The sequence below is a fragment of the Winogradskyella sp. genome, from assembly GCF_028282165.1.
In the GTDB taxonomy this organism is placed as follows: domain Bacteria; phylum Bacteroidota; class Bacteroidia; order Flavobacteriales; family Flavobacteriaceae; genus Winogradskyella.
In genome coordinates, this window is the sequence record NZ_JANQIM010000005.1 from 1 (window position 1) to 230,686 (window position 230,686).

Genomic DNA, 230,686 nt, shown 5'->3' on the forward strand with positions numbered 1-230,686 from the left:
TCTGTACACTCTATGGTGATATCGGCAGGTACGCTAATCGTTGGGTCTGTTGTATCTACTACAGTGATCGTTTGATCGGCAGAAACAGAATTACCGCACTCGTCGGTCACGGTCCAAGTTCTTACAATAGTCTTTGTATTGCCACATGCCGTGGTCTCCACATCGGATTCTGTCACGGTCACGGTACCACAGGTATCTGCACCGGTGGCCACGCCCGTATTAGCAGAGGATTCATCCTCGGTACACTCGATGGTAATATCGGCAGGTACGCTAATCGTTGGGTCTGTTGTATCCGCAACTGTTATAGTTTGTGTTGCCGTCGCCACATTTCCACAATTATCAGTTACTGTAAAAGTTCTTAATACAGTGATTGGACAATTGTTAACCGAAGTCACAGAATCAATATAATTGATGCTTTGAATATTAAAGTCATCAGATGCGTTATAATTTGGATTAGAAGCAAATACTGATTGAATATCGCTAGAACCAGAATCATTAAAATCGAACACAGAATTTGCACTTGTAATATCAGTAGTAGAACACCCTTCCAAATCTATAATATTTGGAATGGATATTTGTGGTCCTTCTGTATCATTAATTCCTATAGTTGCAGCAGTTGTAGTTGTACAATTATTAGCATCAGTAACTAAAATAGTGTAAGTTCCGTTTGTAAGGTTTTCAAATAAACCAGAAGCCTGATTGGTTGAACCATTATCAATAGAGAACTGATAAGGAGAAGTACCATTTGTAGCATTCACAGTAAAACTTCCAGTCGTATCTCCAGAACAAACAACATTAACGATATTGCTTACTGAAGCTGTTAATGCATCACTTGGTTCATTGATAGTTGCTTGATTTGTAGTACTACATCCATTTGCATCGGTTATCGTAACGGAATAAGTACCAGCAGTTAAATTTGAAATATCTTGGGTAGTTTCACTATTATCCCATGCATATGAATAAGGGGCCGTCCCACCACTAACCGAAAGGTCAATCTCACCAGTATTATCACCATTACATAAGACATCTGTAGTAGATACTATTGTTGATGATAAGATTTCTGTTGGTTCATTAATAGTAAAATCATCTGAAATTGTACAACCGTTAGCATCAGTTACAGTAACAGTATATGTGCCAGCGGGAACATTTGACAAATCTTCAGAAGTTGCTGAATTACTCCACAAGAACGTATATGGAGTTGCTCCACCTGATACTGTGATATCTATAGCACCAGTGCTTTCAGAATTACATAATACATCTGTAGTTCCGCCAGATAGTTCTAAATTGCTAAGGATAAAAGGTGTTGAATTTTCCGTTAGACATCTCGTAAATCTGTTTCTTACGGTTAACATATATGAACCTTCGGTTAATCCAGAAAAATCGACTGAAGTTTGATAAGGACCATTGTTTAAGGAATACTCAAACTCACTACCTAGGGGACTTGTCACAGTTAAAGTGAAATCATCATTTACAGATCCGCAGCTTATCGTTGCCTCAGGATTTGGTGGTAAATCCACAAAATTTAGTGTTACCGTTGCTCGATCACAAACGGAAGTATTGGGCGCAGGGAGACATACTTCATACTCAAAAACAACATTGCCTGTAAAATCATTATTTGGAACATAGTCATATGATCCATCTGAATTCAAAATAAACGATAAACCGGCAGGAGTTGGACCAGAAACTAAAGTATAGGTTGATCCGTCAGGAACATTATTAGTTAAGTCAAGATCACCATTAAACTTTTCATTTATACAGCTGGTTTCAAACTTGTCTATTGCATATTTTTGAAGTAAAAAGAACTTTCCATCACCATGGTCACGCGTAGAAGCATTAAACTCAATTCTAGATATTCGAGATCCAGTAGGTACTATATCACTCAGGTAAAATAATGCGATACCTATAGTACCGTTGTTTTCTACAACTCTATTTGTACGCCAATAATCCGTGCCAGGATTAGGGGGACCAAATTGCGGACCACTCAAAGCACCAGCGTTTGGTCTTACAAAAGTTTGTCCAAGAAGTTGTTCTGGACCACCTCCAGCAGGTGAGCCATACATTGCAATGTGGTAACAGTTATTCACATTACGCTCGGTCACAGCAAGTACACCACCTTCATTAGATGGGATCGATGGTGAATAAAATATACTTTGTTTTTGTGCATCTGTAGTTTCAACAGCATTAAAGTCTAAACAGATATTTCGACCGTTGCGGTTTGAGGTAAAATAATGGTTTAGGTTTTTCGACTGAAAAGCAGCTAAAGCTGAAGTATTCCAACTTGGATTTGCACTGCTATTTTCAACTGTTGCCCCATTTTGCAAAATTCTATTGACACCATTTCCATCAGGTCCTAGCCTTGTCATTTCATAGCTTGTAGGTACCACGAAAGTATTATAGACTGTTCCATCGATTGTAACTGATCGAATTGTGGCTGGGTCATTATTACTTGCTTGGGTATCTTCCCATTGAAAAGTGACACCTGTCTGTATAGATGGTGACTGCTGTGCCAATATTATACTAGGTAATGCGACCAACAGTACTACTAATATAGTTTTGGCCATGCTTACATCTGAAATACAATGGTATTTGTTTCTCATACTGTACATAATAACTTATAATGTCCATGATGCACTAAATCTCGTATGAGGCAATACACTTAATAGATGGTACTACCGATCATTTAAAATTCAAGCAACATTTTTGTTTCGTTAATTGCAAAAAAATAGAGGGAAGTATTACTAACGTAAATGAAATCTTGAATGGATTAATATATTTTTGATTTGGGGTCATTTACATTAATTTTACGAAACAAAAAAAGTTATAACCAAAGTTTTAAACAAACATTAGAGTTAAAGCGGCAAAATAATCGTTAAAACGGAGATATGCAACATTTTATCGAAAAAAAATGCATTTAATCGAATTAAAATGAAATCAATCGTACTTGTAAGACATGGAAAATCCTCTTGGGAATTTGATGTTTCAGATGTCCAAAGGCCTTTAAAACAAAGAGGGATAAAAGATGCCCAATTAGTTGCAAATAAGTTTATTAAGTCTAATAAAATACCAGAAAAGATTTTTTCTAGTCCTGCTAATAGAGCATTGTCAACATGTAAAATTTTTGTCAGTATCTTCAATTTGTCAGAGAATTCTATTTCAATTGAAGATGATTTATATGATTTTGGCGGTGAAAATGTACTGCGTTTTGTTAAAAAATTACCAAACGAATATACCAGTATAATGATTTTTGGACACAACCATGCCTTTACATCTATTGCTAATATTTTTGGTGATAAGTTTATTGAAAATCTTCCAACCAGCGGGTTAATTAAGCTTAAATTTGACATCGATAATTGGCAAGATTTAAAACAAGGAACTACGGAACTAATAATTATTCCTAAGGAATTAAAGCAATGACCAAAGATAAAAATAGTTACATCAATCGTGAGTTGAGTTGGTTGCAATTTAATGCTCGCGTACTTCAAGAAGCTGAAGATCATAGTGTCCCTTTAATAGAGCGGCTAAGGTTTTTAGGTATTTTTTCTAATAATTTGGATGAATTCTTTAAAGTAAGATATGCTACAATTAAAAGAATTGATGAGGCAGGTAAAGGTGGAAAAAGTGAGTTAGGAGGTATAAAAGCGAGTGACCTTTTAGCAGATATTACAAAAATTGTCATAGAACAGCAAAGTGAGAGCCTTGAGATTCTAGATTCTATAAATAAAGAATTAGAACGGGAAAAGATTCATATTATTAATGAAACCAACATTGACCCTGACCAACACGATTTTATAAAGAACTATTTCTATCAGGAGATTAGTCCAGCTTTGGTTGTTATTGTTTTAAATGAGGATGTTGACATTCCTGAGCTAAAGGATAGTGCAGCTTATCTTAGTGTAAAGATGTCTAGTGAAACTGGTCCAACCCAATATGCGCTAATAGAAATATCAAAGGCAATGGATCGTTTCATTGTTTTGCCGAGTAAGGGCGATTCTAATTACATAATTATGGTCGATGATTTAATTAGGCATTGTTTAGATGATATTTTTAACATCTTTAGTTATGATGAAATCACGGCGCATATGATTAAGATTACCAGAGATGGTGAGCTTGATTTTGATAGTGATTTGAGCAAGAGTTTTGTAGATAAGCTATCACGAAGTGTTAAAGGGCGAAAAAGTGGTGATCCAGTACGTTTTGTTTATGATAAAAGTATAGACCAAGAAACCTTGAGTTTTCTTCTTCAACGTATGGCTATTGACTCTAAGGATAGTATTATACCTGGAGGTCGTTATCATAATCGAAGGGACTATATGGACTTTCCGAGCTTAGGAAGAACTGATTTATTGTACAAAAAGATTAAACCATTACCGGTAAAGGGATTAAGTTTCAAGGAAAGTATATTTAAGACCATAGCTAAGAAAGATTATTTAGTCTATACTCCATATCATAGGTTTTCATACATCGTTGAGTTTTTGCGCGAGGCGGCATTAGATCCTGATGTAAAAACTATTAAGATTACCATATACAGGCTTGCTAAAATTTCTCACGTTGCCAGTTCACTAATTAATGCGGCCAAAAATGGTAAAGAAGTAACCGTTTCTATTGAGCTCAGAGCTCGTTTTGACGAAGAGGCAAATATCAATTATGCTGAACAGATGCAAGATGCAGGTGTAAACATGCTTTTTGGCGTTACTGGCTTAAAGGTACACTGTAAAATGTGCGTTATTGAACGGGAAGAAGGACATAAGCTTGTAAGATATGGTTTTATTAGTACAGGTAACTTTAATGAATCTACCGCCAAAATTTATACCGATTTCACATTATTAACTTCAAACTCAAAAATACTTAAGGATGTAAACAAAGTTTTCAATTTTTTTGAAGTCAATTATGTTGTTCATAGATATAAGCATATTATTACATCTCCTCATTATACCCAAACAAAGTTGTTTGCACTCATAGATAATGAAATCGAAAATGTAAAAAGAGGTAAACCAGCTTATATTAAATTGAAAATGAATAGTATAAGCAGCTATAAAATGGTCGACAAACTATACGAAGCTAGTAGAGCAGGTGTAAAAATACAGATGATTGTTAGAGGTTTATGTTGTTTGGTGCCAGGTGTTGAGGGAATGAGCGAGAATATTGAGGTGATTAGTATTATTGATAAATTCTTAGAGCATACGCGATTATATATTTTTGCTAATGATGATAAGCCTAAAATATTTATATCTTCTGCAGACTGGATGACTAGGAATATAGATAATAGGGTAGAAGTGAGCTGTCCAATTTATGATGAAGATATTAAAAAGGAATTGCTAGACCTTTATGATATCTGTTGGAGTGATAATGTAAAAGCACGTTATATTAATGAAAAACAAGACAATACCTATCGCAGAAATGATCAACCTAAAGTTAGGGCACAATTCGAAACATATAATTACTATTTAAATAAGTTAAAAGGATAAAATGCTGAAGATACAGAAATACGCAGCTATAGATATTGGATCTAACGCTGTAAGATTGCTAATATCAAATATCATTGAAGAGGACGATAAACCCGCAGTTTTTAAGAAGAATTCATTAGTGCGCGTACCAATTAGGTTAGGTGCAGATGTTTTTATTAATGGTGAAATATCAGAATACAACCAACAGCGTATGGTAGATACTATGATGGCATTTAGTTTGTTAATGAAATCCCATGGGGTTGTGCGCTATAAAGCTTGTGCCACATCTGCAATGCGAGAAGCCAATAACAGTATTCCGCTCACAAAGACAATTGTTGATACGAGCGGTATCAATATAGACATTATTGACGGCGAGGAAGAGGCAGCTATTATTGCAGAAACAGATTTGAACACATTTATTGATCCTAATAGAACATATCTCTATGTTGATGTTGGAGGTGGAAGTACAGAGTTTTCAATAATCCATAATGGCAATAAAGTAAATTCTAAATCCTTTAGGATAGGTACAGTAAGGTTGTTGAATGATATAGTTAAAAACGAAACCTGGAAAGAGTTAGAAACTTGGATAAAGAAAAACACAAAAGACTACTATAAGATTGAACTCATAGGGTCTGGAGGTAACATTAATAAGATTTTTAAAATATCCGGAAAGGATTTAGGAAAGCCACTAACTTACTTTTATTTAAGTAACTATTACAAAACACTTCAAAGTTATACTTACGAGGAACGAATTACTCAATTAGATCTTAATCAGGATAGGGCAGATGTTATCATTCCTGCAACACGTATATATTTATCTGCTATGAAATGGAGTGGAGCCAAAGATATTTATGTCCCCAAGATTGGTCTGTCGGATGGTATTATTAAAAGCATTTATTACGAAACCGTATCTAGTGTAACCGTATGATTATGACATAGAATATTACAGTTGAACTAATTTATTGTTACAAAAATCTATACATTTACCCTGAAATTAGATTTTAAACTATATTCACTGTCTCAAATTGATGATTATGAAAAAACTTTTACTTACTGCTCTATTTGCATGTTTTGCAACAATAGGTATCTCTCAGGAGATAAGATATGGTGTTAGAGGTGCACTCAATATCTCTAACTTGGATTTTGACCCTGATGCTAATTTTGAGAATAAGCATCGCAATGGTTTCGCTTTTGCTGGGTTTGTCGATTTTGGATTTACCGAAGAATTGTCCCTACACACTGAATTACAATGGTCTGCTGAGGGAGGAAAAGACGAAGATATTAGGGCAGATTACATACAAATGCCAATTATGCTCAAGTTATCGGTGTCTGATCGATTGTCCTTTGGAGCTGGGCCACAAATCTCGTTAAAGACTTGGCAGAACAATGACGGCTTCTCAACCTTTGCCTTTTCTGGTGTTCTTGGAGCAGAATACATGATAACAGACGAATTGTTTATCGATGCACGATATTCAATTGGCTTAACGAACATTCTCGATGAGGATTTAACAGATTCTGAAGCTAGAAACCATGTCATACAATTTGGATTTGGTATAAAGATTTAGCTCGATAAAGCTATATAATTTAGTAAAAAGGCTTCAAAATATTGAAGCCTTTTTTTATCCGTGAATAGTTTCCTTTTTTCCTAAATTTTTCATGATGTTTGCTTCATAATCGAGGAGTTGTTGCCATTTTTCATCTACTTCATTACGGTCTCCATATTTTCTGGCAAAATTTAAAAACATGGTATAATGGCTCGCTTCGCTAATCATGAGTTTTCTATAGAATTTCGCTAGTTTTTTATCTTCGAGTTCTTCAGACAATAATCTAAAGCGTTCACAACTACGAGCCTCTATCAATGCTGCATACAAAAGCCGATGTACAAGTTGCGTAGTTCTACTTCCTCCTTTTGGGAAAAACTTTAAAAGCGCTATCACATAATCATCTTTGCGGTCTCTGCCGAGTATCCAACCGCGTTCTAAAATGAGATCGTGAACCATTTTAAAATGGCTCATCTCTTCATTTACCAAATCGATCATTTCTTCAACGAGTTCGGTATATTCAGGGAAACTAACGATTAGTGAAATGGCTGTACTCGCTGCCTTTTGTTCGCAGTAGGCATGATCGGTTAAGATATCCTCAATATTTTTCTCTACGATATTTACCCATCTTGGGTCGGTAGGTAGTTTAAGCCCTAGCATTTTAATTAATATATTTTCGTTCTATATTCATTATTCCTTTTTCGTTAATGGACATTATATGAAAAGAAATCCTATCAGTATTGGGAATGGCATAGATAATGTCTATTTCGATATTTTCAGAATTTGGTAGATTCTTATTCAACTCAATGGATTTAAGAACACTAAGTTGATCAAAACCCCTTAACTCAGATAGCGTAGTGGTATTATACTCCAAAAGCTTGTTCATACGTTTTTTATTAAATTGTTCATCGAAAATACGATTGCCATTTTTTTCGATGATGATGTTGAATTTAAAATTTCGGTAATAAGTGTGATAGTTAATCGTATCCTTGATTTTAGTAAAAAGAACACTCTCTTCCATATCAGAATATGTCTTTATACTTACTCTATAACCGTTATGGAGCAAGGTGTCGACTTCTCGCTCTACGTAGGATTCTGGTTGGTAAACTGGAATTTCAGCAGTCACCTCTTTTTTGAATTCCTCGATGTCTTCTAAAAGTGCCTGACTTTTAGTTTTTCGACCATCGCAACTTGTTATAGCAACAACCAACAGAAGTAAGATGAAAAAAATATTTCTCATATGCATTTAATACCTATTCAAAGATATTCTTTAAATGCAAAATATAGGAGTATTTAATTTATTTTAACTTTAAAATGAAGAGTTAAAAGCTTCTTTTGTTTATGGTTTCATTTTCGAAATCTCTTGGTAACTCTTCTGGCTGTTGAAATTTTTTGGTGTCCGTAAGGGCTTTCATAAAGGCAATGATGTCTTCAATTTCCTTATCAGTAAGGTTAAGCGGATCGCTAGCTAGTGTTTGATGCTCTAAATCCATACCACCACCGGCACCACCACCTTTGTTGTAAAAGTCCATAACCTCCTCTAATGTATCAAAAACACCATTATGCATGTAAGGGCCTGTTAGCTCTATATTTCTAATTGTAGGAGTTTTAAAGGCCGCTTCATAGAATGTTGCTTTATCTTGTGTAACTCCATTACCAACTCTTCCAAGGTCATCATCTAAGACCCAAGGCTCTTCTTTGTTTTCGGGTACACCTAAGACTTCGGCCTCGCTGTCCATAAACAAGGGAGGTAAATTTCCTGAAAACAATGGTACAAAATGGCAAGTTGCACAAGCAGCCTTGCCAGCAAATAAATTAAAGCCTCTTTCTATAGATTCAGGTAATTCCGTTATTTCATTTTGGAAAAATTTGTCAATAGGACTGTCAAACATGTTTAGCTTCATCACATAGGCAGCTAATGCATAATCTATGTCGTTAGACCTTATTTCTCGTGTTTTAATTTCTGGAAAGGCTTTTGTGAATAATGCTTTATAGGTGCTACTATAATTTATTTTTTTGATGATTTCTTTGTAAGAGGTATTAAACTCATCATCACTAACAACAACGTGCTCAAATTGATTTTCGAGATTTTTTGCTCTTAAATCATGGAAGAAGCTCATGGCGTATACAGAATAGTTTAATGTCATGGCATTTCGCTTTAAAGGATTGCCCGTATTTGAAATGCTCAGCGTTTTACCATCAGTAAATCCTTTGTTTGGGTCATGGCATGTAGCACATGACATCTCGTTGTTTTGAGATAGCATTGGGTCGTAAAACAGAAGTTTTCCCAATTCGGCCTTAGCATTGTAGGTACTATCATTTTGTAGACTTACATAAAAAAATGAATTAAGAAAATCAGAATCGAATAAGTTCTCAGCCTTGTAGTTTACAGCTTGTATAAAGCGTGATACCTCATCAATGGTTTCATAACCTAGAGCCAAATGAATATCTTTTATGGTTTTATAGGCTGGATTAATAAACTCCTTTATGAAGATTAGTCTATTGAAACTATCGAAGTCTTCATTTTTGGTGAATTTCAAACCTTTTTTAAATAATGAATTTGATGTTTTTAACAAATCCATTCGTTTAACATTTTTCAATTCAGGCTTATATAGATTTAGATATTCATTTAAAATATCGAGGACCACAGCAGTGTCTTCTATGCCTTGTAGTGTACCAGGTGTATCAAAACCAGTTGTCCCTAAAGTCGCTAAGCGGATAATTCCCATTCGAGCTGCCTCAAAAAACTGCCGATCTGTAATTCTCCTAGCTTTTAAGAATGCATGCATTTTCTCAACATTAGATTCTAAGATTTTTACCTCCTTTAAGAGTTCTTGTTTGGTCTCAGAAGTGGATAAACTTTCACCACCTATTATTTCATCAACTACCTGAAAACCATGCGGTTGTAGTACAGTAATGTCTGCTACTTTTTTCTCTAATTTTGGCAAAGGTGCACCATTTATGATTTTATCATAAGCTTCTTTATCTATATACTCAATAAAAAATTCTACCTTTTTAAATTGGTCGCGCAATAATCGGTATTCGCTCAACAAAGTTTCGTCTGATTTTTCCTGATTTATAAAATCTTCAACAGTTGTTCTAAAATCTATTGTAGATTTTACCAAATCATTTAAGTCTTCTTTAAACTTGGTATTTATGTGACCGATAGCTTTGGGACTATAATTATTAAGGCTTTTGAAGCTTGAATTTGACCACTGAATGAATAAAAGATATATGAAGCCAAATAATAAACCTGTAGATATTATGTGGGTATTGATCTTCATGATAAATAAGATGGAATAAAAGATAAAAGCCAGACGCAATTTGCATCTGGCTTTTAAAAATTTTGAATATTATTTTATGATGACTTTTCTTGTATGGCCATCTTTTGTTTTCAATAGATAAGTACCAGTCTGTAATCCAGTAATATCAATTGAACTTACATTACGATATACACCGATACGCTTACCAGTAATGTCATACAATGCTAAATCGGTTGTTTCACTTAAGTAAATGATACGCTCAGTTGGATTTGGATAAACACTAAATCTATCTCCTGTGTTATCAAAGTCTCTATTTGATAAAGTTGCAAGTGCACTTGGGTCATCGAACCCTGTAATTGCAAACGTTAAAGAATTATTGTAAGGGAATGGATTTGTATCCGCAGGATGTTGAGAATTTACCAATACAGACTTTCCATCTATCGTAGCACATGCACCAGTAATTTCTGCACCTCTAGGCGTTTGCGTTAAACGAACTAAGTCATCGATTGTTGGAGAAGCAACTTCCATATCTAATAGGTACATTTCGCACATACGATCTGAAATTCCATCTGGAGTTCTACCGTAAGATGTACCATTTAAATCCTCATTAATAAGCATGTAAGTCTTATCTACTCCGCCTACGTTTACATATAACATATTTAAACCATCAGGATTTGAAAGGTGCTTGGTTGGGTAACTAGCTAAATCTGGACTATTAGCAAAGTAAGGTCCACCTTCAACAAAAATAGTAACGTCACCAGTTGCAGGATCATATTCTAGGATACGTCCATAGTAATCCCAATAGTTATCATCATCTGGGCCAGTAGCTCCTTGATCCGTTGCACGTTGAATATGGTGTGGTGCGTAAACACCACCAGCCATAGCATCATCTGACCAACGGGATGCAGGATTGTCTCTACCGGTTTCTGTCATATAAATTTTACCAGTATTTTTATCGATAGTTACCCACTCTAAACGGTTGAACATAGTTGCTCCGGCAGCTATTGCCGTACCAGTATAGTTTAACATTGTAGAAAAGTCGGTATTATCAATTTCTACCCATGGGTCACCACCTGCATTGTCGTGCTTGTAGACATAGGTAGTTCCGATTGTAAAATCACCTGGTGTATCAGCAACGAACTTAGTAAAAAGACCTGGTGTAGAATCTGCACCCATGTATACGGTTTGGTTGTCGTTAGCGATAGTACCACCCTCAAAAGGCTGACGTCCCCAATTGTACTGCTTACGGATAGCTTTAGCACCTCTTGGGTCGATTTCTACCATCCAGTTAAAGTTTTGATACTTAGGGATCGTTTGGAAATTTGCCATTTCAAATTCTGTATATTTAATGGTATAATCACTAAGATCTCTTACACCATTTCCACCTTGGAAAATAGCATCGTTATCAGCTCTGAACCATTCTTCGGCTGTCCAGATACGACCATCAACGTTAGAGTTGATTCCACCACAGTTCATACCAGTTTCCCCAACGTTAGCGAAATCTACGTTAAAGAAATCTCCTTGACGACCATCAGTCAAAGTTTGAGGGATAACATAAAGAGAATCATCGCCTGGATCTCTACCTAATAAAAAGACAGTCATTCCACCACCATCACCGATTTTATCATCGGCCAAGATCATTTCATGGTTCACAGACACCCAACCAATGGCATTGGCATCATCAACACAATCTTCTGCTGTTAATGGTGTAAATCCAATAAAATCGTGCCATTGTTTAGCAGGCACTTCTTCATTGATACCAGTTTGAACCATATCGGCAGCTCCTACAAAAAGAACTTGGTACTGGAATGGTGATGGAGGTACTACTACAGAAGTAGCAGTCCAGTCAGTGTCGACTGACATTGGGAATTCGCTCTGTGCAACAGATACCAATCCAATTGCACACGCTAGAAAAGCAAGTAATCTACGTTTCATTGTTAATTTTTTTAAAGATTAAAGGTTTTTTGGTTAAATAATTTGAGATAAAATTACTTGTGCATTGTAAAGGCAGATTAAATGCTATTTAAAATAATTGCTAACTAAACATTAAGTATGTTTTTTAATCATTACCAAATAAGGGAGGAATTGCATTGTTAATTTACATTTTGATAATGTATGCTTTGTAGGATAATTTTTAGCTCTATTTAGAAAGTAGTGATTTTATAAGGGAGTTTCTGAAGCGAAGTTGTGATGCCAAAAAAAAATCGTGCTAAAGTTGTTGATTGAAAAATAATTATTTAGAAGTATTATAAACAGCATATTAATACTTTTTGTTGTTTAAAATGATAAAAGGAATACCGTCTTTTATCCATTGTTCAACATAGCCAAGTTTTGGCACTACTTCAAATGCCAATGAGCCAAGAATTAAATCTTTATCACCATCTTTATCATAATCAGAGGAGTGCATTACTACCCAACGGCCTTTATTAACTTCAGGAAAGGTAAAGTTCTCAAAGGTAGAATTGCCATTGTTTTGATAGTATACAAAACTTTCTTCAGGCGTATTTACCCAATCAGGAAAAAAAGAAATGGCAGCAATATCTTTGTCACCATCTCCATCAAAGTCTTCTACAATAGCATTATAGGCGCCATTGTGGTGAATAAAGAGTTCTTGCTTAAAATTATTTTTTCCATCGTTTACAAATATGTATACACCATGCCATGGTTTCATTACGGGTTTATAATCTGCATTGTCACCCGCGGTATAAAGGATATCTAAATGCCCATCATCATTAAAGTCAATTAAATTCATAAAACTTCCTCCCATTGATGGGGAAAATTTTAGAACACGTTTGCGTTCAAAGTTAGCCTTACCATCATTATAATAGATGTCAATGCCTTCAGCACCTTGCGCAAAAAGAGCAACGATATCTAAATGACCATCATTGTTCATGTCTTTCATATACGATTTAATAGCACCAGGTGTTGCAAGTAAAACTTTCTTTGTGTAATTACCTTGGTTATTTATAAAAACAGAAAGTGCTCCAGTCCATTTCCCAAACTCAGAAACAACAATATCCATAGTGCCATCTCCATTTAAGTCGCCATAATCACTATGTACGGGACGCTGTAATCTTTTTATTGGAACAGATGATTTAACACCAGGCGATTTTGACAGTGTGGCTATAAGGCCTCGAGGTTCATCGGTAGGCGAGAAGCTGCCCATAACAGTAAGCCAAAAGGCATCCTTACCATCATATATACTTACTGCTCCTTCTTGTACATTTCCTGTTGTGAGTAATTTGAGTTGACTAGAAAAAATTGAGAAACTTCTTGTTGCAGCATCTCCTAAATAGATTTGCCCCGACCCAGAGAATTGCGCCATTGTAGAACTTGGCATTTGTACTTTTTGATCGGGAATAATCGTAGTGAATTGTGATAGCTGTTTGGTAATCTCTTTTTTAGGCGGTAATTCGAGTTTTTTAGGTGCATTATTGAGATAGTATTGTTGAATCTTATCCCACGATAAACTGTCGAGCGTTCTTGTACTTGGAAATAAACCACTTGCCTTTACAATTTCTCCACCTTCATTTTTTTCAAAAAGTGCGTCGTACTCTTCATTTGTTTTATAGATACCAAACATATGGCCCATTCTTGGTAACATATAGTTTTTCCATGTGTCTACATCTAATAACTCAGGTTCTGGATACTCATGGCAAACTCCACAATATATCTTAGATAATTTCTTACCTTCTGACATATTGATGTCATTTGTTACAATCTCAGATTCATTATTGGGATCTTGATTTGAATAGTTAGAATCATTTTTACAAGAAATAATGGTGCAACATATAATTGCTAATAGAAAGGAGTAGTTTTTTTTCATATGTTAATATCAAAAAAACAGATAATGTTAACAATTTATGATTGTTATGATTTTGTTACGGTAATGAAAAAAAACTATTATAATATCTAGAGGTCTAAGCCAAATGTTTTTTTGAGTAATTCAATGTTTGGGTTTTTCTCCTTCAGTTTTTCGTATTTCTCTTGAGGTGTGAATGCGTATTTTTTTGCGATTTCTTCATTAACAGTAATTTCAAGATGCAAGTCGAAATTTTTTAAAGTTTTACGCAAATACGATAGAAGCGGGTATTGGGCACGTTCTAGCTCTATTTTATTTGTATTGTTAGAGTAACTGAGGTGAATGGTAGTATCTCTTAATTTTGGTTCGGCCATATGAAGAATTGAAGCTAGGATTTTCTCACCTTTTTTATCCATTGTCGCTGCATAGGCATTCCATGCATCGGTTAATGCTTCTTGAGTAACTGGCTCTTTTGGCAGATTCTCTTCATCAATGACTACGTCTAACTGGCGTATCTGATGTTCTTTCTTTTCTTTAATGCTTTTTAATGACAGTCCCGAAGTAGATTTTTTTGCTTTATCAATGGAAATCTTAGGAATCACTACAGGTTCAGCTACTACTGTGACTGACTCTTTTTTGGAAATTTTTTCATTAACTATGGCTTGGGCAGAGGTATTATCATATGTCGTTTCCTTTATTTTTTTAACAGGAACAGGTGTGATGCCTTTCTCCTTAAAATAAGATGGTGGAATTATGAAATGCTTACTGTTTTTTTTTTCTCCATCATAAGTGATAGAGGCCAATTGCATAAGTGTTAGCTCAACTAATAAGCGTTGATTTTTACTTGTTTTATATTTTAAGTCGCAATCGTTAGCAAGTTGGATGCCTTTCATCAGAAAAGTATTGGATGTCTTTAGACATTGCTCTACGTATTTTTGTTTGGTTTCTTCACCAACTTCGAGTAAGTCGATCGTAGCTTGATTTTTGCAAACCATGAGATCCCTAAAATGCGATGCCAAACCTGCTATATAGTGATGGCCGTCAAAACCTTTTGACAAAATTGAATTGAATTGTACCAATAAATCAGGGATGTTGTTCTCGAGTATTAAATCTGTACTTTCAAAATAAGTTTCATAATCCAATACATTCAAATTCTCTGTTACGGCCTGTCTGGTAAGATTTTTGCCCGAAAAACTGACCACTCTATCAAAAATAGACAATGCATCACGCATGGCACCATCGGCTTTTTGGGCAATGATATGCAAGGCATCGTCTTCTGCGGTAATACCTTGTTCTTTAGCAATGTATTTTAGATACTCCTTGGCATCCTTAACTGTTATACGTTTAAAATCAAAAATCTGACAGCGCGATAAGATGGTTGGAATAATCTTATGTTTCTCAGTAGTAGCTAATATAAAGATGCAATGCTTTGGTGGTTCTTCTAAAGTTTTTAAGAAAGCATTAAAAGCTGCCTGGGATAACATATGCACTTCATCGATAATATACACTTTATATTTGCCGACTTGTGGCGGAATTCTAACCTGATCGGTTAAGTTCCTAATGTCATCAACTGAGTTATTAGAAGCGGCATCTAACTCAAAAATATTAAAGGCAAAATCTTCATCTTCACTGGTGTTACCATCGCTATTGATCATTTTTGCAAGAATACGTGCACAGGTTGTTTTACCGACACCTCTTGGTCCTGTAAATAGTAAAGCTTGTGCCAAATGATTGTTTTCAATGGCATTCAACAAAGTATTAGTAATGGCTTTCTGCCCTACAACATCCTTAAAGGTTTGTGGTCTGTATTTGCGTGCTGATACTACGAAGTGCTCCATCTAAATTTGCTGAATTACAAATTTAAGAATAACCTTAAAATAGCCATTTAACAAGCTTAAAACTTAATAGGAGTTATTAACAATTTGTGTACTTTTGCCATTAGTAGATCGCCTTATCGCGATGACGATAAATGTCATCGAGGAAAGTCCGAACACCATAGTGCAATATAGTGGCTAACGGCCACCAGTCGAGAGGCTAGGAAAAGTGCAACAGAAAGTATGTACAGGTAATGCTGTAGTGAAATCGGGTAAACTCTATGTGGTGCAATGTCATGTAAACCAACGTTGAGGGCTGCACGTCCGATTGTTGGAGGGTAGGCAGCTAAAGTTTGCTGGTAACAGTAAACGCAGATAAATGATAAGGTAGTTTTGAACTTGTTATACAAGTTCGGGATGAACAGAATTCGGCTTATAGATTTGCTTACATAAAAAAACCTTCTGACTCACAGAAGGTTTTTTGTTGTTTCAAAAACATACCAACTCTAATTTTCTGCTTCTTCAGTTTCTGAATCAGTTTCGGCTTGCATTGCATTCATAGCTGCGTACATTTCGGTACCATCAAAATAAATGTGCTCAGCTATTATTTTCCCATCAACAAACTGAACAGCTAGGTGTACCGGAATTGATAGTTCAGTTCCATTGACAAGAGTTCCATAATGTTGTCCCCAATAATAGACCCAAGTTTCGTCCATTTTATCTAGTACCATTTCTATATGGTCTTTGTCTTTATTAAAACCATAAGAGGAAAATGCTTCAGTCATTGACGATAAGTCCTTTAGCCTTGCATCTAAGGTTATAGGTTCTTTAGAATTCACATAAATTTTTGCTGTATCAGCAAAGTGATTTTTCCATTTATCCCAATCGCCACTTTCATAAGCGATAATTCCTGCTTCTAATGTTTTAGTCTCTTCAGATTCAGCAAAATAACGTTGCTTACGTTCCTCACAAGAGGTAATAAGTAATACAAGTATTATTAATGGTAATAAATTCTTCATATTGATTTTTTTGGTTGAAATTTTAGAACCTATTTACCTTCTGTAGCTGGCCAATAGCTTAGATCTGGTCTAATATTGGCTTCAACCTGGTCGTACTTGGAGGTTAGCTTAATAACTTCCCAAAATACGGCATCTTTTTCATCACCGAGTAGTTTATCATTCTCTTCTCCTTCTTGCGCAATCTCCATGTCGGACGTTCCAGCTATTGCTACCATATAATAACTTCCTTCACTGCCAAAACCGCTGTGGTACACCTCGTAACCATTTTTTATGCCTTTGGTCTTGAACATTTCTTTTACCTTAGCCATAGCTTCCTTCATGGCCTTACCGTTCTTTGGTGGGTAATATAGAAAGTGGTACTCTCTTTGGTTTTTCCCTGTTGTACTATAGCCTTCTGGCATATAAGACAATTCTGATTTAAAATGAATTATTTCACTGCTATAAGAATCATAACATTTATCAAACTCATTAAACATCTGGTCCATTTTATCTTCGCCGACCTTTTTTTCCATTTCTTCCATGTGATTTTTGTCTAATTCAGCCATGTTCTTAATGGGTATGGCATAAACATAACGTCCATCTTCAACGCTTATCGTGGTCCAGTTTAGATCCTTGATATCATTTTCTTCACATAGGGTTTTAAATTTAAGCGAAAGTTCTTCGTATTTGGGCATCATTTCAAACTTTACGTTGTCAGTATGTACTAAAAACATAGTAGGTTGTTCTTCTTGTGAGTTGGAGATGTTAATTGCAAATACGGCAATAAACAGGGCGAGTGCCCCTCTTTTGAGAATTTTCATAATTAATTGGTTTTTGTGGTTAATAGCTTAAATAACCATTTCAAAAAATAGACAAAAACATGTGTAGAAATTGTGCAGGGAATCTCTGCAAGGCTTAATAAAGGTAATGAAAATATTCTTTTGGGAATTAACCTACAGTGCTGTTAATCAATTTCTTACAAAGAAACTAAAGGCGCTTCCTCCATATTTTCTTACATATGAAAATTGCTCTAAACCACTTAAATCTGTATGTTTAGAATGTTCTATAATTAGGCATCCGTCTTCATCTAGAAGATCATTTTGAAATACTAGTTGGGGAATTTTTGCAAACAGTTCAATTCCAAAATCATAAGGCGGGTCTGCAAAGATGATAGTGTGTTTTTGTTTGGTATGTTCCAAGAATTTAAAAACATCACTCTTTATGGTTTGTATTGGCATTCCAAAGGTCTCTGCAGTTTCATTTATAAATCTGATACAACCATAATTATCATCCACGGCCATAATTTGTTCGGTACCTCTAGAAGCAAATTCATAGCTAATGTTTCCAGTTCCTGAGAATAAATCCAAAACTGCAACTTCATCAAAGTAGTACTGATTGTTTAGAATGTTAAATAAGGCTTCTTTTGCCATATCCGTCGTAGGACGAACAGGCAATTTTTTTGGCGCAATTATTTTTCTGCCTTTGAATATGCCAGAGATAATGCGCATTAAAAAGAGTTTAGAATCAAATAATGATAATGAATGTCCTCACTATTGGTTATTTCGGGGTACTTGTAGCCAAAAGTATTGTCCAAAATTTTTATATGCCTTACGTAAGTGTAAAGTTGGTGATAAAGCTCATCATTTTCTTTAATACGACCACAAAGGTTTATTAAAGTAGTTTCGACATCTAGAGACAATTGCTCAAAAACAAATAGTATGTAATAAATGAAATCCTCTTTGCTTTGGTATTCAAAAACATTAAACAATTGTAGTTGACCTCTTTCTAAAACTAAGACTTCAATCGTAGATGGATTGACATGCACAAATACTTTAGGGGCTACTTCGCTATGGTCTTTTTCTTTTTCTAGTATAGTTTGTATTAAAATTGTTGAAGAGTGTTTGTATGTAAACTCACCAAAAGTTTCGAAAATATAGTTGTTTATATTTACATAAGGAATATAGACATTAATACTATTGTTTATTTCAAGTTCGTCTTGTGTAATAAAGTCGGTTTTTAAAATTTTGGCATTAAATTTTAAATAATTCGCCTTTTGATTTTCGTCATATAAGTCTTTTGGAACCAGTGTTGATAGTTCATTTTGGTGAATTACATTAACTGCATCGAAATTATCAAAAAACCTAGAGCTGGCACTCAATTCGGTCTTTAAGCGGTTAAGGACATCAAAAGGTGTGAGTTTACTTATAAACTCAATAGTATTGAGAAATTCGACCGTGTTCGAAGTTCTATTTAAAATACAAAAAGAAAGCCCATTCAAATTAACTTGAATGGACAGTTCTTTAATATTGTTGTTGTTCAAAATTTATTCCTTAGTTGAAAGATCTTTACCCCAATTTCCGCTAGTGTTTACCTCTTCCATAGAACCGATTTTCACGGTTGCTCCTTTAACACCCGCGATAGAAATAGCTTGTTTTTCTTTATCGATAAGATACTTTTCTTCACCATCTAATACAACTGCTTTATCCACACTGGCTTCAAACACAGGAATATCATCAAGCTTACCCGCCTGCAATTGAAATAATGCACCTTCTTTACCCACACCTACTTTAGCCAAATCTCTGTAACGTTTATCACCTTTAAATATTGAGTCTCTTACAGTATAGTAGCTAAGCGTGTCAATAAGGGTTTCGGTTTTAAATGTTTCAACGCCACCAAAGGCACGCGTTCTTTCAACATCCAAAACTAAAGTATCTCGTCTCTGAGTGATCGGAATACTATCATTTTCAATAAAACTGATAAGCTTATCAAAAGTACCAGCGTACTCTCCATTTACTTCTTTATAGGCCAATTGTGAATCTCTAATATCTACTAAACGATCAATAACAACTTTGTAACGTTCTACTTTTAGTTTGTTAAATTTAATCTCATCATACACTGAATTAAAGGTTATGTATCCAAGAAAAATGATTAACGCCCAAAGCAAAATATTGATTACAGGCTTTAATTTTCTAGGAACAAACTTATCAATTAACCATACAATGACAATGGTTAATAATATAATTGCTACAACTGCTATAATTACTCTCATCTTAGTGTTTATTAATTAGGTCTCTCGCAAATCTACAATTTTTTTTTGTTCGTTAAAACTATCTAAATAAAAAATAAAGTTGCAATAAAGAATAATGCTATATTGCTTCATATTTATTTTTTATGATTACCAATGCCTCCGCATTTTACTCACTTTTAAAGTCCAAGTTTCCATTTATGCCAACATCTAAGCAGGATATGGTGTTGTTGCAACTGTCTCAATTTATTTTTGATTCCTCTTCAAATCACATTTACTTGCTTAAAGGGTATGCTGGTACAGGCAAAACAAGTATTATTGGCACTATAGTTGCCAATCTTTGGCAGGCCAAAAAAAGCGCTATTTTATTGGCACCTACTGGTAGAGCGGCTAAAGTGATTTCTAATTATTCAAAAAAGGAAGCTTTTACGATTCATAAGAAAATTTACTTTCCTAAAAAGGATAAAGGAGGAGGGGTAAAGTTTGTGATGCAACCCAACAAACACCGAAATACCATATTTATTGTTGATGAAGCTTCCATGATTCCAGATTTACCTTCAGATTCAAAATTATTCGAAAATGGTTCGCTTTTAGATGACCTTATGCAATACGTCTATTCAGGGCATCAATGTAAGCTTTTATTAATTGGAGATAAGGCACAATTGCCTCCTGTAAAGTCAGATTTGAGTCCGGCTTTAGATGATGGTAAATTAAGTTTGAACTATAATAAAGAAGTATCTGGTATAGAATTGGATGAAGTCGTAAGACAAGAACAAGATTCTGGGATTTTGGACAATGCTACAGAATTAAGGGCCGTATTGGAAACAGGTTTTTTTGACAGTTTTAAATTCAGTGTTAATTCTTATAAAGACATTGTTAGGTTAATCGATGGGCATGAAATTATGGATGCTATAAACGATAGTTACAGCACTGAAGGATATGAAGAGACTGCTATTATAGTTCGTAGTAATAAACGCGCAAACCTTTACAATAAGCAAATAAGAGAACGTATTTTATTTAATGAAAGTGAATTGTCGGCAGGTGATAATCTAATGGTAGTAAAAAACAATTACTTTTGGATTAAACCTACCTCTGAAGCAGGCTTTATAGCTAATGGCGATATTATTGAGGTTTTGGAGATATTCAGTATTAAGGAGTTGTATGGGTTTAAATTTGCAGAAGTTAAAGTAAGAATGGTCGATTATCCTCGTATGAAACCTTTTGAAACTGTATTGCTTTTAGATACCATTAATGCTGAAAGCGCATCATTAAGTTACGAGGAGTCCAATAGGCTATATCAAGAAGTTGTTAAGGATTATGCTAACGAAAAATCGAACTATAAGCGATTTCTTGGCGTTAAGAACAACAAATATTTTAATGCCTTGCAGGTAAAGTTTTCTTATGCTATAACCTGCCACAAATCGCAAGGCGGGCAATGGAATACTATCTTTGTAGAACAGCCTTATTTGCCTAACGGCTTGGACAAGGATTATATACGTTGGTTATACACAGCTGTTACTAGGGCAAAAAAAAAATTATACCTTATCGGTTTTAAGAACGATATGTTTATAGAAAACCATACAAAATAATAAAGAATACTTTATTTTTGAATACAGATAAAGCAGATACATGAAGATAATATCCATGATCCCTGCACGTTACAGTGCATCTCGTTTCCCTGGTAAATTAATGCAGAATTTAGCAGGAAAATCCGTTATTCTCAGAACTTATGAAGCAACGGTTGCAACTGGGCTTTTTAGTGAGGTTTATGTCGTAACGGATAGCGACATCATTTTTAACGAAATCGTTGATAATGGCGGAAAGGCCATTATGAGTAAAAAGGAACATCATTCTGGTAGTGATAGAATAGCTGAAGCGGTAGCCGATGTAGATTGTGATATTGTGGTAAATGTACAGGGTGACGAACCATTTACAGAGCGCGAGAGCTTGTGCAAGGTATTAGAAGTGTTTAAAGATGATGTTGATGAAAAAATAGATTTAGCGTCATTAATGGTAGAAATAACTGATTGGGACGAAATCAATAATCCAAATACGGTTAAAGTGATTGTAGATCAGGATAATTTTGCATTGTATTTTTCCAGGAGTCCAATTCCTTTTCCGAGAGATAAAAATGTAGGGGCACGTTATTTTAAGCATAAGGGCATTTATGCGTTCAGAAAGCAAGCTTTATTAGATTTTACAGTACTTCCAATGCAGTATATCGAAGCTACTGAAAAGATAGAATGTATTCGCTATTTAGAATATGGAAAGAGAATTAAAATGGTTGAAACCGAGATACAAGGTGTAGAGATAGACACACCAGAAGATTTAGAAAAAGCAAAACAATTGTGGAAATAGATTATAGTAATATAAAAGTGATAGGTTTTGATGCTGATGATACACTTTGGGTAAACGAAACCTATTTTAGGGAGGCCGAGGAAGAAGTGGGACGATTATTATCGCATTATGAAACACCGAATAAAATAGACCAAGAACTGTTTTTAATGGAGATCAAAAATCTTCCAACGTATGGTTATGGCGTAAAAGGATTTGTCTTATCTATCATTGAGTTGGCTATAGAGCTTTCTAACGGTAAGGTTTCTAACCAAATCATCGGCAAAATATTGGATATAGGAAAAGATATGATCAATAAGCCTATAGAGCTATTGGATGGCGTCGAAAAAGTGCTTAAGGTTCTGTCTAAAGAGTATCGGCTGATCGTAGCTACAAAAGGAGATCTTTTGGATCAGGAACGAAAATTAGATAAGTCGGGCTTGTTACAGTATTTTCATCATATTGAAGTGTTGAGTGAAAAACAGGAAGCCAATTACAAAAAGCTTTTAAATCATTTAGATATTGATCCATCTGAATTTTTAATGATAGGAAATTCTTTAAAGTCAGATATTTTGCCTTTGATCAATATCGGTGCAAATGCTATACACATCCCTTTTCATACCACTTGGCAACACGAAAAAGTATCTGGAAAAGAAGCCAATGGTGAAGACTACAAAACGGTTGAGCGTTTAACAGATATTTTAGAATTGCTACAATGAAGGTTATTGATATAGATTCTTGGAATAGGAAAAGACTTTATAATCATTTTAGGCAATTAAAGGATCCCTATTTTGGAGTGGTTATTCCTTTTGATGTTACAAAAGCCTACCATTTTTCAAAAGATAAAAAGGTTAGTTTTTTTGTGAAATATCTGCATGATTGTATGAAAGCTATAAATAATGTCGATAATTTCCGTTATCGAATTATTGATGAGAAAGTCGTGGATTTTGAAGCTATACATGCGTCAGCAACAATAGCCAGAGAAGATAATACTTACGGCTTTTCATTTATAAATTACAGTGAAGATTTAAATATATTTATTGAAAACTTTAATAAAGAAAAAGAACGAATCCTAAATTCCGAAGACTTATATCCTCCGGTAAATGGTCAAGATTGTATTCATTGTTCTGCAATACCTTGGTTTGAGTTTACGGGGCATAAAGAACCTTCGTCGGGCAATCTTGAATCTGTTCCAGAGATTGCCTTTTCTAGGACTAAAAGTGATAATGGTAAGTTAATTATGAATGTGTCCGTTCATGTTAATCATGCATTGGTAGATGGCTATCATGTAGGTCTTTTTGCAGAAAGGTTTCAATTTTATTTAAATACTTAGTTAATACCAAGTTTGTTTTTATTTTTGTCAAAGAATTTATAGAGTAAATGATATATAAGAATTATCCAATGGTGTCCAGAGTGGTTTTTGGGCGTGGAAGTTTTAATCAACTAGATGAAATTCTAGCACCAAATCGAAAAGGGCGTAATGCACCATTCATATTTTATGTTGATGATGTTTTTAAAGGAAATCATTGGTTAACATCTAGGATTATGTTGTCCTATAAGGATAAAATCATTTACGTACCCACAAAGGAAGAACCTAAGACTTCACAGATCGATCAATTAGTAGAAGACATCATTTTAGAGTATAGTGAATTGCCATCTGGCATTATTGGTATAGGAGGTGGAATAGTTATGGATATTGCCAAGGCTGTTTCTCTTATGCTTACCAATAAAGGCGAATCTAAGGATTACCAAGGATGGGACTTAATAAAAAACCCTGCTGTTTATCATGTTGGGATACCAACCATTTCGGGAACAGGAGCAGAAGTATCAAGAACGACGATTTTAACTGGTCCAGAGCGTAAATTAGGTATCAATAGTGATTATACACCTTTTGACCAAGTGATATTAGATCCTGAATTAACAAAGGATGTACCAAAAGACCAATGGTTTTATACCGGAATGGATTGTTTTGTACATTGTGTGGAGTCCCTTAATGGGACATACTTAAACTCGTTTAGCAAAACCTATGGAGAAAAGGCCTTTGAACTTTGCGAAGACATATTTTTATCGGATAAATTAAGTAAAAAAGAAGCGCAGGATAAATTGATGATGGCCTCTTGGCATGGCGGTATGAGCATTGCCTATTCGCAAGTTGGTGTAGCGCACGCAATGAGTTATGGGCTTAGTTATTTACTTGGCGTAAAGCATGGTATAGGCAACTGTATTGTATTTGATCATTTGGAAGAATATTATCCAGAAGGTGTCGCTATGTTCAAAAAAATGAAGGAGAAGCACAATATAAAACTTCCAAAAGGTATCTGTTCAGATTTAGACGAGCACCAACTTGATGTTATGATCGATGTAGCATTGAGCTTAGAACCACTTTGGGAAAATGCTATTGGAAAACACTGGAAATCTAAAATCACCAGAGAAATATTGCTAGAGCTCTACAAAAAAATGTGAGATGCGCTGGCTTTCTAAACTTATTTACTTTAAACTTTTGGGTTGGAAAATAGTAGGCAATACTAATTTTTCTAAGGACACTATTAAAAAAGCCGTTATTATAGCAGTACCTCATACGAGCTGGCACGATTTCTACATCGGGCTTATGCTGAGAAAAATCGTAGATATAAGGGTAAATTTTGTTGGTAAAAAGGAATTATTCAAATGGCCTTTTGGTTATTATTTTAAAGCCGTAGGCGGTAGGCCAATAGATAGAACTCCGGGACAAAATAAAGTACAAACCATTGTAAAACTATTTGAAAACGAACAAGAGTTTCGTTTGGCACTTGCGCCAGAAGGTACACGGAAAAAAGTAGAACAATGGAAAACCGGGTTTTATTATATTGCCAAAGCTGCTAAGGTTCCTATAATAATGTTTACGTTAGACTTTAAAAATAAGCAGAATAAAGTCTCAGAACCCTTTTATCCAACAGATAATAAAGACGCTGATTTTAAGTTTATGAAATCTTTTTTTGAAGGTGTTCAAGGTAAAGTTAAATCATATAGTTAACAGGTCTTAATATGTTTTTCTAATAGTTTAAAATTAAACTGTGATGCCCAGTTAAAATACATTAAATAAAATATGGCATGAGATTTGTTCTATATGTTATACAATGAAACATAAAGTAAACTAATTATAGTCCCTAAAAAGAAACATTGTTTAAAAAAAGCTATCTATACCCTAAGGTGATAGCTTTTTTTCTTTCATGTACTTTTCCAAGAGACGATTGGTTTGCGTATTTAGTTTTGATTTAAAAAAGCCCATACCACCAAACAACAGTCCCTTTATACCAAATGCTTGTCTGGCCCATAGATGAAGGCTAAAATCATCTTTGTGATTGATAATTAAACCATCTTTAAATTCAAATTTAGCATCAATCCTATTATGAACTTTCCTTTTGGTCTGGCTGAAGTTGTAGAATGCCTCCCAATGTGCTGAACCTGTATTTGAATCCGCTTTAATGTTCGATACTTCTACTTTAAAATTTTTACCTTTTTGAGATTCGCATAGCATATGCCACATGGCTTTGGCTTTATTGCCCTTTAATATGCCAAAGGCTGGATCTTCAAAAACTATATCTTCATGATAAAAAGAACACATGGTGTCTGCATCCAAATCGTTAAATGCTTTGTAAAATGTTTGAATAGTGTTTTTCATGCAAAAAAGATTTATTTCAAGATAATAAAGTTAGAATATAGCTTTTTAAATGAGCAATAAAAGTCCTGCATTTAAAGATAGTCTAATTCTTTTAGGTTTGAAAAAGTGAAGGCTTCCTATTAAGGAAGCCTTTTTATTCTATTTAAAGCTTATTCATCTTAAAACAAACTACACGCCTGTATAATACAGAGGTATAAAGGCATTCCCAAGGTTATATTGAATGGGAATGTTATTGCCAAAGCCATAGGTAGATATAAACTAGGATTAGCTTTTGGCACTGCAATCCGCATTGCTGCTGGCACCGCTATATAGGAGGCACTTGCTGCTAATATGGCAAATAAAAGCCGGTTTCCTTCATTTTCAGTAAACGTAGAGCTGACCACAGCTACAATACATCCATTTATAATGGGGATAACTATTGCAAATATAAGTGCAAACCATCCTTTTTTAATGAAAGCAGATAACTCCTTACCACTAGTAATGCCCATGTCTAATAAGAAAACCGCTAAGAAACCTTTAAAGATGTCAGTGGTAAACGGTTTAATACCTTGTGCCTGATGTTCGCTTGCTAAATACCCAATTACCAAGCTTCCTAAAATTAAAAGAACACTTCCATTGGTTAAAGCATGCCTAGCAACCTTACCCATAGATAACTTAACATTAGTTTTATCATAGATTGAAATTAACAGTAAACCAATAATAATCGATGGTGCTTCCATTAAGGCCATTACTGCTACCATGTGCCCGCCAAAAGTAATTTGTTCAATTTCTAAAAATGATATCGCTGTAACAAAGGTAACCGCACTTACAGAACCATAAGCGGCAGCGATGGCTCCTGCATTGACGACATTAAATTTTCGTCTCAGGATAAAATAGGTATAAATAGGTACAACAATCGCTAAAAAGATACCAAATAAAAGCGACCAAACTATTTCCATATTGAGGTCGCTGTGAGCTAGTTCCTGTCCGCCTTTAAAGCCTATTGAAAATAGAAGATAAAGGGAAATAAATTTTGAGGAATTGGGTGGTATTTCTAAATCGCTCTTTAATTGTACGGCTATGATACCTAAAAAAAAGAACAGGAGGGCAGGATTCGTTAAATTATCGAATAATAAATGTAAGTCCATTACAAAGAGATGATTACAACAACTAGTAGTTTGTAAATAGTGATACTATTTATTTAACAAAAGAGATATTTAATGTACCATTGATTACAACATTGTAGCCTTCTTTTCGAGCAATTGAGATGTAATCTTTGGCTGTTTGTTTATCGTTGAGTAATTCTTGAATACGGTTATTTTCGTAGGTAGTATCTGCATCCTCACAACCTTCGCATATTCTTAGCTTTTGTAGCTTGTGAAAATTTACCTTTTGCTCAATGAGTACATTAACGATATGATTAGCTTCAGAGGGCGTAAACAATCCTTCCACTAATTGTACTTCTTGAGTGGCTTTTTCTACATTATTTTGAATCTTTGTATTTGACATGATTAAATAATTAATATTTAAGGTTAGAATCTAATTGGGTTCCATTAGTTTAATTACTGCTATACAGGAGATTATGAATGCACATATAGCTAAGTACTCCATAAAAATATTACCGTTCATGTAAGACATTGTAATTAGCCCAGATAGGACTAGAAAGATCAACGCTACTCCAATTTTTGTTTTTAGGGTAGACTTTTTAACATCAGAATTCTTCAATTCTTTTAAAACTGCATTAGGTTCTAATCTCGACATTATAAATTATGCTATTAATTGTTAATTAAATTTACCGATACAAAGTTGTGATAAATATTTTATTTATTTTTATATATATTTTTTATTATACATATAAACATTATTTATGAACTATACATTGCACCAGTTACAAATCTTTTTAAAAATCACACAATTAAAGAGTATTACAAAAGCTTCCGAAGCTTTGTTTTTAAGTCAACCAGCAGTTTCAATTCAACTAAAGAAATTTCAGGATCAATTTTCCATTCCGCTTACAGAAGTAGTTGGAAGACAACTCTATATAACGGATTTTGGTTGGGAAATTGCTGAAGCTGCCGAAAAGATACTCAACCAGGTACAAGCCATTAATTATAAGACTATGTCCTTTAAAGGGCAAATAGCAGGAAGGCTAAAAATATCCGTTGTATCTACAGGTAAGTATGTGATGCCTTACTTTTTGTCGGACTTTACAAATAACAATAGAGGTGTAGATTTAATAATGGATGTTACTAATAAGACTAGTGTGATAAAAAGTCTCGAAAATAATGAAGTGGATTTTTCTCTGGTTTCTGTTATACCAGATCAGTTAAATCTAAATAGGGTTGAGCTTATGGAAAACAAATTGTATTTGGTTGGTGGAACAAAAGAAAAGTTTAATCGCAAGGTTTCTAAAAAGAAAATTTTTGAAACCTACCCCATGTTGTACAGGGAGGATGGGTCTGCTACACGTAATGCTATGGAAACATTTATTGCTAGTCATAATATATCGACATCTAAGCGAATGGAGCTCACCTCCAACGAAGCTCTAAAACAAGCCGTAATTGCCGGACTAGGTTATTCAATTATGCCACTTATTGGTATTAAAAACGAACTTAAGAATGGTGATTTACAAATCATTCCATTTAATGGTTTGCCTATAATCACCAATTGGAATTTAGTATGGCAAAAATCAAAAAATCTTTCGCCTGTTGCAATAGCTTATCTAGACTTCTTAAAAATGGAAAAAGATAGGATCATCAAAGAAAACTTTGATTGGTATGCAGCGTACTAAATACGCTTAATTCGTTCAATGATCTTTAGTATTCCGGTATATAAAAACACATTCGTCTTACCATAGTAAAACGACATAAAGCATACTGAAGCTAAAAAAAGTAAGGCGCCAATTATTGCTTGCCAAGGTGCTAAGGTTTTACCAATAAGCTGCTGTAATCCAAGACCCGTAAAGCTTCCATAAATAATAATAAAATGAATAACATAAATTGATAATGTTTTTTGCCCAATCCTCAAAATCAATGGTAGTTTAATATAAGTCTCAAAGAGATAAAAAATGGCAAATAAGACAAGGACATTGCCCAATCTGGTATATAGGTAATTAAAATTGGCGACTTCTTTAAAAAGAGTAACATCCAACCAATAATAAAGCTTCATAAATAGCCATGAAGATTTATGAATAAGCAACACACCAACAACTAAAAAACCGAATACTATTGCAGGCTTAAATCTTGGACGTTCTAAATATCTATAAAATAGGGTCGAAATAAACGCACCAAAGCAAATGTAACCAAACCAAGGGATAATCGTAAAAATTGATCCATTTGATCGGCTCAGATAGTTAGAAAAAAACAGGGGTATATTGTCCAATTCTAAAAATCTGTAAAGTGGAGCTGTTGTGAAAATAGTGATGCCAAATATTAGCATGAGCACAGAAAACAATAAGGTTTTCTTACAAGTCATCCTATATATTGCGACAATTAAGATGAGTGATAAACCAATACATTGCAGTACATCAATGACTAAGAAATAAGTTCTAAACTTGCCTAAAAACCATTCAAATATGGGTATTCGTAAAAGGTAACCAATGCCAATGAGCATAAGTCCCCTTACCATACCTTTCCGCATACGTTTTTTTGCATTACCTTTTTGTTTGGCCTTTATTAATAGATAAGAAAAAATTAAACCAGAAATTGTAAAGAATGTCGGTGCAGTTATGCCTCTAAAATACTTCCAACATTTGTAAATCATATTGGATTCATCTCTATGGGATACATCCAACAAGGTATCTATAAAATGACCTTGAAGCATCATTAAAATGGCAAATGCTCTAACAGCATCTATAAAATAAAGACGGTTTGTGCTCAAATTATTGATTGGTTGAGCAACAAATATAGGATTTAGAGAATTAACAGAATTTTGGTAATTGAGCTGTACTTCGAAGGAAAACTAAACCAATTCTCATTTTTTGGCTTTAGAGATAAAATAATGATTGCTATCTTCAGTTGGTAATGCTATTCTATTGTAAAGTTTGGCAAAGCGTATTGCAACGGCAATAAGGTCTTTGCTTTCCAACAAAATGGTAATTACCAATAAGCTGTTACGCTTGCTGGGTGAATTGTGTTTTATGTTGTTTATTTCTGTGGCTAATGTCTCTTCTAAAGATTTAAGAAGATCATTTTTTTCATCTTTTAAAACCCCTAAGTTATTAAACTCTTTTTTGGAAATAATGGAAATTAAATTCTCTAGATATCGACTAACTTTTTCGAGAATGTCTTTGATCTGTTCACCATAACTCTTTTGGATAGGATCTAAACTATTGGAAACATGTTCTAGGCAAGTCTCCGATATTAATGAAATAGATTGTACGATATCTTGCACTAAGTCATAAACTAATATATAAAGTCGACCAGAATCACTTGAGTGATCTTCAAAGCGTTTTATTAAATTATACAGTTGATATTTTAAGTCTTCTTGCTCTTTTTTTAAGCTTTCGACACCTTTTGCAGATGCTTTGAGTAATGTCAGATCTTCTTTCAAAAGCCCTTCTAAGGCATTATTGTACGACGTTTTTATGTTTTCTAGTGTATTGGCTACCTTCACTGCCGTTTCATCGATACTTTCAGAAAACGAAATGCTATTATCGGCCTGTTTTAACTGTAATCGTTTGTGTTTTTCCTTTTCTTTTCTTTTATGAAGTAAAAACGTTCTACTTATAAGAAACACCGCAGCTAAAACTAATAAGGCAATTGCTTTTATTTCAAAATAATATATTAAAATAGCGAAAGTGGCAGATGCCGTAAAAGCTAAAATGGCCGTCACAAACCAACCACCAATAACATTTATCACACCAGCAACCCTAAAAACTGCACTGTTTCTTCCCCAGGCTTTATCCGATAGGGAAGTACCCATGGCAACCATAAAGGAAACATAGGTAGTGCTCAATGGCAATTTTAGAGATGTTGCAAAAGCAATAAGTATACTGGCAACGGTTAAATTAACAGACGCCCTTACCAAATCGAAAGCAGGAGCATTTTTAGTTTCTACTTCCAAAACGTCATGAGGCTCGAAACGTTTTTCGCTTTTGTCTAACCAAGTATCTGGAATTGCATAGTTGAATTGTTTGTTAATGGCTATCGTGTAACGTACTATTTTCTTTGACAAAACATTAGGTCTAAAACGTTCGTCACCTTCACTTTGTCGGCCTAAATTAACTTCTGTTTCAGTCACAGATCTCGCTTTCTTAGAAAACCAAAGTGTTACAATCATTACAAGGCCAGCAATAACTAACATATAAGTTTTGGATTGTATGGGCTGTAGAAGAATACTCATAGAGTAGCTATCTGCGTCAACACCAGAATCGCGCCAAGCCAAAAAAGATTCAAATCCAGCAATGGGTACACCAATAAAGTTTACAAGATCATTGCCAGAAAATGCCATAGCCAGTGCAAAAGTCCCGAACAAAACCACTATTTTTAGAATATTTACCTTAAAAAAATGGTTTAAGATAAACATGGTAAATGTCCAAAAAACAGCAGAAATACACATTGTGGTTAACGTCTGTTCTTGAACAGTAGCAACAAAATCAACCGGAACAAATGAAGCACCTTTAATTCCTTTGATCAATAAAAAATAGGCTAGAGCAGTTAACGCTAAGCCACACCAAAGATAGTTTACCCAAGTAAACTTTTTATTGAGATTAAACGTAAACAGCAACCTTGAAAAATATTGAACAATGCTACCAACTGCAAAAGCTATTAGTACAGATAAGAAAATACCCGAAATAATGATCAATGCACTAGAAGAATTAATATAGTTATCTAAAGTACCCAAAGTGTCGCCTTTCTCCATAATCTTTAAGATCGAAACTGCAACAGCTGCTCCAAGAAGTTCAAAAACTATGGAGACCGTTGTAGAAGTTGGCATACCAAAGGTGTTAAAAAGGTCTAATAGGATAATATCGGTAATCATCACCGCAATGAAAATGACCATGATTTCTGAGAAATAGAAAAAATCAGGATTAAAAATACCTTTTCTGGCGACTTCCATCATCCCACTAGAGAAAGTCGCTCCGACTAAAATTCCGGCACTGGCCACAATCATTATGTTGCGCCTCGAAGTGACCTTTGAACCTATTGCGGAGTTAAGAAAATTTACGGCATCATTGCTAACACCAACAATAAGGTCGGAAATAGCTAATACAAAAAGAAGAACAAGAACAATTATATAAAAGTCGGTCATTGTAATAATCAAGGCTTTGATTACAGCCGTAAGTAACAAAATAGTAAAGGGGCAATTATTAACTCAATATAAAGTTAATGTAAAGCCACTATTAAATAATGAGGTAAATTCTTGCATGTACATCAAGATATATATTATTTCTTACAATGGAATGACAATTCATCGAAAAAAAATGTAAATAACCTATATTTTTAATACTTTTAAGATGCCAAATCTTTAAATAATCTACCATGAAAAATTCACTCCTACTTTTATTAATATTACTATGTTCTTTATTTGCCTGTGAAACAGATAGTGATTCCGAATTTGAAGTACAGCCCACATTTGCTTACAATACCAATCAACAAATTTTAACGACCGAGTCTTTTGTAATTGACTTTGAAGGCTTTAACTCTGGCGATATTGTTTCAGAAATAACTATAACAGATCCCTTTGAAAATGTTCAGGTAGAAGGTATTACCATGGCGTTTCCAAATAGTAACGCTGCAATGATTTTTGATTCTTCAAATCCTACGGGTGGTGATTTCGATATTGGTACACCAAATGAAATGTATGGTGGACCAGGCATTGGAGATGGAGGCGCAAGCAATGATACAGCTTTAGGCAACGTTCTTATTCTTTCAGAAGACTTGGATGCTGATGATCCTGACGATATTTTAGAAATTGGTGCTAGCTTTATTTTTGATTTTAGTGCAAACGACAATGTCACTTTAAACACATTTGATATTTTGGATATAGAAGAATCCTCTAATCCTACAATAGTCACCTTGTACGATATCGATAGCAATATACTATTTAGTGAAGAAGTAATGCCTGGTGGTGATAACTCAAAAACAACGGTAAATTTACAAAATACACCCAATGTTGCATTTATGGAAATCATTATGAACAGTTCTGGTGCTATTGATAATATTACGTTAGAATTGGAAACTGAACAGCCTTGTGTAGAATGTGATAGTAGTGTTGTAGAATTGACACTAAAATATATTGGTGGTTTACAGGAAGCAAACATTAGATTTGAAACTGTAAATGGGAATATTGTTTTCAATGATACTCTTCAATTGGATGAATCATTTACTATAACAGGAGATAATGTTGATGGTAGTTTTAGTAGTGAGCTTATTCTATTTGTAGACAATCAACAAGTTGATATATTGCCTACGGATTGCTCTCAAGTTATAGGTCCAGGTTATATTTTAGATAGCTTGGAAATTATTTCTGGTGTTACACAAACAGGTGGACAATTATGCCCTGTGCAGATATTCTTCTAAGCTATCTAAAATTAAACGGAACATTATGCTTTGGGTAATTATAATTCTAAATAAAGATTTAAGTTGCCACTAGCATCTTTTTCAGAATTTTTTGCTTCGATGGGAGGTTGCAACCAACTGTTCTCATTAGCCACAAATTTGAAGTAGTGTTTTTGTCCATTTTCAAAATTAGCTTTCGGAAGGCGAAGTACATACTTTCCCTTTTCTAAATGCATTTGATAATCTTTTGATTTAGGATTCCAGTTATTAAAAATGCCAGCAACGGAAAGACTTTTAACTTTAAAAGGAATGTCTTTTGATTTTATAATGAATTCAATATTATCGCGCTTAACTTTATAACCGTAAGTAATTTTCTTTATTTTTTTTCCGTTTTTAATGTCTAACGGTTTGAACTCAAAATTCTTCACGTATTTAAGATCTTTTTCTGGTACAAATCCAGATTTTAAAAGAAAGGATCTCGCATTTTCGTCCGTAAAATAAGTGGTAAGCATTTCTTTAATAGCCGCTTTTTTATTGGTAGCATTTTCATAAAAACTTTTACAAATCAAATAACCCATACCATAGCCAAGGTCATCCATGTTTATGCCATTTATGGTCTGTCCGCCATTTCCATAAAGCCAACCATGGTAATTATAATCATCATTTGCATAAATATACTTCTTAAATGATTTCCATAAATCGTCTTTATTGTTTTGAGCAAAGGCAATATGTCCATTAGGGTGCATTGCGGCTATTTCTTTATCATTGACCAATTCACTTATAAAATCTGCCATACCTTCGTATATAGTGTGTGCCAGCAAATGTCCACTTGTTGCTTCAACCTGTTGCGTATGTATAAACTCATGGAGTACAATCTGAACGGCCCAATCTGGCTGCTCATTAGCCATCACTTCACATCCAATTAAAACATGATTGCCTTTAATGGTTCCGCCAGAATTTCCAATTCCAATAGCGAAAAAAACATCTGCATCCTTAAAGTCTGGATAAAGTATCTTCAAATTTTCAAGACCTTTATCAATCATTTTTTTCTGCTCTAAAACGGTAAGTGTATATGGACGTATTTTCTCAAATCGTTCTTTATCCTCGTTAATAAACTTCTGCCAGATTTCTGGTGTGCCACCTCTCAATTCCATAAAATCCCTTAAGCCTACAGTACCTCTGCCTACATATAACCTTTGAAGAATATCAATTTGCTTGTCCTTGTTGTCAGTAGTTTGAATACTATCGTAAGCTTCCCAAAAATTGGAGATATCTTGAGTGTAAACCTTGTATTGAGCTATGGTGTTTAAATGGCAAAACAATAGACCAAATACAAAAATTGATCTTAAAACAGTATGACTTTTCATGTTCTAATAATCTTGATGGTTTTAATTTTATAGATAAGAATTCACCAAAAATGTTACAATTGTTTAACTATAAATTTAAAGACATTACTTGTAATTTAATAGCTTTTATTCGGTTGGAATAGGTAATTTATGTTGTCTTAAAAACGAAAGTTGATCCCAATAGCCTCTTTGAAATTTAATTTTTCCATTTTCAATTTGAAGAAACCCACAACCACGGAGTCCTAGTGGATCTTTCCATTCTAAAATCCCCCAATCGTTATCTTCAAAAATATTCTCAGTGATGCAAGTCATGTCCGCTTGATCAAATTCGCGCTCAAACATTTCGCGAATAGCAGCCTTTCCTACAACAGGTTCATTTGTTACTTGATGATTAATGGCATCATCGTGATAAAATTCTGAAATCTTTTCGGCATTTCCCTCGTTAAAGGCGTCTACCCATTTTTTGATTAATTCTTTTGGTCTCATTCTTTGGTTCTTTTTTTTATGAATATGCTAAACTAGCAGCAAGTAATCATGGTCACTTTTTGGAAAGAAAATTACGAAATAAAAACAATAGCGACTCAAGATTTAACTCAAATCGCTATTACTTATAGGCGTTGTTTGCCATAGCTTATTTCATGTACTTATCAAAGAATGCAAGCATTTTTTCTGGGTATAATCCAAAGTAATTGTATCCATCGAATCTGCGGTTTGTACCTTCAATCCAAAACAACTCCTTTTCTGATGCGCTTATATTATCGAATATTTCTTGGGCATCATTAGGGTTATCAGTCCAATCATCCTCTAATACTTGTGCCATAAAATAAGGGGCTTTTACGGCGTGGGCATAGTTTTGAGGGCGCATTTCTTCATTTGTGAAACCTCCTAATTTTAGTTGCTCAAAATCCATGAGTTCCATGTACTTTTCTAGACCCATTAATCCAGCAAATGATCGCATTAGTGCTGTCATGGATACGGTAAGTGGTCCGAAGAAACATTTTATATCCTCAAAAAGCTCAGGATGTCTGTACATAGCTTCGTAAGCTGCATTTCCACCAGTACATCTGTTGTACAAAGCACATGTCATTTTACTTAATCTTGGATGCTTATTAACATAGTTTTGAGCGCCTACGACATCACGCCATTCGTAACGTCCAATACCACAAATACCACCATTTGCACTACCACTATTGCCGTGATTTCTTAAATCATAAGTAAGAATGTTATATCCTGCTTCTGATAAGTGTTTCATATGTGCAACAAAATCAATTTCTAAGGTGTCAACATTTGAAAACGGTTCGCCAAAATGCCCGGTAAAACCAGAACGGCTCATAGGCATTGGATGGTTAATAATGATTAGCTTATCGGATTCACCTTTCACTGATGGTATATACCAACCTTCGAGAGGCGTACCATCACTCGATGGGAAATAAATGTCTTCCCATTGGTTCATTCCATGGTCGGCAGGCGTTTTATGGACAGGTGTTCTAAACATTGGTCGAACAGCAAACTCGGCGAGATACTTAATAGTCGCATATTGTTCTTCAGAAATGTTTTTTTGTTGTTCTAATGCTTTTTTAAAGGAGTCTTCGCCCATTCGTCCTTTGAGAGTGTCATCGATTTTGTAGTCTAATAGTTTTGCGAATGCCATTGTAACAGATTTAATAAATTAACACTGTAAAGTTCAGTCACATACGGCAATAACGATGAAAACAAATAAAGGAATCTTGGATACAAATTACTTATTTCTAAAGTTTGAAGGCGATATGCCGGTTGTTTTTCTAAATAGGCGGGAGAAGTAGTTAGGATATTCAAACCCTAAGCCATAAGCAATTTCTGAAATGGTCGAGTTATTGTCTTTTAACTGTTTTTTTGCTGTTTCGATGATTTGCAAATGAATATGTTCAAGAACAGGTTTACCTGTATGGAATTTTATGAGATCACTCAAATAATTTGGGGTTACGTTCAGCGCTTTAGCAAAATAGCTTACTGTAGGTTGCACAAGATTTTGATTATTACTGTTGTAGTACGAGCTTAACAGGTTGAAGAAGTTTTTTATTAAAACATTGTGTTTTTCTTTTTTCTCTCCAAATTGTCTTTCGTAAAACTTAGCGATATGGGCGAACAGAAGATTACAATAAGCGGTAAGTATATTTAGTGAAAACTCTTCCTTTTCGTACTCCTTTAAAGCGCCTTTAAACAATTCGGTAACAATGTTTTCTTCGTCTTTCTCTAAATAAAGTGGCTCGTGCAATCCATAAGTCAGGAAGGAATATTCTAAATGTTGATGATTGGAAATAATGTCTTCTGTAATTTGTAGATAATAACCTGTCCACGGCACTTCTGTTTCCCATGTGATGGGCTGATTTGGGCTTGAAAAGTACATAAATCCTTTGCTTTTTTCATTTTCCAAGCCATATTTAATAGAGATGCGATAAAAATTAGGGCAAACAGTAGAAGAGCTCAATAAAAAATACTCAGGGTAAAAACCAATATCGATCCAATTATGCTTTGGGGGTTGAGCGTTAACGTATTGGTTGAAGGATTTAATATTTTTTAATTTCAGCGCCATTGTTCTAGATTACTATTGATAAAAATGAACACTTAAATGTAGGGATTATTCTTTCAATTCACCAAAAGACCTTATGAATTGTACACATTGCTGAAAATTTGAAAATATTCTATTTCCATTTTCAGTTTTTAGGTATTAATCAAATCGACACGATCTCAGCCGTACCAAGGTAAGCCATTATAATTTGCTATTTCATTAACTCTTTTGCTTTTTCAATGGCTCTATCACTATTATCGAGTTCCAGACTCAAAGTTTTAAACAATGCATCTTCATCTTTAGGGTAATCAATAGGGTAGTCGGGAGGAATCCCAGACACTTCGTAAACTTTGCCATCCATAGATTCGTATACTTCGTTAGATAAAGTGTAAACCCAACCATTTGGCAATTCCTTAACCAATAAATCAGATAGGGCCCCATTGGTGTTTGAACCTACGCGTTTAAAGTTTGGGAAATTCATTGTAGCAATTATGGTGGTTTCTGCTGCACTAACCGTATAAGGACTGGTAAGCAAATAAACGGGTTTTAAATATGGATTTTTAGAAGGTTTTATATCTATGGTTTGCTCTCCGGCATAACTGTTTCCAAATCGTCTTTTCTTTTTAAATATATTATATTCCCGATTGATGAAATGGCTCATAAATGCCAAGCCAACAGAATCATATCCGCCACCATTAAATCGCAGATCGATAATACAATTTTTGGTGTTCTGGATATCTTTAACAATTTTTTCGGTGATATAATGCGTGCCTTTTATGACATCGTCAAAATAATCATCACTTTCCTCTGCTATTTCCCAATAAGAATCAGCGTTAGTAGCGTTATAGTTTGCCAAACCATCCATTCCGTTGAGTTGGATATAGGCGATATCCTCACTTATGAATCCCCACGCTAATTGGCCTCCATTATATTTCTTAACTTGTTTTACATATGAATCTAAAATTTTATTGATGGTAAGTTTTTCATAATCTGTAGTATCTTTTTTTCGATAAAGCTTGTGCCATTGTTCATCAAATTCTTCTGGGATTTCAAAATCCGAATGTTCGTCTTTGAGTTCTAAAACCATATTCTCTAAGGTTATATAAAAGTCAAAGAGCTCAGTTTTATCTGTAAACTTGGTCTTGTATGTTTCCTTTATCTGTTTCCAATCTATATTTCGTTCCTTAAAGAATGCATATTGGTCGTTGAAGGTATTCCATAGTGTTTCAAAATTGTAAGTATTGCTATTCTTCTGAATCTCCGTAAGCACTTTGCAATGCTCAGGTTTTTGATTTAGCTTTTTGTAGGTAAATGTGGTATAGCCTTCCTCACTGGTAAAGGTATTTTTGTCTATGATCTTAACATTGGGCGTTTCTGTATTAAAATAGTCTCTAGTTATTTTCCAATTTGGATAACAATTAAAACTACTGCTGTAGTAAGAAACCACGGTAGAATCGTTTATCTCTATAATTTCCCCTTCACCTTGTTGCTCAAAAAAACCACTCAGCTCCGATTTTGTGATTTCAATCTTTTCTTTTTCCGAATCTTTACAACTAAATAGTGTAACGATGAGTAGTGCAATTATGATTTGTTTTGTCATAAGGTTATTTGTAAAGGACTATGATTTATAGGAATAGTTATTTAGGTTTTACGGTTTCTACTATGATTTCAATGACAGCGAAGCTTTAGGATTTTCGGATATAGGAAATTAACCATTTAAAATTACACAAATTTTTGCTTTTGCCACAAGCACTAATCAACTATGACCATTGTATTGCGTAGTACAATTATTCAATTAAAAACTCAGATGTATAATTTATGATGTGGTCTTTTAAAAAATCTTCAATAAATGTTTTGTCACTTTCGGGGAAGTTCTTTTTAATATTCTCAAATTGGGTTTTGTATTCTTCCGTTTTTTTGAACGCGTTAAACTGCCTTTCTTTAAAATCCAAAAACTCTTTGTGAGTATAATTTTTATCTTTTTTGAAATCTCCGTTTTTTATTTCGAGTAATATGTAATTACTGTATTCAGAAGCATAACCAGAATGGACGTATTTTACCCGCTCACCATATGGTAAAATTAAGATTCCAGTGTACCATTCAATTTTTACTTTATCTCTTTCGGGAAAGATGTTCTTGTAATACGAAATTGATTTTGTTCTCGTTTTTCCTAGAGAATCGGTATAGTATCTCGGTTGTGTAATATCTATTACAAAAAGCTGTTTGTCAATGATGTCAAAATGACCAATGTATCCTCTCCAAAGTGCTGTAGAGTATGATTGAGGTCTTTTCTCCGGATTTTTTTCAAAATATGGTTCTAAAGGATTTGTATTCAATGCATATTCTGTGTCTTTAAATTTTATTCTATCGGGATATTGAGCAGTCAAAAAACACTCAATTTTGGAAAATCCAAAAGAGAAAACGACTAGTGCTATTAAAATGGTTCTTTTCAATATGGGCTACAACAGGTTAGGTTATGTTTTCTGCTGTAGCCTAAAGATAATTAATTTGAGTGATACGTGTAACACGAATTGTTGAAGTAGTTTTCGATTAGTTCAGATAGTAATCAGGATCAGCCACTTGCTGTATTAAACAAAAAATATAGTATTAAAAGTGAAGTAAGAATTACCTAGTCATTACTTTTTTAATTTTGTTGTTGTTCAACACAATTTTCATTTGGCGGATACCAAAACTAGTTTCAATAAACAAGCGCAAATTGTTCTCTGGGAGCTGGTGAATATTGATAATTTTTCCATTATGGTTTTCATTCCAGACAGTTTTATGCTTCGATAGGGTTCTTGAGACCCTATCTTGGTGATCAGACATAACATGTGTGGCTATAAAGCTTTGATATTCACTATCTGATGCTGAATTAAGGGCTTCAACTAAGGCTTTAACCAATTTACTTTCTTTGCTAGAAATGATCTTTTTTGTGGCTTTTACTTTTCCTTTTTTTGCAAAATTTAGGGCAATTTCCTTAGCCTTATTATAGTGAGCAAGGTAATCGGGAACAATACCTATAGCTTCTATATTTTGCCCATCTTTAGCATGTTTTGATTCCTCATAAGGCCAATTGAGCAAGAAAATGTCGCTCATTAAGTAAGTTGCCGTTCTATGGGCTGCTCCAGGTGTTTTTTCGCCAATTACTATAGCCCTTTGGTGACTTTGGAGCCGTTGTGTAAAGATTTCCGCTCCTGAGAATGTAGATTGACTTGTGAGAACAATTAATTTAACATCCGATAACTTCTTGGAAAGTATTTTGGGTGTTGTCCAGATATCTTTAGGAGAAGCATTCCATTGGTAGCTGGTGGCCAGTTTCTTCTTCTCTTTAAAAAAGTAGCCTAAAATATGATTTACCGTTTCATCGGAGCCACCAGAGTTATCTCTCAGGTCTATGATTACTGTACTTGCGTTTACTAATGAAGACATTACATCGTCAATCTCCTTTTCTATATCTTTAGTTAACCTCGGAAAAGAATCAAACTTTAAATAGCAAATGCTGTTATCTAGAACCTCTGTAAAAATAAATGATGTTTTTTTTGAAGGCCCTTCTTTTTTAGAGTTACCAGAATCAGGATTAGGATTGTACAAATCTACCGTTAAATGTAGATCGTTTGACAATAGGTATAAATCACGATTCAATATTTCTACAAACATTTCTGCATCGTTAATATTTGAATAATCACCATTCTTAATTTTTGAACTTAATTTTTCTGCTATTTGTTTCCCTTTTTCTTCCCATAAAAACTCGTTTTCAAAACTCGAAACCAAGTCATTTAAAAATTCATTTTTTTGTGCCTGTGGTAAACTTACTTGGGGAAACGCTGTGTTTATGGCTATGATTAATAGAATTGATGTTTTGATTAATGATTTCATGTACTAAAATTATTTTTGATGATGAACTTGTTAAAGGGTAAATGTATGCAACCCTCAATTTGGGAAATAGAATGAAATTAGCCTCAGTGCGATAAGTTATATCTTCCTTAGGTTTTTTGGATTAAATCCAATGTAATGCTTGAACAATCGTGTCATATGGCTTTGATCTGAGAAGCCGCATTGATAAGCAATTTCTGTTAGAGAGTCTGTAGAATTCAATATCATGTTTATAGCCCGTTCAACTTTGAGTTTCCGCATATAGTCTGCCAATGTACAATTGGCATGCTTGGAAAAGGTCTTGGATATTGTTACAGGATGAAGCCCTAGCTCGGAAGAAAGCTCATCTAAAGACACAAATTCTTGCCATCTATCTTGCAATACAGTATTAATCGTATTTATCCAATCTGGCTTAGTTAATAAAACGCCTTTATAAAAACAAGATTCTAATAGTTGTTGTACCGATTGACTTGAATACACATCATTTAATAGTAGCTCATGATAGACTTTTAGTAATGACAACGAACAATAATTATCCAAATACAAATTTGATAGTTTAATGTCATCATTAAAGAACTTAGGGCTTATTTCAACATTTAAATTCTTAGAAGGAAAAACAGTATTTCTATTGCGGTGAACTTCACCTTCTCTGTAGGTCATAATTTTTCCTGGCTTTACCTGTATGTCTGCTTTTTTTCGAGACTCGCGGTTTCCACCGATAAGAATAGAAGAGAGATGAAATTGTTCATGATAGTGCCAATCTTCTGAAACAAAATGACTATAATTAACAATAGATATTGAAAACAAATCATTTTCGTATCTGTATGATGTTGTTCCTAAAAAATTTGATGCTTTGTTGATTGTCATAAGCGATTCTAATACCTATTATGTTTAAGTAAAACCAAAAGTTCTTTTTTCATAATTGTTTAAAATTGTACTTAAGGATCTGTATAATCATCAGTTACAGTTTTAAAATTACAAACTTTGGATTAGAAGAGAGAGTTAGAAATTCTATACTTTTTTGTGAAGAATATCTTTTTATTCGCTTTCCTAATTACCAAAATCCAGTTATATTTAATTCCCGATTATGTGCACGACGCTTAAGTTTTTAAATTTCATTATAGAAATACCCTTTCAATAAACCAAAATAAGCCAAACAACGCAATCATTATCGATGCAGGAATCTGTATCCATTGGCGATACCAACTTTTATTTCTAACAAACCATACCAAAACCGCTGCGGTAATTAATACTAGTAGCTGACCTAGTTCTACACCTATATTAAAGGCTACTAATGAAGGCACAAAACTACCTTTAGGTAATCCATATTCCCCTAAGACTGCGGCAAAACCTAGGCCGTGTAGTAAACCAAAACCAAATACAATCAATGGTCGCCATTTGTTTGTTTTTTTAAATATACAATTTTCGACAGCTATCCAAACGATGGAAAGCGCGATAAAAGGTTCAACAATTGTACTAGGAACTTGTACAACATCCAATGCAGCCAATGCTAATGTAATGGTGTGTGCTAGCGTAAAGGCGGTGACTTGCCAAAGTAATGATCTAAAAATAAGACTGGAAAAAAATAGCCCTAGTACAAACAGAATGTGGTCTAAACCTTTGGGGATGATGTGCTGCACACCTGCCTTAATGAATAACCAAAATCTTTCCTGCCAAGGCATAGCTGCCAGTTTGCGCATACGCTGACGTTTTAAGGCTGCTTTATATTCGTCAGTCATTTGCTGATCTTGAAAGGCAAGTTGTTCCTGTTCTATTTCCAATATAATAAGTTCATCAGGATTGTGGGAGAAAACTTCAAAACTTACACATAAGAGCATGCAGAAAACAAAATGTTTAAAAAGTCTCATCAGGTAACAGGAATATTTCAAACAAAAACGGCTCGGATGTCCGGGCCGTTTTTCAAATCATTTTATTTGTGTTAGTCAGTTGAACCGTCTAGTCCTCTCACTTTTAATAGTGCATCTATTTTTGGTTCACGTCCACGGAATTGTTTATAAAGTTCCATTGCTTCTTCGGTAGAACCTTTTTCATAAACATGTGTTCTTAACTTTGCAGCAAGTTCTGGATTAAACACATCTCCCGCTTCTTTAAAAGCTTCAAAACCATCTGAATCCAATACAGCCGAGTGAACATAACTGTAGTAGCCAGCAGCATAACCACCAGCAAAGATATGCGCAAAGTAGGTACTGCGATAACGTGGTGCTATTTCGTCTATTAAGCCGATCTTAGAGAGTGACGCCTCTTCAAAAGCATCAGTATCTTTAAGCTCTTCTTCAGCCTTAATGGTGTGCCAATCCATATCCAACAAAGAAGCCGCCAGATATTCTGTATTTGCAAAACCTTGATTAAACTTGGAGGCCTTCAATAATTTGTCAATTAACGCATCCGGAATCACCTCCCCAGTTTTATAGTGAGTAGCAAATGATTTAAGAATTTCAGGTTCACTAGCCCAGTGTTCTAGAATTTGTGCTGGGAACTCGGTAAAATCGCGAGGACCAGATGTACCAGCCATACTGCTATAGGTAACGTTGGTTAAAATACCATGCATGGCATGTCCAAATTCATGAAATAGGGTAGTAACATTTTCAAAACTCAGTAATGATGGATCATCGCCAACAGGTGCTGGAAAATTACATACATTAACCACAACAGGGCGCTCTTTGCCATCGAGATTGGATTGCCCTTTAAAGCTGCTCATCCATGCACCACCACGCTTGTTTGAACGCGTAAAATAATCGCCAATGAAAATCCCAAGGTGGCTGCCATCCTTGTCTTTTACTTCCCAAACACGAGCATCAGGATGGTAGGTATTAATATCAAATAACTCAGTAAAGGTTAAGCCCCATAGTTTATTGGTAGTTTCAAACACACCGTTAAGTACATTATCTAATGATAAGTATGGCTTTAATGCGGCTTCATCTAAATCATATTTAGCCTTACGTACTTTCTCTGAGTATTGCCACCAATCCCATGCGGCTATTTCGAAATCGTGTCCTTCTGCATCTACAATGGCTTGCATATCGGTAACTTCTACCTTAGCTCTTTCTAAGGCAGGTCTCCATAATTGCATCAATAGATTATAAACCTCAGTAGGGGTTTTTAGCATACGCTCTTCTAGAACAAAGTGCGCATAGGTTTCGTAGCCCATTATTTGAGCGCGCTCTGCACGTAGTTTCGCTATTTTTGCTGCAATCTTTTTATTGTCTGTTTTGTTATCATTGTCTCCACGCTGTACGTAAGCTTTGTATAGTTTTTCGCGTAAGTCGCGTCGGTTAGATTCTGTTAGGAACGGGTACATACTGCTGCGATGTGGTGTAAACACGTATTTATCTTGATATTTTGTTTTTTCGTCTTCAGTTTCGGCCTTTTCCATTTTTTGTGCTGCTGTTTCAGCTGCCGCAGCAATAGTTCCGTCAGATAGACCGTCTAAGTCTGCTTTGTCTAAAATAATTTCAAAGCCATTGGTTTCGGCTAATAAATTTTGACCAAAGGCGGTCGTTAGCTCAGAAATCTTTGAATTGATTTCAGTGATTTGAGCTTTTTGTTCTTTATTTAACAGTGCGCCACTGCGAACAAATGATTTACGTCTATCTTCTAAAAGTTTACGTTGTTCATTGGTGAGATCGAGGTTTTCCCGAGCTTGCCAAATGGTTTCAACACGATTAAAAAGCGCTTCATTCAAAATTATTTTATCTCTGTGAGCAGATAATAGTGGACTCAACTCACGTTGTAGTTCTTGCAATTTGGGGTTGGTATTAGAACCCGCTAAGTTGTAAAAAACACCTTGTACTTTAGTAAGTAACTTTCCAGATCTTTCCATTTCTTCAATGGTATTGGCAAACGTAGGTGCTTCAGCGTTATTTGCAATGGCATCAATCTCGGCAAGGTTTTCTTCCATACCTTTTTTAAATGCGGGCATGTAATGTTCATTCTTAATTTCATTAAACGGGGGCACCTCAAAAGGTGTATCCCATTCCTCAAAAAATGGGTTGTCTGATACTGGCATTTCTGTTTTTTCTGTTTGATTTTGACAAGCACTTAAGAGTACAATGGCAGCAAAAAAAAGGAGTTTTTTCATTCTTAATTTTATTTATGGCGTTGTGAATATAATCTTTTAGGTATTAGAAACCAAGAAATATTAAATGCTGAATTGAATACATCTTTAATTAGAATATCTTATGGTTTGAAGATATCCATTAGCGTAGATTTTGTTTTCTATAATACCCATAATTTCAAATAAGATTAAAAGAAAAGGAAATCTAGGCCATTCGATTGTTCAAATATTGCTTTTAACCTTTTTCTATAAAAGCAACATTTGAAAAGTAAAATGAATGTATCTAATCTATTTTAATGACGTCACTTACAGGATACAGAAAACTTAAATGATTTTATTTATGCTGCAATGAACTTTAGTCGCTGTTCAGCGAATTTTTTAATTGTTTAGTTATTTCACTTACCCATTTTATTTGGGCTTTATGGTTATGGGGAAGGGGATGATAAAAAGCATAATTTTCATTGTTCTTTTTGATACCAATAGGATTGTTAATTCCTATTTTGCCAATGGCACTTTTAGCTAATTCAGTCAGTTCCTTAGCGACTCCCCAGGCAAATATAGTAGGTATATTAGTTACGAATAGGGTCTTGAATTCATCTTCGCGTCTACTATCAAAAATCGAATGTGGAATTTGTTTGGGTCTTATTTCACTTAGCAGCTTATAGAAAGCTTTACTTGGTGTAATTCGTAGGTCCGAAAGATTAAGAATTCTCGAATATTCAATTCTACAATTTTCCATAACGCGCATAATTTGGTCTTGGGTTGTATCTGGAATGGCAGGTACTTCTTTTTGCTGGTTATTATCGCCAACTGTTGGTTGGGACGTTCCTGGGTTCATCATTACGACCATTAATTGCGGTTGTGAAATGCGAGTCTTTTTTCTTTTGATGTTTAGGTACTTCCTGCAATTCAAATCCCCAATTTGATAGAAACATCCTGTTATTTCAAATTTTTCTCGCATAAAATATTCAGTGCATAGTAGCAAATATAATCTTACGTAATTGATTTTTCACTTTTAACCTTATTTTGAGCCAGAGCAAGATATTCTAGATCTTGTATGGTTTTATCATTATTCCAAATATGCTTTCAATGTAACCATTCTTAAATTTTGTTGTCTTCAATGAGATTATAAAGCATTTTTTCTAAATGATATTTAGCAAACTTTTTGTCCTAATGATTATACTGGGTGTTCAATTCAGTTGTACGAGTCATAAAAATAAGTCTGATGAAATAGGAGCAGAGTTTCCGGAGTTTGCTCTTAAAAATTTTGAGGGAAAAACAATTACCTCTTCTCAAATATTTAAAGCCAACAAAATTACTTTAATAGAATTTTGGGGGACTTGGTGCAATACATGTGTAAAAACCATGCCTTGGCTTCAAGATTTACATCAGCGATATAAGGGGCTCGGGTTAGAGGTGGTAGGAATTTCAGTAAAAGACGTTAATGGCAAGCCACAAGCTTATGTTAAGAATAAAAATTTTACCTACAAATTTTTGCTGAATGGGGATTCTCTATCAAAAAAAATGAAGATTTCCGAATACCCTATGGTGTATTTGGTAGACAATAATGAAAAAATTATCCTTTTTGAATCTGTAAGAAAGCATACTAGTAAGGATGAGATTAGAAAAAAAATCCAAGAATACACAAATAACTAAACAATCGTGAAAATGAAAAACAATTACATATGCTTTTTTATGCTGCTAATAGTATTTACAATTTTAGCATGCGAGAGCTCGTCTAATCCCGAAGACTTTAAGGCTAAAAATATCGACAAAGTTAGAGAGATCATTAATTCTTATGATAAAAACTTGGGGTTTAGTGGTAATATACTCATAGGGCAAGGCGATAGTATTATCTATCATAGCGAGAATGGCTTTTCAGATTATGGAGAGAAAAAAAGAAACGCATCAAAAACAAAATTTCGGTTGGCATCGTTATCAAAACAATTTACGGCAGCAGCACTACTAGTTCTTGAACAACAAAGAAAGGTAGATTTTAACGAGCCATTATCCACATATATTAAGGAATTAAAACCAGAAATCGCAGATAAAATTACCATCCATCAGATCCTTTCTCATTCTAGCGGTTTGGGAAGAGACATTGAAACACTATCAAACAAGCCATTGGGACAATCCTATATTACGTTGGATGAAATCATTAAACTCATCAATACCTCAGATTTATATTATGAGCCTGGAAAAAAATGGTCGTATTCCAATCTTGGATATGCAGTAGCGGCCAAAATAATCGAAGAAGTTTCTGGAATGGACTATGGCGATGCCATGAAAGAACTCATATTTCAGCCTTTGGGAATGTACAATACGGGACACGAAAGTAGCAAAATCAGTATAGATCATATGGCCAAAGGATATGTTGATATGCCCGAAGAGATTATTGACGCTATGTACGAAGACAAATCCTATGTCATTGGAGCAGGATCCATTTATTCTACAACTGAAGATATGTTTACATGGGCAAGAGAGTTAATGAATGGAGGTAAAGTGATTAACGAAAAAAGTAGAAAAAAGTTATTCTCAAAACAAGGAGGAAGAGGATATAGTTACGGATGGTATGTAGCTAATTATGTTTGGTCTCCTGTAAATGAAAAAACACAAGCCATAAACATACATCATGACGGTGGTTGCCCTGGCTTTTCCTCTAAACTTTCTATACTATCAAAACACAATCTTGTTATCATAGTGTTAAGTAACAAGGTTCCTGCTCACATAAGCACAATCGCAAATAAAGTGACTAATACTGTTTTAGGGTTTGAATATGAGGGCAATGCAAAAGAGAATCATAACAAAGCGTTTTTTGATATACTATTTGAACAAGGAATTGAGGCATTGGTTTCCACTGAAATCGAATGGAAGTCTTCAAAACCAGATTACTACGTTCCTAGTTCGTCCGATATCTTTTTAATAGGAAGAGGTTATCTTGAATCTAATGACTATCAAAAGGCCTACAAAGTGATGGACTATTTAATTCACACTTCTCCAGAATGGACCTATCCGTATCTTTTTAAAGGATTCGGAAAAGAAGAAGAAGGAAAACGAGAAGAGGCCGTAAGCTTGTATAAAAAAGTATTGGAAATAGACCCTAAACAATCTAATGCCTTAGGAAGATTAAAGCAATTAAAAAACTAGAATATTCAAGGATTATCTATACGTACAAATGCATTAATCAATTGCCTCAAATAATGGAATCCTATTAGACATTGACAAGAACAACGATTTGGACATACAAGATTTAAGAAATCTATGAAAACTCATTTTTATCTTTACCTGAATCTCATAGGCCTACTCACTATGTTGGAGTGTACTTCATTGTACCGACCCATGATGGAGCTTCCATTGAGAGTGCATATCATTAACTCTAATCATTCAGGGATTGATGCAAATATTTCGAATTCTGAAGTAAAAGAACTACTGGTTGGGGTTAATAAGGTATGGAAACAAGCAGGTATTACATGGAAAATTGAATCTATTGTGCCCAGCATTATTGGCAATGAGGATAAATTAGCCAATTTTTTGAGAAAACCAAAAGATTTGACATATGGCCGCAAATTGCTTGTCAATTCGATTCCACTTGAAAATAAACTAGAAACGGGTTGGAATGTTTTTTTAATCAAATCTCTTGGCCCATCTGGAGGTGTTTATCTCAGAGAGCTATGCGTTATAATGTTTCCTGTACACTCTGATATAGGAAGACACCCTCAAATTTTAGCACACGAGCTTGGGCATGCTTTAGGCTTAAACCATGTAAAGGCGGATGGCCTAAACTTAATGCAAGAAAAACCACCAAAAGGTACAGATGAATCATTAAGGGATCCCACAAAAGCTAATTATCTTTCTAAAGAACAAATTAGTAAGGCTAGAAAACAAGCATTGTTGGGAAGAGCTTTTGATATAAGAAGGGATTATTAAATAACCTATAGTGTTATCAACTTAAATGAGTTTTGTTGAACAATAAGCAATTTTATCGCTTTTTCATGTATAGTAATAATAAAAGACAGCTAACCTTTGTAAAACACTTGGATTAATATCAATAGTTATTGAGATTAGCAGCAACAGACCATGTCATCGTTAGCAACTGGCATTAATTTAGTAGTTCTTCTAACTTTTTGTCCAATTCCTTACCTCTTAAATCTCTCGCAATGATAATTCCATTGTGGTCAATTAAAAAGCTATCTGGAATGCCTTCGACACCATAAATCATTGTAGCCTTGTTCCCTTGCCCTTTTAGATCGTTAACGTGAAACCAATTAAGCTTGTCTTTTTCAATGGCGTTGAGCCACTTTTCCTTGTTTTCGTCCAACGACACTGCAAATATTTCTAACCCTTTTGGTTTAAACTTTTTGTAGGTTTTTACAAGGTTTGGATTCTCTTTTCTACATGGTGCACACCAAGAAGCCCAAAAATCTAGAAAAATGGTTTTGCCCTTTAAATCGGACAACTTTTTAGGGATGCCATTGTGGTCAATCATTTCAAAATCTGCAAACTGCTCACCAATTTTTGGCTCATAATGCATTTGAATGTAGTCTGCTATCATTTTGCCGTATTTCGATGACTTGTTTTCTTCCGATAATACATTAAAAAGTACTTTTGTTTTTTCTTTTCCATAGGTTGTTGAGTACACTGAAAGTGTTTCTACACTTACGATACTATTGGGATTCTTCTTTATGAATTCTATTTCTTTCTTTCTCTGATCTTCTTCGGATAGGGTTTCAAGTTCTTTGCGTAATGGTTGAGCTAAAAGTTCTTCTTTTGAACCTGTAACGATTGCATTTTCAAAATCATTTTGTGAAGCATCAAAAGTCATAGGGTTGTTTTCTAACCATAAAAAACGGTAGTGAGAATCATCATTTGTTCTTATTACTACATGCAATGGTGAGTTTGATAGTTTTGTATTAAAAACAAAGGAATTGTTCTCAACACTAGTTGAATCAATAAGGTCAACATTTTGACTGTCGGCGTTGTCTAAATAAATCATTGTCCCATTTTCAAAGTTATTCGTTTTTCCAGCTAAGGAAAACTCATTCTCGGTTTTGTCATTACACGATATAAAAAGTAAAATCAATAATACGCAGCTTATTTTTCTCATTGGTACTCCTTTTTGTTTGTTATATGCTAGTATTTAGTGTTTCGTTTTCCTATTGTTGTATTTTAAAATAGAATAACTCAGGATCTCCTTCGTCTAACCCAATTAGTTTGCCTGCAAAAGAAAAGCCGACTTTAGTTAATGCTTTCTGCATTTGAATATTTGAGCTATTAGTTGAAGTAAATACCTTATTCGTCTTACTTTGTTTGCATATAAGGTTAATTGCTTGTCCGCCTATTCCTTTTCCTCTATATTTTTCCTCTACAATAATGAGTTCTATCCAGCCTAGGTCAAAGAAACGATAATCAAATATAATAAAGCCAACAGCTATATCATTTACTAAGATGATAAAACATTCCTCGTCCAATATTGCTTTTGCTATCTTTTCCGCTCTCTTTAGTTCGGTATGCTCAACCTTATTAAGGTTATAATCAAAATCTACGACTAATGCTTTGTCTTTTATGGTCGCCTTTCTTAGACTAATAGTTTTCATATGCAATTGTGCCTTTTTGATTTGGTTATTTACCCACGAAAATGGTGAATTTTAGAAGCCAAACATATTGATTAAGTTTATTTTCTAAATCAAAGTTCATGGATTCGCTCAGCGCTTGCAAGTAACGGTTGGGTATATGAAAAGTAGTGGGTTTTGTAATACAAATTTTTTGTTTTGTTGCTATTGCTAAATTTACAAAACCTGGTCTTATTTAAGTACTTAAATCGTCATTACTTGTGCATCTTATTAGAAACAGTTTTAATCCAATCCTCAATTGATATTAAGTACTCTGGATGTAGTATCGACCAATAGGGAAAATCAGTACCTTCGGTTTTTGTCATTGAATGGTTTGCATTTTGAAGCGTTACAATCGCATAGTTTGTATTACCTGCTTTTATCAATGCGTTTTCTATGTTTATGTGACTGTCTTCTGGTATTACTATATCCTTTAATCCCTGTATGATAAGTATGGGGCACTTTAATTTTTCAAAATACGGTATAGGCGTGTAGCTTAACTCTTGGTATATCTCATCATTGAGTTCGGGAATCCATAAATATTGGTAAAACTGTTTACTCTTGTGCTTATTGAGTATATTTTCTAGCTGAGTTTTGGTCAATTCTCCAGATAAATATCTAAAAACAGCCCTTTGCACATTTTCAGCGATCAGAAACTCATCTTTATTGATTTCGTTCTTTAACCTGTTCATCATAAAATTTAGGTCACTTTCCAATAAACTGCAACCAGGAGTAGAGATGGAAATACCAGATTGAAGTTCGGGTAGTTCATTACAAATTAATGGTACTTTTGCGCCACCCTGACTACTGCCCATAATGGTTATCATAGATAAGGGTAACCCAGCTTTTTTTGAAAAGTAACGAATAGCGTTGATGTCATCGTCGGCTAAATCATCAATGGTTATGCCTTCTAATGAGCCTGTGGATTTCCCTGTACCTCTTTTATCAAAATGAAATACCGTAAATCCCCTCTTGGAAAAATACAAAGCTTCTGCATTTGAACTATTTCTATCATTGGTACCAGAAGAAGTTACCATAAACAAGCCTAGATTATTTGATATTGTCGATTTCCAGATGGCGCCTGCCAAGGTATTTCCATTTGATTGAAATTGTACTTCTTCTGTTGTTGGCTCGTCCTTTTTATTCACTTTTTTAAGAGTGTAAGGATACTCTTTTGATTCTATAGTAAGCATACCTTGTAATGTGCTGTAGTGCCTATCAATGCTATTTGAAAAACTATAGGTATGGAAGTCACTTTGAAGTTTGAATAGCAAAGTGTCATTACTAAAGTTTACCTGTCGGCAAGGAATTCTGAATGCATTTTGTCTTAAGCTGGTAAAGAAAACGTTATATCCCAAACTGTCTTTCATGACTTCGAAACCAAGGTCGGTTTCAAAGTTCTTGTGCTTAAAAATGCCCTCGTATCTACCTTCTAGTCCATCAGTTTTATTTTGAAAAATGCAACTCGTAATGATCAAAAAAACTATGCAAAATTTACTAATAGTCTTCATACATTGTTTATAAGGTAATAATGTATGGCCTCGTTGCGAATAGTGCTAAGATAGCGAATAGGAGAGGAGATACATATTGTTACAAACCGCTTTTATTCTTTTGCATTAGGCTTTATGTCAATTTCTCCATCCAAATTGATGTTGTACTTGGATATTTTCCAAATACCATCCAATTTTACCAACCAGACGTCGTAAACTACGGTTGTAACAGGGCTGAATTCCTTTTTATTTATGGTACTTGCAAGTAAGGCATACTGTTTAATATACGCGGTGTTACTATTTTGTTCTAAAAAATGAGTATTTGCCATTAAGTGTCTTCGCTGTAATTTATTTGATTTGAAATAATCAAGTTTTTTCTGAACTTTTTCCTTATTAATAGTCTTAAGTCTCTCTTTGGTGAATAACCCAAGAAAATTCTCTAAATCACCGCTGTCCCAATAAAATGCATATGCATTCATAACATCTTTTATGGCTAACCTGTCCGATAATGAAAAATCTGGATCTCCAGCAATTCCAGACCATGTCTTTCCTGTTTCAATTTTTGCACCTCGGCTTGTTTGACTATTAGAATTATTTAACATAAATACCGCCAATACAGCGACTATGAATTGTGGTGAAATTAGTTTCATATTCAATTGTTTAAAACGCTAGTTGGCCAAAATTAAAGTCATTATTACTCATAGTCTTTACCGTAGGTTTTATATTTCTTTTGGAGTTGTTTTACTACTTAGTATATATAAAAATAGAATTTTATAACTTATAGAAGTTCCGAAATTATAAAGTACGACATTTTTATCGTTTTAGATTCTGTATGCATTCCATTTCTACAATTCCAGAATCAAGTATGTGCTGAAAATTATTATCAATTATTTTTCAGTGCTCGTCAAAAAAAGTCAATGGTCTAGTGTATGATTAATAACGGATTTTTTTAAAATCAAAATTCAGGTATTGTCGGCTTAAACCTATTCCATTGATACATTACTAATTTAGTAAGCACACACCAAACTTACACAAGCGTGGGGAACAAGACTACAGCAAATTGTGGTTAGCCAATGTTAGACAAAGTTTCCTTATTTTATTTTTTTTATTTTTTTGTTTAACTCCTTAAAGTCTTTAGATTTAAGGTTATATGACATTAATGTGTGCTGCTGGTAAATTATATCACCAGTATTACCATTGATGACAGTAATTACTTTGTTGGAATTAATTTGATTATACATAAGGTAATAAAAATCAGTATTTTGATTGTCTAAAATCATTTTTTCTATATCCTCATATTCAACAATTTTGTAGTCAAATGAAAAATCTTTCATTAGATCTTCTATTTCTGGTGCTTCCTTCTCTTTTATTTTCCAAGCGTTATATCCATAAATAAAGGTTTTGTCTATGTAGATCTTGTTACTTTTAAGATTTTTTAGTTCTGGCTTTACATAATCTTCATAAAGGTCAATTGAGATATTATTTTTAATGGAATTATTAGTAAACTGTAAGAAATTTTTAAAATAACCTAACCGAAAGTTTAGTAAGTCACCTTTTAAATTTTCAGAATAGGCACCAGCTTGCTGTCTTAAACTGATATCTGGGGTAAAATATATAGTTCCTATTTTTGAAGAATGCCATTTTAGTTGGCCTTCTTTAGGCTTTTTCTTTATTTTATCTACAACATGAAAATCTAAAATGTGAAACCCATAGTCCACAGACATTCCACTAGATTTTGTTCTGGTAATGCCAACATTCATAAATTGAGCCAAAGCATCATCCACTTTTACTTCCGACTCGTTAAATTCATCTTCCATCATTAATTCAAAAGATGTAACATCCCAAACTTCATTTAAAATGTCTTCAAAGGTTGATTTTGAATAAAGTTTAGGCAAAACAAATTTTGTATTTTTTGCTGTAAAACGATTTAGAGTTTTTTTATTGAGCTTCTTATGCTTATACTTATCAAAATTAAAATCACCAATTCTGATTTGAGAAAAACTGTAATTTGTAAAGCTTATTATTGCTAGTGTAAAAAATACGATTTTGAATTTCATTTATTTGATTTTATACTTGTATCTAAAGCGTTTGTAAATGGTTTGGTTAAAGTTAAGATTTATATTTTTAAAATCGAGAATGAATTTTCTTGCTTGTTACCAATGGTATTGTGTATGGTTTATTGCAATAACATTACAAATAAGAACTGTTCTTTGTATTAGCCTTTGCCCACAATTGGTTATACGTTATGTTAGGTAAAGAGCTTTTAGTTATTGTCTATCTACTGTAATTAATTCGGTAATGGTATTACTTGTTCCACCAACATCGAATAATCGATATCTCCATTCTCCATCACCACAAGGGCAGACTGCTCTAACTCCAATATTTATTTGTCCTGGGTTGTAGGGTCTAACATCTTTATAGGCGGTATCTGTGTAGTTTCTCACATAACTGTTGGGAATTTGCCATTCAAAAGTCACGTTAAGAGGTCCGTTGGCTTCGTGAATTAGCGGACTGTAAACCGCCCTTAACTTGGACCATCTGCCTGCATATAAATCATAAACTCCTATTTTTTGAATTACAAGTCCATCATTGCTTGGAACACCTACCCAAACCCCTTTGTCAATTGTAAAACTACTGTTTGGTAGGTTGGCAGTAATCAAACCGGCATATTGGTCGTTGAATGGGTTGCTAGTAACTGTTATACTTGTTGCTGTGTGGGAAACAATGTTTAAATTCGGTGAAACCGTCCAATTAACAGAGGTTACACAAGAATGATTAAATCCGCTAATGCTATAAGTATAGAATTGCCCGTCACAAACAGAGGTTTCTCCTATGAGCGCGGCATTACTTATATGATGGGGCAAAATACCAACTTCAATGTCCTTTGTAACTGTAGCAAAGCCACATCGCTGATTTCCGTAAATTACGTTGATGGTAACAATACCAAAATTATCAGGATTTAACTGATTTAATATTATCTCATTACCATTTGTAGTAAACGATACTAAATTATCAGGGTCTATGACCGTCCAATTTACTGTAGTAGCTAAATCTGTAACGGAATATACACCTGTTGTACACAAAATGTCCTCGCCAATGATTTCTGTACCTACACAAAAAGGTGTACAATTAAATAGGTCAATATCTGCATCTGCATCTAGTTCCTCTGCCAACCAATCACCATTTCTTCTGTTGAACGAAATATGCTCAGCATTTAAATTGTTGTTTTGGTTAGAGGACGTGGTAAAATTAACAAAAGGAATCGCTCTATCTCCTGTTGGTGGATCAGCAGATGTATATTGTCTAAAGTAATCCGTGTCATCTAGGTTTGTATTGCCACTGCCAACATCCAAAGCACTTGTTACAGGAATAAAATCAAAGTTTAGATTAACATTAATATTGTAATCATAATTATAAAACCAATTGGTTTTAAGTTAGTTGGTGTAGTTCATATCAAAGCGACCATTGGTAATATTGATTTCGTTACCGTCGTTATCCAAAACGGTAAACTCAAAAGTGCCCGATATGATAAAATTGTCTGGGTCGAAGTTGGTTATGGTTAATGTGCCGGGGTTTTCTGTTGTAGATGTACCACTAAAAGTAATGCCACCACCAATATTGTATCTACCATAATGATTATTACTGTCTTCTTCAAATAGAGTATAGGTTATTTCTTGTAACGCAGAGACATCGATACCTCCAATTGAAATTGATTGTAATGATGGTCCACCTCCTTTACTACCACTAATATTGAAAGTATAAGCACCATCCACAAATTGATAAAATGCACTTGGTGCGTTATTACCAAAGCTTGGTGGTACAAATGGTTCGCCATTAATAAGGCAGCCAAAGGTTTGCTCTCCAGTTTGGGTGGCCGGTGGCAGTTGGTCTATGGGGTTTTGAGAATTGTTATCGTCGTCGTTGTTGCAGCTCGTGGCAGTGAACACTAAAAAGCTTAATAGTAGCAATGAGATTCCTCGACAGGCTCGGAATGACAAGTTGGGTGTTTTTTTCATGGCATAAGGATTTAGGTTTTCATTTTTGTAAAACTAGCTTTTAATTTATTGCGATTCTATAGGTAAGGTTGCATATTCTATAAAAAATGATGGATTGTGATTTCATAAATTTGTAATTGAAAAGGTTAAACTTTAATTTTTAGAGCCGTCTTGTTGCAGCAAGGCGGTTCTTGTTTTTAGACACCCTTTTTTAAGGGCATGTTATTGTGTGTATTGCATATCAAAACGCCCATCACGTATTTGTCTTAATTCTCCGTTTTGGTCTATAACATCAAAAAAGAAAGTACCAGAAACAATTTGGTTTGTTGGGTCAAGTTTAGTAATGGTCATTTGACCTGTCTGAAGTGTATTGGTAAAAAACAGGTCTCCATTATATCCATAAATCCCTGTGGCATTTCCATCTGCTTCAGCAAGCAATTGATAGGTCTCACCTTCTTCAATTTGCAATGTATTGGTTGATATAGAAATAGAAAATAATTCAAAAGACACATCTTGTTCCATTCTTCCAGTAACAAAAAAATAATACTCTCCGTTTACAAGTTGATAATTACATTGAGTGGGATTAACTACTCCACTAGGTAAAAAAGGCTTATCATCCAAGAGGCAGCCAAAGGTTTGCTCTCCAGTTTGGGTGGCCGGTGGCAGTTGGTCTATGGGGTTTTGAGAATTGTTATCGTCGTCGTTGTTGCAACAACATAGTGTTAGCCCAATACTAACAAGTAACATAAGTTTTATATAATTCATGCTTTTTTTAAAAGTATAGTTTTTTTCTTATAAAATAGCTTACGCATTGTGCTTAACGATCTCGTATTTGAGTAGTAGTGACTGTCTGCGCTAGGCAGGGATTTTTACTTATTGATTTAAACCTATGTTATATTGTTATACTTATTTAATATTTCAGAATACTTTTTTAAGGTCAAGCCTCCAATGTTTATTTCATAGGGAAGTTCCTTGTCTTCTTTACTAACGGACAGAAACAAAACCTTTTCTCTATCTTTCCAAGCTGCAAAGTTTCCTCCAAATTCGTGCATAAATGGGTTCATTTTTAGTGATTCCAAAAATATATCCATTAATTCTTCATTAGTATTTATTTTTCCATAATCTAGTTTTTCGGGTTGTAGTATGTCGTCAGGTTTTTGTTTTAATAAAGCTGAAATTTCATCTTTATAATGCTCAAATTTTTCATTTACGATTTCTTCCTGTTCTTCACAAGACAAGTTGCCTCCATCTCCATTAAAACCGTAAAAGAAGGTAGAAAAAGCTAGCGGAAATATTGGGTAAATAAAATCATCCACTTCAATTTCAGTTTCTTCTTCTATTTCTTCATAGTCAGATTCATCAATTTCTGTTTGGGTTGACCACATCATTTCAAGACCTTGAAGTATTTCAATGACCTTTTCTTTAGGGTATTCTCCATTAACTCCCTTTAGCCAAATAGATTGTCTCATTTCCTCTTTTTCACTTTCAACAATATAGGATTCGTTTAGGCTCTCTAGCTTATCTTCAAGTTTATCTATAAGGTTATCTACGGTACTTTGCTTTAGCTTCAAAGGGTAGATATTATCTAGGGCGATGCTCTTGGCAATTTTTTTGTATTGTGAATTTAGGTCTTCAGTATACTGGTCTTCTTCTGGTAATAAATACTCTTCTATTGCATCGATAAGTAATCCTATTTCTTTTTCATTAAGTTGGATATGAATAAAGTGATTTTGAATAATTTCATTGACTATTCTTTCCTGTTTTTGTAACCATTCTTCACTCAAATCTGCAAGTTCAGCTTTTGAATGCTCATAATCAGGTTCATAACTTGTAAAAATATCCCAAAAGCTAGCTTCAGAATTTTCTGTTAATATAAATTCTTCAAATACTTGTTTTGGGCTTATGTCTTCGATCCAAAAATCATTTTTCATACTTTTCTCTAATTATAGCCGTCTTTGGGATGAGTAGTAGTGTCTGAAAGCTACAGTTAAATTACTTATTTGAGTGATCTCTACTGGCTAATTATCAGTTTCCAGCCATCGTATAGAGTATTCTTGTTGATAAATTTTATGTTTAATTATTTCATCTCTATAATCAAGAAGGCCAACTTCTCCTTTGTCCACATTTAGATTTGGCTTCGTACTTTGCTTTACCAGTTCTTTCATTTTGGTAATAATTTGGGGTCTTCTCCTTTCTTCTTCACTTATACAGTTTGAATAGTCTAATGCGAGTAACTTTTCAGCATTATCCTTGTTTGTCATTATGTATGCGTAAAATTTGTAATACATAAAATCCTTAATAAATAAGACTTCATTATCAGAATTTACTAATCCAGTGCACCATTGTTTTTTTGCATCGAAGACATATGCATCTGCTAAAAGATTATATAACACGGAAACTTCAAAATCTGTTATGGTTTTAGCTTTTTGGCGAATGCAGTGTTCTATCTTATCAGTCCATTTTTTATTAAAAGCGGATTCAGCTTCTGTTACCCACGATGTATCATACTCAAAGCCATCTACTGTGGCTATTTTTTCTGAGTTCCATGTGCTATCTATTTTTCTTGTAACAGGGAGAGCGATGCTTGGAAAATGAATCTCAAAACTAAATTCTCTATTATCGGGAACAAAACTTGGTTCATAGAGCATCAAAACTGTTTTTCTTTTCTTAAGAAAATCCCATTTTTTCTGTATGTTCTGCTTAATACCATAAAGCTTTTATTTTTAACACCTATAGCATAGTTTTTTAAAGTACCTATTTCAAATATATTGAACACTCCTCCTGTTTTCTTTTTGACCAATTTATTATCCTTAAATAGCATTACTCCAAAACCTCTATCTCCTTTATAAGGCAAATAGTTTGCCCAACTTAATTTAACTTTCAATAAATGCCTATTTGCTTTTAAACCTTCTTCATTGGTTACAGCAAATTCTCCTAGTTCTTTATGTCTAACATAAATCGCGTAACTGCCATTAGAGAAGTCAATATTCCCTAAAAACAGCTCAATGTTTTGTTTTCTGAATGGTTCATGAAAATTATTAGTATCCTTGTCAACTTTCTTGGTTATAAGTTTCGCAATAAACCAAATAAGTAGAATCACAATGAAAGTTATTATTGCATATATCACTGCTTTTTTCATTTCCAATCTTTTTTAGATTTTCCATGTTCTGTCATTCTTATTTGATTGTATTCTTTAAATTACTGTCGCTTACTAACTGTTAGTAAAACTAATATTATCAAAGACGTAAACAATAGCTTGGGAAAAAATGGGAATATATAGGCATAATTAGGAATGTTTTTAGTTGAAATTAGATCTCTGTTATTAATTATAGGGTTAAAATATTCTATAATGTGTCTCAATTTTCAGATGACAAAAACTTAGTTTTCTACAAATAAAAAAGAGGGCAGAAGCCCTCTATAACTAACTGGTGATATCGTAAACCTTATTCCGTAGCTTCTTCCATAGTGTGGTAGACATTCTGTACATCATCATCTTCCTCTAACTTTTCGAGCAATTTCTCGACATCTTCCATTTGCTCTGGCGTTAATGTTTTGGTCACCTGAGGAATACGTTCAAAACCAGAAGAGATGATCTCAATAGTGTTTTCTTCTAAATAGGATTGAATGTTACCAAAACTTTCAAATGGTGCATAGATCATTACGCTGGTTTGTTCATTGCCATCTGCATCTTCGTCAGTGTCTTCAAAAATTTCTTCAACGCCATAATCAATAAGCTCTAACTCCAGTTCTTCCAAATCCAAGCCTTCACCTTTAATCTTAAAGTTACAGGTATGGTCAAACATAAAGACCACAGAGCCTTGGGTGCCTAAACTACCATCGCATTTATTAAAATAGCTACGTACATTGGCAACGGTGCGCGTATTATTGTCTGTTGCGGTTTCTATAAGTACAGCAATACCATGCTGGGCGTAACCTTCAAAAAGTACTTCCTTGTAATCGCCTTGGCTTTTATCACTGGCGCGTTTAATGGCACGTTCTATATTATCCTTGGGCATGTTAACAGACTTGGCGTTCTGTATAACGGCCCGTAAGCGCGAGTTACTATCGGGATCGGGACCACCTTCCTTTACCGCTATAACAATATCTTTACCAATGCGTGTAAAGGCCTTGCTCATAGCAGACCAACGTTTCATTTTCCTTGCTTTTCTAAATTCAAAAGCTCTTCCCATCAAAATTTATTTTTGTTCCCATAAAAATGGGATTATATTCAACTAATCATCTATAATTATACCTGATTTTCACAGAAGATTTCAAATATAATTCTTTTATAAAATTTCACAAATTGATTTAAGGCCGTTATAAACGGAATATTAGGTAATCTATTCCTCGGCTTCAACTATAGCTTCTATAGCCTCGGCCAAATCAAAGTCTTTTTGGGTAACGCCGCCGGCATCATGTGTAGAAAGTGATATTCTTAAAACATTATAAACATTGCTCCAATCTGGGTGATGGTTTTGTGCTTCGCACTCAAAAGCAATGCGGCTCATGGCACTAAAGCAATCCTTAAAATTTTCGAACTCTAATTCTACGTGAATGGCATTATCGTAATAGTCCCATTCTGGAAAGTGTAAAAGCTTCTTTTCAATGGTAGCGCTGTCTAATTTCATATTAAATTAAGTAAAGATAAGTCATTTCGAGTCTTTTTTGCCAACTACAAAACACGAAATGACGATTAATTTTGTTACTGAAAATTACAAAATATTAATGGACTGCAAAAGAAATTTTGTAAACAGAAAAATAGATATTACCAACTATTTCTGAAGTTCTTCCAAAACCTTATCGCTGGTAATTTGAAGATGCTTTGGTAGCTTATTAAATTTAGGCAAGACAGCTAAATAACGGTCTTCATTAGTTGTGTATACGTGTTTTAGTAACACTTTTTTGGTGGTAATGATATTTAGGATATGCTTTACAAATTCATCGTGGTGCACTAAATCGGTACTACCCAAATGAAAAATACCATGCTTGTTCCTGTTTATAATGTAGTGAATTTGCTGGGTTACCTTCTTGTCGAGCGTAACATTCATTATTAAATTAGGAAAGATTTCTACTGATGCATCTTCTGCTATCAATTGCTTCATTTCCTGAATCCTGGGGCAATTAGTACCAAACACCATGGGCAATCGCAATACCGCAACTTGAGTCTTTGGTAATCGCAATAGCATATTTTCGATTTTAATCTTAAAATGACCATAAATGCTATGACTTAAGGTCTTGTCTAATTCGTAACTTGGATATTTACTGTAAGCATCAAAGGCATTGGCAGAAGATAAAAAGATGATTTTACTCCCAAAATCTTGAGCATATTCTGCAATATGCTGATGTGCGATGGTCTGTGCATGGAAATCGCCACGTAGTGCCGAAATGATAATGGATGGTCTTGTCGCTTCAAGAATTTCGTAAACGTCGTCTTCCTCAACATTGTATTGAAAGAACTGTTTGTTGTTCGCAAATTCTATCTTAGGTATTCTATATGTGCCAAAGGTTTTAAAATAGGGGCCTACTTCTTTATATATGGCATTGCCAATATACCCGCTTGCGCCAAGGATAAGTATTCTGTGTTTGCTTAAATTCTTCTTCATTGATCCATCAACATTCTAAAGCAATTGCTAGCCTTTGTAAAATGGTAATTTTATAACGGTTGCAGGTATGGCCTTTTTTCTTACTTGGATATTGATTTTACTATCTACTTTAGAAAATACCTTCGGGACATAACCTAAGCCAATACCAATTCCTAAACTTGGACTCATTGTCCCAGAAGTGACATTACCTATTATTTTTCCACTATGGTCCACAATATCATAGCCATGACGTGGAATACCTCTTTCATCTAATTTGAAAGCCACTAGTTTACGTTCTGGAGTACGTTCCTTTTCAGCTTGTAGAGCTTTACTATTGGTAAAGGATTTATTAAATTTACAGATCCAACCCAATCCGGCTTCGATAGGAGAGGTGGTGTCGTCGATATCATTGCCATATAAACAATACCCCATTTCTAAACGAAGTGTATCCCTTGCAGCTAAACCAATAGGCTTAATTCCAAAATCAGCACCAGCTTCTAACACTTTATCCCAAATTTGTTTCACTTCGGAATTTTTACAGTAGATTTCAAATCCGCCACTACCAGTATAACCAGTTGCGGAAATAATAACATGTTCTATGCCTGCAAAATCTCCAACAACAAAATTGTAGAACTTAATCTCAGATAAATCATAACTAGACAGGGATTGCATAGCTTCTACAGCTTTTGGTCCTTGTATGGCTAATAACGAATAATCATCGCTTAAGTTGCGCATTTCGGCACCGACATCGTTTTTTGAAGATATCCAGTTCCAGTCTTTTTCAATATTACTGGCATTAACAACTAGTAAATAGGTTTCGTCTTTTACCTTGTAAATAATAAGATCATCAACAATGCCACCATTATCGTTTGGCAAACAACTGTACTGCGCTTTGCCTATATCTAATTTAACGGCATCATTACTCGATACCTTCTGAATTAACTCTAGGGCATGTGGACCTTCAATTAAAAATTCGCCCATATGGGACACATCAAAAACACCGACGGCTTTCCTAACCGTTTCGTGTTCTATATTTACACCTTCGTATTGTACTGGCATGTTATAACCGGCAAAAGGGACCATTTTGGCACCTAATGCAATATGTGTTTCCGTTAGGGCTGTGTTTTTCATTATGTAGTGCGTTCTAATTTTAGATGTGCAAAATTAAATAAATTTTGTGGCATAATTCAACCACTTTGCATAAGAGAATTATATTTTTAATTGTACTGTATGCCCATTATGAACTGTAATAAAAAACCACCTTAACTAAGGTGGTTGATCACTTATTATTTTTTACTTTAGAATTGGTACCTTACACCTAAGGCAATGTCAAAACCAAGGTCGTCCCTAAAATCTCCGAAGCCTAATTCTGGTCTAAAATCCAAGGACAACAAAAGTGGAATATCAAAATTATATTCTATGCCTATATCACCAGCTACAAATATGAAGGTGTCGTCATCGCCATTTTCGACATCAAATGAACCAAGACCTCCACCAGCACCAGCATACCAGTTAAAATTGCCATCGAGTGCCCAAACCCATTGGTAAAGGCCTGTTAACTTAAAACCGTCAAATCCATCACCACTTCGCCATCCTAAATTGGCTTCAAGTCGATTATTATCACCAAGTGCACGTTGATAAGAAATTTCAGTACCAAAACCGTCATCATCTCCAATACGTAAACCTATGGCATTATCCGCTATTTCTTGTGCGCTTACAAATAGTAAGCCTGTAAATATTGCAACTGTTGTTAAAATTAATTTTCTCATTGTATTACGTTTTTTTATTGATTTCGATAAACTTTACAAAAATAACGCCAAAACCAAGTTTATATTAGATTTCTTTATAGATTTATCAACATATTATCCAATATAAATGAATCTAAACAAGGCACTACAGCAACTAGAATTAGAATTAGATGGAGAGCTTTATGTTGATGACTTAATGCTAAAGCTTTATGCCACAGATGCTTCTGTCTACAGAATGATGCCTACAGCTGTTGCTATCCCAAAGCATGTCAATGATATAAAACGTTTAATTCGTTTTGCTAGTGAAAACCAAACCTCATTAATTCCTAGAACTGCCGGAACTTCTTTGGCGGGACAAGTCGTTGGCAATGGTATTGTTGTTGACGTTTCAAAATATTTGACACGAATCCTCGATATTAATGAAAGGTCCAAAACTGTCACTGTACAGCCAGGAGTAGTAAGGGATGAATTAAATAATTACCTAAAATCATTCGAGTTGTTTTTTGGGCCTAATACATCCACATCCAACCGTTGTATGATTGGTGGTATGGTAGGTAATAATTCATCTGGGACAACATCCATACAGTATGGAGTGACTAGAGATAAGGTCCTTAGTTTAAAAACACTTTTGAGCGATGGAAGCGAAGTAGAATTTACAAGTCTATCCCCTGATGCATTTAAAGAGAAGCTAGAATTAAATACGTTAGAGGGCGATTTATATAGAACGATTTATAATGAATTGAAGTCCGAATCTGTTCAAAAAGGTATTAATGATAATTTCCCTAAACCAGAAATTCACCGCAGAAATACAGGTTATGCCATTGATGAATTGATCGCTTCAGAAGTATTTTCGAGCTCAGAATCGAAATTCAACATGTGTAAGTTGCTTACAGGTAGCGAAGGTACTTTAGCATTTACAACCGAGATTACTTTGCAGTTAGATGACTTGCCGCCTCCTAAAAATGCTATGGTGGCGTTGCATTTTAAAAGTATTGCCAATTGCATGAAGGCAGTTAAGCCATTAATGAAACACAATTTGCATACCTGTGAAATGATGGATGATTCTATATTGAATCTCACTAAACATAATAAGGAACAACAAGAAAACAGGGTATTTGTTATTGGCGATCCTGTAGCTATTTTGATGTGCGAGTTAAAAGCTGAAACCGATGAAGCGCTTAAGAACAATATCAATGATTTTTTAGCTACCGTTGAGGACATCGGACTGAGTTATGCAGCTCCAGTTTTAAAAGGTAAAGATATTTCTAAAGCCTTAGAATTGCGTAAAGCAGGCTTGGGTTTGTTGGGAAATATGATTGGCGATAAGAAGGCGGTGGCTTGTATCGAAGACACAGCAGTCGCTTTACGAGATTTAGACAGTTATATTTCTGAATTTACCGAATTGATGAATTCTTACGACCAAAATGCTGTATACTATGCCCATGCTGGAGCAGGAGAATTGCACTTACGACCCATTTTGAATCTTAAAACATCTGAAGATGTTGGGCACTTTAGAGCCATAACGACTGATGTTGCAAAGCTTGTGAAGAAATATCAAGGTTCCATGTCTGGTGAACACGGTGATGGTATTGTTAGGGCAGAGTTTATACCTATGATAATCGGTGATGTTAATTATGAAATACTAAAACGCATTAAATCGGTTTTTGATCCAAGTGATATATTTAATCCTGGTAAAATTGTTGACGCTTTTCCTTTAGATAAACATCTGCGTTACGAAATAGACAGAAAAGAACCAGAGATTGAAACTATTTTTGATTTTTCTTCTTCCCAAGGCATATTAAGAGAAGCAGAAAAATGTAATGGTTCTGGTGACTGCAGAAAACTGCCAGAATTTGGTGGTACGATGTGTCCTAGTTATCGTGCGACACGCAATGAAAAGGATACAACTAGAGCACGAGCAAATGCCTTAAGGGAATATTTAACTAATTCTGAAAAAGCGAATAAGTTCAATCATGAAGAACTCAAAGACGTTTTTGACTTATGCTTAAGTTGTAAAGCTTGTGCCAGTGAATGTCCAAGCAGTGTAGATGTGGCTATGCTTAAGGCTGAATTTCAATATCAGTATCAGAAGGCGAATGGATTTAAATTTAAGGATAGATTTTTTGCCAACGCTACCAAATACAATAAAATAGGTTCTTATGCCCCAGGAATCTATAATACCTTGTTTCAAACCAAGTTTGTTTCGGGATTTTTGAGACTTGCTTTAGGGATACATCCAAAGCGAAGCTTTCCTATGTTTTCAGAATCCTTTTTTAGCATTCAGGCACATATTGAGAGTTTTGACAGGAGTTTACCACATGAAAATCCACTTAAGACCGTTTATCTTTTTGTTGATGAGTTTATAAATTACTTAGAGTCACCCATAGCTAAAGATACTAAATTGTTACTTGAATGTTTGGGGTATAATGTAATAGCAATTAGCCACTTAGAAAGTGGAAGAAGCTTTTTGTCTAAAGGCTTTCTAGACCAAGCAAAAACAATTGCTAACAAGAATGTATATTTCTTTGAAGATATTGTTGATGATGATTTTTATCTGTTAGGTATTGAACCATCAGCGATCTTAACTTTTAAGGACGAGTACCCAAAATTGGCAGATGATAAAGTATCTGCTGAACGCATCGCTGAGCGTACGTTTTTAGTAGAAGAATTTATTCAGAAAGAAATTGAGTTAGGGAACATTACTTCAGATGATTTTACTACAGAAACGAAGGCCATTAAATTCCATGGACATTGTCATCAAAAGGCATTGGCCAATCAAAAATCGAGTTTTGATATGCTCAACCTTCCTAAAAATTATAAGGTGACTATTATTCCGAGTGGCTGTTGTGGTATGGCGGGTAGTTTCGGTTACGAAAAAGAGCATTATGATATTAGCATGCAAATAGGAGAACAAACCTTGTTTCCTGCGGTAAGAAATGCATCAGAAGATACTATTATAGCAGCAAATGGTACAAGTTGCAGACATCAGATAAAGGATGGAACAGGAAGAATAGCCAAGCATCCAGTGACTATTCTGAAGGAAGCATTACTAGTTAGTTAGTCTTTAATTTTCTTTTTAGGTGGCTCAACGATTGTGATGGCAGCAATAAGATCTTTAACATCCATTTCCTTTAGCTCTTCATCCGCGAAGAATGGTGAAAGCTTATCATTGCTGTAGTTGTATATTTTCCAACGTTTAAATTGGTATTCTAATGCTGTAAAATTCTCGACCCAATCCCCAGAGTTTAGATAGGTAGTTTTTCCGTTCTTATTTTCTTTCAACAGCATTTTTGGTTGATGGATATGTCCACAAACCACATAGTCGTATTCATTTTCTATGGCCAGATCCGTAGCAACACTCTCAAAATCGTTAATGTACTTAATAGCACCTTTAACACTATTCTTTATTTTTTTGGAAAGGGAATAACGTTCTCTTCCCATCTTTTCTAGGCACCAATTCACAAAACGGTTTAGTAGTATAAGTATGTCATAACCCCAACCACCAAGTTTAGCTAACCATTTTGCGTTTTGTATCGAAATATCAAAAACATCACCGTGAAAAAACCAAGCTTTTTTTCCATCTAGATCCAAAACCAACTTATTGACTATTGAAATATTTCCGATCTCAGTATCAGTGAATTTCCTTAGCATTTCGTCATGGTTTCCTGTGATATAGATAACCTCTGTACCATTAGCAGCAAAGTCCATTATCTTTTTTATAACACTGAGATGGGATTTTGGGAAGTAACGCTTTTTAAATTGCCAAATATCAATAATATCACCGTTGAGAATAAGCTTTTTTGGTTCGATACTATTTAGATAGGTCAGCAATTGCTTTGCGTGGCATCCGAATGTGCCAAGGTGAACATCAGATATGACTGCTATTTCAACTTTTCGTTTTAGATTCAAGACAAGCTATTAATAATATGCAAATAACTCATTAATGTATTAATTGATTGTAACGCTAGAATTAATAATCCATGAGGAAAATGTTATTATAGTGTTATTAAAGGGTATTTAAGGCAAAGGCAGTTAACATTGTTATAACATACTAAAAAGAAGCAGAGTATTTTTGTTTCTGTGATATTAGATTTACATTAGCACAAAATAAGATTTAATGGCAGGAAATTCCTTCGGAAAGTTATTTAAGCTCACTACTTTTGGTGAATCACATGGTGTGGCTATTGGTGGAATTATTGATGGCTGTCCTTCAGGGTTACAATTAGATTTCGAAGCGATTCAGAATGAATTAGATCGTCGCAAGCCTGGCCAGTCTAAAATCGTAACTCAACGTAAAGAACCCGATACGGTAGAGTTTTTGTCAGGTATTTTTGAAGGTGTTACTACTGGTACTCCAATAGGGTTTGTGATTAAGAATACCAACCAGAAATCTAAAGATTATTCACATATAAAAGACGTATATAGACCTAGTCATGCCGATTACACATACGACAAAAAATATGGCGTACGGGATTATAGAGGTGGAGGAAGAAGTTCTGCTCGTGAAACAGCATGTCGCGTTGTGGCCGGTGCAATTGCCAAGCAATTATTAGATTCTGTAAAGATTAATGCTTTTACGTCTTCAGTAGGCGATATATTTATAGATAAGCCGTATCAGGAATTGGATTTTTCAAAGATTGAATCGAATGCCATACGCTGTCCAGATGCGTCTTCCGCTGAGCGTATGATTACCAAAATCAAGGAGGTTAAAAAACAAGGCGATACCATTGGTGGCACGATTACCTGTGTTATTCAGAATGTTCCTGTAGGACTTGGCGAACCTGTTTTTGATAAGCTACACGCCGAACTAGGTAAAGCTATGCTTTCTATAAATGCCGTTAAGGGTTTTGAATATGGCAGTGGATTTTGTGGTGCTAAAATGAGAGGAAGTGAGCACAATGATAAGTTTAATGAAGACGGAACCACACAAACCAATTTATCAGGTGGCGTTCAAGGTGGAATTAGTAATGGTATGGATATTTACTTTAGGGTGGCCTTTAAACCTGTGGCAACAACACTTCAGAAACAAGAAACGATTAATAGTTCTGGTGAGACTGTAGAAATGCAAGGGAAAGGTAGACACGATCCTTGCGTAGTACCAAGAGCTGTGCCTATTGTTGAAGCTATGGTAGCATTGGTATTGGCAGATTACGTTTTGTTAGACAGAATAAGCAGATTATAGATGGTGTCAATCCTATAAAAGCAGGAATCTCAAAATAGGTGAATCAAATTGTAAATAAAAAAGATTACCGCTTTCGCGGCAAATTAATATGAAAAAACTCGCATTACATTGGAAGATCATTATCGGAATGATCCTTGGGATTATTTTCGGATTCATAATGAATTCCGTTAACGGCCAACAATTTGTAACCGATTGGGTTTCGCCTTTCGGAACCATATTTATCAACCTATTGAAGTTGATAGCTGTTCCTTTAATACTGGCTTCTTTGATTAAGGGTATCTCAGATTTAAAGGATATTTCTAAAATTAGGGATATGGGTTTGCGTACTATTGCCATTTATATTAGTACAACCTTAGTAGCTATTGTTATTGGCCTATCTATTGTAAACTTCGTTAAACCAGGAACAGGTATGTCTGAAGAAACCTTAGCGAAGATAGAAATGAAGTATGAAAATGATGCTGGTGTTACCGATAAATTGGCTAAGGCTAGCGCCCAACAAGATGCTGGACCACTACAAGCTTTAGTAGATATATTTCCAAGCAACATATTTCAGGCTATGGGCGAAGCTAAAATGTTACAGGTAATTTTCTTTGCTTTGTTTGTGGGCATTTGTTTATTGCTCATTCCTGAGGAAAAAGCCAAACCCATGATCGATATTTTTGATTCCCTCAATGAAATCGTAATGAAAATGGTAGACTTAATTATGTTGTTTGCCCCTTACGCAGTTTTTGCATTGATGGCCAATGTTATTATAGCATTCGACGATACGGAAATACTTCTAAAACTACTACAATATGCGCTTTGTGTGGTTGGTGGTTTATTAATAATGATAGGATTCTACTTGATGCTTGTAAAAGTATTTACAAAGAAGTCACCAATGTGGTTTCTCAACAAGATAAGTCCTGCACAGTTATTAGCATTTTCAACAAGTAGTAGTGCAGCGACATTACCAGTAACAATGGAACGTGTCGAGGAACATATTGGTGTAGATAAGGAAGTTTCTGGATTTGTATTGCCTGTAGGAGCAACGGTAAATATGGATGGTACCAGTTTGTATCAGGGGATAGCTGCAGTATTTATTATGCAGGTAATTTGGCCAGAGGGACTAACATTTACAAATCAGTTGGTCATTATTCTTACAGCGCTTTTAGCTTCTATTGGTAGTGCTGCTGTGCCAAGTGCAGGTATGGTAATGTTGGTCATTGTTCTGGAGTCTATTGGATTTCCCGCCGAGTTATTACCCATAGGCTTGGCATTAATATTTGCCGTAGACCGTCCTTTAGATATGTGCCGAACAGTTGTTAATGTTACAGGAGATGCCACAGTATCTATGATGGTTGCAAAATCTTTGGGTAAGCTTCATGATGACCCAAAGCCCAAAGAATGGAATGATAACTATGAAGCTGTAAAATAATTTTTCATAATATTTAAATTCACTATTTTTAAACTAATCATTTAATCAACCAAAAATTATATTGAGATGAATGTTTGCTTTATAATGTACCCCTGGGAAAACATCGATCCAGAAAACGATACGAGTTTGGCCTTAATAAGGGAATGTGCTAAGCGTGGTCATGGCGTAGCAATGTGTACACCTGCTAATCTTACCATAAGGGATAGTGTTACCAATGCATTTTGTAATGTGATAGGACGATTGGATAAAGTTCCCTCTACCTTAAAATCGTTTTACAATAAAGTAAAGTTACGAGAAGAGATGTTGCCATTGGCAGGATTTGACGCTATCTTTTTTAGGGCAAATCCACCTTTAGATCCATTAATGCTCAACTTTTTGGATTCTGTAAAGGATGATGTATTTATTATCAATTCTCTACAAGGTATGCGTGAAGCTAATAACAAGCTCTATACTGCGGCTTTTGGTGATGCGCACAGCAACATTATACCAAATACGCATGTATCTAAAAATAAAAAGTACCTAATCCAGCAGATAAAGGAGTCTAAATCAGATAAAATGATTATAAAACCATTGAATGGTTTTGGGGGTTCTGGAGTAATCTTGATAGAGAAGTCAGCCATGAGCAATATCAATTCGTTATTGGATTTTTATATTACCAATTCTGACGGAACGTCCAATTATGTTATTCTTCAAGACTATATCGAAGGTGCCGATCAAGGTGATGTTAGAATATTAATGCTTAATGGCGAACCTGTAGGAGCTATGCGACGTGTACCAGGAAGTGACGACCATCGTTCTAATGTCTCTGCTGGTGGAAGTGTGCAAAAACATGCCTTAACCAAAGCAGAAAAGGCACTATGTAAGCAAATAGGACCAAAATTGGTAAAAGATGGCCTGTACTTTGTCGGTATTGATGTTATTGGTGGGAAATTAGTTGAGGTTAACGTGATGTCTCCCGGTGGAATTACCTATATCAATAAAGTCTACAAGGCAAAAACAAAGGTCGAAGAAAAAGTAATTGACTTTTTGGAAAGCAAGGTCATGGATCAATTACAAGCATTTGATCGACGTACACGTTTGCGTAAAGCAGTAGATGAAGCCTAACGTTAAATATATTCCTTCGCATAATAAATGAAAACAATTGATTGGACTAGAGATGAGCTTGTTGCCTATGTTTTGTTGTTTGCAGCCAACTCTGATTTTAAAGAAGATAATCGCGAGCGAGACGTGATTATTTCTAAAGTAGACATAGATACCTTTCAGGAAATTCACGATGAATTTGATAGGGATAATGATTATCAAAGTATTCAGAAAATCATGACCAGTTTGCGACAGCACAATTACGATAAAGACGACGTAGAGATTCTTTTAGCAGATATTAAAACCCTATTCTTTTCTGATGGTGAATTTAATATTAACGAACGTAATATGCTAAAATGCTTAGAACGTTTATTTAAATCACTTTAAATGAAACGATTCAAGGTATTTTTATTTGCCATGCTAATCTTGTTTCTGGCATGCAATCAAAAACAAAATGAATTGTGCTACGAGTATGATATGATTCAACTATTGAATACAGATTCTGAAAATCAAATAATTCAGATTAGGGATCATATTAATGACAAGCTTTACAATAAATCGGAAACTTTAGGTCAAAAATTCATTGAGTATGACAGCATAACGAACACTTATGTTAAACTCTTAGATAAAATCATAGAGGATTTAAAACCAGTAGATTCGGATTATAATTCTTCTGTCTTAAGTTCGGGAGAAAAAATTGAAGACTATTTTTTCGATAATGACCAATATTCACCTATCGCAATAAACTATATTGAAAAGACAAATGAATATAGGGACAAAATATTATCCCTGACAGGCAATTATTTTATAGAAAGTAGAATTAATTTGGCTCTAAATACATCTGATATAATTGGACCAAATAATATAAGCTTTAGTCATTTAGAGTATTATTTAAAGGATATGTCGTTAGCTTCAACAATGGCATATTTTAATAATCATAAACGCAAAGTATTAGAGCTAGAAAATTTATATTTATACCAATCATTAATAGATAATAAGAACTGAATAATGCAGCGACTTTCAATAGAATCGATTATTTCAAAAATTGAAAATGAAGACATTTTTCATGCAGTAGCAGAGGACTATTCATTCACACTTAAAATTGATGATTATGTACCTTACGCCTGTGGTGCCGTTCATGATGGGCATCAATTCAGAAAGGATTTATGGGATAATTGTATACATACAGCTTATGAACGTTGGTACGAGGAAGATCCGGAGACCAAAAATATGGTAACCTCACATCCAATCCTAATTGCTGGTTGTGATTCTCGTTTTGAGTATGATTTAAACCGCCCTCCTGAAGAAGCCGTATTCGATACCGCATGGGGAAAACAACTTTGGAGAACCCCATTATCCAATATAGAAAAGGAAAAAAGCCTCAGAAAGCATTCAAATTTTTACCAGGTTGTACAAGCTTTAATATCTAAGCTAGAAGCAAAGTTTAATATCTGTATTGTTTACGATATGCACAGTTACAATTGGCAACGTTGGGATAGGGAAGTGCCCACATGGAATTTGGGAACTTCTAATATAGACAATGATCGTTTTGGAGATGTAATTGAGTTATGGCGACAAATGCTGGCTAGTATAGAGTTGCCAAAAAATATAAAGCAGACAGCAAAAATTAACGACACTTTTTACGGTAATGGTTATTTCTTGAAATATATTACCAAGAATTTTAAAAATACATTAGTTTTGGCGACCGAGATCGCAAAGGTGTATTGTGATGAATATAAGCAAGTTATTTATCCAGAGGTCGTGGTCGCTGTAGAACGGCAATTGCAATCACTTTTGCCGAAGCATGCAAACGAATTTTACAGAAGGTTTAAAAGTTAATGGCGCAGATTAGAACAACAGAAGAGTTTCAAGATCTATTTGATATTGATGCTAATCTAAACAGATTAGTAAAAAATATTGAATTGCTCAATTATATCAATCCACTTAACATAGCTGCGGAAAAGAAAAAATTCTTTTCTGCGAAATACAATTATGAGCCAGAATTTAAGTATCCAAAGATGCGTTTTAATGCTTATAAGTTGCACCGTTTGTTTTTCTCACAGCGTTTAGAGCGTATAGAAGATGAAGATATAAGGCAATTATATGAGGATATCATTTACGAGTATTCTGGATTGATTGAATGTGTAGAGACTATAGGACATGGGCGCAAGTTCTACTTTAACAGCTTAAAGAGTTTTGGGTCTCCTACAGAGAAAGATATTGGGAATGCTATGTTCATTCTCCGTTTTGACGATTCGGAATTCGATGAGGAGATGCTCCCTATGTATAATGCAAATGAAGCAAAAGAATATTTTGCTGAGTTTTCAAAACGTTATGATTTTAAGTACAACATAAGGATATCCAATAATCTTTCGGCAGCAGCCATGGTTTTAAATAATACCCAAACCTTGGTGCTTAGAAAAGGTCATAAATACAGTTTAAATCAACTGAAGGTCTTAACCAACCATGAGATTGGCGTTCATATGGTGACTACATTTAATGGTTTGGTTCAACCGCTTAAGATATTTTCTAATGGGTTTCCTAACAATGTAGAAACTCAAGAAGGTTTAGCCGTATATTCTGAGTTTATGAGTGGTTGTCTTACCATAGAGCGTCTAAAAGAATTGGCCTTTAGGGTTATTGCGGTGAATAGTCTAAATAAGGGTTATAATTTCTCGGACACGTTTCACTTATTGCACAATCAACACAAATTGAATAGGGATAAAGCCTTTGCCATTACGCTTCGAGTACATAGAGGAGGCGGTTTTACCAAAGATCATTTATACCTCAAAGGGATAAGGAATATCTATAAATATGCCAAAGAGGGGAATGATCTGGGAATTTTATTAACAGGTAAGGTTAGCCAAGAGTATACACCAACCATGGAAAAGCTCATAGAATTTGGGTTAGCTATAAACCCTAAATTTATCACGGATTCTTACCTAGTAAATGACAATACCAATCCAAATTTAGATTTTATTTTGAGTAGTTTGAAGTAAAAAACACTATTATGGTGATCAGGTGTATTTTTTTCTTCCTATGCTTTCTCAATATAAGTTACGCACAAGATCTTTCAGGTTTGTGGGTGCATGATATTCATGGAACAGATCCAAGAGGCTTTGATCAAATCTATGCTATCTTGTATTTAAAGGTAGATGACTCAGGTAAAGCGATAGGTTATACGTACGATTATCACGCTGGCAGTACGTGCAGTTTTTATTTAGAGGGTGATTATAACTTGGAAAAAAATCTATTGAAAATAGTAAACACAAAAAAAATCAATAAGTCATTTTTACATGCACGAGGTATGTATAAATTGTCTTATGAAGCAAATGGTGATGATGAGTTCTTAGTTGGAAGATCAAGGCAAAAAGGAGTACATGGTTTTGTCTTGTCGTTTGGTGGATTATTTAACATAGCCCTTAATTACAGAAAAGTAAAACCTGAGAATTATGAAGATATTCAAGGTTATGATAAGTTAAAACCACATATCGAATCTTTAGAGATGAATACTAAGACAGATCCTAAGGAAGAAGATATATTTGAAGAAACCCCAATTGGCGAAGTACAGGAAACGGAAGAAGAAGTAACATTAGAAGAACCACAAACTGGGGAAGTAAAGAAAGCAGAAGAATTGGGGGCAGACGTTATTGAAGTCGATGATGAAAAAGAGGAAATCGAGGCTTTTACAAAAAGCAAGGAAAACAGAAAAAATGAGTTAATAACTTCTCATAACGTTGCATCCAGAAAAATCACCATAGAGATTTTTGATAATAGCAGGCAAGATGAAGACAGAATAAGTATTTATGTCAACGATAGTCTGATTGAGTACAATTTGGAAGTCACAAAAAACCCAAAAGTAATAGAGTTTATCCTTCCAGAAGACAAAAAAATACATAAGGTTTTATTTGTTGCTAATAATATGGGTAAAGTTCCACCTAATACGGCAAAAATAAAATATACTGTAGATGACGTCTCTTACGAGGAAGAATTATTCACAAATTTAAGACTAAGTAAATATCTAGAATTCGTCATCAATTAATGCTTAAAATCAAAACACCATTCCAAAGCTAGGTTTTGTTTTATAGAGTAAAAACCTCAAAGCAAAATGTTTTGGTCTATCATTGAAAATGATACTATAAAAGAGTTTGACTTGTTCCTTTACAGAATTCGACTCGTTCCTAACTAACGGAAGCTAGGGTCGAACTAACACATTTTGCCTTGAGGTTTGTTGAATTACCAAGCTTAAAAACCATTAACAAAAAATAAGCTTATACTCAAAAGTACTTTGAGGATACGGGCTACAAAACCAATACCAAGTGTATTGGTCTTTTAAGTTAGTGAACCATCCTTTTGGATGAGTTTAAAGATTAATACGTTTTCCTTTTGGAAATCTTATGGCATAGGAATGCTCAACTTTTTCCTTTTCGCCAGGCTTTAGAGTTATAGACCATTTTAATAATCCTTTGTCCTTATCATAATCAGAGGTTCCTGTATTAATATCATCTAGCTTAATCGCTCTATTTTGGGTAATTGGAATTCTATCTATAAGCGTAAGTCTAATGTTAGAAGTTTTGTTGTTTCTTACTTCAATCTCAAAAGCTTTATAGACTACTTTATTACTTCCTATAAATGTGGTCTTTTTAAAATCGTTTCGTTGGGTGCGTTTTGTAGTGATATTTGGATCAACGCCAAGAGAAATAGTTAAACTATCTGTGGTAGCTCCTGGGTTTATATTGGTCTTTCCTGAGTAGCTACCTTCAAAATACACATTTGCTTCTGCTGGTAATAAATTATATTGTTCCCAGTTGGCTATTTTTGCTGTTAAAAACACATTCTCGTTTAAAACTGGCGCGGCAAAGTATTCATATTTTGCAGGCACATTAAACTGGTCGATTTTTACGACAGTTACATCTCCATCAGAAGGAATGGAATACGATTTATCAATTTCAAAGCGTGTATTTGTGATTCCAGATTCTACAATAACACCTAATTCATTCATTCTTCGTTGCGAGCCATTTCCTGTATTGATAATAATCACACCATTTGCAGCTCTATTGCCATAGATTGCTGTAGCTTCACTATCCTTAAGAACTTCTATGGATTCTATACTATCTGGATTGATCTTTTTTGCTGCATTTTCCTTCACTGGAATGCCATCTACAATAAACAAAATATTATTCTTACTTTTAAGTGTACTTGCTCCTCTGATATTAATGCCTGCGGTGCTTCCGTAAAGTCCATCAATAATTTTCTCAGATGTAACTGACGTAGTTGTATATGGTCTCGAGCTTACTGAATTGGAATAGCCAACTACTACAACTTCATCTAAAGTGTTTCCTTCATTCAAAGCTACATTCATTACGCTAGAGTGAATGGGGAATTCTACTGTTTCCATACCAACATAAGAAAAGACTAACACATTGCCAGTAGAGGTTTTTAAAGTATAACGGCCATCAAAATCTGTTTGTGTACCATTTGTAGTACCTTTTTCTATGACTGATGCACCAGGCAATGGCAGGCCGTCCGATGATGAGGTTACAATACCCGAAACAGCTTTTACTAAAGGATTATATTTATAATTATAGCTTTTTGTAGCACGCTGCGATTGATAATTGCTATATGGACTAACAAAGTTCAAATACTTTGGGTTTACTATTGGTCTTTCATTATTAGTGTACGGATCGCTAGTTGATAAAGTTAGCTTCACATCTTTCCAATCACATCCAGAATTCTGATAGATATGCGCTTTATATTCAAGGTTTATTGGGGTATTGATTTTATCGGCTTTTAGATCGTATATAGGAAACCAACCTGCATTTTTAATATTATATGAGATGTTTAAGTTAAGCGTCTCTGGCTGATCTGTATTTAACTTTATTTTTATTTCACCAGTTTGCACTTTGTCATCGACGTTGTATTCGTTCAATTGGTTTATGATATCTGCTCTATCGGATCCATAATCTTCAATTGCAAGATTAGAACGATTAATATCTGATTGAAGTTGCGTAATACGTTCTCTATAGTAGGTAGCAAATGCTTTTAATTGTTCTAAACTAACCACCTGTGCTTCGTTTCCAAGATGTTTATTCTTCTGAATTAAGCTTATTTCTTCTTCGTAGCCTGAAATGAGATGTTTTTGATCCTGGATTTTTTTATCGATCTCCTTTACGCCTTTCTGTAATGCTGTGATTGAATCCTTCTGTTTTTGTTTGGATAAGTAATTTATACCATAATTTATCGATAAAATTGAAGCTCCCTTAAGTCCTGAAACTTGGATACTACTTTCCTCTATATATGACGAAAGGTTATTAAAAACAAGTTCAGAGGTGCCTGGCTTAAGATTTACAGTAGCTTCGCGCTTGACTTCTGCACCATCTAGATAAACAGTAACTTCTGATATTGTACTTGGTTGCTGTCCATGCAATATCGAAACAAATGATAAAATAAATAGGAATTGAGATAGCGTTTTCATAATAGGTTTGTGTTTTGTTTATCCCAAAGCTATTATTGGCTATCTAATTCTAAAAGACATATTGAGCCAGAAGATTATGGCAATTAGTAAAACTTACGTTCTAATTAGTTTGTACAAAATACAACTCACAGACAAATTTTACATTTTTAACATTTAAAACAATTATAATTGGGTTTATGTCGAGTTTTTTTATTTAAGATAAAGGCGATGCTTTATTTTTGTTTTAGTAAAACATGTGCTATTAACCAATTCGTTATTCCCTCAAAACGAATGAGCCTTTGTTTAGATTAAATTAGTTTTTAAGTAAGTTGTTAATTTAGAAAAGCCTTTTAGAGTATTTACTAAGAGGCTTTTTTTATGATACGAATTTTGCTTGTAGTTCAGGTGTTGGAATCATGCAGCTATCCTTTCTTCCAAACCACTTGTAACGGTTTCTGGCCACAAAATCATAGACCCAATTTCTTAGGGTTGTAGGTACAATAAAAAATATAGCAAGTAACTTAGTAGGAAAACTGAGCTTCTTTGCAATATGTAATGCAGCAGAAGACTTATGATATATTTTTCGTTCTTTGGGCCTATAGAGTATAATAGAATCTGTTTCTTCCGTATCGATATTAAATGTATTGATTATTTCTTCGCCAATATCACTTTGTAAGGGAGCAAATAAAAACGTGTTATTTTGGTCTCGTTTTATAACATATAACACGCTGCTATTACAAAGGTTACATACACCATCGAATAGGATGAGTTGCTTGTCTTTAGGGATACTAGATATCATTTTGCAAAGATACGTCTAATGCTTATAAAGTATTTAAAAATTGCGTTAAATCGTCTTCCTTATTAAGTGCCAGTTTTTTCTTTAATCTGTACTTAGATTTTAGAACACTATCTGGTAGTACGTTTAGCATAGAAGCTATTTCCTTAGTGGATAAGTTCATTCTTAGGAAAGACGCTAAACGTATTTCTTTTTCAGTGATATCTTTGCCAATAGCCTTAATCTTGTTATCAAAATTGTTGTGTACCTCAGAGAAATACGATTTAAATACTTCCCAATCTTTGTCTTCAGCACTTTCCTTTTTCAGTAACATCACTAAGCGCCTAAACTCAACTTTGAATAACTCAGGAGATTTTCTAATCTTTTCTAAGTTCTCCTTTAACTCTTGAATGAATGTATTTTTCTGCACAAGATGGAGCGTCTGGGATGCCAATTCTTTCTTTTTAAAGGCGATTTCCTGTTTATAGATTTCTTCTTGCTTTTCGCGTTCAATTTTAGTCTTCTTTATACGTTGTCTAAATCCAAAATAGAGTAGGCCTGTTATTGTTATGAATGAAAACATACCTATCCCGTAAAGTGTTTTGGTAAGCTTATCATTTTCTGCTTGCGCATTTAAAGTTTTTATCTCTTCTTCTTGTAGTGCAATTTCTGATTCTTTTTTCTCAGTTTCATATATCGTTTGCAGTTCCGAGAAACGATTGTTTGTTTCGGTATTGATGATGATATCTTCAAAAGATTTAAAGACCTTATAATGCTCAAGGCTTTTTAAAATGTTGCCATTTTCTTGATAGGCAATGGATAATAGTTGATGGACTCTAGGTTTTAATGCCTCTAAATTAATTTTTTCAGCATAACTTTTTGAGGTCTCTAAATAGTTTATGGCACTAGAATATTTTTTTAGCTGGATTAATGTCTAACCTAAATCCTTATTAAGATAAGCCAATGAATAGCTATCATTAATAATTAGATTATTTTTTATCAATTGACGATATATAGTCTCAGCCTCCTTGAATCTTCTTCTTTCAAATAATAAACTTGCCTCTTTTTCCTTAGCGTCATCAATTAAGCTTTGATCTTTTAGCTCATGACTTATAGTAAGCAATTCTTCTACATAAGCACTATTTTCTTTTTGTAATTCTTTATTGGGTATCTGTAGACTTAATATTAAAAAAAGGGAACTTGCATACTGTCGTTTTTGATTCTGCTCATCAAAAAACTTTAGTGTCTTTTTATAATACTTTATAGCATTAATTGTGTCTTTCATTTCACCATAAACACTTGCAATAACCAATCTGTTTTGGTTTAAATCCATCGGCAAGTTATTGTTTACATATGTTTTCTCTGCCACTAAGGCATTCTCTAAAGCTAAATTATAGTATCCTTTCATCAGATATACTATGGCTTTGGAATTGAGAATGTCTGCAATGCCTATGCTGTCTTTAATCGTTACATAATTTTTTTCTGCTGAGTCATAATAATAGTAGGCACTATCTAGTCTCCCCAACATGTTATGGTCTTGTCCTATGTTACGCTCTATTCCTGCAATATTTTTATAGTCTTTCAGTTGCGCATATATTTTTAATGCCTTTTTAAAATATACACTTGAACTATCAAACTTATTTAAATACGAATAGGTTACTGCCTTTCTTTGGGTCCCAAAACCAATTATTGTGTCTATTTTTAAAGTATTGCCCAGTGAAATCATGTCTTCTGAATACCCTAAGGCATCATCTATATTGTTATTTATGGATTCACTCCATAGATGATTAAGAATATGGAATTTATTGATGTCAATTTTGGAATTAGCCAGCTCTTTCTTTAAGCTGTCAATTTTATGCTGTCTTTGTGCAAAAGAGGAGAATGAGAGAATATAAATGATTAAAACTCCGTAACGTAAAGCCATAATTATAGTATTAAAATTGCTTGAAGCTAAGTTAACTAATTTTGATACGCTCAAAACACGTCAACGAGTGCTGCATCTAGAACAAAATACAGCTTGTCCAACTAATGTCCATGCGAAAAATAGAATTATTTTTATTTAAATATTTGAAAAACAAATACTTATAAGGTTATTCTGTTGTCTAATGTTCGCTAAAATATATACTTATTTTACACACTTGTCCATACTTTGTCCATACTAAAAATTAGATTTCATTGGTGTTGATAGATAGATTTGAACTGTCGAATATCGGCAACAACAATTTTGTGGTGTCTTATTTTGGATAAGGCTGCAGACTTACCAATTTAAGATGACTACAAAATTGAAACCACAAAATCTTTATCACAATGAGAACACAATTTATTTATCAATTATGCTTTTGTTTTGGAATTGCATTTTTATTAGCATGCAATTCTGAAGACGATGGCGATTCAAACAATGACCCAACGGACAATACTATAACGATTAATATTGCCGAATACCCTAACAGTGGCGATTTAATTACTACCATAGATTCTAACTTACAAGGGAATCTATCTTATACTATTATTTCAGAAACAGCTTCTCAAGCTGCAATTATTAGCGGTAACGAATTGCGTGTAGGAGACTGGCTAGCCTTTGATTTTGAAACTTACGAAAACTTATTTGTTACCGTAGAAGTTAGCAATGGCAATAAAGCAGAAACTTTTGAGTATAGAATAGCCATCCAAAATGTAGACGATATTTGGGCGTTTTTAAATACATCTCGATCAGATTACGAAAACGCTGATAATGGTGATTGGGTATGGATTACAGAAAGCGAATACAATGATCTAGCAAATTATCTGTCTGAGACTGCTAAGAGTGGTGCTACCGACAGTCAAATTTTTAACAATGCATCGGTTGAAAACTATTCTGGAAATCGAACCATCTCAAATGATAATAACAATGTTATCCCGTCTAATAGCTACTTGTTTGCCTTTAAATATTATTCATGGATCAACAATGTAACCACAAACAAAGTAAAATTATCTCTAGGAGATGCCGGAGGGCCATATTTTGATTTTGGAAACACTTTACCAAATCACGACGATGAGTATAATCATTTTGTCTTAAAAGGATCTAATACACCAACAACTTCCGAAGGTTACATAGGAATGTATACAGCTGGAGCAATAGGTGTAAAGGATAGTAATGGTAATAGCTATAAATGGAGAAATGGAGATGTCGAAGATCTAGATAATACCGCTTCTGGGATCGTTTTTCTTCATCAAGGATTAAGCACAACTTTAAAACAATGGGATTAACTAAAAAAAGTATTATGAAAACCAATAAATTTTATCGGGCTATTGCATTAGCTTTAATTACTGTATTTAGCTGTAGCAAAGAGGAAGTAGGTAGTGTTCCGGACACTAATCCAGATGCTCAAAGCATTATTGAATATATTAATGGCCTAAATTACAATCAGCAAGAATTATTAAACGAACAAGATACAGGTTTTGAACCAAGCCGAAGAGAGGTTATCTCGTCGCAAGAAGACCCTAATCCCCCTGTTGATGAAGGACAAGTATTAACTTGTACGACGACTAATTATGATTTGTTTTCAAATTTCGAAAACATTGCTATCCTAAGACCTAATCTATCTTCGGTGTATCCGGGAGCTTTGGTTATAGGTGATGGCCAAATGCTTTTCGGTACACCAACACCCTTAGCTGTAAATAGAGCACCAGCAACACTTAGAGTAGATTTACCAGGAATTGGTGATCAAGGTACCATAGTTGTTGAGAATCCTGCTGCAAATTCAGAATTTGGAGCAAAGTTAGATGAGGCTTTAGAATGGTGGAATACAAATAACATGGAGTACCCGGATGGGGAAGGTTATGTGAATGAGGCAGGTTCTACTTACGATTCCGCCACATTATTTTCTTCAACACAATTAGGTTTGGATGTTGGCCTTAACTTAGCTTGGGCAGATAATAGTGTGGCTTCTCAGCTACAATTTGATTCTACTTCCGAAACACGAGTGGCAACAATGGTTTTTAAACAGGTGTTTTACGATGTAGTTATGGATACGCCATCAGATGTATCTGCCGTTTTTAGAAACGATGTTACGTTAGAACAAGTTCAGAGTTTAATTGATAATCAACGCCCACCAGCTTACGTAAGCTCAGTATCTTATGGGCGTATCATTATGCTTAGACTTGAAACCACTTATGATGAAACTAACACCTCACTAGATGCTGCTCTTGAATATGCAGCCGGTGTCGACGTTAATGCGACTATCGATACCGATAAAAGTGATATTCTAAAAACATCATCTATAAAAATTTTAACTTTAGGAGGAAACGCGGAAGTGGCTGCAAGCTCTCTGAACTTGGTATACGAAGATGATGAAGATATAAGTCCGGGAGTCTTGAATGATATCATTATAGGCGAAAATGCTGTTTACAGCAGAAACAATCCTGGAGTCCCCATTTCTTACACCATAAGATATTTAAAGGATAATACCTTGGCAAAAATGGGCTATAATGAACAGTATACAGCCGTTGAATGTGCTAGAACTGATTATGAGCATAAACAAATAAAAATTTATAATGATTTTGAAGTGCGAAATATGCGATTTAGATATTATTATGACTATAACGAGGCGGATGAAGAAATACATTTCGATTCTGGATGGATAACAATAACGGACGAGAGTCAACAATTCTTTAATATACCAGATGGTGCGTGGAATGTAGAATACGATTTAGAGTACTTTGGTACACTAGGTGTTGGAGGTTGGGAACCGTTTGCAGCTGATGCTCCTGGTTATGTGAGCTCTACTATTTGCTATAGAGGCTATAATCCATCTGGATGGGGAAATGGCGATATAGCACTATGTACAAGTTGCTCAACAAATCCAGTTAATGCATGCGATAATTATCCAGATTAAGTTAGTTGAAAAAAGGGAGGTTCTGATTTTTTCAGAACCTCCCTTTTTTATTTAAGCTTTTATGTAAGGTATATACTAATATAATTAGTAGTCATCTAGACCATTACCTTTTAGCTTCAACCATTTCTAGGAGATCTAAGCTAACATTAGTGGTGAATAGTCCATAATTCACGATAGCCTTACCTTTTTCAATGGCATCTATACTGCCAACAGCTTTACCGTCGTGCATGCGTACCCGATCACCTATTTTAAGAATAGGTTTGGGTTTTTCTATAACAATTTCTTTTTGCTTTGCTGCTTTCTTCTTCTTACGAATGGCTTCAACCTTCTTTTCTGCCTCCTGTTTTATCTGATTTTCCTTAGCCTTTTCTGCACGTTTTTGTTTTGCAGATACTTTCTTTCGCTTAGCATTTTCTATTTGTACCAATCGAAATAGTTCTGCCATGAGTTCGCGCTTACGTCTATTCTCAAAATACTTTTCTGCTAAGTCATTAACTTTTTGTCCCAAGTAGATTAAGCGTTGATTACTATCATAGAGCTCTTGGAAGCTTTCCAATTTCTTTTGAATCTTTGCATTGGTTTCTTCGAGCTTTTCAGCCTCAGACAATTTTTTCTTTTCATTTGCCTTTAAAGAACGTTCTGTACGTTCTAGTTTACTTCGTTCTTTTTGAAGCTTGGCAATAGTGGCATCGAATCGTACTTTTCCGCGTTCAATTTTCTTCTTTGATTTATTGATAAGACTATAAGGGATTCCATTTTTCTGGGCAACTTCAAACGTAAATGAACTACCAGCTTGGCCAGTAACCAATTTGTACATAGGTTCTAAGCTCTTTTCGTTGAACAACATATTTGCATTTTGCATATGAGGTAATTCATTGGCAAGAAGCTTCAAGTTAGAGTAGTGGGTCGTTATAATTCCAAATGCATTTCGGTCATAGAATACTTCAAGAAATGTTTCTGCTAATGCACCACCAAGTTCTGGGTCACTACCAGTACCAAACTCGTCAATAAGAAAGAGTGTCTTGTTGTTTACTTTCTTCAAAAAGTAATTCATCTGCTTTAAACGATAGCTATAGGTGCTCAAGTGATTTTCTATAGACTGATTATCGCCAATATCACTTAATATGCGCTCAAATAGACAAACCGTACTTCGTTCGTGCACAGGAATAAGCATAGCGCTTTGTAGCATTACTTGAAGTAAACCAACCGTTTTAAGGGTAATACTTTTTCCTCCGGCATTTGGTCCAGAAATAACTATGATTCTATTATCATTACTTAATGCTATGGTTTGTGGAAAGGTTTTTTCTCCTTTCTCTTTATTGGTTAAATAGAGCAGCGGATGATAGGCATCTTTAAAATGCATATTACGATCATTAGTTAGTTCTGGTAATATAGCATTAAGAGTTCTCGCATATTTAGCTTTTGCGGAAATAACGTCTATTTTGGTTAGAAATGCCTGATAGTCATTTAAAAGCGGAAGAAAAAGCCGTATATAATTTGTTAGCTCTTTAAGTATTTTAATGACTTCTTCTTTTTCTTCGTATTCCAGATTATTGAGTTCTCTACTATATTGTAAGGTGGTTTCAGGTTCTATGTAGACAATACTCCCGGTTTTGCTACCACCCATAATAGCGCCTTTTACTTTTCTTCGATACATGGCTTTTACGGCAAGAACCCTTCTGTTTTCAACTACAGATTCTCTAATGTCGTCTAAATAATCAAGACCATGATAGCGGTTTAGCGCCGTAGAAAAACTACTGTTGATCTTGCCCTTTAGCTTGGTAATCTCTTGGCGTAATTCTGCCAATTGGGGTGAAGCACTGTCTTTTATATCTCCAAAACGATCAATGACAGCATCGACTTGTTCTATTATAGTTGATGTTACTTCTATATGCTGACTGTATTGCTGGAGTTTTGGGTAATACTCTTTAAACTTTTCCAAGAACTTTACTATACCGTTGGAAATCAATGAAATACTAACGATTTTTTGTAATCCAGAAACCTCTAAATACGTATTATCTATGCCAAGAAGCCTTAATTCTTTTGAAATAGTTTCAAAACCATGGTTGGGAATCCTATTATCGTTGTCAAATGATGAACGATACTCATTAACATAATCTAATTCACGAATAAGCTGAGCTTCGATCTCAATAGGACGTATAGCCAGTACAGCCTTCTTTCCCAAAGCTGTAATGGTATGCTCACCGATTTGTTCTAAAACCTGAAGAAACTCTAAGTCTTTTAAGGTTTTTTCATGAATTCGTATCATGTTAGGAATCAATTATAGAAATGCAAATTTAGGTTAAATGTTGTGATAAGCCTAACGCCTGTAATTACATTCCTTATTCTTATTTTTGAATAAAACTTTTTATTATGAATGTTGATATCCATCCCAGTTGGAAACCTTACTTACAACCAGAGTTTGATAAACCCTATTTTAAGAATTTGGTTGATTTTGTAAAAGCTGAATACAGAACTTATAAATGTTTTCCGAAAGGTGCTGAGATTTTCAACGCATTTAATCATTGTACATTTGATGACGTTAAGGTGGTCATCATCGGGCAAGATCCTTATCACGGTATTGGACAGGCCAATGGTCTTTGTTTCTCTGTTAGTGATGGTATTCCACACCCACCTTCTTTGATAAATATCTTCAGGGAAATTGAGCAAGATCTTGGAATTCCTTACCCCAAAAGTGGTAATCTAATGCCATGGGCTGAGCAAGGAGTACTTCTATTAAATGCAACATTGACGGTTAGGGCACATCAAGCAGGGAGTCACCAAAATAAAGGTTGGGAGCAGTTTACTAATGCTGTTATACACCTTATAAGTGAAAAGAAAGAAAATATAGTGTTTTTACTTTGGGGTGGATTTGCAAAAAAGAAAAAACAATTGATTGATACTAATTTGAACTCTGTTTTAGAATCGGGACATCCATCACCATTGAGTGCTAACAGAGGTTATTGGTTTGGAAATAAACACTTTGGCAAAACTAACTACCTGTTGCAGCAAGCTGGTTTGACGACAATTGATTGGAAACTAGAGTAGGAGTAGGCTTTTCAGTACCAATAACTCGAGGTTTTTTGTTTTCAACTTTTTTAGACGTTTTGTTACAGCTAAAAATCAATAACAAAAAGTTTATAGCAACTAAAAAAGATAGAATCAGAGTAATTGTAAGAATCATACTAATCTTTTTCTAATGTTAATAGCTTCGATTTGGTTAAGGCAAAAATAACTAAAAATTTGAAATAGCGAAAGTTATAAACAAAAAGTGTAAGATTTAACTTTATTTTCTTTAACAAAATTTAACACCTTTAGTCGGTAATTACTGATATTTGGGCGATTTAGCAGCTTAAAAACTAGTTTGATCAAAGTTGAAATATCGGCCAAAAGAGACCTCAGTCTTTAAGATTTAGCTTTAAAGCTTATGGACTAAATCTAGATAATTCACCTTTTTTGGGATAATGTCGAGTTGAAAGAGTTGCTTCTGGACATTATTGATTGTCTCCTCATCAATCAAATCTTGTGACCATTCTGTTAATGAAAGCCACTCCCGTACATCTTCCAATTCTTGTTCATAACGGTTAGCAATTGTTTTGTCTATACTCGGAATATATTTAAACTCTAACGTGGTCTGATTAATAATATCTAGAATTGTCTTTAGATCATCCATATTGTTCTCGATAAACTCATTTCTTACTGCAATAACAAAGCAAGGCCATGGCGATGGACAATTTCCAATTCTTCTAAAAATACTGTCATCAACAAAAGGTTTAGTGGTGAATTTTTCCCACATAAAATAGTCAGCATCGCCATTGGTTAGTCCCTCAATGGCGCCATTTAAGTTTCTGACAACTTCAAAATGAAGATCGGTATCTAAATTCCAATTGTTGTTTTTTGCATTTATGTAAGCCATTAAGTGCGATCCCGAACCATAACGGCTAATGGCTGCTTTTGTACCTTTTATGTCATCAATAGTTTTGAAATCGGATTTATCAGCTACATGTATTCCCCAAATTAAAGGCGTTTTAACAAAGGTCTGAACAATCCTTGATGGATTGCCATCAATGATGTCCTTTATGATGCCTTCCGTTAGAATTACTGCTATATCAATATCACCAGAACGCAAACCTTTGCACATAGCGCCTGTACCACCGAAATAGTCATGCCACCTAAGGTTAATACCTTGGGATTTGTACTCTCCATTCTTTAAGGTTAAATACCATGCCAAATTAAAATGTTCGGGAACACCGCCTATATTTACTTTCTTCATTAAATCTTAACTAATCTAGGTATCTTTTTTAAATATTTACAATGCGCTCTAGGGCATACAGTATTAGCGCTTCAACGGTCTTTTTTGGGTCTTTGCTAAAATCTCCTGTAGCTCTATTAGCAATAATAGCATTAAGCGATAAAGCTTCATGGCCTAATAATTTTGATAACCCATAAATGACCGAAGTTTCCATTTCAAAATTTGTAATGCGAAAATCTTTATAATTGAAACTGTCGAGTTTTGAATTTAAGTTAGGGTCATGCAATTGTAATCGTAATACGCGTCCCTGAGGCCCATAAAAACCACCTGCTGTTCCTGTCATACCCTTAAATATTTTGTCACTTTCAAAATATTTTTCTAAATACTTACTGTTATCTATAATAATTGGCCGCGCTTTATTTTTATCCCAATTGGTATATTTTATAAAGGCATCTTCAATGTCTGGATTACTGATACCATCAATTTGATAAAAATGAAGCATACCATTAACGTCCAGGCCATGTGTACTCATCAAAAATGCATCTACAGGAATATCGGATTGAAGCGAACCCGAAGTGCCAATTCTAATAATATTGAGGCTGGTAAGGTCTGTTTTTGGCCGGCGTGTTTTTAAATCGATGTTGACTAAAGCATCGAGTTCATTAAGTACAATATCAATATTGTCTGGTCCAATGCCTGTTGAGATTACAGTAATTCTACGGTCTTTATAGTAGCCAGTTTGGGTTTTAAATTCCCTTTTCTGGGTACTTAATTCAATACTTTCAAAATGCTTTGTAATCTTCTCTACACGGTCTTGATCACCAACAAATATGATAGTATCCGAAATATCTTCGGGTTTTAAGTTGAGATGATATACGCTACCATCTGGATTTAATATAAGCTCGGAATTTTTAATTGACATGAAGCACCGTTTTTACGAGTTTATTTTCTTCCACGCTAAACTGAAAACCTAAGCGTTCAACACCTCCATAAACCATAGCATTATTGATTTCTGACGCAAAATTATATTTCCTCAATAAAGCCTCGTGTCCTTTTCTATTGAGTTTAAGTCCTGTATCATCTTCGTCAAAAAAGATATTCAATTTCTCTATGAGCCTTCTATGTTGCGTATCACCAAAACCATAATAACCTTGGTAGTTAAGGCTATAACCCAAAAGATGATGCTTTGATTTAATTTCATTATCTCTTACGAGCCTAAGAATATTGTCTTCAAGAACACTCAAACCACTCTTTTGATGGGGAAAGCGTTTAAGATGTGCCTTTAAGCAATTGCTCATATACTTAAAGTTAGATTCTGTAACAATATAAGGCTTAAGGATATTATGGTCCTTACCACAATAGGTTCGCCATAATGTGATCGCCAATTCTTTGTCCTTATTAGTCAGTAAAATCCGCTTATTATAGTGGTTTAAAAGCTGCTCTGGTGTCAATTCTGCTAAGCCTTTAAGATTTTTTTCGCCTTCTACGCGTCCACTACAAATCAAATAAAGCGGTTTATCAATATCTTTCTGGTGTAAGAGATTAATTACACCAAGTAGGTTGATATGGCAAAACAAATCATACTCGAACCAGAGATGAATTTCTGAATACTTTTCTGATTCGTCAAGTTTGGATAACTCTTCTTTTAATTCTTGAGTATCTACTTCAATATCATAATGTTCTTTCAGGAAATGACTTCGTAATTCAAAAAATCCATCTGATGCTATTGCAGGCACCGTAGGACCTTCACAAAGCATTTCTTGCCATGTTAATATATCGTCCTTAAAATCAAGTTCCCTTAAATAATCCGTTAATGCATTACCATTGGTAATATGAAGAATTTGCTTTGCCATATATTAACCTCCAACACGTTTTACATTGAATCCCTTTTCCTTAAGAATGGTCATAATCTTATCTCGATAATCGCCCTGGATAATAATTTTATCGTCCTTAAAACTACCGCCAACACTGAGCTTGGTTTTCAATTCTTTAGCTAGTTTTTTAAAATCGTTCGTTGCACCTGTATAGCCTTCTATAATGGTGATGGGTTTGCCTTTCCGTTTTTCGTATTTGCATAATATGGGCTCGTCTTGGAGCCATATATCATTTTCTACGGTCTTAGAATCATCAGTTGAATTATCAGATACATGATCTGGAAATAGTTTTTTGAGCTGATCTTGTAAATCCATTTATTTTTTTATCAATCCTAGTTCAACAAGTCGTTCATTTAAAAATTCACCAGCAGTAATGTCTTCAAACTGCTTAGGATTATCTTCATCAACACAACTATCCAAAACATCTAGTTTCATTTCACTTATGGGATGCATAAAGAAAGGGATAGAATAGCGCGATGTCCCCCAAAGTTCACGAGGTGGATTAACAACACGATGTATTGTAGATTTTAATTTGTTGTTTGTATGTCTCGATAGCATATCACCAACATTGATCATTAGCTCATCGGGCTCGGCTATAGCGTCTAACCATTCACCATCATGGCGTTGTACTTGCAAACCTCTTCCTTGAGCACCCATTAAAAGTGTAATGAGATTAATATCGCCATGGGCAGCAGCTCTTACTGCATTTTTTGGTTCTTCGATTATTGGTGGATAATGGATAGGTCTTAAAATAGAGTTACCATTATGGATGTATTCGTCAAAATAGGTTTCTTTCAGATCCAAGTGTAAAGCTAAGGCACGCAAAACATACTTAGCTGTTTTCTCAAGCATTTGATAAGCGTCTTTACCTACCGTATTGAATTCTGGAAGTTCTTTGACTTCCACATTATCTGGATATTCTTTTTTGCGCTCATCATCGTCTTCAACATATTGGCCAAAATGCCAAAATTCTTTGAGGTCACCTTCTTTCTTGCCTTTGGCACTTTCCTTGCCAAAAGACACATAACCACGCTGACCACCAATACCTACTATTTCGTAACTTTCCTTAACTTCTAATGGCAAATTGAAAAAATTTTTCACTTCGCCATACAATTTATCTACTAAATCATCTTCTAAAAAGTGTCCTTTTAAAGCAACAAAACCAATATCTTGATAAGCTTTTCCAATTTCATCAATAAATTTTTGCTTTCGTTTTGGGTCATCAGACAGGAAATCTTTTAAATCAACACTTGGTATTCTATCCATGATATGAATGCTTTAAATTTTTGTCAATATACAAATCTAACGAAAATAGAACTAAAAAATTGAATTTTGAATTGAGACAATTTATAGGTTAATTCCTCAATATTGACGCATTTTATTTACATTTGGAGCATTACAGAAATAGAACTTATGCCTACCATTACCAAAAGCAATATTGACTACGACAAACGCAGTTTAAGTGATAAAGTATTATTAAAGCTTTATTACAATATGCTGCGACCTCGATTAATAGAGGAAAAAATGCTCATTTTATTACGTCAGGGAAAGATATCCAAGTGGTTTTCTGGTATTGGGCAAGAAGCTATTTCTGTTGGTGTAACCATGGCTCTAAAACCAAGTGAGTACATTTTACCGATGCATAGAAATCTTGGTGTTTTTACAACGCGCGAAATTCCGTTACACCGTCTCTTTTGCCAGTGGCAAGGTAAGGCCAGTGGCTTTACAAAAGGACGAGATCGCTCGTTTCATTTTGGTACTCAAGAGTATAATATTGTTGGAATGATATCACATTTAGGGCCACAGCTTGGTGTAGCCGACGGTATAGCTCTAGCCAACTTACTAAAAAAGAATGGACAAGTCACAGCTGTTTTTACTGGTGAAGGAGGGACAAGCGAGGGGGATTTTCACGAAGCTTTAAATGTAGCTTCGGTTTGGCAGTTGCCAGTTATCTTCTGCATAGAAAATAACGGTTATGGACTCTCTACACCAACAAATGAGCAGTACCGCTGCAAACATTTGGCAGATAGAGGAAAAGGCTATGGAATGGAGTCTTTTGTATTAGATGGCAATAACATTATAGAAACCTATTCTAAAGTAAAAAAACTAGCCGAGAGCATTAGAAAACGGCCAAGACCCATTTTAATTGAATTTAAGACCTTTAGACGACGTGGACACGAAGAGGCTAGTGGTACCAAATATGTGCCCAAAAAATTAATGAAAGAATGGGAAGCAAAAGATCCTATCGAAAATTTCAGAAGTTATTTGTATAGCAAAAAGATTTTAAATGCCGAAATTGATGAAAAATATATTTCAGATATTAAAGCTGAAATCGATACAAATTTAGAATCTGCATATACTGAAGATCTTATAATACCAAATGAAATTAATGAGTTAAATGATGTTTATAAAACATCTGATTATAAACATATTACACATAATGAAGAAGTAAAAGAGTTGCGTCTGGTTGATGCTATCTCTGAAGGTTTAAGGCAATCGATGGAAGTTCATAAGGACTTGGTTATTATGGGACAGGATATTGCTGAATATGGCGGCGTTTTTAAAATCACGGAAGGTTTTGTAGAACAATTTGGAAACGATAGAGTTCGCAATACACCAATTTGTGAATCTGCAATCGTTGAAGCTGGTATGGGCTTATCTATTGCTGGAATAAAAGCTATAGTAGAAATGCAATTTTCTGATTTTGTAACCTCTGGTTTTAATCCTATAGTGAATTACTTAGCAAAATCCTATTATCGATGGGCTCAAAACGCTGATGTCGTAGTAAGAATGCCTTGTGGAGCTGGTGTTGCGGCCGGTCCATTCCACTCGCAAACCAATGAAGCTTGGTTTACTAAAACACCAGGACTAAAGGTCGTTTACCCAGCATTTCCATATGATGCAAAGGGTTTGCTTGCAACAGCTATTAATGATCCTAATCCTGTTTTGTTTTTTGAACACAAGGCCCTGTATAGAAGCATCAGACAAGACGTGCCAACAGACTATTACACACTTCCATTTGGCCAAGCTTCAATAATAAGAAAGGGCGAATCCATTTCAATAATAACTTATGGTGCAAGTGTACATTGGGCTTTAGAAACTCTAGAAAAAAATCCTGAGATTTCTGCTGATTTAATAGATTTAAGAACATTACATCCTCTAGATAAAGACACGATTTTAAAATCAGTTAAAAAGACTGGCAAGGCAATTATTTTGCAAGAAGATTCACTTTTTGGTGGCATTGCTAGTGATATTTCTGCAATATTAATGGAGGAGTGCTTTGAGTTTTTGGACGCTCCTGTAAAGCGTGTTGCGAGTATGGAAACGCCCATTCCGTTTGCTCCACAGTTGGAAGAGCAATATTTGTCTAAGCAAAAGTTTGAGTTTGCTCTAAAGAAACTTCTGGAGTACTAATTACTCATATTTATTAATTGATCACAGTCTAGTTAACTGAAGAAAATGCCAAAGTTTATTAGGCTCTTTCCCTGTGATCTTTGGTTGTCATTTATTTTACAAATTATCAAAATGAGAGGGGATCAAAAAAGAGATATTTAAGACAACTTTTAAGACCTCTTAATTACTAGTTTTTTAGTTTAAGTCAGCATATATGCTATGTTTTTTGTTAATAACTATCTATAATTTAACAAAGAATTTCATATGTATAGATAATCTTTTTGTTTATCGGATAAAGTATACTTTTTGTCGATTGTTAATTATATCTTAACTGTTTTTGTTAAGACGTAATTATATAATCTTAATTTTAACAATTATAATTAAAATACGACATATGAAAATTAAACTACTTTTCTCGCTTTTAATGACTTCCATGATTTCTTTTGCGCAAGTCATACCAGAAAATATAAAACCACCAAGTTGGGGGCTTAGTGATTTGGATAACCTTAAGCCATTTAAACTTCCATCTTTTGATCTTAAAAAATTACAAGATGAAGATAAAGTAAACGATAAGAACAAATCAAAACCTTGGCGTTTTGGACACGAAATCTATGTAGATCATAATTTTAATGAAGTAGGTGAGTGGACAACATTACCAAATGGTGATCGTATTTGGAGGATGACCTACAAATCTGAAGGTGCATATACTTTAAACTTCTTATTTGATACGTTTAAAGTTCCTGAAGGTGCAAAGCTTTATGTTTATAACCATGAAAGAGATGATCTGTTAAGGCCATTTACACACCATAACAATAATCCAGAAGAAGTGTTAGGGACATGGTTGGTCAATGGAAGTCAGGCTTGGATCGAATACTATCAACCAGCAAATGTTACTGGACAGGCAAAGATTACAGTAGGCTCAGTTGTTCACGGATATCGTACTGCAGAAACTTACCAAAAGGCGTTAAATGATTCTGGAGATTGTAACCATGATGTGGACTGTGATATTACCCCTTCTTCAGACCCATTTGAATTAAACACAAGGAAAGAAGAAGTTAAAAAAGCCGCAGGTATGCTTGTTAGTGGTGGTGGATTCTGTTCAGGGACTTTAGTGAACAATACTAACAATGATGGTACACCTTATTTTTTAACAGCAAATCACTGTGGAGGTGGAGAAGCTAATTGGGCGTTTAGGTTTAATTGGAGAAGTCCAAATCCATCTTGTGGCACTACTGTAAATAGTACAAATGGTACATTTAACCAAACTGTAAGTGGTTGTGTAGTAAGAGCAACGAGTTCAGAATCTGATATGGAACTTGTAGAAATTACAGACCCAACATTCTTTAATAACAATCCAGATGTCGTATGGTCTGGTTGGAATAGATCGACCACACAAGTACCTCAGGTAAATTTTGGCATCCATCACCCAAGGGGAGATATTCAGAAAGTTTGTAGAGATGATCAAGGTGCAACGCGTTTTGTTACCAGTTTTAATGGCAATCCAACCACTGAAATGTGGAGAATTGCAGATTGGGACTTAGGGGTTACAGAACCCGCGTCATCAGGATCTGCATTGTTTAATGAAAATGGGCATTTAATTGGGATGTTATCTGGTGGGTCAGCTGCTTGTTCTGGTACAAATGATAACGGCGGATTTGATGTTTATGGGCGTTTTGGAGTCGCATGGGATTTTGGAAGTACTTCGTCATCTAGACTTAGAGATTGGTTAGATCCTGGAAATACTGGGGTTGAGACTCTAGATATATTTCCAGCAGTACAAATATTTGATAATGATGCATCTGTAAATGGCGGACCTAATCTTGAGGCTGAAATATGTAATACGGATTTTACGCCTCAGGTGACTGTTATTAATCGAGGTAGTTTAGCTTTAACTTCCGCAACGGTGACTTATAATCTTGATTCTGATGCTAATACTGTGGTTAATTGGACAGGATCATTGCTAACAGGTGAACAAGCTGTTGTGGCAACACCGATTTACAACAATTTATCAGCTGGAAGTCACACATTTAATATTTCTGTAGCAAATCCCAATGGTGTCGCTGATGAAAATACAACAAACGACAATTTTGCCTATAGTTTTACTGTTTCACCAGAATTCTCAACCAACAATATAATTTTGAATATTGTTACTGATGATTATGCCAATGAGACTAGTTGGGAATTATTAGATAGTTCGCTAAGTGTAGTGGCAGGTATTTCAGCAGGTGATTATGCTAATAATTCAACATACCAAGAAACTATACCTATCCCAGTATTAGACGAGTGCTATACATTTGTTCTTCGTGATTCTTTTGGTGATGGTATTTGCTGTGGTTATGGTAATGGCTCTTACAATGTACAAGATGATAGCGGAAACATCTTAATCTCAGGAGGTGTTTTTGGCAGTTTAGAAGCCATACAATTTAAAGCTTTAAATCCTTTGAGTATTGATGAGTATGGGCTAGAGAGTTTAATAAGTATATATCCGAACCCGGTAGCAAATGATTTAAATGTTGATTTAAGTTTAAGTGAAGATGTGACCTACAAAGTGGTCAATTTGCTCGGTCAACAAATAACTGGTGGTGTTTTGAATGCGAGTGGCAGACAAACCATAGACATGTCACAACAAGAAGGTGGTATTTACTTCATTACTTTCTCTGTTGCTGACAGAAGTCTTACTAAAAAGATTGTTAAAAATTAATTTAGATTTTTCAAAATCCTTATAAATAAAAAACCAATACATTTTGTGTATTGGTTTTTTCATTTCATTTCTATTGGGCGATTAATCCAATTCATAATTTAATAGTTTCTAGGTCATCATCTAAACTGTGCGATGTATTGACGATTTTTGATAAAGCTCTCATAGTTGTTTGATTTTTGATTGATGAATTAATAACGCCAGTAGTTACCTGTAACGTCTTTTACTATTCCAAGTATAGCTTTTAGTATCTATACTAGTACTTGTTAATTGGTTGTTGTTTAAAGTTCTCATAATTTTTAATTTTTTGATTGATGAATTAATAACGCCAGTAATTATCTGTAACGTCTTTTACTATTCCAAGTATAGATTTTAGTATCCACACTAGTACTTGTTAATTGGTTGTTGTTTAAAGTTCTCATGATGTTTTTCGTTTTTTAATTGATTACATCTTATAGACGAGCAAAAAAATAAAATGTTACAGTACTTTGCATAACATAGTAATGATTTAACACTTTTTAACTTTTTGCTCTATATTTATCCTTATGTTATGAGAACAAGAATATATACCATATGTCTCATTATCGTTTTTATTTTTTGTTGTAAGCAAAAAGTAAAAGAGAAGTGTACCGTAAAATCCTTTTTGGTTACTGCAACAGCTTATAACTCATTGGCCTACCAAACCAATTCTAATCCAAATATTACGGCTTTTGGTGATAGTCTTAAACCAGGTCTCAGATACATTGCCGTATCGAGGGATTTATTAGATTCAGGCTTGGTACATAATACTAAGGTAAAGATCGAAGGTTTTGACAGCTTATTTATAGTAAAAGATAAAATGAACAAACGTTGGAAGAAACGTATTGATATTTATATGGGAGTAGATATCAAAAAGGCGAAAGAATGGGGCAAAAAAAGTGTAACTATAGAATATTGTGTGCGTTTAAATGATTCAATAAACTAATCTCGTTTTACCATAACTTCAGATACAATAAATGGATAAGCCTTTTTTACAATTCTAAATTCCTCATCAGTTATCTGATCAGGTGTCTTATTGAATTTGTCTTTGATGTAAACTGCCCTAAGGTCATAGAAAGCTTTTGTAATTTCATCCTGCACAGAAACAAACAGATGATATTTAGTCAAGGCATCGTGACTTAAAGAAATTACGGCTTCTTTTGGGTGATCAGAGGATTCGGGTAATCTTTCACCTTTACAATAATCACATGTAGATGCCCCGTTGTTATCTACAAAAGCTTTTACTATTTGCTCAATCTCCTCGAGTTCGACAATCTTGTCTTCAATAAAAATCTCTTGTTTGCTATTTAAATTGATCCTTAGAATATTGCGTTCAACAATTTTAGAAATACAATCTTCAATTTTTGGACAATCACTAGGTAATTGTCTCAAGATACCCTTATCTGCCGAAATAGTTGTAGTCACCAAAAAGAAAATGAGCAATAAAAAGGCAATGTCTGCCATAGATCCCGCATTGACCGTTGCAGGATGTCTTCGAAATGATCTCATAATATAATTATTTTAAATGTTAATACTTTCTTAATCACAAGAACAGTACCAATCTTGTTAAAGGTTATTAACAATTCACTCAAAAAACCCTTACAATATGCTATTTTTGCAAAATTAACGTCCGTGAAAAAATTATATGTCAGCAGACACGATTAAAGAGAGAGTAACAGAAAAAAGACTTTACGATTATCAAATCAAGGATTTGCATCGCATTTTTGACGTAATGCTAGAAGAAGCTGATGATTTTAATCTTCTTTATCAATTGCCAACAGGAGGAGGAAAGACTGTTATTTTTTCTGAAATTGTGAGGCGGTATATAGAAAAGCACAATAAAAAAGTTGTTATTCTAACTCATAGAATTGAGCTATGTAAACAGACTTCAAGTGTGCTTTCTGGTTTTAAGGTAGATAATAAAGTTATTAATAGTAAGGTAAAAACCCTACCAGACCAAGATGATTACCAATGCTTTGTGGCCATGGTAGAAACCTTAAATAATCGTCTTTCCGATAAAGATTTTGAATTAAAAGATGTTGGATTGGTAATTATAGATGAGGCACATTATAATTCATTCAGGAAGCTATTTAAGTTTTTTGAGCATTGTTTTATCCTTGGAGTAACGGCAACCCCTTTAAGTAGTAATATTAAGCTACCTATGAAGGACAATTATGATAAATTAATTGTTGGTGATGACATTTCTACCTTAATTAAAAACGGCTTCTTAGCTAGTGCAGATTTATACCATTATGATGTAGGTTTAACATCGTTAAAAATTGGTATAAATGGTGATTATACGGTTAAATCTTCAGAAGCTTTATATACCAATAGCCTTATGCAAACCAAGCTGTTATCTGCTTATGAAGAACTGGCTAAGGGAAAGAAGACCTTAATTTTTAACAATGGTATTTACACGTCTAAGGAAGTTTATTATACGTTTAAGAAATCAGGCTATAATGTTCGGCATTTAGACAATACTGCTACTAAACAAGAACGAAAGGATATTTTATACTGGTTTAAGCATACTCCTGATGCCGTTTTAACGTCCGTGAGTATTTTGACTACAGGTTTCGATGAGCCTTCTGTTGAATCCATTATTCTAAATAGGGCTACGCGCTCTCTCACATTGTATTTTCAAATGATTGGCCGTGGTAGTCGTATTTTCAAAGACCGAACAACATTTCAGGTTATCGATTTAGGAAATAATGTAGCACGTTTTGGACCTTGGTCGCAACCAGTAGATTGGCAGCATATCTTTAAATATCCTGATTTATATCTAGAGAATATTATTGATGATGAAGATATAGAACGAGACTTCGTTTATGTAATGCCAGATACCCTTAAGGAGAAATTCAAGAATTCCCAATCATTGGATTTTGATGTAAAGGCAGCATATAAAGAAGCCGTGGGTTCAGGAAAAAAATCATTTACCGTTATAGAACGCTCTATTGCTCAGCACTCTAGAATTTGTATTGAGAATAGTGATGATGTATATGATGCAAGGGCTTTAGCAAAATTACTTCAAGATGATATAGCTTACCGAATTAAGCAGTATTGTTACTGCATTATGAACAGTACACAGAACTATAAAGATTGGTTGTTTGATGAATACAACCGTAAGTTACGTATTAGTTTCAATGGTAAGTTTTAACGTTTTTTTGTAAGGAATTCCATTTTTTAGCGTTTATTTTGAAGTAGGTATGGTTTTTGTGCCTTAAATTTAAAACAGCAAACACAGTCTACAATAAATTGAAATTCGTTAAGTCCATATTGCTCATTATCTTTATGTTAAGCGGTATATCTGTATTTGCACAAGTTACGGATAAAGAAAAAAAATCGATCCGAATACCTGCTGAGCCTTCAAAGACAAAAAAAGATTCCATACCAGTAAAAATTAAGGTAGCTCCAAAACTAGACAAGGAAGAAGATAAAGCTAGTGGAGGGTCTGAAGAGAACAAGAAGTTTAGCAACAAGAATTCCGAGAGGCGTCGCTTTTCCATGATAGAGGAAGATGGGTTAAAAAGCCCTTCCGAAATATACGAAAAACGTTGGAGTAAGGACTTGCAAAAGGGTGGTGTGATAAGAACAATGTCTGATCAATTTTTAGGTGAGCACCGAGTCGATACAAAATTTGTAAATATTGTATGTCGCGATCATGAATATCCCGACGGTGATCGCGTGCGAATTTATATTAATGGCATTACTGTACAACCAAATTTATTGCTAAAAAGTAGTTACAGAAGAGTAGCAGTTGATTTAGAACAGGGTAAAAATACCATTGAAATTGAAGCACTGAACCAAGGTGATTCTGGGCCTAACACGGCTGAATTTATCGTATACGACGATAAAGGTAAAGTGATTTCTTCTAAAGAGTGGAATTTGTTAACAGGTGTAAAAGCAATTATCGTCTTCCATAATGAAAAAGTAGTCATCAAGGAAAAATCTCCAGAGGAAAAGGCTGGTGAGACTGATGAAGCCTCTAATAATTAAACTCCGACACATCTCCAGGCTGCATACGCGCTAATTCATAATCACCAACTCTTACCCTTACCAAACGTAGTGTTGGAAACCCAACGCCAGCAGTCATTTTCCTGACCTGTCTAAATTTTCCTTCGGTTAATGTTATACGTAACCATGAGGTTGGCCCATGTTTATCATCTCTAACAAAGCGCTCAACGATATGTGACATGTCTCTTAATATTTCAGCTTTACATTTCTGGGTTTTATAAGGCTTACCGTCTATAGATATTATTACTCCATTACGCAATTTATCTATTGCAACCTCATTGATTATACCATCAACCATGATATGATATTCCTTTTCAATTTTAGAACTCGTTATATAATTACTGAATTTACCATTCGTTGTTAACAACAACAGGCCTTCGGATTTTTCATCTAAGCGGCCAACAGCCATAATTCCAGAGGGAAAATCATAGAAGTTATTCAATAACTTTTTATTTTTTCTTCTATTCTGATTATTGATAAACTGACTCAAATAGCCATAAGGTTTATAAAGTTTAAAATAACGATGCTTCATTACCACCAAGTTATAAAACATTTTTGTAAGTCATTCTCAGGACTCTTTATCCAGCAAAGTGGAGATTGCCGTTTGTCTATGTAATGTTTTATTGCTATCTGGGCTTCGTTAAAGTCCAACCAATCAATAGCAATATTAGGCTTTCTTAGCCAGTTTAATTTGTTGGGGATATGAAACTTATGGTATTTTAATTGTAGTAAAAAATTAAATTTTAAATACCAGCCTTGGATACATTTTTTATTTAATGGAGTTAGGTCTATGTTCGACATCGGATATGGTACATACAATTGTGCTTTAAAGTGTACATATTGTTCAAAGTCATCTGGAATTAAGTTTTTAGTTTTTAGGACTTCTATTGTTTCTTTCTTAAACAGTAGGGGCAATTGTTTTTCCCTCAGCTTATTGATTTTATAAACAAAACTGTCATTTCGATTGGGGCCAATCCAATACGCTAAGTTGTCTGAATATGCCCTAGTAGAATCGTATAAATAGAATTTATAGGCGATTTCTAGATGTATTGGTTGGTTGTTATTAAGTAATAAAATATCTAGTTCGCCTATGGTCTGTTTGCCACTCCTTATTTGTAAGTTTTCCTCAAGAATCTCGATATTTGATTGTTTTTGAAGCTGAAAACTTGTGTACGCTTCAATCCATTTGCCTAAACGCAGTTTCCTATGTTCGGTTTTGGGGAAGAAAGTTTCAGAAGTTTTATCAATAGAAAACTGTTTTAGGAACTCTACATTATTGTTTTCCCATAATAAAGGTGTATCCTGAAACCCTTCAAACGTATCCTTATGGCTTAAATTTGTTCCCAAATATTCTTACTTATAGATTAGATTTCAAAAATATTGAAAACCTAACTTATATCATGTTTTATCTTTTAAACTAAGGTTACCTTTAAGCGTATAATTTTCATTGAGTTCTAATTTCCAAAATCAAAATATTTATGAAAGTATTCGATAATAAACACATCAAAAATGTGGCTTTTGTTGGCGCACATCGCTCTGGCAAAACCACATTATCTGAAACCATGCTTTTTGAGGCAGGTTTAATAAACAGAAGAGGTACAGTAGAGCAACAAAACACAGTATCCGATTACCATGAATTTGAGCACCATAGAGGTGCTTCTGTTTTTGCTACCCCTTTGCATACCGAATGGCGTAATTATAAAATTAACATTATTGACACTCCTGGATTAGATGATTTTATAGGTGAAATTATGTCTTCTATTAGAGTTGCAGATACTATTGTTACAGTAATTAATGCAAAGCATGGTGCGGATATAGGTACCGAGATTATATGGAACTATGTAGATAAGTACCACAAGCCTACACTTTTTGTAATCAATAAAATTGATAGCGAAAAAGCAAATTTTGAGATGAGCGTTAATAGTCTTAAAGAATTGGTAGGTAAAAACGCAGTTTTAGTTCAGTATCCCATAAAATTAGATGGTGCACAATGTATCATAGATGTATTGAAAATGAAATGCTATAAGTTTGGACCCGAAGGTGGTAAACCTGAAAAATTACCAATTCCTGAAGATCAGTTAGAATATGCTAATCAACTTCATAACGAACTTGTTGAAAAAGCTGCAGAGAACGATGAAGAATTAATGGAGCTTTATTTTGATAAAGGAACATTAAATGAAGAGGAACTTCGAAAAGGCATCAAACTAGGGATGCTAAATCACGATTTCTTTCCTGTCTTTTGTGTTTCAGCATTGAAAGATATGGGAACAGGTCGTCTCATGGGATTTATTGATAATGTGGCACCTGCTGCGGCTGATTTAAAACCAGAGCAAACTTTAGAAGGAGACTTAATAAGACCTGAAGTCGACGCTGATACATCATTATTCGTCTTCAAAACCATTTATCAGCCAAGTTTAGGGCAGGTTACTTTTTTTAAAGTCAAATCTGGTGAGGTAAATGTAAATGATAAGTTGTACAATACCCGAACGGGTGAATGCGAAACTTTTAACCAATTATATATCATGGATGGCAAGGAAAAGCATTCGGTACAAAAGTTAACAACTGGTGATATAGGTGCAACCACCAAGCTAAAATATACAGAAACCAATGATACTTTAGCAACTTCAGCTGAAGGCGGGACCATTAGACCTATAAAATTTCCACAACCAAGATTGGTAAAAGCTGTTTTTGCAGAAAGTCCAAGCGAAGAAGAAAAATTAAGTGAAGCTTTAAAACGTATTCATAGTCAAGACTTAACAGTAGATTTGAGCTATAATAATGAAACCCATCAAACATTGGTAGGTACACAAGGTGAGTTACACTTATCGACATTGACTTGGCTTTTAGAGAATATCTACGAAGTAAAACCAAGATTTGAGGCGCCTAAGATTTCCTACCGCGAGACGATACAACGTAGTGCAACGGCCAATTATAGACATAAAAAGCAAAGTGGAGGTGCAGGTCAGTTTGGTCAGGTACACTTAAAAATAGAACCTTATTACGAAGGTATGCCAGAACCCGAAGGATTTTCAATTCGAGGCAAAGAAGTTGTTGATCTACCTTGGGATGGTAAATTGGTGTTTTACAATTGTATTGTTGGTGGTGTTATAGATCAACGTTATTTACCATCAATTATGAAAGGGGTTATCGAAGTTATGGAATCAGGACCATTAACAAAATCGTACATAAGAGATGTTAGGGTTATGGTTTATGACGGTAAGATGCATTCCGTAGATTCTAATGATATTTCGTTTAAGATTGCTGGTTCACACGCATTTAAAGAAGCCTTTTTAAATGCGAATCCAAAATTACTAGAACCGATCGAGCAAATGGAATTACGTGCTCCAGAGCAAATGGTAGGGAGCGTAATGACTGAATTGCAAAGTAGGAGAGCAGTGATTCAAGGCATTGAAACAGAAGCGCATTATCAGATACTAAAGTGTACAATTCCATCAGCAGAATTATCTGATTTTTCTACACAATTACGCTCACTGACCCAAGGTAGAGCCACTTATACAACAAGTTTTAAGGGCTACAATTCCGTGCCAAACCATATTCAGAAAGAATTAGTAAAGAAACAAGAATTAATAACCACATAAAACATCCGAGATATGCAAACTAAATTAATGTATTTAAGCGATTTAAGGTTCAATATAGATACTTGGAAACGTGAATTAAGGTTTCATTTTAACGAAATGGATACTTTTGAAGAAAAATTGGAAGAAATTGTTCAAAGAGAACAAGATCCTATAAATTTGATAAAACTTGAAGTTTTTCAAAATCGTATTATGATCGAAAAAGATGCGATATCTAAATTATTGCATCGCTGCAGAAATAAGATTGCCAATATTAATAATGTAGATTTTAATGAAAATATAGACGGACGGCTTCAAAATGAACAGCGTACTTTAAAAGAAGACATGCGTACCTATATAAAATTGCATTATGACCTTAAAGAAGAAATGATGGATTACTTTTTAGAAGTACTCTAGAGCTTCTGCACTAATTAACTAACTCAATCAAAAAAGCCACGGTTTTAATCGTGGCTTTTGTTTTACATGTAGGTGTTACTATTTTATGATTAGTTTTTCTATACGCTTTTGGTTGGCTGAATTATTCAGTTCTAAAATATAGACACCTGTTACAACAGAATTAACATCAATCACTTGTCTAATAGAAGTGATGTCTAGTGAATTTGATATTATAAGCTTGCCTGTAATATCATATAATTTAAAATCAGTTGCATGCGGAAGTTGTCCGTTAATAACAATCGTTTTATCACTCTGGTTAGTAAATATTTCCAATTGGTCTATTGGCGATTCAGAAATACTTAAAGAACTTCCTTCAAATCTTAAATAAAATCTACCATCACCAGAGATATCACTATCTAAGATAAATTGATGATTGTTATCGTTTAATAGTGTAAAGGTATTATTTAGTGTATCTTCTAGATAGACATTAATTGATGACGGTAAATCGGTTTCGGCGATGCTCAGAGTTATTTGTTGACCTTGACTCGCATTTATACCTAACGGAATTACCACATTACCTAAGGCAGTCTCTGCTAAGGCTTGAATAGCAAAAGGAAGACCACCAGTTATATCTTCGACTAAGAGTGAATAAAGCGCAAAATCTGGAGCGTTTCCGTTAAATATAGCAGCATCATAACCTGGGTCTAATCCGAGTGTAGCATTTTCGTTAAAGTAAACATCTGTGGCATAAAATGAGACATCGGAATTGATCACAAGCTTAATATGTCCATGGTGGGGAGACGAATTAGAAGGTCTTCCAACAATAAAATCATCGCTATTGCCCGTAACTCTCATATTAGGATTAAATGTAACCATACCGCCTCCAGACTTACTTTTTACAAAGAATCCTTGCCCTGGAGCAATCAATCGTCCAGTAGTCGCATTATTTAATACTGTCCAACCATCTGAAGCATTACCATCATATCCATAAATGGCTTGATAGGAATTTAGATCTAGCTGAGCACTATTTTGACTAAAAAATGAATCAAAATCAAGATATGCCGTGTATGGATTTCCTATCAAATTCCATCCCTCAAAAGAGCTTCCGGCGGTTGTTAAGCTTGTATTAACTATACCTGCTTCTATTTCACCAGTAAAGGTGAATGTAGTCCCATGTGTGCCATCTTCAGAACTGTCTCTCGCAGCGCGATATCCAATCCCAGATGTTAGAGGCAAAGCCCCATTTACTGATATATCATAGATTTCATAGCTACTGGTTGTTTCGTTAAATGGACCAAACAATTTTTGATTCGTATTACTTGGGTTTTCAAAAATATTTGGATTGTCAGTAGCAAAGCTTCCAAACGTTTGATTTTTTAAAGGAGATGCTATTAAATCATTACCAGTACTACCGTTAAATTCATTTACATGTCTTTTATACTTAATGGTTCCTGTGGTTGTTCCAGTAACAATTAAACTAGAATATTTACTGGAAACAGAATTTAAAGTTACTTCTCCATTAATAGTGAGATTACCATTAATTGTTAGGCTTCCGCCTTCCATAATCTCTATACTTCCAGTAGGAGAGACCGTGTGATCTCCATTTATTACCATATTTTCATCAACGCCTACTACGATATTATCACACTCACTTGGAGCTGTAAAAACACTGGCATTACTTTCGTACAATGATTTATAGCCATCCGTAAACTCAGCAGTAACCTGTACATCCATTCCATTAGATTCCAATCCTGTAAGCGTTATGGTCTGAGGACTAGTGATAATTGGAAAATTTTGACCATTAACCAATAATGAACCTGTTTCTGGTGCATTGGAGTAGGTGATGATTAATTCTTGGGTGTATGTATTATCGCTTGGGTCACAAGTTGATTGTGTGCCAGCTACAATATTATCTATTTTAGTTTCAGCATTATATGGTAAGAACTGCATTAAAGTTGCTTTTGGTTCAGCTGCAGTGTCATCTCCTCCATATCGCGAAGTTCCTCCTCGTCCTCTAATATGAATACTGACTAAATCGTTTACACCATCACTAAAAAGTTGTACTCTAACTGCTTCTGCATATTTAGGAGCTTCATTAGTACCGTCCCATTCAAAAATGCCGTTTTCAATCCAACCACCTGTACCTTCGTCTAGAACGATCCAATTCCCATCACGTAAATAACTAACTCGCCATTGCGTATTAGGTTGAGGTTGGTTAGGGAATGCGCCACCAATGGTTATATAATTAAGAAATTGAGGGTTTGGCCAATCAACACGATAATAAAAACCATTATCTGCATCAACTGTACCAAGATTTTGTTGGAAAGGAACCCCATATTCGGCGAAATTTGAACTTTCCTTGTAATCTCCTAAAGAAGGATCATAAAGTACATCCAAGAGTTCACCACGTCCAGAACCTTGAGGGACTGAACTACTCAATTGAGCAGAAGGTAAAAGGGCTAAATTGATTATTGGATTTGGACCATTTTCTTCGTTTATGCTGTTAGCATCTAATTGGTTAATCCATTGTTCAATTAAATCAACAGCCGGTTGATCTATTATTGTTTTAGAAAGTGGTGGCATCATTATAGCAGGATCTACACTATTCATCCTATGGAAAAGAATTGATTTTGATGCGTCGCCCACATAAACAATTTCTTCGTTTGGATCTATGCCCAGTGGACTTAGAATACCTGATGTTAATAACTCGGTAGCTTCTAAGTTATTGTAATATCTTAGGTCAAAATCAGCTCTATTATCCGTATCATGTCTATGGCAATAGGCGCAATTTAAATCCATGTAAGATCTGGCCTTTTCATTTAGTGTTGCGTTAGGATCATCTAAAGCTTTGTTTGTTATGATATCTGGTGTATCAGCATCTGTTATTGTCGCGTCAATCATTCCCAGATGACTCATGGTTACTAACTGATTAGCTGTTAATCCTGTTTCGGCATAGGTGTAATCTGTATTGAGATATCTTGTCTTTAGTCCTAATGCGCCTTTATTTGCAGTATTGTGACAAGCAATACACTCGGAATTTGAAGGATAATGCCAAGTTTGAGTTCTAGTACCACCACCAACAGTGGCAATATCAACAACTTCATTTACGGTTGAAATTTGTAATACGGCATCGGTTTCACTTTCGTTCCAGTTATAAGTTAGATAATACAATTCGCCATTTTCATCTACGACTGAAACTCTTGTTTCTACTTTCCTCGTAACGTTGGGGTCATTATCATCAACCCTAAGATCAAAATGCTTTACAATGACTGTACCAGAAGGAAACTCCCAATCCTCATATTCTGAATAATCAATTTGCTCGTCAACGCCAGAGTGAACACCATCATTATTGGGCACTGCAATCCAACGTTTCTTTAAAGCACCATCAGACCAAAAGGATTCATAAAGCTCGTACGGCACAAAACCATCAACAACATCTAATGTCGTCAAGTCTGAAAAAATTCCAGTTTGTGAAAGCAATTGTGGTGGATCATCATAATTAGGATCATTATCGATTAGCTTATAAATTTTAGTGCTAAATCCTAAACGCAAAAGAAATAATTCTCCCTCGTCATCTTCACCAAACGAAATTATATCTTGAGGTAAAAACGTAGCAATTTCGTGGTAATCACCCGTTGTAACATCTACTGCAAAAATCTCATCTCCACTACCATAATCAGAGCAAATATATTGGCCATAGAGTTCGGGTATGGCAGAGCCTCTGTAAACAAAACCTCCAGTAATAGAATTAGCATCTGTAGGACTAAAAGCCACCAAAGGTCCAGTATGAGGCATTTCGTTGAAAAGATCTGTGTAACAACCTGGTCCAGCAATATTGCCCTCAAATAGAGGCCAACCAAAGTTAGCACCTGCACTTACAATATTTACTTCCTCATGGGTATTAAGACCTACATCACCAATATAAAACTCACCAGTTGAGCTATCTTTAGTCATTCTAAACGGATTCCTCAGTCCTATAGCATAGTACTCTTCAAAGAAATCGCCTGACTGATAGACATCTGTTGGGTTAGGTGTTGTTAAATTAAGCTGCCCATAAAGATTAGTGGTTGAACCTGGAGTAGAATCGCAAAATGGGTTATCATTAGGAATCCAATATTCCACGCCAGTAATTTCATCAGAATGACCAGCATCTGTTGGTTTAACACGAACTGGTGGATGACTCTTGGTAGGGTCTTTATCCACATCGATTCTAAGAAGTCCTCCCGAAAGATTACCTGCAATGTCTTGTGATCGTTGCCAGGACGCTTGATCACCAGTAGTTAGATATAAGAACCCATCATCACCAAAGTCTAAACCTCCACCATAATGGGTGGTGCCATACATCCTGTTTTTCATGATTATGGTTCTAGAATTGGCTACAAAACTCATTGTAGTTGGGTCAACTTCAAATCGTTCAAGTATCAAAAAATTCCCTTCATATTCATTTTCACTAAAGTCACAACCTTGATTAGTGTATCCACCAAATGGAGGCGAATCTTGACCTAATCCATTTTTGGTGGCATAATAAACGTAGAAATAATTCTTGGGGTTTGTTGGTGCATCAAAATCCGGATGAACCGTCAATCCTAAAAAGCCACCATCAGAAACCAAACCTACTTCGCCAGAAAGGTCGAGCAATGTATTTTTCGTTGTTGTTGTTTCATCATCTTCAAACCAGAAAATAATACCGTTAAGCTGGCCAATGATCACTTTATTTCTAGACGGAATGTTTTTGTACGTAATTGGATAGAAAAATTCTAAATTGGGAAAAGCCTCCCTGTAAGTAGCATCTAGATCGAAATCGGCACCAACAGGTAACATATTGTTTACGTAAGGACCTATGGACTTAGGCGATGGTAGGCCAGAACCAGAAAAATAGGGTAAATAGCTAAACAATAAAACGGATGATATAGCAACAAGAGCAATTCTTATTCTAAACGATTTGGGTATAAAGCAACTTATTATACTTCCAATAGGTTTTTTGGAAATAATACCTTTCATTTTAAATTGATTAATAGCGAGTAAATAAATTAATAGCAATAGCTAATGTATAACAACTATGAAATATCTGTGAAATTTATCGACGATAACATATTAAATCCGTTAAAGTTATCTATCGGATTTTTAATGTTTTATGTATCTAAAAAAATGTTAGACAAAACGTTTTAATTAATCAGAAAAGAACTACTTTTTTTAATAATTGGAGTATCATCATATTAAGTATAACAATCTTCCAGGACTAAGATTTAACATAGTTTTGGTACAACTGATCTTAGTAAAATTGTATCTTTAAGTTTATGATAACTAGATTTTTAATAGGATTTTTAGCTTTAGGGCTTTTAAGTTGTGGCGGATCTAAGTCAGACAGAGTACCGGCTTCTAAAGTAGAGTCTTATGACCAATTAAGTACTTTAATAGAATCGGGTGCTTACCAGTTTAATCCAGAGATTTTATATCCACAAGAAACCCAAGATGTGGCCAATGCCGCAAATGCTCTATTAGGTTATTTTGCCAATGATGGTGCTTATGTTACTGTAAAACCTGGCTATTTTCTGAAGATTGAAAACGATTCTGCTATCGCAAAATTACCTTACATAGGTGAAATGACGAGAGGAAATTCTTATGGAAAGATTGATAATACAGGCATAGAATTTAATAGTCTAATCAAAGATTATATTGTTAGGGTTAACAAGCGCGCAGAAATAGTTATAAAATTTGAAACCAAGGGTTTATTAGAATCCTATGACGTTATCTTAAAATTGTTTCCAAATCATACCTCAGATTTAATGATTAATAGTTCAAATCGTTCAATGGTTCGCTATCAAGGGAAGATAGTGTCTGTGACCGATTAATCATTGCCAATACCGCAATGGCCTTCTACCAATTTTACTGTTTTTAATTTTTTCCAAACCGAATCTTCAAAATTAAAAGTAGATATCCTAAACAATAGCATATATTTATTTTGGTCAGTACAATAAAACGTTTCTATTGTAGCATACAAAGTGATGACTTTATTTGTAAAAAACGCATCATAGACTTGTATTCTTCCTTTGAAAGTGGGTAATGCAGAATCATTATTAACCAGTTTTACTTTTTCAAAATCAACTTTAGTAGTTGGTACATCAAAGGCCTTGTCTTTATTAACAACGTTCATTAAACCATCATAATAGAGTACCATATTACTTTCTAACATCTGAGTGGTCGGAACACTTTTTAAATTAACGTTCCACACAAATGCATAGGTAAAAAACTCTGGACTTTCAGGCTTATTCCAGTTTTTGGCAAACCGAATATCTTCATAACCTCTATAATCAATGTCTGGAGCAAAACTTAAGGGAAATCTTATCAATTCTTTAAGCCAGGTACTGTCTGCTGCTAGAATTTCTAAATCTTCGTCTTTTTGAGAGTAACAAATAACAGAATAGAGAAGTGTTAGGAATACTAATAGCTTTTTCATTTTTATAGACTTAATGTAACTTCAAAGCCAATACCATCAGCAATTGCACCATCGCGCAGTTTACTATTATAATCAACCCCCCAACGTTGTCTGTCAATTTTAAACTTTGTAATCATTTGTTGCTTTGCATAATCGACTTCGGCCTGAAAACTTATAGGCAAGGTAACTCCTTTTATGGTAAGATTTGCATCAACTTTCATATTTGTGCTATCGTGATATTCAACATTTGTAATAACTAGTTTAGCCGTTGGAAAATTTTCCACTTCAAAAAAGTCTTCATTTTTTAGATGATCCACTAAGCTTGCGTTTCCTTCTTCGTCTTCGATATCCAGACATGTTATTGAATTCATATCGATAATGAATTCACCGCCAGTAATAACATCTTCAGTCTTTATAAAGTAACCTTCTAATATACTAATAGTGCCATGGTGACCTCCAAAGTAAAATGAGTATTCACCAAACCATCTTAGTTCGCTCTTAGCGGTATTGATAACTAACTTTTCCTGAGCTTCTGTGATTGTGGATGATAAAAAGATAAGTGTAATAAATAATGTGAATTTCTTCATGATATATAGTTTTTATTAAATGATGGGATAAAACTAGATAGCGTTCTCTTGGAGAATGTCAAAAAAGTGCAAAAGAAGTGTCAAAGCCTTGCAAAATTTAATCGAAATGCCTGTTATTTGTAAGCGATATGAAGTTCAATTTTGATATACGATTTTTAATCATCGTTTTTGTGGTGTGTTTTGTATCCTGTAATTCGGTAGAAGATGATTTTTCCAGACAGGTTAAAATTGCATTACGTAATGCTGGTAATGAGTTATTGTTAAGCAAAAATGATTCAACCACGTTGATTTTACCTGTTAAAGAATTACATTCTAATAAGTATCAATTGGCATTTAATGCACCTTTGGCTTTTGAGCCTGAGGTTTTAGTTGGCCAATTAGAAGAAAGTCTAACAACATCTAAGCTTCCTGAGCATTATATCGTAGAAGTTATTCAATGTGAAGACCATGAGGTGGCGTATAGTTATCAGATGAGTGCCATTTTAGAAAGTACCATTATTCCTTGCAGTGGCCGCTATTTACCACAAGCATGTTATGTTATAGAAGTTGATTTTTTTAAAAGGGTAGAGCCAAATTCTGAACGTTCTTTTGCCATTGGTCTTATAATAGCTTTATTATTGGTATTAATAGTGTTTTTTTGGTTTAGAAAAAGCTTTTTGAAGCAATCAAAACAAGAGCCCATTAACTATGAGTCAATAGGAAGTTTTAAGTTCTATCCAGAACAGAATAAATTGATTAAGGAAGCGGAAGAAATTGCCTTATCCAAAAAGGAGTGCGAACTCTTGGCACTTTTTGTAGAACGTCCAAATGAGGTAATTAAACGCGATGAACTCACCAAAAAAGTCTGGGAAGATAATGGTGTGTTTGTGGGTAGGAGCCTAGATACTTATATCTCCAAACTCAGAAAAAAACTTAAATCCGATGCTTCAATTAAAATAACTAATGTACACGGTATTGGGTATAAGTTAGAGATTTAATAAATTCAAATTTATAACCTATAATAACTTTGACTCGTCCCTTTGGTACACGGACAATTGCTTGCACTTTGTAAAAGATTTAAACCAATAGTAACGACATGTGTACCTGTATTAAAGCCCGCTAAATCGTTAAAGGTCAATTGATACGAATAGGCAAAATAAAGCTGATTGTGCAATATACCGGCCATTGGCCCAAGGTTTAGAGGATTTAGGAATTGGTCATTAAGGAAACGATAAGATGCTCCTATCCAATAGTAGTCACCATTTCTGTTAAACTTTCTATACTTAAAATTCAAGTCTGTGGCTGAACGGTTGTCACTATCGAAGAATTGAAAGAATACAGAAGGTTCAAACTCTATGTCCTTGTTGCGTTCTGGACTAAACACATACCCAGTATACATCTGATAATTCAATAATAATCGTGGTTCTTGTACCGTTGCTGCGTCAAAATCGTCTATATCCTTAGCGACTAAATTATTGGCATTAAAACTAAAATAAAACTTGTTCCATCTGTAAAGAAAACCAGCATCAAAATTATTGTTATTGATGGCTCTGTCGCCATTCTGTATAATTGCAGGATCTTGTATTGGGACGTTATATTCAGAATTAAAGTTCTCCACTTCAATTCTGAAGTTATTAATGTTATACGAAAGTCCAAGTGAAAGGTATTGCTTAGATTTCCAGTCTAAGATTAAATGATGAGCAAAAGATAGCTTAAGTCCTTTTTGTCTAGTATTACCATTTTTATCGTTATAAGCAGAAACACCTATTCCTGAACGGTTAGAAATTCTAAAATCTGCATATATGGATTGGTTATCTGGCGCATTTTTAATACCCACCCATTGAGTTAAGCCATTAGCTCTAATTTTTAGATTATCACCAATACCAGCAAACGTTGGTGAAACCACAAAATCGTTGTCCGCTAGATATTGTGTCCAAACTGGTAAGTTTAACTCTTGACTAAAGCTTTGGGCTGTAGTTAAAAATAATATATATAGTATAATTCTCTTCATCTTAGTAGGTTTCATTCAATAGATTAGGGTTATCTGTATAGCGTAAAATGTCCAACAAACTCTCTATCCACATTTGGGTCGTTGGTCTTAACAACAAACCAATAATCACCTGTTGGTAATTCATGCCCATTATATCTACCGTCCCAGACTTCACCTACATTATAGGTCGCGACTTTTCGGCCATAGCGATCAAAAATATCGAAGGTTAAATTGGGGTAATTCTCTATACACTCTGGTGCCCAGGTATCGTTATTACCATCGCCATTGGGTGTAAACCAATTGGGGATACAGATGTCTACAAATTCTTGTTCTATTTGGGCTTCGGCAAAACAGCCATTGCTGTCAGTTACTACTACGGTGTGTATGCCCGATTCGGTTATTAAAAACGTATTCTCACTACCATAATCTTCACCATTCATAGTAAAAGTATAGTTGCCCGTTCCACCATCGGCATTGGCTATAATCTCATTAAGACCACCCGCCGTAAGAGTTAAAGTTACTGGGGCATAAGAATCCATGTCAAAGAAATCGGTATTAACCATACAGCCGTTGGTATGTCTAACAGTGATGTAGTTATCGAGCCCGACAGGTACATTCGTGAATACATTACTCAATTGATAAGGTCCACCATTTAAGGAGTAATCCAAATCGTTTAAATCTGTGATAGATTCATCTACGGTGACGGTTACTTCATTGCTTTGCAGATTATCCTCGCAGGTATATTCTATGATTACTTCTGGATTTATACTTACAGATTCTGGGAACGTGATATTCCACTCAGACTCGCAATCTTCGGCATCTCTTATGTAAACAATATGATCGCCACCTTCTAGATTGGTAAAGTCGAACACCGTTTGTGTTGGACCTCCAGTAGTGTATGGACCATCATAATTACCCAAGCTCACACTATATGGTAAATTACCACCAGAGATGTCAATACTAAACTCTCCATTGGCATCGCCTTCACAAAGTTCTGGAAAGAAAGAATCACCAATGATCGTTATAATAACAGGTTCTGGATCTAAAATTGTAAAGTCAAAGGTTAGATAGCATCCTAACTCATCTTGTACGATAAGACTGTAATCACCAGCTGCTAGGTTTTCAAACACGTTGGTTTCAAAAAATTGATTTAATTGTGGTGAAATAGCATATTGAATAGTTCCTGTTCCACCGGTAGCTGTAATTTCAACAAAACCATTGTCATTGCCCGCACAAGTTACATCGTTTACGGCTATTGTAGCCTCTAGTTGCGTGGTAGGTTCAGTAATAGTTATAGGTGCCGTAGTGGTAACACAATCACCGCTTTCTACCATAACCATATAATCTCCAGCTACTAAACCTGTAAAATTACCAGGCGTATTTTGGGTAGCATTGATTGTATTTCCTGCACCATCTTGCAGTGTATAATTATAATCTCCTAATCCACCTTGAGCTGTGGCTATGATTGATCCCGTATTATCGCCAGCACAATTGATAGATGGATTAGAAGATTCTAGATTTATAACTAACTCAGGTAGTGGATCAACCGTAATTTCGTTAGACACATTGGAGATACAGCCATTGGCATCCCTTACATAGTAGGAATAAATCCCTTCAGGAACCGAAAATGTAGTGGATGAGCTAAAGCTGCCTAATATAGTTGCAAAATTGCTTGTGTTGCTATATTCGTAAGGGCCTGTTCCGCCACTTGCACTTAATGTCAAGGTCGATTCTACTAAACAGGTTTGAGTAGATGCTCTAACCAAATCAACATCTAGTGGAGTAGGGTTGAAAATTTCAATATCTAAAGATGTCATTTCACAATTAAATCCATCTGTAATGGTGATATTGTAAGTTCCGGCACCTAAATCATTAAACACATTTGAGGTTTGTGGACCCGAAGAACTTACTGTCGGGGAAACCATATTTAAGGTATAGACGTAATTAGTGCCTTGACCGCCAGAAACCATATCTACAGTAATGCTAGCATTTTGATCTCCAAAACAATCTAAAACTGTTGTGTTTGGTATAAAGGTTGCTGTAATTGGATCTGGTAAATTAAGTATTATTGTTTCTGAAGCTAAACAACCTTCGGTATCTCTTACGTTAACTGTATAAGTGCCAGCAGATAAATCTGAAAATACATTATTGTTAGAATACGCAACAGTTGCATCTCCAGTTAATTCATATTCATAACCTCCCCAACCACCATCTGCGATTGCTGTTATGGTACCTTGACCATCATCGCAGGTTACATTAGAAGTTTCTAACAAGCTAAGTGTTAATGTTTCTTGAGGTGATGTAATAATTACATTACCAGTATTAGAACAAAATGGAAAGTCGGTTTGTGTAATAGTAACTGAGAATGTACCTGATTCCATTCCAGTAACGGTCAATGGATTTGTAGATGTGTTAGCATTGACGACACCTGTTACAGAAGCACCTAGACTATCGAAAACTTCATAAGTATAAGCACCTGCAAAATTGGTAATATCAATATCGAATGAACCTGTATTGTCACCAAAACATGTTATGCTTGAAGAAGTTACATTGAATAATGGAAGTATTGCTTCAGGTACTACAATTGTAGTTTCACTGGTACATAACAGTACTGTATCTGTAATTGTAATCGTATAAGTTCCAGAGGGAACACCAGTAAATGTATTTCCCGCTAAGCTAACTGAGGCAGGAGTTGGAGATATATTATACGCATAAGAACCAGAACCTCCTGAACCTGTTATGGTAATTTCACCATCATCATTGTTACACGAAGGTAAAGCTGTTGCTTCAGCCGTAACATCTATTGGTTCATCGATATCAATTGAAATTGAGTTACCACAACCATTGGCATCTTGTATTTCAATAGTATATGTACCAGCAAACAAGTTTGAGATGGTAAATGGCGCTGTTTGCGTTTGAAATGCTCCACCGTTTATACTATAACTGTACGGTGGTGTACCTGGAACATCCAGTACAATATCAATTTCATAATTACCATCTGTAATTTCACAAGTATTGTTGACAGTCCCTGAAATAGCAGGAGAATCGTCTGTATCAACAACAGTTACAGGACTACTTACAATACAACCAAAGGCATCCAATACATGAATATAATAACTACCAGCATCGACGTTAAATGTACTTGCTGAGTCCCATCCAGCATCCGTCACCAATGGTGCAGCGGGAGTAGTTGTAATTTGATATTCGTAAGGTGCTGTTCCGCCTTGACCAATAGCACTTATAACACCAGAATTTGGATTACAATTTGCATTTTGATCCACAGATACCGTTAAGTCCAATGGTGTAGGAGACTCTAAAATTTCAAAGATTTGAGACGCGGTTTCGCAACCATTAAAACTGCCTGTACCGTTTTCCGTGAAGACAAGGTAATATTGTCCAGGAGTTAATGTTCCAGGGTTTGGTGTTGTTACGGTCTCTGGTACTCCGAAGGTAACAGGTAGATTTGTAGGCCCATCTACTAATTGATTATCAAAAGCCGTATAAATTGAATAGTCTACGGACGTTGTTGTACTGTCAAAATTATCTATTGTGAAAGTCACACTTCCATCTGCTGCGCCTAAACACGTTACATTATTTGGCTCAACGACAGAGGTCAATGTTGAAGCAGGGTCTATGGCAAAATCAGCCGATTTTACAAAGTAACAATCCGTTACCAAATCATGTACTACAAATGTATACACTACACCAGGTATGAGATTGGTAAATGTCCTTACGTTGCCTCCAGGCGTATCAGGAGGGAAATAAGTAGAGGTATAAGGAATGGTATTAAATTCTAAAATTCCAAATTCATAGCTACCACTTCCAACCGCTGAAATTGCAGTAACTTCAGCAACGCCACCAGTAGTACAATCAGGTACAGAAATATTAACATCTATAATTAAATCCGATGGAGGGGAAGCTATAGTTATTTGTTGCGATAGACTACAACCATTAGCATCGACCACATTTATCGTGTAAACACCAAAATTGATAATATTAAACGTGTGATCTTCGTTTGAAGTAGCGACATAAGGATTCCCTACTATAACATCGCCAAAATTGTTTGAAATAAAATAAGTGAAAGAACCCGTACCACCAGTAACATTTTCTACTGTAATAGAGCCCAATGAAGAACCACCGGGATTGGTACAGGTAATATCTGTTTTACTCAAATCAAAATTAATAGGATCAGGTTCAGAAATTGTTATAGTTTCTGTTGTTGAACACGAGTTAGCATCAGTAATAGTTATGGTATAGGTGCCAGCAGGTAAACCTGATGTTTGAGTACCATAATCTGTCCCTGTGGTATCATTATTTACATTAATGGTAAATGGTGGGGTTCCAACCGTATCATCAATGGTAATATCTATTGCGCCATTAGCGTCACCATTACATAATATAGGTTGACTTTCTACTATAGCACTAAAGGCAGGAAGCGAAATAGGATTGACGATAATTATTGATGATTCGGCCGTACAGCCGTTAGCGTCTGTAATTTGGAATTGATAAGTTCCTGCTGTTGATGTAGTATAAGTAAATGTGGCGCCTGTCGATCCTAAAGATGTGTAAGTGCCGCCATCAATAGAAACCTCATAGGTATATGGGGCGGTGCCAGTAATTGTTCCAGTAAGTTCAGCATCAGGAGTTGCTGTACAATCTAATCCTTCAGTTAATACAACATTTACAGTTGGAGTAGGTATGGGGCTAATTGTATAGGATTCACTATAAATACAATCATTTTCATCCCTTACCTGGAATGTATAGGTATCCGGGGCTAATCCAGTAAACACGTTTGATGTCTGATAAGGCGTTACTGCCGTTGCTGGAGCAATGATTTGATATTCTATTGGGCCTGTTCCTCCAATCACATTTGATATGGTGATATCACTGGTTAAAGCTGGACACAAAACAGGCGTATTTGTAAATTCCAAATCTGTTGGTGGATCTAAGGCATCAATGACGATATCATTAGTCACTGCCGTACAGATGTTTGCATCTCTAATAGTAATGGTATACGAACCTTGTGTTAAGTCTGGAAATACATTACTCGTTTGAAAGTTAACACCATCGATACTGTATTCATAAGGTGGATCACCGCCTAAAACATTAGTAACTGTAATAGTACCAGTAGAATTACAAGTGAAATCTGTTGATAACTCAGCAGTTCCTGAAATGGCTATATTTTCAATTATAGTCACAGTTTGTGGCGTTGTAGTACATACAGATGTTCCTGAAGTATATTCTAATACAACGTCGTAATCACCAGCCACTAAGCCAGTAAACACATTGGAATTTGTAAATGTGGTACCACCATCAACACTATATGCAATACTATTTCCATTGGGGTTGGTCACATTTATAGTGATAGTTCCTGTATCTCCTGTGCCACCACATAAGATATCTGTAGTAGTTACATTGAATTCAGGGCTTGGAATATCATCGACAGTAATTGTAGTATTGGCTTCACAATTGTTAGCATCTAACACAAGAATATCAAAAGTACCTGGTGCAGTAACTGCAATTTGCGACACTGTTTGAAAATCTGTAGAACCATTTATAAAATAAAAATAGGGAGGTGTACCACCATCTGGATAAATGGTTATTTCACCATCTGTACAACTTAAAGGTGTTGTTAATGCTGCGGTAACCGTAAGTAAAGGTGGCTCGACTATAGTGATGTCTTCAGAATACAAACAGCCATTTTCAGTTTCAACAGTAACGGTGTACGTTCCTGTGTTTAGATTATCAAAAGAATAGGTATTCTCTAAAATAGGCCCAACGGTATTGACCAGTGTTCCGCTTTCACTTATAGTAAATGTATATTGCGGATCTACATCATTAGCAGCTAATTGAATACTGCCTCTCTCCCCAAAACATAGTGGTTGTGAAACGGTTGATGTCACCGTAAAATCTCGATCTCTTATAAGAACATCAGGAACTGAAAAAATACATGGATTTGTTGGTACACCGATCTGTCTTACAAAAACAGAATAAGTTCCTGGGACAGTAACAGTAAATACATTACTAGTTTGATAATTAACGCCATCTATACTGTATTCATATCCAGAAGGAACATCATTCACTGTAATACTTCCGTTAGTAGTACAAATAATATCAGTTGACACTACTGTTGGTACTAATAAGTTTTGATAAACATTAAAGTAGAATTGATTAAAACATCCACCAGGATAGTTGATAGTGAGACGAAATTGTCCAGCAGTATCTGCTAAAAAATCTGGTCCAGTTGCCACTTGGTTCCAAGTACAAGCAGGGTCTTCGTTGGCACAATCTGGATCGGAAACCGCAGCGCAGCTAGATTCATCTAGTCGTTCCCAAATTATAGATGTAGAATCTGAAATATTAGTTTCTATAAATCTGGAATCATCAGCACCACATAAGAATATGTTAGGTAGAAGTTTTCCATCATTAGGACAGGTTACAACTTCATCAGCATATGGAATTACAGGGTTTTCAATATCACCACCAAAAAGTTCAACCTCATATACTTGCTCAATAGATTGGCAAGGTGCTATGGCATTATTGAATGAATAATAGGTTCCCGTTGCCGTAACCGTAATCGTTTGTGTATTACCTATTACAGGTGTTCCTGATGGGTTTGTTGACCAAGTATAAGAATCATAACCATCAGCTGCCGTTAACTCAACACTATCGCCACATAAGATGACTTCCTCAATAAATTCACAATCCAAATCCGCTAAAAAATTTGTGGCTTGTGGTGTTAGCAAACAACCTGTATTACTGTTTAAACTAGGATCATCCGTAATTTGAAATGTTGGGTTGAAGAATCCATTATAAGTAGCAAAAGCTTGATTATTGATGATATTCGAGCAAGCATCAGCAAGATCGCTACACGTATCCACAACCTGTACTTCGATTCGTATTTCATAACGCGGATCACCTTCTTCCACTAGAGAATTATCAATATCAAAAATCAATTCTCGAGTCACAGGATCATAGCTTGCTACAGTTACCCCAGGAGGTAAAACCAAATCTGTAGGGTGGTTATAAATAATATTTATAGGAAGAATATCTCGTATTTGAAAGTTTGTAGCATTGTCATTACCTATATTCTGAAAACCAATAACATAATTTAATGAAGCACCTAGATCAACTAGTTGGCCGCCAATATCATTTCCTGCATCGTCTTCAACAATTTTTGTAAGTACAATGTCTGGTTCGATGATTTCAACAGCAAACGCGAAGAAATAAGGGAAATATGTATCTCCACTTGTTTCCAATCGAATTGTTCCTGAAGTAGCATCATTGGCAATAACAGAGTTGCCTGGATTAGGAATGGCGATTGTTCCGGTATCAAATCCTAGTGTATTTGTACTATTGGGAACACGATTGGTCACAGGAGTTGCGTCTAAACGTGTTACAGAACTATTGAAAAAATTAGCTACTGGACGATCGGTTGTAGATAAACTCACACCATTTAATCGTAAACGATCTCCTAAGATCGGACTATCTCCTTCTAGAGTTGCAAATGCAAAATTAGCTCTTACAGGTGCTGGCGCAGGAACTGTCCTAAAGCCATCTACGGGAATATCTAAATTTGGATTTCCACCCGGAACACTAATAGCACTAAAACCATCAAAGCTTGTAATGGATTTTCCTGGTAGAGTAGGGTCTTCATATACGATAAATAATGACCATCCTGCGGATTGCCCAGTACCATTATAAGGCGTGAAATTTGCTGTTTCTCCCAAGCCTGAGGATACGTTGGCAACAGTATAGGTCCCTAAATCTGCTCCTGAACCAAAACTAGTTACAATATCTGTAACATCTGCAAAACAAGCGTAGGAAAAACTATCGCCACCATCTATGGTTGTACCATTGGCATCAAAAATTAAAGTTCCAGTAACATCGTTATAGCCACCTGAAGGTCCTCTTAACTTTACTTCTGTTATTGGTTCGTTACCAGGATTTACGGCTCCCCAATATAAGCCTGCATAAATAATCTGATAACAATTGGGATTTGGAATTTCCAAATCTGCACTAGAGGAACTGAATGTTGTTGGGTCGCCATCGATATCAATATATTGCATATCGACATTATGGTTAAAGATACTCCCATTATTAAAAGGATCGTTATTTGGTCCAAGAATATTATTTCCAATTAAAACAATGTCACCTTTTAAATCTTCATTGAACCTTGGTGTAAATGGCACATAATTTTGTGCATAAAATGCCACGCTAAAGCATATTGCTAGTGATACTAATAATGCCTTTGAAAAAGTAGGTTTTTTCATGATACTTGGTTTTACTTCCTCACCGTTTCTTGGGGCAATGAAATTGTGAAGAACTGCTTAACTTATTAATTTTCTATTTTCACGAGGGACATTTTTATATTATACGGTCTATCTCCTTTAGCTTCCATAGCTTTATTGGCAGCTCGGATACTATCAAACTTACTGTAGTAAATGTAATATTTACTTGTATTCACATCATAGAAGAAATCTACATTAGCACGACCAGAGGCTATAACTTTGGTCAGGAATTGATTTCTTTTGTTTATATCACTATGTACAGCAATAATGAGGTAATAACCACTCTCTGTATTGCTTACATTTTTAAGAATTTTAATGTTTTCACCTTGTTCTTCGCCAAAATCAAAATCTTCTGATGCATAAGGTGTTTCTACTGGCTTTGTGGTACGTTTTATGTTTTGAAGCATAGCTCTATCTTGGGCATATCGATCTGCCTCATTGTCGTATGCTGCACGTTTAATTCGTCTTCTCTTTTCAAATTCCGTTGCTATTCTAATCGTTTCCAATCTAGCATCTAATTGATCTCTAAGCGCAATAGTTTCTTCTTGTTGGGTTTTAAGATCCTCTATTTTCTTTTTGAAATAAACTGTTACCTCATCTAGTTCTGTAGTTTTGAATCTTTCTTCATAAAGTGTGTTTAATGAATCGATTTTTTCGCTTTGGGACTTAATTACCTTATCAAGATCTGATTTGATTCCTTGTAGTTTATTGTTCTCTGCTGTAACGCTCTTAAAAGGTTTTGGTTGAACTGCAATACCTTGGTCGCTAAGATCATTTTCCTCCTTTAGATCTTTTAAATCTTCATCTTTTATATCTACAATACTCTCAAATTCCTCTAGAAGTCTTTTCTGTGTTCTAGTAGATTTTTCTGCATCTTTTGTTATACTAGCTATAGCTTTGCCTATCTCATCTTTTGGATTAGCAATTAATTCTTCCTTGGCGTTTTCTGTAGCTTCCTCTCTCTCTTGTTGTTCTGCAAGTTGCTGAGCTCTTACTTCGGCCTCTTCTTGTTCTTGAGCCTGTTGTTGCGCTAATAGCTTAGCCTCAGCCTCCGCTTGCTCGGCTGCTTTTCTTTCGGCTTCTTCCTGTGCTTGTTGCTCTGCTAATAGTCTTGCTTGTTCTGCAGCCTCTTCTCGCGCTTTCTGTTCAGCTAGTTGTCTTGCTCTTTCTTCTGCTTCAGCTTGTTCTTGGGCCTGCTGTTGTGCTAATAGCTTAGCCTCAGCCTCTGCTTGCTCGGCTGCTTTTCTTTCGGCTTCTTCCTGTGCTTGTTGCTCTGCTAATAGTCTTGCTTGTTCTGCAGCCTCTTCTCGCGCTTTCTGTTCAGCCAGTTGTCTTGCTTTTTCTTCAGCTTCAGCTTGTTCTTGGGCCTGCTGTTGTGCTAATAGCTTAGCTTTGGCTTCCGCTTCTTCTTTAGCTTTAATTGCGGCCTCTTCCTTGGCTTTTTGTTCAGCCAACTCTTTTGCTTTTAGGGCTTCTGCTTCCCTTTTTGCGCGTTCTTCTGCTAATTGTTTTGCTTCTTCCTCGGCTTCAGCTATAGCATTTGCTTCGGCTTCTTTATTCGCATTTTCCTCAGCCTCTCGATTAAGTTTTGCTTGGGCTCTTCGCTCTGCTGCACGCTCTCTTATACCCGCTAATTCTTCTTCTGTAGCTTCTACAATTGGTTTGTTTCGTTTTCTCGTAAATAAACCACTAACTTCTTCGTCACCACTATAGTCATAGCGTTTTTTAGAAATAATTCTATAAGCTAAAGTGATTTCATGTGATGGTCCAAACTCCACAAGTTCACCAATAGCCTTTTCAATATTGTATTCTAGAGCTATATTTCTTGTGATGTTTAATCCTAAGCCTCCTGATACACCAAATAGGCTGTTATAGCCTACTTGAAACCATATCCCTTTTGGAACATTGAGAGATGCTATTCCAGAAATTATCGTTTCATCTTGTCTAAACTCAGACATTAAAATTCCTGAAAACTTAGTGCCTTCAAAGAAACCGCGACCATCAAAATACCCTGTATGCATCACATGTGCTTGGATACCTTGTCTTGGATCGTCTTCAATCATGGATGATGTTTCAAGGTTATAAAGCACTAGGTTATTGATAGCGATTCCGAAATCTAAAAATTTAGTACCGTAATTGATTCCTGGGTTAACAGTAAACAAAAAGTTCTGAGGGACATTCTGTAATGATGGATCATCAAAATTGGTAACGATATTGGAAGTGTTTATACCACTGCTGTAGGCTCCAACATTAAGACCAAAAGTTAAGTTGCTATCTGTATTAAGCTTAACGTTGTAAGCAAAATTCAATAGACCCCCAAAGGTTGTTAGTACCCCATAGTTTTGTTGAAATGCCGCTATCCCGGCACCGATATTTTCTGCAAAGCGACCCGAATAACTTCCTAAGAAAGTTTCAGGGGCATTGTCAAATTGTATCCATTCGCGCTTGTTATTAAAGCTTATGTACTTGTTTTGTTCTCTGACAAAAGTAAATGTAGGATTTAAAGCATAGCGATTAAAAACCAAAGAGTTTCTTATCGGTAAATCGAAAGAAACAACGCCATCATCTTGCTGTGAGAACACGAGTAGTGAAGAACAACACAATAACAATATGATCAGGAGAGGTGCTTTCATACTACTTCACAATTGTTATTGATCCTTTTTTTACTTCTCCTTCAACTGTAGTTATTATGTAATAAAACAGTTGATTTACACTCGTTAGGTTTAAATCACCTTCTGGCCAGTTATTTTGGTAATCTATGGTCTGAAAGACTACTTTTCCTTGCTCGTTAAGAATGATTACCTCTGTATTTGTACCGCTTGTGTATTGTAATGGTAATATCCAAGTATCATTAATCATATCACCATTTGGGCTTATAACATTTGGTATGTTTGGTACATCTGGAAATGGATCAAACCCTTCTTCTATGGTAAACTGATACACTCTAGATCCGTTACAGCCCGACGTTTCTGTAATAACGACTTCATAATCGCCAAACTCAGTAGCTTCAAGTGTATTTTCGGTTTCTCCTATGATGAGTTCATCGTCTAAGTACCAATCAAATATTGGACTTATGGCATCATTTGTTATGGTAACCGTAAGGGTTTCACCTTCTATAAGGTAGTTTAATTCTTCTATATTAATTTCACTTTCAAAAAGTTCACTTTCCAATTCTATTGAACCTGAGGCTGAACATTCTCCAAGATCTACCTGAACTGAAAATGTACCTGACTCATCGGTTTGATACATTTGACCTGTAGCATCTGGGATTTCTACGCCATCTTTAAACCATTGATAGCTGTTACCACCTATAGTGCTCAATGTCGTTAGACCTTGTTCTGGACAATAGGGATTACCTAAACTCGATGCAATTGTAGCATCGGCATCACCCGAAATACTTACTTCACTTATAGTAACACGATTGGAGAACGAATTTGATGTACACGTTCCATAGTTTGTCTCTACAAAATAGGTGCCTTCTTCATTAACAGAAAGGGTAGAACCTTGAGCAACAAATACTGCTGTTGTCTCACTGGTTTCCTTATACCAATTGAATGTTAATGATGGGTAATTTAGTGGAGAATCGTTATTCCCAGTCCCAGGGTTATCTATAGTTAGGAGATAACTACCTCCTGTACAAAAAGCACCAGTTGAAACAAGATTGTTAATTGTAAATGGTGAGTCTTGTAACTTATAGTAGGCAGCAAAGGCAACCGAAGCTGAACTTGTAGCTGCTGGAGAACTGCTTTTTATACGAATTCTAAAATTTTCTCCAGTTGTAGTTTCCGGTATGGGAAAATCTACAGTAGCTGGAGATGTAGTAATCCATCCAGGTGAAGATGTGTATACTATAACTGGATCAGAAAAATCTCCATCTGCATCAGATAGTTCCACGGTAAATTGATTTGATGCATTCACCGCAGATTCAGGAGAAAACACAAACGTAGCACTAAACGAATTGAAAGAATCACTAGCGCATGCCTGACTAAACCCTAAATTAGGCTGACCTATCACCATTTGGGAATAGGCTTGTTCTTGGGAAAGAACAGCCATAACAAGGCAAAACGCAGTTAGCAGTTTATTTAGTTTAGTAGTTTGGGGCATTGCTTTTAAGCTGTAATTTTTTAATCTATAGGCTATGGTATTAGTTAGTGATGATTAGTCTTCATCATCGTCATCATCGTCAATAAAATCATTTGAGGCTATAATTCTATTTACTTGCAATCTGAAATCAGGATGCTTACTATTCTTAACATCGATAAAGGTTTCTACATCAGACCCTTTTGCATATAGGTTATCAAATGCTCTGCTACCGTACCAGCTTTCTAAATCATCATTATTAGTGTATCCCTTTTTAAAGATATTACCTTTACAATTGTTAAAATAGGTTCTTGTAAATTGTATTTTTTCTAAATTTTCGTTATTCAATTTGATTTTATTATCTAAAATAACAGCTGGGTAAAACCCAGAGACTACACTTTTATTGATAGCAAAAGAAACATCTGCACCTATATATATAGCTTCTTGAACCAAACCTATTTCCATATCTGATTTTATATCATCTGAAACATTCAATAATGTTAAGTTTTCGGCATTCACAAAGGTTTGTCTCTTGGATGTGTCTGATTCCTCTTTATTATCATAGGATTTAACAACCATGCAGCGCGATCCATTTGCACTTGATACGTATGGTGATCTTATGGCTAACGAATTAATTAACTGGCACTGAGTCCCTAAGTTAAATTCATAATCATTGCGCTTAGATCTGTAAGACACTAATTTTTCCAAAACTACAGACCCACCAAGGACATGAAACGAATTACCAGCACTATAACTGGTCATTACATTCTCTACAACGGTTTGGTTACCAATACCAGCTAAGGTCAAAGCATTTAAGTAACCATGTTTTTTGGTTCGCTTTCCTGCAAATTCAATTCTTACATATTTAAGAATTCCAGAGTTGCTTTCTGGATTTGTTCCACCAAAGGCTATATTTTCGGTCGCCGAAGGGCGTAAGCCATAATTTAAGGATTCCTGTTCGCCATAGGTATTTATAGGTGCATCACCTAAAATAAATATTCCTCCCCAATCTCCTGGTTTTTTGTTATCTCTGCTCGATGTAAAAACTATGGGATCTGTTTCGGTACCCTTAGCAATAATCTTAGCACCTTTACTAATGATAAGTGACGCTTTAGAATCGAAATCTCCGATAATCCTAGTACCAGGTTCAATCGTTAACGTTGCACTATCTGTTACAAAAACATCACCCAAAAGTAGGTAAACATCTCTTTTAAGTAGCTTAGTATCTTTTGTGATTTTTCCACTCAAAATTTGAGTAGGCTCACCATAATCGGGTTGACTAGGTTTAAACTCCGTCCATGAATTTAGCCAATTGTTATAGCCAATTATTCCTTTCTCCTGTTGTGCAAAACAATTGCTTAACACTAATAGAAAAATAAGCGCGGTTTGAATAAAATTTTTCATAGTAGTTAAATTCGTTTGTTAGATTTTGTGGGTTTTTTACTAATAGCCTCAAACATAGGAATAAATCCTATGAAATACAAGAAAATATCGATGAAATGCACTTTAATTGTGGCTGTTTGATATTTTTCTTACAAATAGTGTCGAATTTTGACAAAAAAGAGTGACCTTCTAAATTAATGTATTGCTAATCAGTAAATTGAAAAATAAAAAAACCTCGTTGTAATGCGAGGTTTAGAGACGTAATTGTTTAAGAGTTAATCTTCTTTAAAATCGTTGTAGGTATGGAGGGCTTTTAAAGTAGATTCATAAAATAGAATAGCGGCTATTAAATCGTTGGTATCGGAATACGGTAATATTTTGGTCTGAAACTCAACAGTACTTTTAAAATAATCATCTGAGGCTTCAATATTTTCTTCCAAGGCCTTTTTGTTATCCTTTGTTTCAGGAATACCTAAAGATTTCATAGTAACACCAGGCTTGGTAGCAAAGGCGATGTTTGGCAGAATGTTTACAATAACTTCTATACGTTCTATATATAAGGTCAATAAATCACCCTTAGACATTTCATCGAGTTGTTCGCGACTATGGTATTTAGAAATGTTCACTTTACCACTTATGATGCTAAGAGACTTATCGTTTTTCTTTTTAGGTGCATCATTTTGGGCATGGCCAAAACCTATGACTAGGAAAAATAGTGCACTAAATAAAGTAAGTTTTGCTTTCATATTTACAGTATTGATTTGGACTAACGGAGACAAATCTATACAAAATAATAAGAAAAACAACAAAATTTCACGTTTTTTCGTAAATAATTTTAACACTTTAAGTGCAAAAATATCGGATAAACTGCGTATTTACTGGATAAAATACGTATTTCGACGATGAAATACAATTTTATCATTTTTAACATTTTTCGGTTGTTGTTAAGCCTTAAAAATGGTAAAAATCGAATTTCATTTACACCCCATTTTTATCATTTTGTGACATTATTTTGCCATTTTGAGGTGGTAATCCTTGATTTTAGATCATGGTGTATTTCATCGTCATTTTTTGCATTTTCTAACACTTTATCGCTAAATATTGACATTGACGTGATTTTTAAGGCTTTAGGAAATTTTTGAAAGATTTTTGGTCTAACCCAAATCATTTCTACTCATGAAAAATCTTATTGTTGTATGCTGTCTCATATGTTTCTACAGTGCATTAAATCCAATATTTGCACAGTCGAGCCCTATTTACGATAGAGCAGAAGACCAATTAAGTCACACAGATACTATTCCAGACTTTAGATCAAAAACCAATAAGTTAAAATTAACGGGTATTATTTATCAAAGCGATGGTGTAACTCCTGCTAACGACGTTATTGTATATATAGAACAGCCAAACGAAGATGGTGATTTTGATTTAAGACGTTCGGGCGATCAACGTTATGTATTCCATAGAAGTTGGGTAAAAACTGATGCTGAAGGAAGATATACATTCTATACTTTCATCCCTGGTGGCGATAGACGTTATAATCAAATGCAACAGATTTTCCCTATTATAAAAGAGGCTTCTAAACCAGAAAGGCATTTAGAGTCTCTATTATTTGATGACGATCCTTTATTGACAAAGCGTTGCAGAAAACGTTTGACTAAAAAAGGAAAAACAGGAAGAATTTTAAAAACAAAAAAGGAAAATGGCATTCTTATAGCCACAAAAGATATAGTATTGTCTGAACATACTGAACCGACAAAGTAAGTCAACATGCTCAATTAGTTAACCGCAAAAGCTCTGAATTTATTTTCAGGGCTTTTTTTATAATAAGCGTTCTGCAATATCTAACCAATTATAGACCTTTGTATATTCAGTTTCGTGTTGATTGTGCGGAGAATCGAATAAAAGCGTATCTCCTACAAAATCTTTCAGGTTTAAACTACGATCGTCAATAAGTAGGTCTCCATGTAAAATGTGTTTATGCCCACACATTATGCGATGTTGCCAAGTAATATACGGGAAGTACTTGTCTAGCCATTCACTTTTTTCTTTCATTGAATTTGGAAACAACGTTGCTGCCGTAGCAATATACACATTGTATTTTTGGCAAAGGATTTCCATTACTTGTTGGCTATCTTTCTTGGGTTCTAAATCCGTAAAAAAGCCTATTTGACTTGCATGCTTTCGAATACTGTCTTGATGCGGTTCTGGTACATTTTGCCAAACTTCGCCCGACTCGATCTGCGCTAAGGATAATTGTTGTTGATATTCTTTATTGTATAATTCAATGTGCTTTTCATAAGTGCAGGCAAGCACATCGTCCATATCTACAAAAATAGTCATCATTGTTTTTTTGCAAAAAAAATAGGTTTACTCCAGCAAATCAATAGCTATTCAAAAACTTCATATAGATTTAATGTTCTAGACGTGTTTATTTAATTTAATCATAGTGCATTTTAGAGTATAGGAGTTTAGAAATTGTCAGTAACTCTATATAATTAAAATAGTGAACAAATTGGTTAAAATCCTTGTTTTCAAAGCCAGTTTAAGTACGTAAATTTAACCAAGCATTGCATGAAACATAAAGTAATTGATTGTCCATAATCGCTAAAAAGAAACATGCAATGCTTTATTTTATAAAGATATAAGGTCTTTTTGGTTCTTGTATGACGCTTATTGAACCACCATTTTACTTCATTTCTTAAATATTCCTATATTTAGCGTAAGTGAAGACTAAGTTTAAACCATATCTTTTAGTACTGATAACCCTAGCAGTAATCTCATGTCAACAGCATAATGCATCTCAATCTAAGAATATAGATTCCGATTATAACCCAATTGTGGCTAATTCTGTGGATCGAGATTTAGATGACATAAAAAAGGATGGTACTTTAAGGGCTTTAGTAGTTTACAGTAGTACCAGCTACTTCCTTTACAAAGGTCAGGCAATGGGTTTTGAATACGAACTCTTAAACAAGCTGGCCGATCATCTTAATCTTGAGCTGGAGCTTGTCATTTCTAATGATTTAGATTCAGAATTTGAGGTGCTAAATAGAGGTGATGTAGATCTTATTGCACATGGTATGACCATTACCAATCAACGCAAATGGGAAGTGGGTTTTACCGAACATTTATATCTTACCAAGCAAGTCCTTGTGCAACGCAAACCAGATAATTATCAAAATATGTCTTGGGCCACACTTCAAAAACATTTGGTACACGATGCCATAGAATTAATAGATGATACAGTTTCTATTAGAAAAAATTCGGCCTATTCTGAACGTATTTTAAGTTTATCGAATGAAATAGGGGGTGACATAGTCGTTGACACCTTAGATAGCAAATTAACAACGCCCGAAATCATAGATATGGTGGCCGAAGGAAAAATTAAATACACCATTGCTGATGAGAATCTGGCTAAAATCAATGCATCTGTTAGGCCAATCTTGAATATTGGTGTTCCAGTTTCATTATCCCAGCGTATCGCTTGGGTGACCAGAACCAAATCCGTAAAGTTTAGGGAAGTGATCAATAACTGGATTAAAAATGAAAAGAAGAAAACAGAATTTAAGGTCATTTATAATAAGTATTTCAAGAACAAACGATCATTTAACCGACGTACTAAAAGCGATTATTATAGCCTTAAAAATAATCAGATTAGCAAATACGACGAGCATATTAAAACTCATGCAGAAAAGATAGGCTTAGATTGGCGGCTTTTAGCTTCACAAGTTTATCAAGAGTCCAAGTTTGATCCGAATGCGCAATCTTGGGCAGGTGCAAAAGGATTGATGCAAGTAATGCCTACTACTGCAGAATCATTGGGAATTAAAGACATTTCAGATCCCATAGAGAGCTTGCGTGGCGGTACGGATTATTTATGGCAAATGTATCAATATTTTGACCATATTGAAGACTCTAACAATCGTATAAAATTTGCTTTGGCCTCTTATAACTGTGGTTATGGCCATGTGCTAGACGCACAAAGACTTGCCGAACATAATGGGTTGAATCCTAATATCTGGACCGGACACGTTGACCAAATGATAAAGGCACTCAGTTTACCAAAAAACTATAATAAGCCATTTATTAAACATGGTTACGTAAGAGGTTCAGAACCTGTACGGTATGTAGAACAAATCTTTGAGCGCTATAACCATTACAACCAATTTATTAGTTTGGAGTAGTTGCCATTCATTAACAACAAAACACACTATAGAAGATATCATTAACAAACGTATATAACCAATATGGGTTTAAATATTTTTTATATATTTAAGAAATCGCTTTTCTAAAAGCGAATAATTCCCCCTAATTTCAATTAGTAGCACTTTTTCGGTATAAAATATACCCACTAACAGGTATTTACTCATGCTTGTTTATGGGATAGATTAGTCATTAATTAAAATCATATAGATATGACTGGAAGTGTCGCCATTGATGTCGTCATCGGGCTAGTTTTTATTTACCTCTTATATAGCCTGTTTGCCACAGTAATCATGGAAATAGTTAATTCCTTTTTAGGGTTAAGAGCAAGGAACTTGCGATATACTTTACGGAGGATGTTGATGGATGAGAAAGAATTTAAAACCAAGAATAATTTTAAAAGAAAGATTTTTCGGCTCATTATCAACAATTTTCTGAAAATTTCTGGGAAAGCCTATAATCTCAGACGTCCTGAGCTTTTTAATGATTTTTATAACCAGCCATCTATAAAATATTTAGGAGGTGGAGGCTTATGGAATAAACCTTCATATATTGATGCTCAAACCTTCTCAAAAGCCCTTCTTGATTCTATAAAATCTCTTGGAGCTAAAGATATCGATGATCCTTTAGAAAAAATTAAGGAAGGTATCGAAAAAATAAGTCTTGATAGAGCCAAAACAACTCAAAACTCATGGGTTGAGGATGTCACTATACAAGCGAACGAATTTTTCAAGAAAAAGCTAAAAACAAACACTAAGATAGCTTCTTCAACACAAAAGCATTTAAAGTCTTTGTTAGAAGACGCTAACAATGATTTACAAAAGTTTAAGTTTTTGTTAGAACAGTGGTTCGATGACACTATGGAGCGTTCTACCGGATGGTTTAAGCGCAGAGTTCAATATTTTCTCTTTATCATCGGGTTCTTTTTGGCTGTTAGTTTTAATGCCGATACATTAGATATTATTAAGAAGCTTTCTAACGATCCCGATGCACGAGAACAAATGGTGGCTCATGCTATTAACTATACCAAAGACAATGAGGCCCTTATTAAAAAGATAAATGAGATTAAAGGTGGTAACGGTAGCGATACGCTTAAAACCACGACTGAAGAAAGCATTAAAGAAGTCATCAAAAGCAATAATGATTCACTACGTAAAATAGGTCAAACTCTCCAAAAAGACATTATTAAGGCCCAGAATATTATTTCATCAAATTGGCGCATACCAGATAGTATATTTAATGGTCAGGATAAAGACATTCCGAAAGACTTCACCAAGCATACTTATAAGCTTGTTGTCTGGGATACTATCAGGGGAAGTGACAGCAAGAAGAAAGTAAAAAAAGATACTTTTGAAGTTTCCATTTTGGTACATAAATCCATTGACCAAGCACTTTTTAAGAAAAGTATTCGCCCAACCAGTCGTGCTGATTTCGATAAGGGTATTGTTAATGTCAATAAACAAAAGTACAAGTGGAGTTATGTCTTTGCGACAAAAGGCTTTTTTAACTTCAAACATTTTTGGGGTTATTTTCTCACGGCCTTGGCTATATCTCTGGGATCACCATTTTGGTTCGATCTGCTAAATAAATTGATAAAGCTGCGAAGCTCACTTAAACCTGACGAAAAAAAGAGCGTAGCACCGAAAGACCCAGGTAACCAAGGAGCCACATTAATAAATAGAGTAGGCTAATGAAGGTTACCGTTTCAAAATACCTCAATGTCCGTGTTGGAGCACCAAGTGTTAATGCTCCTAACTACCAATACTTAGCACCAGGGAGTGTTTTGGAGGTTGACGGCAAATTATATAATGGTGATGTATATGATGGCAACGCCCTTTGGTACAAAGATCTTGCAGGTAATTATTATTGGAGTGGGGGGATTGATTATCAGGAAGATATTTTCACTGAGATACAAAATACAATTATTGATCCTTTTGCTAATTATAAGGGAAATGGCATCAACATTGGTGTAGGTATTTTTGATTCTGGAGTCAATGATAAGCATAAGTTTTTAAATAAGAGGGTCAAGTTTTATAAAAACTTTATCACTGGTACCACTTTAAGCCAAATTAGCCCGCATGGACATAATGTGGCAAGTATTATTGCTTCTGACGACTTGAAGATAAACAGAAATCTTTCAGACTTATATTGCTTTAGAGTTATCTCAAAAAATAATTTTGTTGATGAAGATGCTCTACTTGAAGGACTAGGATATTTGAATTCTAATAGCAATTTATATGATAATATAGATATCATAAATTTGAGTTTAAATATCGGAGATCCTAGTTACTATTTACCAAGGATCCAGGCATTAATTGACGAACTCTTAAACAAGGGTATAGTTTCTGTTGTTGCCGGAGGAAACGATTTTAATACTCTTGATATTTCTAAACTTAAAAATGTGATAAGAGTTGGGACATTTAGTAAAGAATATTTATCGAGTTTTATTAGTAATGGAAAACCCAAGTCCTATGACATATGTTGTTTGAATATGCCTATTTCCTGTTATTCACTCAATGGGGTTTATCTTACATCGGAGCTTCAGTATGCAAGTGCGTATACCGCTTTTATATCAGCTATTTTCTCAAGATATTTAAGCCTAAATAACTTCCCAAAAGATATCCAACGAATTAAAGAGCTAAAATCTTATTTAAGATTAATCAGCAGACCAATTAATAATAATATCCAACCATTTAAATTATATGTCTAATGAAAAAAATAATTTTACTTTTACTATTATGCTCGTTTAGTGTAATCATGTTTTCTCAAAACGCATTTTATGATGCAAAAGCTATAAGGAGTCTTCCAAATAATAACCTCCTTCCATCAGGGAAATTCGAAATTAATATTTCGCCTAATGAAATAGATTCGATGAAGGATGTTTTCGTCAAATATGGGTTAATCATAAATCCAGGTGATAATGGTACTACCGTACATGTTAAAATAAAAAATCTTTTTGCCAATAACCCCTTTATAACTATTGGTGCCATGGCTCAAGGTGGTCCAGCGCTTTTTGCAGGTCAAAAAATTACACCTGTTGAATCCTCACCAGTTTCCGGAGTCGGTGGTTTAAATGTCACTACTATTGCAGACGGTTTGGCCAAATTTCTAGTTGAACGAACTAAGCAAGAACTGAGTATTACGTTTTTTCAAAAATTTAAGAGTGTTTTAGATGATCCAAATTATGCTGATTTCAAAACGTTGTTTCCTGAGACTTATGGTACATTAGAAGTTATTGATAAGGAGGTTTACCAGTTTTCGCACTATATCAACACACTTCGGGAAACTTTTGAAAAGGATCTTCAAAATATGTTGACCCGGCTCGAACCTTTTCTGAAAACCATAAAAATGAATCGTTATGCGGCAAGTCAAACTGATGTCATTGCACAAAAAATAGAGTACTTTGAATCTGCCTTGCTTATTATCAACAATATACGACAAGGTGTTCATCCTGCCGAGGCCATTGGTAAATTGGAATATCAAAATTATCATGCAAACAATACACCTTTGATCCAAATCCAGGAAGGGGTCAAACTATTCAACATTTTTTCAAATTCATTACGGTCAACTGATCCAAATAGATATTGGATAGACTCCAGTGAATTAGAAAGCCTGTTAGATAACAATACATTTAAGGTTTATTTGGGACTTTTATATCAATTAAATGGAAATGATATGGTTAACGGACAACCTTTAAGGACCTACTTAAGTCAGGTGGCTAATGCTACTTTTAGCATTGACAGATACAAGGAGTTTGTGAAAGGACTTATTCTTGATTCTGAACAGATTGTACTCGGAGTCCAAAATATAAAGCAGAAAAAAACCAACGGTGATAGTATTGGTTCTTATAAGGAATTGTTTCAATCAACTCTAGGGTTTTTGAGAACCCTGAAACAAGGAGATGCCCTTAATTTGGGATTGAGCATTAGGAATTCCAATAAGACTTGGGAAGTTTTAGAACTATTAAATGCTATTTATTTAGATATCAATGAGCGAAAATATAATGCACTAATATTGGATGTTTCGGATCTTTTAACTGAACTTCTTGGATCCGCTAATTTCGTATGGAAAGATGATTTTATTAAATATGGAACGTTTATAGCCAACGTTGCACAAGCTGAAAATAGCGAAGAGGTAAAATCGGCTATTGAAGCTATTGCTTTGCCTGCAGGTAGTTCGAGCATTAAAAAACGATCTAAGTTTAATGTTTCTCTCAATGCATATGTTGGGCTTTCCCCAGGATGGGAATATAATGGTGATACTAAAGACTCTAAATTAAGCCTAGGTATCAACGCACCAATTGGTGTTGCCGCTAGTTGGGGAATACGCGATAAAGATAATAAGGAGCATGGTTCATTTTCATTGTTTGTCCCGTTGATTGATATCGGTGCAGTTACTAATTTTAGGTTCGATGATGATATGACCGAAGAATTACCCGAAATTAAACTCCAAAATATTTTCGCACCAGGTTTTTATGTTGTACATGGCTGGGCTAAACTTCCTATATCATGGGGATTAGGAGGACAGCTTGGACCGCAACTTCGTGAAGTCAATGCCATGACCAATACTTTCGACTCTGATCCGTCATTTTCGTTTAGAGCCTTTATCGCTGTGGATATTCCACTATTAAATTTTTATACAAAATTAAGATAAGCAATAGCTTATTAAACTCATTGACAATTTTAGCAAAATTGAATTCGACAGCAGAGATAGAGTACTTATGCCTTCTGATGTCTTGGACAATAATAAAGAACTTGAAGAAAAGCTTCAAAAGGTTAGAGACTCCTAAAATACTCTTGTTCTGAGAAGCTATTTATATGTTAACTAAGGTGATTTTTGTCATAGTTATACTTGGCAATTATAGATATATTGATGTCTTAAAATCACATCTTATGAAAACCTTACACACTCATCTAAAAGCTTCAAATATAGTAGCCTTAATCGTAGTATTTTTACTCGGTACAGTCTTTTGCCATGCACAGGAGTTGGGTATTGATAAAAACGAAAACCATAAGCCCGAAACTGAATTACCACCAGATGTCCTTTGGGATGTAAAAGCGTATATGCCTGAAGCCAAACTCATTAAAGTAAAAGCTGTTGATGAAGATGGTAAACTACACGATGTAAAGGCTTTACAAAGTTTTGGCGACATAAGTGTGCTTGATGTAAAATGCTTATACAATGATGATATCTTACCCATAAAACTAATTATAGGGAAAGATGACAGCACCTATGCACTAAAGGCCATTAAAAAGGACGGAACCTTGCTAGACGTAAAGGCCATAACTGACGAAGGTAAGCAGTTTAATATCAATGGTATTACGCGCACAGGAAATGTCGTTAGTATTAGAGTATCTGGAAAAGATGGTGATTATTACAAGGTTTTTGCCATATCGCCAGAAGGTCATGTTAATGATGTAAAAGGGATAAAAATGATGCAATCTAAAGAGGAGACAATTATTAATGAAGTCCCTGTTTATGCACATGTTAAGGCCTTAACCCAGATTTAGAGAAAGTAAATACTGCTAAAATCATATTTTAAACATAGGCAAAGTCGAAACATAGTTAGTTGTCTTGATATGTCGGGTACTTGTCCTTTTCAACAACACCCACTTTTATATTTTTGCCCTAAACAATTGACATGGCAAGAACAACTATCATAGCATTCATTTTGGTTTTATTTGTGGGTATTTTTCTAACGGTTTCATTTTCGGATCCATCTATTGCAAATAAGAACTTTCAGGATACGAATGAAATAAAACTCACAGAAGGCTCAGGAAGTTTTTTAGTTGAAGGAGGAGAAGGACGTACAGAAAAAACAATTCGAATATTTTATCACCAACCAAAGAATTTTAATAGTAATTCGAGAGTATTATTTGTGCTCCATGGTGCGGGGAGAAATGGTGATGATTATAGGGATGCTTGGGTAAAAGCTTCCGAAAAATATAATGTGCTAGTACTCGCGCCTGTATATTCTGATAACGCTTATCCTCAATTTTGGAACTATAATTTAGCGGGAATGCTTAAAGATGTTAGGATTAATGCCGAGAGAACAGCAATGACAGATTTTACAATAAGCCAAAATCCAAATGACTGGATTTTTAATGACTTTGACAGAATTTTTGAGGTAGTTGAGCATACACTACAACTAAAGCGTAAAAACTATGATATGTTCGGACATTCTGCAGGAGGGCAAGTATTGCATAGACTTGCAATTTTTAGACCCAATAGTAAAGCAGATAGAATCCTAGCTTCTAACTCGGGTTGGTACACTGTTCCTGATGATAATGAAAACTTCCCTGTAGGACTTAAAAACAGCAATAAAATATCAGAACAGGTAGATTTTAGTACAAATCTAGTACTATTCTTGGGAGAAAAAGATGATGCTAATGAAACTCGTGGAGATATACGTCATACACCCGAGCTTGATAAACAAGGCTTGCATAGATTGGCACGTGGCACATACTTTTACAATACTTCTAAACATATTGCTGAACATCTAGGGAAGGATTTTAATTGGAAAATTGAAGTAATACCTGGAATTGGACATGATTATGTTGAAATGAGTAAAGCAGCTGCTTCATACTTGTACGAATGAGTAAAAGTGATTTTTCGACAGTTTTCTTGGTCCCCGATAAATTTATCAAAGGTTTGGAAAGTAGATTTGGTAGTTAGCGTATTATTTTTCCCCATACTATCCCTTATTTTTTTATATGTGAAATTAGCTCAATTCGGACCAATCGATTTCTTTCCTTCGCTAACTTTATGGTTATGTGTGATTGGAATATTGATTCTAGGAGTGATATTATTTATGAGAATTCTTTCAATTCGGTCGATGATCCATAATTAAAATGGTTAGTGAGGTATGCCAAAGTTGAGAAAAAAGTGTGTCTATTAGATGAATTACATAAGACTACAAGATGAAGATATAGACAAACACGCTTTTCCAAAAGCATACTATTTTGATAATAAACTCGCAAGATTTTGAACGTATTAGCTTTTAAGATTAACTTTTTTTGTTTTCTTTTTGCTGCTTATCCTTATGAAGGATCAATAAATTACAAAAAGAAATGATCAAAGAAGCTGTTAGTGTATAAATCAATACGAGTAAAACAATTAATAAGTTCTTATTCGTATTAATACTTTTTTTTGTCCATATCTTATCACTTTGACCCTGTACATGTTTTAATATTTCTTCATCGTTAAGATTAAACTTATTGCTGTTTTCCAATTTTGTTAATGGGTCATTTTCAATCCTTTCATTGCCAATAATTACATCTATACCTTCATAAGGCAACGTCTTAGATTCCCTAGTGTAAGAATAACTAATAAAGCATATAGTGAGTAAAATGAAAAAGGAAATGGAGTACCTGTACCAACTTTTTATGCTTCTATTTTTATAGGTATGTAGCACTAAAAAACCGGCAATAATAGTTGCAAAAAAAATGATGAATTTTAAGTACGAGGTAGATACAACTGTACTATTGCTCCAAGAGGGTAGAGGTAAAACGAATGGGCTGGCAACCGTAGTAATCCAAGCACTTATTAGCGTTAGCTCTTTCCAAGCTTTTTGTAATTTTTCTATCATTGTTTAGATAATTTAGTTTAAGTGAAAATAAATTACTGTCTCACCTTCGTCCGTCTTAACAACTTCAATGTTTCTTTCTTCACTTTTATAATCGCCTTTTTCTATCCAGACAATGTAGTAACCAGGCGCAAGATACCTCTCGGCATCATTAGTAGGATTATTAAACGTATACCTTTTTATAGTGTTATCAAAATCGTAGGAGTATTTTATATATGCAAAATACCCACTATGATTAGGTGTTTCTACCTTCACTTTAATTTTGTCTACAACTGTCGTTTTAATACCAAATTTAAAAGAAGAGCTTTTGCTTTTGTAATCTTTTGTCACAGCTTCGAAAATTGCAATAGACTTTTCGATGTCTTTATTATCTAAGGATTGTTTTAAAATCTCGGTAGATTTTTTTAGTGTGTATAGATAGTCTTCGTCAACACTTTCTTCATTATCATAAATGTCATTTAGATTGCTGAATAGCTCTTTTTGTGACACATCGAGTGTTTTAAAGCTACTAATAAATCTTCCCTTTAATATACTGTTAGCTGTACTATCGTTATAAACTTTATCTGCTAGTTGAGATAACGTAACTTGAGCATTAAAAGCTACTTGATAATAATTATCCTGTTCACCTTCTTGGCAGATGGCAAAAACACTATAAGTTACTACCAAAAAGGTGAGGACTGTTTTACGATTTAATGTCATAAGTCTTTTTTTAATTAATATATTTCTATTTCTAAACTCCAGAGGTTATCAGAATTTCTATATAAGGCAACATCTATATTTGACTCTTTGCTTGAATAAAAAACTTCTTGCAAACTGTATGTCTCTTTGTCTTCTTCTTTAACATGGTCTTTTAAGGCCATATCAAAAGCCTTTATGATGCTGTTATATTTCTCTAGCCCTCGCTGTCGACTTTTAAATGGCTTATACTTAAAGTGCAGTTCCATATTATCAAAATCTAAGGGAAGAAATAAATCCTGATCTCTTTGTATGAGCTTTCTAACAGTGATTTTACAATCTTTATCAAATTGCAATGGAGAATTATAGTGGCATGCGCTATGATTGCTATTTGGTATTTTTATAAGATCTCCAATGCCAATAATGGTATTATTTGGTGAGTACTTTAACTCTCTTAATATTCTTAAGATATTACTGGCCAACTTGTAACTGTTCTTTTCTGGAACTGGTGCTGCTGCTAGATATTCTATAGATGCTTCAGTAGTTTCGGGATTGTAAGTTTTATCTGTATATTCACAATAAATCCAAGAATCCTGACTATAGGCACTTGGGAAAACAATGCGAGGCATTTGGTTTTCTTTCATTAGCGTAATGCCCTCAGGATCGTTTTCTGCACCGTCCCATCTCAACCTACCTTTAATTTTTTTAATTCCTTTGGGGCCTAAATTAAACTTATGTATAGAAGCATTTACCTTTTTATGAAATGGAGAATAATCGGAATCTTCTCTGTCTACATGAGCTGTATATACTTCGAGCTCTACGTAAATGGTAGCATTAGAGGTGTTCATGTAGTTGAATTCAAAATCTACAAAGGGATTGTCACTACTGGTGTGCCATTTTATGTTCTTGGTAGATGGAGAATTAATAAGAATAATGTTGCTTAATACTTCCGGATCATAATTAAGTACTCTTTTGGCCATTCTATAAGACCACATAAATATGTTTTCTTTTTGGAATTCATAATCCATTTGCTCTAAAGTCTCTTTTACGATTTGGTTATACTTCTCAATTGAACCATAATATGCTATCACAATTTCAGGGTGCTTTTTAGCCTCATCAATGGCGTAATAAGCCATACCACAGACCAATCCTTGTCTAAAAGACATTAACCTATCATTTTTAGAAGGGTGAGTTCCAAGTGCGTTTTCTTCAATACCAATATCGAGAATTACCTCAAATATTTTATAAAATTCATCCAGATCAATATCTTCTGCAGTAAGGTGACCCATAGTTATATCGTAAGTTAATAGGTATCCAAACAAATAACCAGATAAAACATCGGCTTGGCTTTCTAGTAGCATTCGTCTAATTTGTGAGTTAGACATTTCAATAGTATTATTATACCTGTTAAACTGAAACTGATGGGCGAGTTCATGGCCTAAAATAATTTGAGCAATAAACTTTTTGGATACTTGGCTTAGCTGATTAGAAAATTTATTAAGTTGTTGCCGACTTATTACTATTTTCTTTTCCTCTTTTAAAGAGGCAATTTCACCCTTCTCTACAATTTGGAGATATACATCAAAATTGTTTTTGGATATGGCTTTTAGTTTTTCAAACTCCGTTCTAATTTGGCTATCTGGGATTTGAGAATTGCTAATAGTATAATAACAGAACGCTATAAGAACTAAAACATATTTTGCTTTTAATGGCATATTTTCTGGTGGCTTAATTGAGTTTAATAGGAAAACCAATTTGCAATTTAACTACACTAAAAATTCTTAACTTATCATATTACAGTATTATATCAATAGATATTCTATAATTATTGGTACTATTAAGATTAAGGAAGGGGAGGAAATGTTATGACACATTATGTTTTAAATATAAGAAAAATATGTTTTCCACTATTCTAAAGGCACAACTTTAATATCATAAATACATTGATACAAAGGACCATACGCCTTTTGAAAAAATAAATCCGTTTCACCTTTTAAAAAAATAAGATGTCTGGATCTTAATTTTGAGGCCATTAGAGTCCTGTATTCATAGTTTGTGGTACACATTAAGCGATCAAGGTATTTGCTGGCTACATCTAAATAGTTCTCTCTAGTCATTCCTTCTTGAAGCTCCATTTTCATTGAATATTTAAAAATTACAACACTGTCTTGATAAGAAACTTCTTGTACTATTAGTTTATCTTTACCTTTAACAACTGGCAATGGGAACGAATATTTTTCGTTTACATGGTCAACATATAACTTTTCATTATCAAATTGTCCTGGGCTTTTTGTGTAGTCATAGTCATTGCATGAAACAACCCAAACCAAAATGCTTATTAAAAGAATAAGTTTTTTTAAGTCGCTAATTAATCCTTTTAGATTCAATTTCATAGATATAATCAGATAGAAAATTATTACAATCGGTAAATTCACATAAAATAATATTAGCCAGTAATATTAGTAGGGCAACTACAATTCCTAAAAAGATCTCCTCAGATGCGTATTTAACAGCCGCTACAGTGGTGATAATAAAAATAATTAGAAAAATAATTGACCAAAATACATACCCAAAAGAATGAAAATCATCTCCAAAATACTTTGGCTTGTAACCTAGGTCAAAAGTTTCTAGTATCATTGAACCAGGAACAGCAAATATCTCTAACATCAACCCCGTTTTAAAAATAAGCCCTAGTACAATCAACATGCCAATAACTCTTAAGAAGCATCCGCCTTCCATATCCTCATCCGAAAATGAACTTAATGAACCTACAAGAAAAAAGAGTAATACAAAAGCAAGAATAGGTTTAAATATTCCATAAATTGTAAACTCTTGGATGGTCATGTACCAAACTAAACCAACAACAAAAACCGCTGTGAGCGCGTATGGTATTTTAAAATCATTAGTAAGGCTTTTAATGTCAATTCCAGCAATTTTTAAAACTGGATAAATCAAATGATTTGTTACCCAAGTTCTAACACTTAAGTTAAACAGTTTAAATAGTGTTGGTACAAGTAATAGACTGAAAAAAGTGAGTATATCGAGTTGCCTACCATGGAGATCAAAAATTGACCAATCTGGCAAAATAAAGTCCCAAAAAAAACGTGTAAACCAGAGAAAATTTGCCAACAATGTTCCTAAAACTGGTACAACGGGAACTTGCGTAAGAAGAATAGATAATAAAGTTGCCACCAATAATAAGGGAATACGAAAAATTGGGGCTAGATTTTTAAATAGGTTGGTCATAAAAAAATAGTATTGCTATTCTTTTTCTAAGTTATAAAAAATCCCATTTTAAACAATGTGCATTTGTTATTGTTTTAAAATGTTCTAATTGATGAAAAAGAATAATGTGATTTCGTTCAGCACATATAAACGGAAAATATGAAAAAACAAGTGTAACAATCAGCTAATAATTATATCTTTTAAAAGTATTGGATATGGCGCAAAAGCGCTTACCGTTTTGTAACATCTTGTTAAACCTAATTCATAAAAGATGCAGTTGCACATTCAAGTCATTTTCGCGTCTTTCGTCCTGCTGCTACTTATTTTTTTGCTAAGCAGGAAGGACAAACTCTTCCATAATGAAGTGTTTGCATTATTTGTTGGTGCATTGTTACTAAATAGCTGTTTTGAAATTTTAGCAACGCTCAACATTTTAACCGACAGGGTCAATTTCAATCAATTTATAGGTTTCCTTTACGGCCCTTTGCTTCTTTGGTATATAAATTCGATTACCGCAAATTCTAGGAATAAGGTAACGCTTAGTTATTGGCATTTTGTGCCTGCCGCTATGGTTCTGGCCTTGGAACTATTGCACTATGCCACTGCGATTTTTATGCAATTCCAATTATGGAAGATTATTGGGATCCTTATAGTAATGCACAATATGGGATATCTTTTTTGGATTTTTAAAATCCTTAACAAGACCAAAACCGAAAAATCACTGCATTATTTAATGCCCTGGCTTAACTTATTGAGTAAAGGATTTGCAGTTATTCTTGGTATGTTCATCTTGGAACTTTCACTGGCCCTTATAGGTTATTTTAATTACATGTTCATTGTTCGTTCTATTAACCTAATGCTACTATTGGTCTATATCAATGGAATGGTGTATTTGGGGCTTTCAATCCCTTATATTTTCAATAAAAAAATGAAGTATGCCTATTCCAGTCTAAGAGCGGACCAAAAAGAGAGACTGGTCAAAAAACTATCGCGCTATATGAAAGTACAGGAGCCTTTTTTATTCCCTGAGTTATCCCTTGAAATCCTGGCTTCTCATTTAGAGGTGAAACCTGACCAACTTTCTCTTGTGATTAACGAGCATTATCACAAGAATGTAAAGGACTTTATAAATTCATATCGTGTGGAAAAAGCCAAACAACTGCTTATTGATAATCCGGACTTGATTATAAAAGAAGTGATGTACGATTCCGGATTTCAGTCCAAATCTACCTTCAATTTGGTTTTCAAAAACGCAACGGGTATGTCGCCCTCTAAATTTCGTCGTGCCACTACTGTCTAGAGATTAAAAAAGTCCAACAATACCTTTTTGGACTTCTGGCTAGAAACTTAATGGTATCATTGGGTTTTAAATCAAAAAACATAAGCAGAATGAAATTTTATTTTTTTTTAAGTTGTCTGGTGGTATTGTGCCCCAAGATTAATGCGAACGATAATTTAGTTGAGTTGAATAAGATCATCACAACTTTTAAATCAATGTCCTATGCAGGGTATCATATCAATTATTATGGTACGGGAGAAGTAAAAAATGCAACTAAGTTTGAAGGCGACGTAAGAATCAAATGGTCCGAGCAAGCGGATTTTGACTATGAAAATATCAGAATTCAGGGCTCATACCATGTTAAAGACATCTTGGGGAAGCGTAATGAATCAGCCAATATTTATCTAAATGGAGATGTCTTTTGGAACGTAGACCACACTTCCAAAGTGTATACTTATAGTCCGGATATTAGGTCTACTTTGCGAACCGCATTTAGAAAATCGCCCATTTTTCCTTTCACAGCGCTTACATTTATGAAAAAGAACCCATCAAGCGTAAAAATATCTACCGATGCAAATACCATACAGCTGACCTGTTCGACTAACGGGAAGTCTTTTAGGATTATTGCCAATAAAAGTGATCACAGCATTAGAAAAATTACTTGGAAAAAAGATAATTGGAAAAAAAATTCGGAAATCACAGCAGAACTCCATTTTAAACATCTGGAGGCAATCAAGGATTTTGGAAAACCTAATGTGAAAGACTACGACAAAAAAATGTTGCCGACTAAAGGATACGAAGCACCAAAATGGCAATCCGTTTATCATTCTGGAGGACCTGTAAATCTCGATCAATTTAAAGGCGAAATTGTGGTTATGGATTTTTGGGCCACTTGGTGTTCACCATGCATAAGAGCCATACCATCCCTCCAAAAATTACATGCAACATATGGAGAAAAAGGCGTGAATATCTTGGGCTTGAATTATTTTGAAAAACGGAACCCCAAAAAGATTATGAAAAAATTGAAGGCGACTTATCCTACCATTCAAGCTGAAAGTATTGGCAAGGATTATGGAATTTTAAACTGGCCCACAACATTTGTGGTCGACAAAAAAGGAGTTATAAGGGAAATCATTGTAGGATATCATGGCGAGAAAACCGATAAGCAGCTTAACGAACTCATTCAAAAGTTGATCACTGAGTAATGTATTCCTTCTTCAGTGCTATTGCGCTTAGACATAGAAATGTTCTGTAATGTACTAGTGTTATACCTGTGCCTAATCTGAAAGGGTAGAGGCTTGGCGACAAAATCGAGCTTGCGAGATTGACTTCATCGAATCTTCGATTTCACGAATACCTATTTAATGAAATAAATATTTCAGTGAGTAAATGTGTGTGGAATGACCTATGTGTCCTTACCTATATAGGAAAAGATAATGCGTTGTTGCAGTCTAATAGACCAAATCCAGATTTTTCATCACGTCCTGGCAAGTATATATCCTTACTTGAACTATGAAGTCTTTGTCTTATTTCTTGTGGTGTCCAATGCGGGAATGCTTGTTTTAGTAAAGCTATGGCTGCTGCAACATGTGGAGCCGCATAACTTGTCCCACTACCAATACCATAACCTCCACCTGGATTAGTTGATAAAACTAGATGTCCAGGAGCAACGATTTCTACACTTTGAGTTACTGGAAGGTTAATGGGACCATAAGAAGATTTTTCCCATATACTTTCATTTTCCTTAGTTGCACCAACGCTAATATAACTTGGACATCTCGAAGGGTTAGTAACCCAATGATTAGCTTGATTTCCCGAATTACCTGCAATTCCCACAACCGAACAACCTGCATCAACAAGTTTTCTGGCCATTTCTTCCCAAGAACTCCAAAATGGGGCATTTGGATCATTTTCCCCACCTGTATTCCATAAACTAAAGGAAACAACATCTATTTTTTCCTTAATTGCCTCTTCCATTGCTGCAAAAACCCATTCTTCTTTGGCTCTACCGTTATTAGATATTCTATAAGCATAGATTTCAGAATCATGAGCAATTCCAATAACCCCATTAGCATTATTTTTTGCGCCAATAATTCCCGCACAAAAAGTTCCGTGTGGATCAGTAGGGTTTTGCCAATCACTAATACCAGTTACAAAAGAAGAACCTCCAGTAATGTTTAAATCTGGGTGAGAAGTATCAACTCCTGAATCTAAAATTGCAATTTTTACACCTTTACCAGTGGCTTTATTCCAAGCCATATCAGCCTTTACTTGCTTTACATTCCATTTGATTTCACTAACAAAATCACTTTCCCGTATGGGTGAAATTTCATCTTGTGAATAAAGCATCAATTCTTCTACAGATGTAATTTCTTCTATTTCTGCATAATCTTTTAAAAGAAGGATTTCATTCTCATCTAATTTAGTATAACATGTTGAAATAGAATTATATATACGAACATCATCGTCATTCTCTTTGTCTATTTCATTTGACGATATTAATGCCTCTCTGCCATCTTTAATATTTTGAATTGGTCTTTTGAATATTTTGGAAAAATCAGGTTTATCTAATCCCTTTTTTGATAATTTTATTTTGTAATCTTTCTTCATTTTTTCTAAATTAAAAATACCTGCTCAGTTTCATTATAAAATTGAATTTTTAATGAACAAGATAAAATACCCAATAAAGGGTAATTTTAATTTGTGAATAGTAAATAGGCATTACTTGTTTAATAAGTAAAAATAAGAAAATCAACCTGTTATAACAAATCGCCGTTTTTTTGTTTAAGATTTTTTCTTTACCAGAATTACAATAGGAGAGTAGTGGAATGTGCGTGGAATGGTTTTGTACATAACTTGTTGAAAACTACGGAAAACCGTAATCATATACTTGTTAAAATTTAGTATATTTAAATTCTCCCTTAACAATTAATTGCACTCGAACAGATTTAAACTTTTCGTATTGTGATTTGATTTACTATACTTGAATCATTTTATATAGTTAAATGAAAATTAACCTAACACAGCCTCAAAGAACTCTAGCAGCAATCATTTATTTATTATTGCTAATATTATTATTCAGCTTAATTGACGGAAATTTTAATGAGTTGTTATTTAAATCTTCAGATGACAAAAGAGTTTGGTTTTTTTCTGGAGCTCTATTAATAATTTTAGGAAAATACATTGCTGAACCGTTTTTTAGTAAACCCACTGATGCAATTGCAAATTCAGCAGCAGTAATAATTACATTATTAACGTTAAATGATAAAGATAGATTTACATTATATAAAGTTATTTTAGTACTAGCAATACTAGTATTGATTTCTAGCTTAATCACAATTTTCTTAAAAAACTTTAATCAGGAAAATAAAACAATTCAAAGAATAAATGCAAGTGCTTATAAAATAGCGACAGATATTGGCAATTATAAAGTTCTATTTTCACTTGTTTACTTATCTACTGTCCATACATACTTTTTAAATATTTCTGAACCAGATATAATCTCTACAATTGTATTATTTGCATTCTGGTATATTTTAATCTCTTTTGATATAGTTGGCTGGTTTATAAAAACATTTATAAATCTAGTATTATCTACTAGTGATGATTTAGAAGAAGATTTAGGTTTAGCTATTGGTTGTGAAAATCCTTTATTATATAAAGTAGAAGTAGACTTTTTAAAAAATAAAAGTTCAAAGATTGATATAGGAGATTTGGTTACAGTAGAAAATGAGAAATTAAATAAATCTGTTGGAATCGTTATTAATAAAAAACAATTACTCAATAAATTTTGGCTAGAGGTATATCTATTAGTGGATGAAAATGAAAATGTTATTAAGATGCCACAAGTGCATAGGTTAAAATTTTTAAATGAAAAGAAAATATTACAGTTCAAGAATTCAGTAAAAAAAATTAAAACACTAGATTCTCTACCTGAATCAAATAGAAACCAAGTAGGAAATAATAAACTTTATAGAAAACGAGAAAATTTTGTTGGTTATATTGAAAAAGGCTCAAACATAAATCAAATAATATTCTTGCATTTAGGAGAAAAAGAAATCAAAGAAGGTGCGATTGTTGTTTCCGAGATTTATGGAGAAGAAGTTTTATTTCAAGTAATTGATGGTCAGACAAGAGAAGAACCTTTGGAGTTTAAAGATGGTTATGGATATGAAGTTGCTTATGCTCGAAAAATAGGTAGTTATGATAATAAAAATAAAGAACTTAAAGTTAGGAATTGGTTGCCAAGAATATATACTCCAGTCTTTGTTTTTGAAAGTGAAGATTTAAGTGAGGAAAGGTTGCTCGAAATTTCCAATAATTCGATTGGTAGACTTCCAAAAACTACCTTTGAAATACCTATTAATGACTATAATTCTTTGGTTACTCATAATACAGCAATTCTAGGTATTCTCGGAATTGGAAAATCTCGCCTTACATTCGAAATTCTTAAAAAACTAATTAATAAAACAGGCGTCAAAATAATTTGTATTGATGTTACTAAACAATATCAAACTGAATTATTAGATTATTTTGAAGAAGATAAACTTATGATTGATTTATCTGAAGAAGAACTTAAAGATTTAAAAGCTAAAAATGCTGATGGTAATTTTGATAATCCAACAAGTTGGGGAAATGAAAGTATATATAGAGAAAAATTAGATAAGTGTATTTCAGATTTTTACAATAGTGAAAGTAGAGTTTTGATATTAAATCCTGATTGGCACAATGTTTCAGTAGCCGGAAGTAAATTTAAAATAACGCATAAAGAAGATTTAACAATTGCCCAGAAAACAAGAATTATTAGCGAAAGAGCTTTTATCTACTCTTATAATCAAGGAGAAACTACTGACGCTCGATGCATGATAGTATTTGAAGAAGCTCATTCTCTAATCCCAGAATGGAATTCTGTTGCCAATGATGGAGATAAAACAGCAGTAAATGGTACTGCAAAAGTTATTCTGCAAGGAAGAAAATTTGGATTAGGTTCGCTTGTTATAACGCAACGTACAGCTAATATAAGTAAGAGTATATTGAATCAATGTAATACAATTTTTGCTCTGAGAGTATTTGATGATACAGGGAAACAATTTCTTGAAAATTACATAGGTTCAGATTATTCAAACATTTTGCCAACTCTAGAGGAGAGACATGCAATTGCAGTTGGAAAGGCATTAAAATTAAAGCAACCAGTAATCATAGAGTTAAATGATATGAAAAGAGTTACAAATTAAAACGAAGATAAATGGCGCTAAAAAAATTACCAGTAAAGAAATTAGTGGAATTTCGAAGATTATCGAAGAGAAGACAACTCACATTTACTAATAGACTCAAGTCACCTAAAGAATCAAGTTCATCAGGAGGCGATTATTGGGTAAGAAGTATTAGCGCAATTAGTAATGCTTTTAGAGAAAACGACAACTCCTATATAAATAAAAAACTTGAATAAACTAAAGAACTTTTTGATATAACTCAAAGAAGTCAAACAAAAACGATGTATAAGAGAAACATTGACATATTAGATAAGTATAAAAATTTTGACTTTGAGGTTTGGAGGCCTACATCAGAACTAAAATTCCTAAAAAAGCCTAATTCATTGTTGGAGATGAACGGATTGCCAGTTCAAATTCGTCCAAATCATGTTTTCTATTATGGAGCAAAGGATAAAAAAAGTTTAGGTGGTATTTGGTTCATTACCTGGTTAGAAGGTTTTAAAAGGAGTGATTTAGGCATTTATTCTGAAGCATTATACAGATACCTAACATCCTATTTTTCTGAAGAGTACGAAATAAACCCAGCTTCGTGTATTACTGTCGATGTTTCAAGTACTAATTCTGTAGGTTATAATGAGATAATTAATGGGGAAATTCCCTCATTATTAGATTCAACTTTATCGGAACTGAAAAAATTCATTTAGAAGTCAGTTGGCCTCATAAAATTTTGGTGAAAACAATCTACCTTCGTTGCACTTCGGCAGACAAGTAGGAGAGTGGAATGACCATACTTTGTTCTGCAAGAGAAATCCTAAGACGATTTTCCTTTTCTGTGACCAGTCGGGTAGGGCTTTATCTTCTTTTTAAAATCCTCAATCTCATTTTTTAGTTTTTTGTTGGCGTTTGCGATGAGTTCATTTTGGTGCTTCATGATGCTAATGAGATCGTGCATAGCGTTTAGGTTTTCTAATTGGGCGTATACGATTTGTTCTAATTCTGCTTTTGTGTATCTAAACATTTCTATTATGTGTAATTTTTTAATACAAAAGTTTCAATTTTCTATCCAAAAGTATACAAAATAAATCCAAATCCAAAACATTTGGTTCAAAATTTGATACAACTGTATACATAATCTATATTTATGTTTTTAAAAATAAAATACTTATGACCAGATTAGGTCTATATTTGGCTAAGAAATCCATTAACAAGGCAGAAGTCTCTCGTAAGACTGGGATTAGTAAATCAAGAATGAGCCAGTTAAGTTCTAATGAGTCAACAAAACTTCGTGCAGATGAATTGTATCTAATTGCTTTAGCCATAGATGTCGATCCATGTGAAATCTTCCAGGAAGTTTGTGGAGACCTCAAATTGCGTGAGGAAGCATAATTTCTATTTTACATAATACTAATAATGCAAATCGTCATGGCACGATTTACAAACCGATTCTAGCCACTCAACCTGTGGTGCTATTATTCTAAATATACAATTGTTCTATAATGTACTTGCGTTATGTAACTTAGCTTTGGTAAAAAGCTAAGGTTCAATGCATAGTTTCTTTATTTTTTTCTTCTCAAATGTTTCTCTACTCAGTTAATGGAACACTTTTTTTACGAAGTGAAGATAGGAGCGCAGTGGAATGTGTGTGGAATGGATTAGAAGTTAATAACTTTCAAACATTTACGGTTTTCCCTCAAATTAGCTCATAGTAATTTCATTATATTTAAACTCTGCCTTGTACTAAAAAATCAGCTATTAATCTGGTAAATAAATCAGCTTAGAATCCTTTTTAATTTAGTATGGAATTAAAAGATAAGTACAAAAATTGTTTGAAAAACATGAAAAATAAAAACAAAACTAAGGTTGAGAATTTTCAATTTATTTCTGAAAGACCTAAAGACGGTGAGTTACTATTTGGACATAAGGAAATAGTCTCTACTCTTCAAAAGATAGTTTTAAAAAGCCCTCAGTCATTTACAATAGGGTTATTTGGGAACTGGGGTTCTGGTAAAAGTTCAATTGCTGAGACCTTACAAAGTAACCTTAAAAGCAACGATATACCTTTGATAATATTTGATGTATGGAAACATGAAGGTGATGCGCTTAGGCGAACTTTTTTAAAAGATTTAGACAAAAAATTATCTAGTGAATATTTTGGTAAAAAATATTATAAAGAGAATTTTAAGTTAGAAAAAAACTTAGATAGTGATATTAATATTGAAGGCAAAAGTGGATACGAATTCAAAGGAAAAAAGTTTTTTAATCATGTACTAGTAATATTCTTATTCATTTTAATTCCTTTAATATTAGTTGCTCTTGGACTTTGGGGAATTGGAAAAACTTTATCAATAGAATCTTTTTCATTTAAAAAAATATTAGAAAAGCTTTTGTTAGTTATAGGTGGGCTAACAATACCTATTACATTTTGGTTTAAATATTTTAACTCATTTATAATTGAGAAAAAAACAACATATAGAAAGTCCAGAATTCAAGATCCAATTGAATTTGAAAACTCTTTTCATGAGATACTAAATAACTTAACAAAAAAAGTTAAAAAAATTGTAGTTGTTTTTGATAATTTAGATAGAGTAAGTGGAGAAAAAGCAGTTGAGATAATATCAACGATTAAAACATTTCTCGAACCAATTGATAGAAAGAACAAAAAGGACATTGTATTTATTATTCCTTGTGATTCTACAGCAATAAAACGACATTTAAATTATGCGTTTGATATAGATGATGAACAATATGCGGATGAATTCTTAAGGAAATTTTTTAATACAATAATTTGGATTCCAGAATTCTACAATAATGAATTACAAAAACTTGCTCATGATAAGCTTAAAGAAACACAGATTAAAGATTTCGAAAATCTAGATCTTGCTGCTCTAATTGTACTTGTGTTCGACCAAAACCCAAGGCAAATTATACAGTTTATTAATATTCTACTAGCAAATTATCTTTTGTTAAAGGAGAGAAAAATTCCTGGCTTTTCTTTGAAAGAAAATATTACTCAGTTAGCAAAATATCTGTTATTAATTCAAAGATTTCCTCTAATAATGGAATTTTATAAAAAGACTAATACGTATAGATTAAAAGACGATATCAGAAAAAGTATTAGTCAACATGATGTTGAATACATCCACGAACAGTATGAAAGTTTTATAGATTTTATTGATTCAACAAGCCCTTGGGAAATTGAGTCGTTAGATTTGTTTTTTAAGTTTCGATTAACTGAATTTGAAAGAAAATTTGAAAATAGCACAAAACTTATTAGACTATTAGAGTCAAATAGAATTTCATCAATTTTAATTGATAATTCGGATAAGAATATTGATGACAAAAAATACTTAGATAATTTAGACTTCAAATCTAAAACTGTTGATTTAAGTAATATTGCGAAACAAAAAATCAAGACTAATATTTATCCTTTAACATCAGTTAATTTTATTAACGGTTTAATGGAATTAACTAAGCACTATGAAATAAAATTAAATGATGATGCTTACAGAGAGTTTTTTAAGAAATTAAAAAAAGACCCTTTTAGTAATTATATCCATAGATTGAATATTCAAAATATATTAGTAGAATGCCTTGATAAAATTGAAAATTCAAGACTAAAAGAAAGTTTTATGAAAATTCTTTTAGATCAATGGATTATTGATTTTGTAAACTTTTCCAATACGCAACGAAATCAACAGAAAACAACTAATCAAGAGAGTTTTATTGAAAACTTTTTTGATCTAATCTTAGATGAAGAAAAAGTGTTCCTGTTCGAAGAATCAAAATTAAACTCTATCAATATTGCTATATCAAATCACCATAATAATAATCTAGAGAAAATCAAACGAATTAGTAATAGCTCAATATTAAGAAAGAAGTTGTTAACATCCGGATTATTGAATCAAATCATTAGCAATTTAACTAGGCGGATATCTAAAGATTTTAAAATAGATTATTTTAGTAATTACATTGATATCTTAAATACTTTTAATAAGAGTTTGTTTACTCAAGATATTTATACATCGAGTATTTCGTTTGTATATGCCGCAACCAATAAATTGAGAACTGACTATAATGCGTTATTAGATCAGGAGGATGATGTGGTTCTCAAACAATATCAAATTACAATCAAAAGTTTCAACAAATTCTATAACAGAGTAATTGAAAATATTGTTATAAATAAAAACAATAAAGGTCATTTTGATAACATATATAATTTGTCAAAGTCCATTTTTATTGAAGGAAATTATAAAAATGCTAGTTTATTTTTAAGCTATTATTATTTGTTTGAAAATCATTCAGAAAAATCCATTGATAAAAATGACGTAAAAAACACAATATCAAAATTTTTGAATAGCAATATTGAGGCAGTTCAGATTAAAAGAGATTTAACCTCTTCTATTGGTGTGAAAAAGCTATTTGAAAACTCTAATTATTTAAATATCGTTTTTAATAGAGCCAAAACTTCTCAAGATTTCATTGAACAATTTTATAGTTATTTTGATTCAACAAAGCAGCAGGAATTAATAGAATTTTGGATTCCATTAAATGGCAGTAAGGATATTAACGTATACGAGGAAATATTAAAAAACTTAAAGTATAACATACCAGATAGCGATAAAGCAGCCAATAAAATGTTAGCTAATGCTGGTATAACAAATTTACTACTTGAAAAGGAAAAAATTTATGATATAGTTTTTAATCTAGACCTTTCTAAAGAATTTGACTATACGATTTACTCTAATCAAATTATAAACTTATTATGTTCAACAAATTTAGAAAATCATAAACTTGGTTTTAGGCAGATAGACAAGCACGGTAAATTCGTGGTCAAATTTGATCTTAAGAAAAAATGTGAAGACACTCTTAAACGAAGATTTTTACTCAATGTGAATCAATATAGCACTCATATAAAGAACATTTTAGAATATAAATTTGGAATAAGTAAAAAAGAGATAAATGATTTTATTAAAGAAAATCAAAAAGCAAAAAACTCTATTATTGATTATCTAATCAGAAGTCAAAGCTTAGATTTTTTAATCATTCTGAAAGGGTTTTTATATAAATCAAACTATGTTGATCTATCAAAAGTATTATTAACGAGTATAGCACTAAAAATTAAATCTAATAAAAATCAATTGAACGTTTTTAGAAATATAATTGATGAATTATGCTCGGCCAATCTAAAGGGTGTTGAACGAGAATTTCTAGACTTAATGGTTAGTTATTCATCCAATCTAAGCTATAATCAATTTGACGAATTAATTATTAAAATAGAGGAGAGGCTTTATAAAAATAGAAATAAGTTGCCTGATGATAGTTTGAGAAAAGCATGGCTAAATTCGGATAGATTTGGCAAACCTTCTTAATTTTTTTGGCCAATAAAATTAATATGAATAAGCAAAACATAATAACTCCTTTTGTTAAATCACAATTAGGAAATACTGGCATGAATTTAATTCCAAAAGAGAGTGGAAGGGAAGGAGTAGATTTTTTAATTGGAACTAATGACTTCTTTTTACAATCGATAGATTTAGATACTATTGATCGTAGTGCAAAAATTGTAAAAAAGGATTTAGGTAAATTAAGAGATAACTTATTCATTATTCTCGTTTTAATTATTGAAGAAGAACCAAGAATGGTTTATATAATTCCATCAAAGGATTTATCGCAATCAGAAAGCGAAATCTTTATAAGTAACGATGTCAGTTTAATGCCAAGTTTATCTAATTGGGAGATTAGAATTTCTGTTCATACAATACCGAAATTAGTAAAGTACTCTTTAGAAAGTATGATTGATAAACTAAAAACTTAGTTTAATACTATTTGATAAAAACAATAACAATTATTTTAAATAAATTTATAAAAAATGAATTTTAATTTTGATATAACAATTGATACAATTGTATCAATAATTGGTTTTGCATTTGCAATTATTGGTATTTGGTTCACTTATAAACAAATGAAAGAAACATCTAGAGTTAACCGTGTTAAGTTTATTTATGATTTAACTAATGATTTATTTGGAGATGATAAAATACGAGAGTTTTTTTATAAAATTGACTATGAAAAATTCACATTTAATCTAGAAGAGATTGATAAATTTAAAGACAGCAGTGAAGAAAGATGGTTAGACGCAATTCTATATAGATATGATGTAATCGGTAGAATGGTTAAAACTAAAACTATACCTCTTAATGATATCGATTATATACTTTTTGAAATTATTCAAGTTTATAAAAATAAAGATGTAAAAAACTATCTTAAATGGCTAGATGGAGAGTTTGAAGACCATGGAAAACTTGGTGATAATAAAAGAAAGAGAGCTCATGATGATTTCAGGTGGCTGGCGGAGCAAATTGAAAAAAATAGGCGCTAAATTTAGTCATGAAAAATGATTCTCATTACATATATGAAATAAATTCACACTCTCAAATTTTACCCTACTTAAAACAATTTATGAATCAATTAGATTCATATTTATGTTCTCCATTTTATTTTTTGCTAACAGGGCGTAAAGGTCTTAAGGTGATTAATTGTAATGATAGTGCTATAATTTTCTCTGATCATCCAAACTTAGAAGACGAAACTATTATTTTTCCTCCTTCATCGAAAAAAGAGGTGAGAATTTTAGACTTTCTTTTTTCTTCAAAAAGATATCTTTTGAAAAAAAACTTAAGAATAATTAGATGTAACAATATGAGTTATGGACTAATTAGTCAAAGTATTATGTCGAAATTTAATTTACAAAAAAAGAATGAATATTTACTTGATTGGAAATACCCATCTGTAACTATATCTGTTAGAAGTGTATTAAAAATGTCTGGAAAAAACTATAAAGATCTTAGATATAATATAAATAAAGTCGATTCAAGCAAAGTTGTATTTGAAGAGTATAAACATCAGCTTCATTATGAAGATTCATTAAAACTTATAAATAAATGGTGTAAACGAAATACCTCTGTTTTATTTAATGAATCTAATCTATCTGCTCCATATTTATATCTTTTGAATCAAATAAAAATGGTTGAAGGTCTATTTGGATATGTAATGTATTATAAAGATAATTTTGTTGCTTTTAATATACTTGATAAACCATATAACAATATGTATGAGTTTATCTCATTAGCTTTTTTAGCAGACGTTGATTTTAAAGGAATACCCAGCTACATGAGATATAAAGTATGTGAATTTGCTAAGTCTCAATTAATAAATACTATTAATATAGGTGGGGCTGAGACTTTAGGTTTATATAGATTTAAAAAGAAGCTGGTTCCAAGTAGGGAGCTAGAGCTATTTTCTATTACTAATCAATAAAGGTGAAAAACCTATTCTTTCGAACATATGATTAGTTTTTCCCAGATGGCGCATTGGCAAAACAGCCTCATATTATTTTGGCTAAAACAATAGGCGAAGTGAGCGTCTATATTTTAGGGGTTTAGTAATACATATTCTTAAAAGTTCCAATTATACAAGGGATTTCAAACCAATCTTAACCAGTTACAATGTTTCCTAAAATATAGCGAATAAGCCGTTTATTGTTTCCAAAATTATATGCAGCCTTGATTTTTTTGTTTCTTTTTTTATCAAGAAAAAAAGATTATAATTAAAGAAATAGAAGTTCAAATCATGAAACTCTATTTTACATAATATTAGATGTTACAATTAAAAAACGTGAATAGGAGTTCTACATAGAACAAGTGCATAGAAATATCTCTTCGAGTAATTTTATGCTCTTGTGGTAAGCTCACGAGAATTGCGTAGAAAAAAATATAAAGCACAATTATTCAAATACGGCAAAATTTCAATAACATCTAAAAGCTAGCTTTTATAATGCGCTGGCAAGCGGCTGGAAATTGAGTTATAAATAAATTGCAATAAGCAATTTGCATTTATAAAAACAATATGGCGTTGGCAGCGGATATTTTACATAACGGCAAATTATAGGACAAATGAAAAAACTCTGCGAAGCAAACCGATTTTTAGTTTAATGCCCAAGTTCCAATTGTTCTTTTGAAAACGAATGTCTCTGGGATATTTTACATAATGTCATTATAGGCTACGAATGTGATACTTTGACTTAAACAACAAATATGAGTATTTGTACTATAATTTACATTATGTAAAATAATGTTTATGGAATTACAGTCACCTCTACCTTGCAAAACCACCTCCTAATTTAGTTTCTCCAATTACTTCTATTATTATTTCAGGATAATTATTAAATTGAAATCTGGCTAATCAAAACCTTATAATGTCCAAAGCATCATCAACCCTTAAAAAATTCGGCACCTTTGGTGGCGTCTTTACACCAACGCTTTTAACCATTCTTGGGGTTATTATGTACTTACGTTTGGGCTGGGTTGTTGGAAATGCCGGTTTACTCGGCGCTTGGCTTATCATCCTTATTTCATTTGTCATTACACTTTGTACGGCACTGTCCATGTCGGCCATAACCACAAATATCCGTATTGGTGCTGGTGGTGCCTATGCAATTGTGTCCCAAGCTCTGGGTCTCGAAGTTGGTGGAAGTTTAGGAATTCCGCGCTATATTTCCCAAGCTCTTGCCGTTACCATGTATATTTTTGGTTTTCGTGAAGGTTGGATGGGTATTTTCCCAGACCATAATGCCTTTATGGTCGATATGATTGTATTTGCCTCGCTCTTTACCATTGCCTATATCAGTGCCAATCTTGCTATAAAGACCCAGTATCTTATTATGGGAATTATCATCATTTCGTTTTTATCGATTGTCATTGCAGCTTACGATGGCTCCATGTACAAACCTCTAAGCAATACCCTAAGCTGGGGCTCATTCAGAGGTTCCGTCGAAAACGGGTTTAGTGGTAGTGGTTTCTGGATCGTTTTTGCTGTTTTCTTTCCCGCAGCTACAGGGATTATGGCAGGCGCTAACATGTCTGGCGAACTCAAGGATCCTAAAAGAAGTATCCCGACTGGAACGCTTTGGGCTATTGGGGTTAGCTTCTTGATATACATGCTTTTAGCCTTCTGGATTTCACGTAGTGCTTCAGAACAGGAATTACTGACCAACTACTACATCATGGTCGATAAAGCCTATTTTGGACCAGCCATTATTGCTGGCATTTTAGGAGCCACCTTCTCTTCGGCCTTGGCTTCCATAGTGGGGTCGTCTAGAATACTATATGCCATGGGAGAACATAAGGTACTGCCCTATTCTAAAATCCTATCTGGCACCAGTAATAATGGGCAACCACGAAATGCCATGATCGTGACTGGACTCCTTATCTTTTTTACCTTATTACTTAGAAACCTAAATGCTGTTGCGCCTTTGGTGACCTTATTCTTCTTAATTACCTATGCTATGATCAATATTGTGGTCATTATAGAACAACGTTTGGGTTTAATCAGTTATCGTCCGGTATTTAAGATTCATAAATGGGTACCATGGTTTGGATTGATTTCTTCGGTGTTTGCGATGTTTATTATCAATCCAACAGTAAGCTTAATATCTATTGCCATCGTCCTTATGGTGTATTGGTATTTATCCCGACAAAACCTAGAAACCCCTTTTGAAGATGTACGTTCAGGGTTGTTTGTATCCTTCGCGGAATGGGCAGCCAAACATACTTGGGGCATGAAACAAAAGCAACAACGCGCTTGGAAAGCTAATCTTATGGTGCCTGTACGCGATATCAATGGGCTTAGGGGAACCTTTGAATTTCTGCGGAATATCACTAAACCTAAAGGTTCTATCAAACTTCTTGGTATCGAACCCTTTACCGAGAATAGTACCCTAGCAACCCAACTTGAGGAGATTTCGGCATCGTTCCGGGAAAAAGGTGTGTTCTCCTCCTCTACGGTGATTCATACAGATCAATTTGCCAATGGTATTAATTATGGCAGTCAGGCGTTGAACGGTGCCTTTTTTAGACCAAATATCATGTTTTTAAATTTACAGGATCATGATGATTATGAAAATGAACTCAAACCCGTGATGAAAGAATCCATGCGTCTAGAAATTGGCATTTTATTGTTCAACATGCACACCACAACCCTTTTAGGACAGCGTAATACCATTAATGTTTGGGTTAGTGATCGTAGAGGCAATTGGGAATTTGGTGGTTTGGATATCGGGAATTTGGATTTATCCATTCTCGTGGCCTATAAACTTAAAATGAATTGGAATGCTAATATTCGCCTAATAACTGTAGTTGAAAATCCAGAGGATGAACCCCATGCTAAAGCCTTCTTAGAATCCCTTAAAGAATTGGCCCGATTACCACAAATCCTCACTGAAGTTTCCGTAGGACAGTTTAAGGATTATGTTTCTGAGGCTCCATCTGCCGATCTTAACATCTTCGGCATGCAAGACACCCTGCCTTATGATTTTATAAAGACCATGTCACAAAAAACCCACAGCAGCTGTTTGTTTGTAAGGGATTCGGGTCACGAGAGTATTTTGGCTTAAATCTAGGACTCTGGTTCGGTAGTGTCCGTAAATTGTAAGGTACCACGATAGTGAATCACGGTTTTTAATGTCGAAGTAATAAAGACGTGTACAGTTTTGTTAGGATAAACGAGAAATTGTATTTCATAAGTTTCAGTGGACACTCTTGAATCATTAACATCGTATGCTATCTCTAAGACCGATTTTTTTTTATGCTTGGATATACTGTAGTCTATAGGCGCACCATCGAACTGAATATTGTTATCATTGCCAATGTTGTAGCCACCAGATATACGTTGCTCACCAAAAAATGGTAAATCGCCTTTGGTTGCTGTTGTACTGAATTCTATAAAATGACCATCATTAGCAACATCGATCCAACTAGCACTATTACTTGTTCCTGGTATTAATATGCTATTCAAAACGTCATTTGTGGCTGCTGTATTAAAGGGATACACTGTTTTGATATCTACTCTAAAGGCATTATCATGCAATAATGTTTCCAACTCGGCTAACTGCTCAGATGCTTCCGCTTCGCTCATGGTATTGGCGGATTTACAGCTAAGGTTAAATCCAATAACACACAGTAAAACGACAGTTGATAAGGTTTGTATGGTCTGTTTAAGAATCATAACAGTTTTAAAGATAAGGATTTAAGATAAGAAATACTATTACATTAACAGTCTATTACAATTTCATACCAGCATTTTAGAAGCCTTGTGATGCTTTTACATAATATATTATGTAGCAGTTTGGGACTTGTTATTCGCTTGGCAAATGCGTTTCCCCTTTATACTCTACCCTTTCCCATAAATAATCTGACGTCAACCTAAAACTTCCTAAATAGCTAAAGTCGCAACTATCGGGATCGATAATGGATAAGAAGGGTTCTTCTTTGGCGTTGTTGTACAAGTGGTAAGTCTCACCTATCAAAGGCTCAAAGGTAAACTTGGCATTGGTCACCAATTCGTTATATTCCATAGTCTTGAGTAGTTCGTCATACTCAGCCTTAATGGCTTCGTATTTGGCCCTAAGATGTTTATTGGCTTTGTATATCTGTGAGTTTTTCCAACTCCCGTTATTGGGTAATTTTATCTGTGGTGCACCAACATTGGTAGCATAAGGTCTAAAGGCTGCATCATAGCGTTGTTGATCTTCGTCAAACACCACTAAATCAGGTCTTTTTTTGTTATTTTTTGGCTTCTTTTCCATATGAATTTGGATACAAAAATACGTATTTTTGCTACGTTTGCTATCTTAAAGAATACCTAAAATGAATGCATTAAATGTTTATGGTCAGCCATTAATAGCCTGTTGTACCAATCCAATGACAGGTTATTTTAGGGATGGATTTTGTCGCACAATGCCCGAAGATACTGGCACACATGTGGTTTGTGCTAAAGTAACGGATGATTTCTTAGCCTATACTAAATCTCGTGGCAATGATCTAACCACTGCCATTCCGCAATGGCAATTTCCTGGACTCCAACCTGGCGATAAATGGTGTTTGTGCATTTCTCGATGGCTAGAGGCAGAAAAAGCTGGTGTAGCTCCAAAAATAGATCTTAATGCTACACATATTAAAGCCTTAGAATATACAAGTTTAGAGCTATTAGAATCTTACGCACTCTAAAATTTTGTTCTCTTTACATTTTTTGTAAGGCTTCTATCCTACTTTTTGCTGTTCTGGCCAACATGCCCTTGGGCTTCAGTTCTAAAATCTTTTGAAACGAGACAATTGCTTTCTCATATTGTTTCATATCCATTTGTAGATTGCCCAAGCTAAACCAAGTACCTACAGAATTAGGGTAAAGTTCCGCAATGATTTCAAAAATAAACAGTGCACCTTGTTGGTTACCCTGACCTAAAACGCGACTAGCGGCATTACTGAATTCCTCTTTAAAATCGTAATACTTATATCTTTTATCTTTAGCTATTTTAGCTGCATCTTTTTTTAGGGTTTCAAAATCACCTGTTATAAACAATTGCGTTAAATGTCCCATAGGATCTAAAATAAAGCCATCATCCTTATAATTCACAGCAGCCTCTAAAACAGGGTCTGCATTGGTGATATAATCCTTATAACTCATGTCTACGGCAATGTGTGGAAACGTGGCATCTTTGTTTTCCCACTTTGGTTTGTCTTGCCACCACGCAAAGGATAAATAGGCCTTTATGCGACTATTGGGCAATTGTACTGGTCTGTTGTCACCATAAAAATTAAGGTTTTCAGCTGTTGGTTCACCCACAATTATTGCTTCGGTATAGGTAGTAATTTCGTTGGTTAAATTCTGGCAGGCTGAAAAGGTATCTCTCCCAATAATGAAGAAGAATTTACCTTTTGAATTAATTTGTGGTCTTGCCATAAGCCCTTTAATTAAATTCAGATTGTTGTAATTATTACCTCCTCCATTTAAACGCACATCGTAAATGAGCCTATCGACCTTATTGTTATCTATAAAATCGAATAACCGTTTGTAAAAATCCTTAAGACTTTCAGATTCGTGATCAAAAACAGAACTTTGCCTTACGTAAAGTGTCTTTTCATTATCCAGATACTCAAAATAATAATACTTGCTGTCTAGATACTTCAAATACAAAGGGGTTTGTGATAGATCTCTTGCCGTTAACCAATCTTCTGTTGGTAAGGTGAAATTAAAAGCTCTCGGCTTATCTTCTGTGGGTATGGTCGGAAAATCGTAAGTAAAGGTTCTTCCTTCTTTTTCTAAAGTCAGACTTACTGTTTTATTTAATTCAGGAATAACACCTTGGGCATGAAGCACTTCTGGTGACAATAAGAAGCGTATACCATAGGCTTTAAAATACTGATCATTTTCAACAGGAACCACAGGACGAACAAGCTCTAGGGCTTTAGTAATTGGGGTCTCTCCTACTTTTATCACTTTGGCTCCCAATACTACTTCATGCGCTTTGTGGACACCTTCAATATATAAACCATCATTAAAAAGGTAAAGATTAATTGGAAGAATACCTGCCTTAGCTACGGTGCCATAAGGAATTTGGGTGTGTCCATATTGAAATAAGGAGACCAATCGTGATAGCCCTACCCTGATTTCGTGTTCTTCTAAATTGGCCACATCATTGTGTAGTGCATCAACGGCTTTATCGAAATCCTCGGTACTTACTTTTTTGAATAAAAATGGAAATTTGCGATGTATCGTAGATTGCAAATAACGAATATCGTCTTGCCATTCTTCTGTGGTTAAATTCTCTTGGGCACTTAACGGATATAATAAAACACTTGAAGCAAGACAAATGCCGAATAGAGCAACTTTCTGGATTGATGATAGCATGGTTTTGGTTTTTTTTAATTAGCCTTATCAAAGATGCAAAATTCTCTATCCAAAAGATATAAATAAGTACCGAACTGTCAATTCTTAATACTGAACTGCTAGTTTCTATTTTCAGAATCTTTGGATGACCAATTATTCTTCTGGCGGATACCCGTGAATCTCTTCAAATTTCTCATCAAAATTGGCTCTCAGATACGAGTTTAGTTTCTTTTGGTAATCGTCCTTTAGCCATTTTAAAAAGTTGCCTGTACTTTTACTAATGCATTTCGCATAGATTTCGATACGTTGACCAATATCATCCTTAAGAAGCTTAGCTAAAGCCAAAGCATCGTATACGTCTTCACTATTTTCGATGCAAATCTTAGCATGTTGTTCTATAGAACGTTCCAATACCACTTTAGAGGATTCACCAGCATCTACAGCATCTTTATAGGTCTGTCTAATATCAAAGTAGGTGTTTTCAGACTTCGAGAATTCATCCTTAATTTCATCCGCTAGTTCGTGCTTAAAGTTGGCTTCAATAGCTTCATCACTTTTTATACGATCGGTATACCAATCTGGTGATTTAAAAATCAATTGCCAATCCAGGTCAGCTCCCCAAGGCCCAAATCGATATAGGTTATTTCCAAGGTCGATGACCGTAAACTTCGACTTATTATTCAAAATTCGAGAGCCACGTCCTATCATTTGATAGTATAAGGTTAAGGATTTGGTCGCTCTATTTAAGATAATAGTATCTATAGTAGGCTCATCAAAACCTGTGGTTAAGATACTTACTGAAGTCAATATGGCATTTGGTGTATCGCGAAACCAATCCAAAATTTGTCGACGTTGTTTTTTAGTAGCTGTATTATCTAAGTGCATAATGGGTATACCAGCTTGTCGAAATGCATAATAGATACTGATCGATGTATTGATACCGTTATTAAAAATCAAGGTCTTCTTCCCTAGCGCATGTTTTTTATAAGCATCTATGGTCTTTTGGAGCATGGCGGGACTAGTATATAAATCTTCGGATGATTTAACGGTATAGTCCCCATTAGAACCAATTTCTAGTGAAGTTAATCCCATATCATAAGCGAAGGTTTCACAACGTGCCAAAAATTCGTTTTCAATCAAATCTTCGATCGTCTCGCCAGTGATAAGTTCATTATAGTTGCCTTTCATGGGCAGTTCTTTGTTAGAACTCAATGGTGTTGCCGTAACACCAAGTATGAAGGACTTTTCAAAAAACTTGAAGAGTTTGGTAAAGGAGTTATAATGTGCCTCATCAATAATCACCAATCCCACATCCGAAATATCGAGCATATTATCATTCAAACGATTGTTAAGGGTTTCTACCATGGCTACAAAACACGAGTAGTCGGATTGGTCATCAAGATTGGCTTTGCTATCTACGACTTTATTGGTCACGCCAAAACTCGTGAGCATTTCTGAAGTCTGTCTGCAAAGCTCTATTCGGTGCGTCATTACTAAGACTTTCTTATCATGATTCTTAAGATATTGGCGTACCATCTCTGAAAAAATCACTGTTTTCCCACCACCTGTTGGTAATTGGTACAGCAAATGGTAGTCTTCTGGAGCATTATCGAATTTATCAAATATCTGACTTATAGCACCTTGCTGATATTCGTATAATTCTTTATCGGTTTTCTTTTCTTGAACGGCCTGATTATTTTGAGACATATAAATAATGTGAGAATTTAAAACTGCAAAATTAAGCTATTTAAAGCGATGTTAAAGCCATTTGTTGTTAACAATATTTATCTTAAATTCGCGTTCATTCAATCAAAAGTTAATTGAATTAATGAGAATCCTAACCCTCTGTCTCGCATTTCTGTTGCCTTGCTGTTTTGCGTTTGCACAAAATGATAGTTTATCCGAAGCTATAAAAATAAAACTCCCAAGTACTTTTAAGAAAGCCGAATTAATTAGCGAAGTAGAAATTCCAATACTCTCAAAGACTGATAGTACTGCCGAAAAAAGCATTGACATTACAAGTGCATATTGGGATACAACGGTATATAATCCCTATAAAAATACCATATCTGAATTTCCTTTGAATATTGTGTTTGAAGACAGTACTTATGCTTCACCTGTATCCCATAAAAAAGTCATTACATCACGATATGGTTGGCGAAGAGGACGACCACATAAGGGCATTGATATTGATCTAATCACTGGTGATTCTGTAGTTGCTATGCTCGATGGTATTGTACGCTTTGCCAGATATAGCCGTGGACATGGAAGAACAGTTGTGGTTAGACATTATAATGGTTTGGAAACCACATATGCCCATTTATCGCGGATTGCTGTAAAAGCCAATGATACGGTTACCAAAGGACAATATTTGGGAAAAGGCGGCAATACTGGAAATTCAAGAGGCAGTCATTTGCATTTGGTAACGAGTTATAATGGAGAATATATTCATCCAGAATACCTCTTTAACTTTGACGACACAAATACTATACGGTCCCAGGATATATGGGTTACTCGAAAGTGGACAAGGCCTAGTTATCACAATTCTAGGCGCTTATCGAAGCTAGCGCTTTACGAAACTAAAGAATCGGCCTTAGCAAGTTTAGAAAAACAACGAAAAGTCTATGTTGTACGCAAAGGCGATACCTTATCCCGAATTTCGAGACGAAATAATACGACTATCACAGCCATCTGCAGAACCAATAAGATAAAACGGAATTCTACCCTTAGAGTTGGTCAGAAATTAATTTTGGAATTATAGTTTTCTAACAGGAACATAAAAATCTTCCTCAGAGTCTGGACTCCCATTTTTATACTTCGTTCCCATTACTTGAAAATGTGGTCTGTTGTCTATAGTATAACCCGAAGTTGGTAGCCACTCTGCCATAATTTGTTGATAAGTAGCTCCTGCATTCATCCCTTTATGTAGAAAAACGGCGTACAAACCTTTTGGAATCGTATAGGAAAGCATGTCCTTTGGAGTCGTTTCAAAATCCGATACTTCCACACAAGCCCAAATATCAAAAGGTCTTTGTAAATCATTCGGATCTTCATAGTCTTGAAGGGCAATTAGATCGTTGTTAATAGAATTTGTGATTTCGTTTTTTCTAGGCATAAATTGTTTCCAAAGGGCAACAATATGGTTATACTCATGCCTAAGCATTTGACTCCTTAAGCCAATTAGCTTCTTAGTTTCTAAAGAAATAATCCTATGATGCACTAAAACTAAATTGTACTAAGCTATTATTTGGCAATAACACCTCTGTAAGTCATGCTCTGCAAATTATTAGCTTTTAATACTAAAAATGCCTTACCATTAGATTTAATATCGATCTTGATATCGTAAACATCTGTCTTTATTTTGATGATAATCTGTTGCTCATCATCATTAAATAAGGTAGAATAATCGTTTATTTTGCCATTAAGTACAATGGCTTCTTCATTATTACCAAATGAAGCGAGTAATCCTGCAAGATTAGATTGACTGATTTTGATTGTATTTCGATCTACTGGGACTTCTTTGCGTGCATCATCCCTAAAAACCCAATTTGCTACAAATTGAAAATTCTGAGTTTCTATCAAAGCTTTATGTCCTAGATAAATGGCCTGAGCTCTTTCTTTTTCTGAGGATTGCTGCTGTGAAAAACAAACTGAAGAGAAAGAGATACTCAATATCAATGTAAGTGCAATAAGATTTTTCATAGTTCCTATTTTTGCTCTAATATAGTGTTTATTCTTTCAATAAAAGAATGAATTTGAGTTTTTGGCTGTTTCTTAAAACCTGTTAAAAAGCTATGGTTATTCCTTTATTCTAGAGTATTTTTGCAAAAAATATAATATGTTAAAATTACTGTCAACTTTTAGGGTTATTGCCTTTTTAGAAGGGGTCTCTTATATTCTCCTATTGTTTATTGCTACACCAGTAAAGTACTTAGGCGATGATCCGCAATATGTAAAAATGCTTGGCATGCCTCATGGGCTTTTGTTCATAGCATATGTGGTTATAGCTGTTTTGATAAGCAAGGATATGAAATGGTCTACAAGAACCTTGTGGGTTGTACTTATTGCGGCAGTAATTCCTTTTGGAACATTTTATATAGATAAAAAATATTTAAAAAACGTACATGCATAATTTAAGACATTATATCTACGATTGGTTGGTTGATAATGGTATTGCCGAGGACACAGCCAAATATCTTAATATGCTTATTCTTCTTATAGGCCTATTAATTATTGCATTATTAGTCGATTTTATAACTAAACGCTTGCTTAGGAAGTTTTCTTCAAGTGTAGCCAAACGTACTAAAACGAATTTTGATGATATTCTTATTAGTAATAAGCTACCAAGGAATATTGCGCACATTATACCACTCATTCTTCTCATTGAGTTTGTACCAGATGTGTTTTCTGATTTTTCTTATGTGGAAAACATTATTGAGAAAACACTTAAGGTCATAGCGATCTTATTGTCACTTCGCATCGTAAAAAGTTTTCTGTATTCAGTACGCGATTATCTAAAGACACTACCACGCTACAAGGATAAACCTTTGTATAGCTATATTCAGGTCTTTATGATTTTTCTGTGGTTGTTGGCCATATTTTCAATGTTTGCCATTGTTACCAGCATTACGTTCTGGAAATTTATAACCAGTCTTGGTGCGGCTTCAGCAATAATTTTGTTGGTATTTAAGGATAGTATCCTAGGGTTTGTAGCCAGTATTCAGGTGACTGTAAATGATATGGTGCGCATCGGTGATTGGATTACTTTCGAAAAATATGGCGCTGATGGTGATGTTGTTGAAATTACACTAGCCACAGTGAAAGTTCAAAATTGGGACAAAACCATAACCACAATTCCTACTTACGCACTAATTTCGGATTCCTTTAAGAATTGGCGTGGCATGATGAATTCTGGTGGACGACGTATTAAACGATCAGTTATTATAAAAACGTCAACCATTAAGTTTCTTACGGATGACGATATAGAGCGTTTTAAGAAAATTGAATTGGTATCTAATTATATTGACCGTGCTTCTCAAGAAATAAGGAAACATAATAGTGATAAAGGTGTGGACAAGTCCGTATTGATCAATGGCCGTAACCTCACTAACTTTGGAGTATTTAGAAAGTACCTCCAAACCTATATGGATAATCACTCAGCCATTAATAAGAACATGACCTTAATGGTACGGCAGTTGGAACCTACACCTCAAGGGATTCCTATGGAAATCTATGCTTTTAGCAGTGACATACGTTGGCAAAACTACGAGTATATTATGGGTGATATCTTTGATCATGTATTGGCCTCAGTAAAGTTTTTTGATTTGGAAATCTATGAGTTAGCGGTAGCTTCACCAAAGAAATAGATCTGCCATACCTACGCAAGCATGAACCATATAAATTAGAACTAAAATTAAAATGATTCCTGTTTTCACAGGAATCATTTGGCTTTTTCTGTAATATAAATGGTGTTATCTTACGATAAACTTTAATGTTTCTGTTGCTCCAGATTGTAAGACGACCTTTGCAAGGTATATACCTGTCTTTAGATTCGACAAATCAAAACTGTCTAGGTCATCTATATTCGCATTCAAAATGCGTTTTCCGTCAATAGAATAGACATTAAGATCAGCATTTATAGCTTTACTGAATAATAAACTCTTTGTGGATGTTAAATAATGTATATCAATTGATGATGCTTTAAAATCATTGATTGATAAACTCAAATCTTCCCAACTCAATGCTACGCTTGGTAACCCTATATGACCTCCAAATCTGTCCGACGGTGTTATATTCCAAGGAAAAGCCATTCGATCTACATTTCCTGAAGCTTCAAACATTGGTAATGGTGCTGACAGTGTAGCTGTTCCAGGTTCACCGTTGCTATAATCTGGATTAACAAATAGGTCTAGCTGATCATCATTTGTACTTGGGTTCATCGTGTATTTTAAAACGACCAGATGATCTATATTGTAATCATATTCAGTGGCAGTCGTATCTCCAGCATTTGAAGGATCACCCGTTTTAATCCCAAAATTAAAACCAGTACCACCGGATTGTTCTACCCATAGTCTCAAGGTAGTACTAAAGCTCGATCCGTTCATGACACGCATAACATCCCTAACAGTGCCAGCAGATGAAGGCGCACTAGAAACATTAATTACAAAACTGACATAGAATGTTCCGGATGTTATTGTAGAATTGAATATATGTCCTACACCATCAGTTTCTTGGGTATTATCCGCGAAAAGGCTATTAGGCGAACTCCCATAATCAGTATATGACAATGCAAAATCCACAATTGGTGATAAAGGGCCTCCACCAATCGACGATCCAGTTCCTCCCATAGAGGTATCGTTAGACCAACCATTTTGCCCATTCAATGGTTGATTGATTGTTAAAGCACTAAAGTCGTCCTGAAAAACAACCTGTGCATTCGTAATGTAAGTAAACAATAAACATGTAAATAATAGCGTAATTTTTTTCATATTGATGATTTTTAGTAATTAAATGTACGAATTTATTTCTCATCTCATCTATTTCTTACAAACTCTACTTTGGTTTTTAGATTAGTAATTAGTAGCAATTTAGAGTGATCCTTTTGAAGGTGTCACTTAGGGTGAAATTTTCATTTGCTGAAAATTTTGTATTGGAGAAGTCTTTAAAAGGTTAAGTTCTCGATACGATTTTCTTGTCTTCGACTAAGCTCAGTCAACACTAAAAATCACTTGAGGTGACAAAACCTGATACTTTATAATAGTTTTGTTTGTTGGTTCTCATTAGGAATTTTTAGATCTGTTCCTAATTCGGTATTGAGTTTTTTAATTAAGTATGCTGAAAGTAAAGGCGATTCTTTTTCAATATTCTGATGCACAAAGAAATTGATGTGTTCAATACCATGAGCTTTCCAATGTTTTAAACGCGCTACCCAATCATCCAATCGTGTGTAATCACTTGGGTGGTTAGCGCCAACATAGCGCACAAAGGCTCTTGAGTTGGTGAGTCGCATATGCATAATATCACGTCTCCCGGCACTATCAACTATAATGTTTGAGGTATTATTGTCTTCCAAAAGTTGATATAAATCGTCAGCAACCGCTTTGTCGTTATACCATCCTGTATGTCTAAACTCTACGGCTAGTGGAATTTCCTTGGGCCAACCTTCTACAAAATTGATGACTCGATCAAAGTCTTTAGGTGCAAAATTATTGTGCATTTGTAAAAAGATGCAACCAAGTTTTTCCTTTAGGTTTATGGCACTATAGAGATAATTATCAACTACGGGAGCTACATCATCATTTAAACGTTTCCAGTGGCTTATCTCCTGGTTTAGTTTTGGAAAGAACTTAAAATTAGCAGGTGTTTTATCGTACCACTTTACAAATTGCTCAGGTGGAAAGATTCTGTAAAATGTCGCGTTTAGTTCTATTGAATTAAACTGACGCGAATAGTATTCTAATTCATCTTTTGTTCCTCTAGGATAAAAGCCTTTTAGATCTGCTTTGTTCCATTTGGCACAACCAACAAAAACAGTAGTTGATTCAGAAGGATGTTTTTGCAATACTTTTATTGTATCTGGATGGTCTGGAGGCAAAGTAAAATCTATATTTGATGGGTCGTCAACACTTCCAAATTTCATAAGATAAGGTTTTGTTCAAAGATAAAGTTTAATGCCAATTTATTTAATGTATTATTATGAAATGTTAATAACACCGTTAACAACATAATTTAGCCTCTTGCTTATACTTTGGGTTAATAAGTAAATTTAATTCCAAATTAATCCTAAATACTTAACCATGACAACCCGTTCTGAGCATCTACTGGCAATTAGGCCTGTTATTACTTCTGCAAAAATTTATGATTCCATGAGTTCTGACGAATTATTTCAGAACAAAACACTTCGACCTATCATAAAAATGCAGCACGACTTATTTATTGCGGTTTTTAAGAATTACATTAAAAAGAGGAAAAATGTATTCTATGAATTGAGCCTATCCAAACAATTGGCTTATATTGATAATGCGATACATAAGGATATGAAGTTTAGAAACTCGATTAAAGGAATGATTATTGGGCAATTTACGGTCGAAGAATATGCAGTCTACATCGAAAACTCATCGGCTTTAAACAAACGCATGATGAATATTGTAAAAGAGCGATTAATTGACAGCATTCAAGTGTTTTCTAACCCACAAATTTTAACGGCTATTTAATTTTTGAATTTTTTATGAAAATTTTAATATTTTAAATTAAGCGGTTTTATTAATTTTGAAACGTTCATTTCAAATAAAATGCCAAGAGTAGAAATTTTTAACCGTGATGAAGTCCTTGAAAAAGTTGTGAAGCTTTTTCATAGTAAAGGCTATAATGCTACATCTATGCAAGATTTAGTCGATGTCACAGGATTAAATAGATCTAGTATATACAATTCTTTTGGTAATAAAATGGAACTCTACCAAGAAAGCTTAAGAGTATATAAAAAACAGGCAAGCACTTACGTACAAAAGGTTTTGATCAATAATTCCGAGCCTTTAGAAACTATCCGAAAGATTTTTACAACAAACCCTGAGGATAAATTAAACGGTTGTTTTTTAGGAAATTGCACAACTGAAATGGCCAATCAGGATCGAGAGATCAAAAAATTCCTAACAAACAATTTAAATGCGATGCAAGATCTTTTTGAAGAGCTTGTTACCAAAGGGCAATCCGTAGGGTCTATTAATAGCAATAAAAGTGCAAAAGCCTATGCGGTATATTTATTTACTGCCTTACAAGGATTGCGTATTACTGGAATTTTATTGAATGAACAACACGAACTTGAAAGTATCGTTGACACTATACTTTCTGTATTAAAATAATTTTTTTAACCAATTTTGAAACGATTGTTTCAAATAAAAAACAAAACACAATGGGTAAATTAGAAAACAAAGTCGCTGTGATAACTGGTGCTAATAGTGGAATAGGTTTAGCTAGTGCAAAACTCTTTTTGCAAGAGGGTGCTAAAGTAGTCATCTCAGGACGAAGAGTTGAAGCTTTAGAAGAAGCCACAAAAGATTTGGAAGGTGATTACATAACTGTGGTAGCAGATGTATCAAAAGATGAAGACAATAAAAGATTGATTGACGAATCAGTGGCTAAGTATGGGAATATCGATATCCTTTTCTTAAATGCTGGCGTTGCACCTCCTACTCCAACAACAGATGTTACGGCCGATCATTATAATGAAGTGTTTGATATTAATGTTAAAGGTCCAATTCTAGCAACTAAAGAAGCTTTACCACATATCAATGATGGTGGTACTATACTATTCACAAATTCTATTGTGCATCAAAAAGGATTTGACGGATTGGGTGTCTACTCAGCCAGTAAAGGTGCATTAAGGGCTTATGCCAGAGTATTGACTTCTGAACTGAAATCAAGAGGCATCAGAGTCAATTCTATAGCACCTGGTCCTATTGATACACCTATTTATGGCAAAATGGGATTACCACAAGAGGTTGTAGAAGATATGGGCAAAGGCTTCGCAGAATCAGTACCTTTAGGAAGATTTGGTACATCTGAAGAAATTGCTAATACTGCCCTATTTTTAGCTTCTGATGATGCCTCCTACATCAACGGTATAGAATTAGAAGTCGATGGTGGATTAAGCCAAATTTAATGAGAATTGGAAAAGATAAGAAGACCGAACAAGATGTTCGGTTTTTTTATTTAAAGTAATGACTCACCGTTTAGGTTAGTGGTTAACACATCGCTCATATAATCAAAATAAGGGCGTATTTTCTTAAAGGCATCATTCACATTATCCAAAAAATCATCGGCTAAAACCTCTTTATCACTATATTTTTTGATAAAAATGAATTGTTTTTTACGAATTAAGTCTATAGCAGGATGCTCTTTGTCAAAACCTTTAGGTGCTGTTTTTAGTTCATCGCCTACAAAATTTCCCCAAGTGTCACTAAATGTTTTATCATTGAGTATAGCTCTCATTTCACTATCGTCCATTTCAAATTCTTTTCTTATCCTAAAGAGATCTTCTTTATTGGGTTCCCAAAAACCTGTGGCGATGAACGATTCGTCATTAGGTTGAATATGCAGATAATATCCACCTCTTAATTCTGGCTTTTTTCTTGCGAAAGATCCCCCAAAATGAATTTTGTAAGGTTGCTTATTTTTAGAAAAACGTACATCTCTGTATATTCTAAAAATCTTAACCTTTTCGATTTGGTCATGCGTATTCATAAGTTCACCAAGATGATTATACGCATTTTTAACCTTCACCTCAATAGCTTTAAACTCAGACTTATGTTCATTAAACCAATCTCTATTATTGTTCTTTGCTAGTTTTTTAAAAAAAGTAAGGGTTTCGTTTGGTATAGTGTGACTCATGAGTTGTTTATTTGATATAAAAGTATAAAAATCATCTGTTCTTTTTGCTAAAATCCATTAATCCTTTTGTTGTTAAAAACTCTGTTTAGAATAGTTACAAATAAACTTGGTTGTTGACAGAATTTTCAGTATAATGCAATACTTTTAAAAACACACACTAATTTTATGGGTAGACCAGCAACAAGACCAACTAAGCTTAAAGATGGTTTCTATATTGAAATCAGAAACAAAGGTTCAAAATCGGGTGTTAAACTGTACAGTGGCACCAAATTACAAATGCATCGCGCTATCAAAATGTATGAACGTTCAAAAGAAGTGCTCATATTAGGCGAATCTATAAACGGGAAATTTGTAGATAAAGAACCTAAGCTTCATGTTGTAGAATAACTATAATCGACATAGTATAAAAAAGGGTGAAAATTTAACTTTTCACCCTTTTTTATTTGTCCTAGTTGTACCTGTAATTAACAATCTATAATTTTTTTTATACATTGTTAAAGAAATTCATGGAGAATCTCAACTAAAAACTAACTAATTTAAATCAATTTTATTATGACTGCATCAACCAACAAACCGCCTATTTGGTTCTGGATTATTAGTGTTATAGCACTTATCTGGAATGGCTTGGGTGTACATGGCTATTTAAGTCAGGCTTACAAAACTAGTGCATATACAGATTATTATTCAACAGAGCAAATCGACGTTATGAATAGTTTGCCGACTTGGTATACAGCTTTGTTTGCCATCGCTGTTTTTTCTGGCGTATTAGGGAGCTTGCTACTGCTATTTAGAAAAAAGTTTGCGAAATTGCTTTTAATCTTATCTTTTTTGACTGCGACCATACAAATGGTCTATTTCTTATTTATTGCTGATTTAAAAGGTGTGGATTTTAGCGATCAAAAAATAACGTCTTATATCGTAATAGTATTTGCCACATTTTTGGTGTGGTTTGCAACAAAAGCAAAATCTAAAGACTGGATCAATTAAACCTAACCAACCAAGTCTAAAAAGGAATTAGTGTGTATTTAACTAGTTCCTTTTTTTTATTCAAAATCCAAAGCATGTAAAATGAGTCCTGAGGCTGGCGCTATATAATCCATTACTTCTTGAGTATGATCGTCTAAAGACTCTTGTATATAGTTGAGTGTGACTTCTCCTCTACCCAATTTAATCAGGCAGCCCATCATCAATCGTATTTGATTACGCATAAAGCCTTTGCCTTTAATTATAAAAACATATGACTCTTTAGGAAAAAAGTTAGCAGTATAAATGATATTATCGATTATCTCACTATGTGTTATGGTTCGTTGGTATTCACCCTTATCAGTAGCTTTATAACAATAAGCTTTAAAGTTGTGAGTCCCCTCGAAGAGTTTTGCGCCTTTTTTCATAAGTTCTACATCAAGTGGATCGAGAATGGTTGATAGTATAGGCGCACAAAAGGGATGGTTCTTCTGGCCTTGTGAGAATACATAATGGTACTCCTTAACTTTAGAATCTTGAATAATATTAAAGTCCTTTTCCACTTCTTTTATAGATAAAGCTCTGATATCTTGTGGCAAATTTTGATTAAACAGCTCTAAAAAAGCGTCAAAGTCAGTGATAGGTTCATCATGGAGAAATAACTCTAAAGCAGCTTCATTAGCAGAAACCATAGCATCTGTGCGACCTGCTCCTAGCGTTTTAAACTTGATATTACCCAAAATGAATTTTAAGGTCCTATCAATCATCAGGTGTATTGTTTTTACATCTGGTTGTTTTTGCCAACCATGAAAACGATAGCCCAAATATTGTATTTTAATCAGATAATAAAAACGTTTTTCAAACATTAAGGCAAGAACGCTATTTTATTTATGAAAGAAAAGCAAACCTATAATTTACCTTATAATTAACTTTTGGGTTTTGGTTCCATTATCATTAGTTATTTCTACAATATAGACACCAGAATGCATGTAACCTACATTTATTGTATTTGTAGTTACGGATTCATTCAATACACTACTTAATACAAGTCTACCTTGTACATCATATAATTTGGCTATAGTTTCACTATTTAGATGTCCTTTTATAACTAGAGTTTTAGGATTGGTTATCGCAAATACTTGCAAGTGATTTAATTTATCCTCATTTTCGGATAAGGTTTGAGATATAAACCAAAGATAAAACCGTCCTGTACCATTCAATTCAGTATTTGGTGTGAATATATAGTCACTCGTATTTAGCAATATAAATGTATTTTCCTCTGTATCTTCTAAATAGATATTAATATCTTCAGGAATAGTTGAAGTATTACTAACACCAATAGTCAATTGTGTCGTTGCTGTAGCATGGATGCCAAGAGGAATAACAACATCATTCAAATCATCAAAAGGGAGTGTTTGGATCGCCATGTCAATTCCAACATTGTCCTCAACTAAATTTGAGAAAATTGAAAATGTACCAGCATTTCCTCGAAAAGCGCCTGCATCATAACCCACATCCAAACCTCTAGTTGTTCCTTCTATAAAATAAAGCTGTGTTGTGCTAGTATCAGTGTTACTAGTCATATATAACTGACATAAAGCTACATTAGAGGGCGATGGTCTCCCCAGAATAAAATCATCGGAACTACCAGTTCTTCGCATGGCGGTTGTAAAATCTACTAAACCACCACTTGTTTTTGACTTTACAAAAAAGCCTTGCCCTGGTGCAATGAGTTCTGTAATACTTCCTTCATCAATAGTTGCCTGATTCCAAACGGTCCATCCATTTGACGCATTGCCATCATATCCGTAGATGGCTTGAAATTCAGTCTGTGTATCAAATTCTGAACTATTTGCTTGAAAGAAAGTATCAAAATCGAGATAAGACGGATAAGGATTACCCATTAGATTCCATGCATTTCCTGCGGCGGCATCAGAAATAGGTATATTAAGAATATCGGTGGAAGCTACAACCCCAGAAAACATTAAAGTACTCCCATCAATAGTTGCAGCTCTGTAACCCATACCTTGATTTAGGATTGTGGCGGCGTTGGAAGAGCTATCATAATTTTCGTAAGCACCAGTAGAAGTATTGTATGGCGCAAAAGCTCTAGTGGATCCAGATGCGGCCAGATTACTATTGGCCATATCAAAGGCTCCGAAGGTTTGTCCCGAAAAGGGTGTGGCAATTAAATCATTTGTTCCAGTTGGTCCAACTTGGGCGGTATACCTATGGTAATTTATAGTTCCAGAAATAGAGCCATTTAAAATGAGGCTAGAAAATGATAAAGATGTAGATTGTAGGTTTAAAGTATTGGTTGTTAACGTTACACCAACATCAATAGTTGTACTAGCACCTGAGTTCACTGTAACCGTATCGCATTCTAAATTACTAGACAACGTAAAATCACCGGTTTGAATCTCAATTTGATCTCTGCTATCTAACGTACCAATAGGATTTGATGGTGCCCATGTACCAGAGTTATAGGTATATACAGTTGGAATGTAACCCGTAATAGTTACTGCAACAGAATTAGAGCTTAAAGCACCACAAAAAGCAGTACTGGAAATATCGGATTGCAGGCTAGAAAATGCTCCACCAACATATCCACTGGTAGCACTACCAGCTAAGTAGGATAATCCATAAACGGTATAATCTGCTGCTGGAAATAAAGAATCGTCCGTTAAGTCAGAGTCTGAACTAAAGGCTACAATATTCCCAGAACTGTCATTAACAATAACATAGGTATATAAGTAGCCGGCAATATTTAGTGCACCAACATCGTACAATGTTGCAGGACCAAAATTGACATTGTAATTCCCAGGATTTGGAGAATTAGTACTGAAGCCCGATGCCAATAAAACGTATGTAGTACCCACGGTTAATGATTCAGAAAAACTGGTATTTAAATCTACAGAAGACCCATTAAAGTTTGCGTTGGAATTTAACCAATTATCGCAAACACTACTTGGGTTATAACTCCCCTCAAATAAGTTAATCACGCTGCCGTAACTCTCAACGGTATTAGTAAAGGTTACATTAGAATTTGTACCAGTAACGAGCTCAATCGTTTCATAAAATGGGCTATTGCCGAAAGAAATACATGTGTCACCGCCATTGTTTTCTACAGTGAGATTTGTATTAGGATCGCTTGCGTCTAATGTTCCTGAAACAGAATTTACAGCCAAACCGGCCATCAGTCCAAGATTAAGACTAGCATCACCTTCAATAGCCGTTACTGGACTACTATTCGCAATTGTTCCTCCAACGGCATCGCAGGTAGAAGTCACTAAAATATCAATGTCATTAATGTCGAAAAATATATTAGTACCGCCAGAGCATACAATTTTCACTCTGGAAGAACTACTCGATACATTCGGTACAGTAATGTTATACGAGCCATTGTTGGGCACTCCACTTGCTAAAGTCGTCGGAAATGTTGCACCGCCATCAGAAGAAAACAAAATGTCTACATTAGCACAAGTATATGTAGGACTGTCTGTATTAGCTACATCCCATGTTATGGTTTCTGTTGCACCCACAACCCATGCTGTATTTGAGTTTTGGGATGTGATCTGAAACGGACCATCCGAACCTACGATCAATGAAATTTGATCACAGGCTACACCTCCACCTCCAATTTCATTATCCCTAACAGTTAACCGCCAAGTGAGATTTCTTGCTACCGTAGGGAGAACCTCTCCAGTTCCGGTTGTCACATTACCTGCTAAAACAGATGATAATTGAGGGACCGTTCTTTCATTACTCGTTGAAGGAGGAAAACTCCTGAAAAGTGGTGCTGTTGTACTTGCAGCGGTATCATCTGGTGCGTCAGAACCCGAATAATCTGTATCATATTGTTCCCAATTATAGGTAAGGCTTCCCGTACCGTCCGCATCAGATCCTGAACCAGATAGTACAAAAGGTGTGCTGTGCGGAATCACTAAACCATCAATGCTATTAGCATTGGCATCGGAGCTTGGCATATTGTTTCCTGTTGGTGTTATTGTAGCGCAATCGGACCAACCGCCTATCGTAACAGTTCCACAACTAGTACCACTAACAAATAATCCAGAGTTTTGGTAGTCGATCATATTTTGTAGACTCGTAATACCAAAATAATCCGTACGATCAGCAAAAAAATCGCCTGCATCACAACCTGCGCCAGTACTCATAATCGTAGACCCTTCTCCTGGCTCATAACGGCTACAGGCATTATTGGTATTACATCCATAATTGGTATGTCTATTACTAAACTGATGTCCAAACTCATGAACCAAAACTGTTATAGAAGTTGGTATATCATTGGGTAAATAGGTATAACCTCTGGCCTTTGATGAGGTACAAACCACTGCTAATCCTGCTCTACCAGCAAAACTACAACTGCTACCACAAGTAATTTCGTGAAACCCATGCCCTATATCCCAAGAGCTTACACTTACATTAGAGTCGATATAAGTTTGGGTTTCACTAATCGATGTAAAAGTATTTGTGGGATCACTATATGGATCAGTAGCTGGGTTATTATTCAGTAAGTACTCAACTATGGTAAAAGTTGTGGCCACTTCAGTTTCATAGACCGTATTGACTTGTGCCACTCTGTTAAGGAGTGCAGCTTCCACTAAAGGGTCTGTCCCTCCATTTAAAGCATAAAATTCACCTGAACAGGTAACAACTAACTCATAGGTACGAAGATTATCTCCGATTTGAAAGCACGAATCAATACGATTTGCCGAAGGTAATAATGAGCCTGAGGTTAACTCGTTTTCAGATTCACAATGAAATCCATCAGAATGACCAATAATATCATGATCATAATAAGCAATATAACGATCATCATTGCTTAAAAGGTTTATTTTTTCTATGACTACTATTCCATTTGCACTTTTTACTAAACCATAAAAACCTGCTGAAGTGACATTAAATCTCGCTACAGCAGTTGGATCATTTAAACCCTTTGCCACATAACTTTTGACTTCTGGACGAGATGCTGACAGAGCCGGCGATAATATAGGGGATTCTGTAACCCTGAAGCTTTCTTTATCTCCACTAGGCATAGGTAATTCGATAACTGTTGTTGATCGTCTGTTTTGAGAAACAGTACTTTTCATTGGAGCTGTTTGCAAAGTACTTTTTAATTGATTGATGTCAATTTTTACTTCTTTATAATGAACTAAATTTTCAGAATACTTAGCAGGGACTTGTGCATTAAGGTTAGATAAACAGAAAATAACACACAATAAAATATAGAGTGTACAACGGATGTTATTCATTGGGTTGGTTTTAATTGAATAGCTAATTAAAATAAATATACAATTTAATTGCTATTTAGTGCAATCTAAACCAAGATTTTAGTTCTATCGCTGCCTTTGCATAAGTATCTCAAGAACATCTTCCAGTTTATAGTTTTTGGCCTGTAAGAGCATTAAATAGTGAAACAATAAATCTGCACTTTCATTTAAGAACAGTTCATCGTTATTATCCTTGGCTTCTATTACCAATTCAACAGCCTCTTCCCCTACTTTTTGAGCAATTTTATTAATGCCCTTTGCAAATAAGGAGGCAACATAAGATGTTTGAGTATCGGCATTTTCAATTCTTGATGCTATAATATCCTCTAATTTGGTTAAAAAACCATAGGATTGCTTGTTTTCTTCGTGCCAACAGGTATCGGTCCCTGTGTGGCATGTTGGCCCTTGGGGATTAACATGTATCAGCAGTGTGTCTTCGTCACAGTCATTTTTTATACTAACTAATTCCAAATAATTACCACTTGTTTCACCCTTGGTCCATAGGCGTTGTTTGGATCGACTAAAAAATGTAACCTTTTGGGTTTCCAAAGTTTTTTGATGAGCTTCTTCATTCATGTATCCAAGCATGAGTACATTTTTAGTTTTTGCATCCTGAATGATAGCCGGTATTAGCCCATCATTGTTTTTATTGAAGTCTATTTTCATAATCTTACTTCGATATTATTCTTCTTTAATTCTTTTTTTAAATCCAAAATGGGTATCTCACCAAAGTGAAAAACGCTTGCTGCTAAAGCTGCGTCTGCTTTCCCTGTTTTAAAAGCATCTACAAAGTGTTGTACGGTGCCAGCTCCACCTGAAGCAATGATTGGGATATTTACCAGCCCTGACAATTTTGCCAAGGCTTCATTGGCAAAACCAGATTTTGTTCCATCGTGATTCATTGAGGTAAATAATATTTCGCCAGCGCCACGCTGTTCGACTTCGACTGCCCATTCGAATAGTTTTACTTTAGTTGGAATGGTTCCTCCAGCTAAATGCACAAACCACTTGCCTTCTATTTCTTTGGCGTCAATAGCCACTACTATGCACTGATTTCCAAACTTGTCTGACAATTCATTAATTAAGTTTGGTCGTCTTACGGCTGACGAGTTAATGGACACTTTGTCTGCTCCACAATGCAATAAATCATCCACATCTTCTATTGTTGAAATACCACCACCAACTGTAAATGGGATATTCACTTGCTCAGCTACTTTTAAGACCATGTCGTGCATAGTTCTTCGTTTTTCTTGGGTAGCACTAATATCGAGAAACACCAATTCGTCAGCACCTAAGTCTGCATATTGCTTACCTAAGACCACAGGGTCGCCAGCATCGCGAAGATCCACGAAGTTGACTCCTTTTACAGTACGCCCATCTTTAATATCTAGACAAGGTATAATTCGTTTTGTTAGCATAATACGTATTTGTCATTGCGAACAACATGAAGCAATCTGTCAATTTTTAATTAGATTGCCACGCTACGCTCGCAATGACGGTTAGTTGTTCATTATAAAATGTTCTATCTGTTTTAAACTTATCTTATGTTCATAAATAGCTTTGCCTACAATAACACCTTCACATCCTAAATCCTTCAATTGTGGCAATTCATCATATTTTGAAATGCCTCCAGAGGCAATCAATTTTATTTCTTTTATAGCATGAGATTTCTCGTCGCTGCGCTCTGTCGAAATAACATTACATGCTTTTAATATCTTCTGGTATAAATTAAATGAGGGGCCTTGCAGCATTCCATCCTTAGATATATCCGTACAAATAACGTATTCCACACCTTTGTTTTGATAATTTTTTATAAATGGAATCACTTCTAATTTGCTTTCTTCTTGCCAACCTGAAATAGCTATTTTTTCGTTATTACAATCTGCACCAAGAATGATTTTGTCCGAGCCATACTTCGTCAGCCAATTCTCGAATACTTTAGGATCTTTTACCGCAATACTACCTCCTGTAATTTGCTGAGCACCAGATTCAAAAGCAATTCTTATATCTTCATTTGATTTTAATCCTCCTCCAAAATCAATCTCTAAATTGGTCTTAGTCGCTATAGCCTCTAGCACCTTGTAATTGACTATGTGGCTTGCCTTGGCACCATCTAAGTCCACTACATGTAAGTATTGAATTCCTGCATCTTGAAACGCCTTTGCTACTTCAACAGGGTTTTCGTTATAGACTTTCTTTGTGTCGTAATCGCCTTTTGTTAAACGTACACATTGCCCATTGATAATATCTATTGCTGGTATAACTCGCATTTATATCGTTTTTGGCTATTAGCTAAAGACTAAAAGCATTATTTTTTATATCTATAATTCTAAAAAATTCTGCAACAGTTTCTCTCCTACTTTGCTACTCTTTTCTGGGTGAAACTGTACGCCAAAAAAGTTATCGTTTTCTAAAGCCGAAGCATATTCAAGCTCATAATCCGTAGTAGCAATGGCTTCACTACAATTTTTGACGTAATAACTATGCACCAAATACATATGAGCACCTTCATTTATACCCTTGAATAAATCCGATTTTAAATTTCTTACCACATTCCAACCCATTTGAGGGACTTTAACTGTATTTGAAAATCGCTTCACCTCTGCATTAAAAATGCCTAAGCCTTTGGTATCCCCTTCTTCGGTATAATTGCACATCAACTGCATACCCAAACAGATGCCTAAAACAGGTTGTTGCAATTTTGGAATCACTTTATCCAGTCCGCTTTCCTTGAGTTTTTTCATCGCTGAACTTGCTTCGCCTACACCTGGAAAAATAACCTTATCTGCTTTTAGCAACTCATTTGCGTCGTTTGTTAAAACGGCATTATAGCCTAATCGTTGAAAGGCAAATTGGATACTTTTAATGTTTCCAGCTCCGTAGTTTACAATTTTTAGATTCATTCTTCAATCTATATTAACACCCCTAAAGAGCTCAATCGGTATCCTCAAAAAGCTATTGCTTTAATCTTGATAGTCCTCAAGAGGGTAATTTATTTAAATCTGAGAGTCATTTCGAACGTATGATAGAAATCTTTTATAAGATTTAGCTATGTTGGACCTAAAGGTTTCTTGTCGCTTCACTCTGTCGGAATAACACTTACAACATGCCTTTTGTTGATGGCAAAATCATTTTCTCTACATCTCGTTTTACAGCCATTTTAATTGCTTTTGCAAAGGCTTTAAAAATGGCTTCTATTTTGTGGTGTTCATTAGTCCCTTCAACTTTAATGTTAAGGTTGCACTTTGCCCCATCCGTAAAGGACTTAAAAAAGTGGTAAAACATTTCGGTTGGCATTTTGCCAATCATTTCGCGCTTAAACTCAGCCTCCCAGACTAACCAATTTCTACCTCCAAAATCTATAGCCACTTGTGCTAAGCTATCATCCATGGGCAAACAAAATCCGTAGCGTTCTATGCCTAGCTTATTCCCTAAAGTTTTAGCAAACACCTCTCCTAAAGCAATGGCTGTATCTTCAATCGTATGATGTTCGTCAACTTCCAGATCACCATCCACTTTAATGTTTAAATCCATTTGGCCATGTCGTGCTATTTGATCTAGCATATGGTCAAAAAATGCGATTCCTGTATCAATATTGCTTTGTCCTGTACCATCGAGATTAATATCTATTTTTATTTTAGTTTCGTTGGTATTGCGTTCTATAGAACCTACACGCTCGGACGCTTTTAAAAAACGATAAATGGCTTCCCAATCGTTGGTTTCTAAAGCTATGAAAGTCTGTAATACGGAATTACTAACTGTAACTTCGTCAGTACCGAGGTTAGTGTCATCATTTATAAAGATACCTTTAGCTCCTAAATTTTTAGCCAATTCAATATCTGTTAACCGATCACCAATAACATAAGAATTTCCAAGATCATAATCATCAGAGAAATATTTGGTGAGTAAGCCTGTATTGGGTTTTCGGGTTGGTGCATTATCTCTGGCAAACGTCCTGTCAATAAATTGCTCCTTAAATACAATGCCCTCATTTTCAAATGATTTAATAATGAAATTATGAACTGACCAAAAGGTATCCTCAGGATATACTGCAGTGCCAAGACCATCTTGATTGGTAATCAAAACGATTTCAAAATTTAGTTCTTTGGTTATTTTGCTTAAATATTGAAATACTTTAGGGTAGAATTCCAACTTCTCAAATGAATCTACTTGTTCATCAGCTGGCTCTTTAACTAAGGTTCCGTCCCTATCTATAAATAATACCGTTTTTTTCATGTTTTAACATTTACGTCTTTTCGAGTGATTTTCGATAGACCATCGTACCTGCCTAGTCGGCAGACAGGTCGAGAACTCACACATCTCGATACAAATTTTGCGAGTAAAATTCACTCGATGTGACAACTATAATTTACTTAATACTTTTATTAATTTTTTATTTTCATCCTCTGTTCCTACTGTAAAGCGTAAACAATTCTTGCAAAGTGGTTGCGTTGTTCTATTTCTTACCACAATACCCTTTTCAATTAATTGTTGATAGCGTTTATTGGCATCATCAACCTTGGCTAACAGAAAATTAGCGTCAGATGGATATACGTTTTTTATAAAATCAATTTTATTTAGATCGTTTTCCATTGATTTCCTGTCAGAAACAATTCGTTCAACCTCTCCTTCAACTTTATCCAAATCATTGAGTCTTTTCAATGCTTTTTCTTGTGTGAGTTGATTTACATTATATGGCGGTTTGATTTTATTCAGTATCGAAATAATAAATTCTGAAGCATAACAGATGCCCAATCTAATCCCAGCTAAACCATAAGCCTTAGATAGGGTTTGTGTTACAATTAAATTAGGAAACTCGTTAAGTCTATTCAACCAGCTTTCATGATTTGAAAAATCGATATAGGCTTCATCTATAACTACAATGCCCTTAAAGCCTTTTATGAGCTCTTCAACTTTATAAGCACTAAAACTATTAGCTGTTGGATTGTTGGGCGAACACAATAACAATAGTTTTGAATTAGCATTTTGCGTCAATAAGATATCGGAAATCTTAGGTTGAAAAGAAGCATCTAATTCTACTGTAATGATTTCAATGGCATTTAAATGTGCCAAAACCGAATACATACCATAGGTTGGTGGTAGTGTAATGACGTTATCTACTTTTGGTTCACAAAAGGCTCTGAAGATTAAATCCAAAACTTCATCACTGCCATTGCCCAACAGAATTTGGGATATTGGCACATTCTTAATTTCCGAAAGGCGCTCCTTTACCTTTGACTGTTGCGGATCAGGATAGCGATTCACATTGGTCTGAAATGGATTTTCATTAGCATCTATAAAAACCATATCTGCTGAGGTATCTTTATATTCATCCCTTGCGGACGAATAGGCTTTGATAGTTTTAATATTATCACGCAACAAATTCTCTACATTCATGATTCCAAATCTTTTAATCTTAAAGTCACTGCATTTTTGTGAGCTTGTAGTCCTTCGGCTTCGGCCATCAATTCTATAGCTGGGCCAATATTCGCAATTCCTTTTTGAGATATTTTCTGAAATGTTATGCTCTTTAGAAAACTATCTAAATTTACTCCAGAATAGGCTTTTGTGTATCCATTGGTTGGTAAGGTGTGATTGGTTCCTGAAGCATAATCACCAGCACTTTCAGGGGTGTAATTCCCTATAAAAACTGAGCCTGCATTGCCTATATGCTCTACGAAAAAATCATCGTTTGTTGTACTGACTATGAAATGCTCTGGTCCATATTCATCAATTAGGCTAAGTGCGGTTTTAAAATCTTCGACTATTATTGATTTGGAGTTTTTAATGGCATCTGTTGCTATGTCTTTTCTCGGTAGAACTTCGAGCTGTAATGTCAAGGCCTCATTGACTTTATCGGCAAAAGCCTTTGATGTTGTTACTAAAATCACTTGACTATCTGATCCATGCTCTGCCTGACTCAATAAATCTGCAGCCACGTAGTTGGGATTTGCAGATTCGTCGGCCATTACCAATAGTTCACTTGGACCTGCTGGCATATCTATGGCTACACCATATTTAGTGGCAATTTGTTTTGCCACGGTGACATACTGATTGCCTGGACCAAATATTTTGTACATCTGCGGAACGGTTTCGGTCCCAAAAGTCATTCCTGCAATAGCTTGGATACCTCCTACTTTGATCATTTTCGTTACGCCGCATAAATTTGCGGTATATAAGATTTCCTTAGCAATTTTCCCATTTTCATTAGGTGGTGAACAAAGCACAATTTCTTTGCAACCGGCTATTTTTGCCGGAATGGCCAACATTAACACCGTGGAAAATAATGGCGCTGTTCCGCCTGGTATATATAAACCTACCTTTTGGATCGGGCGTTTCTCTTGCCAGCATTTTACGCCTCGCATAGTCTCTAAAGTGACTTTATCCGTTTGCTGCGCTTCATGGAATCTTTCAATGTTTACTTTCGCTATTTGAATGGCATCTTTTAAATCTTGAGAAACCAATCTTGTAGCCTCATTTATTTCGTCTTTAGAGACCAATAATGCATCTAAATTGACTTGATCAAATTTTGAAGTGTAGGCTTTTAAAGCTTTATCACCATCGTTCTTTACATTTTCAAAAACATCTATGACTATAGATTCAATGTCATCAACAGTCTTTGTTGGTCGACGAAGAATGTTTTGCCAATCTTCTTTTTTTGGATTTATATGTGTTTTCATTTTAAAATTAACAGATCTGAGTTGAAATGCTTCGACAGGCTCGGCATAACATTTCGTTCATATTTATGTTCATAACACCATATTTTCTATTGGACAAACTAAGATTCCTTCGGCGCCATTGGACTTTAACTCATCAATGACATTCCAAAAATCATTTTTGTTGATGACTGAGTGTAAAGAGCTCCAACCTTCTTTTGCTAATGGTAAAATCGTTGGACTATTCATTCCAGGAAGAATAGTACAGATTTTATCGAGCTTATCATTTGGTGCATTTAGCAGCACATATTTATTTTCCCGACCTCTTAAAACCGACTTTAATCTGAATTGGATTTTATCTATTAGCGCTTTATTTTCTGCCGAAATCTTAGGTGATGTGGCTAAGACGGCTTCTGACTTTAAAAGGATTTCGATTTCTTTCAATCCATTTTTAAACAAGGTACTTCCGCTTGAAACAATATCGCAAATCCCATCGGCCAATCCAATATTCGGTGCAATTTCAACAGAACCATTGATAATATGAAGCTGTGCCGAAATACCTGAATTATTTAGAAATTGATTTACCGTATTTGGATAGGATGTTGCAATACGCTTACCTTCTAAGTCTTTAAGACCTTTAGCATTAGATGATTTAGGTACTGCAATAGAAACACGGCACTTAGAAAATCCCAATCTTTCTACTATATCTATATCTTGTCCCTTCTCGATTAACACATTTTCGCCTATTATTGCAGCATCTACGACGCCATCCTTTAAGTATTGCGGAATATCACCATTTCTTAGATAAAACACTTCTAAAGGGAAATTTCTGGCTGATGCCTTAAGCTGATCCTTACCATTATCAATGGAAATTCCGATTTGCTTCAAAATCTTTAGGGAGTCTTCATTTAATCGTCCTGATTTTTGAACTGCGATCTTTAGTGTACTCATTTTATGTTGACTTTACTTGTGCCGAATTAATTTCAGCATTTCAGTATTCATTTAAAATTTAGATCCCAATCTTTTTTGGGACTGTTTTCTGTCGCTCTTTAGAGCTCTAGAAAAAGAAAAACCCATTTGATATTCTCAAACGGGTTTTCATTTATATGTTGAAATTAATCAATACATTCTCACCTCGCTTGAGCGATTACCTGAAAATGATGATGTAATTGATTGTTTTTCATTTAATTTTTAATGAAACAAAGTTTTGTAAAATTATTTTACAATTCCAAGTATTCAGTAATTTTTTTATTGATTACCTAAAATTATAGGCATTCCACTTTCGCCAGAACCAATAATTACGACCTTGCTATTCGGTGATTCTGCTAATTTGTTTGTGGCTTCTATACCTTTATCTTGTAAGATCTTATCTGTTAACGAAGCGCTCAAAATTCTGTTGGCGTCTGCTTTACCTTGGGCTTCAATACGCTGACGTTCTGCTTCTTTTTGTGCAGTTACAAGCCTAAACTCATATTCTAGAGATTCTTGTTCTTGCTTTAATTTACGTTCAATCGCCCCCTTAATTGTTGGTGGCAATGTTACATCCCGAATTAAGACACTATTTAATTGAATATACTGGCTCTCAACTATTTTCTTAGTCTCTTCAAAAATTTCAGTCTGAATAGCATCACGCTTGCTAGAGTACAACTGCTCTGGTGTATAACGTCCTACTACACTACGCGCTGCTGATCTAATTGCTGGCTGTAGTACCCTGCTTAAGTAGTTTTCACCTTTTTCATTATGAAGCTTGCCTAGATTTTTCTCATCTGGCTCATAAAGTACAGAGGCATCGAGTTTTATGTCCAAACCATTAGAGGAAAGAACGGACATTTTTTCAGGAATCTCTTGTTGACGTGTCTCATAATCAATGACCCTATTCCAAGGTGCAATGATATGAAAACCAGGCCCGAGAGGTTCTTTATCTGAGTCAACACCATCCTTTAATGTTTCGTATAATACTGCAGCGTGACCAGCATCAATAGTTACTGCTGATTTAAAGAGAATTATTAAAAATATTATTATTCCTACTAATATAGGTAATCCTATTTTTGGTAATTTTTCCATGTTATTTTCTTTTAGATTAAACCGTTATATTTTCTAATAAACCATTCTGCAAATAAACTCAACGCTATAATACCAAGCAAATATTTCCAGTCTATCAAAGGTACGATATTTTTAGTGCTTTTTTGAATGGTTTGGTAGCGGGAATCTGCTAATAAATTGTTAATTAAGTCTACGGAGTTATTGAAAAAATAAGCTTTACCAGAGCTATTTTTTGCTAAGGATTGAAGCTTATCTATGTCTGCATTTAAGAATTGTTGTTCTACATTATATTCTAAAATTTCAAAACTTCCAGATGCCGCAATAGATTCGGTGTTATGCTTTACGGTAAAATCATAAGAGCCTGGCTCAATACCACTTAAATCCACACTATAATTCGCGTTGTTTAACAATAAAGGAACTTCCCTAATGCTATTATCCGATTTGTTTTTAATTGTAATTGTTAGTGCTGCAGAATCATCAAACTCAAAATTCTTATTAAAAAATTGGGCAGAAATAATCACATCGTCATTGCCGTTATAGAATGACTCATAATCGATATTTATGCGATTTCTTTTCTTGTTAGAACTCAAATACTGAACAAGCTTCCCCATAAAATTGTCAAAATCATTAAAGTTTTCAGTATCCAAATGCGATTGTGCTCGCCATCTCCAAATACCTTCACCACACATTAAAGCGTATTTTGCATTATTAGCTTCGAATGTAGACAGCATAGGCTGATCTGTAGTTATGCCGTTAACGGATTTAGTAAGAATAATATCGTTTGGCACCAAAAACTCTATGTCTCCAAATTCCGATTGCAAAGGAGGATAATCCTCAAAGTCTAGATTATCTATGATGAACGTACCATAGTTTCTATTTAAATCCGGTTGAAAGTCTTCTGTTTGATTCGTTATGGTTTGCTTAAAAAATGTTTGGGAATTATTGAGCAAACTCCAATCTGTAGTGGTACCAGAAATAATAAATGAATTTAATTTTTGCCTAAAAACTTCATTTAGCACTTGATTAAAGCTGTTGTTTGGCTGATATAATATAACTAATTGAAAATCATTTATTTTAGACAAATACTCTTTTGGTTTTAATATTGAAACACTTCGTTGTTCATTACTTTCAATCGACTTTTTCAAAGTCCCCAAGTCTGGATGCAAACGTTCAAATACTAATGCAATATTTGTTTTTTGGTCTATGACTTCTACTCCAAAATTTTTAGAGTTGTTAATCGTATTTTTTTCATTTAAGAGGGGAACCAATTCTACCCGATATGTTTTTAAACCAACATTATTGGCTACTAAGGTTGTTGAAACAATTTCTGAAGTTTTTGAAGCATTAAACTGAATAGGTTTGCTATAAACTACGGAATTCCCAGACCATATTTTGAGTTCGGTATCTACTACTTCATTGCCATTATAATTGGTTATGATCTCTATAGGAAATCTATTCTTTAGATACACATAGCGATTAACATTGAGTTGTTTTATACTTAGATCGGCATAAACAGTAGAATCACCCAGAATAATAGGATAAATGGGTTGTTTTACTGATTTTGAAATATAGCTGTAGTCCGAGCCGTAAGTCTGGTTACCATCGGTTAGCATAACTATTGGTGCTGTTGTGTTGGCGTAAACTTCACCAAACTGTTTTAAAGCTTCGGTAATATTTGATTGACGATCTTTAAAGTCTAAGTTATTTAAGCTATTAGTCGACTTTCCAAAACTATACCTTTGAATAGTAAAGCGCTCATTTAATTCAGAATTAGAAGTCATCGCCTCTAAAATAGAAATCGCTGTACTATCTTGGTTTAAGTAAGTTACAGATTCGGAATTGTCTACAGCAACGACTAAAGTAGGTTTTTCATCATAGTAGGTTTTGGATTCAAACTTTGGATTGACGAGCAATAACAATATAGCAAAAACTGCTAAGGTTCTTAAGATAAAAAGACCATATCGAAGATTCGACTTTAGTTTTGATTTATATATATACTGAAACAGCGCTAATAAAAGCGCTGCTATACCAGCAATAACAATATATAAGAGTGTTTGTGTTTGCATTAAAAATTAAGTCAACATGCCACCATCAACATTCAACGTTTGTCCAGTAATATAAGCGCTCATATCACTAGCTAGAAAAACACAGGCGTTGGCAATATCTTCTGGTGTTCCTCCTCGTTTTAAAGGGATCGCAGCTCTCCAGCCTTTAACTGTATCTTCGTCTAATTTTGCTGTCATCTCAGTTTCAATAAACCCCGGTGCTATAACGTTACTTCTAATATTTCTTGAACCCAATTCTAAAGCCACTGACTTAGAAAACCCAATTATGCCTGCTTTTGATGCTGCATAATTAGTTTGACCAGCATTTCCTTTCACTCCAACAACTGAACTCATATTAATAATAGACCCTTTACGCTGCTTAAGCATCGTCCGCTGTACGGCCTTGGTCATATTAAATACTGATTTCAGATTTACTTCAATTACTTTATCAAAATCCTCTTCACCCATACGCATCAAAAGATTGTCTTTTGTAATACCTGCATTGTTTACGAGTATATCTATAGATCCAAATTCTGCCAATACCTCTTCTGCCAGCTTCTGAGCTTCTTCAAAAATTGCGGCATTACTTTGGTAACCTATGGCTTTAATACCTTGTTCATTTAAATCTTTTTCTAAAGCTTTAGCAGCATCAACAGAAGAACTATAGGTAAATGCAACATTAGCACCATGTTGGGCAAAAACTTCAGCAATACCTTTTCCTATCCCACGGCTTGCACCGGTAACTATTGCAGTTTTTCCTTCTAATAATTTCATAATATGTATGTTGGTTTAGTTAGATTAAAAATTTTGTCTTCAACCAAATATAGCAATTACAAGTTACGGCGACATAAAAAAACCTCACAACATTTTGTAAGGTTTTTAACAGTTTATGCTGTCCCAATGATTATTGGGATGTTCCAGTATTGCTTTTTAGAAATTAGCCTAAAACTTCAGCGACTTTCTTTCCTATTTCGGCAGGTGAATCCACGACATGAATTCCGCAAGCTTTCATAATTTTCTTTTTGGCTTGTGCTGTATCATCACTACCACCAACGATGGCACCTGCGTGTCCCATAGTCCGTCCAGCAGGAGCAGTCTCACCAGCAATAAATCCTACGATTGGTTTGTTACTTCCACTCTCTTTATACCAGTTGGCAGCGTCAGCTTCTAATTGTCCACCTATTTCACCGATCATCACTACGGCTTCTGTCTCAGGATCGTTAATTAAAAGCTCAACAGCCTCTTTTGTTGTAGTTCCTATTATTGGGTCTCCACCAATACCAATGGCTGTTGTAATACCTAAACCTTGTTTCACCACTTGATCTGCCGCTTCATACGTCAAAGTTCCTGATTTGGAAACGATACCAACTTTTCCAGACTTAAACACAAAACCTGGCATGATGCCTACTTTGGCTTCACCTGGTGTAATAACACCTGGACAATTAGGACCAACTAAACGGCAATCTCTGTCTTTAATATAGTCTGCTGTCTTAATCATATCTGCAACAGGAATTCCTTCTGTAATGGTAATAATCACTTTAATACCTGCATCAGCGGCTTCCATAATGGCATCTGCAGCAAATGCTGGTGGTACAAAAATAATCGTTGTATCTGCACCTACTTTCTCTACAGCTTCAGCAACTGTATTAAAAACTGGTTTCTCTAGGTGTGTTTGCCCGCCTTTACCTGGTGTTACTCCGCCAACAACATTAGTTCCATATTCAATCATTTGACCAGCATGGAATGTTCCTTCACTACCTGTAAAACCTTGAACAATAATTTTAGAATTCTTATTAACTAAAACGCTCATTTGATGATCTTGTTTTTATTTTTTATAAAATTTTAGTGCAAAAATAAGGGTTTTGAGATGTATAAACGCGTCCATTTAATATTTTATTTTGGACTTTTTCAATTGTTTATAAATCTTTTAATTTTTCAAGAATTTCAGGTATTTTTCTAATGGATGCTATTTCCTTGTATTTAGACCTGAAATCATCTGCAGGAATACCAAAATAGTGTTTTCCACCTTCTAAAGACTTACTTACTCCTGCCTTTGCCGAGATTATTGTTTTTGCTCCAATGGTTATACCACTTGTAATGCCGACTTGCCCCCAAATAGTAACTTCATCTTCTACAATAACACAACCAGCAATTCCGACTTGAGAAGCTATAAGACACTTTTTACCAATTACCGTATCATGCCCTATCTGTACTTGATTATCTATCTTGGCACCTTCCTTTATAGTGGTATCACCCGTAACACCTTTATCGATGGTACATGCTGCTCCTATATCTACATGATCTTCAATGACAACTCGTCCTCCTGACAGCAATTGATCGTAACCTTCTGGACGTTTCTTATAATAAAAAGCACTAGCGCCTAAAACCGTACCTGCGTGAATCGTTACATGATCTCCGATTACTGAATCATCGTAGATGCTGACATTAGAATGTATCACGCAATTCTTACCTATAGTTACATTATTGCCAATAAAACAATTGGGTTGTATAACAGTTCCCTCCCCAATCTTTGCGTCCGCTGCAATAGCTACATTAGAGGATCTGAAGGGTTTAAAATACGTCGTTAATTTATTGAAATCCCTAAAAGGATCATCCGAAATCAATAGGGCTTTCCCTTCTGGACAATCGACTTCTTTGTTAATCAATACAATTGTAGCGGCAGATTGAAGTGCCTTGTCGTAATATTTTGGGTGATCTACAAAAACGATATCACCTGGTTCTACCACATGGATTTCGTTCATCCCATGTACTGGAAAGTCATCCGACCCAACATAAGCTGCATTAATTAGTTCAGCAATTTCCTTTAATGTATATGGTTTTGGAAACTTCATTATTACTTAATACGCTCTTTGTAAGTTCCCTTTTCAGTTTCAATCTTAATCTTATCGCCCTCATTAATGAACAAAGGGACGTTAACCGTAGCTCCAGTTTCTACTGTTGCTGGCTTTGTAGCATTAGTGGCTGTATTACCCTTTACACCAGGTTCGGTATGCGTCACTTCAAGAATAACACTAGCTGGCATGTCTACAGAAAGCGGCATATTGTCTTCTGTGTTAATTAAAACCGTAACGATTTCACCTTCTTTCATCAGCTCAGGGCGGTCTAGTGCATTTTCAGTGAGTTGAATTTGCGTATAATCCGACTCATTCATAAAATGATAGTATTCGCCATCATTATATAGATATTGAAACTTATGAGTCTCTACTCTAACATCATCAATTTTGTGTCCGGCTGAAAACGTATTATCGATAACTTTTCCTGTAGTGACACTTTTTAGTTTTGTTCTCACAAAAGCAGGACCTTTTCCTGGCTTTACATGAAGAAACTCTATTATTTTATAAATATCGTGATTATATCTAATGCACAATCCATTGCGGATATCTGATGTACTTGCCATTATATTGTTTTATTTCTTTATTAATTTGATTTAAAATAGCCTTTCATAATTCCACGATGTGAATTCTTAATAAACTGAAGTATTTCATCGCGTTCTGGTGTGGCTTGCATTTCGGCTTCAATAATCTCTGAAGCTTGTGTATTGTTATAGTTTTTCTGATACAGAATTCTATAGATATCTTGAATTTCTCGGATTTTCTCAGTTGTAAAGCCTCTTCGTCTTAGACCTACTGAGTTTATACCAACATATGATAGCGGCTCCCTTGCTGCTTTTACATAAGGTGGAACATCTTTACGGACTAATGATCCTCCAGTTACGAAAGCATGATTACCAACAGAGCAAAATTGATGTACTGCTGTCATACCTGCTAAAACCACGTAGTCTCCTACCGTAATATGACCAGCTAATGTGCTATTGTTAGAGAATATGCAATTGTCACCTACAATACAATCGTGTGCAATGTGGCAATAGGCCATAATGAGACAGTTATTACCAATTACAGTTTTCATTTTATCTGAAGTCCCTCTGTTGATAGTGACACATTCTCTAATGGTAACATTATTGCCGATTTCAACGGTAGTTTCTTCGTCATTATATTTTAGGTCCTGTGGCACTGCAGAAATAACTGCACCTGGAAAAATATTGCAGTTTTTACCTATACGTGCACCTTCCATAATGGTTACATTGCTTCCTATCCATGTACCTTCACCAATCTTTACATTATTGTGAATAGTTGTAAAAGGTTCTATGACGACATTCTTGGCAATTTTCGCTCCGGGATGTACGTATGCTAAAGGTTGATTCATTTACTTAACTTTTGAAATTTGCGCCATTAACTCAGCCTCTGCGCACAGCTTGCCATTGGTATAAGCATAACCTTGCATATGGCAAATACCCCTTCTTATAGGCGTAATCAATGTACATTTAAATATTAATGTGTCTCCAGGAACTACTTTTTGCTTGAATTTTACGTTATCGATCTTCATAAAAAACGTTAGGTAGTTTTCTGGATCAGGAACGGTACTCAACACAAGAATACCCCCTGTCTGTGCCATAGCCTCAACGATTAAAACGCCTGGCATAACCGGGGCTCCTGGGAAATGTCCTCTGAAAAACTCTTCATTCATGGTGACATTTTTCATTCCAATCACATAATTATCCGTTAATTCATATACCTTGTCCAAGAGCAAAAAGGGTTGCCTATGTGGTAGCATATTCATGATCTGGTTCACGTCCATAAGCGGTGGTGCGTTTAGATCAATCTGTGGGACATTATTTCGTCTTTCGTTTTTAATAATTTTAGACATTTTCTTTGCAAACTGTGTGTTTACAAAATGTCCTGGCTTATTGGCAATAACTTTACCTCGTATACGTGTACCGATTAATGCCAAGTCACCTACAACATCTAATAATTTATGCCTTGCCGCTTCATTAGGATGGTGTAAGGTTAAATTATCTAAGATACCATTCGGCTTTACTGCTATATTGTCCTTTTTAAAGGCTTTTCTCAATCGATTCATCGTGTCTGGTGATAACTTCTTATCCACATAAACTATAGCATTATTAAGGTCACCACCTTTAATTAGTCCGTTCTCAAGGAGCATTTCGATTTCGTGTAAGAAACTAAATGTTCTTGCATCAGCAATTTCGGTCTTGAATTCTGATACCGAATTCATTGTGGCGTTTTGGGTTCCTAACACTTTAGTCCCAAAATCGACCATTGTAGTTATCTTGTAAGAACTTGACGGCATCAAAATGATTTCACTACCCGTGGCTTCATCTGCGTAGGAGACTACTTCTTTAACCACGTATTCTTCTCTAAACGTGTCTTGCTCTACAATGCCTGCTTTCTCAAGAGCTTCTACAAAAAACTTTGAAGATCCATCCATAATTGGTGGTTCTGAAGCATCAAGTTCTATGATAGCGTTATCTATATCGAGACCCACCAAAGCTGCTAAAACATGCTCACAGGTCTGTATTGTAACACCGTTTTTTTCTAGGCAAGTACCTCTTTGTGTATTGGTTACATAATTGGCGTCTGCTTCAATTTTAGGGTTACCTTCTAAATCAACACGCTCAAATAGAAAACCTGAATTTTCAGCACCTGGTTTAAACACCAACGTCACATTAGCACCTGTGTGAAGCCCAACACCTTTTAGCGTGACTTCTTTTTCAATGGTCTTTTGTTTTATTTCTGTTTTAACTATTGCCATCTACTTTCTTTTCTATTTCACTAATATTTTTAATAATCTTAGGTAAGTTTTTAAAGTATACATAAGACTTATTATAATCGCCATAAGCTAAAGCTGGAGAACCTTGTAACACCTCATTATCCTTTACATGCCTACCTATACCAGATTGTGCTTGTATTTTCACATTGTTCCCTATAGTAATATGACCAACTATGCCAACTTGCCCACCTATTTGGCAATTTTCTCCAATTTTAGTGGACCCTGCAATACCAGCCTGCGCAGCAATCACTGTATTTCTTCCTATTTCCACATTATGCGCAATTTGTATTTGGTTGTCTAGCTTCACTCCTTTTCTAATTATGGTAGAACCGAGTGTTGCTCTATCAATGGTGGTTCCTGCTCCTATATCTACAAAATCCTCAATGATTACATTTCCTATTTGTGGTACTTTAGAATATTCACCATTTTCGTTAGGTTTAAATCCAAAACCGTCAGCTCCAATAATTGCACCAGAATTAATAACGCAATTTGTACCTATAACACAATCTGAGTAAATCTTTCCACCTGAAAACACAATGGTATTATCACCAATAACAACATTATCCCCAATATATGAGTTGGGGAAAATCTTTACATTATTGCCTATATTGACATTTTCACCGATGTAAGTGAATGCTCCTATATAAATATTATCACCAGTCTTTGCAGAATTAGATATAAAGCTAGGTTGCTCTATACCCGATTTGTTAAGTTTTATCTGGTTGTAATACTCTAGAAGTTTTGTGAATGCTCCATAAGCATCCTCTACTTTAATCAAAGTAGTCTGAAGTGCTTCCTCGGGTTCAAAACCCGAATCAACGATTGTTATCGAGGCCTTGGTAGTATATATATAAGGTTTGTATTTCGGATTCGCCAAAAATGTAAGCGATCCTTCTGTGCCTTCTTCAATTTTTGCAAGTTTTGAAACTTGTGTTTTTGGATCACCAACGATAGTACCTTCTAAAATACCCGCGATTTGTTCTGCTGTAAATTCCAATTAATTGCTTTTATAAATTGTTGGTTTCCGCAAAAATAGAAAAAAATGTATTACATTTTCTTTTTGGGATAACACATGTAATATTTAGTGAACGGTTTACTTAATGCTTTTAGATTTAACTGATCGGAAGCTTTTACAATATCTTTTATTCTACCTGACTTTAATAAAACATTGATATGCTGTTTTTTATTTTGATAAGCCACATTAGTAATTTCGCCATGAAACACAAAATAATCTGCCTCTGCTTTTGAAACAGAATAGTCATCCATCAATGTATTTGCATGCGCTATTAATTCTGAGGTCTTAATGGGCTTATTCTTCATTTTAATTTTAAGTAAATCCCTGTTGATAATCATTTCACAAAGATTACTGAGCACAAAATCCTCATGGTATTGCCATTGTTTCATAGCAGCGACAACATCGTAATCATCAAGTTTGGCAAAAATCGTAAGTGTACCTGATTCAAAACTTTCGGTATTAACTTTTGAGCTCAAAAAATAAAATAAGGGTTCACTACAATTAAGCTTTATACCTTGCTGAACAAGTTCTTTTGCTCTCTTGAGTATTCTAGTTAGTAATTGCTCGGCAACTATACCTGTTTTATGCAAATACACTTGCCAGTACATAAAACGTCTGGCTACCAAAAATTTCTCAACGCTGTAAATGCCCTTTTCTTCTACAACCAGTTGATCATCTACAACATTGAGCATGGTAATCAATCGTTCACTATTAATATTACCTTCTGCAACACCTGTGTAAAAACTATCGCGTTTTAAGTAATCTGCTCTATCCATATCCAATTGGCTAGAAATGAGCTGACACATAAATCTGCGAGGGTATTCGCCCTTAAAAATTGAAATAGCCAACGTTAAACTTCCGTTAAACTCTTTATTGAGTTCTTCCATAAAACGGAGGGAAATCTCTTCGTGTGACACATCATTTACTATGCTATGCTCCATAGCATGAGAAAAAGGCCCATGACCAATATCGTGTAACAAAATTGCTATCAGCAAACCATTTTCCTCTTCTTCAGAAATGCTAACTTCCTTAAAGCGAAGCACATTAATTGCTTTTTGCATTAAGTGCATACTTCCTAAGGCATGATGAAAACGAGTATGATGAGCTCCTGGATAGACCAAATAAGACAAACCCATTTGGCTAATACGTCGTAGTCTCTGAAAATATTTATGCTGAATAAGATCGAATATTAACGAATTAGGAATCGTAATAAATCCGTAAATTGGATCGTTAAATATTTTAAGTTTATTGCTAGACTTCAATTAGTACATTCATTAATTAGAAAACAAATATACATGAACAACATAAATATTCTCTGGGTAGATGACGAAATTGATTTATTAAAGCCTCATATTCTTTTCCTAAAACAAAAACAATACGAGGTTACAACTTGCCAAAGTGGCACGGAAGCTTTGGAGATTATTAATGATACTAACTTTGATATTGTATTCTTAGATGAAAATATGCCTGGTCTTACTGGTCTGGAGACACTTAATGAAATTAAGGAACGTCGCGCCAATCTTCCTATCGTAATGATTACTAAAAGCGAAGAGGAATATATTATGGAAGAAGCTATAGGTAGTAAAATTGCAGATTATCTTATTAAACCCGTAAATCCGAACCAAATTCTATTGAGCTTGAAGAAGAATTTGGACCATTCGCGACTCATCTCTGAGAAAACAACCTCTAACTATCAACAGGAGTTTAGAAAAATTGCTATGGATCTTTCTATGGTGAACTCTTATGAAGAATGGATAGACTTATATCAAAAACTCATTTATTGGGAACTTCAGCTCGAGGATATTGAAGATGTTGGCATGACCGACATCCTTGAATCGCAGAAAACAGAGGCCAATTTACAGTTTGGGAAGTTTATTGAGAAAAATTATGGGGATTGGTTTCAACCCAATGCAGATGCACCAGTAATGTCGCATACCTTATTTAAAGATAGAGTTGTGCCAGAGTTAAATGATAAGCAACCCACACTAATGGTTGTTATTGATAATTTACGATACGACCAATGGAAAGCATTCGAGCCCATTGTGAATAATTATTACAAGAAGGCGTCGGAATTATCTTTTTTCAGTATACTACCGACAGCAACCCAGTATGCCAGAAACGCCATTTTTTCAGGTTTAATGCCTGCTGATATGGAAAAACTTTATCCTCAATATTGGAAAAACGATACCGATGAAGGGGGTAAAAATTTGCATGAGGATGATTTTCTAAGAGAACAAATGAAACGCTTGGGCTTAAATCATATCAAATACGAATATCATAAGATCACTAATTTGAAGTCGGGCAAAAAGTTGGTTGAGAATTTTAGAACACTTAAGGAGAATGATTTAACTGTAGTGGTTTACAACTTTGTTGATATGCTCTCTCATGCAAAAACCGAAATGGAAGTGGTTAAGGAGTTGGCATCTAACGATAAGGCGTATCGTTCTTTAACCCAAAGCTGGTTTAAAAATTCCCCTTTACTAGAGATGATTCAGCTATCACAACAACTAGGATTCAAATTGATTTTAACCACGGATCATGGTACTATTAATGTTAAAGCCCCTTCTAAGGTTATCGGAGATAGGGATACAAGTCTTAACCTTCGTTACAAAACAGGCCGTAGTCTAACTTATCAAGACAAGGATGTGATGGCTGTAAAAAATCCGAAATCCATTCATTTACCTGCCTTGACTATGAGTAGTTCCTTTATTTTTGCTAAAGGGGATTTGTTTTTAGCGTATCCCAATAACTATAACCACTATGTCACCTATTATAGAAATACATATCAACATGGTGGCGTATCTTTAGAGGAAATGATTATTCCTTTTGTGGTTTTGGAGCCGAAATAAAACCTTATTCTCATTGCAAGCAAAGCGCAGTAATCTGTTTATTATTGTTCTTTTTATTACAACCAAGTTTATAGTGTCCTGTCTATAAATAATTGAGATTTCTCACTTCGACTTTATTCGGTGCAGGTTGGCTCGAAATGACAGTTAAATAATTTAGATTCTGAAGCAGTACTTCGATCATTTCGAGCTACATTTAGTGACCGAAGCTCAATATAATATTCCAGAGTAGAAAATACTTAGATCTAAATTACCTAAATGTCTTTTAAAAGCATAAAAATCCGATGAAATGCACTTTTTTCTAGGATTTTACATTTTTTATTCCTAACATTGTAGTCTATTTTACAATAGATTACAGTGAACATTATAGAGTTTACATACGATTTAAAGGATATTGATGCTATGGCTGCTAGAGTTTTAGGGCATTTAGACTCTAAAATTATCTTATTTAATGGTCATATGGGAGCTGGCAAGACCACCTTTATCAATGCCTTGTTAAAAGCTTTAAAAAGTGAAGATATAGCCACTAGCCCAACCTTTTCTATTGTAAATGAGTATAGGATACCAAACGATAAGATTTATCATTTTGATTTTTATCGCATTGAATCCTTAGAAGAAGCATACAATTTTGGTGTAGAAGATTACTTTGACAGCAATCATTGGTTATTTATAGAATGGCCAGATAGAATTAAAGCCTTATTACCAAAAGACGTACAATCCATAACTATTACTAGTTTGGATGATACAACCAGATCCCTCAAATTAACTATAAATAATAAACTTTTAACCGAAAATAACGCTATGACAGAAACAAAATTTTAAGCAAAATTTTGAACGCATTCTACCGAAGTTAATGCTTTAGTTACGGGAAAACCGTAACCAAAACCTCAAAATTTCTCGGATTTTAACACCAATCGATTTCTACAGGCCCTGTATGCACTTTAAATTTGTAGTAATTAATTAATTAAATCCCTTAAATTATGAAAGCTAAAAAACTAGTATTAGCCATTGCAATCTTCGGAGGAATGTTATTTACTGTTCAAGCAACTAACATTATTGACTTAGATGGACAAACTACAACAGAAGTTGACAGAAGAAAACTTAAAGTTCCACCTGCTGGATAAGAAGTCTTATAACAAAAAGATATTTGTTGGGAGTTTAGTTGCTACGTTAGTAGCAGCTACTCCTTTTTTGTTTTATTTATACGAATTTGTACCTGACACCCAAGAATGGAATACTATTTTTGGTAAATACGAGAGTAAAGAATATGGCAGCGCCAATGTAGCCATGTGGGTATTGGCCATGAAAGTAATACCATTGATATTATCACTCGTATGGTTTTTTACTTGCAAGCATTGGTGGTACCATGCCCTATTGGTGCCAATTACTATGTTCACCTTTCAATGTGTCGTAGCTCTTAATTTTGATATCAGATACTCAGATGTTGCAGATATCGTATGGTTGCTTCCTATAATGGCAATAATTTTCCCATCTATATATCTCATTAGAGCAAAAATGTTTAACAAGGTCAATGACCATGATAAAACTATGGAGGAGCTTGAAGAGGAGTTTATGATCAAGCCAAAAACGATTTGGGGCAAAGTAAAGCAGTATTTTTAAGAGGTAAGTTGATCTTTTAAAAGAATCAATTCCTTCAAATATATTTCTTTGTCAAGCATTGGTTTTATAGATCTAATACTATCAAGTTTAGTTTTTAGATGTTTGTAGTTGTCAAAATTTTTATTTGACAAATCATAAAGCAAATCTTCCACCTCCAATTCAATGTCATCATTTATCTCTTTGGTAATCAAAATATTCCTTAGTCTCTTTATCAAAAAATAGAATGCCAAAATTATAGGAATTGCTATAATCATGGCGGCAATCCCTTCATATTCATCAAAATAATTTACATTGTTATTAATAACCATTATAAACTGAAATACAAAAACCAATAATGGTATCAATAGAATATTCTTCCACCAATTCTTTGTAGTTATATACCAAATTATAAATACTGAAATAAACATAAACTTTTGAGATAGTACCCATATAAAATATTGGAAGTCTTCATAGTAACCGCTGGAAAGCGAATAATTGAAGATGCTAATATCTTTTGTATTCGGAAATAATAAATACATATATGCTATTACTGGTATTAAAAGTATTGCTATAATAGTTATTATATCTCTTTTAAGTTTTTTTCTGACAGACATGATTTTGTGTTTTGTATGATTTAAAGCTTACAACTCAATTTAAGCATAATTATTCTAGGAAGAACAAAAGTTCTGTTATCACTAACTATTAAAGCGTTAAATGAGTTTTGTTGCCTGAAGCGAATATCGAATATATTGCTTATTGATACTTGAAATCCAAAAGGATAGTCTTCCTCTTGATAGAACTGAGAAGCACTGGCAGTGTCAAAAGTATTGATAATACCTTGACTTTTGTTGTTGTAATTATCAAAGGTATAGTCGGCCTTAAAAATAAAATCACTTAAAAAATCGTATGCCATAACCACTTTAAAACGATCGTTATTAAAATCATTCTCGTTGTTGCTTGCCCTGTAATTGCTGGACCTAAGTATAAGCTTATAGCTTGAGATTACATTTTCAATAGGATTAGTTCAACTAACCTTTTTGAATACTCTGCCATACAATTTTCAAAATAGGATTTCATTAAAAAAAACCAGATCTGGTTCGAATTAACCCTTAACGTACATGCTAATTTAGGCGACTTTGCAATAACCTATCTTGACAAGTACTTTGCTAATATAGAAAATATTCTACAAAAATTACATGTTAAATTAAAAATTTATATTTGCAATGTAATAACCCTAACAACCTAATCATAAGTATATCCCCTTAAAAACCCTTATGAGTAAAACTATTAATCGTATTATTAAGTTAGTAGAAGCGCTCAATATCAGCGCAAGACAGTTCGATATATCTATTGGTACAGCAAACGGCTACACACTGCGTATGCAAAAGAATAATGCCTCAGTTGGAAGTGATGTCATAGAGCGTATTGTAAAAACCTATCCTGAAGTTAATTTGGTATGGCTCATAACAGGCAAAGGTCAAATGTTTATTACTAAGCCAAAGGCTTCCAAAACTAAATCTAAATCTGAAATAGAAGCGTATATCAATGAACGACTCGAACAAATACTTTCTGAAGAAAAAAGGGCACTTTTAGACGAAATCCTTAAGGAAATTGATGAATTAGAGAATAATTAATAATAATGAGTCAAAATTTATTCGTAAATTCAAGTGAGATAACTTTAGTAAAGCTGACAAGTGTTTTATTATCTTGCAGTTTCTAAGTCAATGCACTAACTTAATGAGTAAATCTTTATCACCGTTTACCAAAGCCCAACTATTACCTCAAGAAGAAACTTTAGAAATCCTCAAACAAAAAGGAGAACTTTTTATTGGTATCCCAAAAGAAACACACTTTCAGGAAAAACGAGTATGTTTAACTCCAGATGCAGTTTCTGCTCTTGCAGCGAATGGCCATCGTGTGCTATTGGAGTCTGGTGCTGGTGAAGGTGCCAATTTTAAGGACAACGACTATAGTGAAGCAGGTGCCGAGGTAACCAAGGATACAGCCAAGGTCTACTCCTGCCCTATGATTCTTAAGGTAGAACCGCCTTCATTAGAAGAGATATCGCTTATTAATCCACAAACCATATTAATTTCAGCTTTACAGATAAAAACACAGAGTAAAGCTTATTTTGAGGCTTTGGCAAAAAAGCGTGTCACAGCCTTAGCTTTTGAATACATAAAGGATGAGGATGGTGCCTATCCTGCGGTTCGGTCACTGAGTGAAATAGCTGGGACGGCTTCTATTTTGATTGCTTCAGAACTATTATCTAATGTCAATGGCGGCAATGGATTAATGATGGGAAATATCAATGGTGTACCTCCAACGGAAGTGTTGATTCTTGGTGCAGGTACTGTTGGTGAGTTCGCAGCACGTTCTGCAATAGGTCTTGGTGCCAATGTGAAAGTATTTGATAGCTCTATTACAAAACTAAGATGCATTCAAAATAATCTTGGCCGAACAATATACACTTCTACAATGCAGCCAAAAAATCTATTGAAAGCTCTAAAACGCTGTGATGTGGCTATTGGTGCAGTGAGAGGTACAAACCGTTCTCCAATAGTAGTTACTGAAACTATGGTAGAACACATGAAAGTTGGATCGGTTATTATTGATGTCAGTATCGATATGGGAGGTTGTTTTGAAACTAGTGAAGTCACTACCCACGATCATCCTACATTTGATTACAAAGGCGTTACACATTATTGTGTACCCAATATTCCGGCAAGATACTCTAGAACGGCTTCTGTATCCATCAGTAATATTTTCACCCCTTATTTATTGGAAATTGGTGAGCATGGCGGCATAGAAAATGCTCTGCGATTTGATAGAGGATTAAAAAATGGATTGTATTTTTACCACGGTATCTTAACAAACAAATCGGTTGCAGAATGGTTTGGCTTAGATTATAATGATGCCAACTTACTGATATTTTAATTTAGAAAGAACCTATGAAGTTTACGCAGCGCTTGGCTTATTACCTAAGTGGCTTTGCCATTGGCCTTGTTATCCTGATGTTTTTTTTGAATGGCAAAGATGCCTCGTGCGATTATGGTCCAAACGCCAGAACTGTTAAAAATATAAGTTCTAAACCTATTGCCTATTCAGATGAAGCCAAAAGTTTTATCGATAACAATGCTTTGGACTCTTTAACAATTGTTAAGCTAATCAAATTTGGTAACGTAGATTTTTCAAAAAGCAATACGAAACTAGATTCTTGTAATATCTATCATATTGACAATAGTTATAAAGAACGCGATATAGAGCTAACCGTTGAAAATTGTGACTCTTTGTCTACAATATTCAAAATCAATTATTTGAAATAAGAAAATTATCTAATTATTAATTTTCTGGAAATGTCTCTATTCACGTCTGTCATCTTTACATAGTACATGCCAGGGTGTAAGCCACTTACATCAATTTGCTTTGTAGTCGATATACTTAAGTTGTCGTTTACCATTCTATCTGCATATATGAGCTTTCCGGTGATGTCATACAAATATACCCTACTCAATGCTGTTGATCCTGAAAGCCTCACATTTATGATATCTGAAGCTGGATTAGGAAATACACTGAACTCAAAATCGAGCGCAGTACCGTCACCTGGATCATCTATTGGACCCTCATTATCTTCACAATCTGTATTAACATAAACAGTAACAGTGTCTTCATCAAAATCTAAAGCATTAAAAACGGTTACCGTATAAGTTGTTGTTTCGTCTGGTGAGACTTGTATAGATTGAGTTGATTGACCTGTGTTCCAAAAGTACTCATCACCTCCTGTAGCTGATAAAGTCACCACTTCGCCTGGGCATATTTCTACATCTTCGCCAGCATCGGCTATAACTTCTGGTATAACATTAACAGTAACTTGCTTCTCATCATAACAATCACCTACATATCCTCTAACTTCATAAGTAGTCGTCTGCGATGGGCTTACAGCAATATTAGGTTGCGTAGCACCATTGTCCCATTGATACGTATTTGCACCAGATGCTGAAAGGGTTACAAAATCTCCATTCATTATATCTACGCTTTCACCATTTAGAATGACAACATTTGGATTAGGATCAACAAAAACAGTAACCTCGTCTGTATCCTCTTGAATTCCTTGCGTAACTGTTACAGTGTAAGTTGTTGTTGATAAAGGATTCACAACAATACTTTGGGTGGTTTCTCCTGTATTCCACAAATAGCTATCCCCTTCAGTAGCCGTTAATAAAACTTCATAATCATAATTCTCACATACATACTCGTCATTACCAGCTGATGCCACAAATGTTTCTTCTACAGTAACAGTTACTTGTGCTTGTACGGAACAGTTTCCATTGGTACCGGTAACCGTGTATGTGGTTGTTACAATAGGGTTTACTGTAATACTACTTGATGTTTCACCTGTACTCCAAAGGTAAGTTTCCGCTCCAGAAACAACTAAATCAATGCTACCGCCTTCAACTATCATGACATCATCGGTTAGAGTTAATAATGGCATTTGAGTAACATTTACAGTTACACTGTCGGTATCTGTATAGCCATAATCATCTTCAACAGTTACACTGTACGTAGTGGTAACTGACGGTGATACTAGTATCTCTGCTGTTGTTTCTCCTGTATTCCAAAAGTAGGTAAAGCCACCCGAGGCACTTAGTATTACTGTTTCCCCATTACAAATGGTTACATCTTCTCCTGCATTGGCAATTACTTCTGGTATAATTGTTACAGTGACTTGTTCTTGATCTTCACAGTTACCATTTGAAGAAGTAACAGTGTATGTTGTTGTTGTTGTTGGAGTCACAGTTATTGATGCTGTTGTTTCACCTGTATTCCATAAATAATTATCGCCACCACTAGCTATTAGTGTTACAGTTTCACCTTCTAATATGGCTACATTATCACCAACTGTGATATCTGGTGTTTCGTTCACCGTAACGGTTACACTATCTGTATCAGTATATCCATAGTCGTCCTCTACAGTTACTGTATAGATCGTTGTTACATTTGGTGCTACAACAATTTCAGCGGTAGTATCACCAGTATCCCAGAGGTAAGTACTACCTCCTGTAGCTGTTAGAGTTACACTTTCACCAGAACAAATCGTTACATCTTCACCAGCGTCTGCTACAACTTCTGGTATGATTGTTACAGTAACTTGTTCTATATCTGCACAACCGCCAACTGCTGTTGAAACTACAGTATATGTAGTAGTGGTAGTAGGAGTCACTGTTATTGATGCTGTTGTTTCACCTGTATTCCATAAATAATTATCACTACCACTAGCAGTTAATGTTACTGTTTCGCCTTCTAGTATAGCTACATCGCCACTAACTGTAATGTCTGGTGTTTCGTTTACCGTGATGGTTACACTATCGGTGTCCGTATAACCATAGTCATCCTCTACAGTCACTGTATAAGTTGTTGTTACAATAGGTGACACAATGATTTCGGCGGTTGTATCTCCTGTATCCCAAAGATAAGTACTACCTCCTGTCGCGGTGAGCGTTACATTTTCACCTGCACAGATGGTAACGTCATTCCCAGCATCTGCAACTACTTCTGGAATTACTGTAACTGTTACCTCTTGAGTACTTGAACACCCATTAGGATTAACGGAACTAACACTATATGTTGTCGTTGCTAAAGGTGCGACTGTTATAAATGGTGTTGTTTCACCTGTACTCCATAGATAATTATCGCTACCTGTTACACCTAAGGATGTTGAACTCCCTTCTACAATGACCACGTCATCACTTACCGTAATGTTTGGCACTGGATTTACAAAAACTGTTATATCATCAATGCTCGAGCAATTGTTTGTTATCACTTCAACAGTGTATGTAGTTTCCGTAATTGGACTTACTTCGATAGATTCAGTAGTTTCACCAGTACTCCATAGATAGGTTGTACCTCCACTTGCGATTAGGGTAACTGTATCACCTTCACAAATAGTTTGATCCTCACCAACATCAGCAACTGGTATTGGGGTTACTGTTACCACTACGCTATCCTCATCAAAATTTCCATCATTATCAAATACAGAAACCGTATATGTTGTAGTAGCTGTTGGGCTTACCTCAATCGAAGCTGTGGTTTCGCCATTGTCCCATAAAAAGTTGGGCCCACCAGAAGCAGTCAGTGTTACGGTGTCTCCCTCGCAAATATCTTGGTCTGGACCAGCATTGGCAACTGGTAAAGTGCTGAAAAAAAAAGTAAGTGCAAAATTATCTACAGCCACAACATCGCCCGAAGCACCATTAGCACTATAATAGGTTACTGTGAAATTATAAGTCCCAGCTTCAACGGTGTAAGGCTCAAAATCCATGCCTACATGACCATTTGGTAATCCAGCATAAATAGCACCGCTTTCAACCCAAATACCACTTGTTGGTCCTGTCCAGACTACCTCTACACTCTCAACATCTGGATTATCATCCCCTCCTTGAGGAATACTCCTAAAGTTTATTTGGCTACTTTCATTTCCTAAATTAATCGAATCATCACCGACAATATCTTGAATAATTGTGTCAGAATCTGCATTGTAAAGCTGATAAGTTCCAAAAAAGGTATCGATAACCGTAACTGCTGTGCTATCCGAAATTCCACCATCATTTGCGGTAAATGTGATTGTTGTTTCACCCTCACCAACTGATGATACCAAACCATTATCGTTAACAACGGCAATGGTTTCATCACTACTTATCCATGTACCCGTTGTATCCGAGGTATTAAGAGGTATAAAATCTGTGTTTAGTTGATAATTTTCACCTAAATCCATAGTTAAGGTATTAGGTGTTATAGATACTGATTCTAAAGAAATTATAATATTTGTTACTGTAATTTCTGCTGTATCGGTGAATGCACCATCATTTGTAGTATACGTAATTGTAACTGTACCTTCTGAGATAGGGGTAACCGTTCCGCTATTACTAACTGTTGCTATTGAATCATCACTACTACTCCAAGAGCCACTTTGATTTGTAGCATTATCAGGAAGTATTTCTGCAGTTAATTGTACAGTATCAGGAATATTTATAGTGGCTGTTTCTGGAGTAACTTCTACGCCAGTAACATCAATAAATTCAACGGAATTTAGATCAATCTCATTAATGTATTCTTCAACACCAACATATCCACTTGGCCAAACATAACTTGAGAGATCATCATCGGGTTGAAATCCTCTTGATATCTTCCATAAATCTGGCATACCATCATTATTGGTGTCAAAGTTCGCTGGTCTTGTGTTTTCTGGAATTACTGGATAGGTTAAATCTGCTAGAGCGTCATAAAATTCACCGTCATAAGTATCGTTAATGATCATATTTAAATGATCTGTGTCATAACTATCCCTGTATTCATATATACTTCCATCGGCATTGAGTGTCTTGTATGCCCCAACATTACCATTAATAATTAAATCATTGTAATAATCTGCAGCAGAATTAACTGTGAAACTTGCCCCTAATAAAGGAAACTGAGTACTTGTAAAGAAACTTGAAGGCACAGGATCTCCAACCGAATAGCCAGATAACGAACTTCCTGCAAACAAAGCCCATAAGTCACTGTCATCGGCTTGAGGCACTTCTCGCTGTCCTACAATATAGCTTCCTGCACTGTATATGGTACCTGTACTCGAATTATTAGCTTGCACTTGGTGTAGCCTTGCTATGGGCAAGTTATAATTTGTAAACCAACCCGGTCGATGCAAACCATTTGCAGCCCCTTTATAGTAATTATTAATGACGTTAGTTTGACCATCATAAGAACCAATATCTCCAAGACGTATTAGGCGTTGTTTCCAGTTATAGACTACATTTCCAATGATATCTGCTCTACCATCACCTTTATAATTTGGAAATCTATGCGAAATATTACTAAAAACATTATTTATAAAACTAAAATCACCTTCTTCTCCTTTTATCCCTATTATGGATCCTGTTTTACTATCCTGAAAAAAACAGTTTTGAATAGTAATATCATCCATGGTGTTTACACTGGTTGCAAAAGAACCTGCCTCATCATTGCCATGGCTAAATGCACAATGGTCTATGATAAAGTCATTGTTTTCCATCATCCAAACGGCATCCTGTGAATATGTTCCTGGCAAACTTGAATTTGTTCTTCTGAATCGTATGTAACGGATAATAACATTGTCTACATTTCTAAATCGAAACTCTGAAGTCAGTATTGTTATACCACCAGGAGGCGCTGTTTGACCTGCTATGGTAATATTATCGAATGTAGGGCCGTTTATAACATTACTGAAACCACCTTCGCCAGTGGCATCTATTTCACCACTTACGTCAAACACAATGATTCTGGGGCCTGGAGTTTGTATCGCCTCCTTTAATCCCCCAGGTGCATCCCAATCTAATGTTGTGACGTGGATCACCTGGCCGCCTCTACCACCTGTAGAGTAAGCGCCTGCTCCTTTGGCCGTTGGGAAAGCAAGCTGTTGAGCACCTATTTGAAAGGTGACGGCTAACGATAAGAAAAAATATAATATAGTAGAATTACTAATAAAATTAGTTCTAATATTTGGGGCTTTCATAAAATTCTTTTTGCAATCTTTTTTTGCAACGCATGGCAATCTAAAAAATAAAATCCCCATTTCGTGCTTAAATACTTAATTATTCGATAAAAAGTTCTTAATTGTAGGTTTTTTATTACTTTATTAAATATTAAATTTAAAATATCCTATATACGTACAAAAAAACCGTTTAGATGTTGTTGTAGATAAAGTTTAACACTTTATCGGATTTTTTTACAAAAATATCTATGAGATACGACAATTTAGCAGAAGTAAAACCTGTTTTATCAACAATTTATCTTCATAAGAAAATCATAACATAAAGTAAATTAGAAATAAGTACTAATACGTAAGCATTTAATGAAGTTTGTGTAAAAAAATTATTAATAACATTTTATCGAAGAATATTATTAACATTGCATAAGAAAATTTCAAATAATCTATTATTACAATACATCTAAAAATACCTTTTGATATAGCTTAGGCATGAACTATAAGACCAAAAAATTAAAAGTTGCAATTATAATCAACAAACCGAGTTTTTTTAATTGGCAAAAAGAAATTGTAGATTATGTAAAGAATTCTTCTTCGTTAGAATTAGCGTTGTGCATTAATAACTTAGATGTTAAAACTCCCAAAAAGATTCCTTTACTATGGAAGGTTTTCCTAAAATTGGACAACAGATTTTTTAATCCAAGCCCTTATGCTTTAAGTAAATATGATTTTGGAACCTACTTTAAGGATGTACCTTTAATTGACTATTCAAATGGTATAAATAATAAGCAACTTAATGACTTCGACATAGATGTTGTTGTTAACCTTATCGATTCTGATCTGCCAAAAGCTTTACTAAAAACTTCAAAATATGGGATTTGGTTTTTAACGCATTGTGATCTGGATAATGTGGGCAAAAAACCTTATGGCATTTGGGAAATGATAAGCAAAAAGCCTGAATCCGTAGCTGTCTTGAGATATATAAAGAACAACATGCACTATCCTGCAACAATCGACAAAACAAGCAGTTGCACTGATGGACTAAGCTACAAAAGAAACATCAATAGCTTATTATGGCAGTCGCATATGTTAGTCATAAATAATTTAAATCTTTTAGCCACAAACAAATACTTGTTCGAGAAAAAATTAGATACTCATAAAGAGGTTTTTGCAAATAAAGAAATGGATGTTTCTTATCAACCTCCAAATAACTTCAAAACATTAAAATATGTCCTGTCCTTATATTTTAAGAAGCTTGCTCAGCTTTTACAAAGTATGTTTTATTTTAACCAATGGGCGCTTATTTTCTTAAATAGTAATGGTGAAAAGAATCCTTATAATTTAAAGGACTATAAAACAGTCTTACCACCAAAAGATCGATTTTGGGCGGATCCTTTTCTGATTAAAGAAAATGGGAAATGCTATTTATTTATTGAAGAGTTAATTTATAAAAATAAGCTTGGTCACTTATCAGTGATGGAAATTGATGAAAATGGTATTTACACAAAACCAAAGAAGATACTAGAAAAGGATTATCATCTCTCTTATCCTTTTGTTTTTAAGGACAATGACGAGTATTATATGATTCCAGAGACCAGTGGCAATAAGGATATACAACTCTATAAGGCCATAAATTTCCCTTTAGATTGGGAATTACAAGAAACGCTAATGGATAATGTAGTAGCTGTTGATACTACCATTTACAAAAAAGATGATACCTATTGGATGTTTACATCTCAAAGGAACCATAAAGGTGCTTCAAAGAATGTAGAGTTATTTTTGTATTCGTCAAAGCATTTAATCTCCAATAATTGGAAACCTCATCCTTTGAATCCAATAATAAGGGATGTAAAAACCGCCAGACCAGCTGGAGGTTTCTTCATAAGAGATAATAAATTGTTTAGACCATCCCAAGATTGTTCACACCACTATGGATATGGCTTAAATATTTTAGAGATCATAAAGCTTACCGAAAATGATTATGAAGAAAGGTTAGAATTAAAGATGATACCTAACTGGGACAAAAAAATTAATTCAACCCACACACTTAATAGCGTTAATGATATATTTATCAGTGATGTTAAGTTAAAGCGTAATCGCTTTTTTTAGTTTGTAGTTTACAAAAATTACTCCATTTTTTAGCGTTCATCCCATAAATTAGACGTTGATATAATAATAGAATAGTTTTAGATTATTTTTTTAATATTTGTCCATCTTATCATTAGACCCAAATCTCTATGATTGCAAAGCAATTACGAACTTCTCAAATAAAATCTAGTCTTAATCAATTTTTTATTAAGGACAGGCCGTTAGTTGTTATTGCAAATAGTCATCTTATTATAACTTTTAATGCTAAACTAAATATACTATCGTGATCTGTATGGCAAATGAGTGCATTTAAAAAAGAATACATATCCAATACTCTAAAGAAAGCCTCGAGTAACCCACTAATTAAGAATATGATTATTGTAGGGCTGGTCACTTTTGTAATTAAAGTCTTGGCCTTCTATAAGGAAACCATGATAGCAGGTTCATTTGGTTTGTCTGAATTATTAGATACATTCCTTATTGCTATGTTAGTGCCTTCTTTTATACAGAGTATTTTCATTAATTCTTTAAAAAACATTTTTATACCTAACTATATTTCTGACATCAAGAGTGGCGGTGTTAAGTCTAGTTTTCAATCTATTGTTTTTATTATTGTATTTGGTATTTGTTCGTTATCAGTGCTTATTGCCTTTTTATCCACTGATGCCTTTATTCACCTAATATATCCCGGACATACCGATGCCTATTATCAATTGATCAAAGACCAATTATTCTATATTTTGCCTTGTTTGTTTTTTTGGGGTATTTCATCGGTATTACATGGGCTATTAGAAATCGAGAATCGTTTTCTTATTGCAACTATACCAGACATTTTCCCGATACTAACCATGATATTCTTCCTTGTCTTTCTAAAGGACGAACTTGGTCATTTAGTATTAGCCATTGGTACATTAACAGGAAGTACTCTTGGCTTTCTTATTATGCTCTTTTTTTCCTTAAAGTACAACGACCTAGTGCTAGGAAGACCAAAGGTTAATGACAACGTAAAACTGATGGTAAGGCAATTGCCTCCTAAAATATCCTCTAGCTTTTTATCGGCACTAAATAATTACGTGGATCAGTTCTTTGCTGCACAATTAGTAGCTGGTTCCATCACTGCCATAAGCTATGGAATAAGGATTCCATATTTTGGTATTGCTATTGTTATCATGGCCTTAGGAAGCGTACTTTTACCACATTTCTCACGAATGGTCAATGAAGATGTAAGAAGCGCTTACAAATACTTGTTTAAAGTATTAAAGATCGTAATGATCACCTCGAGTATACTAGTTGTTATCGCCATATTTATGTCAGACTGGATTATAGAAATCCTCTTTGAAAGAGATAAATTTACGCATGAAGATACACTTAAGGTATCCTTGATTCAGAAAATAATATTTGTCCATGTACCTTTTTATTTGTGCACCTTAATCATAGTGAAGTTTTTAACAAGCATCAATAAAAATAGCTTCATGGCCTGGATTTCCCTAGCCAATCTAATTATAAATTTAGTGCTCAATATAATTTTTATAAAATACTACGGTGTGTATGGTCTGGCCATAAGTACTTCTTTAGTATTGATTATAAGCAGTTGCTTTTACTTTGGATATACGTACAACCTGTATAAAAAACTGAAATAATGAAAATAGATTTTTTGGTCAATTCTCTTGTTGCAGGTGGCGCAGAACGTGTATTAGTATTATTGGCAAATTTTTTCGACCAAAAAGGTCATGATGTAACTATTATAACATTTAATGAACCCGAAGTATTCTCAGCCAACCCAACTGTAAAGCGCATCAGGCTTCATGACGGAAGTTGGAAAAACCATACCTTGAGAAGCATAAAAAACTTGCTAAATCTATACTCTAGAAAAGAAAATAGACCCGATATTCTAATGCCATTTATGACACAAACCAATTTTATTGGTGCGCTGATCGGTAAAATATATGGTATCAAAGTTGTTTCTGCTGAACATAACAATCATCTTAGGGAAACTGATTTTATTGGTAAATTAGCAAGAAAATATATGTATCGTATATCTGATGCACTGACAGTTCTTACAACGTTTGACAAAGATTTTTACGAGAAAAAGGGAGTTAATGTGCATGTGATGCCAAATCCTTGTACGTTTGAAGTTTTTACCGAATCCGTACGCAATAGAAAAAAAATTATACTTGCTGTGGGAGACCTTAACCGTTATTACCACAAAGGATTCGACAATTTAATACCATTGATTGCACCTGTTTTAAGAAAGAATGAAGATTGGACTTTAAAGTTAGTTGGAGGTGGTGATGATGGTACAAAACTTTTGAAAGACTTAGTAAAAGAACATCAAATAGAGGATCAAGTGATTTTTGAAGGCTATTCTACAAGAGTTGGAGAATTGATGATAGAATCAGAAATCTATGTAATGCCTTCAAGAACAGAAGGGCTACCAATGGTTTTAATAGAAGCATTTTGTAAGGGTATGGCATGTATAGCATTTGATTGCATAACCGGTCCTTCAGAAATTATTGAGCATAATGTTAACGGACTACTTATTGAAGATCAAAATTTTGATGCCATGGCAAAGGGCTTAGACATGCTTATGAATGATATGCCATTGAGAAAAAGACTAGCAAAAGAGGGCGTAAAATCATTAGGCAGATTTAAAATAGATACTATATATGAGAACTATTTAGAGATATTTAATGCCATATTGCAAAAATGAGTTTAAGGTTAATCACACATATTTGCTTCCTGTTACCATTTACTATTACGGTATTTAATTTTCAAGTAATAATAACGAAGACGGTTTCCGAATCTTTAGCGCAAATGATAGCTTATGGAAATTTAGGGTTACTTTTCCTTGGTATTGCCTTAATCATAAGGAAAAGAAGTGAGTATTCAAGAACGGCAAAACTCTGGATTATATTTTTCCTACTGTATTTCGTAATAGCTTTGGCTGCAAGCGCCGTACTATATAATCCCGCACAAATCCTAGTAAATATAATTCCTTTAATATATGTTATTGGTTTTTATGTCTATTTAAGCCATCCAGAACATAGAAAAGTATTTAAGATAAATGCTATTTGGGGCTTTGCTTTTTCTGTTTTTTTAGGGATTCATTTCTATAACACAAAATTTGATTTAGATCGAGGTGGGTTTTACCAATATATAGATAGAGCTGGCGGTGTATATGGCGACGCCAATAATTTTGCGCTTGCAGCTATAATTGCTTTTATTTTAGTCTATAAATTATATAATCCTCAAAATAGGCTTTTTAAAGCTGTAAAACTGTTAGTACTAGCCATTGTACTTTATGGTCTATTCATTACATTTTCAACCACTGGTTTTGTAGTATTTATTATTTGTTTTGTATCTATTAACTATAAGTTTTTCAGTGGTTTGAGATTAGTTATTGGTTTAGCTCTGGTACCATTGTTATGGATTGTCATAGCTAATCTAAATAATTTAACTGCAGACTTAGATCTAAAAGGCCAACAAAGAAAAAAGATTAATAATCTAGTAAATCTTGCAACATTCAATACCGACGAAGTTGACGACTCTGGTCGTAATGAACTCGTTACTAATCTATTGCATAATTATGTATATAAAAATCCGATATTTGGTAACGGTATCAATTTTGCAGCATCTCAAAGAGGTCACAATACAATTGTAGGCGTTTGGGCAGATGCTGGCATATTTGCATTATTGTTTTTCTTGTTTTTGCTCTTTAGATACTTTTTACAAGCCATGCGAAGTCCTCCCGAAATAAGGTTTCTCGTTCTACCTATTCTATTGACGATGTGTATTTTTATGCTAAGTCTGCAAAGTGTAATCAATCAGCCTTATTTAATGGCCATGTTTATCTATATGGGTTATTTGGTGGATTTTAAAGATATATCTGAAGTCTCAAAAGCAACGGTTGATGCTTAAACTGTGGTATAAACTGATAGTCTGTAGCTTATTTTTCGATATGAAAATTTATTAAAGTAGCTTAAGCTTTGGTCTTATCGCGATTGATATTAAAATCTTAATGGTGCAGATAGAAGTAATAAAATACCACTTTAAAGAATAATTTTGATTATTTAGCTAAGTTAGAACATATTTACGGTTCAAAATTGCAAGTAATTGCAGTGATGACCCAAATTTAACCATATATGCTATTTAATTCGCTAGAATTTTTTGTATTTCTACCAATAGTCTTTGCTTTGTATTGGCTCATTGGCAGTAAGTATATTAAAGCTCAAAACTTACTTATTGCCATTTCCAGTTACGTGTTTTATGGCTGGTGGGATTGGCGCTTTCTTTCTTTAATCCTTTTTAGTTCCTTAGTTGATTATTCTATTGGTAACGCGCTCGGCAAAACAGATCAAAAGAATAAACGGAAAGCTTTGTTATGGATGAGCATAGGTGTTAATCTTGGTTTTCTCGGTTTCTTTAAATACTATAATTTCTTTATAGACAGCTTGGTACATTCGTTTACGTTCTTTGGACAGGAACTGAGCATCAATACACTTAATATTATTTTACCTGTGGGTATAAGCTTTTATACTTTCCAGACATTGAGTTATACCATAGATGTCTATAATAAAAAGCTAGAACCTACAAAGAATTTTGTTGGATTCATGGCTTTTGTTAGCTTTTTTCCTCAACTTGTGGCAGGGCCAATAGAAAGGGCCACTAACCTCCTACCTCAGTTTTCGGTTAAGCGTTCTTTTAACTATACCAAAGCTGTTGATGGACTGCGCCAAGTATTGTGGGGGTTGTTTAAAAAAGTAGTTATTGCCGATAACTGTGCCAAATATGCCAATATGATTTTTAATAATCATACGGAGTACAACGGAAGCACATTACTCCTAGGAGCATTTTTCTTTGCATTTCAGATTTATGGTGATTTCTCTGGGTATTCTGATATCGCTATTGGTATTGCAAGATTGTTTGGATTTGACTTAAAAAGAAACTTTGCATTTCCTTATTTTTCGAGAGATATTGCAGAATTTTGGAGACGATGGCATATTTCCCTTTCTACATGGTTTAGGGATTATCTGTATATCCCTTTGGGTGGAAGTCGCGGTGGTACTAAAATGAAAGTTAGAAATACCTTCATCATATTCATTGTCAGTGGTTTTTGGCACGGTGCCAATTGGACCTTCATAGTTTGGGGAGCTTTAAACGCCTTATACTTTTTACCTTTACTACTAGCAAATAAAAACAGGATAAATACTAATCTAGTTGCCGAAGGTAATTACTTGCCAAACCTAAAAGAATTAGGGCAAATGGGCTTAACGTTCTTTATAACGCTTATAGCCTGGGTATTCTTTAGGGCAGATAATGTTTCTCATGCCTTTTCTTATCTTCAAGGTACTTTTAATGGATCGCTTTTTACTTGGGTGGAAGTTTTTCCATCTACGATTTTAATATTATTGGCATTCTTCCTTGTCATAGAATGGCTTGGCAGAAGCTATGAATATGCTATTGAAAATGTAGATGTTATGAAGAAGCCTGTTCGCTGGAGCTTTTATATTTTACTAATCGTATTGATGTTTGCCTTTACAGGTGAAGAACAACAATTCATTTATTTCCAATTCTAAAGGATGAAAACGTTTCTAAAAAATATAGTCCTCCTTCTTATTATAGCAGTGATCGTTGGTGAAGTTGTGGTACGTGTAACGCACGCTATGTCCGATATTCCTCAGAGGACTATTGATGAGTATGGCATACAAAAATACTACCCAAACCAAGATGGTTACTGGAAAGGCGGTGAGCATAAATGGATGATAAACCGACTAGGGTGGCCAGGCGAATTACCTAAAAGTTTTGATAATTTGGTTCTGGTCATTGGTGATTCGTATATAGAAAATTTCATGAACCCAAATGAATGCCACCAATCGGTCTTTTTAAAACAACACATGCCTAACTATAACTTCATGGAAGCTGCACGCTCGGGCGTTTCCCTTATTGAAGCCATGGAGATCAATAAACAATTAGACTCTCTTCAACCATCACATACTCTAATCTATGTTAATGATTACGACTTTTTTGAGAGTATTGTCGAAGTAAAACCAATGAGCGATATTACACAGATTAGCTTAAAGAAAAATGAAATTATTCACGGTAAAATGAAAGCTCCATTTTTCAAGAAAATCCTATATAACTGGAAGCTTTTATATTATTTCTACAATAGATTTCCTTTAAACAAACCTTCAAAAGAGGAAAAGGAAACCATACTTACCGAAGAGGCAAATAATAAAGTTGGATTAGAATCGAAAGATGAAGTTTTTAAGCTCATTGATTATATTAAAAAGAGCTATAATATCGAATTTCTAACGCTTGTCTTTCATCCTGAATCAAATCCAATAATAGTTGAAAAGTGCAAAAGTGCAGGGTTTAATGTTATCACTTTAGATTCTAGTGTAGATAGCAAAAGTTGGTCTTTTGACCATGATAGTCACTGGACGTGTTATGGCCATGAGAGAGCGGCCGGTCAGGTTGCCAATGCCCTAAAAATAGTTTACCGCTAAAATAAAATGAGTAACCAACCTAAAATAAAGATCTTATTTATTTTACCCTCATTAAGTGCTGGTGGTGCCGAACGTGTTATTTCTTTTGTTTGCCAAAATATTGATAAGAACAAATTTTACCCTGTTCTATTAGTTGCTGGTTTTAAGAAAGATAATGTCTATGATGTTAGTAATGCTGATGTTAAATACTTAAACAAGCCAAGAATACTAACAGCATTACCATCTATTATAACAAACATAAAATCATTAAAACCAGATATTGTAGTAAGTTCTATAGCTCACGTAAATACGGCAATGGCTATGGTCTCTCCTTTCTTTAAAAACACTAAATTCATTGGTAGAGAAGCTACGGTCTTAGGGCAACGTAAAAACGAAAAAAAAGCCAGGAAATGGTCCCCTGCTCATTTTCTCCCTAATGGCTTTAAGAGTTTAGATGCTTTAATCTGTCAATCTAGAGACATGGCAGAAGATATGGTCGGAAATTTTGATATACCACGAGAAAAAATCCATGTGATTAATAACCCAATATCAAATCTTCCACCTATAAAAGAAAAGTCAAATAATGTCCCTAGAAAATTCATTACCGTTGGAAGATTAACAGAAGTTAAAGGGCACTTAAGGCTCTTGAATATACTTTCAAAACTAACAATTCCTTATACTTACACTATTATTGGTAATGGTCATCTGAAGGATAGCATATTTAACAAGGCAGAAAGCTTAGGTATTTCAAAGTATATAGAGCATATTCCATTTACCAATAAAGTGAATGATTTTCTTGCCCAGCACGACGTGTACTTACAAGGATCTTATGTAGAAGGATTTCCAAATGCTTTACTAGAAAGTTGTGTTGTAGGCACACCTGTATTAGCCTTTAAAGCGCCAGGTGGTACCAAAGAGATTGTAGAGAACGGCATAAATGGCTATTTGGTTGATAATGAAGATGAATATCTGGAAAAGTTAAATTCGGAGTTCAATATGGATCCAAAAGAAGTACGAGAATCCGTTTATAAAAAGTTTAACCGTGAAGTGATTCTTCAACAATACGAAGATTTATTTCAACATGTTTTGAAGCATTAAGGCAATGAGACTTGGAATACTCATATATTCATTAAACGGAGGCGGTGCAGAACGTGTTGTATCTTACTTGGTTTCCTATTGTATTAAAAACAATATCGACGTTCATTTAATTTTAATGAATACTGGGATCAAATATGATATTCCCGATAATACTAAAATTCACTACATAGAAAAATCCAATGCTTCGGAAAGCGGAATTATTAAAGCCTTAAAAATTCCTTTTCTTGCCTATAAATACGCCAAGCTTGTTAAAAAACTTCAATTATCACATAGCCTTAGCTTTTTAACACGTCCCTCTTTTATAAATGTGCTTTCTAGAAAGTTTACTAATTACGATTTTAAGATTATTACCAATGAAAGAGCATTTCCTAGTTTACAGTACAGCTATAAAGGATTTCAATCCACATTCAACAAAAAGATGATCAAAACCTTGTACAAAAAATCGGATATGGTGATTTCAAACTCTTATGGAAATGCGGAAGACTTGGTGAGCAATTTTGAAGTGCCATCGAAAAAAATGCACGTCATTCATAATCCAATAAATTTAGAAAAAATAAGCAAAATTGACCCCATAGAAGGCTTCTTCGATACGTCGAAATTCAACATGGTTACCTTAGGACGATTAGACATTGGCAAGAACCATATAATGCTTATAAAAGCCTTACACAAACTACAAAACCCGCAGTTAAAATTATATATTCTTGGTTCTGGTGATATGCAACAGGAGCTAGAAGATCTTATAAATAAGCTCGATGTAAATGCGCAAGTCATTTTACTCGGTTTTGACCCTAATCCTTATAAATATCTAAAATCAGCTGATTTATTTGTATTTGGCTCTAATCACGAAGGATTCCCAAATGTGCTGTTAGAAGCTATGGCTTGTGGTTTACCAATCCTATCAACGAATTGCCAATCTGGTCCAAGTGAAATCATGGAACTAAAACAGCCTAGGGATAATGATATTATGCTAACTGATTATGGTATTTTAACACCCATTAAAAATGTGGATGCCATGGCCAAAGGCATGGATTATTTTATAAAACACCAAGGCTTTATAGAAAAATGTATCAGTAATAGTAATAAACGCATTAAAGACTTCGAAAAGAATAGCATTCTAAAGGAATATATAGACCTAATTTCTTAAGCTAAGCCATTTAAACCTATCTTAACAATCCTCTAAAAGGCCATAAGAAAAAGACAATCATCTTCACAAAAAAGGGTTCTATAGACTTTAGATAAGCTCCCAAAGGTATTTTCAAAAACTTAGAGGACCTTAGCATAACGTAGATTCTTTTTAAAAAGAAAACGGGTGCCGTAAAAAAGTACTTATTAAAAAACCAGTTGATATGCCCTATGTTGTTTAATACGGTTCCATGGGCACTACGAGATGTCATAGGCGTATTCATTATAGAACCTTCCATATCAACATGATAAATCCGAAGAATTTTGTTGGTACATTTTGTGAGGAATCCACTTTTGGCAACGGTACTCCAAATAATACTCTCTGGCGTAAAACCAATATTGAGCATTTCTGGATGAATTTCTATGTCTCTCAATATATCTGTTTTTGTCCAACCCCATTTTTCGCCTATGATTTGATTTTTGATCTTCGCTTCAAACGTATCACAGAAAAAAGGATCTTCCGGAAATTCTGTTCCCACTAAATTGCCATGTTGGTCTTCACATAGAGCGGTTACCGCGCCTACTTTCGATTTCATTTCCTCATCTAAGCTTTCATACTCATCATTGAACACTTGTAAAGCGTGAGGATAACATTCATCATCACCGTCAAACGTTAGTAAAAATTCCCCTTGAGCCAAACCAATCGATTGTATAAAACAACTCATTTTATGTTTGTTAACCTTATTATTAACATAATTAATATTAAGTGGAGACGTTTCTACTATTTTAGTAATGACGTCGTGGGACCCGTCCGTAGATGCATCATTGATTACCAACCATTCAAAATCCTTATATGTTTGATTCAATAGAGATTCGTGTACTTTCCCTATTGAATTTTCACAATTAAAAACAGGAGTAAATACAGTAAATTTATACTTGTATATCCTAGGTTCCTGAGCGTTGTAAACTGGCAATAAATCCTTGAAAATGAGAGTGCTCATAACAGTGTTTAGTAATAGATTTAAGGTTATAGAAAATGAAATTATTAGTTAACCTGCGATCTCGCAATAAAAATAGATGAAATAAGAAAAAAATAGACAGATGACTTAAATTTTCATTGCTATTCTATACAAAAAAGGACCTGAATTGCACTTAAATTGTTGAAAAAACCATATTCAATTCCTATTAAATACATTTGTTTATCAACAACGTGAATAACTGCGTTTTATCGTCTTTATTTGGGCTATCACAATATATTGATGCATATTTAACCCGTTGATAATGTGTCCCAAACTCTATAAGACATTAAATTGAAACTGTAATATTGCATTACTTTACAATTTTTGCCTATGAAACCTAAAATATGGTTGTCTGCACATCAAATGAGCTGTGTAGCATCTACTTTCAGCAAAAAAGTATTTGGTTTTCGACTTACCAAAAGACTTAACCAAATTAGAACAGCATTTTACCCAATTTTTGATCTTATTGTTGCAAAGGATTTTGTATCATTAAACATGATATATAATAAGCATTGCTTTTTAAACAAAATGAAGTAAAGTATGTGCGGAATAAACGGCATAATAACTAAAACCAAAACAAATAAGGACAAGATTTCTTCGGTTCTCAACACAATGAATAACTTAATTATTCATAGAGGGCCAGACGAAGATGGCGTATTTGCTGAAGAACTCATGGATTATTCTGTAGGAATGGCCATGCGTAGATTGTCTATTATAGATCTGTCTTCTGGACAACAACCGATTTTTACCGAGGATAAACAAATAGTTATTGTATTTAATGGTGAAATCTACAACTACAGAGTCCTAAAAGCTAAACTTGAAGCAGAAGGTGTAACCTTCAACACATCAAGTGATACAGAAGTGATTCTTAAGGCTTACGAAAAATATGGCGTTGCGTCCTTTCAGTGGTTAGATGGTATGTATGGTTTTAGCATTTATGACAAGAAAATCAATAAGCTCTTTATTGCACGTGATTTCTTTGGTGAGAAGCCATTGTACTATATGCATACTGAGAAAGCGTTTATTTGGGCTTCAGAGTTGAAATCGATTATCAAAACCATTGATTTTAATCCAAATATCTCAAAAACAGGATTGAATCTGTACTTCAGATTAACCTATATTCCTGCTCCACATACTATTTATGAAGGCATCCGAAAATTAGAAGCTAATCATTATATCGAGTACGACTTAGTATCACATCAAACGAGCATTCATAAAATCAATACAGAACCAAAACCTGAAACCGTAAATATTTCTTTTGAGGATGCCAAGGCAAAAACTAAGGAAATGGTTTACAATAGTGTGAATAGCCGATCTATCGCTGATGTGGGATTAGGGACATTTTTATCTGGTGGTGTGGACTCGTCGATTATATCGCTATGCCTATCTCAAACCACCGATAAGAAGATTGATACCTTCTCCATAGGTTTTAAAAAAGCATCCTATGACGAAACCGACAAATCTCGAGTTGTTGCCGATATGATAAATAGCAATCATCATGAGTTTATTATTGATGAAGATGATTTAAAAAATAACATCCATAACATCTTGGTTAATTTTGACGAACCATTTTCCGATAGCGCCGCTCTGCCCACTCACCTTTTATCAGAAAAAACAAGAGAGCATGTTACTGTGGCTTTAACAGGTGATGGTGGTGATGAAGTATTTGGTGGTTACAACAAGTATTACATCGGAAAAATGAATAAGCGATATACTGGGTTGGTTCCTAAAGGTATACACAAGACAATATTAAAGCTTAGTCAAAAATTATTAGTAGACAAGGATGATGCAAGGGGAAGGAAATTTCAGATCAATAAGTTGCTCAATGCCATAAACTACAATGGTAACTTTTACTGGGATATTATTTCATTAGCAAATACAAGCAAACAACTAGCAGAAATAATGCATCCGGAATTCTATGAAACCGATATTTTTAAGGAGTACAAAAACATTATAGGAAAACAGCATATAGAGACGCTCACAGATTTTAGACTTGTTGACAAAATATGCAGTTTGGAAGGTGGTATGTTGGCAAAAGTCGATAGAACAAGCATGATGACCTCCTTAGAGTGTAGAGCACCTTTCTTAAATAAGGATATTTGGGAATTTACCAACACCCTACCAGAGCACTATTTAATGAAAGGCTGGAACAAAAAACACATTCTCAAAGAGGCTTTTAAAGATCAATTTCCAGATGAGTTCTTAGAAAAAAGTAAAAGTGGTTTTGGCAGCCCTACAGGCGATTGGCTTAGACAAAGCTTGCGACAAGAACTTGAAAGTTATATAGAACCCAATATGCTAAAAGATCAAGGTATTTTTAACGTAGAAGTTATCACAAAACTAGTTAGAGACCATTTAGACAGTAAAAAGGACAGTACGTTTAGGGTTTGGTCCTATTACTGCTTTCAAAAATGGTACAAATACAATTTTCTCAAACAAAATTAGCAACCATGAGTAAAAAAAGAATCTTATTAATTGCATCTTATGATGGTTCGCTAATTAGGTTTAGAGGAGATTTTATAAAAAGCCTCATCAGTAATGGCTTTGAAGTTTTTGCAGCAGCTCCAAGTTACGCTCAACAGAACCGTCAGAAAATTACAGAAATGGGTGCGACGCCAATTGAATTCAATTTGCAGAGAACGGGTTTAAACCCTGTAAAAGATATGGATTCAATAAAAGAGCTAAAGCAGATTATTAAAAGCAATAAAATCGATTTGGTATTTCCATATACCGTAAAGCCTGTTATTTATGGTTCAATGGCTGCAAATAGCTGCAAAGTTCCAGTAATATCACTTATTACAGGTTTGGGGTACACCTTTACAGGTGCTTCTAAGAAAGCAAAACTGCTTCAGAAGTTTAACGAGCGTTTATATAAATTATCTATACGAAAAAATAAGTTTATTGTCTTTCAGAATAAAGATGACCATCAACTACTGGTTGATCGAAAAGTAATTTCGAAACATCAAAAGGTTGCCTTTGTAAGTGGCTCTGGTGTTAACTTAGAGCAATTCACCTTCAAGGAAAAGAACCCAACCGATAAAGTTAGTTTTCTTTTTATTGCTAGACTTATTAAAGAAAAAGGAGTGGCTTTGTATTTAGAAGCGTCAAAAATTTTAAAAGAAAAATACCCTAAAGCTGAATTCCATCTTATAGGTGCCGCCGAAACCTCACCATCTGCTATTAGTGAGGAAGAGTTAAACGATTTGCACAAAAAAGGAACCATAATCTTTCATGGCAAACAAAAGAACGTAGAAAAGCATCTGCACAATACCGATGTATTTGTATTGCCAAGTTATTATAGGGAAGGTTTACCAAGAACCACACTAGAGGCCTGTGCTTGTGGAAATCCAATTATAACAACAGATTCCGTAGGCTGTAGAGAGTCGGTTAAAGAAGGCGTTAATGGGTTTTTAATAGAACCTAAAAATCTAGAAGCGTTAGTGAAAGCTATGGAATATTTTATTACTAATCCAGAAAAAGTAAAAGAAATGGGTATTAATAGTAGGAAATATGCTGAAGAACGCTTTGATGTTAATATTATAAATAACGATTTAATCAATATTATAAAACAAGTACTTCATTGAAACTAATACTTGCACATAACAACAAGATTGCTTTGTCTATAGTTTTACTCTTAGCTATAGGGATTCTAAGTACTTATTTTAATTGGGGTGCAATATCAGTCATTGCAAGTGTTTTACTACCTGTTTTGTTTTTCTTAAATACTATAATTGTAATTTATGCCTTTAGACAAAGAAAGTATTTGTATCTCTTTAGTACAATGGCTTTTCTTTTGTGTTATAATTTCTTTTATCAAATTTCTTTAGATGATGAAAACCATAAAAACACTATCAGTTTATTGACTTATAACGTTAGATCTTTTGCAAATGAAGACGCTAAAGTTGCTAATAATATTATAAAGTTTATTGATTCAATAAACCCGGATATTCTTTTGTTACAAGAATCTGCTTATAAAGTAGGTCGAAATATTAAGGGCTATGATTATCACTTTTTAGGCTTTAGGAAGGATATCGAAAAGACACTACTCGATGTTTATTCAAAATTTCCAATCGTAGAAAAAGGCTATGTTGATTTTCCTAATACCAGAAACAACACACTGTATACCGACTTGGTTGTAGAAAACGACACCTTAAGAGTTTATAATGTTCATTTACAGTCATTTGCCCTAACGTCTCGTGCTGTTCTAGATGTGTCTGAAAAGTTATCTTATACCTTTAGTAAGCAGATTGAACAATCTAAAGCCGTAAAGGCACATGCTAATAAGTCTAACAGAAAGGTTATTATAAGTGGTGATTTTAATGCAACTCAATTTTCCATACCCTACAAAACTTTGTCTCATGGGCTTAATGATTCATTTTTTGCGAAAGGTAATGGATTAGGTACAACTTATAATTTATCGGGTTTTCCATTACGTTTAGATTATATATTGCTCAACAAATCGTTAGAAGTGACCAATCATAAGAATTTTGATTTAAATTTATCTGATCACAAACCCATTTTAATTGAATTTAAAATACCCAAAACATCAAGATCTTAAGTTTACAAAAACCTACGCCTATGAAAAATATATATAAAATCATAAAACGAATAGCGGACTTTACAGCCTGCTTAATAGGTTTAATTATCATTTCACCACTATTAATAACACTGATTATAATTCTATCAATTGCTAATAGCGGGAAACCTTTCTTTTACCAAGAGCGTGCCGGATTAAAAGGCAAGCCTTTCACTATCATTAAACTAAAGACTATGACCGATAAGACTGACGAGAATGGTGAACTTCTTCCGGTTGTGCATAGAATTACTAAAGTGGGGAGTTTTTGTAGAAAGTATTCTTTAGATGAAATACCTCAACTTATCAATGTTTTAAAGGGTGATATGAGTCTTATTGGTCCGAGGCCCTTATTTGTAGCATACATTGAACTCTACAATGAAGAACAAATAAAGAGATTGAATGCATTGCCAGGGATTTCGGGTTGGGCACAGGTTAATGGCAGAAATGCGATTAGTTGGGAAGAAAAATTCGATTATGATGTTTATTATGTGAAACATCAATCATTTAGTTTGGATATGAAAATACTTATAAAGACTATTGAGAAAGTAATTGCTCCAAAGGACATCAATAATTCAGATGAAGTAGATATGCCGAGATTTACAGGGTCAAGACACGAACCTTCAAATGCCTAAGCTATATAATGTTTATGTCTTTGAATGAATGAATTAAAAATTGTGGCAAAAACTCATCTTTCAAGTCCTCATTTAATTGATAGTGAATATTTAAGCCGTTATCAATTAAACCTATAGTTTTCCATCCTATTTTGTTTGGAGTCAAAAAATCCTTCTTGATATTATCGCCAATGTAATAATAAGTCTTTGCAGGTAGCGCTGTTTCTACTGCTCTGTAGTTCAACTCATTTGGCTTTTCACTTCCAATAGCTTCAGAGATTACTATTTTGCTCAAAAACTCTTTAATACCTAAGGCTTCGATTTTTGCAGTCTGTGTATTTACGCGTCCATCCGTAATTATAGCAAGCCGTCCTTCTTTTTTAGTGATATTTTGAAAAATTTCAAAAACCCCTTCAAACAAACTAATATCCGGTATATGATTACGATAGGTATGAATTAAGTCCTGTTTTTCAACAATGTACTTCTCTGCTAAATATTCAAAGACATCCCTCCCATTTCTATACATAGCAAGCATATTACTATATAAGGATTCACTATTTCTAGAATCGATTTGGTTTGAAATGAATTTATATGCTGATTTTAGGAACCCTATTTCATTATAGAGCGTATCGTCCAAATCAAAAACAACTACAGTATGTCTGTCAATCTTTATATCCATGAACTAATACTTCATCATCATAGCGAATCATTAGCAAATCTGACTCCCAACTATTAAACTTGTCTTCAATAGTATTATCTAACAAATATTCTTCTATGATCCACTTCGGAAAATTTGCACCTGCCAAGTAAGATAGAGGATATCCGCCACCAAATCTTGGATTTACTTCAATACCATAAACAATTGTTTCATCTGATTTATTGACAAAAAACTGAACTGCAAATCCTCCACGTGCACCTTCAATATAATTTAAATTGGATGTAATGAAATCTGCTAATGCATTTCTTTTTGTTAAAGCCTTATAGACTTCACCATCCCTTACCTCTATACGCTTTCTAGGAACAACACATTTTAGTTGACCATCCTTGGCATAATACAAATCGCAAGTATACTCGTCATAAGCTTTGTGGTCCAAGTACTCTAAAAACATAAGTTTGTCATTCTCAAAATGATATTCAGTAAAATCTTCTTCCTTTTCAACGATAAATGTATCCACGCTTCTACTGCCATCGGTGGGCTTAATAAAAAGCGGAAGTTGATAGTTGGTCTTGGAGAATTCCTTGGCAACGCGGATATGATGAGATTCAAAAAATCTATGTATCTCCCTTTTATCACGACATTTTTGAATAAAAGGAACATCAGATATCAAAATCTTTACACCTACGGCTTCAAAATCGTTTTGATGTTTAGAGAGCATTAAAAGTTCAGTATCTATAGTTGGGATAATTAAACCTATTTGATTGTCTTTACACAGATCAAGTAATTTATTGATATACAGATTATCATCTAACCTCGGAACGTTAAAGTAATTATCCGCTACATGGCATGCGGCCGACAACAATGGGTTAGAGTCTGAAGTAAAAACTTTAGCTTTAGGATATACCTTAACCAACTCTTTTTGAAAAGCTCTAACCAAAGAGACTCTTCTACCAGCAGAAGTTATGAGAATATTCATGTTATTAAATTAAGGGCCTGCATATGACTATTATTATTTGAGGCTCTAAATATAACTACGCCATCTTAAAGCTAAAAAAAGAACCTACGATTGGCAAATTAATTGGATTAGGGAATAGATTCAATGCAATAAACACATTTTAGTAGTTATAAGCAAATCACCGATATCAATAAAATCATGAATATTTACCAGCTTTCTTTACCAATTAGCATGTATAAGCAAGCGAATTTACACCAAAGATGATCTCTAATTGCAATTCAATATGGGACTAGGTGACAACGTAAATATTTGCCTTTTATCGTCTTTATTTGTTGAGTCTCATATTATTAATGCATCTTTAAATCGATTTAATAATCGTGTCCCAAATCCCTCTAAGGCATGAAATTGAAAAGGTAATGTCTATTACTTAACAATTTGACTTATGAAACCTAAAATATGGTTGTCTTCTCCGCATATGTGTGGATTAGAACAAACTTACATAAAAGAAGCATTTGATACCAATTGGGTCGCACCCTTAGGGCCTAATGTAAATGGTTTTGAAAACGACTTACAGCAATATCTCAATCAAGATGTAGAGGTTGCCGCTTTAGCTTCAGGAACATCAGCACTGCATTTAAGCCTTATTTTACTTGGCATAGGTCAAGGTGATGAAGTTATATGCCAAAGCAAAACATTTTCTGCTTCTGCTAATCCAATAGTCTATCAAGGAGCTACGCCTGTTTTTGTTGATAGCGAAAGAGAGACTTGGAATATGTGTCCTGTATTGCTCGAAGATGCTATTAAAGATAGAATTTCTAAAGGAAAGACTCCAAAAGCAATCATAGCCGTACATTTATATGGAATGCCCTATAAAGTTAAAGATATCCATGCTGTCGCCAAAGCGTATAATATCCCAGTTATAGAAGATAGTGCAGAATCTTTAGGGAGCCATTATAAAGGTCAAAATTGTGGTACTTTTGGCGATTTAGCTATACTGTCATTTAATGGCAATAAAATAATAACTACATCTGGTGGTGGTGCTCTTGTAACAAGAACCATTGAGGACAAACAAAAGGCCGTTTTTTTAGCTACTCAAGCAAGAGATAAAGCACCTCATTACCAACATTCGCATATTGGCTATAATTATAGAATGTCCAATATTGTTGCTGGTATTGGTAGAGGACAGATGACCATATTAGATAGCCATGTGGCGAAGCGTCGTTCTAATCATGCATTGTATTCTAAAACTTTTAAGGAGATTGAACAGATAACATTTTTAGAAGAGCCAGAAGGGCACTTCTCTAATCGTTGGTTATCATGCATTCTTCTAGATTCCAGAGGCACTCGGGAAGATCTACGATTGGCCTTGGAAAAGGAAAATATTGAATCCAGACCTCTGTGGAAACCAATGCATCAACAGCCTGTATTTAAGGATTCACCAAGTTTTATAAATGGAGTTTCTGACGATTTATTCGATAGAGGACTTTGCTTACCAAGCGGCTCCAACCTCAGTGACGAAGAACTCAATAGAGTCATTTCTACCATAAATATGTATTTTGCAGTATGATTGTTAAGTTTTTAAATAAAATCTCTCAGCGTTATGCTTCAAAATGGTTAGTACTACTGTTTGATGTATCTATAGTCGTATTAACGTTCTTTTTAGCATATCTCATACGATTTAATTTTAAGATAGATTTCGACGTCTCAACCTTACTGAAACAAATTCCATATGTTATAATCGTTGCTTCAATAAGTCTTATAGCAGTTGGGTCATACAAAGGTGTAGTGAGGTTTACCGGGTTTAAGGATATTGTCAATGTTATCATTGGTGCCAATATATTAGCCACTATACTGATATGCTGTACATTTTTGAGTAGAAAATTTATAAGTGATGATAGTATATTCAATATTTCGGGATCAATAATCTATATCCATTTATTATTAAACATTCTGTTTTTAATTGGAGCCAAACTGTTTATAAAATCACTTTATAATCATATTACCCAAGATGTAAATACAACGGCTAATGTGTTGATTTTTGGAGCTGGAAATTCAGGCATGTTAACTTATGATGCTATTCAGAATGACACAAAAAATGGATTCCAAGTCGTAGGGTTTATTGATGATGATGAGCGAAAAATTGGCAAAAAGATAAATCTTCTAAAGGTCTATAGCATAAGCTCTATTGACGAGGCTTTTATAAAAAAGTACGATGTAGAGGATGTTATTATCTCCATCCAAAATATTGATCCATCAAGATTATTACAGATTACCGGAAACCTGTTCTCACTAGGCCTAAAGGTAAAAATAGTGCCTCCTGTGCAGAGTTGGATCGATGGAGATCTAAGCGTAGGCCAAATCAAAGAAGTTAAGATTGAAGACTTATTGGGAAGAGATCCCATTAATATAAAAAACCCTGATTTAGAAGACCAATATGACAATAAAGTAATCTTAATTACTGGTGCAGCAGGATCCATAGGTAGCGAAATCAGTAGAAAAGTAAGTCTTTATAACTACAAAAAGTTAATACTAGTTGATAATGCAGAGTCCGCATTATATGATATACAACAAGAGTTTAAACAACTAGGACTTTCAAATATTGACGCTATTGTTGCTGATGTAAGAAACAAGACCAGAATTGATCAAATTTTTAATCAGTATAAACCAAAAATTGTCTTCCATGCTGCTGCATATAAGCATGTGCCTTTAATGGAAAACAATCCTTTTGAAGCTGTAAGCGTTAATATAGGTGGTACCAAAAATGTAGCAGATATTGCCGTAAAACATAGT

The 230,686-nt window shown here is 34.5% G+C and carries 193 protein-coding genes and 1 other RNA gene (1 of these 194 cut by a window edge); 84 read left to right on the forward strand and 110 right to left on the reverse strand.

What is annotated here, in order from left to right:
- On the reverse strand, nt 1–2,597 hold a 2,597-nt coding region (locus Q0972_RS01885; protein WP_299361883.1), incomplete at its 3' end, for an Ig-like domain-containing protein.
- Between the two features lie 328 nt (nt 2,598–2,925).
- Here Q0972_RS01885 and Q0972_RS01890 point away from each other — a divergent pair.
- From Q0972_RS01890 to Q0972_RS01905, 4 genes are all read left to right on the forward strand, one after another.
- The gene (locus Q0972_RS01890; RefSeq protein WP_299361885.1) at nt 2,926–3,414 is read left to right on the forward strand and encodes a histidine phosphatase family protein; all 489 of its coding nucleotides are present in this window, start codon (nt 2,926–2,928) and stop codon (nt 3,412–3,414) included.
- A complete protein-coding gene (gene ppk1, locus Q0972_RS01895; RefSeq protein WP_299361888.1) occupies nt 3,411–5,465 on the forward strand; it encodes a polyphosphate kinase 1 in 2,055 nt (684 codons plus the stop codon). Before Q0972_RS01890 ends, ppk1 begins: the two co-directional genes overlap by 4 nt.
- 1 nt (nt 5,466) lies before the next feature.
- Entirely contained in the window at nt 5,467–6,372 is a 906-nt protein-coding gene (locus tag Q0972_RS01900; RefSeq protein WP_299361890.1) for a Ppx/GppA phosphatase family protein, read from the forward strand.
- A 106-nt stretch (nt 6,373–6,478) separates the two neighbouring features.
- A complete protein-coding gene (locus Q0972_RS01905) occupies nt 6,479–7,009 on the forward strand; it encodes a porin family protein (protein ID WP_299361892.1) in 531 nt (176 codons plus the stop codon).
- A gap of 54 nt (nt 7,010–7,063) precedes the next feature.
- On the opposite strand, the gene Q0972_RS01910 is transcribed toward Q0972_RS01905, so the two are convergent.
- The 6 genes from Q0972_RS01910 to Q0972_RS01935 form a co-directional block, all read right to left on the reverse strand.
- Nucleotides 7,064–7,645, reverse strand: a complete 582-nt coding sequence (locus tag Q0972_RS01910; RefSeq protein WP_299361894.1) for a tRNA-(ms[2]io[6]A)-hydroxylase — start codon at nt 7,643–7,645, stop codon at nt 7,064–7,066.
- 1 nt (nt 7,646) lies between these two features.
- Complete coding sequence (locus tag Q0972_RS01915; protein WP_299361897.1) at nt 7,647–8,225, reverse strand: hypothetical protein; 579 nt, start codon at nt 8,223–8,225, stop codon at nt 7,647–7,649.
- An 82-nt stretch (nt 8,226–8,307) separates the two neighbouring features.
- Nucleotides 8,308–10,269, reverse strand: a complete 1,962-nt coding sequence (locus Q0972_RS01920) for a cytochrome c peroxidase (RefSeq protein ID WP_299361900.1) — start codon at nt 10,267–10,269, stop codon at nt 8,308–8,310.
- A 69-nt stretch (nt 10,270–10,338) separates the two neighbouring features.
- Nucleotides 10,339–12,183, reverse strand: a complete 1,845-nt coding sequence (locus tag Q0972_RS01925) for an alkaline phosphatase PhoX (protein WP_299361902.1) — start codon at nt 12,181–12,183, stop codon at nt 10,339–10,341.
- A gap of 325 nt (nt 12,184–12,508) precedes the next feature.
- Complete coding sequence (locus Q0972_RS01930; protein ID WP_299361904.1) at nt 12,509–14,074, reverse strand: VCBS repeat-containing protein; 1,566 nt, start codon at nt 14,072–14,074, stop codon at nt 12,509–12,511.
- Nucleotides 14,075–14,160: 86 nt separating this feature from the next.
- The gene (locus Q0972_RS01935) at nt 14,161–15,888 is read right to left on the reverse strand and encodes a DNA polymerase III subunit gamma/tau (RefSeq protein ID WP_299361906.1); all 1,728 of its coding nucleotides are present in this window, start codon (nt 15,886–15,888) and stop codon (nt 14,161–14,163) included.
- Nucleotides 15,889–15,988: 100 nt separating this feature from the next.
- Between Q0972_RS01935 and rnpB the strand changes: the two genes are divergently transcribed.
- Nucleotides 15,989–16,316: RNase P RNA component class A (gene rnpB / locus Q0972_RS01940), an RNA gene on the forward strand.
- A gap of 54 nt (nt 16,317–16,370) precedes the next feature.
- On the opposite strand, the gene Q0972_RS01945 is transcribed toward rnpB, so the two are convergent.
- The 5 genes from Q0972_RS01945 to Q0972_RS01965 form a co-directional block, all read right to left on the reverse strand.
- A complete protein-coding gene (locus Q0972_RS01945) occupies nt 16,371–16,883 on the reverse strand; it encodes a nuclear transport factor 2 family protein (RefSeq protein WP_299361908.1) in 513 nt (170 codons plus the stop codon).
- A 29-nt stretch (nt 16,884–16,912) separates the two neighbouring features.
- A complete protein-coding gene (locus tag Q0972_RS01950; RefSeq protein WP_299361910.1) occupies nt 16,913–17,683 on the reverse strand; it encodes a hypothetical protein in 771 nt (256 codons plus the stop codon).
- Nucleotides 17,684–17,830: 147 nt separating this feature from the next.
- Complete coding sequence (gene rsmD / locus Q0972_RS01955; RefSeq protein ID WP_299361913.1) at nt 17,831–18,370, reverse strand: 16S rRNA (guanine(966)-N(2))-methyltransferase RsmD; 540 nt, start codon at nt 18,368–18,370, stop codon at nt 17,831–17,833.
- Complete coding sequence (locus Q0972_RS01960) at nt 18,370–19,182, reverse strand: DUF3822 family protein (protein WP_299361915.1); 813 nt, start codon at nt 19,180–19,182, stop codon at nt 18,370–18,372. Before Q0972_RS01960 ends, rsmD begins: the two co-directional genes overlap by 1 nt.
- Nucleotides 19,183–19,185: 3 nt before the next feature.
- On the reverse strand, nt 19,186–19,911 hold the full coding sequence (locus tag Q0972_RS01965) for a hypothetical protein (protein WP_299361917.1): 726 nt from the start codon (nt 19,909–19,911) through the stop codon (nt 19,186–19,188).
- Between the two features lie 122 nt (nt 19,912–20,033).
- Here Q0972_RS01965 and Q0972_RS01970 point away from each other — a divergent pair, with 122 nt between their 5' ends.
- From Q0972_RS01970 to Q0972_RS01995, 6 genes are read left to right on the forward strand one after another with little or no spacing between them, the layout of a single operon-like run.
- Complete coding sequence (locus Q0972_RS01970) at nt 20,034–21,476, forward strand: AAA family ATPase (RefSeq protein ID WP_299361919.1); 1,443 nt, start codon at nt 20,034–20,036, stop codon at nt 21,474–21,476.
- Nucleotides 21,477–21,516: 40 nt separating this feature from the next.
- On the forward strand, nt 21,517–22,245 hold the full coding sequence (gene kdsB / locus Q0972_RS01975; protein ID WP_299361921.1) for a 3-deoxy-manno-octulosonate cytidylyltransferase: 729 nt from the start codon (nt 21,517–21,519) through the stop codon (nt 22,243–22,245).
- Nucleotides 22,236–22,940, forward strand: a complete 705-nt coding sequence (locus tag Q0972_RS01980) for an HAD family hydrolase (RefSeq protein ID WP_299361923.1) — start codon at nt 22,236–22,238, stop codon at nt 22,938–22,940. Before kdsB ends, Q0972_RS01980 begins: the two co-directional genes overlap by 10 nt.
- Nucleotides 22,937–23,554: a CatA-like O-acetyltransferase gene (locus tag Q0972_RS01985; protein WP_299361925.1), complete on the forward strand. Its 618-nt coding sequence runs from the start codon at nt 22,937–22,939 to the stop codon at nt 23,552–23,554. The genes Q0972_RS01980 and Q0972_RS01985 overlap by 4 nt, the downstream gene beginning before the upstream one ends.
- Before the next feature lie 47 nt (nt 23,555–23,601).
- On the forward strand, nt 23,602–24,684 hold the full coding sequence (locus tag Q0972_RS01990) for an iron-containing alcohol dehydrogenase family protein (RefSeq protein WP_299361927.1): 1,083 nt from the start codon (nt 23,602–23,604) through the stop codon (nt 24,682–24,684).
- Between the two features lies 1 nt (nt 24,685).
- Nucleotides 24,686–25,234 carry a 1-acyl-sn-glycerol-3-phosphate acyltransferase gene (locus Q0972_RS01995; RefSeq protein ID WP_299361929.1) on the forward strand — a complete coding sequence of 183 codons (549 nt, stop codon included), beginning with the start codon at nt 24,686–24,688 and terminating at the stop codon, nt 25,232–25,234.
- Between the two features lie 171 nt (nt 25,235–25,405).
- Here Q0972_RS01995 and Q0972_RS02000 read toward each other — a convergent pair whose 3' ends face one another.
- The 3 genes from Q0972_RS02000 to Q0972_RS02010 all read right to left on the reverse strand — a co-directional run bounded on the left by Q0972_RS02000 (nt 25,406) and on the right by Q0972_RS02010 (nt 27,370).
- Nucleotides 25,406–25,882: a nuclear transport factor 2 family protein gene (locus tag Q0972_RS02000; RefSeq protein ID WP_299361931.1), complete on the reverse strand. Its 477-nt coding sequence runs from the start codon at nt 25,880–25,882 to the stop codon at nt 25,406–25,408.
- 158 nt (nt 25,883–26,040) lie between these two features.
- Nucleotides 26,041–27,009 (reverse strand): sodium-dependent bicarbonate transport family permease, encoded by a 969-nt coding sequence (locus Q0972_RS02005; protein ID WP_299361933.1) that lies wholly within the window; start codon nt 27,007–27,009, stop codon nt 26,041–26,043.
- 49 nt (nt 27,010–27,058) lie between these two features.
- A complete protein-coding gene (locus Q0972_RS02010) occupies nt 27,059–27,370 on the reverse strand; it encodes a hypothetical protein (protein ID WP_299361935.1) in 312 nt (103 codons plus the stop codon).
- A gap of 358 nt (nt 27,371–27,728) precedes the next feature.
- Here Q0972_RS02010 and Q0972_RS02015 point away from each other — a divergent pair, with 358 nt between their 5' ends.
- Entirely contained in the window at nt 27,729–28,652 is a 924-nt protein-coding gene (locus Q0972_RS02015) for a LysR family transcriptional regulator (RefSeq protein ID WP_299361937.1), read from the forward strand.
- Here Q0972_RS02015 and Q0972_RS02020 read toward each other — a convergent pair.
- Together Q0972_RS02020 and Q0972_RS02025 are read right to left on the reverse strand one after the other, a co-directional pair.
- The gene (locus Q0972_RS02020; RefSeq protein ID WP_299361939.1) at nt 28,649–29,740 is read right to left on the reverse strand and encodes a heparan-alpha-glucosaminide N-acetyltransferase domain-containing protein; all 1,092 of its coding nucleotides are present in this window, start codon (nt 29,738–29,740) and stop codon (nt 28,649–28,651) included. The genes Q0972_RS02015 and Q0972_RS02020 overlap by 4 nt on opposite strands.
- Before the next feature lie 93 nt (nt 29,741–29,833).
- Entirely contained in the window at nt 29,834–32,113 is a 2,280-nt protein-coding gene (locus Q0972_RS02025; RefSeq protein ID WP_299361942.1) for an inorganic phosphate transporter, read from the reverse strand.
- A 230-nt stretch (nt 32,114–32,343) separates the two neighbouring features.
- Between Q0972_RS02025 and Q0972_RS02030 the strand changes: the two genes are divergently transcribed.
- Nucleotides 32,344–33,384 carry a hypothetical protein gene (locus tag Q0972_RS02030; protein ID WP_299361944.1) on the forward strand — a complete coding sequence of 347 codons (1,041 nt, stop codon included), beginning with the start codon at nt 32,344–32,346 and terminating at the stop codon, nt 33,382–33,384.
- Between the two features lie 38 nt (nt 33,385–33,422).
- Here Q0972_RS02030 and Q0972_RS02035 read toward each other — a convergent pair whose 3' ends face one another.
- The 11 genes from Q0972_RS02035 to Q0972_RS02085 form a co-directional block, all read right to left on the reverse strand.
- On the reverse strand, nt 33,423–34,730 hold the full coding sequence (locus Q0972_RS02035; RefSeq protein WP_299361947.1) for a hypothetical protein: 1,308 nt from the start codon (nt 34,728–34,730) through the stop codon (nt 33,423–33,425).
- A gap of 105 nt (nt 34,731–34,835) precedes the next feature.
- Nucleotides 34,836–35,195 carry a nuclear transport factor 2 family protein gene (locus Q0972_RS02040; RefSeq protein WP_299361950.1) on the reverse strand — a complete coding sequence of 120 codons (360 nt, stop codon included), beginning with the start codon at nt 35,193–35,195 and terminating at the stop codon, nt 34,836–34,838.
- 145 nt (nt 35,196–35,340) lie between these two features.
- The gene (locus Q0972_RS02045) at nt 35,341–36,360 is read right to left on the reverse strand and encodes an alpha/beta hydrolase (protein ID WP_299361953.1); all 1,020 of its coding nucleotides are present in this window, start codon (nt 36,358–36,360) and stop codon (nt 35,341–35,343) included.
- Between the two features lie 87 nt (nt 36,361–36,447).
- On the reverse strand, nt 36,448–37,281 hold the full coding sequence (locus Q0972_RS02050) for an AraC family transcriptional regulator (protein WP_299361956.1): 834 nt from the start codon (nt 37,279–37,281) through the stop codon (nt 36,448–36,450).
- Between the two features lie 187 nt (nt 37,282–37,468).
- Entirely contained in the window at nt 37,469–38,857 is a 1,389-nt protein-coding gene (locus tag Q0972_RS02055; protein ID WP_299361959.1) for a S41 family peptidase, read from the reverse strand.
- 187 nt (nt 38,858–39,044) lie between these two features.
- Nucleotides 39,045–39,710: a hypothetical protein gene (locus Q0972_RS02060; protein ID WP_299361962.1), complete on the reverse strand. Its 666-nt coding sequence runs from the start codon at nt 39,708–39,710 to the stop codon at nt 39,045–39,047.
- Nucleotides 39,711–39,882: 172 nt separating this feature from the next.
- Nucleotides 39,883–41,133 carry a S41 family peptidase gene (locus Q0972_RS02065; protein ID WP_299361964.1) on the reverse strand — a complete coding sequence of 417 codons (1,251 nt, stop codon included), beginning with the start codon at nt 41,131–41,133 and terminating at the stop codon, nt 39,883–39,885.
- 96 nt (nt 41,134–41,229) lie between these two features.
- Nucleotides 41,230–41,997, reverse strand: a complete 768-nt coding sequence (locus Q0972_RS02070) for an AraC family transcriptional regulator (protein WP_299361968.1) — start codon at nt 41,995–41,997, stop codon at nt 41,230–41,232.
- Between the two features lie 251 nt (nt 41,998–42,248).
- Entirely contained in the window at nt 42,249–42,968 is a 720-nt protein-coding gene (locus Q0972_RS02075) for a HupE/UreJ family protein (RefSeq protein ID WP_299361970.1), read from the reverse strand.
- A gap of 101 nt (nt 42,969–43,069) precedes the next feature.
- Nucleotides 43,070–45,229, reverse strand: coding sequence for a M3 family metallopeptidase (locus Q0972_RS02080; protein ID WP_299361973.1), 2,160 nt, complete (start codon nt 45,227–45,229; stop codon nt 43,070–43,072).
- A 331-nt stretch (nt 45,230–45,560) separates the two neighbouring features.
- A complete protein-coding gene (locus Q0972_RS02085; RefSeq protein WP_299361975.1) occupies nt 45,561–46,166 on the reverse strand; it encodes a DUF1643 domain-containing protein in 606 nt (201 codons plus the stop codon).
- Nucleotides 46,167–46,378: 212 nt separating this feature from the next.
- Between Q0972_RS02085 and Q0972_RS02090 the strand changes: the two genes are divergently transcribed.
- From Q0972_RS02090 to Q0972_RS02100, 3 genes are all read left to right on the forward strand, one after another.
- Nucleotides 46,379–46,861 (forward strand): TlpA disulfide reductase family protein, encoded by a 483-nt coding sequence (locus Q0972_RS02090; protein WP_299361978.1) that lies wholly within the window; start codon nt 46,379–46,381, stop codon nt 46,859–46,861.
- A 12-nt stretch (nt 46,862–46,873) separates the two neighbouring features.
- A complete protein-coding gene (locus tag Q0972_RS02095) occupies nt 46,874–48,352 on the forward strand; it encodes a serine hydrolase domain-containing protein (RefSeq protein ID WP_299361980.1) in 1,479 nt (492 codons plus the stop codon).
- 114 nt (nt 48,353–48,466) lie between these two features.
- The gene (locus Q0972_RS02100; protein WP_299361983.1) at nt 48,467–49,132 is read left to right on the forward strand and encodes a hypothetical protein; all 666 of its coding nucleotides are present in this window, start codon (nt 48,467–48,469) and stop codon (nt 49,130–49,132) included.
- A gap of 172 nt (nt 49,133–49,304) precedes the next feature.
- On the opposite strand, the gene Q0972_RS02105 is transcribed toward Q0972_RS02100, so the two are convergent.
- The 16 genes from Q0972_RS02105 to Q0972_RS02180 form a co-directional block, all read right to left on the reverse strand.
- A complete protein-coding gene (locus tag Q0972_RS02105) occupies nt 49,305–50,309 on the reverse strand; it encodes a TlpA disulfide reductase family protein (protein WP_299361986.1) in 1,005 nt (334 codons plus the stop codon).
- Nucleotides 50,310–50,358: 49 nt separating this feature from the next.
- Nucleotides 50,359–50,799 carry a GNAT family N-acetyltransferase gene (locus Q0972_RS02110; protein ID WP_299361989.1) on the reverse strand — a complete coding sequence of 147 codons (441 nt, stop codon included), beginning with the start codon at nt 50,797–50,799 and terminating at the stop codon, nt 50,359–50,361.
- A 230-nt stretch (nt 50,800–51,029) separates the two neighbouring features.
- Nucleotides 51,030–52,325 carry an alpha/beta fold hydrolase gene (locus tag Q0972_RS02115; protein ID WP_299361991.1) on the reverse strand — a complete coding sequence of 432 codons (1,296 nt, stop codon included), beginning with the start codon at nt 52,323–52,325 and terminating at the stop codon, nt 51,030–51,032.
- A 92-nt stretch (nt 52,326–52,417) separates the two neighbouring features.
- A complete protein-coding gene (locus Q0972_RS02120; RefSeq protein ID WP_299361994.1) occupies nt 52,418–52,954 on the reverse strand; it encodes a nuclear transport factor 2 family protein in 537 nt (178 codons plus the stop codon).
- 441 nt (nt 52,955–53,395) lie between these two features.
- On the reverse strand, nt 53,396–54,361 hold the full coding sequence (locus Q0972_RS02125) for a hypothetical protein (protein ID WP_299361996.1): 966 nt from the start codon (nt 54,359–54,361) through the stop codon (nt 53,396–53,398).
- Between the two features lie 210 nt (nt 54,362–54,571).
- Entirely contained in the window at nt 54,572–55,657 is a 1,086-nt protein-coding gene (locus tag Q0972_RS02130; protein WP_299361998.1) for a hypothetical protein, read from the reverse strand.
- Between the two features lie 81 nt (nt 55,658–55,738).
- Complete coding sequence (locus Q0972_RS02135; protein ID WP_299362001.1) at nt 55,739–56,320, reverse strand: hypothetical protein; 582 nt, start codon at nt 56,318–56,320, stop codon at nt 55,739–55,741.
- A gap of 201 nt (nt 56,321–56,521) precedes the next feature.
- Nucleotides 56,522–57,064: a hypothetical protein gene (locus Q0972_RS02140; protein ID WP_299362003.1), complete on the reverse strand. Its 543-nt coding sequence runs from the start codon at nt 57,062–57,064 to the stop codon at nt 56,522–56,524.
- Between the two features lie 122 nt (nt 57,065–57,186).
- Nucleotides 57,187–58,230: a hypothetical protein gene (locus Q0972_RS02145; protein WP_299362006.1), complete on the reverse strand. Its 1,044-nt coding sequence runs from the start codon at nt 58,228–58,230 to the stop codon at nt 57,187–57,189.
- Nucleotides 58,231–58,317: 87 nt separating this feature from the next.
- Nucleotides 58,318–58,947, reverse strand: coding sequence for a hypothetical protein (locus tag Q0972_RS02150; protein WP_299362008.1), 630 nt, complete (start codon nt 58,945–58,947; stop codon nt 58,318–58,320).
- Nucleotides 58,947–59,444 (reverse strand): hypothetical protein, encoded by a 498-nt coding sequence (locus tag Q0972_RS02155; RefSeq protein WP_299362010.1) that lies wholly within the window; start codon nt 59,442–59,444, stop codon nt 58,947–58,949. The genes Q0972_RS02150 and Q0972_RS02155 overlap by 1 nt, the downstream gene beginning before the upstream one ends.
- A gap of 298 nt (nt 59,445–59,742) precedes the next feature.
- Nucleotides 59,743–60,489 (reverse strand): YebC/PmpR family DNA-binding transcriptional regulator, encoded by a 747-nt coding sequence (locus Q0972_RS02160; protein ID WP_299362012.1) that lies wholly within the window; start codon nt 60,487–60,489, stop codon nt 59,743–59,745.
- Nucleotides 60,490–60,639: 150 nt separating this feature from the next.
- Nucleotides 60,640–60,927 (reverse strand): 4a-hydroxytetrahydrobiopterin dehydratase, encoded by a 288-nt coding sequence (locus Q0972_RS02165; protein WP_299362015.1) that lies wholly within the window; start codon nt 60,925–60,927, stop codon nt 60,640–60,642.
- Nucleotides 60,928–61,071: 144 nt separating this feature from the next.
- Complete coding sequence (locus Q0972_RS02170) at nt 61,072–61,902, reverse strand: sugar nucleotide-binding protein (RefSeq protein WP_299362018.1); 831 nt, start codon at nt 61,900–61,902, stop codon at nt 61,072–61,074.
- Between the two features lie 27 nt (nt 61,903–61,929).
- Nucleotides 61,930–63,012: a glycine cleavage system aminomethyltransferase GcvT gene (gcvT, locus tag Q0972_RS02175; protein WP_299362021.1), complete on the reverse strand. Its 1,083-nt coding sequence runs from the start codon at nt 63,010–63,012 to the stop codon at nt 61,930–61,932.
- Between the two features lie 167 nt (nt 63,013–63,179).
- A complete protein-coding gene (locus tag Q0972_RS02180) occupies nt 63,180–63,650 on the reverse strand; it encodes a hypothetical protein (RefSeq protein ID WP_299362024.1) in 471 nt (156 codons plus the stop codon).
- Nucleotides 63,651–63,756: 106 nt separating this feature from the next.
- On the opposite strand from Q0972_RS02180, the gene Q0972_RS02185 reads away from it, so the two are divergent.
- The gene (locus Q0972_RS02185; protein WP_299362026.1) at nt 63,757–66,690 is read left to right on the forward strand and encodes an FAD-binding and (Fe-S)-binding domain-containing protein; all 2,934 of its coding nucleotides are present in this window, start codon (nt 63,757–63,759) and stop codon (nt 66,688–66,690) included.
- On the opposite strand, the gene Q0972_RS02190 is transcribed toward Q0972_RS02185, so the two are convergent.
- Nucleotides 66,687–67,538: a UDP-2,3-diacylglucosamine diphosphatase gene (locus tag Q0972_RS02190; protein WP_299362029.1), complete on the reverse strand. Its 852-nt coding sequence runs from the start codon at nt 67,536–67,538 to the stop codon at nt 66,687–66,689. The two genes, Q0972_RS02185 and Q0972_RS02190, sit on opposite strands and share 4 nt — an antisense overlap.
- Before the next feature lie 208 nt (nt 67,539–67,746).
- Here Q0972_RS02190 and aroC point away from each other — a divergent pair, with 208 nt between their 5' ends.
- From aroC to Q0972_RS02230, 8 genes are all read left to right on the forward strand, one after another.
- Entirely contained in the window at nt 67,747–68,811 is a 1,065-nt protein-coding gene (gene aroC / locus Q0972_RS02195) for a chorismate synthase (protein WP_299362031.1), read from the forward strand.
- 88 nt (nt 68,812–68,899) lie between these two features.
- Nucleotides 68,900–70,225, forward strand: a complete 1,326-nt coding sequence (locus tag Q0972_RS02200; protein ID WP_299362032.1) for a dicarboxylate/amino acid:cation symporter — start codon at nt 68,900–68,902, stop codon at nt 70,223–70,225.
- 66 nt (nt 70,226–70,291) lie between these two features.
- On the forward strand, nt 70,292–71,329 hold the full coding sequence (gene gshB, locus Q0972_RS02205; protein WP_299362034.1) for a glutathione synthase: 1,038 nt from the start codon (nt 70,292–70,294) through the stop codon (nt 71,327–71,329).
- A 27-nt stretch (nt 71,330–71,356) separates the two neighbouring features.
- Nucleotides 71,357–71,692 carry a hypothetical protein gene (locus Q0972_RS02210; RefSeq protein WP_299362036.1) on the forward strand — a complete coding sequence of 112 codons (336 nt, stop codon included), beginning with the start codon at nt 71,357–71,359 and terminating at the stop codon, nt 71,690–71,692.
- Entirely contained in the window at nt 71,693–72,310 is a 618-nt protein-coding gene (locus Q0972_RS02215) for a hypothetical protein (RefSeq protein ID WP_299362038.1), read from the forward strand.
- A gap of 3 nt (nt 72,311–72,313) precedes the next feature.
- Nucleotides 72,314–73,144 (forward strand): N-formylglutamate amidohydrolase, encoded by an 831-nt coding sequence (locus tag Q0972_RS02220; protein WP_299362040.1) that lies wholly within the window; start codon nt 72,314–72,316, stop codon nt 73,142–73,144.
- A complete protein-coding gene (locus Q0972_RS02225; RefSeq protein ID WP_299362042.1) occupies nt 73,144–74,304 on the forward strand; it encodes a flavohemoglobin expression-modulating QEGLA motif protein in 1,161 nt (386 codons plus the stop codon). Before Q0972_RS02220 ends, Q0972_RS02225 begins: the two co-directional genes overlap by 1 nt.
- 86 nt (nt 74,305–74,390) lie before the next feature.
- Nucleotides 74,391–75,347 (forward strand): hypothetical protein, encoded by a 957-nt coding sequence (locus Q0972_RS02230; protein WP_299362044.1) that lies wholly within the window; start codon nt 74,391–74,393, stop codon nt 75,345–75,347.
- A gap of 321 nt (nt 75,348–75,668) precedes the next feature.
- On the opposite strand, the gene Q0972_RS02235 is transcribed toward Q0972_RS02230, so the two are convergent.
- From Q0972_RS02235 to Q0972_RS02250, 4 genes are all read right to left on the reverse strand, one after another.
- Nucleotides 75,669–77,780, reverse strand: coding sequence for a DUF4139 domain-containing protein (locus tag Q0972_RS02235; protein ID WP_299362046.1), 2,112 nt, complete (start codon nt 77,778–77,780; stop codon nt 75,669–75,671).
- Between the two features lie 355 nt (nt 77,781–78,135).
- Nucleotides 78,136–78,558 carry a thiol-disulfide oxidoreductase DCC family protein gene (locus tag Q0972_RS02240; RefSeq protein ID WP_299362048.1) on the reverse strand — a complete coding sequence of 141 codons (423 nt, stop codon included), beginning with the start codon at nt 78,556–78,558 and terminating at the stop codon, nt 78,136–78,138.
- Nucleotides 78,559–78,580: 22 nt separating this feature from the next.
- Nucleotides 78,581–79,117 carry a hypothetical protein gene (locus tag Q0972_RS02245; RefSeq protein ID WP_299362050.1) on the reverse strand — a complete coding sequence of 179 codons (537 nt, stop codon included), beginning with the start codon at nt 79,115–79,117 and terminating at the stop codon, nt 78,581–78,583.
- 351 nt (nt 79,118–79,468) lie between these two features.
- Complete coding sequence (locus Q0972_RS02250; protein ID WP_299362052.1) at nt 79,469–80,458, reverse strand: hypothetical protein; 990 nt, start codon at nt 80,456–80,458, stop codon at nt 79,469–79,471.
- A 383-nt stretch (nt 80,459–80,841) separates the two neighbouring features.
- Between Q0972_RS02250 and Q0972_RS02255 the strand changes: the two genes are divergently transcribed.
- Nucleotides 80,842–81,780, forward strand: coding sequence for a hypothetical protein (locus Q0972_RS02255; protein ID WP_299362054.1), 939 nt, complete (start codon nt 80,842–80,844; stop codon nt 81,778–81,780).
- A gap of 14 nt (nt 81,781–81,794) precedes the next feature.
- The gene (locus Q0972_RS02260) at nt 81,795–83,408 is read left to right on the forward strand and encodes a thiol-activated cytolysin family protein (RefSeq protein WP_299362057.1); all 1,614 of its coding nucleotides are present in this window, start codon (nt 81,795–81,797) and stop codon (nt 83,406–83,408) included.
- Between the two features lie 103 nt (nt 83,409–83,511).
- On the opposite strand, the gene Q0972_RS02265 is transcribed toward Q0972_RS02260, so the two are convergent.
- Entirely contained in the window at nt 83,512–85,677 is a 2,166-nt protein-coding gene (locus Q0972_RS02265; protein WP_299362059.1) for a DNA mismatch repair protein MutS, read from the reverse strand.
- 104 nt (nt 85,678–85,781) lie between these two features.
- On the opposite strand from Q0972_RS02265, the gene Q0972_RS02270 reads away from it, so the two are divergent.
- Nucleotides 85,782–86,456 (forward strand): uracil-DNA glycosylase, encoded by a 675-nt coding sequence (locus Q0972_RS02270; protein ID WP_299362061.1) that lies wholly within the window; start codon nt 85,782–85,784, stop codon nt 86,454–86,456.
- Nucleotides 86,457–86,826: 370 nt separating this feature from the next.
- Here Q0972_RS02270 and Q0972_RS02275 read toward each other — a convergent pair whose 3' ends face one another.
- The 5 genes from Q0972_RS02275 to Q0972_RS02295 are packed head-to-tail and all read right to left on the reverse strand — an operon-like array spanning nt 86,827 to nt 90,800.
- A complete protein-coding gene (locus Q0972_RS02275; RefSeq protein ID WP_299362063.1) occupies nt 86,827–87,681 on the reverse strand; it encodes a substrate-binding domain-containing protein in 855 nt (284 codons plus the stop codon).
- 28 nt (nt 87,682–87,709) lie between these two features.
- Nucleotides 87,710–88,582 carry a nucleoside phosphorylase gene (locus Q0972_RS02280; protein WP_299362065.1) on the reverse strand — a complete coding sequence of 291 codons (873 nt, stop codon included), beginning with the start codon at nt 88,580–88,582 and terminating at the stop codon, nt 87,710–87,712.
- Nucleotides 88,572–89,513, reverse strand: coding sequence for a DUF1835 domain-containing protein (locus Q0972_RS02285; protein ID WP_299362067.1), 942 nt, complete (start codon nt 89,511–89,513; stop codon nt 88,572–88,574). Before Q0972_RS02285 ends, Q0972_RS02280 begins: the two co-directional genes overlap by 11 nt.
- A gap of 3 nt (nt 89,514–89,516) precedes the next feature.
- A complete protein-coding gene (locus tag Q0972_RS02290) occupies nt 89,517–89,849 on the reverse strand; it encodes a translation initiation factor (RefSeq protein WP_299362069.1) in 333 nt (110 codons plus the stop codon).
- Nucleotides 89,850–90,800, reverse strand: a complete 951-nt coding sequence (locus Q0972_RS02295) for a 2-oxoglutarate and iron-dependent oxygenase domain-containing protein (protein WP_299362071.1) — start codon at nt 90,798–90,800, stop codon at nt 89,850–89,852.
- Between the two features lie 147 nt (nt 90,801–90,947).
- Here Q0972_RS02295 and Q0972_RS02300 point away from each other — a divergent pair, with 147 nt between their 5' ends.
- The 3 genes from Q0972_RS02300 to Q0972_RS02310 all read left to right on the forward strand — a co-directional run bounded on the left by Q0972_RS02300 (nt 90,948) and on the right by Q0972_RS02310 (nt 96,589).
- Nucleotides 90,948–92,948, forward strand: a complete 2,001-nt coding sequence (locus Q0972_RS02300) for a dehydrogenase E1 component subunit alpha/beta (RefSeq protein ID WP_299362491.1) — start codon at nt 90,948–90,950, stop codon at nt 92,946–92,948.
- Nucleotides 92,949–93,321: 373 nt separating this feature from the next.
- Nucleotides 93,322–95,628: a T9SS type A sorting domain-containing protein gene (locus tag Q0972_RS02305; RefSeq protein ID WP_299362073.1), complete on the forward strand. Its 2,307-nt coding sequence runs from the start codon at nt 93,322–93,324 to the stop codon at nt 95,626–95,628.
- 547 nt (nt 95,629–96,175) lie between these two features.
- Nucleotides 96,176–96,589: a hypothetical protein gene (locus tag Q0972_RS02310; protein ID WP_299362075.1), complete on the forward strand. Its 414-nt coding sequence runs from the start codon at nt 96,176–96,178 to the stop codon at nt 96,587–96,589.
- Here the strand turns inward: Q0972_RS02310 and Q0972_RS02315 are convergent.
- Nucleotides 96,586–97,152: a biopolymer transporter ExbD gene (locus Q0972_RS02315; RefSeq protein WP_299362077.1), complete on the reverse strand. Its 567-nt coding sequence runs from the start codon at nt 97,150–97,152 to the stop codon at nt 96,586–96,588. The genes Q0972_RS02310 and Q0972_RS02315 overlap by 4 nt on opposite strands.
- A 136-nt stretch (nt 97,153–97,288) precedes the next feature.
- Between Q0972_RS02315 and Q0972_RS02320 the strand changes: the two genes are divergently transcribed.
- Both Q0972_RS02320 and Q0972_RS02325 read left to right on the forward strand, forming a co-directional pair.
- Nucleotides 97,289–98,797: a DEAD/DEAH box helicase family protein gene (locus Q0972_RS02320; protein ID WP_299362079.1), complete on the forward strand. Its 1,509-nt coding sequence runs from the start codon at nt 97,289–97,291 to the stop codon at nt 98,795–98,797.
- A 98-nt stretch (nt 98,798–98,895) separates the two neighbouring features.
- Nucleotides 98,896–99,636 carry a hypothetical protein gene (locus tag Q0972_RS02325; RefSeq protein WP_299362081.1) on the forward strand — a complete coding sequence of 247 codons (741 nt, stop codon included), beginning with the start codon at nt 98,896–98,898 and terminating at the stop codon, nt 99,634–99,636.
- On the opposite strand, the gene Q0972_RS02330 is transcribed toward Q0972_RS02325, so the two are convergent.
- Together Q0972_RS02330 and Q0972_RS02335 are read right to left on the reverse strand one after the other, a co-directional pair.
- Nucleotides 99,626–100,186, reverse strand: a complete 561-nt coding sequence (locus Q0972_RS02330) for a pseudouridine synthase (protein WP_299362084.1) — start codon at nt 100,184–100,186, stop codon at nt 99,626–99,628. The genes Q0972_RS02325 and Q0972_RS02330 overlap by 11 nt on opposite strands.
- Nucleotides 100,186–101,001, reverse strand: coding sequence for a DUF1853 family protein (locus tag Q0972_RS02335; protein ID WP_299362086.1), 816 nt, complete (start codon nt 100,999–101,001; stop codon nt 100,186–100,188). The genes Q0972_RS02330 and Q0972_RS02335 overlap by 1 nt, the downstream gene beginning before the upstream one ends.
- Nucleotides 101,002–101,132: 131 nt before the next feature.
- Here Q0972_RS02335 and Q0972_RS02340 point away from each other — a divergent pair, with 131 nt between their 5' ends.
- Nucleotides 101,133–103,253 carry a translation factor GTPase family protein gene (locus tag Q0972_RS02340; RefSeq protein ID WP_299362088.1) on the forward strand — a complete coding sequence of 707 codons (2,121 nt, stop codon included), beginning with the start codon at nt 101,133–101,135 and terminating at the stop codon, nt 103,251–103,253.
- Nucleotides 103,254–103,265: 12 nt separating this feature from the next.
- The gene (locus Q0972_RS02345; RefSeq protein ID WP_299362093.1) at nt 103,266–103,646 is read left to right on the forward strand and encodes a hypothetical protein; all 381 of its coding nucleotides are present in this window, start codon (nt 103,266–103,268) and stop codon (nt 103,644–103,646) included.
- A 78-nt stretch (nt 103,647–103,724) separates the two neighbouring features.
- On the opposite strand, the gene Q0972_RS02350 is transcribed toward Q0972_RS02345, so the two are convergent.
- A complete protein-coding gene (locus tag Q0972_RS02350; RefSeq protein ID WP_299362096.1) occupies nt 103,725–108,626 on the reverse strand; it encodes a PQQ-dependent sugar dehydrogenase in 4,902 nt (1,633 codons plus the stop codon).
- Nucleotides 108,627–108,922: 296 nt separating this feature from the next.
- Here Q0972_RS02350 and Q0972_RS02355 point away from each other — a divergent pair, with 296 nt between their 5' ends.
- On the forward strand, nt 108,923–109,477 hold the full coding sequence (locus Q0972_RS02355) for a DUF4251 domain-containing protein (RefSeq protein WP_299362098.1): 555 nt from the start codon (nt 108,923–108,925) through the stop codon (nt 109,475–109,477).
- Here the strand turns inward: Q0972_RS02355 and Q0972_RS02360 are convergent.
- Both Q0972_RS02360 and Q0972_RS02365 read right to left on the reverse strand, forming a co-directional pair.
- Nucleotides 109,474–110,082: a hypothetical protein gene (locus Q0972_RS02360; protein ID WP_299362102.1), complete on the reverse strand. Its 609-nt coding sequence runs from the start codon at nt 110,080–110,082 to the stop codon at nt 109,474–109,476. The genes Q0972_RS02355 and Q0972_RS02360 overlap by 4 nt on opposite strands.
- 2 nt (nt 110,083–110,084) lie before the next feature.
- Nucleotides 110,085–110,648, reverse strand: coding sequence for a YceI family protein (locus Q0972_RS02365; RefSeq protein WP_299362104.1), 564 nt, complete (start codon nt 110,646–110,648; stop codon nt 110,085–110,087).
- Between the two features lie 128 nt (nt 110,649–110,776).
- Here Q0972_RS02365 and Q0972_RS02370 point away from each other — a divergent pair, with 128 nt between their 5' ends.
- Nucleotides 110,777–111,625, forward strand: a complete 849-nt coding sequence (locus Q0972_RS02370; RefSeq protein ID WP_299362107.1) for a winged helix-turn-helix domain-containing protein — start codon at nt 110,777–110,779, stop codon at nt 111,623–111,625.
- A gap of 11 nt (nt 111,626–111,636) precedes the next feature.
- Here the strand turns inward: Q0972_RS02370 and Q0972_RS02375 are convergent, their stop codons facing one another.
- From Q0972_RS02375 to Q0972_RS02400, 6 genes are all read right to left on the reverse strand, one after another.
- Nucleotides 111,637–112,638 (reverse strand): type IX secretion system membrane protein PorP/SprF, encoded by a 1,002-nt coding sequence (locus Q0972_RS02375; RefSeq protein ID WP_299362110.1) that lies wholly within the window; start codon nt 112,636–112,638, stop codon nt 111,637–111,639.
- 29 nt (nt 112,639–112,667) lie between these two features.
- Entirely contained in the window at nt 112,668–120,890 is an 8,223-nt protein-coding gene (locus tag Q0972_RS02380; protein WP_299362112.1) for a T9SS type B sorting domain-containing protein, read from the reverse strand.
- A 65-nt stretch (nt 120,891–120,955) separates the two neighbouring features.
- Nucleotides 120,956–123,541 (reverse strand): PorP/SprF family type IX secretion system membrane protein, encoded by a 2,586-nt coding sequence (locus Q0972_RS02385; RefSeq protein WP_299362115.1) that lies wholly within the window; start codon nt 123,539–123,541, stop codon nt 120,956–120,958.
- Nucleotide 123,542: 1 nt separating this feature from the next.
- Complete coding sequence (locus Q0972_RS02390; protein WP_299362116.1) at nt 123,543–124,961, reverse strand: gliding motility-associated C-terminal domain-containing protein; 1,419 nt, start codon at nt 124,959–124,961, stop codon at nt 123,543–123,545.
- 105 nt (nt 124,962–125,066) lie between these two features.
- Nucleotides 125,067–126,392 carry a hypothetical protein gene (locus Q0972_RS02395; protein ID WP_299362117.1) on the reverse strand — a complete coding sequence of 442 codons (1,326 nt, stop codon included), beginning with the start codon at nt 126,390–126,392 and terminating at the stop codon, nt 125,067–125,069.
- A gap of 254 nt (nt 126,393–126,646) precedes the next feature.
- A complete protein-coding gene (locus Q0972_RS02400) occupies nt 126,647–127,117 on the reverse strand; it encodes a hypothetical protein (protein WP_299362118.1) in 471 nt (156 codons plus the stop codon).
- A gap of 430 nt (nt 127,118–127,547) precedes the next feature.
- Here Q0972_RS02400 and Q0972_RS02405 point away from each other — a divergent pair, with 430 nt between their 5' ends.
- Nucleotides 127,548–128,132 (forward strand): hypothetical protein, encoded by a 585-nt coding sequence (locus tag Q0972_RS02405; RefSeq protein WP_299362120.1) that lies wholly within the window; start codon nt 127,548–127,550, stop codon nt 128,130–128,132.
- A 57-nt stretch (nt 128,133–128,189) separates the two neighbouring features.
- On the opposite strand, the gene Q0972_RS02410 is transcribed toward Q0972_RS02405, so the two are convergent.
- Nucleotides 128,190–128,714, reverse strand: a complete 525-nt coding sequence (locus Q0972_RS02410; protein ID WP_299362122.1) for a 5'(3')-deoxyribonucleotidase — start codon at nt 128,712–128,714, stop codon at nt 128,190–128,192.
- Nucleotides 128,715–129,094: 380 nt separating this feature from the next.
- Here Q0972_RS02410 and Q0972_RS02415 point away from each other — a divergent pair, with 380 nt between their 5' ends.
- From Q0972_RS02415 to Q0972_RS02440, 6 genes are all read left to right on the forward strand, one after another.
- Nucleotides 129,095–130,555: a transporter substrate-binding domain-containing protein gene (locus Q0972_RS02415; RefSeq protein ID WP_299362123.1), complete on the forward strand. Its 1,461-nt coding sequence runs from the start codon at nt 129,095–129,097 to the stop codon at nt 130,553–130,555.
- Between the two features lie 231 nt (nt 130,556–130,786).
- Entirely contained in the window at nt 130,787–132,265 is a 1,479-nt protein-coding gene (locus tag Q0972_RS02420) for a hypothetical protein (protein WP_299362124.1), read from the forward strand.
- Nucleotides 132,265–133,284 (forward strand): S8/S53 family peptidase, encoded by a 1,020-nt coding sequence (locus Q0972_RS02425; RefSeq protein WP_299362126.1) that lies wholly within the window; start codon nt 132,265–132,267, stop codon nt 133,282–133,284. Before Q0972_RS02420 ends, Q0972_RS02425 begins: the two co-directional genes overlap by 1 nt.
- The gene (locus tag Q0972_RS02430; protein ID WP_299362128.1) at nt 133,284–135,227 is read left to right on the forward strand and encodes a hypothetical protein; all 1,944 of its coding nucleotides are present in this window, start codon (nt 133,284–133,286) and stop codon (nt 135,225–135,227) included. The genes Q0972_RS02425 and Q0972_RS02430 overlap by 1 nt, the downstream gene beginning before the upstream one ends.
- Nucleotides 135,228–135,466: 239 nt before the next feature.
- Nucleotides 135,467–136,084, forward strand: coding sequence for a hypothetical protein (locus Q0972_RS02435; protein WP_299362130.1), 618 nt, complete (start codon nt 135,467–135,469; stop codon nt 136,082–136,084).
- 131 nt (nt 136,085–136,215) lie between these two features.
- Nucleotides 136,216–137,172 (forward strand): hypothetical protein, encoded by a 957-nt coding sequence (locus tag Q0972_RS02440; protein WP_299362132.1) that lies wholly within the window; start codon nt 136,216–136,218, stop codon nt 137,170–137,172.
- A 408-nt stretch (nt 137,173–137,580) separates the two neighbouring features.
- Here Q0972_RS02440 and Q0972_RS02445 read toward each other — a convergent pair whose 3' ends face one another.
- From Q0972_RS02445 to Q0972_RS02465, 5 genes are all read right to left on the reverse strand, one after another.
- A complete protein-coding gene (locus Q0972_RS02445) occupies nt 137,581–138,162 on the reverse strand; it encodes a hypothetical protein (RefSeq protein ID WP_299362135.1) in 582 nt (193 codons plus the stop codon).
- A gap of 12 nt (nt 138,163–138,174) precedes the next feature.
- On the reverse strand, nt 138,175–138,858 hold the full coding sequence (locus tag Q0972_RS02450) for a hypothetical protein (protein ID WP_299362138.1): 684 nt from the start codon (nt 138,856–138,858) through the stop codon (nt 138,175–138,177).
- Between the two features lie 14 nt (nt 138,859–138,872).
- Complete coding sequence (locus Q0972_RS02455) at nt 138,873–140,549, reverse strand: hypothetical protein (protein WP_299362139.1); 1,677 nt, start codon at nt 140,547–140,549, stop codon at nt 138,873–138,875.
- Between the two features lie 192 nt (nt 140,550–140,741).
- Nucleotides 140,742–141,227, reverse strand: coding sequence for a hypothetical protein (locus tag Q0972_RS02460; protein WP_299362141.1), 486 nt, complete (start codon nt 141,225–141,227; stop codon nt 140,742–140,744).
- Nucleotides 141,199–142,080, reverse strand: coding sequence for a hypothetical protein (locus tag Q0972_RS02465; protein WP_299362142.1), 882 nt, complete (start codon nt 142,078–142,080; stop codon nt 141,199–141,201). The genes Q0972_RS02460 and Q0972_RS02465 overlap by 29 nt, the downstream gene beginning before the upstream one ends.
- Before the next feature lie 343 nt (nt 142,081–142,423).
- Between Q0972_RS02465 and Q0972_RS02470 the strand changes: the two genes are divergently transcribed.
- Nucleotides 142,424–143,359 (forward strand): helix-turn-helix domain-containing protein, encoded by a 936-nt coding sequence (locus Q0972_RS02470; RefSeq protein WP_299362143.1) that lies wholly within the window; start codon nt 142,424–142,426, stop codon nt 143,357–143,359.
- 89 nt (nt 143,360–143,448) lie between these two features.
- Nucleotides 143,449–144,543: a TlpA disulfide reductase family protein gene (locus Q0972_RS02475; RefSeq protein ID WP_299362144.1), complete on the forward strand. Its 1,095-nt coding sequence runs from the start codon at nt 143,449–143,451 to the stop codon at nt 144,541–144,543.
- 214 nt (nt 144,544–144,757) lie between these two features.
- Here the strand turns inward: Q0972_RS02475 and Q0972_RS02480 are convergent, their stop codons facing one another.
- Nucleotides 144,758–145,948: a S8 family serine peptidase gene (locus tag Q0972_RS02480; protein ID WP_299362146.1), complete on the reverse strand. Its 1,191-nt coding sequence runs from the start codon at nt 145,946–145,948 to the stop codon at nt 144,758–144,760.
- A 395-nt stretch (nt 145,949–146,343) separates the two neighbouring features.
- On the opposite strand from Q0972_RS02480, the gene Q0972_RS02485 reads away from it, so the two are divergent.
- Genes Q0972_RS02485 through Q0972_RS02495 form a run of 3 tightly spaced genes read left to right on the forward strand, consistent with a single transcriptional unit; the run spans nt 146,344 to nt 149,255 of the window.
- A complete protein-coding gene (locus Q0972_RS02485) occupies nt 146,344–148,572 on the forward strand; it encodes a DUF87 domain-containing protein (RefSeq protein ID WP_299362148.1) in 2,229 nt (742 codons plus the stop codon).
- An 11-nt stretch (nt 148,573–148,583) separates the two neighbouring features.
- Nucleotides 148,584–148,787, forward strand: a complete 204-nt coding sequence (locus tag Q0972_RS02490) for a hypothetical protein (protein WP_299362152.1) — start codon at nt 148,584–148,586, stop codon at nt 148,785–148,787.
- Between the two features lie 45 nt (nt 148,788–148,832).
- On the forward strand, nt 148,833–149,255 hold the full coding sequence (locus Q0972_RS02495; RefSeq protein WP_299362154.1) for a hypothetical protein: 423 nt from the start codon (nt 148,833–148,835) through the stop codon (nt 149,253–149,255).
- A gap of 107 nt (nt 149,256–149,362) precedes the next feature.
- Here Q0972_RS02495 and Q0972_RS02500 read toward each other — a convergent pair whose 3' ends face one another.
- Nucleotides 149,363–149,569 carry a hypothetical protein gene (locus Q0972_RS02500; protein WP_299362156.1) on the reverse strand — a complete coding sequence of 69 codons (207 nt, stop codon included), beginning with the start codon at nt 149,567–149,569 and terminating at the stop codon, nt 149,363–149,365.
- A 146-nt stretch (nt 149,570–149,715) separates the two neighbouring features.
- Between Q0972_RS02500 and Q0972_RS02505 the strand changes: the two genes are divergently transcribed.
- The 6 genes from Q0972_RS02505 (at nt 149,716) to Q0972_RS02530 (ending at nt 159,001) form a co-directional block, all read left to right on the forward strand.
- Entirely contained in the window at nt 149,716–149,937 is a 222-nt protein-coding gene (locus Q0972_RS02505; RefSeq protein ID WP_299362158.1) for a helix-turn-helix transcriptional regulator, read from the forward strand.
- 449 nt (nt 149,938–150,386) lie between these two features.
- Complete coding sequence (locus tag Q0972_RS02510; protein WP_299362160.1) at nt 150,387–153,920, forward strand: P-loop NTPase fold protein; 3,534 nt, start codon at nt 150,387–150,389, stop codon at nt 153,918–153,920.
- Nucleotides 153,921–153,943: 23 nt separating this feature from the next.
- Nucleotides 153,944–154,366, forward strand: coding sequence for a hypothetical protein (locus Q0972_RS02515; protein ID WP_299362162.1), 423 nt, complete (start codon nt 153,944–153,946; stop codon nt 154,364–154,366).
- A gap of 54 nt (nt 154,367–154,420) precedes the next feature.
- Complete coding sequence (locus tag Q0972_RS02520) at nt 154,421–154,930, forward strand: hypothetical protein (RefSeq protein WP_299362164.1); 510 nt, start codon at nt 154,421–154,423, stop codon at nt 154,928–154,930.
- An 80-nt stretch (nt 154,931–155,010) separates the two neighbouring features.
- Entirely contained in the window at nt 155,011–155,868 is an 858-nt protein-coding gene (locus Q0972_RS02525) for a hypothetical protein (RefSeq protein ID WP_299362166.1), read from the forward strand.
- A 937-nt stretch (nt 155,869–156,805) separates the two neighbouring features.
- The gene (locus Q0972_RS02530) at nt 156,806–159,001 is read left to right on the forward strand and encodes an amino acid permease (RefSeq protein ID WP_299362169.1); all 2,196 of its coding nucleotides are present in this window, start codon (nt 156,806–156,808) and stop codon (nt 158,999–159,001) included.
- Nucleotides 159,002–159,003: 2 nt separating this feature from the next.
- On the opposite strand, the gene Q0972_RS02535 is transcribed toward Q0972_RS02530, so the two are convergent.
- Both Q0972_RS02535 and Q0972_RS02540 read right to left on the reverse strand, forming a co-directional pair.
- Nucleotides 159,004–159,612 carry a DUF4251 domain-containing protein gene (locus Q0972_RS02535; protein WP_299362171.1) on the reverse strand — a complete coding sequence of 203 codons (609 nt, stop codon included), beginning with the start codon at nt 159,610–159,612 and terminating at the stop codon, nt 159,004–159,006.
- Between the two features lie 130 nt (nt 159,613–159,742).
- On the reverse strand, nt 159,743–160,192 hold the full coding sequence (locus Q0972_RS02540; RefSeq protein ID WP_299362173.1) for a DUF2452 domain-containing protein: 450 nt from the start codon (nt 160,190–160,192) through the stop codon (nt 159,743–159,745).
- Nucleotides 160,193–160,253: 61 nt separating this feature from the next.
- On the opposite strand from Q0972_RS02540, the gene Q0972_RS02545 reads away from it, so the two are divergent.
- Complete coding sequence (locus Q0972_RS02545; RefSeq protein ID WP_299362176.1) at nt 160,254–160,613, forward strand: DUF2237 domain-containing protein; 360 nt, start codon at nt 160,254–160,256, stop codon at nt 160,611–160,613.
- Nucleotides 160,614–160,626: 13 nt separating this feature from the next.
- On the opposite strand, the gene Q0972_RS02550 is transcribed toward Q0972_RS02545, so the two are convergent.
- Together Q0972_RS02550 and Q0972_RS02555 are read right to left on the reverse strand one after the other, a co-directional pair.
- Nucleotides 160,627–162,294 (reverse strand): hypothetical protein, encoded by a 1,668-nt coding sequence (locus tag Q0972_RS02550; RefSeq protein WP_299362179.1) that lies wholly within the window; start codon nt 162,292–162,294, stop codon nt 160,627–160,629.
- A 132-nt stretch (nt 162,295–162,426) separates the two neighbouring features.
- Entirely contained in the window at nt 162,427–163,980 is a 1,554-nt protein-coding gene (locus Q0972_RS02555; RefSeq protein WP_299362181.1) for a DEAD/DEAH box helicase family protein, read from the reverse strand.
- Between the two features lie 121 nt (nt 163,981–164,101).
- Here Q0972_RS02555 and Q0972_RS02560 point away from each other — a divergent pair, with 121 nt between their 5' ends.
- Nucleotides 164,102–165,034, forward strand: coding sequence for a M23 family metallopeptidase (locus Q0972_RS02560; protein WP_299362184.1), 933 nt, complete (start codon nt 164,102–164,104; stop codon nt 165,032–165,034).
- Here the strand turns inward: Q0972_RS02560 and Q0972_RS02565 are convergent.
- Together Q0972_RS02565 and Q0972_RS02570 are read right to left on the reverse strand one after the other, a co-directional pair.
- Nucleotides 165,029–165,493: a GyrI-like domain-containing protein gene (locus tag Q0972_RS02565; RefSeq protein ID WP_299362186.1), complete on the reverse strand. Its 465-nt coding sequence runs from the start codon at nt 165,491–165,493 to the stop codon at nt 165,029–165,031. The two genes, Q0972_RS02560 and Q0972_RS02565, sit on opposite strands and share 6 nt — an antisense overlap.
- A 23-nt stretch (nt 165,494–165,516) precedes the next feature.
- Complete coding sequence (locus Q0972_RS02570) at nt 165,517–165,975, reverse strand: DUF4251 domain-containing protein (RefSeq protein WP_299362188.1); 459 nt, start codon at nt 165,973–165,975, stop codon at nt 165,517–165,519.
- Nucleotides 165,976–166,111: 136 nt separating this feature from the next.
- Here Q0972_RS02570 and Q0972_RS02575 point away from each other — a divergent pair, with 136 nt between their 5' ends.
- Entirely contained in the window at nt 166,112–166,405 is a 294-nt protein-coding gene (locus Q0972_RS02575) for a DUF3817 domain-containing protein (RefSeq protein ID WP_299362190.1), read from the forward strand.
- Complete coding sequence (locus Q0972_RS02580; protein ID WP_299362194.1) at nt 166,398–167,639, forward strand: mechanosensitive ion channel domain-containing protein; 1,242 nt, start codon at nt 166,398–166,400, stop codon at nt 167,637–167,639. Before Q0972_RS02575 ends, Q0972_RS02580 begins: the two co-directional genes overlap by 8 nt.
- A 105-nt stretch (nt 167,640–167,744) precedes the next feature.
- Here the strand turns inward: Q0972_RS02580 and Q0972_RS02585 are convergent, their stop codons facing one another.
- Both Q0972_RS02585 and Q0972_RS02590 read right to left on the reverse strand, forming a co-directional pair.
- The gene (locus Q0972_RS02585) at nt 167,745–168,761 is read right to left on the reverse strand and encodes a T9SS type A sorting domain-containing protein (RefSeq protein WP_299362197.1); all 1,017 of its coding nucleotides are present in this window, start codon (nt 168,759–168,761) and stop codon (nt 167,745–167,747) included.
- Nucleotides 168,762–169,024: 263 nt separating this feature from the next.
- Nucleotides 169,025–169,912 (reverse strand): DUF72 domain-containing protein, encoded by an 888-nt coding sequence (locus Q0972_RS02590; protein WP_299362199.1) that lies wholly within the window; start codon nt 169,910–169,912, stop codon nt 169,025–169,027.
- A 157-nt stretch (nt 169,913–170,069) separates the two neighbouring features.
- Between Q0972_RS02590 and Q0972_RS02595 the strand changes: the two genes are divergently transcribed.
- The 3 genes from Q0972_RS02595 to Q0972_RS02605 all read left to right on the forward strand — a co-directional run bounded on the left by Q0972_RS02595 (nt 170,070) and on the right by Q0972_RS02605 (nt 171,931).
- Nucleotides 170,070–170,486, forward strand: a complete 417-nt coding sequence (locus Q0972_RS02595; RefSeq protein WP_299362202.1) for a glyoxalase — start codon at nt 170,070–170,072, stop codon at nt 170,484–170,486.
- A 78-nt stretch (nt 170,487–170,564) separates the two neighbouring features.
- The gene (locus tag Q0972_RS02600) at nt 170,565–171,131 is read left to right on the forward strand and encodes a TetR/AcrR family transcriptional regulator (protein WP_299362206.1); all 567 of its coding nucleotides are present in this window, start codon (nt 170,565–170,567) and stop codon (nt 171,129–171,131) included.
- Nucleotides 171,132–171,181: 50 nt separating this feature from the next.
- Nucleotides 171,182–171,931, forward strand: a complete 750-nt coding sequence (locus Q0972_RS02605; RefSeq protein ID WP_299362208.1) for an SDR family NAD(P)-dependent oxidoreductase — start codon at nt 171,182–171,184, stop codon at nt 171,929–171,931.
- 50 nt (nt 171,932–171,981) lie between these two features.
- Here Q0972_RS02605 and Q0972_RS02610 read toward each other — a convergent pair whose 3' ends face one another.
- On the reverse strand, nt 171,982–172,659 hold the full coding sequence (locus Q0972_RS02610; RefSeq protein ID WP_299362210.1) for a DUF2461 domain-containing protein: 678 nt from the start codon (nt 172,657–172,659) through the stop codon (nt 171,982–171,984).
- A gap of 165 nt (nt 172,660–172,824) precedes the next feature.
- On the opposite strand from Q0972_RS02610, the gene Q0972_RS02615 reads away from it, so the two are divergent.
- A complete protein-coding gene (locus Q0972_RS02615; protein ID WP_111682613.1) occupies nt 172,825–173,046 on the forward strand; it encodes a hypothetical protein in 222 nt (73 codons plus the stop codon).
- 165 nt (nt 173,047–173,211) lie between these two features.
- A complete protein-coding gene (locus Q0972_RS02620; protein WP_299362213.1) occupies nt 173,212–173,646 on the forward strand; it encodes a hypothetical protein in 435 nt (144 codons plus the stop codon).
- Between the two features lie 56 nt (nt 173,647–173,702).
- On the opposite strand, the gene truA is transcribed toward Q0972_RS02620, so the two are convergent.
- From truA to Q0972_RS02720, 20 genes are all read right to left on the reverse strand, one after another.
- Entirely contained in the window at nt 173,703–174,488 is a 786-nt protein-coding gene (gene truA, locus Q0972_RS02625) for a tRNA pseudouridine(38-40) synthase TruA (protein ID WP_299362214.1), read from the reverse strand.
- A 48-nt stretch (nt 174,489–174,536) separates the two neighbouring features.
- The gene (locus Q0972_RS02630) at nt 174,537–178,895 is read right to left on the reverse strand and encodes a M12 family metallo-peptidase (RefSeq protein ID WP_299362216.1); all 4,359 of its coding nucleotides are present in this window, start codon (nt 178,893–178,895) and stop codon (nt 174,537–174,539) included.
- Nucleotides 178,896–178,979: 84 nt separating this feature from the next.
- The gene (gene hisIE, locus Q0972_RS02635) at nt 178,980–179,579 is read right to left on the reverse strand and encodes a bifunctional phosphoribosyl-AMP cyclohydrolase/phosphoribosyl-ATP diphosphatase HisIE (RefSeq protein WP_299362221.1); all 600 of its coding nucleotides are present in this window, start codon (nt 179,577–179,579) and stop codon (nt 178,980–178,982) included.
- Complete coding sequence (gene hisF / locus Q0972_RS02640; RefSeq protein WP_299362223.1) at nt 179,576–180,331, reverse strand: imidazole glycerol phosphate synthase subunit HisF; 756 nt, start codon at nt 180,329–180,331, stop codon at nt 179,576–179,578. The genes hisIE and hisF overlap by 4 nt, the downstream gene beginning before the upstream one ends.
- Nucleotides 180,332–180,412: 81 nt before the next feature.
- The gene (gene hisA, locus Q0972_RS02645; protein ID WP_299362225.1) at nt 180,413–181,183 is read right to left on the reverse strand and encodes a 1-(5-phosphoribosyl)-5-[(5-phosphoribosylamino)methylideneamino]imidazole-4-carboxamide isomerase; all 771 of its coding nucleotides are present in this window, start codon (nt 181,181–181,183) and stop codon (nt 180,413–180,415) included.
- 51 nt (nt 181,184–181,234) lie between these two features.
- Entirely contained in the window at nt 181,235–181,816 is a 582-nt protein-coding gene (hisH, locus tag Q0972_RS02650; protein ID WP_299362228.1) for an imidazole glycerol phosphate synthase subunit HisH, read from the reverse strand.
- Nucleotides 181,817–182,012: 196 nt separating this feature from the next.
- Nucleotides 182,013–183,149, reverse strand: coding sequence for a bifunctional histidinol-phosphatase/imidazoleglycerol-phosphate dehydratase HisB (gene hisB, locus Q0972_RS02655; protein ID WP_299362231.1), 1,137 nt, complete (start codon nt 183,147–183,149; stop codon nt 182,013–182,015).
- 126 nt (nt 183,150–183,275) lie between these two features.
- The gene (gene hisC / locus Q0972_RS02660) at nt 183,276–184,310 is read right to left on the reverse strand and encodes a histidinol-phosphate transaminase (RefSeq protein ID WP_299362234.1); all 1,035 of its coding nucleotides are present in this window, start codon (nt 184,308–184,310) and stop codon (nt 183,276–183,278) included.
- Nucleotides 184,307–185,593, reverse strand: a complete 1,287-nt coding sequence (gene hisD, locus Q0972_RS02665) for a histidinol dehydrogenase (protein WP_299362237.1) — start codon at nt 185,591–185,593, stop codon at nt 184,307–184,309. Before hisD ends, hisC begins: the two co-directional genes overlap by 4 nt.
- A gap of 69 nt (nt 185,594–185,662) precedes the next feature.
- Nucleotides 185,663–186,520, reverse strand: a complete 858-nt coding sequence (gene hisG / locus Q0972_RS02670; protein WP_299362240.1) for an ATP phosphoribosyltransferase — start codon at nt 186,518–186,520, stop codon at nt 185,663–185,665.
- A 297-nt stretch (nt 186,521–186,817) separates the two neighbouring features.
- Entirely contained in the window at nt 186,818–187,633 is an 816-nt protein-coding gene (locus Q0972_RS02675; RefSeq protein WP_299362243.1) for a prohibitin family protein, read from the reverse strand.
- A gap of 11 nt (nt 187,634–187,644) precedes the next feature.
- On the reverse strand, nt 187,645–189,678 hold the full coding sequence (locus tag Q0972_RS02680) for a VWA domain-containing protein (RefSeq protein ID WP_299362246.1): 2,034 nt from the start codon (nt 189,676–189,678) through the stop codon (nt 187,645–187,647).
- A 6-nt stretch (nt 189,679–189,684) separates the two neighbouring features.
- On the reverse strand, nt 189,685–190,431 hold the full coding sequence (fabG, locus tag Q0972_RS02685) for a 3-oxoacyl-[acyl-carrier-protein] reductase (RefSeq protein WP_299362249.1): 747 nt from the start codon (nt 190,429–190,431) through the stop codon (nt 189,685–189,687).
- Nucleotides 190,432–190,594: 163 nt separating this feature from the next.
- The gene (gene sucD / locus Q0972_RS02690) at nt 190,595–191,467 is read right to left on the reverse strand and encodes a succinate--CoA ligase subunit alpha (protein ID WP_299362252.1); all 873 of its coding nucleotides are present in this window, start codon (nt 191,465–191,467) and stop codon (nt 190,595–190,597) included.
- A gap of 106 nt (nt 191,468–191,573) precedes the next feature.
- Entirely contained in the window at nt 191,574–192,509 is a 936-nt protein-coding gene (locus Q0972_RS02695; protein WP_299362254.1) for a UDP-3-O-(3-hydroxymyristoyl)glucosamine N-acyltransferase, read from the reverse strand.
- A gap of 2 nt (nt 192,510–192,511) precedes the next feature.
- Entirely contained in the window at nt 192,512–193,075 is a 564-nt protein-coding gene (efp, locus tag Q0972_RS02700; protein ID WP_299362257.1) for an elongation factor P, read from the reverse strand.
- Between the two features lie 20 nt (nt 193,076–193,095).
- Entirely contained in the window at nt 193,096–193,881 is a 786-nt protein-coding gene (gene lpxA / locus Q0972_RS02705) for an acyl-ACP--UDP-N-acetylglucosamine O-acyltransferase (protein ID WP_299362259.1), read from the reverse strand.
- Complete coding sequence (locus tag Q0972_RS02710) at nt 193,882–195,288, reverse strand: bifunctional UDP-3-O-[3-hydroxymyristoyl] N-acetylglucosamine deacetylase/3-hydroxyacyl-ACP dehydratase (RefSeq protein ID WP_299362261.1); 1,407 nt, start codon at nt 195,286–195,288, stop codon at nt 193,882–193,884.
- Nucleotides 195,275–196,303, reverse strand: coding sequence for a UDP-3-O-(3-hydroxymyristoyl)glucosamine N-acyltransferase (gene lpxD, locus Q0972_RS02715; protein WP_299362263.1), 1,029 nt, complete (start codon nt 196,301–196,303; stop codon nt 195,275–195,277). The genes Q0972_RS02710 and lpxD overlap by 14 nt, the downstream gene beginning before the upstream one ends.
- 50 nt (nt 196,304–196,353) lie before the next feature.
- The gene (locus tag Q0972_RS02720) at nt 196,354–197,583 is read right to left on the reverse strand and encodes an HD domain-containing protein (protein ID WP_299362265.1); all 1,230 of its coding nucleotides are present in this window, start codon (nt 197,581–197,583) and stop codon (nt 196,354–196,356) included.
- Between the two features lie 33 nt (nt 197,584–197,616).
- Between Q0972_RS02720 and Q0972_RS02725 the strand changes: the two genes are divergently transcribed.
- From Q0972_RS02725 to Q0972_RS02735, 3 genes are all read left to right on the forward strand, one after another.
- Nucleotides 197,617–199,170 (forward strand): bifunctional response regulator/alkaline phosphatase family protein, encoded by a 1,554-nt coding sequence (locus tag Q0972_RS02725; RefSeq protein ID WP_299362268.1) that lies wholly within the window; start codon nt 197,617–197,619, stop codon nt 199,168–199,170.
- A 354-nt stretch (nt 199,171–199,524) separates the two neighbouring features.
- Nucleotides 199,525–199,989, forward strand: a complete 465-nt coding sequence (gene tsaE / locus Q0972_RS02730; protein ID WP_367182388.1) for a tRNA (adenosine(37)-N6)-threonylcarbamoyltransferase complex ATPase subunit type 1 TsaE — start codon at nt 199,525–199,527, stop codon at nt 199,987–199,989.
- A 243-nt stretch (nt 199,990–200,232) separates the two neighbouring features.
- Nucleotides 200,233–200,787, forward strand: coding sequence for a hypothetical protein (locus tag Q0972_RS02735; RefSeq protein WP_299362271.1), 555 nt, complete (start codon nt 200,233–200,235; stop codon nt 200,785–200,787).
- Here Q0972_RS02735 and Q0972_RS02740 read toward each other — a convergent pair.
- Nucleotides 200,784–201,380, reverse strand: coding sequence for a hypothetical protein (locus tag Q0972_RS02740; protein ID WP_299362274.1), 597 nt, complete (start codon nt 201,378–201,380; stop codon nt 200,784–200,786). The genes Q0972_RS02735 and Q0972_RS02740 overlap by 4 nt on opposite strands.
- Before the next feature lie 20 nt (nt 201,381–201,400).
- The gene (locus Q0972_RS02745) at nt 201,401–201,679 is read right to left on the reverse strand and encodes a hypothetical protein (protein WP_299362277.1); all 279 of its coding nucleotides are present in this window, start codon (nt 201,677–201,679) and stop codon (nt 201,401–201,403) included.
- Between the two features lie 361 nt (nt 201,680–202,040).
- On the opposite strand from Q0972_RS02745, the gene Q0972_RS02750 reads away from it, so the two are divergent.
- The 3 genes from Q0972_RS02750 (at nt 202,041) to Q0972_RS02760 (ending at nt 204,092) form a co-directional block, all read left to right on the forward strand.
- Nucleotides 202,041–202,400 (forward strand): hypothetical protein, encoded by a 360-nt coding sequence (locus tag Q0972_RS02750; RefSeq protein WP_299362279.1) that lies wholly within the window; start codon nt 202,041–202,043, stop codon nt 202,398–202,400.
- Nucleotides 202,401–202,503: 103 nt separating this feature from the next.
- Nucleotides 202,504–203,703 carry an alanine dehydrogenase gene (locus Q0972_RS02755; protein ID WP_299362281.1) on the forward strand — a complete coding sequence of 400 codons (1,200 nt, stop codon included), beginning with the start codon at nt 202,504–202,506 and terminating at the stop codon, nt 203,701–203,703.
- A 14-nt stretch (nt 203,704–203,717) separates the two neighbouring features.
- Complete coding sequence (locus tag Q0972_RS02760; protein ID WP_299362284.1) at nt 203,718–204,092, forward strand: hypothetical protein; 375 nt, start codon at nt 203,718–203,720, stop codon at nt 204,090–204,092.
- Between the two features lie 5 nt (nt 204,093–204,097).
- Here the strand turns inward: Q0972_RS02760 and Q0972_RS02765 are convergent, their stop codons facing one another.
- Entirely contained in the window at nt 204,098–209,311 is a 5,214-nt protein-coding gene (locus tag Q0972_RS02765) for an Ig-like domain-containing protein (protein ID WP_299362287.1), read from the reverse strand.
- 465 nt (nt 209,312–209,776) lie between these two features.
- Between Q0972_RS02765 and Q0972_RS02770 the strand changes: the two genes are divergently transcribed.
- The 8 genes from Q0972_RS02770 to Q0972_RS02805 all read left to right on the forward strand — a co-directional run bounded on the left by Q0972_RS02770 (nt 209,777) and on the right by Q0972_RS02805 (nt 220,099).
- Nucleotides 209,777–211,393: a hypothetical protein gene (locus tag Q0972_RS02770; RefSeq protein WP_299362290.1), complete on the forward strand. Its 1,617-nt coding sequence runs from the start codon at nt 209,777–209,779 to the stop codon at nt 211,391–211,393.
- A gap of 278 nt (nt 211,394–211,671) precedes the next feature.
- Nucleotides 211,672–213,012 carry a murein biosynthesis integral membrane protein MurJ gene (murJ, locus tag Q0972_RS02775; protein ID WP_299362292.1) on the forward strand — a complete coding sequence of 447 codons (1,341 nt, stop codon included), beginning with the start codon at nt 211,672–211,674 and terminating at the stop codon, nt 213,010–213,012.
- Entirely contained in the window at nt 213,012–214,082 is a 1,071-nt protein-coding gene (locus tag Q0972_RS02780; protein ID WP_299362294.1) for a glycosyltransferase family 4 protein, read from the forward strand. The genes murJ and Q0972_RS02780 overlap by 1 nt, the downstream gene beginning before the upstream one ends.
- Complete coding sequence (locus Q0972_RS02785) at nt 214,079–215,290, forward strand: hypothetical protein (RefSeq protein ID WP_299362296.1); 1,212 nt, start codon at nt 214,079–214,081, stop codon at nt 215,288–215,290. Before Q0972_RS02780 ends, Q0972_RS02785 begins: the two co-directional genes overlap by 4 nt.
- Before the next feature lie 224 nt (nt 215,291–215,514).
- A complete protein-coding gene (locus Q0972_RS02790; protein WP_299362299.1) occupies nt 215,515–216,948 on the forward strand; it encodes an MBOAT family O-acyltransferase in 1,434 nt (477 codons plus the stop codon).
- A gap of 3 nt (nt 216,949–216,951) precedes the next feature.
- Entirely contained in the window at nt 216,952–217,878 is a 927-nt protein-coding gene (locus Q0972_RS02795) for a hypothetical protein (protein WP_299362302.1), read from the forward strand.
- A 6-nt stretch (nt 217,879–217,884) separates the two neighbouring features.
- Nucleotides 217,885–218,955, forward strand: a complete 1,071-nt coding sequence (locus tag Q0972_RS02800; RefSeq protein WP_299362305.1) for a glycosyltransferase — start codon at nt 217,885–217,887, stop codon at nt 218,953–218,955.
- 4 nt (nt 218,956–218,959) lie between these two features.
- The gene (locus Q0972_RS02805) at nt 218,960–220,099 is read left to right on the forward strand and encodes a glycosyltransferase (protein WP_299362308.1); all 1,140 of its coding nucleotides are present in this window, start codon (nt 218,960–218,962) and stop codon (nt 220,097–220,099) included.
- 16 nt (nt 220,100–220,115) lie between these two features.
- On the opposite strand, the gene Q0972_RS02810 is transcribed toward Q0972_RS02805, so the two are convergent.
- A complete protein-coding gene (locus Q0972_RS02810) occupies nt 220,116–221,078 on the reverse strand; it encodes a glycosyltransferase family 2 protein (RefSeq protein WP_299362310.1) in 963 nt (320 codons plus the stop codon).
- A gap of 558 nt (nt 221,079–221,636) precedes the next feature.
- Between Q0972_RS02810 and asnB the strand changes: the two genes are divergently transcribed.
- Genes asnB through Q0972_RS02830 form a run of 4 tightly spaced genes read left to right on the forward strand, consistent with a single transcriptional unit; the run spans nt 221,637 to nt 226,304 of the window.
- The gene (gene asnB, locus Q0972_RS02815; protein ID WP_299362312.1) at nt 221,637–223,541 is read left to right on the forward strand and encodes an asparagine synthase (glutamine-hydrolyzing); all 1,905 of its coding nucleotides are present in this window, start codon (nt 221,637–221,639) and stop codon (nt 223,539–223,541) included.
- 5 nt (nt 223,542–223,546) lie between these two features.
- Nucleotides 223,547–224,680: a glycosyltransferase family 4 protein gene (locus Q0972_RS02820; RefSeq protein ID WP_299362315.1), complete on the forward strand. Its 1,134-nt coding sequence runs from the start codon at nt 223,547–223,549 to the stop codon at nt 224,678–224,680.
- Entirely contained in the window at nt 224,677–225,654 is a 978-nt protein-coding gene (locus Q0972_RS02825) for an endonuclease/exonuclease/phosphatase family protein (RefSeq protein WP_299362318.1), read from the forward strand. The genes Q0972_RS02820 and Q0972_RS02825 overlap by 4 nt, the downstream gene beginning before the upstream one ends.
- 29 nt (nt 225,655–225,683) lie before the next feature.
- Nucleotides 225,684–226,304 (forward strand): sugar transferase, encoded by a 621-nt coding sequence (locus tag Q0972_RS02830; protein WP_299362497.1) that lies wholly within the window; start codon nt 225,684–225,686, stop codon nt 226,302–226,304.
- Nucleotide 226,305: 1 nt separating this feature from the next.
- Here Q0972_RS02830 and Q0972_RS02835 read toward each other — a convergent pair whose 3' ends face one another.
- Together Q0972_RS02835 and Q0972_RS02840 are read right to left on the reverse strand one after the other, a co-directional pair.
- Nucleotides 226,306–226,962, reverse strand: coding sequence for an HAD family hydrolase (locus Q0972_RS02835; RefSeq protein WP_299362320.1), 657 nt, complete (start codon nt 226,960–226,962; stop codon nt 226,306–226,308).
- Nucleotides 226,946–227,917 carry an ATP-grasp domain-containing protein gene (locus Q0972_RS02840; protein ID WP_299362322.1) on the reverse strand — a complete coding sequence of 324 codons (972 nt, stop codon included), beginning with the start codon at nt 227,915–227,917 and terminating at the stop codon, nt 226,946–226,948. The genes Q0972_RS02835 and Q0972_RS02840 overlap by 17 nt, the downstream gene beginning before the upstream one ends.
- 421 nt (nt 227,918–228,338) lie before the next feature.
- Between Q0972_RS02840 and Q0972_RS02845 the strand changes: the two genes are divergently transcribed.
- The gene (locus Q0972_RS02845) at nt 228,339–229,463 is read left to right on the forward strand and encodes an aminotransferase class I/II-fold pyridoxal phosphate-dependent enzyme (RefSeq protein ID WP_299362324.1); all 1,125 of its coding nucleotides are present in this window, start codon (nt 228,339–228,341) and stop codon (nt 229,461–229,463) included.
- Nucleotides 229,460–230,686, forward strand: the 5' portion of a protein-coding gene (locus Q0972_RS02850) for a nucleoside-diphosphate sugar epimerase/dehydratase (RefSeq protein ID WP_299362326.1). Its footprint extends 681 nt past the window's final position; only the first 1,227 of its 1,908 coding nucleotides appear in the window; its start codon is at nt 229,460–229,462; the stop codon falls past the right edge of the window. The genes Q0972_RS02845 and Q0972_RS02850 overlap by 4 nt, the downstream gene beginning before the upstream one ends.

Excerpts from the sequence above, each read along its gene's own strand:
- Q0972_RS01890 (WP_299361885.1), top strand. The coding sequence starts at position 2,926 with ATGAAATCAATCGTACTTGTAAGACATGGAAAATCCTCTTGGGAATTT.
- ppk1 (WP_299361888.1), top strand. The coding sequence starts at position 3,411 with ATGACCAAAGATAAAAATAGTTACATCAATCGTGAGTTGAGTTGGTTG.
- Q0972_RS01900 (WP_299361890.1), top strand. The coding sequence starts at position 5,467 with ATGCTGAAGATACAGAAATACGCAGCTATAGATATTGGATCTAACGCT.
- Q0972_RS01905 (WP_299361892.1), top strand. The coding sequence starts at position 6,479 with ATGAAAAAACTTTTACTTACTGCTCTATTTGCATGTTTTGCAACAATA.
- Q0972_RS01910 (WP_299361894.1), bottom strand. The coding sequence starts at position 7,645 with ATGCTAGGGCTTAAACTACCTACCGACCCAAGATGGGTAAATATCGTA.
- Q0972_RS01915 (WP_299361897.1), bottom strand. The coding sequence starts at position 8,225 with ATGAGAAATATTTTTTTCATCTTACTTCTGTTGGTTGTTGCTATAACA.
- Q0972_RS01920 (WP_299361900.1), bottom strand. The coding sequence starts at position 10,269 with ATGAAGATCAATACCCACATAATATCTACAGGTTTATTATTTGGCTTC.
- Q0972_RS01925 (WP_299361902.1), bottom strand. The coding sequence starts at position 12,183 with ATGAAACGTAGATTACTTGCTTTTCTAGCGTGTGCAATTGGATTGGTA.
- Q0972_RS01930 (WP_299361904.1), bottom strand. The coding sequence starts at position 14,074 with ATGAAAAAAAACTACTCCTTTCTATTAGCAATTATATGTTGCACCATT.
- Q0972_RS01935 (WP_299361906.1), bottom strand. The coding sequence starts at position 15,888 with ATGGAGCACTTCGTAGTATCAGCACGCAAATACAGACCACAAACCTTT.
- Q0972_RS01945 (WP_299361908.1), bottom strand. The coding sequence starts at position 16,883 with ATGAAGAATTTATTACCATTAATAATACTTGTATTACTTATTACCTCT.
- Q0972_RS01950 (WP_299361910.1), bottom strand. The coding sequence starts at position 17,683 with ATGAAAATTCTCAAAAGAGGGGCACTCGCCCTGTTTATTGCCGTATTT.
- rsmD (WP_299361913.1), bottom strand. The coding sequence starts at position 18,370 with ATGCGCATTATCTCTGGCATATTCAAAGGCAGAAAAATAATTGCGCCA.
- Q0972_RS01965 (WP_299361917.1), bottom strand. The coding sequence starts at position 19,911 with ATGAGAGTAATTATAGCAGTTGTAGCAATTATATTATTAACCATTGTC.
- Q0972_RS01970 (WP_299361919.1), top strand. The coding sequence starts at position 20,034 with ATGATTACCAATGCCTCCGCATTTTACTCACTTTTAAAGTCCAAGTTT.
- kdsB (WP_299361921.1), top strand. The coding sequence starts at position 21,517 with ATGAAGATAATATCCATGATCCCTGCACGTTACAGTGCATCTCGTTTC.
- Q0972_RS01985 (WP_299361925.1), top strand. The coding sequence starts at position 22,937 with ATGAAGGTTATTGATATAGATTCTTGGAATAGGAAAAGACTTTATAAT.
- Q0972_RS01990 (WP_299361927.1), top strand. The coding sequence starts at position 23,602 with ATGATATATAAGAATTATCCAATGGTGTCCAGAGTGGTTTTTGGGCGT.
- Q0972_RS01995 (WP_299361929.1), top strand. The coding sequence starts at position 24,686 with ATGCGCTGGCTTTCTAAACTTATTTACTTTAAACTTTTGGGTTGGAAA.
- Q0972_RS02000 (WP_299361931.1), bottom strand. The coding sequence starts at position 25,882 with ATGAAAAACACTATTCAAACATTTTACAAAGCATTTAACGATTTGGAT.
- Q0972_RS02005 (WP_299361933.1), bottom strand. The coding sequence starts at position 27,009 with ATGGACTTACATTTATTATTCGATAATTTAACGAATCCTGCCCTCCTG.
- Q0972_RS02010 (WP_299361935.1), bottom strand. The coding sequence starts at position 27,370 with ATGTCAAATACAAAGATTCAAAATAATGTAGAAAAAGCCACTCAAGAA.
- Q0972_RS02015 (WP_299361937.1), top strand. The coding sequence starts at position 27,729 with ATGAACTATACATTGCACCAGTTACAAATCTTTTTAAAAATCACACAA.
- Q0972_RS02025 (WP_299361942.1), bottom strand. The coding sequence starts at position 32,113 with ATGACCGACTTTTATATAATTGTTCTTGTTCTTCTTTTTGTATTAGCT.
- Q0972_RS02030 (WP_299361944.1), top strand. The coding sequence starts at position 32,344 with ATGAAAAATTCACTCCTACTTTTATTAATATTACTATGTTCTTTATTT.
- Q0972_RS02035 (WP_299361947.1), bottom strand. The coding sequence starts at position 34,730 with ATGAAAAGTCATACTGTTTTAAGATCAATTTTTGTATTTGGTCTATTG.
- Q0972_RS02040 (WP_299361950.1), bottom strand. The coding sequence starts at position 35,195 with ATGAGACCAAAAGAATTAATCAAAAAATGGGTAGACGCCTTTAACGAG.
- Q0972_RS02045 (WP_299361953.1), bottom strand. The coding sequence starts at position 36,360 with ATGGCATTCGCAAAACTATTAGACTACAAAATCGATGACACTCTCAAA.
- Q0972_RS02050 (WP_299361956.1), bottom strand. The coding sequence starts at position 37,281 with ATGGCGCTGAAATTAAAAAATATTAAATCCTTCAACCAATACGTTAAC.
- Q0972_RS02055 (WP_299361959.1), bottom strand. The coding sequence starts at position 38,857 with ATGACAAAACAAATCATAATTGCACTACTCATCGTTACACTATTTAGT.
- Q0972_RS02065 (WP_299361964.1), bottom strand. The coding sequence starts at position 41,133 with ATGAAATCATTAATCAAAACATCAATTCTATTAATCATAGCCATAAAC.
- Q0972_RS02070 (WP_299361968.1), bottom strand. The coding sequence starts at position 41,997 with ATGACAATCAACAAAGCATCAAATTTTTTAGGAACAACATCATACAGA.
- Q0972_RS02075 (WP_299361970.1), bottom strand. The coding sequence starts at position 42,968 with ATGCTCTTATGTGTAAGTTTTGAAGTTTTCTCCCACAATCCTGATGAA.
- Q0972_RS02080 (WP_299361973.1), bottom strand. The coding sequence starts at position 45,229 with ATGAAAAAACTCCTTTTTTTTGCTGCCATTGTACTCTTAAGTGCTTGT.
- Q0972_RS02085 (WP_299361975.1), bottom strand. The coding sequence starts at position 46,166 with ATGCGAGAAAAATTTGAAATAACAGGATGTTTCTATCAAATTGGGGAT.
- Q0972_RS02090 (WP_299361978.1), top strand. The coding sequence starts at position 46,379 with ATGATTATACTGGGTGTTCAATTCAGTTGTACGAGTCATAAAAATAAG.
- Q0972_RS02095 (WP_299361980.1), top strand. The coding sequence starts at position 46,874 with ATGAAAAACAATTACATATGCTTTTTTATGCTGCTAATAGTATTTACA.
- Q0972_RS02100 (WP_299361983.1), top strand. The coding sequence starts at position 48,467 with ATGAAAACTCATTTTTATCTTTACCTGAATCTCATAGGCCTACTCACT.
- Q0972_RS02105 (WP_299361986.1), bottom strand. The coding sequence starts at position 50,309 with ATGAGAAAAATAAGCTGCGTATTATTGATTTTACTTTTTATATCGTGT.
- Q0972_RS02110 (WP_299361989.1), bottom strand. The coding sequence starts at position 50,799 with ATGAAAACTATTAGTCTAAGAAAGGCGACCATAAAAGACAAAGCATTA.
- Q0972_RS02115 (WP_299361991.1), bottom strand. The coding sequence starts at position 52,325 with ATGAAGACTATTAGTAAATTTTGCATAGTTTTTTTGATCATTACGAGT.
- Q0972_RS02120 (WP_299361994.1), bottom strand. The coding sequence starts at position 52,954 with ATGAAACTAATTTCACCACAATTCATAGTCGCTGTATTGGCGGTATTT.
- Q0972_RS02125 (WP_299361996.1), bottom strand. The coding sequence starts at position 54,361 with ATGAAATTCAAAATCGTATTTTTTACACTAGCAATAATAAGCTTTACA.
- Q0972_RS02135 (WP_299362001.1), bottom strand. The coding sequence starts at position 56,320 with ATGAAAAAAACACCCAACTTGTCATTCCGAGCCTGTCGAGGAATCTCA.
- Q0972_RS02140 (WP_299362003.1), bottom strand. The coding sequence starts at position 57,064 with ATGAATTATATAAAACTTATGTTACTTGTTAGTATTGGGCTAACACTA.
- Q0972_RS02145 (WP_299362006.1), bottom strand. The coding sequence starts at position 58,230 with ATGAAAAATGATTTTTGGATCGAAGACATAAGCCCAAAACAAGTATTT.
- Q0972_RS02150 (WP_299362008.1), bottom strand. The coding sequence starts at position 58,947 with ATGCTCTATGAACCAAGTTTTGTTCCCGATAATAGAGAATTTAGTTTT.
- Q0972_RS02160 (WP_299362012.1), bottom strand. The coding sequence starts at position 60,489 with ATGGGAAGAGCTTTTGAATTTAGAAAAGCAAGGAAAATGAAACGTTGG.
- Q0972_RS02165 (WP_299362015.1), bottom strand. The coding sequence starts at position 60,927 with ATGAAATTAGACAGCGCTACCATTGAAAAGAAGCTTTTACACTTTCCA.
- Q0972_RS02170 (WP_299362018.1), bottom strand. The coding sequence starts at position 61,902 with ATGAAGAAGAATTTAAGCAAACACAGAATACTTATCCTTGGCGCAAGC.
- gcvT (WP_299362021.1), bottom strand. The coding sequence starts at position 63,012 with ATGAAAAACACAGCCCTAACGGAAACACATATTGCATTAGGTGCCAAA.
- Q0972_RS02180 (WP_299362024.1), bottom strand. The coding sequence starts at position 63,650 with ATGAGAAAATTAATTTTAACAACAGTTGCAATATTTACAGGCTTACTA.
- Q0972_RS02185 (WP_299362026.1), top strand. The coding sequence starts at position 63,757 with ATGAATCTAAACAAGGCACTACAGCAACTAGAATTAGAATTAGATGGA.
- aroC (WP_299362031.1), top strand. The coding sequence starts at position 67,747 with ATGGCAGGAAATTCCTTCGGAAAGTTATTTAAGCTCACTACTTTTGGT.
- Q0972_RS02200 (WP_299362032.1), top strand. The coding sequence starts at position 68,900 with ATGAAAAAACTCGCATTACATTGGAAGATCATTATCGGAATGATCCTT.
- gshB (WP_299362034.1), top strand. The coding sequence starts at position 70,292 with ATGAATGTTTGCTTTATAATGTACCCCTGGGAAAACATCGATCCAGAA.
- Q0972_RS02210 (WP_299362036.1), top strand. The coding sequence starts at position 71,357 with ATGAAAACAATTGATTGGACTAGAGATGAGCTTGTTGCCTATGTTTTG.
- Q0972_RS02215 (WP_299362038.1), top strand. The coding sequence starts at position 71,693 with ATGAAACGATTCAAGGTATTTTTATTTGCCATGCTAATCTTGTTTCTG.
- Q0972_RS02220 (WP_299362040.1), top strand. The coding sequence starts at position 72,314 with ATGCAGCGACTTTCAATAGAATCGATTATTTCAAAAATTGAAAATGAA.
- Q0972_RS02225 (WP_299362042.1), top strand. The coding sequence starts at position 73,144 with ATGGCGCAGATTAGAACAACAGAAGAGTTTCAAGATCTATTTGATATT.
- Q0972_RS02235 (WP_299362046.1), bottom strand. The coding sequence starts at position 77,780 with ATGAAAACGCTATCTCAATTCCTATTTATTTTATCATTTGTTTCGATA.
- Q0972_RS02240 (WP_299362048.1), bottom strand. The coding sequence starts at position 78,558 with ATGATATCTAGTATCCCTAAAGACAAGCAACTCATCCTATTCGATGGT.
- Q0972_RS02245 (WP_299362050.1), bottom strand. The coding sequence starts at position 79,117 with ATGTTTTCATTCATAACAATAACAGGCCTACTCTATTTTGGATTTAGA.
- Q0972_RS02250 (WP_299362052.1), bottom strand. The coding sequence starts at position 80,458 with ATGGCTTTACGTTACGGAGTTTTAATCATTTATATTCTCTCATTCTCC.
- Q0972_RS02255 (WP_299362054.1), top strand. The coding sequence starts at position 80,842 with ATGAGAACACAATTTATTTATCAATTATGCTTTTGTTTTGGAATTGCA.
- Q0972_RS02260 (WP_299362057.1), top strand. The coding sequence starts at position 81,795 with ATGAAAACCAATAAATTTTATCGGGCTATTGCATTAGCTTTAATTACT.
- Q0972_RS02265 (WP_299362059.1), bottom strand. The coding sequence starts at position 85,677 with ATGATACGAATTCATGAAAAAACCTTAAAAGACTTAGAGTTTCTTCAG.
- Q0972_RS02270 (WP_299362061.1), top strand. The coding sequence starts at position 85,782 with ATGAATGTTGATATCCATCCCAGTTGGAAACCTTACTTACAACCAGAG.
- Q0972_RS02275 (WP_299362063.1), bottom strand. The coding sequence starts at position 87,681 with ATGAAGAAAGTAAATATAGGCGGTGTTCCCGAACATTTTAATTTGGCA.
- Q0972_RS02280 (WP_299362065.1), bottom strand. The coding sequence starts at position 88,582 with ATGTCAATTAAAAATTCCGAGCTTATATTAAATCCAGATGGTAGCGTA.
- Q0972_RS02285 (WP_299362067.1), bottom strand. The coding sequence starts at position 89,513 with ATGGCAAAGCAAATTCTTCATATTACCAATGGTAATGCATTAACGGAT.
- Q0972_RS02290 (WP_299362069.1), bottom strand. The coding sequence starts at position 89,849 with ATGGATTTACAAGATCAGCTCAAAAAACTATTTCCAGATCATGTATCT.
- Q0972_RS02295 (WP_299362071.1), bottom strand. The coding sequence starts at position 90,800 with ATGGATAGAATACCAAGTGTTGATTTAAAAGATTTCCTGTCTGATGAC.
- Q0972_RS02300 (WP_299362491.1), top strand. The coding sequence starts at position 90,948 with ATGCCTACCATTACCAAAAGCAATATTGACTACGACAAACGCAGTTTA.
- Q0972_RS02305 (WP_299362073.1), top strand. The coding sequence starts at position 93,322 with ATGAAAATTAAACTACTTTTCTCGCTTTTAATGACTTCCATGATTTCT.
- Q0972_RS02310 (WP_299362075.1), top strand. The coding sequence starts at position 96,176 with ATGAGAACAAGAATATATACCATATGTCTCATTATCGTTTTTATTTTT.
- Q0972_RS02315 (WP_299362077.1), bottom strand. The coding sequence starts at position 97,152 with ATGAGATCATTTCGAAGACATCCTGCAACGGTCAATGCGGGATCTATG.
- Q0972_RS02320 (WP_299362079.1), top strand. The coding sequence starts at position 97,289 with ATGTCAGCAGACACGATTAAAGAGAGAGTAACAGAAAAAAGACTTTAC.
- Q0972_RS02330 (WP_299362084.1), bottom strand. The coding sequence starts at position 100,186 with ATGAAGCATCGTTATTTTAAACTTTATAAACCTTATGGCTATTTGAGT.
- Q0972_RS02340 (WP_299362088.1), top strand. The coding sequence starts at position 101,133 with ATGAAAGTATTCGATAATAAACACATCAAAAATGTGGCTTTTGTTGGC.
- Q0972_RS02345 (WP_299362093.1), top strand. The coding sequence starts at position 103,266 with ATGCAAACTAAATTAATGTATTTAAGCGATTTAAGGTTCAATATAGAT.
- Q0972_RS02350 (WP_299362096.1), bottom strand. The coding sequence starts at position 108,626 with ATGAAAGGTATTATTTCCAAAAAACCTATTGGAAGTATAATAAGTTGC.
- Q0972_RS02355 (WP_299362098.1), top strand. The coding sequence starts at position 108,923 with ATGATAACTAGATTTTTAATAGGATTTTTAGCTTTAGGGCTTTTAAGT.
- Q0972_RS02360 (WP_299362102.1), bottom strand. The coding sequence starts at position 110,082 with ATGAAAAAGCTATTAGTATTCCTAACACTTCTCTATTCTGTTATTTGT.
- Q0972_RS02365 (WP_299362104.1), bottom strand. The coding sequence starts at position 110,648 with ATGAAGAAATTCACATTATTTATTACACTTATCTTTTTATCATCCACA.
- Q0972_RS02370 (WP_299362107.1), top strand. The coding sequence starts at position 110,777 with ATGAAGTTCAATTTTGATATACGATTTTTAATCATCGTTTTTGTGGTG.
- Q0972_RS02375 (WP_299362110.1), bottom strand. The coding sequence starts at position 112,638 with ATGAAGAGAATTATACTATATATATTATTTTTAACTACAGCCCAAAGC.
- Q0972_RS02380 (WP_299362112.1), bottom strand. The coding sequence starts at position 120,890 with ATGAAAAAACCTACTTTTTCAAAGGCATTATTAGTATCACTAGCAATA.
- Q0972_RS02385 (WP_299362115.1), bottom strand. The coding sequence starts at position 123,541 with ATGAAAGCACCTCTCCTGATCATATTGTTATTGTGTTGTTCTTCACTA.
- Q0972_RS02390 (WP_299362116.1), bottom strand. The coding sequence starts at position 124,961 with ATGGCTGTTCTTTCCCAAGAACAAGCCTATTCCCAAATGGTGATAGGT.
- Q0972_RS02395 (WP_299362117.1), bottom strand. The coding sequence starts at position 126,392 with ATGAAAAATTTTATTCAAACCGCGCTTATTTTTCTATTAGTGTTAAGC.
- Q0972_RS02400 (WP_299362118.1), bottom strand. The coding sequence starts at position 127,117 with ATGAAAGCAAAACTTACTTTATTTAGTGCACTATTTTTCCTAGTCATA.
- Q0972_RS02405 (WP_299362120.1), top strand. The coding sequence starts at position 127,548 with ATGAAAAATCTTATTGTTGTATGCTGTCTCATATGTTTCTACAGTGCA.
- Q0972_RS02410 (WP_299362122.1), bottom strand. The coding sequence starts at position 128,714 with ATGATGACTATTTTTGTAGATATGGACGATGTGCTTGCCTGCACTTAT.
- Q0972_RS02420 (WP_299362124.1), top strand. The coding sequence starts at position 130,787 with ATGACTGGAAGTGTCGCCATTGATGTCGTCATCGGGCTAGTTTTTATT.
- Q0972_RS02425 (WP_299362126.1), top strand. The coding sequence starts at position 132,265 with ATGAAGGTTACCGTTTCAAAATACCTCAATGTCCGTGTTGGAGCACCA.
- Q0972_RS02430 (WP_299362128.1), top strand. The coding sequence starts at position 133,284 with ATGAAAAAAATAATTTTACTTTTACTATTATGCTCGTTTAGTGTAATC.
- Q0972_RS02435 (WP_299362130.1), top strand. The coding sequence starts at position 135,467 with ATGAAAACCTTACACACTCATCTAAAAGCTTCAAATATAGTAGCCTTA.
- Q0972_RS02440 (WP_299362132.1), top strand. The coding sequence starts at position 136,216 with ATGGCAAGAACAACTATCATAGCATTCATTTTGGTTTTATTTGTGGGT.
- Q0972_RS02445 (WP_299362135.1), bottom strand. The coding sequence starts at position 138,162 with ATGATAGAAAAATTACAAAAAGCTTGGAAAGAGCTAACGCTAATAAGT.
- Q0972_RS02450 (WP_299362138.1), bottom strand. The coding sequence starts at position 138,858 with ATGACATTAAATCGTAAAACAGTCCTCACCTTTTTGGTAGTAACTTAT.
- Q0972_RS02455 (WP_299362139.1), bottom strand. The coding sequence starts at position 140,549 with ATGCCATTAAAAGCAAAATATGTTTTAGTTCTTATAGCGTTCTGTTAT.
- Q0972_RS02460 (WP_299362141.1), bottom strand. The coding sequence starts at position 141,227 with ATGAAATTGAATCTAAAAGGATTAATTAGCGACTTAAAAAAACTTATT.
- Q0972_RS02465 (WP_299362142.1), bottom strand. The coding sequence starts at position 142,080 with ATGACCAACCTATTTAAAAATCTAGCCCCAATTTTTCGTATTCCCTTA.
- Q0972_RS02475 (WP_299362144.1), top strand. The coding sequence starts at position 143,449 with ATGAAATTTTATTTTTTTTTAAGTTGTCTGGTGGTATTGTGCCCCAAG.
- Q0972_RS02480 (WP_299362146.1), bottom strand. The coding sequence starts at position 145,948 with ATGAAGAAAGATTACAAAATAAAATTATCAAAAAAGGGATTAGATAAA.
- Q0972_RS02485 (WP_299362148.1), top strand. The coding sequence starts at position 146,344 with ATGAAAATTAACCTAACACAGCCTCAAAGAACTCTAGCAGCAATCATT.
- Q0972_RS02490 (WP_299362152.1), top strand. The coding sequence starts at position 148,584 with ATGGCGCTAAAAAAATTACCAGTAAAGAAATTAGTGGAATTTCGAAGA.
- Q0972_RS02495 (WP_299362154.1), top strand. The coding sequence starts at position 148,833 with ATGTATAAGAGAAACATTGACATATTAGATAAGTATAAAAATTTTGAC.
- Q0972_RS02500 (WP_299362156.1), bottom strand. The coding sequence starts at position 149,569 with ATGTTTAGATACACAAAAGCAGAATTAGAACAAATCGTATACGCCCAA.
- Q0972_RS02505 (WP_299362158.1), top strand. The coding sequence starts at position 149,716 with ATGACCAGATTAGGTCTATATTTGGCTAAGAAATCCATTAACAAGGCA.
- Q0972_RS02510 (WP_299362160.1), top strand. The coding sequence starts at position 150,387 with ATGAAAAATAAAAACAAAACTAAGGTTGAGAATTTTCAATTTATTTCT.
- Q0972_RS02515 (WP_299362162.1), top strand. The coding sequence starts at position 153,944 with ATGAATAAGCAAAACATAATAACTCCTTTTGTTAAATCACAATTAGGA.
- Q0972_RS02520 (WP_299362164.1), top strand. The coding sequence starts at position 154,421 with ATGAATTTTAATTTTGATATAACAATTGATACAATTGTATCAATAATT.
- Q0972_RS02525 (WP_299362166.1), top strand. The coding sequence starts at position 155,011 with ATGAATCAATTAGATTCATATTTATGTTCTCCATTTTATTTTTTGCTA.
- Q0972_RS02530 (WP_299362169.1), top strand. The coding sequence starts at position 156,806 with ATGTCCAAAGCATCATCAACCCTTAAAAAATTCGGCACCTTTGGTGGC.
- Q0972_RS02535 (WP_299362171.1), bottom strand. The coding sequence starts at position 159,612 with ATGATTCTTAAACAGACCATACAAACCTTATCAACTGTCGTTTTACTG.
- Q0972_RS02540 (WP_299362173.1), bottom strand. The coding sequence starts at position 160,192 with ATGGAAAAGAAGCCAAAAAATAACAAAAAAAGACCTGATTTAGTGGTG.
- Q0972_RS02545 (WP_299362176.1), top strand. The coding sequence starts at position 160,254 with ATGAATGCATTAAATGTTTATGGTCAGCCATTAATAGCCTGTTGTACC.
- Q0972_RS02550 (WP_299362179.1), bottom strand. The coding sequence starts at position 162,294 with ATGCTATCATCAATCCAGAAAGTTGCTCTATTCGGCATTTGTCTTGCT.
- Q0972_RS02555 (WP_299362181.1), bottom strand. The coding sequence starts at position 163,980 with ATGTCTCAAAATAATCAGGCCGTTCAAGAAAAGAAAACCGATAAAGAA.
- Q0972_RS02560 (WP_299362184.1), top strand. The coding sequence starts at position 164,102 with ATGAGAATCCTAACCCTCTGTCTCGCATTTCTGTTGCCTTGCTGTTTT.
- Q0972_RS02570 (WP_299362188.1), bottom strand. The coding sequence starts at position 165,975 with ATGAAAAATCTTATTGCACTTACATTGATATTGAGTATCTCTTTCTCT.
- Q0972_RS02575 (WP_299362190.1), top strand. The coding sequence starts at position 166,112 with ATGTTAAAATTACTGTCAACTTTTAGGGTTATTGCCTTTTTAGAAGGG.
- Q0972_RS02580 (WP_299362194.1), top strand. The coding sequence starts at position 166,398 with ATGCATAATTTAAGACATTATATCTACGATTGGTTGGTTGATAATGGT.
- Q0972_RS02585 (WP_299362197.1), bottom strand. The coding sequence starts at position 168,761 with ATGAAAAAAATTACGCTATTATTTACATGTTTATTGTTTACTTACATT.
- Q0972_RS02590 (WP_299362199.1), bottom strand. The coding sequence starts at position 169,912 with ATGAAATTTGGAAGTGTTGACGACCCATCAAATATAGATTTTACTTTG.
- Q0972_RS02595 (WP_299362202.1), top strand. The coding sequence starts at position 170,070 with ATGACAACCCGTTCTGAGCATCTACTGGCAATTAGGCCTGTTATTACT.
- Q0972_RS02600 (WP_299362206.1), top strand. The coding sequence starts at position 170,565 with ATGCCAAGAGTAGAAATTTTTAACCGTGATGAAGTCCTTGAAAAAGTT.
- Q0972_RS02605 (WP_299362208.1), top strand. The coding sequence starts at position 171,182 with ATGGGTAAATTAGAAAACAAAGTCGCTGTGATAACTGGTGCTAATAGT.
- Q0972_RS02610 (WP_299362210.1), bottom strand. The coding sequence starts at position 172,659 with ATGAGTCACACTATACCAAACGAAACCCTTACTTTTTTTAAAAAACTA.
- Q0972_RS02615 (WP_111682613.1), top strand. The coding sequence starts at position 172,825 with ATGGGTAGACCAGCAACAAGACCAACTAAGCTTAAAGATGGTTTCTAT.
- Q0972_RS02620 (WP_299362213.1), top strand. The coding sequence starts at position 173,212 with ATGACTGCATCAACCAACAAACCGCCTATTTGGTTCTGGATTATTAGT.
- truA (WP_299362214.1), bottom strand. The coding sequence starts at position 174,488 with ATGTTTGAAAAACGTTTTTATTATCTGATTAAAATACAATATTTGGGC.
- Q0972_RS02630 (WP_299362216.1), bottom strand. The coding sequence starts at position 178,895 with ATGAATAACATCCGTTGTACACTCTATATTTTATTGTGTGTTATTTTC.
- hisIE (WP_299362221.1), bottom strand. The coding sequence starts at position 179,579 with ATGAAAATAGACTTCAATAAAAACAATGATGGGCTAATACCGGCTATC.
- hisF (WP_299362223.1), bottom strand. The coding sequence starts at position 180,331 with ATGCTAACAAAACGAATTATACCTTGTCTAGATATTAAAGATGGGCGT.
- hisA (WP_299362225.1), bottom strand. The coding sequence starts at position 181,183 with ATGCGAGTTATACCAGCAATAGATATTATCAATGGGCAATGTGTACGT.
- hisH (WP_299362228.1), bottom strand. The coding sequence starts at position 181,816 with ATGAATCTAAAAATTGTAAACTACGGAGCTGGAAACATTAAAAGTATC.
- hisB (WP_299362231.1), bottom strand. The coding sequence starts at position 183,149 with ATGAAAAAAACGGTATTATTTATAGATAGGGACGGAACCTTAGTTAAA.
- hisC (WP_299362234.1), bottom strand. The coding sequence starts at position 184,310 with ATGAATGTAGAGAATTTGTTGCGTGATAATATTAAAACTATCAAAGCC.
- hisD (WP_299362237.1), bottom strand. The coding sequence starts at position 185,593 with ATGAAAACACATATAAATCCAAAAAAAGAAGATTGGCAAAACATTCTT.
- hisG (WP_299362240.1), bottom strand. The coding sequence starts at position 186,520 with ATGAGTACACTAAAGATCGCAGTTCAAAAATCAGGACGATTAAATGAA.
- Q0972_RS02675 (WP_299362243.1), bottom strand. The coding sequence starts at position 187,633 with ATGGAAAAATTACCAAAAATAGGATTACCTATATTAGTAGGAATAATA.
- Q0972_RS02680 (WP_299362246.1), bottom strand. The coding sequence starts at position 189,678 with ATGCAAACACAAACACTCTTATATATTGTTATTGCTGGTATAGCAGCG.
- fabG (WP_299362249.1), bottom strand. The coding sequence starts at position 190,431 with ATGAAATTATTAGAAGGAAAAACTGCAATAGTTACCGGTGCAAGCCGT.
- sucD (WP_299362252.1), bottom strand. The coding sequence starts at position 191,467 with ATGAGCGTTTTAGTTAATAAGAATTCTAAAATTATTGTTCAAGGTTTT.
- Q0972_RS02695 (WP_299362254.1), bottom strand. The coding sequence starts at position 192,509 with ATGAAGTTTCCAAAACCATATACATTAAAGGAAATTGCTGAACTAATT.
- efp (WP_299362257.1), bottom strand. The coding sequence starts at position 193,075 with ATGGCAAGTACATCAGATATCCGCAATGGATTGTGCATTAGATATAAT.
- lpxA (WP_299362259.1), bottom strand. The coding sequence starts at position 193,881 with ATGAATCAACCTTTAGCATACGTACATCCCGGAGCGAAAATTGCCAAG.
- Q0972_RS02710 (WP_299362261.1), bottom strand. The coding sequence starts at position 195,288 with ATGGCAATAGTTAAAACAGAAATAAAACAAAAGACCATTGAAAAAGAA.
- Q0972_RS02725 (WP_299362268.1), top strand. The coding sequence starts at position 197,617 with ATGAACAACATAAATATTCTCTGGGTAGATGACGAAATTGATTTATTA.
- Q0972_RS02735 (WP_299362271.1), top strand. The coding sequence starts at position 200,233 with ATGGACAAACTACAACAGAAGTTGACAGAAGAAAACTTAAAGTTCCAC.
- Q0972_RS02740 (WP_299362274.1), bottom strand. The coding sequence starts at position 201,380 with ATGTCTGTCAGAAAAAAACTTAAAAGAGATATAATAACTATTATAGCA.
- Q0972_RS02745 (WP_299362277.1), bottom strand. The coding sequence starts at position 201,679 with ATGGCATACGATTTTTTAAGTGATTTTATTTTTAAGGCCGACTATACC.
- Q0972_RS02750 (WP_299362279.1), top strand. The coding sequence starts at position 202,041 with ATGAGTAAAACTATTAATCGTATTATTAAGTTAGTAGAAGCGCTCAAT.
- Q0972_RS02755 (WP_299362281.1), top strand. The coding sequence starts at position 202,504 with ATGAGTAAATCTTTATCACCGTTTACCAAAGCCCAACTATTACCTCAA.
- Q0972_RS02760 (WP_299362284.1), top strand. The coding sequence starts at position 203,718 with ATGAAGTTTACGCAGCGCTTGGCTTATTACCTAAGTGGCTTTGCCATT.
- Q0972_RS02765 (WP_299362287.1), bottom strand. The coding sequence starts at position 209,311 with ATGAAAGCCCCAAATATTAGAACTAATTTTATTAGTAATTCTACTATA.
- Q0972_RS02770 (WP_299362290.1), top strand. The coding sequence starts at position 209,777 with ATGAACTATAAGACCAAAAAATTAAAAGTTGCAATTATAATCAACAAA.
- murJ (WP_299362292.1), top strand. The coding sequence starts at position 211,672 with ATGAGTGCATTTAAAAAAGAATACATATCCAATACTCTAAAGAAAGCC.
- Q0972_RS02780 (WP_299362294.1), top strand. The coding sequence starts at position 213,012 with ATGAAAATAGATTTTTTGGTCAATTCTCTTGTTGCAGGTGGCGCAGAA.
- Q0972_RS02785 (WP_299362296.1), top strand. The coding sequence starts at position 214,079 with ATGAGTTTAAGGTTAATCACACATATTTGCTTCCTGTTACCATTTACT.
- Q0972_RS02790 (WP_299362299.1), top strand. The coding sequence starts at position 215,515 with ATGCTATTTAATTCGCTAGAATTTTTTGTATTTCTACCAATAGTCTTT.
- Q0972_RS02795 (WP_299362302.1), top strand. The coding sequence starts at position 216,952 with ATGAAAACGTTTCTAAAAAATATAGTCCTCCTTCTTATTATAGCAGTG.
- Q0972_RS02800 (WP_299362305.1), top strand. The coding sequence starts at position 217,885 with ATGAGTAACCAACCTAAAATAAAGATCTTATTTATTTTACCCTCATTA.
- Q0972_RS02805 (WP_299362308.1), top strand. The coding sequence starts at position 218,960 with ATGAGACTTGGAATACTCATATATTCATTAAACGGAGGCGGTGCAGAA.
- Q0972_RS02810 (WP_299362310.1), bottom strand. The coding sequence starts at position 221,078 with ATGAGCACTCTCATTTTCAAGGATTTATTGCCAGTTTACAACGCTCAG.
- asnB (WP_299362312.1), top strand. The coding sequence starts at position 221,637 with ATGTGCGGAATAAACGGCATAATAACTAAAACCAAAACAAATAAGGAC.
- Q0972_RS02820 (WP_299362315.1), top strand. The coding sequence starts at position 223,547 with ATGAGTAAAAAAAGAATCTTATTAATTGCATCTTATGATGGTTCGCTA.
- Q0972_RS02835 (WP_299362320.1), bottom strand. The coding sequence starts at position 226,962 with ATGGATATAAAGATTGACAGACATACTGTAGTTGTTTTTGATTTGGAC.
- Q0972_RS02840 (WP_299362322.1), bottom strand. The coding sequence starts at position 227,917 with ATGAATATTCTCATAACTTCTGCTGGTAGAAGAGTCTCTTTGGTTAGA.
- Q0972_RS02845 (WP_299362324.1), top strand. The coding sequence starts at position 228,339 with ATGAAACCTAAAATATGGTTGTCTTCTCCGCATATGTGTGGATTAGAA.